Source organism: Bartonella sp. 11B (assembly GCF_002022625.1).
Classification (GTDB): domain Bacteria; phylum Pseudomonadota; class Alphaproteobacteria; order Rhizobiales; family Rhizobiaceae; genus Bartonella; species Bartonella rochalimae.
The window spans coordinates 1,291,270-1,521,955 of the sequence record NZ_CP019783.1; the positions used below are offsets into that span (position 1 = coordinate 1,291,270).

Consider the following 230,686-nt stretch of genomic DNA (forward strand, 5'->3'; position numbering starts at 1 on the left):
AATCAGTAAAGAAGAAAAAGAAGAAGGTGCAGATGAAGATGGAGCATTGCTTGATATTTCTCAAAGATCACACTCTACTGTTTCTACGCTTAATCTCGATAACAGTACCATTGTTTTTGACAAACCGACAGATGGTCAATATCAGATATTACATGTAGGACCAGCAATACCAGAAGTTGATCCAGCACGACCTGCTCTTCCAAACGATGCGAAAAAAGTCTATAATGCGAAAGGCGATGCAAAAATTTACTTCAACACTGAATGGAGTAGCGGACTTAAAACAAAAGATCAAAAAACAGATCGACTTGTAATTAATGGTGATGCTTCAGGAACAACGACAATCTATGTCAACAGTATCAAGGGAAAGAAGAAACTAGAAGAAAATGCTTCTGTTCCTGCAAATGAAAATGGTCTCTCACTCGTCCAAGTTTCTGGAGAAGCAAATAAAGACTCCTTTAAATTGGCAAATGGCTATACCACAATAAATAATTCTCCTTATAAATACACTCTTAATGCCTACGGTCCTGAGGATTCTAGTAAAAGTGAAAATCAAAGTCTGTTTGGTGATGGCCAATCATATTGGGATTTCCGTTTGCAAAATGCCTATCTCGACCCTAAATCAAAGGTGAAAGCTCTGGTCCCACAAATGGCCAGTTATTTGGTGATGCCAAATGCTTTATTTTCTGCTGGTTTCTCTGATATCAATCAGCAAAATGCATCCTTATCCAATCTGCGGATTATGTCGTTGGAAAATGATAACAATAAGAAAAATGCTTTCTTCTTATCTTCTTATGGCAATACAGCAACTTTATCATCCAAACATACTGCTATGGAATATGGTTATGGAGCTGATCTTCGCTACAGTGCTCTACAATTAGGGGTCGCGTTAGGTGTTCTGGAAAATCAAAATACCACAACAAATTTCGGCTTGTTAGGCTCTTATGGACAAGTATCTTTCACTCCAAAAGACATGGAAGGCTCTGCCAAGAGTACACTTGATAAGTGGTCAATTTCAGCTTTCGGTAGTATACATCATCGGAATGGCTTGTACCTTGATACACTCTTTTCCTATGGCGTTGTGAAAGGAAACATTAAAGTTGCTGATATTGGTAACATTGCAAAATTAGATGACGTCAACACATTGAGTGCTTCTGCAACCATTGGTCAACAATTTGCAACTGGTGTTGAAGGGTTAGTCTTTGAACCACAAGCACAACTTGCTTATCAGCGCTTGATGTTTGATAATATTTCAGATGGTAATGATCTTGAAATCGATATGAATAATCCTAACCAATGGTTGGTTCGTATTGGTGGACGTTTAACCAAAACTGTCACTGCAGCAGAAAACGGTCATATCATTTCCCTTTATGGAAAACTGAACATGATCAACGCTTTTGGTGATGGTGATACAATACAGGTTGCGGATAATTTCCATCTTGACCCTATGGGAACTTCTGTTGAAGGTGGTGTAGGAATTAATGCACAATTAAATAAAAAATTGGGATTGCATGGTGACGTCAGTCACCAACACAAACTTCAAAGAGCAGGTATATCAGCAACCTCTTTCTCAGGTGGAATACGTTACCGTTTCTAAAACAATACTGATATTAACTTCAACAAAAAGGGCAGTATAAATACTGCCCTTTTTTATAATAATTCTATTCACGAAACCTATATTCTCTTCATCCCCGAAAACCCTCTTTCTATCCGCTTTTTCATCAAGAGATAAAAGCACTATTAAATGAATGCGGAAAGAAAGAGTATGAAATCATAAATGATCTTTATTATCAAAGTCTACCTTTTGGGACGCTTCTGAAGACCACAAAGCTCTAAGAAGAATAAAGATTTATACATAAAGAAGAAAATAAAGTACATTACCTCTTTACTAAAGTCGCATTAACCTATCAAAAACGATACTGCAGCTTTCCGGAAAAAGATGCCCCAGACATACCAGTTTTTGATAACCTTTGCTGATAACTAGCATCACCATGTACAAAAATATTGTTAGTTAACTGCACATTAACACCTAAACCACCCTCAATAGCAGAGCCCATAGAATCAAGATAAAAAGTATCACCAACTTCTATGGTATCGCTAAAACTAAGAGTCTTTATAATGTTCATTTTTCCATAGAAAGCAATGAAACTATTCTTTTCAACAACAGGAAGCGTTTTGGTTAAACGACCACCTACACACATTAACCATTGATGAGGATCCTTCATATTAACTTCAAGATTATCGCTATCTAAAATAGTACCAAACATCAAACGTTGATAAACAATTTGCGCCTGCGGTTCAAAAGATACACTTTTATTACCAGTTGCTAATTTGTGACCGACAGTTGCAGATACACTTAATATCTTTTTATCATCAAGTTTTGCTACATTATCGACAACAGCAGCCTTAATATGCCCTTTCAAGATACCATAAGAAAAGAGCGCATTCATATACGAATTGTTATCATGCTGCATATTACCGAAAACTGAAATGGACCACTTATCAAGAGTACTTTTAGCAGAATCTTCCATATCTTTTGGCGTAAAAGATAATTGACCATAAGTTCCTAACATACCGACACTGGTAACCGTATTTGCATTTTCAAAAGAACCTAACACAGCACCAGTTTGTAGAGCAGCATAACGTACATCCGCACCATAACCATATTGCAACGGATTACGAATAGATGAAAAAGTTTTTGCATTACCATAAGAAGATAAAAAGACAGAACTCGTCTTTTTACCTGCAACATTTAACGTTTCCTGCACATCAGCTAATATACCATTCTGATTACTGATATCAGAGAAACCAGCAGAAAATAAAGCATTCGGCATAACCACATAACTAGCCATTTGTGGTACAAGGGCTTTCACTTGTGATTGGGCATCAACATATCCATTTGACAAATTGAATTTCCAAATACCAGAAGTTTCTCTTTTACTATTAAGAACATACCTATAAGGCAAGCTATTAAATACAGTATAACCATGAACTAATTGGAAGGACTTTTTATTTGCAGCTCCACCACGAACCTCAATAATCGTAACTCCTTCCTTTGGCAAAATAACTGCATTTTTAGTAACACGTGTTGCACTACGGTTTTCCTCTACATTCTGATCTTCAACGTAATTAATATGAACTTTAGTAGTACCGAATACATCAGTTTTGGTGATTATAAGTTTATCAGAACCGTATTTATTAGAACCGTTTTCATCAGAACTGCTCACCCCCATATTAAAATGAATATTAACATTACCAACTGCTATATAATGTCCCATCTCACTTTGTTTGAGATCTTCTATGCGTAAAGTTTGGTAAATACCACTACCTTTTTGATCAAATATAACAGTACTATTATTAAGTGTAAGCATATGCAGAACAGATTCTTGCTGCTCCTTTGCTCTCAGTTTTTCTTCACTAATATTAAAATTAACTGGTATGATCCATTTTGAATCGTCTTTAAGAGTTAAAAATGAATATTGCACTCCTTCAGCTTGTGCTGAACCTTCTAGAATAGAATGACTTGCAGAAACTCTCAACATGTTAACGGAAGGTAAAACCTCTTTATCACTAGCATAACTTCCTAATAAAATATTAGAACGAATTTCTGAATTTTTAAGTGACACAATACCTGATTGAAATGCCATAATACCTACTTCGCTAAATAAAATTTTTGTATTGGTAAGATCTACAAGACTTGGAGCAACGAAACTTATACCACCGCTTCCGTTCTTGTCACTAGCGCTCTTAGAGGGCATCTTATCATATCCAAAAAAAATACCATACCCATCACTTATTTGTCCATCAGGATTCTTAATATTTATAACTGAATCTTTTAAATGCACTTCAGTTGCACCTCCAGGCATTATACCTACAATACCTGCCTGTATATCAATTCCTGTAGCACTAAATGCTCCAATACCATTAGCCAAAATCCCTACAGAAACTGCCTTAAATGTTCCTCCATTAATAACAAGAGGCGCACCCTTTGGTTCGATTGCAACGATAGGTACCCCTGAAAATCCATCATTTACTACACTGTGATTGCCATTAACTTCAGCCAAAACGTAAAACACATTCAATAAGAAAAAACTCAAAAACGTAAAGATTATATATAGCATTTTGTGCATAATTTACCCTACCATTAAACTATAAAATTTAAAACGGATTTTATATGCAACAAAAAATATTATATGTAAAGTTATCAATCTTGGTTATCATTTTCACTAAAGCATGAGAGATATTGATAATGTTCTTAATAAATCACAAATAAATTCAAGTATTTAAATCATTATTGACTATTGATTTATTTTGATTTTAGCATCATAATGAATTTTTATTAATGGAGACTGTTGTTTATGTACATCAGATTTTTCTGGACCTGAATTCACAGAGAACAATGCTGGTAGTCTTCTACTGGGAATTTAGGTGCGATTGTTTCTATCCCAACTATTTTATTTAAATATAATATTTACAAGCAAAATTATTATAAGATGAATATAGTCTATATTTATACTTAGTTATAATAAATGGAAAACTTAAACAAAGTTTATACTGTTAGCGATATAGTATAAAGTTAACTAATAATGAGTACGGCCTATTTAGTAGCTTACAATGTGTTCTTAATTAGTCTTATAATTTCAAACGCTAAATGTTCAATAAGAATTTATAAATTATAATATTTTTTTCAAATATATCCTATTAAAATATATATAGTAGCTTATAAAAGAAACTAATATCATATCTAGTAGGAATAAATTATAATTCTATTAATTTTATTAAAAATAATTAATACAATAAAACTAATTTATAAGCTTAAATATAACTTTAAAAAGATCTTATTAAGCTTCCAACTAATAAATTCCATCCATCAACTAATACAAAAAATAGAATTTTAAATGGTAGAGAAATAACCGTTGGTGGCAACATCATCATTCCCATTGACATTGTCAACGTAGCCACGACAAGATCTATCACTAAAAAAGGAAGAACAATAAGGAAGCCTATTTCAAACCCACGACGTAATTCAGAAATCATAAAAGCAGGAACTAAAACTCGAAAATCAATATCAGAACCTGTTTTAACTTGAAGAGAAGAATCAGAGAGATTAACAAACAAGTCAAGATCTTTCTCACGGACCTGCGATATCATAAATTCTCGAAAGGGCTGACTAATTTTTTCTATCGCTTGTTGTTCACTGATTTTATTATTTACTAAAGGCTGGACCCCCTCCTCCCATGCCGTATTAAATGTCGGAGCCATTACATAAAAGGACATAAACAAAGCTAATGAGACCATCACAAGATTGGAAGGCGTTGTTTGTAATCCTAAACCTGTTCGCAACAGTGAAAAAGCAATGGCAAAACGAGTAAAACTGGTAACCATGATCAATAAACCAGGAGCTACTGATAAAATAGTCAATAGGCCGAAAAGTTGGACTATCCGTCCACTAATTGAACCTTCAGGATAAGAAAATAATCCAGCAATACCACTAGCATTCTCAGCACCTGTTTTTTGCGCAAAAGCAACTGTTGTTGCTAACAAAAATATCATCAATACAAAGCCGCCAAGCCGCTTCATGATTCTACTACCAAACTTGAAATCAAAATATTACTTACTTTATTACCGGAACGAACTCTGGCACGATCTAAAAGATCAGCACGCAAATTCATTAACCCTGACGGCCCTTTAACCTGATCGATTGTAACTTGTCGCAAAAATGCTAAAAAATCATTTGATATATCAGCTGTCAGTGTAGCTTCAATATTCTCATCAGGCTTAATAACTAAAGAGACTTCCATTCGAATCCAAGCATTTTCTGGTACTGCAATATTAGTTAAAATAGGGGGCAAAGTAACAATATGGGAATCAGCAGCAATAAGATTCTCTGGAGTTTTAGTCATTGGTAACTCTTTTAAATTACTAGAAGTTGGCGCCATCTCCCGACTCACCCATGCTCCTAAAAACCACCCAGAAACAGCAGCAACCAATGTCAAAACAAATCCAACAATCAGAAAAACTTTTATGCTACTTTCCCGTTGCACAATGTTTTCTTCTTTTTTCGACTCTTCTGCCATAAAAATTCCCTGTCACATAAATCTTGTCACATAAATAATGTAATTAAAAGTTACTTTTGATAAGTTTCTATTTTTTGATAATGAACAATAAAATTAATTATATATTCATTCTCTAAAAAGGCGCAATCTGATTGAGTAATTGCTGACCATAAGGAGGTTGTTGTATTTCACTCATACGTCCACGGCCTCCATATGAAATGCGCGCTTCAGCAATTTTATCATAATCAATCATATTATTGCCTGAAATATCACGTGGACGAACTAATCCTACAATATTGAGAATACGCAATTCATTATTAACCCGAACTTCCTGTGAACCATTAATGACCAAATTACCATTTGGCAAAACATCTGTTACAATAGCTGCAATAGACAAACGAATATTTTCTTGTCGTTCTACCTTAGTATCCCCTTTAGACTGACTCGATGAGCCACCTTCAATACTACCAGCTAACTTGTCCATAAATGAATATCCGGCTCCAATTGTATATTTGGAATTAGAATCACGCTTTAAATCACTTTTATTGTTTAAACTAGCACGATCATTAATGAAAATTTGCACGGTCAATACATCACCTGGCTTCATTGCACGCGGATCCCGATAAAAGCTACTAGCGCTTGAACGATAAAGCGAATATCGACTTTCACTCGGTGCTGGTGGATAAATACTTGCTGCATGCGAAGAAGCATATCCTAAATCAGCACGAACCGGTGAAAAATTTGGTGCTGAATTAAAATCTTTTACATTATAAGAACAACTGGCTAATATTATAGACATGGTAGTCAAACCAATTATTAAATATAAGAAAGAAGAGTATTTATTTGTACTTTTTATCTGTTTTACTTGCATAATTATACTATCTTTACTTCTATCGCATATTGCATTTATTTCTTTTTTGTTGATGCTTGTTGTGCACTCACTAATATTTGAGTTAATTCCGCTGATTTTTCAGGCGGTAATTCATTCATAATAGCACTCGACACTTTAGGACTCAGCTTAAGTACAAGCGAAGCTGCAACAAGATCATTCATCAAAGCCAATTGAGCAGCTGCAGCGTCAGGACGCATTTTCGTAATAATTTCAACTAAAGAACTCTCTGCCATTGATAAAAACTCATTGCGTTTATTAAGCCAAATTTGATATTCGTTCTGCTTTTCTTCTAAAATTTTCACACGTTCACTAATTTGATCACGTAATTCTTGTAATTGTTTGCGTTGTAACTGAAAACGCGCATCTGCAGCCTGACTCCCAATATTGCTACAAAAACGCTCTATTTCTTCTGTACTTACTCCAGATATCCCCTCAGATCTTCCTCCAGACTTCTCTTGTATCAATGAAACAATAGGAGCTTTCGTATCTACCTCAGTCTCTATTGCCTCCTTCGGCTGAACTGACTGATGGGATACAGTTTCAATTTTTTGTTTAGGCACTTCAGTAGAAACTGGTGACTGTTCTACATTTTCTATAGATTCTACATTTTCTATAGATGAAGCAATCTTATTTGGTGCAGGAATTGGCACAGGTGCATTTTTCACATATCCCCTCCCAACCGGAAAAGCCATAAATATTACTATAAATAAAGAAAAAACATAAAAACGTAATTTTATCATTGGACAACAAGCTCCGCATGAAGAGCGCCTGAGGTTTTAATTGCCTGCAGAACTGCTATAATTGCTGTTGGTTTGACACCAATTTGATTTAACCCTTTAACAAGACTATCTAAATCGACGCCATTCAAAATACCAATATTAGAGAGTGGCTGATCAACATCAATTGATGTTCTCGGAACCACAATTGTATCACCTGTTTCACTAAAAGGATTAGGCTGTGAAACACTCGGTTCCTCCGTCACACGTACTGTTAAGCTACCATGTGAAATAGCAACACGTGAAACACGTACTTTTTCACCAATAACAACAGTTCCTGTACGTTCATCAACAACTACACGCGCCACCTCATCAGTAGGAATAGGTAATCCTTCAATGTCAGCAATAAAGCGTGCGATTGAAATATTACGCGGTTTGTTTAAAACAATAGTTTTCGCATCACGCTCTCTAGCAACACTTTGTTTATAACGCTTATTAGCAAAAATATTAATGAGATCAGACATACGGACTGCTGTCGAAAAATCCGAATTCCGTAACTCTATAATAATCTCGTTACTATGGTTGAAATTTCCATCAATCTTGCGTTCTACAAGTGCACCATTTGGAATACGACCCGATGTAGGCACACCTTGAGTTACACTTTCTGCAGCTCCCTTAGCCCCAAAACCGGAAATAACCATATTGCCTTGTGCCACCGCATAAGTTTTACCATCTGCTCCAAGGAGCGGTGTCATCACTAATGTGCCCCCTTGTAAAGATGTTGCATCCCCCAAAGAAGAAACCATTACATCAATCCGTGATCCTGGAGTTGCAAAAGGCATCATTTCAGCAGTTACAATAACAGCAGCTATATTATTAACACGCGATGCACCCGCAGGAGGGCTAATTCCTAAATTATCCAGCATAGCTCGCATAGATTGTTCTGTAAAAGGTGCGTTTCGTAAAGAGTCACCAGTACCATTTAAACCAATCACCAAACCATAACCCACTAATTGATTAGAACGAACACCTTGGATAATCGCAATATCTTTTAAACGAGCTACTGCACTCGAACGCGCTAAATCTGAATAATGCATTTGTGCAGGATGACCGCCCGACCCCAACCAGGCAGCATCAGCTTCCACTGTAGAGTTATATTGTTCAACATTTTTCCCGCCTTCATCTGCAAATGCTGGAATAAAGAGAATCCAAAAAGACAAGAAACAAGCAAAAAAACGCATAATCATTAAAAACCTACTCTTACATCACCATTTTGCAAAACGGTTCCCGTAACCACACGCCCTGAATCGGAATTGCGAACACGAATGACATCACCAGAAGATCCCGACTGTAAAACAACTCCTAGAGCTGTAATTTGCAAATTATGTGTTTGGAAAATCAACTTTGTTGCCTGACCACGCTCTACCAAAACTGGATCTCCTAAAGAAGAAAGAGGAATAGGCCGACCTGCTGTTAAGGTACGTTTTGCTACTTTGTGAAGAATTTGTTTCATATCCGTCACATACAAGGAGGCTGCATCAGATTTAATAAAAAAATGCTTTTCGCTTAAACCCATATCACTTACACGTTGACCAGCATAAATAGACTTATCAGGAACCAGAAAACCAATCCGATCAGCATAAGCTGCTGTTAATAAAAAAAACGAGAGAAAAAAACTTATGAGAAAAAGCGAAAAATTTTTCATACCATTTACCTCAGATTTTTAGAAACAACTGCTGCCATTTCATCTGATGCTTGAATTACTTTAGAATTCATTTCATAAGAACGCTGTGCTGCAATAAGCTCTGTCATTTCTTTGACTGGATCAACATTAGAAGCTTCAAGCATTGCTTGCATAATGCTGCCATATCCATCCTCCTTTGGATCTCCTGGAACCGGTGCACCAGAAGCTTGCGTCTCACGGAAAAGATTATCCCCTATTGGCTCTAGACCAACCTCATTGACAAAATTAACTAAACGAAACCGTCCCGCTTCCACAGCATTAGGATCTGTATCCGTTTGATAATAAACTGTCCCATCAGGGCTGACTGTGACATTTTTGCTCCCTATAGGAATAGTAATAACAGGCTGCACTAAATTGCCCTCCAATGTTACTATCTGCCCTGTTTCACTTAAATTAAAAGCACCTGAACGAGTATAAAAAACATTGCCATTGGGATCTTGTATTTCAAACCAACCATTTCCATTAATAGCGAGATCTAAGGCATTACCAGTTTGCACAAAAGCCCCCTGGGTATTAATCGTACGAACAGCAGCAGTACGCACACCCATCCCAATCATTGCTCCTTCAGGTATAACAGCTTGATTAAGCATATTAGGAACACCAACTGCACGATCTGCAACATACATCAAATCTGCAAATTCTGCACGCCCACGCTTGAAACCCGTCGTGTTAATATTCGCCATATTATTAGCAATAACATCAAGATTAGTTTGCTGGGCAGCCATACCTGTTGCCGCAATTGACAGTGATTTCATGACCATAATTTTTTCCTATACTTTTCTAAACACTATCGTGCTCATGCTAATCTAAACACTATCGTGCTCATGCTAAATTTGCATCCGACTTACTTCAAGATATGCTTGTACAAGCTTGTCACGGAGAGCGATAGCTGTACTTAAAGACCGTTCAGCTTCCATTACCGAATTTACAACTTCGCGCACACCAACATCACTTCCAGAGATTCTATCTATGGAAAGACTTTCTGCTGTTTGTAATTTTGTACCAACAACTTCTACAACCTCAGATAAAACCTGATCAAAACTGACATTGTTTCCTACTACACCAGGCAAGATTTGCTGCCCATTAAGACTACTCATTTGTTTGCTGGCTTGCCCCAAAGAATCAAGGGTATTGTGTGATACAACAGAAGTAAATGCTTCAATCATTTTATATGCTCCTACAAAATTCAAAATAAAACCTATTAATTAAGGTGATAAAACAGCTTATCCTTTTAATAAATCAATCGTTTGTGAGATTAAATCGCGTGCTTGGCGAATTACTTGTAAATTTGCTTCATATGAGCGATTTGCTTCACGCATATCTGCCATTTCTATAATCGAATTCACATTAGGATATTTCACATAACCATTACTATCAGCAGCCAAATGACCTGGTTCATAACGCATAATAAAAGGCGCTTTATCAGTGCTAATCCGTGTTACATGTACACCTTGTGCATCAATGTAAGGATTAAGCGTCGCTTCAAAGCTCACTGTTTTGCGCTGATAAGGTCGAGCACCTGGAGATTTTCCCGTTGAATTCGCATTGGCTAAATTTTCAGCAATAACACGCAAACGTGTTGACTGAGCACTCAAACCGGTTGTAGCAATTTGTTCTGCTGCAATAAGACGATCAGACATCTTTAAGCTCCTCCTCTAACTGTTGCCATTGTCATTCGATGAAAAGCTTTTACAATAGCAGTATTAAGAGATATTTCGCGACTAACATCCCCTCCTTTACGCATTTCTTCTTCTAAATTGACATCATTACCTGAATGCGTAACTTCCATAACATTTTCAGGGCGGATAATATGCGTTTCCATACCATTTTCGGTTATATCCATATGATGAACATTCGTCACAGCCATAGAAATCGTTTTATTTTGTAAAACGGCTGTAAAGTCCTCTACATCACGGGCTTTATACCCCGGTGTATTTGCATTCGCGACATTACTCGCAATTGCCTTTTGGCGAACAGATAACCAATTTGCTTGTTTATTTGCCATCTCAAAAAAATTAACCGAATCCATAATTCTTACCCTTTTTACTTCAAACCATCATAATAAAGAAAACTTGTGCGAGACTTGCTTTCGCATTTTAAATCTACAAGAAAATGAAATCATACCCAGCCCCGCACTATAGATGTCTTTACAACACCTTACTTTTATCAATCATAATAACAAAATATTAACTGCCATGAATGAATTAACTTCCTGACTTGATAAACAATATACGCATCACACTTAATCATCGCGATGCTACCCTTCATTTCTTTGATAAGAAGAAATTTTCACAACTCAACCAAGAAAAAACTTATCTTGTTTATGAAGGCTTAACTCAAAATTAATCTATACGGTTTATCAGCAATGGGAGAGAAATCTTTTCAAACAGTATTCCTTTTTCTATCAACAGATTCACATAGAACTTTGCAAACATACTCTTAATTTATTAGATTTATAGAAAACCGATCAAGCTTTCTAAACACCCTATGTTGCCTCTTTCAAACTTCTCTAAATACATCATAAACCATGAAAAGAAAAAATACTAACCAAACACAAGCCTGTACACAACAAAATGTAATCTCTTGAAAAATAATTCTCCCTTTTACCGCTAGCAACTATTACTGACTTTTCAATAACTTAGCTAATTCTTCATAGGGATCACTGATAAGTGCCATATCGGGACTTTGCTTCATTGCAGCATAAATAGATGGGACTAAAAAAACTGCTTGATCAAGAACATGGTCTGTCCCTGGACGATAAGCACCCATAGCGCGTAAATCACGTGTTTCTTCGTAGCGAAAAATCATCTCTTTCAAATTTTTAACCAATGTACATTGTTCAGGGGTCCAGTTATAAGATGCCAAACGTGAAATAGAAGAAAGGATATCAACGGCAGGAAATCTTCCCTGTGCAGCAATGGCACGATCAAGAACAATATGACCATCCAAAATCCCACGAATAGTATCAGCAATGGGATCATTATGGTCATCACCATCAACCAATACTGCATAAACACCCGTAATAGATCCTTTTCCTTCCCTGCCGGGACCTGCACGTTCCAATAAACGGGGCAATTCACTAAAAACGCGTGGAGGAAATCCACGTGAAACAGGTGGCTCATGAGCAGTAATAGCAATTTCTCGAGTTGCTAACGCATAGCGCGTAACAGAATCGACAACAAGCAAAACATTATCTCCTAAAGAAGAAAAATATTCAGCAATTGTTGTCGCCATAATTGGGGCTAAACGGCGCATCATCGGACTTTCATCACCCGTTGCGATCACTCCAATCAATTTGTGTAATTTATCGTGTAATACATCATCAAGCATATCACGCACTTCACGGCCACGCTCTCCTGTAAGCGCTAAAACAACCGTATCAAAATGATCAGCTTGCATCATCATAGACAAAAGAGTCGATTTCCCTACCCCAGAACCAGAAAAAACCCCAATGCGCTGCCCAAAGCAAAGGGGCGTGAAAATATCAATAACCTTAATGCCCGTGCGTAATCCTGCACCCACACGCGCACGTTTCAGTGCTGGAGGTGCATAGGTCTCAATTGCCATATTTCGTGGCCCAGAAGATAATCCTCCCTTGCCATCAATAGCCTCTCCAAAAGCATTAACAATTCGTCCACACCAAGAACGATCTGGAGCAACAAAAAGAGGACCTTTTGGAAAAACAGAAGCAGAAAGCATAGGAACGACAGTTTCATCATAAGGTTTAATTAAAACGCTTTCTTCATTAACACGAATAATTTCACCTCGTAGAAACTGTGACTCACACTCAACGGATACTGTATCACCTAATAAGACAGACTGTGATAAACCACGTGCAACTAATGTCCCTCGTGCTACATCGCTAATAACACCACCTTGACTCACAAGGTGAGAATAATGATCGTTTTTGTGTTTTGCAAAATCAAGCAATCGATTTAAAGCAGTAGGAGAAGGAGGTGTCTCAATTATGTCAGTATTTGAATCAGCATTTGTTACATCTTTGAGAAGATTTACCGTATCATCTGATTCCTCAGCATGAATATCAGTATCTTTTGCATCAGCAAGAGAAGAATTTATAACTGAATCAGTTGTTGGCGTAGCATTAACTAAAACAACTTCTGGCATAAAATTATTTTCACTCTCTAGCATCATACATACTCTTCAATACAAAGCCTCTATGATCAAATATTTATACTTTTCCACTCAAAATTTGAATAGATTTAGAACGCATTTCTTCTTGCTGACGAAGCATTGATTCAACACGTTCAAAAGCACGGCTTACTTCAATAAGGCGAGTCATCTCTATCACACCATTCACATTCGAACTTTCAATATACCCTTGCACAACAGTATCACCGCTTCCCCCTTCTGATTGAAAAGCTGCTTTATCAGGTATCACAGAAGAATTCGGTCCATAACGCAACTGGGTACCTGGCTGAAATTGAAATAAACCAATTTTCCCAACGAATGCATTATCTTGATAGATACTTCCATCAGCTACAATACGTGGTGTCCCCCCTGCTGGATTAAGCTGAATTGGTGCCCCTCCCTCATCTAAAAAAGGTAACCCTGTTACAGAAACCAATCCCCCTTCCGGAGTCATAATCATTCGTCCATCACGAGTATACACTTGTCCGAAAGATGCTTGCATAGAAAAATAGGAATCGCCTACTACAGCAATATCAAGCGCATTACCCGTCTCTACCAAAGAACCACGATCAGTGGAAATATATCCCTTGCCAGCACTTGTGAAAAACACACGATCACCCTGTTCATGTGCAACGGAAGACAATAATGTATCAAACTTCATACCACCCGCTTGAAAACCTGGTGTATTCACATTTGCCATATTTTGCGCAATAGTCTCCATCCGCCGTTCCAAGCCAATTTGGCCTGAAACACCCACATAAATCGGATTTTGCATATACCTAGTCCCTTCTGAATCTTATCAATACTTACTTACAGACCACCCTGTTTGAAAGATTGTAAAGCCATTATTGTTTCATTTGAAAAAGCTAAACCTCTACCTACATTTGATCCTTGCAAAATCATTAAAGCAGGATTAACAACTGTTTGATTTTGTACATCATACATAGCAGAAAATTTTGCAATGAGGTGTTCTAACTTCTTTGGATCTTGTAAATCCTTAAGTGACATACGCGACTCTAACAAAGATTTTTGCACTTCAATTGGCGACGTAAGCACATTCTCAGAAATATTGAAGGCCTTAAAAATAACAGCTGATAAAGCCTTATCGCTCAAAATCTGATAAGCCCAATTTTTTTCTGTCAGAACATTATTCTGCACCATTCCTCCGATAGTCCGAGTGAAATACAAAGCAAGACGTGTCCCCTCATTAACTTCGCCTACTTCAACTTCTAATGTTTGTTGCATATATTTATTCACGGTGACCGTTTTTGCACTCTCTCTTTGTGTCGCTTTCTCACCATATTTGCTAAAATTAAATGCCTCTGCAAATTGCTGATAACGCTTATCTACTAATTGAGATGCATACTCAGGATCTGAAAGAACCTTACGAATCATGCCTTTAGCAAAAATCATATCTTCCAATCCATAAGCTTTCATAGCATAATTATAGATTTTATCATTTGCCAAAAAATCATCAACCGACTTCACACCAATAATATGCTTAACATAATAGTCTGTCTCACGTTTGACTTGTGGCTTTTGAAAAAGCCTATCAAACGTTTGCTTCATATTATCAATTGTACTTCTATAACTCGTATATGTGCTAATCACAGGAAACCCCTCTCTACACAAGCCCCAATTTAAAGCATAAAACTTGCCTAAAGCTTATGATAAAACCACTTTATTATTAACGTAAGAAATATTTCACAAGTCTTTATTAATAGATAAAATGCTTTTTATTTTTAAATTATTATATCTCTTAACACTTTTATAAAATATTGTAATACTTTTATACAATATTAAGAAAATAAATGGTAAGTTTTACACAAGCATAGACATTTATTTCTCCACAAAAATTAAAAATAAGGAGCTCACAGCCTTGGGTGTTATTATAGGATTAATAATTATTTTTGGATGCATACTTGGCGGTTATGTCGCTATGGGAGGTCATCTTGATGTTTTAGTACAACCATGGGAATTTGTTATCATTTTAGGCTCAGCTATTGGAACATTTATTGTTTCCAACCCTATTCCCGCTATTAAAGACACATTGCAAGCAACGATAGAAGCAATGAAAGATGCTGTTCCAAAACAAAAAGATTTTTTATCACTATTGGGTTTACTCTATGTTCTTATGCGGGAAATGCGTTCAAAATCAAAATCTGAAATGGAAGCTCATGTTGACAATCCAAAAGAATCTGCGCTTTTCCAGCAATATCCTCTGATCTTAAAAGATGAATCTTTAACCAATTTTATTTGTGACTATTGCCGTCTTATTGTCATGGGAAATACACGCCCTTTTGAAATTGAAGCTTTAATGGATGAAGAAATTCATACAATTTCATACGATTCTCAAAAACCCTATCAAGCAATGCAAAATATGGCTGATGCTCTTCCAGCTCTTGGAATTGTTGCAGCTGTTTTAGGTGTAGTTAAAGCTATGGGAGCCATAAGTGAACCACCAGAAGTATTAGGACACTTAATTGGAGCTGCTCTTGTAGGGACCTTTGCTGGTATTTTTTTCGCTTATGGTATCTTTGGCCCTCTTGCCTCAAAAATAAAAACGGTACGCAATAAAAAAGTGCGTATTTACATTGTTGTTAAACAAACACTGTTGGCTTACATGAACGGCGCAATGCCACAAATAGCACTCGAGTACGGTCGTAAAACCATCTCAGCAAAAGACCGTCCAACAATTGATATTATGGAACAACACGCAATCGCTAGTCAAGGTAGTGAAAAAGAGGCCGCCTAAATATGACTGAACCGATCGAAAAACAAGAAAACGAAGAAAAAGCGCAAGAAGATAAAAAACAAGATGCGCTGACCCAACATATTTTACGTGCAGCTGGCCTATCAAGTGATGACCTCATGTCATTTCAATATGTCTTCCGTGATGCAGCAAGTAATCTGTGTATGCGCTTAAGCAATTATACCTCTTTAAAATTTACGACAGATGTACAATCACTTGACACACTGAAAGCGGATCAGATTACTCAAGCAATTGGAACAGAAGCACTTCTGGTTTATTTCAACTCCGATCGTTGGGGAAATGACGTTATTTTTGTTCTTGATGCAACACTCGTAGAACTAGCAACAGAAGTATTTTTTGGGGCTTCAGAACCCATGGTAACAAATCGCAATGGACGCCCTTTTAGTCCGATAGAAAGAAAAGTCGGTGCAACTTTTGGAAAATTGTTAGCCTATGCGTTAGATGGTGTTTTTGGTATCGGTGATGGATCACTTTTAATCTTCAAACAAACATGTAAAGCACAAGAATTTAATGCGGAAACATTTAACCAATCACAAATGTTTTCCTGCACTCTCGGAGTGAAATGCGGTGAAGTGGAAACCTACGTGAATATTTTAATGCCACGCACTTGCCATCGCCCTATCCAAGAAGCCGTTACACGTGCACTCCGCGCTCCTGCAAAACGAACGGATCCCCTTTGGGCCAAACGTTTAAAACAAGAAGTCAGTCGTTCACGTGTACGCATTGAAGCTTTTATTCAACAGGGATCAATGACTTTAAATGAATTATCTACCCTCAAAGTAGGGCAGATTTTACCCCTTCCTGCCAATGCTGCGAAACAAATCAGGTTACGCAGTGGCAATAAATCACTTTATAAATGCTCCCTTGGTAAAATTGGGACAAGTTTTTCTATCCGAGTTACAAATCCTATTGATGAAGAAGAGGAAATGATTGATGAGTTGGTTCATGTTTAATTTTATAAGTGCATTTTTGGCTCTCGTCTCATTGAGTGTTTTGATTATTACAATACGCAAACTAGCTGCCACTATCCAAATGGGACGTGAGCTTGCAAAACAAGTTCAAATGGGGACAGCCTGTCTTGATCAAGCCCTTTCAACTCTGCGTGAAGAACATCAAGAATTCCGAGATGAAAATAGAAAAATGGATGCACGGATGATTGAATCGACACGTATTCGACGTGATATTGATCGTTCAATCTCCCATATGGAAAATGTCCGTGATCAATTGAAAAGTGATTTCAATCAGTTCCGCAGTATTTTAGCTACACAAGCTCATGGTCCATCTGCAGCATCTGGTGCAATACATACTCTTCGCCGGCAACCTATCGTTCCTAAAAGCCTTCCTGTCTTTGTGCAACGCAAAGCGCATAAAACACCTCTTAATGACAAAATACAACTTTTAAAAACAAAATTTTAAAACCTTTAAAGGTAGAAAAAATAGTACGGTGACAGAATGACTAATGACATAAAAAACCCCGGAATTCCTAAAGGAATCAATCCTGCAACAGCACCCAACCCCACAACACCAAAAGTTGGAGAAGGTATAGCGCCAAAACCCGGAATGCCAGGAGGTTTTGGTGCTGGAGCACCACGACCAGGAACAGCAACACCTAACCTTAGAACAAATCCAGGCACTCCTTCTTTTGGAGGTGAAGCAGCAGGAAAAACAACTATTGGAGGTACAGGTGCTTCAAATGCGCCCAAAAGCCCAGGTGATACATCCAGTAATACAGAACTCATTATGAGTATTCCTGTTGAAGTTCAAGTCGTACTTGGTTCAACAACTATGCCAGTCGCAACCTTAATGGATTTAGGAAGAGGTGCAGTTATTACACTTGACAAACAAATTGGAGATCCTATTGATATCGTGGTCAATGGCCGTATTATCGCCCGCGGCGAAGTCATTGTTCTAGAGGATGATCCTTCTCGTTTTGGGGTTAGTCTTACCGAAATTATTGATAAATAACTGATTTCAAATCTTATGAAAGATAAATATGACGCAGGCAAAGGAAACAAAAACTACGGAAGAACTTCATACTATATCAGAGAATATACCCTCTGATAAAGAGAGCTCTTCTACAATTATTGATACGCTTTCTGGACAACAAAAGGTTGCAGCTCTGCTTGTTGCTTTAGGGAAACCTGCTGCTGCACGTCTTTTAAAATACTTTACACCAGATGATTTACGCCATCTTAGTGGGCATGCACATACTTTACCCAATATTTCTCTTGCTGATTTTGAAATTTTGGTTCGTCAATTCGAAGATGCTTTTGCAGAAGGCGTTTCATTTTCAGAAGCCGGTGCAAAATTCGATAATTTAATACAAGAAACATTGCCAGAAGACGAAGCTGCGTTAATTTTTGATCCTTCAAAAGCACCAACACTACCTCAAGAAAGTATTTGGGATATCATTAAAAAATTAAACGTTGATACTTTACAAAAACATCTTGCACAAGAACATCCGCAAGTGGTCAGTTATATCATTTCTCGTCTTCCTTCTGAAATAGCAGCAAAAATCTTTATGGCGCAAACAATGTCTACACGAAGTGATCTTACACGCAGAAGATTACACCTACGAACAGTTTCGCCAGAAATGGAAACGCTTCTCGATCAAGCCCTACGACCTGCGCTTCTAAAGAACAATGATGAAGGAGACAAAGCACATCACAGTCAAGTAGCTGTAATTTTAAATGAGCTTGATAAAACAGACATTGATGAAATGTTGGCAAATCTCGACAATCTAAATCCAGAAGATGTAGAAAAAATCAAAGCAAAACTTTTTGTTTTTGAAGATATTCCACGTTTGACAGAAAGAGCACGATTGCTTCTTTTTGATGGAATTGCAGCTGATACTATAATTACAGCTTTGCGTAATGCGGAAGATCTTATGAAAGAACTTATTCTTAATTCTCTTTCACAACGGACACGCCGCATGGTAGAAACAGAGCTTGCTACAGAGAATGACACTATTCAACAAGAAGCGATTATCAATGCACGCCGTAGCATTGCTCAAACAGCTATTAAACTATCAGAACAAGGAACAATCAATCTTTTAGGAGAAGAAGGAACGTCCTAAAGGGCGCACTGAACCAATATGTCAGATGAAAAACCAGATAAAGAAAGTCAAACAGAAGAACCAACCGAATATAAAATTCGTAAAGAAGAGGAAAAAGGAAATCTTCCTTTTTCTCGTGAATTGCCTGTCTTTGCTTCACTTGTAAGCTTTAGTCTTATTTGCGTTTTTATCTCCTTTCCAGCTATTTCAAAACTTACCTATTTTTTGATCCAATGGCTTGAACGTCCAGAATCCTGGCGTATTAATACTGCAGAAGATGTCAAACACTTGATTTATTTAGTAGGTGGAAGTGTAGGCTTAGCCTTAGCTCCTATCTTAATTCTTATCCCTTTGCTTAGCATTACCGCATCAGCAGTACAGAATGTACCAAGATTTGTCATAGAGCGTATTCGTCCACAATGGTCGCGTATCTCTCCTGCCAATGGATTTAAGCGAATCTATAGTAAAGCAGGATTAGTTGAATTTTTAAAATCACTCACCAAGCTTATCGCTGTTAGTTTAATTATTTATATAATATTTTTCAAAAGCAACACAATTTTCATTAATGCGCTTTTAACAGATGCATCAGCTTTACCAAAATATATTCATAAAGAATTGATTAACCTGTCCCTCTCTTTTATTACAACAGTTATTGCTCTTGTAGGTTTAGACATCGCATGGTCCCGTTTTCACTGGCGTCAACAATTACGCATGACGAAACAAGAAATTAAAGAAGAACATAAAAACCTTGAAGGAAACCCTATGGTTAAAGCACGAATGCGTTCTTTATCACGAGACCGTATCCGCCGCCGAATGATCGCAAATGTCCCTACAGCAACTCTTATTGTAACAAACCCTACTCACTTCTCTGTTGCTTTACGCTATAAACCACCGCTTGATTATGCACCAGTTGTAATTGCAAAAGGACTAGATATCCTAGCACTACATATTCGTGAAATTGCCATCGAACATGAGATCCCCATTTTTGAAAATGTCACTTTAGCACGAACGTTGTACAAACAGGTTGAAATCGACCAAACAATTCCAACAGAATTATATGAAAGTGTTGCTGCCTTAATTCGTTTTATCAACAATCAAAAAAATCACTAAAACAATAATGCTTAAATAATGATATAAAGTCATAAAATGAAAAAAGATTATATAACTGAAATTCGTGAAATGGTCCTGGCGAAACAGGTTGCGCAATTTATTCCAGAACTACGATTAATTGACGTAGGTGATTTTATTGCATACATCCATACTGGACGCTTTAATTATCTTTCTGATCTCATTGAGAGTGCAACAGAATTGCGTTTTTATCCTCATACAATGCGCTTTGCCGGAAATGCCAGTTATGAACTGGATTGGAATACCACACCCAATATATCACTTCACATGGAGTTTTCTAATGAAGGGGTCAATGCTTTTTTCCGTATCTTTATGTCTGCTAAAGAATTTGGAGTTGAGCTGGATAATTGTATTTTTGATAATCCTTCTGATGAAGAAACCAATACCAGCACTTTCATGAATGCGCTTAATAATGCACGAATACAAAAACCACTTACGCATTAAGATAAAGCTATATTGATCTAAAAATATTGACTCATAAAGTGAAAAAATTATGCATAAAAAATGTTCTTTTCTTCGCAAATAAGTAGAAGCTTAAAATACTCAGCACTTTAGAAATAAACCTGTATGTAAACTAATAAGGTAAGTTGAAGCGCTTTTGATTCTCTCTGCTTTTTATGATCTAATCTCATATGTCTTTAGAAAAGAAATCTTCACATAACACTTTTATCAATTGTTATTTTTCTTTCAAATCAAATTAATGTAAAAGAATGCAATAAGAACAAAAAATCGAAGAATTCTTAAATTCCTTCGACAATAGGTATGTGGTCAATCTTTTATAGATACAAACTTTATTTACAATGTATTATATCACTACATTAGATAGTAACGGCTAATTTTTATGGTATTTATTATAAGATTTAGAAATAAATATTCATAAACATAATGGAAACAAGAATGCCAAATATACTTGTTATAAGTGCTGGTTTTATTATAAGCTCTCCAATGAGAGTAAACCTTTTTTATGAATCTTATCAATTTTTAGTTTAGAGATATCAAATTTTAAGCTTAGGTGAAGCATTAAGAATGATACACAAACTAATAAAACTAATTAACAAATTTAGAATTTGTTTTTATACTTTATTGCCTTTTAAAAGCTGATAAACACCCTTATCGTTTATTTTTCATTCCACGTATTTGATCAACTGAAAGATAGTTAAACTGTTTGACAAGCAAATCTTTCAGGACAGCTTTTGAAAAGCGTTTATTGACATCATCAATAATCCGTTCTTTGATCATCTCAAATTTTACTTTTTCAATTGCACGCACATCAGAATAACTCCCCCAAAAATATTGAAAAATAGTATCATTAATCAAAACCCCTACAGGAATAGATATCTCTTTTTCAGCTGTTTTATCTACTACATAAGCAAACTGCGCAATGATATACCCCTGTACATCACCATCAACCAAAATCGGAACACTCATGACTTCCGTATTATTAGAACCAATCTCTACAGCAACAGGAGCGGACTTTTCTGACGTGTTAGGATCAACCGCATTGACCCTAAGGCTAAAGACTAAAGCGCCCAAAGCCACCAAACAAACCCACAAACCCATTGCAATCATTCTAATCATCTAGAACGCCCAGCATTAACCAAAACTGGATCATAAGTTCCATCTGTTTCTTCAGCACGAACAGCAACCTGCATAATTTGAGATAAATCTCTCACTGCTTCCAAATGAATACGAAGAAGTTCACTATTACGGTTTAATTTTTCTTGTAAATCCGTTAACAAACTCTGTATCTCAATTTCAATATCCTGATCCATATAACGTTTTACATCATTCATTGATTTATTAAGATCACGCAAACCACGCGTTTTACGCAAATTAATTTCTTCATAATCTGGAGCACCGTGATTTTCCAGCATATTGCTTTCATAATCAACAACTTCTGCTAACCCTTTAATGGCAGCATTAAATTTAGTCATCGCCCAATCACGGCCAATGAGATTATTATTAAGAATTTTTGTTTTTAACGCAACATTTTCATCATCATATTGTACTACAGACATTTCCATTCCCCTCTAAAATGTTTATTAATTCTCATCTTAACAAGATGTTCATTTCGTTTTTATTTGATCCTCACTCACCAAATCTAGTTCATTTTTGTAAGTAACTTCATCTGCTAATATACGATGATCTTTAGCACCTAATTCTTGATCTGTTTCTAACGTAGATAATGATGTGCCCGTTTCTTTTCTCATGTGATCAAAAACTAACATCTGTGCAATGCCAATTCCACCAGATACTGCAAATTCTTTAGCCAATTGTTCAGCCATCATTGATTTCCAAATTTGTCCTGCTTGTCCTTTTCCAAAAATCGATTGTATATCGGTTGCAAACATACTCTCAACAAAAGTTTGCAACACAAAAGCTTCAAAATTTCTAAAAACTGCAGCTTCTTTACTTTGTACAGATTGCGGCCTGATATGAACCTGTTGAATAAGCCCATCAGAAACTAAATTATCTCGTACTTCTGAAGCCGAAGTAGTCTGTGCCAAATCTGCAAAACTACTCTCCTCTCGTTCAGTCGTCTGTACGCGAGCAAATTTTTGTAAAGAATACAATCTTTCGACAGAAGCACGATATTCAAGCGGATCTGCCGCACGGGCAACATCAAGCACAATATCAGAAGGAGGCTGAATAGCCATAGATTTCCCCTTTTTACCTAACTCTCGCTTTTCTTTGCAATTAAATTTCTATCTTATAAAACTTTTTCTTCCTTTTAATAGCTCTTTATAAAAAGAAAAATCTTCATAATTTATAACTATAGTAATAGATATAAACATCCAAACTTATGTCAAGCTGATGTCTTACCGATTTTATTTATAATATACTCCTCTAGCATATTACTAAATTGTTTCTGTTTTTCTATTGATTGAATTTCTTTATACTTGTCTTCTAATCTTTTCGAACGACTAGAAGCTTCACACACAACTTGCTTTTGTTGTGCAATTTTTCCTTGAAGGTTCTTTTCAAACTTAGCATTATGATGCAAACGTTTTGCTAAAAAAGAAGCATTCCAAAAATTGAAAGCCGAATCTTTTTCCATCAATGAGAAGAGTTCACGCGTCTCTTCCTGACAAGAAAAAAGTTGACCCTTCATATATTCCAATTCAGCTTTATGATGTGCTTCAACAAGACTTTGCACTTTTAAAAGTCTTCCATAACGTTTACTTTTCTGCGCCATTAAGATCCTTTCTTAAGCCAATCACGCAATTCAGAATTAAACAAGTGTAAAAGTTCTGGCATTAAAATATAAAGTAAAAATAAGCCTCCACACATAACAAAAGGTAATGAAATAAAATAAACCGGAATGGTAGGCGTTAATTTATTGAGCAATCCTATCGTAATATTAATCAAAATTGCATAAATAATAAAAGGCGCTGCTATCGACAATGTAGTTAAAAACGCACGCGATAAAGCTTCATGATAGTCTGTCAAAGCAGCTTCTGGATTTGGAATAAAAGCTAGAGGCACAATATCATAAGATGTTAGAAGGCCCTGAATAGTGATAATATGCAAATCGCTTGCAAAAAAGAGTATGACAGCTGCAAAAACTAAGATATTCGCAACATGTGATTCTGGCGTTGACTCAATGATACTATGACCAGGTTGGCCAGAAAATCCTATCGACATCCCAATAATTGAGGCCATAAATTGCAAAGCCCATAAATAAGCGTGAGCAATTACCCCAAAAGTACTCCCAATTAACATCTCAGCAAACAAAGCACGAACAAGCAGTGCAAGATTGGGTTTATCACCGAGAACCTTAAAGGATTCTGTAACCAAAGGAAGAATAGCAAGTGAAAAAGAAATGCCAATAAATAAACGCAAACTCATAGGAATGCGTACACTAGACATTCCTGGCATTAACATTAAACAAGCCCCAACCCGTGCAAAAATTAACAAAGCAATGGTTACCAATTGCTCAATTGAAAAAGATGTTAGGGGAAGAACAGATGTTAATGACATAAACCCCTTACCTTTTAAGAGATGGTTCCCAATGTTTTAACTTCAATTCCACGAGCAATTTCTGCATGGGAAAGTACAGGCAAAGTTGGAAAAAGACGTTCGATAATCATGCGGACATAAGGCCGCGCTTCAGGAGATGTAATAAGTGCAAAACGCGTTGCTTTTTCCATATGTTGTCGAATAAGTGCCGTCGCATCTGTCCCAAACTTTTCAAGTTCAACTGGATTAATATCAAATTCAATAATATCACCCTTCGCATCACGCTTTAACGCCTTATGAAAAACGAGATCCCAATGGCTTCCCATCCGCAAAACATTCAAAATGCCATTTTCAGATAAATCACCACAAATTTGTTGTGATATACGCAACCGTACATGCTCAGCAATCAGTTCACAACGCCGCACATGAGGTGCTATTTCAGCCACTGCTTCGAGAATAAGATTAAGATTACGGATAGAAACACGTTCTGATAATAAAAGTTTTAAAATCGATTGTAAGCCCGAATAGGAAAGATGTGTAGAACAAATCTCTTCCAATAATTTACGATATTCGCTACCCAAACGCTCAAGAAGAATGCGCATATCTTTATAAGAAAATAATTGTGCTAAGTTATTGCGCAAAACCTCACTCAAGTGCGTTAATAATACGGAAAGATTATCAACTGCCATATAGCCTTCACGAATTAATTCAGAACGAAATGTCTCTGAAGTCGAAAAAGCACGCATCCCAAAAGCTGGCTCAGATACATATTCACCTGGAATATTGGGAATAGGCTTATTGCCTGGCATAATAAGAACATCACCAATACGCATTTCATAAGAAGCAATAACCGTACCGTATAATTTGATCCAATAGCTTTTTCCGGGAACTGTATAATCATCGGATATTTGAATTTCAGGAATAACAAAACCATACTCCTGTGCAAACTTACGGCGCATTTTTGCGACACGATTAGCTAATTCAACTTTTTGCGGCAATAAACGTTGAGATAATTGCTTACCCATAGCAATTTCAATTTGTACTATTTCAAGAGATGCTTTTACTGATTGGCTCTCTTCCTGGCGAGCTATCTGATTTTCTTGTTTACGCAAAGCTTCTTGTGCAAGCGCTTCTCTTTTTAAACGACGTGGAATAGAATAACCAATCGAAGCCATCAGAACAGAAAAAAGGAAAAAAGGAAAAAAGGGTAAACCCGGCATCAACCCCAACATTAATAACAGTAGTGAGGATACAAAAAGAGCTTTAGGATATCCTCCAAGCTGCCCCAAAACAGCTTTTTCAGCAGAACCGCGTGTTCCCCCTTTTGAAACCAAAAGACCGGCTGCCAAAGAAACAATCAATGCAGGTATCTGCGTAACAAGACCATCTCCTACAGAAAGCTTAGTAAAAACATCCGCTGCACCAGACAATGACATTCCATGCCGCGTTACGCCAATAACAATACCACCAAAAATATTAACAGCCGTAATAATAAGACCAGCAATAGCATCACCACGCACAAACTTTGACGCACCATCCATTGCCCCGAAAAATGAACTTTCTTCCTCAAGCTCTTGACGACGATGCTGTGCCTCTTTTTCATCAATAAGACCCGATGAAAGATCAGCATCAATAGCCATTTGCTTTCCTGGAATAGCATCCAGTGTAAAACGTGCTCCCACTTCAGCAATACGCGTCGCACCTTTAGTTATCACCAAAAAATTGACGATAATTAAAATAGCAAAAACAACAAGACCAATAACAAAATCCCCACCCATAACAAATTGTGAAAAACCTTGAATCACATACCCTGCAGCTTTATAGCCTTCATCACCATGGGTTAAAATTACACGGGTGGTTGCAATATTAAGCGATAAACGCAATAAAGTTGCAATCAACAAAACTGTTGGAAAGGCTGAAAAATCAAGGGGCCTTTGGATCCATAATGAAACCATCAAAATCAAAACAGAAAATGCAATAGAAAAAGAAAGCCCTAAATCCAAAACAAAAGCAGGAACTGGTAAAAAGAGAACCATAAGAATAATAATAATTCCTGCCGCAAACGCAATATCTCGACCAGAAAACTTATCCTGGGGAATGATATTGACCGTTGAACTATGCTGCTGCACGCTTTTCTCCTTATATAATCACAACTGAGTACCTTTTATAAAAAGCTTTCTTTAGCTTATTTTCAAAGCATATCCAGTTCATTTTCCTTTGAGTTACCTTTGCTCTCTAATCCATTATCTCATTGTATAAAATAAATAATAAAGCTTGCGTGAAAATTGTGCTGTACCATGCAATCTCTCTGTATCAAAACAAATGCATAAATATAAAATATATCAAACCATAATAAATAAAGGATTATTTTAAGCTTGCTGAGCAGGTCATATCAACATATATTACATCATGTAACATTATGTGAATCATGAATAATACAAGTCGAAAAGGAGAATTTAGTGATTGATATTATTAAGACTACTATGCTCTATTCAACGCTAATTGTTGGTATTAACATTGCTATTGTAATTGCCTTAATTATGGGAGCATAATAAATAGCTATAGACTCTTTTGATATTTTCCTTGTTTTTATACTCCATTTTTAAAGAGCTTTAATAACAAGATAAGTATCTAGTGTACTGAAAAAGCTGATAGCAAATTGGAAATTATTTTGTATCAATGTATAGATTGGAGTTGAAAATATTCAGGCATAAATGAAAGTAATTTCTTAAAGCATAGTTTGCAATTAAGTCTATATAAAAAGTTTTTTTACTTCATTCTGTTTTTTAATCAGCAACTCATAACCCCAAAGTAAAGATCATTATACTCCTATCACTCTATAACACAGAACAAAGAAACATTAAGGCAAGCAGTTATTTTGAAAATTATGTTTTTTCTTCCTTAAACAAATTACCACAAGAATAAGAATGCATATGATGTATTGTGATTATTAAACATATTTTAACTTTTTTATTAACTAAAAAGAAAGAAGCTCTAAACATTGTACAATATATCTTATACAAATAGGGAAGAAACACACAATGATTAACTCAGATCTTAAAATATTTGTTTCACCCACCTATAAACGGAAACTCCATATTGTCCATGATATTTTGGAATATAGCCTTGTGCTCATAGTGAGTTTAAGCGCTGTTTTTTCTGCTTTCTTTTCCTTTTTAAATCATTTTTAAGGTATATTTTTGAAAGTTAATGCTTCATCTAACAATGAAAGTGGTTGTTTTGTCCTCAAAACTGCTTGTGCTTCTTTTTCATCGTGTTGCATTTGTGCCACCAAAGCTTCCAACCCATAAAATTTTTCTTGTCTTCGTAAAAACTGCAAAAAAGAAACCGTACAATTTTCACCATAAAGATCACCATCAAAATCAAATAAATAAGTTTCTAGTACTGGTACTCCATTACTAACAACAGTTGGCCGACATCCAAAACTTGCAATACCATCATATAAAGTACCATTAGCACGACGGAATCTGACCGCATAAACACCGTGTGCTAAACCCGTCTGAGGAAGCAAAAGCTGATTGGCTGTAGGAAACCCTAATCGCCGCCCAAGTTTTTCACCTTGTATAACATTTGAGCGCACCCGATAGTGATAACCTAGCAAATGAGCTGCTTGTGATACTTGTCCTTTTAATAAGAGCTTCCTAATAAAACTTGAAGAAATCGTTTGTTGTTCTGCAGTACATAAACAAGGAATTTGCACCACTTCAAAACCATATTCTTCACCTCTTTGACAAAGAAAACGAATATTTCCACTCTTTTGACAACCAAAACGAAAATTTTCTCCTGTTACTACAGCAGAAACATCAAAAGTTTTTTTTAAAATTACAGTGATGAATTCATCGGATGAAAGAGCAGAAAATTGTGCATCAAAAGGTTGCTCTATTACTCCATGAAAACCAAGAATTTTAAAAATTTCAGCTTTTTCAGCAGCTTGCGTTAAACGATCAACAGAAGTTGAACCTTGAAAAAAACTTTTTGGATGCGGTTCAAATGTTAAAACAAGGGCCGGTCTCTTTTTTTCACGTGATAAATCAAGAGCTTTTTGTAAAACTACTTGATGACCAAGATGAACACCATCAAAATTACCAATCGCGAGCACCGCACCACGCCATGCTAAAGGAAGAAGATTACATTCCTGTAGACGCAAAAAATCAAACATTACTGAAGCATCCACATCATTGCGTGTGGCTGGTAACCATAACGATCGAAAAAGGCATGCAAAGCTTCTTTATTCACAATACCATTGTGACTATAATCATGATGATGAATGCCCCCCATAATATAAAGGGAATCAAGACCAAAACGAATCGCTCCTTTAACATCGGTTAAAAGCCCATCACCAATAGCCAAAACTCGGTTTTTATCCACTATTCCACGAATTTTCTGTAATTTTTTAAAAGCACACTCATAAATTGGAGCATGAGGCTTTCCAGCAATACGCACTTCACCTCCTAATTGTTGGTACAAACGCGCTAAAGCACCAGCGCACCAAATTTCTTGATCTCCACAATGAACAATAATATCAGGATTCGCACAAATAAAAGGTAAATTCCTTTCTCGCAAACGACGAAACATCCCTTCATAAGCTTCTGGTATCGCCTCTAAATCTTCAAGAAAACCACTACAAATAATTGCAGAAGCTTCTCCTTCTTCAACCAATTCGCAAGATAATCCTTCTAATAAAACCAAATCACGTTGTGGACCAATGAAAAAAACTTTACGTGGCACAGAGCAAATAAGATCACGTGTTACATCACCTGAAGTAACGATTTCATCATAACACTCTGTATCCACTTGCATCATCTGTAATTGGACCACCACATCTTCTTTTGGTCGAGGAGAATTTGTCAATAAAACGACACTTTTCCCCATTTGTCGAATTTTTTTCAATGCTTGCACTGCCGATTCAAAAACCTGCACACCATCGTGTACAACACCCCAAACGTCACAAAAAACAGCATCATATTGCCTTATGAGAGGATCGATATGTGTGAGTTCTTTCATAAATACACCTGTTGATGTGTTCGATTTTTTTAGGCTATCTCTTATGTTTGTATATCAATATGCCAATTCTTTTATTTTAAATATATTGATCTCTCTATATTTTAAAAATTACAAACAGTATCATAAGCCTAAAGAAGAGGATTTTCAAACTCTCTCTTATAAAACTCTATACAATGTTCCTTTTTCTTGAAAAGATTTCTATTCATTTTTGGAATTCTTCTATGTCCTTTGTGCAAGACGACCAGAAATTGTTTTGAATATTAAAAAAATCAAAGAACAAGTTAACTCCCTAATATAGTAAAATAAGTCATTTATATAAGATAAATTTATCTTATAATAAGAAATATTTTTATTTAAAATATTATAAAAATTTTTATAATATGTTTTATAGAATAAAATGTAAAATGGTATGATTTTATATAGAATTTTACTTCATCTATTCTTTCATCTCTTTTAAATGAAGAGCTTATAAGAGGTAATTTCTTCATAAAAAAGTACTAAATTAACAAATAAATAAAATTCCTTTTATAAAATTATACAATTCTCTCTATAAAAAATAGTTAGTTGCTTTCTATCCATGAGAAAAAAGCCATAGAAATGTCATCAATGATGCAGATATGCTCTTATTGACAGAAAAACAAATATCATCATAAAATACTCTATAATATATTTACCATATTTTATTATTGAGAATAACTATTATATTCTCCCTTATTACAAACCCGATATATCCTCATGAACCTGATTAAAAAATTTATAACAGTAGCTTCTGGAACTCTCACAAGCCGTTGTTTTGGCTTTGTCCGTGAAATGCTCATGGCAGCAGCTCTTGGAACAGGTCCTGTATCTGATGCGTTTAACGCTGCCTTTCGCTTTCCTAATACCTTCCGTCGTTTTTTTGCTGAAGGAGCCTTTCAAACAGCGTTTGTTCCTCTTTTTTCTAAAAAAATCACAGAAAATGGATCAGAAAACGCATGCAAATTCGCAGAAGAAGTGTTTGGTGTTTTATTTTCATTACTCTTACTTCTCACTATTGTTATGGAATTGAGTATGCCTTTTTTGGTTCGCACACTGATTGCACCAGGCTTTGCAGAAGATGCTACAAAATTTAACGCTACAATCCGTTTTACTGCTATCATGTTCCCCTATTTAGCATGTATGTCTTTAGCAGCGATGATGGGAGGAATGTTGAATGCACTCCAACATTATTTTGTTGCAGCTATTGCCCCTGTTTTTCTAAATATTATCTTGATATGCGTACTCACCTATGCTTGGATCTATCAACTTGATACTTGGCATATTGGATTAAATCTGTCCTGGGGGGTAACAGTATCAGGTCTCGTCCAATTAGCTCTTATAACAATAGCCTTACGGAAAAGCGGAATGAAGCTTTCCCTCCGCCTACCTCATTTTAGCCCCAATGTCCGTCAACTGTTAATTTTAGCCTTCCCTGCTGCTATCACAGGAGGAATTACACAAATTAATCTATTGATCAATACTAATATCGCTTCTAGCCAATCAGGTGCGGTTTCTTCTCTTGTTTATGCTGATCGTCTCTATCAATTGCCCCTTGGAGTAGTCGGTATCGCTATTGCTACGGTTCTTCTCCCCGAATTAACAAAAGCGCTACGCAACAAAAAACACACAGATTCTGATGAATTACAAAATCGCGCAATTGAGTTCTCTTTATTTTTAACTTTCCCTGCATCGGTTGCTTTTCTGCTTATCTCTAATCCCATTATCAGCCTTCTCTTTGAACGAGGTCAATTTACCAGTGCCTCAACAAATAATGTTGCTCAATTGGTTCAGCTTTATGGAATTGGTCTTCCAGCTTTTGTACTCATAAAAGTTTTTATTCCTAATTTTTTTGCTCGCGAAGATACAAAAACACCCATGATTTTTGCAGGCATTTGTGTTTTTATCAATATCAGCCTAGCCTTAACATTATTCTCATGTTTGTCAGCACGAGGTATTGTCATTGCTGAAATTACTGCCGGCTGGGTTAACATCTTATTGCTGTGTGGCACTCTCCTTAAACGAGGCTATTGGAAATACGATGCACAACTAATAAAGCGAATAGCATCTCTCATAATCGCCTCTTTCTTCATGGCTCTCACTTTGTATTACTCCATCAGCTTCTTTTCCGCGCCTTTATCACCACAAGCATCATTTTTCTTGCGTGCAAGCTCCTTAGCAGGATTACTTATTATCGCAACATCAGTTTATTTTATTATTTGTCTTTTATTTGGAACAAATTATTTGTCATTCTTACGTAAAAATGTGAAACAGCACCTCTAATATTTCTATTATTTTCAGAAATATATTTTATCACAATATATTTAGCATATAATATAATATCATAAGAAAGAGAAAGGCCTTTTCTATGGATACCTTTACACCTCTTGTTTTTTCTGGTGTACAACCGAGTGGTCATCTGCATCTTGGCAATTATCTTGGAGCCATCAAACAGTGGGTAGATCTGCAAACATCCTATAAGTGTCTCTATTGTATTGTCGATATGCATGCCCTGACCATTAATCCAGATCCACTTAGTTTGGCAGAGTCTACTTATATGATGACAGCGGCCTTTTTAGCTGCCGGCATAGATCCTCAAAAACAAATTATTTTCAACCAATCACGTGTTTTTCAACATGCGGAATTGGCGTGGATCTTTAATTGTATTGCACGTATCGGCTGGCTCCAACGCATGACACAGTTCAAAGATAAAGCAGGAAAAAACCGTGAACAAACATCCCTTGGACTTTTTGCCTATCCAAGTTTAATGGCTGCTGATATTTTAATCTACCACGCAACACATGTGCCAGTGGGAGAGGATCAAACACAACATATTGAATTAACACGCGATATTGCACAAAAATTCAACAGTATTTATGCTGATCGTATTGCAAATTTAAATTTTGGTATTTCTATGCCAAATGGTGAAAAAAATGAACAAAATTTTTTTCCAATGCCAGAGGCTATTATTAACAAAACAGCCATGCGTATTATGTCTTTACGTGACGGCACAAAAAAAATGTCAAAATCAGATCCTTCCGACTTTTCACGAATTAATTTGATCGATGATACTGATCTTATCGTACAAAAAATACGCAAAGCAAAAACCGACTCCACTTCTCTTCCTGATACGCTAAATGATTTACAAGAACGTCCAGAAGTTAATAATTTATTGGGCATCTATGCTTCTTTTGCTGAAATCAGCAAAGAAAAAGCACTATTAGAGTTTTCAGGAAAACAATTTTCACTTTTTAAATCAGCTTTAGCTGACCTCATCGTCCATAAGCTAGCACCAATAACACAAGAATTGCGCCGTCTATATCAAGAAAAAACCTATATTAATTCTGTCCTGTTTGATGGTGCACAACGTGCAAGTCTTTTAGCAGAAAAAAATATGAAAAAAGTTCGTGAAATTGTCGGTTTTGTACACAATATATAAAAGAAAATAGCTAAACTTTAACCTTTAAAATTAGAAATAAAATGACATGCTCTCTAAGCGAAAAAGTCAAGAAATAAATCATAAACGAAAAATTTTGGTGATCATTGATGAAACACCTGAATGTCGGCGTGCTGTGATTTTTGCTGCACAACATGCTAAAAACACGAACGGTACCTTAATTTTGCTCTCTATTATTGACAACTCAAGATTTCAGCCTTTCCTGGGTGTCGACAAAGTTATGCGGATGGAATCAGCAGCACACGCCTGTGTAATCCTAGAAAAAATAGCTGATGATGTGCGCACTACTCAAGCTCTTGAAGCAGAAACAATTATGCGTGAAGGAGAAAAAATTAATGAAATTTTTAAACTAATTAATGAAGATCAGGATATCGCCCTCATTGTTTTAGCTGCAAGTTGTCATACAGAACGACCAGGACCGCTTATCCAATCCATTGCTTATCGGGGAAGTACTTTTCCTGTCCCCGTTACTATTATTCCAAGTGATCTCCCTGAGGAAGAAATTAAAGTTGTTGCCTAGAAACAATACTTCTATATGAATTCTCTTCTGCAACTGTAAGTAATGAAAGAGTAATATATGTTTATTCAAACTGAAAGCACACCGAACCCTACGACACTTAAATTTTTACCAGGTCGTATTGTCCTTCCTCAAGGAACCCTGGAGTTTCACAATCGCGAAGAAGCTGCTAAAAATTCTCCTCTTGCGGCAAAATTATTCAATATTCCAAATATAAAAAGCGTTTTTCTGGGATATGATTTTATTACTATAACTAAAAATGATGGAGAGTGGCAACATCTTAAACCAGCGATTTTAGGTACAATTATGGAACATTTTCTCTCCAATGATCCTGTTATCACTACAGAAGCCAATCTGCCTAATAAAGAATTTTTTGATGAAAAAGATACTGATATTGTTGTTGTCATCAAAGAATTGCTTGAAACGCGTGTACGTCCAGCTGTAGCCAATGATGGGGGTGATATCACCTTCTGCGGCTTTGAAAACGGGATTGTTTACCTCAACATGAGAGGTGCTTGTGCTGGATGCCCTTCTTCAACAGCAACCCTTAAACATGGTATTGAAAATCTTTTACGGCATTTTATTCCAGAGGTATTAGGTGTTGAAGCTATGCCGCAAAATACTGTACTGTAAAAGAATATTCACTAAAAAATTTGGAACTAAATAGCAAATTTATAATATGATTTAATGTATCCTAAATCACAAACATTGCACTTTATAAAAAAGATTGTAAAAAATATTTCATAAATGCAAACAATGAAAATCGCTGATATTTTTTAAAAAAATTGGAAATTAAAAAAGATGAACGGCTCATAAGATACATCTATTTTTAAAGTATAATATTGCTTTGCTCATTTAACTGTCTATAATTTTTAAGCTTTATATACAAAGAACGAGTTATCATGTGATCTTACAACTTTGATTTTGGTATTTTGGGCCTTTTCAACAGTAGGAAAACATTGTTCATAGCTAAACAGATAACAATCTAAAAGTATTATCTGAGTTCCATTAATACTGATTTTAAAACGCACTTTTTCTGCAGATCATCAAGGATAAGAGTTATTAATATTTCTGAACTTTTCAGAGGATGTAAACTAAATATCTACCTATTAATAAGATCTCTTATCTTCAGATAACTTTAGATCTCTCAAAAGAAATGCTGCACCTACGATATATAATTATTATATTAATGTATAACTTTTTGATAAATTAAAAAACACTAAAAAATGATAAATTGCTTAAGAAAGGATTCAACTAAAAGGGTCCCAAATATAGCAGATAAATAAAATAGCGAAAAGAAAAATACTTTTTTTGCCATAACAACTGTTTCATCATATCCTTTAGCTTTCCATAAACGATAAGAAAGATAGATAAAAATAGTGCTTAAAATTGTTGAAAAAATACCATAGATAATACCTGAAAAACCTATAATATAAGGTCCAATAGCGCATATTGCCATAATAATCGTATAAATCAAAATCTGGTTTTTCGTCGATTGCTCTCCTCGCATATTAGGCATCATAGGAATACCCGCTACATCATAATCAAAAGATGAGAAGAGAGAAAGAGACCAAAAATGTGGCGGAGTCCACATAAAAATGATTAAAAATAAGAGGAAACTCTCAAAACTTACTGTACCTGTTGCAGCTGCCCACCCAATCATTGGCGGAAAAGCTCCAGCTGCACCACCAATCACAATATTTTGAGATGTTATAGGCTTTAACCAAATTGTGTAAATAACAACATAGAAGAAAATTGTAAAAGTAAGAAAAAACGCCGTAAACCAATTAATGAAAATTCCCATAATCAAAACTGAGAATATAGAAAGAGCTAAACCAAAAATAAATGCTTGCCTACGGCTGATTTTACCAGTCGGAATAGGACGCTTTTGGGTACGTTTCATCATCGCATCAATATCAGATTCATACCACATATTAAGCGCTCCCGCACCACCACCACCTAAAGCTATACACAAAATAGCTAAAAAAGCATGCAGCGGACTCATAGCACCAGGTGATAATATTAACCCAACCAGAGCTGTAAATATAACAAGCGACATAACTCGCGGCTTCATCAATGTAATATAATTATAAATCTTAGCTACTATCGAGCTTAATTTACCATTTTTAACCAATAATTCTCTTGAAACAGACATTCCGTCAAAGAACCTTTTTCATCTATATTACCCACAAACAAACATTGTCTAAAATATAGGAAGAACCAATTAGTGTTACAGTTTTTTAAAGAATGTACAATACTCTTAATTTGACACATACCTAATGTAGATTAGAAATAACTGTAATAAGAGCATACTTTTTAATTGTATTCAAGAAATGTACCACAAAACACTCTACCAAATATCATATATCAAACACTAAAAGACTATGTTTTCATCAAATACTAACCATTTTAAATTTCCATTTTTGTTGTATATCTTACGAACTCATATCTTCGAAAAAACCTGACTTTATAATTATTTTATCAAAAAAATCAAAATTTTACTTTTCATGAAAAGCTATACACAATAATATGATAGCGATTCGGGTAGGGCTTTTTATGACATTTTATCAATTTCTCAAAAAAAACTTTTTTAGCATTCTTATTTACGCATTTTGCAATGTCTTCGCCAATCACGTTATTGCACAAACACCCAATACGCAAAGTGTTCCTGCTCCACAAACTTATGGTGCATGGACAAAAATTTGTTCTTTGCCACCAGGCACGCCTAACGTACAATGTGAAATTGTCCAAGAGGTTCGTACACAAGAGCGTCGCGATATTACCTTTCGTGTAGCATTTCAAAAATTGCCTCAAAACCAAGGGGTTTTGATGCGTGTTTTTGTTCCGATCCGAGTTGAATTGCAGTCTGGAATTAGAATTAAAATTGATAATGAAAATATAGGAAGAATGGAATATCGTCGTTGTTTAGGTAATAATTGTGTTGCTGAAGCGCTTCTTAAAGAAAATGCAATACAACACTTTTTAGAAGGTAAAGTAGCAACCTATATTATCTTTACAACTCCTGAACAAGGAATCGGAGCTCTAATTGATCTTAATGGTCTTAAAGAAGCCTATGCGACTTTGTCATCATAAATACTCCCCCTATAAATAAAATAGTTTTTGCTTTTAGCTCCACAAATAAAACAAAATGGACAAATTTTGAGTACCAACAAAATAGGATAATCACTATGAAATCGCTGATTGACCATTTTGATATTTCTTCACAAAAAGTACAATCACTTGTACAAGAAGCGCTTCATAAGGCTGATGATGGTGAACTTTATCTTGAATATACAGAAAGTGAAGTTCTTCTATTTGATAATGGACAACTTAAAAATGGTTCATTTCACCAAGATATAGGATTTGGTTTACGCGTGGTTGCCGGAGAAACCACTGGATATGCTCACTCTGATGAACTATCAGCAGCTGCACTTAAACGTGCGAGTGAAACAGCTAAAACTGCAACCTATAATAATCATGCGGGACCTTATAGTGCAGCTCCTAAACCGACAAGCAAAAGTCTTTATCAATCCCAAAGTCCTCTTGTTTCTCCATCATTTGAAGAAAAAAGTGCACTTTTGCAAAAAATTGATGCATATTTACGTGAAAAAAATGATAAATTGCATCAAGTAACTGTTGCTCTTTCTGGTTCATTACAGCATATTGAAATTTTACGAGCTGATGGACATCTTGTTCGTGACATTCGTCCTCTCGTACGGCTCTCTATATCCGTAGTTGCTGCCGATGGTAATCGACGCGAAAATGGTTCCTATGGCTGTGGTGGACGACAAATGTTTGACCAATTCATTTGTGAAGAGAACTGGAAAAAAGCTGCTGATGAAGCTTTACGAATAGCCTTAATCAACCTAGAAGCAGAAGAAGCACCAGCTGGAACATTTGATGTTGTATTAGCCAATGGATGGCCTGGTGTTATGCTTCATGAAGCTGTTGGACATGGTCTGGAAGGAGACTTCAATCGTAAAAAAACATCTGCTTTTTCTGGACTTTTAGGCCAACAGGTTGCTGCGCAAGGTGTTACCATTGTTGATGATGGTACAATCCCTGGATGCCGTGGTTCACTCACAGTTGATGATGAAGGAACGCCATCAAATCATAATGTTTTGATTGAAGATGGAAAACTCGTTAATTATATGCAAGATAGACTAAATGCTCGACTGATGGGAATGAAACCAACTGGAAATGGACGCCGTGCATCCTATGCACATGCACCAATACCGCGAATGACCAATACAATAATGTTGAGTGGAGATAAGACACCTGAAGAAATTTTATCCTCATTAAAAAACGGTATCTATGCTGTTTCTTTTGGTGGCGGACAAGTCGATATTACATCTGGAAAATTTGTATTTGAATGTACCGAAGCTTATCGAGTAGAAAATGGGAAAATCATAGCTCCAATCAGAGGTGCAACCCTTATTGGTAATGGACCAGATGCTATGAAACGCATTACAATGATTGGTAATGATAGCAAACTTGATAATGGCATAGGAATGTGCGGCAAAGCAGGACAGAGCGTTCCTGTTGGTGTGGGACAACCTCATTTGCGAATTAATAATATGACAATTGGTGGAACAGCAGTTTCATAGAATGAATTGAATATAATTAATCTGGAAATTTCCCAATTTTATTTAAAAAAGCCTTTTTATTGTTCAGCTAAAGCTTCCAACTTTTCTTCGTTTTTTGTTTTCTTAAAGTTGCAACAATTTCAATATGAGGTGACCATAAAAATTGATCAATTGGTACAACTTTTTCAATTATATAACCACCAGCAACAAGAAGTGATAAATCACGAGCCAATGTAATAGGATTGCACGAAACAGCTACCACACGTGCTACCGTTGTCTTGTCCAACTCATTTACCTGCTCCTCTGCTCCAGACCGTGGTGGATCAAAAACAACACTATCAAAGCATTCAAGCTCCTTTGCAGAAAGTGGACGACGAAATAAGTCACGTTTTTCACAAACCACTGTCTTTAAACCAGTAGCAATACGTGCTGCCTGATCAAGGTTAGCTAGAGCTTCTCCATTGTTTTCTATTGCATGAACATTCATCTTTTTCGCCATGCGTAAAGTAAAAGTCCCTACTCCTGCAAATAAATCAGCAGCATTTTTTGCTTTTTTTAAATGAGCTAAAATAATCTCACCCATAACAGTTTCCGCTTCAAAAGTTGCTTGAAGAAAACCACCAATAGGAAACTCAACACAAACATCTCCAAAGTAGATCACCGGTTTTTCTTGTTCAACTAAGACCTCACCTTCAATGGATAAACGTGTAATTCCACATGAAAGAGCTACACGTATCATTTTTTGACGAGTAAACTCATTTTGGACAACACAATTACTTAAAGCAACATCAAAACCGTTTTCGACAGCTGTTACTGTTACATGAAACCGTTTGGCGTTATTTCTTAAAAGAGCGCATATAGCCCTAATATCATCCAATTTAGACAAAATCTCTGAACGAGTAACTGGACATTCTTTAATAGCTATAATGTCATGAGATCGATAACGATTAAAACCAACAATATGGTTTTTTTGAATCACAGATGCTGTTAAAGTAACTTGTCGACGAGTATAATTTCCACATTCAATTAATGGAGAAATAACAGCATCAAGACCATATCTTTTAAATGCATCAACAACCAATTGCCGCTTCCAAGAGCGATAAGCATCAAAATGCCAATGCTGAAGCATACATCCTCCACATACCTCAAAATGTTGACAAACAGCATCAACACGCTCTAGCGATTTCTCTTTTAGAGTAATAGGTGTACCGTATTTTCCATGAAGGGCAACATTAACAACCTCTCCAGGCAGAGTAAAAGGTACAGAAATTGAACCATATGCTGTTTTGGCAATACCATGACCATTCACGCCAACATGATCAATTACAACATCACTGCTCACTTTTTTCTCCGAATAACAAATATTCTAAATTACCATCAACACCTGTAATAGGTGAAGGAAGTAAACCTTTTGCTGTCCATCCTATTTGAGTATTCAGCCAATCAAAAAGTTCTTCAGCAACTCTTTTGGCTACTAACGGATCTTTTAATATTCCTCCTTTACCAATACCCGCTCGACCAACTTCAAATTGAGGTTTTACCAATAAAACTGCTTGAGCACTCTTTTTTGTTAAAGATAAAACCGATGGTAATGCAAGTTTAAGAGAAATAAAACTGACATCTGATACAATAAGATCAATCTCATGACCATTTAAATGTTCCTGTTTCAAATCTCTAACATTCAGACCCTCTAGTAAAGTTATCGCATCGTTACCAGATAAACGAACATCAAATTGATTGTGACCAACATCAAGAGCAATGACATGAGAAGCGCCTCGTTCTAAAAGAACTTGTGTAAAACCACCCGTCGATGCACCAACATCAATTGCAGTAATTTTATTTGTCATCACAGGAAACACATCAAGTGCATAAAGAAGTTTCAATGCTGCACGAGATACATAACTTTGCGCAAGATCAGAAACCGTAATCGTCGCGTCATCAGGAATCATTTTTCCAGCTTTAAAAACAATTTCTCCATTCACTTTAACTGTTTTTCGTGCCACTGCATCACGTGCCCGTGAACGCGTTACAAAAAAAAAATTTCAACTAAGAGAACATCCAGTCTTTTTGTGACTGCCATATTTACACTCGAGTTCGCGATATAGGCCGAGGTTTACGCCCTAAAGCACTAAAAACGGCATTAATAATACCTGTCGCATCAAGCCCAATCTGTGAGAGAACTTTATCTGGCAAACCATGATTTAAATATTCATCAGGAAACTTTAAGGTACGGACTTTTAAGCCATGCTCTAAGAGTCCTTCTTGTGCCAAAAACTGTAGTAAATGCGCTCCAAAGCCACCTATTGCTCCTTCTTCAATTGTTATTAAGACTTCGTGCTCCCGCGCTAACCGACGCATCAAATCCTTATCCAAAGGCTTTGCAAATCTAGCATCTGCAACAGTCGTAGACAATCCTTCTGCCACTAATTCATCAGCTGCAACCAATACTTCAGACAACCGTGTCCCAAAACAAACCAGAGCGATTTTACTTCCTTCACACAAAAGACGCCCTTTTCCAATTTCAAGCAATTCACCCCTCTGCGGCAAATCCATACCAACACCCTGACCACGGGGATAACGAAAAGAAATAGGTCCTTGATCATAAGCTGCCGCTGTACGCACCATATGCATAAGTTCAACTTCATCAGAAGGTGCCATAACCACAAAATCAGGAAGAGTTGCCAAAAAAACAATATCAAAACTCCCCGCATGCGTCGCACCATCTGCTCCAACAAATCCTGCTCTATCAATAGCAAAACGCACCGGTAATTTTTGGAGTGATACATCATGAACAATTTGATCATAAGCACGCTGTAAAAAAGTAGAATAAATCGCAACAAAGGGTTTATATCCCTCACATGCAATCCCTGCAGCAAAAGTTACAGCGTGCTGCTCAGCAATACCGACATCAAACATCCTTTTTGGAAATTTTTCAGAAAAAGAGTCAAGCCCTGTTCCATTTGGCATTGCTGCCGTAATGCCAACAATTTTATTATCATGTGTAGCCTCCTCTATTAAAGCTTGAGAAAACACTTTAGTATAAGAAAGAGAGCTACTTTGTGCTTTAACTTGTTTACCTGTAATGACATCAAAACGATTAACACCGTGATATTTATCAGATGATGCCTCTGCGGGTGGATACCCTTTCCCTTTATGCGTTACCACATGCACTAAAACAGGACCATCAGGGCATTCACGAACATTTTTCAAAACAGGTAACAAATGTCCAAAATTATGACCATCTATAGGCCCAACATAGTAAAAACCAAGCTCATCAAACAAGGTTCCCCCAGCAAAAAAACTACGTGCAAATTCTTCTGAATAACGCGCTTTCTCCGAAAAGAATTTTGGTAACTTTTTGCTTAAAATCCTTACCCGTTCACGCAAACTGCGGTAAGATGGACGTGAAACTAACCGTGCAAGATGAGCGCTCATAGCGCCTGTAGGAGATGCAATAGACATATCATTATCATTAAGGATAACAATCAAACGTGCATCCAAAGCACCAGCATTATTCATCGCTTCATAAGCCATACCTGCAGATATAGCGCCATCACCAATCACAGAAATAATGTTGCGTTTTTCTTCAGCTTCCAATGCACTAACCATTGCCATACCAAGACCTGCCGAAATAGAAGTGGAAGAATGGCCAGCACCAAATGGATCATACACACTTTCCGAACGCTTTGTAAAACCTGATAGACCACCCTCTTGACGTAATGTGCGAATTCTATCTCTGCGACCCGTTAAAATTTTATGAGGATAGGTTTGATGCCCAACATCCCAAATAATCCTATCATCAGGGGTATTAAAAACATAATGCAGTGCAATAGTGAGTTCAACAACACCAAGCCCTGCCCCAAGATGACCGCCTGTTACAGAAACTGCGTCAATTGTCTCGGTGCGCAATTCATGAGCCAACTGTAGCAAATCAGACTCCGGCAATGCTCGCAAATCTTGCGGTAAATGAATCAGATCAAGCAGTGGCGTTAATGGGCGAGACAAAAAGAACTCCTTATATTATCAGTATAGAGCAATCAATTATGCTATCTTGTTCCTTCGATATCTTTTTAGAATTCATACCTTAACAGATGTTTCAATTGCTGGTTCTTTATAAAAAATGGTCCTGTATGAACAGAATATAAAACATAAATAATGATGTAGATATCATGATGTATACGAATATTCAATGAAGTGTAGATAGCTCTCATCATAAGAGTCTTATACACTGCATAAATAATATTTTTAACAATCACTTATGATCAAGAATAAAAGACAATATGGATATACACAATGCATGATAATTATGTAGATATAATTACAATTATATCCATATGTTTTGATGTTTCATATACGCCCTTTTGACTCGCTTATGTCAAGAAATGAGATTAACAAGTTTATTGCATATAAGCTTTTTGTACTTCTTGTACTCAAAAAATAAAAAATGACTTACATCATTCAGGGTCTAGTGGTTCTACCCCTTCGGGTTTTCCCTCATCTGAAAGTTGAATTTTTTCAACTTTAGCTTCAGCTACTTTTAATAACTTATCGCAATGATTTTTAAGAGCTTCACCACGTTCATAAATATCAATCGATTGTTCCAAAGGAACATCTCCACGTTCTAAATTTTCGACAATCGCTTCAAGCTGTTTTAGCGCTTCCTCAAAACTCAACGTAGCAATATCCTCTTTTTTCGTGCCTTGCTTCATATAATCCTCACAAGATATCTGTTCTAGATATGCGAATTCCAAAACCTTCTAAACCAACATAATGACGTTCCTTAGAAGCATAAACAATAACAGAACTAATCCCTAAATGTCTCAAAATTTGTGCTCCTAAACCAATTTGGCGCCACTCTTTTTCACGTTCAATCGCCTGCATATGATTTTCTAAATCTCTTTTTGTTATTTCCTGATTATCAATAGCTGATTGACAATCAACACCAACAAATCCTCCTCGCAGATAAACAAATACACCCCGTTTTTCCTTTTCTACCATACGACGCATAATAACTTCAATATTTGAAGCTTGACCAAAAACATCATTCAAAATGTTCTCACGATGCAAACGTACTGGAATATCCTCACCATCACGGATATCACCAAAAACAATCGCAACATGTTGAACTCTCTCCCAAGGCAGTTGATAACTTTGAACCACAGCTGGCCCTACGAATGTTTCAATTTGCATTTCTCCGACATGTTTTATTAGCGTCTCTTTACACTGGCGATAAGCAATAAGATCAGCAACTGTTATTGTATGCAACTGATGATCTTGCGCAAATTTTATAACCTCATCTCCATGTTTAACACTGCCATCATCATTGACTAGTTCACCAATCACACCAACTGGTGACAAACCAGCTAATTTACATAAATCAACCGCAGCCTCAGTATGTCCTGATCGCATCAAAACACCACCCTCATGTGCAATTAAAGGAAAAATATGTCCCGGACGCACAAAATCATTAGCACTAGCATTTGGATTAGCAAGATTACGCACTGCTAATGTACGATCGTGTGCTGAAATCCCTGTTGTTATTCCATATTTAAAATCAACAGTAACAGTAAACTTGGTACAATGCATTGAATCATTATCTGATACCATAGGAGTTAAATTCAATCGTTGCGCTTTCTCCTTCGGCAAAGGAGCACAAATAATACCGGATGTATAACGCATAATAAATGCCATTTTTTTTTCTGTACAATGGACAGCAGCAACGATTAAATCACCTTCATTTTCGCGATCATTATCATCCATAACCACAACAATTTCGCCGCGTTCAAAAGCCTGAATAGCAGAAACAACCTTTTTCTGATTATACATTATTGCTTTTCCTTCCTATACAACCAATTTGATCGCAATTCCTCAGCTAATGATCAGCAATAGCACAAGAAACTATTGATTCACTAAAAATAATAATCCGAATCGCAACACTCGTTCGTGATAACATCTACGTTTTTACCATCAACATCAATTGAACAATAAAAAGCTAAAATCAATAATATGGGCTTAACTATAAAATACACAAAAATCGGCTATTTCCTTGATATTCTGTTTATAATATCGGTTAAAAATGTAATTTTTATCACTTATCATTCGCATTTCAGCTATATTTCCTTCACTGATCCAACAGGTAACAGCATAGCCTTCACAAATTTTATATCCTAAACTGTATTCATTAACATTTAAAATGATACAATATGCTGATCAAGTCTTGCATAAATTAAGTTTTCCTAACCATAATGAAACATTTTCTGCAATAATATCAATGGAAGTAGTTTATTTATATAATCAGTGAAAACATTTCATAAGCAGAAAATGTAAAAAAGGATTATTATCGACCTCTGACCACTTCCATCGACCACAATTATTGATTAGGGATAATCACTATCACCGCCCCCCAAACAATCAAATCAAGAATAATTTTGCGTGCAAATATACCTAGCGCAACATGCTCTATTATTTCAGCTGTTGCAGTACGCTCACCATTATAACAATAAAGAATTTCATATTTAACATCATATATAAAACCTGCATAACTTAGATAATAATAATTAACTATTATATTATAATCTTCTAATCACTGATCTGTACCCTAAATAAATATTGAAACTAGCATTCCTATTGTTACTCATGTTATAGCATCAACCTGAGTAATAACTCCTGAAAGAACTTCTACCTGACTTAATTCTTGACGTTATGCTTTAATTTTGATTGTTCTGCTCACCATTATCAAAATATGACTGAATTTCTGTAAAAGTGAAAATAATCCCTAGAGAACAATCCTCAATAATGTACTCAACGCACAACTTAACTCCATATTCTCATACCATATTGTCACACGAAATAAATGATCAATGTATAGGCGATATGGAAACAGTCTCATTTTTTAAATATACAAAACCACAGCACACAAAATACAGATAATCAAGTACATTAATCTGCAAGCAAGATCATCTCACTTAAGACTATTATTAACCATTTCAACTGTAGTCAAATTGTTACTGATAAAGTAAGCTCACCCCTTACTCTTTAATAACGGAAATATCTGGTGCATCAACGGCTTTCATACCTATAATATGATACCCTGAATCTACATGATGTACTTCTCCCGTAACAGAACGAGATAAATCTGAAAGAAAGTATAGCGCAGAATCACCAACCTCTTCTATTGTCACTGTACGACGTAAAGGAGCATTATACTCATTCCATTTAAGAATATAACGAAAGTCACCAATACCGGAAGCAGCCAACGTTTTTATAGGCCCTGCTGACAAAGCATTAACACGAATATTCTTCGGTCCTAAATCTACAGCTAAATATTTTACGCTAGCCTCAAGAGCAGCCTTAGCAACCCCCATCACATTATAGTTAGGAACAACTTTCTCAGCACCATAATAAGTCAATGTTAAAATCGAACCACCACCTGACATCAACTTTTCTGCACGCTGTGTAAGAGCTGTCAAAGAATAAACAGAAATATTCATTGTCATCATAAAATTTGATTCGCTGACATCAATGTAACGACCGCTTAATTCATCTTTGTCAGAAAAACCAATAGCATGAACTAAAAAATCAAGCTTACCCCATTTTCTTTCTATTTCATTAAAAACTGTATCAATAGATTTACTATCAGATACATCACAATGACCACAAACAATTCCTCTTACTTCTTCGGCCAAAGGTTCAACACGCTTCTTCAATGCTTCACCTTGATAAGTAAAAGCAAGCTCTGCTCCTGCAGCACTTGCTGCCTTAGCTATTCCCCATGCAATAGATCGATTATTGGCCAACCCCAAAATTAGACCACGCTTACCGCATAATAAATTATTACTATCAGCCATTAACATTGCCTCATCGCAACAAAAAATTAATATTACCCACTTGCCTATGGCACAGGTAAACTTTTTCTTCAAGCAGTTGGTTTAAAATCAAATCAAAACTATAATTTCGTCTTATAAACAATCTTAACTCTTCTCCATTTGCAAGAACTGTTCTAATGCAGGATCCTTTTTGGGTAACATGATACGAACATGCACATAAAGGTCATCTCTTTCTCCATTTTTTAAATGAAGTCCTTTCCCTTTTAGCCGTAAAACACGATCAGAACTTGACCATGCAGGAATTGTTACAACGACGCGTCCTTCTAATGTCTGAATTTCCTCTTTTGTTCCCAACACAGCGTCTTTAAGAGGAATTGGCAAATCAAGATGAAGTGCCCTTCCTTCAACTCGTAAACGAGGATGTTTTTGGATATGAATCGTTACCAACGCATCCCCTGATTGTCCATACGGAACTTTTTCTCCCTGACCTTTTAAACGGATAGTTTGCCCATCTTCAACATAAACCGGAAGCTTAATTTTTAGTTTTTTGCCATTAGGAAAAATTGTTTCCACCTTTTCTGCACCAACCATCTGTTCCAAGGTTACAGAAAGACTAGTCCGAATATGAGCTCCTTGTTGAGACTGATTATGTTGTGTAGAATGCGAGAAACCTCTTCCTTTTCCAAATAAATCACGAAAAATATCGCTTGCGTCAAAACCTACACCACTTGAAGAACCAAAGTCAAACCCTCCTGTACTTCCTGAAAAAGGATTATGTCCTTCTCTAAAATGTCCTCCAGCGCTATAAGCTTGATGGAGTGGTTTTCCTTCTGCATCAATTTCACCCCGGTCAAATTGTATTTTTTTATCTTTATCTCCTATAATTTCATAGGCTTGATTCACTTCAGCAAACTTTTCTTTAGCCTTCACATCACCCATATTATGATCTGGATGATATTTTTTCGCTAGTTTTCTGAATGCAGATTTAATCTCTTGCGGTCTTGCGGTGCGCGCCACACCTAGAACTGTATAGGGATCACGCATATTGTCTTCTTTCCAGTTTTGTCATTTTTAATATCAACCGGTATATTTTTAGTAATTTTATTCTTGAATCAATTTAACTAAAGTAATTTCTACTTTATCTATATGTTTATAAATAAATGGAAATACCATATGGAATAAATATTTTTATACCTAACATAATGTATTGCAACTCATACTAAAAACCAACATCATTAAAAAACTATGATAAAAATATGTAATATTATTAATTTTTCAAAATAAAAAGAGCAGTCTTTTGTTAGCTGATATAAAAAACGACCCTGATAATCCTTCATTCATGCTAATTGATAAAAGTCTATTATGAACAATACAACACAAACAAATGATAACTTTGTACAAATACAAGATCCCTTTGTACTCTTTACACAGTGGCTTGAAGAAGCAACAACAAGCGAAATCAATGATCCAAATGCTATGGCTTTAGCAACAGTAGATACAACAGGCTTACCTAACGTTCGCATGGTTCTTCTCAAAGATTTCAGTTCTAGAGGATTTATCTTCTACACAAACTACGAAAGTTGCAAAGGACAAGAAATTTTAGCATCAATGAAAGCATCCTTAGGCTTTCATTGGAAATCACTCCGTCGTCAAGTTCGAATCAGGGGAAACGTTGAAAAAGTCAGCACTGAGGAAGCAGATGCATATTTTCAATCACGTCCACGTGGAAGCCAAATTGGCGCATGGGCATCTAAACAATCTCAAATATTAGAGAACCGCTTTGCTCTTGAAAAAGCAATCACCGAATATACCGCACAATATGCTGCAAAAAAAATCCCACGCCCACCTCACTGGTCTGGATTTTGTGTAAACCCTCTTTCTATTGAATTCTGGCGTGATCGCCCATTCCGTTTACATGATCGCTTACTCTTTACACGAGACTCTATTAAACAAAACAGCTGGAAGAAGCAAAAACTCTATCCTTAATTCTTAAACTCTCAAAACAATACGTTTCCTGTTTATATGATAACAAATTTCTACTTCATAGATTATTTTATATTGTCATAAATATCACAAAATCACAGAATATAATACCGCCGAGATTTCTCCGCATACCAAACCAACAAAGATCAAAAAACCAACAAACGAATTAGACTTGAAAAGTCGTAAACATTGTAAATTATTGTCAATATCAATAACTTTAATTTGTATAAACATATGGATCGCTGCGATAAAAATCCCTAAAAAACTCAGAATAGGAACTTGAGCCAAATAAAATGCCAAGCTGGTTAAAATCACAAAACCACCATATAAAAATATCAATGCATATTTCGTTTTTTTACCAAAGAGAAGTGCCGTAGAACGAACACCAACAATCACATCATCATCTTTATCTTGATGAGCATAAATTGTATCATATCCTATCGTCCATAGAATTGAGCCTCCATAAAGTGCTATTGGAGCCCAACTTAAACTCCCATGTACCGCAGCCCATCCCATTAATGCTCCCCAATTAAATGCAATACCTAAAAAAAATTGCGGCCAATTTGTTATACGTTTCATAAAAGGATAAAGTATAACTGCTACCAGTGATGAAAGACCTAAAAAAAAAGTAAATTTATTAAATTGCAATAAAACACCTAGGCCTATAATACATTGTATCAATATAAAAATTTTTGCCTGAAACCGACTCACTTGACCAGTGGGCAATGGGCGAGAACGTGTTCGTTCTATTTTAGAATCAATTTCTTGATCAACAAGGTCATTCCATGTACAACCTGCACCCCGCATAGCTATAGAGCCTACGAAGAATAAAAAAAGATACCAAATCCAATTAACAACACTCGACAAAATAGATAATTGTGACATCTCACAAGAAATAGCCATAGTTGTTGACCAAAAACAAGGCCACATCAATAGTTTCCATCCAATAGGCCTGTCCCATCGAGCTAATTGAGCATATAGCCATAAAGAACAAGGAAGAAAATCATAAACCCACTGTTTTGGCACTGCATCCATAACTCGTCCCTGCTTATCACAGGACTGAATATGCAAAATATCTTTACTTTTTTTCATTAAATGATTTCACCTTTTAGACTTGCAATAGAAATATTTCATTCTTATGACAAATAATCAGTTTAACCATCTTCTATGATAGGAGCAAGCAATGAACGTTCTTCTTATAGGTTCAGGCGGACGAGAACATGCTTTAGCATGGAAAATAGCAGCATCTCCACTGCTAACGAAATTATATTGTACTCCTGGAAATCCTGCAACAATGGAATTTGGTACAAATATTAACTTAGACATTAATGATCATTGTAGTATCATTAATTTTTGTAAAAAAAATACTATTGATCTCGTAGTTGTCGGTCCAGAAGCCCCATTAGTAGGGGGTATAACAGATGCCCTTAATGCAGCTCATATCTGTGTATTCGGACCGAATCAAAAAGCTGCTCAGCTAGAAGGCTCAAAAGGTTTTACAAAAGACCTGTGTTACAAAAATAATATTCCTACAGCTCCTTATCAACGCTTTGATAATGCTTTGAAAGCTAAATCTTATATTCATCAACAAGGTATTCCTATCGTTATTAAAGCTGATGGTTTAGCTGCCGGTAAAGGCGTTGTAGTTGCTATGACAATGGAAGAAGCATTTGATGCAATTGATTCTTGTTTTGAAGGGACATTCGGCGATGCAGGAAAAGAAGTAGTTGTTGAAGCTTTCCTCGAAGGAGAAGAAACAAGTTTTTTCTGCCTTTGTGATGGCAAAATAGCTATCCCCTTTGGATCTGCACAAGATCATAAACGTATTGGTGATGGTGATACAGGTGTCAATACAGGTGGCATGGGAGCCTATTCACCAGCTCCTATCATGACGGAAGAAATGGTTAACCGTACTCTTCAAGAAATTGTTACACCAGCTCTACGCGGTCTAGCTGAAATGGATATATCTTTTAAGGGAATTCTCTTCGTTGGGTTGATGATAACACAAAAAAGTCCCCAATTAATTGAGTTTAATGTGCGATTTGGTGATCCTGAGTGCCAAGTTTTAATGATGCGTCTAAAAGATGATATTCTTCCACTTTTTCTTGCAGCGGCTCAAGGAAACCTTGAAAAGAAAAATCTTCAATGGTCTGAAGAAACTGCTTTAACAGTTGTTATGGCCGCTAATGGCTACCCTGTTTCTCCTCAAAAAGGGAGTGTAATTCGCAATATTGATAAAGTAAATTCTCTCCCTAATGTAAAAGTTTTTCAAGCTGGTACAGCCTTATGCAATGGAGAATTAATTGCGAATAGCGGACGTGTTTTAAATATAACAGCAACAGGAAAAACCATAAAAATCGCTCAAAAACGCGCTTACGAAGCGGTGGACTGTATTGATTGGCCAGAAGGTTTTGTACGCCGTGATATTGGATGGCGAGCTATCATGCGAGAAAATTAGATTTTTAAAGTCTTTTTTTAGGACTCGTAATTTCACGTGATAGAATAGTGCGTAAATCAGCTAACTGCTCTTTAGTCATGATAGCTTTAGGAAGAATGTTGAATTTTTCCTCTGAAATATAGAGTGCTAAAAAATTTGGATACTCATGCCAATCATAAAACAGACGAAAAGGATAAGTGCCCTGTATATAAGAGTTTCGAATCGCAAGCGCATGATCATCCCATTGCCATACTTGTTTAAGACCTATTTGCTGATTATTTTTTACTAAACGATACGCTTTATGCGTTACTAAAACATAATAATTCAGTGCCCAAATAACACAAATAATTGCAGCATAAATGCAAGCCGTTTTGATAAGAGACTTTCCCCAATAATGCGTCCAATTTTGTCCCTCAATCATGATGAGAAAACCACAATAAACAGAAACACAAATCAGCCACAATATTAATAAATGTAAAAATGTCTTCAATCTTCTGGTATAACGACGACAATGCGCTTTTTGCGCTTCTATTGCCTTCTTTTGATCAAGTTCGAAGACAAGCATACGCCTTTTAATTTTTTCTGAATGTTTCAAATACTTACAATTCTTTTCTATTTTTATTAGATAGGAATTCAATTATCATGAATAAAAAGTCAAAACGCAAATGAAATAAATATACATGACTGCACAACATATAAAAATGAACGTATATTTTCTACAATGCAGTCTGATTGTTAATCATCAAACGTAAACCTAATGAATTATGCCCACGAAGTAAAAAACGCTTCTGTGCAGAATTAGGTGATACCATATGAAAAAATTGATGCATAATAGAACGATCTTGAACCTTGACAATATTGCTATACTCATCAATCATAAGCATAGGAAGATTGTAAATCTGCGTCCACAATCGCCAATCCAGAAAAACATTATTTAATTTTCTAGAAACTAACAGTGGAATACAAATCTCCTCATCTACATGAAATAGCTCTAATGTTATGGCTTTCTCACCTGAGAGAGTATCAACTATACGGGCTACAACCCCTCTAAAATGGTGAGCTGGGATCAAACGTGACAGTCTTGAAGAAGCCCCCAATTTAAAAAAAACACCACATTTATTTAACGAACAAACTATTTGATTACCCGTTTTTGATACAAAATATGTCGTTATTTGTGGCAAATGATACGGATCTAGTCGAAACTCAAGCACCGCCTTTGCCTGATTAAAGCATTGATTAGCCATACATAATATTCCCAATTTTTTCAATAAGCCACACAATCTAGCAGATTTTCTTCATTAGATTATTAACAAAGTTATATAAAAAAACTTAGTTTCTTTTTGGTTATTAAATTCTAAATAAAAATACAAAAAATATTTATTCTTCTGAAATTATAATATTTTTCCAGGATTCATAATTCCTAAAGGATCAAATATCTTCTTAATCTCTTGCATAATTTCTAATGAAACAGATGACTTAAAAGTACGTAGTTCTTCTCGTTTAAGCTGACCAATTCCATGTTCAGCAGAAAATGTGCCATGATATTGTATTGCTAAACAATGAATACGATGGTTTATTTTCGGCCATAATTTTAAAAATGCTGCAGTATCCGCTCCAACTGGTTGTGTAATATTATAATGAAGATTCCCATCACCCACATGTCCGAAACAAACTACTTGTGCACCTGGAATTATTTCTTCAACAATAAGAGCAGCCTCAGTAATAAAATCAGAAATGGAAGCAATAGGTACAGCAATATCATGTTTTATAGATCCTCCTGCTAATTTCTGTGCAGGTGATATACTTTCACGCAATTGCCAAAAAAAATCTTGCTGTTTTAATGATTGAGCAACAACTGCATCGTCAATAATAGAATTCTTTAAAGCCATTTCTAAAACAATATGCAATGCTGATAATGCATCGTTGTCACTTCGTGATGATGACATATTAATCAAAACATACCATTCATGCTCACGATCAAAAGGAGATCGGGAACACATCTTATAATTTAAAGCCATTTGAAAACTAAGTTTTCCCATGAGCTCAAAACCAGTCAATAATGTCCCCCCGTGGCATTGAGCAAGAGATAAAAGCTCTACAACTTTCGCTGGACTATCTAAACCTACAAGAGCAACTTCTTTCCCCTTTGGTTTTGGAAAAAGCTTTAAAACTGCTGCGGTAATAACTCCTAAAGTCCCTTCCGCACCAATAAAAAGATCTTTCAAATTGTAGCCGCTATTATCTTTCTTCACAAATCGCAAATCATCCAAAATACGTCCATCAGGTAAAACGACTTCTAAACCAAGACACAAATCACGCATATTACCATAAGCTAATCCCCCCGTTCCTCCAGCATTAGAAGATAGGTTACCTCCTATCTGACACGATTCTTCAGAAGCCAAAGAAAGAGGAAAAAAACGATTCATTTTATCAGCTTTTTTTTGTAACGTTTTTAGAATAACTCCAGCCTCTACTATAGCGAAATTATCCTTAAGATCCAATGATCGAATCTTATTCAAACGTTCCATAGATAAAATAACACTGTGCCCACTATCATCTGGCAACTGAGCACCTACAAGACCAGTATTTCCTCCTTGAGGAACAATCGGCGTACACGTTTGACTAGCCAAATGCATAATCAATGATACTTCTTTTGTAGAAGATGGCCGTAAAAGTAATGGCGATTTACCATGAAAAAGTCGACGATTTTCAAATAAATAAGGTGCAATCAGTGCCTGATCTGTTATAGCATATTCAGAACCGACAATGCTTTTAAAAGACTCAATTAAACCTTGCTCCATTTTTATTTCCCTTTTGGAGCCGCAGCGCGTATTAAACGATCATTAATAGCTTCCCCTAATCCGTAGAATGGAATAGGCTCCACTGCAATGCACTTCACTTCAAGTGAATCCAATTGCTGCATATATTGAAATAAATGGAATGCAGCTTCTTCTAATCGACCACTTGTACTCAGGTTCAGAACAGCAACGGCATTTTCAACACCTTCAATACGTTTAGGTCCAAATGCTAAAAGTGCTTCACCGCTTTTCACCTTTTTTACATTTAAACGCATAGAAGTATTAGGTGCATAATGTGATTTTAACATCCCTGGAGCTTCAATTGCAGTTTGCTGCTCCAAACGTTTTACAGACTTCTTTGCCACTTTTTCAATTTCTTCAATAGCTAATCCTCCTGGACGCAATAAATAAATATTTTCATCACAAATTTTAATAATCGTTGATTCAATCCCTATTTTTGAAGCTCCACCATCAATAATTAAAGGCACTGATGTTCCTAAAGATGTAAACACAGATAAAGCTGAAGTAGGACTCAATTTTCCTGATTGATTAGCACTAGGCGCTGCTAAAGGACGTCCAAAATGACGAATAACTTCTGCAAAGCCTCCCTTTGGAGAGCGAATAGCCAATGTATTAAGGCCAGCAGTTGTTAAAGGGTGAATATTATGATGAGCCTTTAATGGCAAAACTACAGTTAAAGGACCTGGCCAAAATGCTTCCATTAATCGACGTGAAAGCAAATCAATTTTCACATAACATTCTGCCATAACTATGTCACTTACATGAACGATAAGAGGGTTAAAGAGTGGTCGTGCCTTTGTAGAAAAAATAGACGCCACAGCCTTTCCATTTGTCGCGTCTCCAGCTAATCCATAAACAGTTTCTGTCGGCAAAGCCACTAATTGTCCTTGTTGAAAAATCGCAACTGCTTGGTTTATTGCAGCATTATTAAATGGTAAGATCGTCATTAAATACTATCCTTATAGCGTTCTTTAAGAGGAGAAAAACTATAACGATGTAATCTTACAATAGGCCCATACTTATCGATAGCTGCTCGATGTGCTACTGTTCCATAACCTACGTGCTTCTCTAAACCATAATTTTGATAAATCCGCCCAGCATATTGCATCATCCTATCACGAATTACTTTAGCAATAATAGACGCTGCCGCAATTGAAACTGAAGACTGATCACCTTTAATCAAAGCAACTGCAGGACAGGGCAGATCAGAAGGAATATCACGCCCATCAATCAACGCATAATGCGCTGAAATAGCAAGCCCTGTAATACAATGCCGCATTGCCTCTAAAGTCGCTTTTCTAATATTAGACTTATCAATTGTCCGAGCACAAAGACTAGCAACCGAAATCGCTAATGCATTTCGCAAAATTTCATAATAAAGTCTATTACGCTGTTGGCTAGAGAGTTTTTTTGAGTCATTCAAGCCTTCAGGAATACGGTCTTTATCTAAAATAACTGCTGCCGTCACTACAGGCCCAGCTAAAGGTCCACGACCAACTTCATCAACGCCTGCTATATAAAAGAAACCTTTTTTTTGCAAATCAAGTTCATATGAAAAATTTGGCTGAAATGGTACATCAAACATATCTAACAATCGCGAATATAAAAAAACATGCACCCATTTTTACATCACTACCTATTTTCTGCAAGCGCTATAGTAAGTAGTGTAAACTATTACCACATAGCGTAACAGTTAAATAATTTACCTTAGTATATAAATGCATTGCTCATTTTCTATGTACAATAAAATAGTTTTACTTTTAAAAGGAATGATTTTCTTCTTTGCTCACCTTTTCTATTTCTTTCAATTGAGTATCTAAAAGGAGTATCCACATAAATTTCAGTTTCTCCTTTTAGTGTTTATTGAATAACATACATTCTTTTCAAAGACATAATTCAAAGTAATCTCAATTTCGTAAATCTCGCAAAGTTCGTTTTGTCATAAGGTTAAGCGTTTTTAATAATCTTCTCTTCCCTACCCCCTACATAATTACAACTGTATCTTTGTCATAAGCGTAAACATTTTTAGTCCCGTAGATAGGTAGTTAGACATACTAATAATGCTATAAACTTTTCTATCTCTATAAATCTAACAGAAACCATCTCAGTTATTCCCTCCCGATAACCAAGAATATCATAAGTTTCAATATATTACCCTTCTGAAAAATCCAAATACGATATATGATTTTATATAGTCATTTTACTTTCTTTACTCGAACACCAAAGATACTCTAATAGTTTTATTCACCATTTCACGTGGTGGTGGAGGAAACATGTCAATACGTTTAAGTGCTGTCATAGCCAACCAATCAAGTTCCCGATTACCAGAAGAAAGCATAATACGGCTGGCAAAAATACCTCCTTGTTCATGCACTTTAAATTCTAACTGCACGACTCCTTGTGCACTACTAATACGCTGTCCTATAATGTAACTTTTTTGTTTTTCTAACTGTATTTGTACCTTTGCTAACCAACGTTCTGATAATGCACTGTCAAATGCCATTATATGATTATCCCTACTTTCAGAAAATGAATGTGCTTTTTTTTCATTACTTTTCTTCGCTGTAACATTCAGTGTTGATGATCGCTTTTTTATAAAAACTTTACGATTTATTTCTGATGGAGAAGATTTTTCCAAAGGTTTCAACACTTTCAAATCATTTTTTTCTGCGATAGACTGCAACTCTTCCGTAATCTGCCCCTCTTTTGATAGAGAATTTTCTGATTGAACTTTACTGAATTCTGATTTTGATATTTCTTCTTGTTTTAAAATATCAAACTCTACTATTTCTGTATCTAAATTAACATCGGAGTGCATAATCTCTGGTACAACAATTAACATAGCCATCGGTGAGAACATAAAATCATTCATATAAATACTTTTAAAATAAAATCGTGCTCCTATTCCAATATGTAAAGCAAAAGAACACAAAAAAGCACCTATCCAAAGAGCTAATACTCGCCCAATACTTACACTCTTCATCATCTCATCTACCACCATTCTAAGCTAAATAATCGAAGCTCAGTTCTATTAAAACATGTCATCTTTAAAGCACAACTTTTTTCTTGACGATTTTTATCATGTTTAATATGATTATATTAGTAATTAAGTGTTTAGCTTACCAATTATGTGATTACAGTGTGTAATTAGTAAGATGAATATTTTTTGTGTGTGTTTTATATACGAAAACTTAGGTAGGGGGTGTTTTTAAGAAAAATGATGGTGAACTATGCGAATAAAGCGAAATATCTATAAAAAGTATATGATTTCAGGTATGCTCTCAGTTTGTATACCTTCATTTGTTTTTGCACAAAATGGTAATAATAAGGATTCTATAACTAAACTTAAACCAATCGTAATTGAAAAAAAAATAGAAAATTCTTTGAATAAAGCGACGGTTTTGACTGATCGTGAAACTACCCAAAATATTGATAAAAAACAAATAAATGATATTCACGATATTAGCCATCTTAATCCCTCTATAAACTATAATACAGATAATAACAGTTTCGTAATTCGTGGTTTAAATGCCAATCGTGTTTTAACAACAATAGATGGTGTTCCTCTTCCATGGTTGAATGATGGAGTACGTGGTATTAAAGGTGGAAGTTCTGCATTTGCTTTTAATGCGCTTTCTACAATTGATATTATTCGTGGTTCAGATTCTAGTTTTTATGGTTCTGGTGCATTAGGCGGAATTATTGCCTTGCGTACTCTTAATCCTGAAGACCTCCTTACAAAAGAAAAGAATTGGGGAGCCCTTACAAAAGGCAGCTACAATTCTGCTGATAAAAGTTGGCATGTAAATCAAGCTTTTGCAGTGCGTGCTAACCAAACCTTGCTTCTTTTTCAGGGCTCTCGTGCAGAAGGTCATCAACGTAAGAATATGGGTACTGTAGAGGTTGATGGAGATAAACGCACACGCGAAAATCCTGCTGATTTTGACAAAAATAATCTGCTCTTTAAAGTCCATCAATATCTTAATGATAATCATCGATTTGGCTTTACAGCAGAACGTTTTTCTTACAACAAAGACACTCATTCATTGAATGCTTCAACTGAAATATTTTCTCCAAAATCTGTTTATAATGAGAGGAATACACGTCGTAAACGTTTTTCTGTTTCTTATGATTATAACGGCAATGGAGATGCTGTTTTTGATGCATTTCATGGGCAACTTTATTGGCAAAAGCAATCAAATAATCATATCTTAAATGGATATCGCATACAAATGCCCAAAGGAGATTATTTAAGAGATAACTTTATGCGCAATACGGATTATGGCTTTAACACTTATAGCTTTAAAAAAGTGGATATTGGTTCTATGAGTCATAAGTTAAAGTTTGCTGCAAATGTTTTTGCATCTAAATTTCATCAATATGCATCAGGTAAAGATAATTGTCATTTAAGAGGCAATGAGCGTGGGTGTGTATTCCTAGGTACAAATAAATCAGATGCACCTGACACAAATAGCCAAGGTTTTGGTCTGACTCTCGAAAACGAAATAGGTTTTTCTAATAATAACCTTCGTTTTATCCCCGGAATACGTTATGATTGGTATAAACATATCCCTCAAAGAACACCTGCTTTTGAAAAAGCATTAGGTTCCAGGATAATGCCTGAAGAAAGTAGCGGCTCACATTTTTCTCCTAAAATGCGGATAGAATGGAATGCTAATAATCAAGTATTATTTTATACTCAGTGGGCGCAAGCTTTTCGCGCGCCGAGCGTTTCGGAGCTTTACTTAACCTTTGTCAAATCTCCTTTTTACTATATGATTGGAAATCCTGATCTTAAACCAGAAACCAGTAATGGATATGATATTGGTGTACAATACAATAACATGCATTTAAATGGTTCTTTCAGTGTTTTCACCAATGAATATAAAAACTTTATTGATGTTATAGATAAAGGACCTTCAAAAGAATTTATGTATGCGCGCAAACATTATGTAAACCGTGCGCATGTGCGTATTTCTGGTGTCGAAACGAAAGCACATTTCACCTTGATGAATGGCCTTTATAGTAATTTTGCCCTTGCTTATACACAAGGAAAAGATCTCGATAAAGATGAATATCTCAATTCAATTCCAGCTTTTAAAACAGTCTTTGGATTGGGATATGAAAAAGAACTTTGGGGAACAGATATTATACTGACTTTGGCTGCTAAGCGTGATAAAGTAGAAGGAAATTCTGATTACAACAAAATTCCAGGCTATGGTGTCGTTGATATATTGGGTTGGTGGAAACCTTTCGGTGAGAAAGGCCCAATTATAAGAGCTGGTGTTTATAATCTTTTTGACCAAAAATACTGGAATGCAGCTGATCTACCTTCCCCTTCTCCTATTCCTAGACGCCAATCGTTACCACCAAAAGATTATTTTAGTCAGCCTGGTCGTAACTTTAAGATATCTTATGTACAAGAATTTTAATTATTGTTGTCAGTCTTTAAACTATTGAGGAAATTATAATTGATAAAAAGGTATGTTATTGCATTTTAATCCTTACTTTATTCTAACCCAAAATTTGGGAAAAGGATTGTAAATATTTTTAATTTATCAGATTCAATTTTTATTATTGATAGGGGCAATTGATTGACAAGCTGAGCCATTGTTTACAATGGCTCAGCATAATTTTTTAAAATGAAGTAAAATTGACTCTAAATAAAGTAAGGAAAGCCTATGTCTTATACAGCTGAAATGATTATAAAAATGCGTGAAGAAAAAAAAGATATGCGTAATCGTGATTTTGCTAATTCGATTGGTATATCTGAAGCGGAATTCATAGCAGCATATCGTACAATTGGAAAAGCAAAAAGATTAAAAGTTGATATTCCTACTCTCCTTGAAAATGCTCCTAAAATTGAAACCGTTATGGCATTAACACGCAATGAATATGCTGTTCATGAAAAAACAGGATGTTTTGAAAAAATTGTTCTGAATGAACATATCCCTATGACATTTGGAGAAATTGATTTGCGGATTTTTCCCCAAAAATGGGAATTTGGTTTTGAATATGAAATGATGGTTTTTGGAAAGCCGACAAAAAGTTTACAATTTTTTGATCAATATGGTACCGCTATTTTTAAAGTCTATTCTAAAGACATGACAAATATGGAACAATGGAATATACTTGTTGAAAAATTACTTCATGAAGATCAATCATCTGCTCTTCATATTCCTCCAACTCCTGCACCTATACAACACAATACAGAAAATTTAGACATTGAGAAATTTCGTGATCGTTGGAGAAACATGACTGATGTGCATCAGCTCCATGAAATTACTTCCGAATTTAAAATTGGTCGGCATGATGCTGTAAAACATGCTAGCAACGAGTTTACTAATGAATTAAGTGCAGAATCCATTGAAATGATGCTGAATAAAGCCGTTGAACAAGAAATACCAATTATGTGTTTTGTTGGTAATAAAGGCTGCATTCAAATTTTCAGCGGTCCAATTAAAAATATTAAACAAATGGGACCTTGGCTCAATATTCTTGATGACAACTTTCATTTACATATGCTTATTTCTGGTGTTAACAAAGTATGGCATGTTCGCAAACCTATAAGTGAGGGTTATGTTAGTTCTCTTGAAGTTTTTGATCAAAATGGTGAAATGATTGTCCAATTCTTTGGTCTAAGAAAAGAGGGTCAAAAAGAATGCGAAAAATGGCGCTCTTTACTAAATGATTTGCCTTTGTACCAAGAGACAAATATTACTTAAAGGATAAGACCTAGATATGTTGAGACCTTTTTTGCATAAACTATCAGGCCTTTCTCTTTTATATTTGTTGTTGTTCTTTACTTGTTTCTCTAAACAAGTAATGGCTGAACTGACAACAAGTTTTCCTGAAAATGCCCGAATTATTTCCATTGGTGGTGCTCTTACAGAAACTGTTTATGCATTAGGGGCTCAAGATCAACTTGTTGCTCGTGACAGCACAAGCATCTATCCACAAGCTGCACTCAAACTTCCTGAACTTGGGTACATGCGCCATCTTTCTCCTGAAGGTATTTTATCTCTTTCTCCAGAAGGTATATTACTTATTGAAGGAAGCGGTCCTCCTTCAACAATTGAGATTCTCAAAAAAACATCAATACCTCTCGTAATCATACCAGAAAACTTTTCACGTGAAAGTGTCATAGAAAAAATTCGCCTTGTTGGTAAAGCTCTACATCGAGAAGTTCAAGCAGCTAAACTGATTAAAAAATTGAACAATAACTTTATAAACAATGATATGCTTTTAACAAAAATAACTAAACCAAAACGCGTTCTTTTTATTTTTTCATTACAAAACGGAGGTGTTATGGTATCTGGAACAGATACTGCAGCTGATGGTATGATCAAACTTTCAGGAGGTATAAATGCCATTTCTGATTATAAAGGATATAAGCTTTTAAATAATGAAGCTTTATTAAATTCAAATCCTGATTTCATATTGTTTGTCAATCACAATGGAAATTCAACTAAAATTGATACAATTTTAGCTATACCAGCAATTCAAGCAACACCTGCAGCTAAAAATCATGCTATTAAACAAATAGATGCCATGTATTTTTTAGGTTTTGGTCCACGCACTGCAGAAGCATCAAAAGAGCTAATTAATATGCTTTATGGCACAGAACAAAATGGCAAGAGTTGATAGAAATGGTTAAGCATATTTCTACAACGCACATCTCTGAAATAATAGACAATACAAAAGTACCCCCCACAAATCGAGGAAAAATTGCGCTATTAATTTTAATAGTAATTCTTATCTTCAGTATTTTTAGTGGACTATTCAGTGGTGCATCAAATGCTTCTCTCATTAATCTCATTCATGTAATTCTTACGCAAAATTTTTCAGCAGCTAGCAAGACGTATGACTACCTTATCCTCATTGAGATCAGATTACCTCGTATTATCTTAAGCTCATTGGTCGGAGCCGCTCTCGCTGTTTCTGGTGTTCTTATGCAGGGACTCTTTCGTAATCCTCTCGCAGATCCTGGAATCGTAGGTGTATCAGCAGGTGCAAGTCTCGGCGCTGTATTAACCATTGTTATTGGTATTTCCTTCCCACCTTTCTTTATTCCTTTTCTAGAATCTTACAAAATTGTCATAGGTGCATTTCTTGGTGGACTTTTATCAACAATGATTCTCTATGTAATAGCAACACGACACAGTTTTACCTCTATTGCAACGATGCTTCTTGCAGGCATTGCTCTTAGTGCTTTCAGCAGCGCTATTGTTGGAAGTTTAATTTTTACTGCTAATGATCAACAATTGCGTGACATTACTTTTTGGAATCTTGGTTCCCTTTCGGGTGCTACGTGGTTAAAAGTTTGTCTCATTTTACCTATTGTTTGGATTGGCTTGCTTTTTTCTCCCTTTTTATCACGTGCACTTAATGCACTCGCACTCGGAGAAGCTGTCGCTCAACATATTGGTTTTCATATTCAACGGATTAAAAACATTGCTGTTTTACTTGTTGCTCTAATGTGCGGAGGAGCAGTTGCTGTCAGTGGTGGAATTGGTTTTATTGGTATTGTTGTTCCACATATTCTACGTCTGCTTATTGGTCCTGATCACCGCTATCTCATCCCTTGTTCAGCTCTCTTAGGAGCAGTATTACTGACTTTTTCTGATACCTTTGCACGTTGTATTATTGCTCCAGCAGAATTACCCATTGGAATTGTCACAGCACTTTTTGGTGCACCTTTTTTTCTTTGGATCCTTATATACCAACGAGGAATAAATTTTTCATGATTGAAGCGATCAATGTCTGTATTCAACGCAGAAAAACAAATATTCTGAAGCATATTCACTTTCAAGCTAAAAGTGGCACCCTCACCATCATTATTGGTCCAAATGGCTCTGGAAAAAGTACCTTTATACAAGCGCTTAGTGGAGAAATTCCTTATAATGGTAAAATGACCCTGAATGGCCATGATATTAAACAAACAAAAGCAAATAAAATGGCAATGATGCGTGCAGTTTTGCCTCAATCAACAACACTAGCATTTCCATTTTTCGTTCATGAAGTAGTAAGACTTGGTCTTTCTATCAACCAGATTAACATCACAAAAGCTCAATTTAAAAACCTCCCTCAAAAAGCTTTAAAACGTGTTGGTCTGGCAGACTATGAAAACCGATATTATCACCAATTATCTGGTGGTGAACAAGCTAGAGTCCAGCTTGCCCGTGTTCTTTGCCAAGTATGGGAGCCTATTTATAATGGAGTTGCTCGTTGGCTGATATTAGATGAACCCATTGCCAACCTTGATATACAACATCAGCTTATTGTCATGAATATTATAAAAAATTTTGTTCGTTGTGGTGGTGGCGTTCTTGCTGTTCTACATGATCTCAATCTTGCCGCTCACTATGCCGATAAAATCATACTATTAAAACAAGGAGAAATTTGTTGTGAAGGAGATGCCTCCACTGTTTTAACAACAGAAAATCTGCGTAAAGCTTATAATTGCTCGCTCACAGTTTCCGAAATACCTAAAAAAAACATCCCTTTTATATTACCACAAACAGCATCTCATTTATAACATATATAATACAACGGCTTTTCCTGATGACTTTATTGTCTGAAAAGCGAAACTGCCTTTCAACAGGGGCATTGAACATGAAGAGGATGCCCTCAAAGAATATAGCTTTATCTATGATAGAGAAGTTACATGTGGTTTCATCCCATATCCTACAATCGAAATGGCCAGTGCAAGCCCTGATGGTCTCATAGGTGAGAATGGGCTCATAGAGATTAAATGTCCCCAATCTGTAAACCACCTTCGTTTCTGGATGACAGAAAAAATCAAACCAGAATATTTAGCATAAATGCAATTTCAAATGGCTTGTACAGGACGTCAGTGGTGTGATTTTTGAGCTATGATCCCGGGTTTTCAGGACAATCTGCTCACTTACGTCTCAAGGTTCAGCGGATCCATCGCAATGATGAACAGATAGAATCCATCAATCAAGCAGTGGAAGCATTTTTAAAAGAAATCGAACAAGATATCAAAAAGATTACAGCTCAAGCGGCTTAAAGTTATGGGGACGCTCCAGCCATCTCCCTCCAGCGTCCCTGCCCTTTCCTAACAACTTTAAAAACATGCGTGCTTCACGCCACAGGCGAATTGCATCTCAATTAAAGGAGAAAAACATGGCACACCGCCTTCCCACCATAACTCAACCCGCTATTGTTCGCGCCTTGCAAGAAGCAAAAAAACAAGGATGTGAACTCATAGAAATTAAACCATCTGGAGAGTTATTAATTCATATCAATAAAACTGTAGTATCACCAACAACAAATGATGTGTATAGCATCAATAATTTTCCTTCACTTGAAAACGAGCAAGAAGAATTTCGTACTAACCCATCTTGCCTTTCTGTTGATGGCATAAAATTCTAACCATGCCAAAGCGTCGTCCACCACATCTTGTGCGTGAACGTACACGCCATGGTAAAATCATATGGTATGTCCGTATTGATATGAACAACGTCGCAGAGTGCATGGAACCTATGGAACACAAGAATTTGTTGACAATTATACGCTTGCTCTGAAAGACGCGCAAAATGGCTCCTTAAAAACAATAAGACGCACAAGACTTACGGAAGGGTCTTTTGATTGGTTGTTGCATCAATATTTACAAAGCATATCATGGCACAACCAATCAGAATCCACTAAAAAAGTTAAGCACAGGATTCTGAACAATGTGTATAAACATATTGGTGATCGCACGTATACGCATATAAAAGTATAGAAAAACATCATATTCTTGATGCTGTAGAAAGAAGATGTGCAACACCTGCAGCAACAAAACATTTCTTAACGGCTTTGAATGGTCTTTTTAATTGGGCGGTTGAGAATGCTCTGTTAAACAGAAATCCTGCTCTGAATATTAAAGCACCAAAATCCTTGAACGCAGAAGGTTTCGCTCCACGGCTAGAAGAAGACATTGAAAAATACTACTATTGCTAGACAAGAGGAACACATGAAGGCGTCTGGATTGATGTTCTTTTATATACAGGCTTACGCCGTGGTGATGCCGTTCGGATTAGGTGGAAAGATGTAACAGATAATATTATTCATCTCAAAATAGAAAAGAGCCAATTTAAAACAGATGTTTTTCTTCTGATTTTACTAGAACTTGCAGAAACTCTTAAAATTGGTCCCGTAGGTGATGAAACATTCATTTGCGAAAAGGGTGGAAATAAACTTGTAAAAGAAAACTTTGGCAACTTATTTCATGAAGCGTGTAATCAAGCGGGAATCAAAAATCAGCCTATGGATTAAGAAAACTAACAGCAACACGTGCTGCCAATGCTGGTGCTACAGCTTCACAACTCAAGGCAATTTTTGGCTAGACAGAAAATAGCATGGCATCCCTCTATACTAAAACAGCGGATAGGAAGCACCTCGCAATAGAAGCAATAAAAAAGCTTCAAAAAGATTCAGGATAAAACAGAAAAAACATAATAAAATCAATGGAGTCAAAAACCCTTAGCTTTTAGATAACCCATTGATTTTATTGATACTTGGCGGAGAGGAAGAGATTCGAACTCTCGAGAGCCTTTTGAGCCCTACTCCCTTAGCAGGGGAGCGCCTTCGACCACTCGGCCACCTCTCCAATTAAGGTGCATAAACAGTATCAATAAAAAATTCAAGATATTTTCGATTTTTTTCAAAATATCTGAAATTTTAGTTCTAATTGATTGGATTAAATTAAAAAATAATGAATGTTTGTGTCTTTTTTATCACACAAGAATAAATAGTACATAAATTACTTTTGACAAGGTTAATTTATATTTGTATCTCAAAATAAAGGTTCGTATAGTTAACATTATGTAATGTTTGGCTTAGTTCTCGCGTATTTTTTTAGCAAGCGGACATAATATATAACCTTTATACACTCTATAAATAAACCCAATACACACTCTTATAATTAAAACCGACTGGAGATCATTTATGAATATTAAAACCTTCCTTCTAAGTTCTACATTAGCTCTTTCTGCAGTTTCTGGATCTCAAGCGGCTTCAACTGTCCCAGCAAAACCTGAACCTATAGAATATGTACGTGCTTGTGATGCGTACGGTCCGGGATATTTCTATATTCCTGGAACAGAAACATGTATTCGCGTATCTGGTAATGTCCGCGCAGATTTTACAGGTGGTGACAATGTTAATGCAATAACCGATGCGGATTTAGCAAATGGTAAAAAAACTTATCGCACAAATTCACGTTTAACCCTTATTTTCCAAGCTGCTTCTGAAACAGAATTAGGAACGCTTCGTTCATATGCGGAAATTCGCTCACAATGGAGCAAAGGAAAGGATAGTTCTGGTGGTCAACTTCGTGCTGCTTATATAGAAATTGGTGGCTTTCGTGTAGGTCTTGATAGCACAATTTTCGACAGTTGGACCGGTGGTTATGGTAAAGTTATCAATGGCGATAGTATAGCACCAGCAGGTGATATACGCACGAATACTATTTCTTACACTTTTAATGCTGATTCTGGTTTTTCCGCTATTGTTGGAGTTGAATTGGGTAATGCGTCAGGTCCTGCTCTTAAAACAAACGCTGGTAACAGTATCGAATACTATTACATCGATAAAGATAGCAAAATTGTTCGTGTTGATGAAACAGATCTCCCAAGTAAACAAACAAAAGACTATAACCCTAATATCTTATTTGGTATGAAATTTATGCAAAAATGGGGTGGAGCCTCAACTGTTGTCGCTTATGATGCTTATTACAAAAAATGGGCTGCTAAAGCACGTGTAGATTTGAATATCAATGATAATTTAAATCTTTGGGCAATGGGAGGCTATAAAAATAACCTAGATTACTATAGAGTAGATACTGTAGAGGATTCTAATAATGTATTGTCGCGTCAGAATACCACCATTTATGCAAACTGGGGTGGTAAATGGGCAGCGTGGGCTGGTGCAACTTACAAAATCAATCCAAAAGCAAATTTGAATGCTCAAGTGTCTTATAGTGCTATAAAAACTTTCGCAACATCCGTTAATGTTGCATATAAACTGATTCCAGGATTTGTTATTACACCTGAACTAACCTACATTTCTTGGAACGATGACCGTACTTTCAAAGGTAAAGCGAATAGTGATACAAACTATAGTAATGCTTTGAATGGAAAAAGTGCTTTGCAAAGTATGATTCGTTTCCAACGTTCATTCTAATTTCTTAAAAAGAAAGCTTATAGACACTGGTAACCTAGGTTACCGGTGTCTTTTTTACTAATAATATTTGTAATAATCATAAATCTCTTGCGATCTTGCATTCATTGATAGTCCTCAATAAAAGAACAATTTTATTATATATATTAAAGGCGCTCTACTAATAATAGAGCTATACTTTTTGCATCAATAAATTATTTATGAAGTAAATCATAAGAATATACTTTCTACCTATACTATTTTGCTAATATTGTATGTTAATGACTTATAATTTTTCTTGATTCTATTCAAAAAACATTTCAAAATTATTCAAAATACATCTTTGCAATTGACAATATAGGTATTTCAGCTGATCATAATTGCACAAATAAATGCTCTGACTAGGAGTGGAGTACATATATAGACACTACAAAAAATATTGTTCTTGATTTCCTCAAAATAAAATTTTATGAATTTTGTCGGATGTGTATTGATACAAAAAATGATATTGTGCGTAATCTTATTAAAGAGACCTGATTTATTGAGCTGAACGCATTCCTAATAACCTTGCAAAGCATTTTTTCACTACGAATCTATAAGGAAAAAGTTTGTGCAAAAAAACACTCCATCAATTAGTTTTTCTCCTTTCCCTGCGTCACGCAAAATTTATCGACAGAGCCTTCTCTTTCCTAATGTACACGTACCATTCCGTGAAATTTCTCTGACAGATAATAGTCATGAAGAAACTTTGACGATTTATGATACTTCAGGTCCTTATACCGATGAAAATGCGACTATTGATATTACAAAAGGATTACCTGCCATTAGCACACCCTGGCTATCTGAGCGTTCTGACATTGAATCCTATCCAGCACGATTAATTCAACCTGCAGATAATGGTTTTACTCATGATAAAAATCTTGCACCAACTTTTGAACAAACTCGTCCCGTTTTTCGCGCAAAAAATAATAAAGCAGTCACACAAATGGCTTATGCACGTGCAGGTATTATTACTGCAGAAATGGAATATGTTGCTATACGTGAAAATGAAGGTTTGGTAGCAAAAGATCAAAAAAAAATATCGGGAGAAACATTCGGCGCATCAATACCAGAAACCTATACTGCAGAATTTGTTCGCAATGAAATTGCCTGCGGACGAGCTATTATTCCTCACAATATCAATCATCCAGAATGCGAACCAATGATTATTGGTCGTAATTTTCGTGTTAAAATTAATGCTAATATTGGTAATTCAGCAGTTACTTCATCCATGGCAGAAGAAGTTGAAAAGATGGTTTGGGCCATTCGTTGGGGCGCAGATACAGTTATGGATCTTTCAACAGGTCGTAATATTCATAATATTCGTGAATGGATTATTCGCAATTCTCCTGTTCCTATTGGGACTGTCCCAATTTATCAAGCGCTTGAAAAAGTACATGGTATTGCTGAAAATTTAACATGGGATGTTTTTCGCGATACCTTAATTGAACAAGCAGAACAGGGTGTTGATTATTTTACTATTCACGCAGGATTAAGATTGCCCTTCATCCCCTTAACGATTAATCGCGTAACAGGTATTGTTTCACGAGGTGGTTCTATTATGGCTAAGTGGTGTCTGCATCACCATAAAGAAAATTTTTTATATGAACATTTCGATGAAATTTGTGACATTGCACGCATGTATGATGTCTCTCTTTCATTAGGAGATGGATTGCGTCCAGGCTCTCTTGCGGATGCAAACGATGAAGCCCAATTTGCTGAACTTGAAACTTTGGGAGAACTAACAAAAGTTGCATGGGAAAAAGATGTACAGGTTATGATTGAAGGACCTGGTCATGTACCAATGCATAAAATTAAAGAAAATATGGAAAAACAACTAACCCTCTGCCACGAAGCACCCTTTTATACTTTAGGCCCTCTTACAACTGACATTGCTCCTGGATATGACCATATCACATCGGCTATTGGTGCCGCTATGATTGGTTGGTTTGGTACTGCCATGCTTTGCTATGTAACACCTAAAGAACATCTAGGACTACCAGATAAAAATGATGTAAAAACCGGGGTGATCACTTATAAAATCGCAGCTCATGCTGCTGATCTTGCTAAAGGCTTGCCTGGAGTGCAATTACGCGATAATGCCCTCTCACGTGCACGATTTGATTTTCGGTGGCGTGATCAATTTAATCTTTCCCTTGATCCAGATACCGCATGCTCCTTTCACGATGAAACAATGCCTAAAGAGGCCCATAAATTAGTGCATTTTTGCTCTATGTGTGGACCTAAATTCTGTTCAATTCGTATTTCCCATGATATCCGTGATGCAGCAACAAAAAGAAAAGAAGAAGGTATGATTGCTATGGCTGAAAAATATAAAAAAAGCGGTGATCTCTACATAGAAAATGCTCACTCTAGAAAAGAGAAAGCAAACAATTGAAAAATATTCTTATCAAAGGCGCAGGTGTAGGGGGCTTAACAGTTGCTTTTATGCTACAACAAAAAGGTATCCCTATCACTGTATCTGCGCCTCCCCATTCTCCTATAGGAACTGCAAGCTGGTATGCAGGAGGTATGTTAGCACCTCACTGTGAAAAAGAAAGTTCTGAACAAATTATCGAAGATCTTGGTATACAAGCTATGCAATGGTGGAAAGAAACACTTCCTAATATTGTAGAACAAAAAGGTACTTTGGTCGTTGCTCCTACGCGAGATATAGCAGAGCTCGAACGATTTTCAATGCGTACAAATAATCATAAAATCATAGATAATACAGAAATAACACATATTGAACCCGATCTTGCTGGACGTTTTAACCGTGCACTTTTTTATGAAACTGAAGCACACATTGATCCACGCAAAGCACTGATCACTTTAAAAGAAATTCTTATAAAAAATGGAGCCTGTTTTGTTGATATAGGAATATCCGAAGAGAATTTTAATACTATCATTGATGCAACAGGAATAGCACGTTTAGGAAAAGATAAAAATATACGAGGAGTTCGCGGTGAGATGCTTCTAGTGCGCAGCACAGATATTAAAATTTCTCGTCCAATTCGTCTTCTCCACCCACGTATTCCACTCTATGTAGTCCCTAGACCAAATAATATCTTTATGATTGGAGCAACAATGATTGAAAGTGACTTTAGTGGTGCTATCTCGGCAAGATCAATGATGGAATTTCTCAACGCAGCTTATACTCTCCATCCTGCCTTTGCTGAAGCAGAAATTATTGAATCCGGCGTTGGCGTTCGTCCCTGCTATCCTAATAATTTACCTTATGTTCATAAACATGATAATCATATCTTTATTAATGGATTTTATAGACATGGTTTTCTTTTATCTCCAGAAATGGCAAAACAAGGGGTAAAATTAGCGTTGGAATAAAGCATGAAAATATCTGTTAACGGTGAAATAATTGAAACAAAAGCAACCTATCTTAATTTACTTCTTGATGAATTAGGTTATGAAGGTAATTGGCTAGCAACGGCTGTTAATTCTGAAGTTGTTTCTCTTGATGAACGAAGCCAATTTGTTTTGCATGAAGGAGATAGAATTGAAATTCTAAGCCCAATGCAAGGAGGCTAAAACGATGTTGAATTTTTATGGACGTGAATTTTCTTCCCGCCTTTTGTTAGGTACAGCTCAATATCCCTCACTAGAAGTTCTCCGTAAAGCTATTCATAAATCTGGTACAGAAATTGTAACAATTTCATTACGCCGAGAAACTGCAGGGGGAAAACAGAGTGGACAATTTTGGCAATTTCTTAAAGAACTTGACATAACTGTACTTCCCAATACTGCCGGCTGTTATACTGTTAAGGAAGCTGTCACAACAGCTCAATTATCACGAGATCTCTTTAAAACACCTTGGATTAAACTGGAAGTTATTGGTAATTCAGATACATTACAGCCAAATGTTTTTTCTTTAGTTGAAGCAGCACAAATTTTAAATAATGAAGGCTTTCAAATTTTTGCCTATACAACAGATGATCTTATTGTTGCTGAAAAACTCTTTGAAGTTGGCTGCCGTGTCATTATGCCTTGGTGTGCGCCTATTGGATCTGCTAAAGGTCCTCGTGATACTGATGGATTACGTTCTATCCGTGCGTATCTTCCTGATCTTACTCTTGTTATCGATGCTGGCATTGGACGTCCATCGCATGCTGCCATTGCTATGGAACTTGGCTATGATGCAGTACTCCTCAATACAGCTGTTGCTAAAGCGGGTGATCCTGTATTAATGGCTGAAGCATTTTCTAAAGCTATTATAGCAGGACATATCGGTTACAAAGCAGGCCTCCTTAAAGCACGCAATGTAGCAGTGCCTTCAACACCAGTTATCGGCAAAGCAATATTCTCATGAAACTTGACCCATTTTATCCCATTGTTGATAGTGCAGATTGGGTTGAACGTTTAGTTCCCTTTGGAATTAAGCTGATACAACTACGCATAAAAGATAAAGATACAGAAACAATCATTCAACATATAAAACGAGCAAAGAATATATGTGATAAATTTAAAGTCCAATTAGTCATTAACGATTATTGGAAAATAGCCATTGACGAAAAATGTGATTTTATTCACCTTGGACAAGAAGATTTAAAAAGTGCTGACATTTTGGCAATCCGTAAAAGTGGTATAAAATTTGGTCTTAGCACTCATGATGAACACGAACTAGATATCAGTTTATCTATCTCTCCCGAATATATTGCACTTGGTCCCATTTATCCAACAATTTTAAAAAAAATGAAATGGGCTCCACAAGGACTAGAAAAAATCAAGCAATGGAGAAAGAAAATTGGTTCTTTGCCTTTAATAGGTATTGGTGGTTTAACACCAGAACGCGCAATAAGTATTTTAAAAATTGGAGCAAATAGCGCTGCTGTTGTCACTGATATTATTTTAAATAAAAAGCCCGAAGAACGTGTCCAACAGTGGATAAAGGTGACTCAAGCATGGCGCTAATGCCTTCTATACTTATTGTTGCAGGTACCGATCCAACAGGAGGAGCCGGTATTGCTCGTGATATAGAAACAGCAACACATTTTCAAACAAAAGCAAGTTTAGCAATCACAGCTGTCAACGTACAAGATAACAACCATGTTGCTGAAATTGTACCCATGAGTAAAGAAACTATTTCTGCACAAATGCGTATTGCCCTTAAAAATAACTCAATACATGCAATCAAAATCGGTATGACAGGAACCCAAGCAATTATAGAAGGAATCTGTGATATCTTAAAAGATTATCATCATATTCCAACCATTCTTGATCCTGTACTCATCGCCTCATCAGGGGGGCAGCTTACCACAGAAACAATCACAGATATTATGCTCAATAAACTGCTTCCTCATATTGATCTTTTAACACCCAATATGGCAGAGCTTTCTCTTCTCAGTAAAAGCCCTTTGGCTTCTAATCATGAAGAAGCAATCCACCAAGCACAAAGACTTCTTTCATTTGGTCCACGCCATATATTAATAAAAGGCGGACATACCGAAGGTAATTTTGCAACAGACAGCTTAATTAATAAAACTGAAATTATAAATATTTCCTCTCCGCGTTTAAAAGGAACGATGCGTGGAACAGGTTGCATCCTTTCAAGTGCTATTGCTGCAAATCTAGCATTAAAACAATCGATGATTGAAGCCATAAAAAATGCTAAAGCGTACACTTACACATTGCTTCTAAAGCATTGTAAAAAGGATCATTAAAAATCTAATACCATTCCATTTTCTGAGAGTATACTGAACTTCTATTTACAATAAACATATTATAAATCTTGAAGAATAATTCTTCTTAGTTTATTGATTGATAGATCAGTATAAAGCAAAAAGCAAAATGTCAGAAAAAAATAAAGATGTAATCTCCAATGAAGATCTACTCAGCTTCTACAAAGAAAGTGGTGTTGATGCTGCGCTTACTGACGTTCCTATTGATCACTTTAATCAAGCTGCCTCTTTAGAACCGCAATTAAACCAAGCACACGATATCCCCTATTATAAAAAAATATCTCCAACCATAAAATCGCATACTCTTGCACTTGATAATCCAGACAAAACACAACCTGTACTCTCAGCTGTAGAGATAGCAAAAAGTGCTCAAACTCTTGATGAGTTGAAATCCGCCCTTCTTTCTTTTAATGGTTGCTCATTAAAACTAACAGCCAAAAATACCTGTTTTTCTGATGGAACAGCAGGAAGTCCTCTTATGCTCATAGGTGAAGCTCCAGGACGAGAAGAAGATATACAAGGAATTCCATTTGTAGGAAAAGCAGGCATACTACTCAACAAAATACTCGCATCAATTGGTCTCTCAAGACAAAATGTTTACATAGCAAATACTATTCCCTGGCGTCCACCAGGAAACCGCACACCAACACCACGCGAAGTTACATTATGTCGCCCTTTTATTGAACGTCAAATTTTATTAGCCAAGCCTCGTATTCTTATAGCACTAGGAAGCACTGCCGCACAATTCTTTACGGGAATTCAGAGTGGCATTATTCGAATAAGAGGAAAATGGCTTACTTATGAAAATGAAGATCTTCAAATCCCTGTTATGCCAACTTTTCATCCCGCTTATCTTTTAAGGACGCCTAGTCAAAAAAAGCTTACATGGATGGACTTTTTAGAAGTAAAAAACCGTTTAAATAATCTTTAGTCATTTTTAAATTCTGCCTTTTCTTAAGCAATAAGCAGCCTTTCAACAAATTATACTCTCCAAATATAGCAAGGGAAACAATTATGCAGCAAGAAACAATTCCTGTTTATCATTTAGAAGATTACCAACCAACACCCTATGCTATACCTAAAACACAACTTAATTTTTGTCTGAATCCAACAAAAACTGTCGTTAAAGCGACATTGTCTATTGAACCGCGTCAACATACAAAAGAATTAACACCTCTCGTACTTTCTGGTGACGAACTGACATTAATTTCTGTTGCTATCAATGGCGAAGAATTAGCTAAAAATGCTTATAAAAGCACTCCTTCGAACCTAGAAATTATTGCTCCTCCTGCAACTTCTTTCACATTACAAATAGTGACAGAATTAAACCCCGAAAGTAATCGTCAACTTATGGGACTTTATCTTTCAAACGGTGTTTATTGCACACAATGCGAAGCAGAAGGTTTTCGTCGCATAACTTATTTTTATGACCGTCCTGATATTCTTTCTACCTATTCAGTAAAAATTACAGCAGATTCTCAGACGATTCCAATCTTGCTTTCTAATGGTAATCTCATTGAAACAGGCATCCTTGAAAATAATCGGCATTTTGCTGTTTGGGAGGATCCTTATCCAAAACCATCTTATCTTTTTGCTTTAGTTGGTGGAAATCTTGACCAACTTGAAGATCATTTTATCACAGCATCTGGACGGCCTGTTAAACTTGGTATCTATGTAGAAAAAGGTAAAGCTAAACAAGCAACCTATGCCATGGATGCCCTCAAACGTTCCATGCGTTGGGATGAACAATGTTTTGGCCGTGAATATGATCTAGATGTTTTTAATATTGTTGCTGTCTCTGATTTCAATATGGGCGCAATGGAAAACAAAGGTCTTAACATCTTTAATGATAAATATATCCTTGCAGATCCCGAAACAGCAACAGACAAAGACTATAGAAATATTGAACGTATCATTGCACATGAATATTTTCACAATTGGACTGGTAATCGTATTACCTGTCGTGACTGGTTTCAACTTTGTTTAAAAGAGGGATTAACTGTCTACCGTGATCAGGAATTTTCTGCAGATCAAAATATACGCAGTCTGCAAAGGATTGAAAACATAAAAATGTTGAAAGCTACACAATTTCCTGAAGACGCTGGTCCTCTTTCTCATCCTGTACATCCTCGTCAATATAGTCAAATCAATAATTTTTATACTACAACTATCTATGAAAAAGGTGCAGAAGTAGTGCGTATGATACGGACTATCTTAGGTCCTGTGCTCTTTCGTAAAGGTATGGATCTCTATTTTCAACGCCATGATGGACAAGCGTGTACTATTGAAGATTTTATCGCTTGTTTTGCTGAAGTATCGGATCAAGATTTCTCACAATTTATGCTATGGTACGAACAGGCAGGTACTCCTCATGTGAAAATTGATAGCCATTATAATGAAGGTACTTTAACAATTCATGCACAGCAACATATTCCACCAACGCCACAACAAAATAATAAAAAACCCATGCTGATCCCTATTGCCTTTGGTCTATTAGGAAGTGAGGGACAATCACTCATCTACGAAAGTGATACAACTATTCAATCAGATATTATGTTGCTTTCTAAGGAATCTCAAACCTTTCAATTAAAAGGACTACCTAATAAACCTATTTTATCACTCCTACGAGATTTTTCTGCTCCCATTATTTTACAAACTCCATTTAACGAAAACGAACTGATTTTTCTTGCTCAAAATGATAGCAATCAAGTCAATCGTTGGCAGTCACTGAATATTCTCATAACCCAAGCTCTTATTCAAGTCATTCAAGATAAAACAGCTGAAAAAGCAACCATGCCCTCTAATTTACTAGAGCTGATTAAAACCATCATCAAAGATGAAAACCTAGAACCGGAATTTCGAGCATTTTGTTTAAATTTACCAAGCGAAAGTGAACTTGCACATACAATCGGTCAAAATGTTGATCCAGATCGAATACACTATGTACGTAATCAATTTTTAGCTTCTATTGCACACACCCATCAAGAACTTTTCACAGAATTCTACGTACAAATGCAGGTACAAGAATCTTATTCACCAAATGCTGAGCAAACTGGAAAAAGAGCATTACGCAATATCATCTTAGACTATCTCTCTATTGCTGAAGCTAATCCAGAGCGCGCTGCCACACAATATGCCACATCTGATAATATGACAGATCGCATTGCCAGCATAACGATTTTAGTACAACGCTTTAACACAAGCAAACAAGCACAAAATGCTTTAAATGATTTTGAAAATCGATATTATCATAATCCTTTAGTCATGGATAAATGGTTTGCAATTCAAGCAATGGTTGCAGGAGCATCAACACTTGACTGCGTTCAAAAACTCACAAAACATCCGCTTTTTTCACAAGATAATCCTAATAGAGTACGTGCTTTGATTGGCACTTTTGCTTCTGGGAACCAAACAGGTTTTAACAGGATTGATGGAGCATCTTATCATTTTCTATGCCAAACTATTTTAGAAATTGACCCTAAAAATTCACAACTTGCTTCACGGTTATTAACAATTATGCGCTCTTGGAGACAATTGGAACCTATTCGACAGAAAAAACTCGAATCTGCATTAAAAACAATTGCAGCAGCAGAAAAATTATCAAGCGATGTAACAGATATCATCAATCGTACACTTGCTTAAAATAAAAATATTTATAATTAAATTATTGTAATATTGCTCTATTAATTAATCAAATTTAGTTCTTCTGCAGCTCTCATAACAATAAGCCTATAAATAGCTATTTTAGCCTATTTATAGGTAATATTAAAGTTCTTTTAATTTTCATAATTTATACTCATCAGAGTAAAATTATTCTTTTTTTTAAAAAAAGACTAGACAGAAGACTCTTGTTTTGATTCATTAGGCTTACTGAATTGTTATGAGTACCAAAACAGTTTTCTAGTTACATTATTCATGATTAGAGGATCCCAGAAATGGCTAAATTGGACGTGTATAACGCGGCCACAAGAATGCATTCTGATTCAAAACCAAGCGCTTCAAATCGCAGGGTAGGAGTAACACGTATTTCTAATTCAATTTACCAAAAACTCCTCTTTATCGAACCTTGGTTGCGACGTTCTATTCCATTCGCCATTATTATATCTTTGATTGTGTTAGCAACAATACGCTTTGCGTCACTTTATGACTGGCGCCATACAATTGATAAGAATGCGCGTTCCATACTTTCTCTTTTATCTTCCTCTATAGTAAATAAAATCGATCATGATTTACTGGCTTTTACTCAGCAAAAAAAAGTAGCCTCTCTTTCTCCTAATCATTTACAAAATATTCTAATAACCTTTCATCATCACAGCTCTACTCATATCAATCCTATGATAGCTATCCTTGATCGCAATGGAAATATACTAGCTTCGTCTAATTCAGAAATAATTTCAGGGGAGTCTTTACAGGATTTTATTTCTGGGAATATCATTTCATGGCCTCTCAAAAAAAACACTGGCATCATACCAATTACAATAGAACAAGAACCTGCTCTCGCTTCATTCAGCCAAACAGACAGTGGCCAATATGGAGTATTCATTAGTGCAACAAAAAAACATATCTATACGGAATGGGAAAAAAAGTTCTCATTAAATATAACTTTACTGATAGGAACAGTGAGTATTATTTTAGTTCTTCTCTATGCCTACTATAATCAAGTCACACGAGCACGTAATACAGATTTGATTTCAGAAAAAATTCAAAATCGCATTGATATGGCTATGATGCGGGGACGTTGTGGATTATGGGATTGGAATATGGCGAGTGGACGGGTTTATTGGTCACGAGCAATGTATGAAATGCTTGGCTATGAACCTCAAAATGCACTCCTATCAATTTCTCAAATTACTGCTATCATTGATCCAAAAGATGCAAATTTTTTTGAACTCGCTCAAGAATTAATGGAGAGTAAAAAAAAACATATCGATATTAATGTACCTATGCGTCACGCTGAAGGTCATTATGTATGGATGCGCATTCGCGCCGAAGTAACCGATGAAGAAGAACCTCACTTAGTTGGTATTTCCTTTGATATTAGTGAACAACATCAATTTGCTGAACAAACTGCACAAGCTGACCTTCGTATCCGTGATGCGATTGAAAATATTTCTGAATCTTTTGTCTTATGGGATTCAGAAGGACGTCTAGTTATGTCTAACAGCAAATTTTGTGAATATGCTGCTATCCCTAAACAAATGCTACAATCAGGAATTGAACGTGCAACTGTTGAAGCCATGTCACGTCCTGCTATCAGTGAATATCCTCTTAAGATAGATGAATCTGGTAACTTAACGAGTATTCGTCAAACTGCAAATGGCTACTGGCTTAAAATTAATGAAAGACGCACACAAGATGGAGGGCTTGTTTGTGTTGGCACTGATATCTCTGAACTTAAACAACAACAAGAAAAATTTGAAGATAGTGAAAGACGACTTTTTTCATTCATTCAAGAGCTGAAACGTGCTCGAGGCAATGCTCAACAACGTGCTACAGAAGTTGAAAAGCTTAATAAAAGCCTGCAAGAAGAAAAAGAGCGAGCCGAAAGTGCTAACAAAGCTAAATCAGAATTTTTAGCCAATATATCCCATGAATTGCGTACTCCTCTTAATGCTATTCTTGGTTTTTCAGAAATCATGTTACAATCTACCTTTGGTCCTCTCGGTTCACAACGCTATAAAGAATATATGCACGATATTCATAATTCAGGAACCCATCTTCTTACTCTTATCAATGATATTCTTGATATGTCAAAAATCGAAGCTGGAAGATTTACCCTTGACCGTAAAAATATCAACCTTGAGCCAATCATCAGTGAAACAATTCGTACACTAACGCCACAAGCACAAGCGAAAAAGATTTCTCTTACAACAAATATTGAACAAAAACTTCATGCTGATGTTGATTGTCGCGCTATGAAACAAATTTTTCTTAATCTTATCTCAAATGCTGTTAAATTCACACCTTCTGGTGGCAGCATTGATATCCGTGCTTTCCAGAAAAATAACAACCTTATCTTTAGTATTAAAGATACAGGTGTTGGTATTCCCCAAGAAGCAATCAAAAAACTTGGACAACCTTTTGAACAAGTTGAAAATCAATTTACCAAAACCCACCCTGGTTCAGGTCTTGGACTAGCTATATCTCGTTCTTTATTAGAACTACATAAAGGAAAACTAGAAATCACTTCTAAAGAAGGAAAAGGCACAATTGTAACGATTATAATGCCAATTCAACAAAATTAAATCTTTAATATCGTTCACGTTGTAGCAAAATTTGTTTGCGCTGAATACCCCAACGATAACCAGAAAGAGCACCATTCTTTCGGATTACACGATGGCAGGGGATCACTAATGCCAATTCATTACATGCACATGCATTAGCAACAGCACGGTACGCTTTTGGCATACCAATACTTTGCGCTAACTCTTTATAAGAAATTGTTTCTCCACATCGTATTTCACATAATGCAGCCCAAATTTTTTTTTGAAAAACTGTGCCATTGATATCGAATAGTAAATTGTGATGTTTTACCAACTTAGGAGTTTCAACCATCGCTACAATACATGCTATTTCTTGATTCAACACATTATCATTAATATTGTATTTTATATTGGTAAAACGCGTTCCTAATTCCTGTAATAATTGTTCAGTTGAATCGCCTAAAGCAATATAACAAATACCCTTATGAGATTTAGCTACCAAAAGACTCCCTATAGATGTCTTTCTTGCCGTCACAATAATCGTATCTTGCCTACTCTTGTTTTTACGCTTTTCCATTATACTTTGTGACATCTTTAAATTCATAGGAATCTCCTACAAATTAAATCTTCACCCATAAAAAATGACCTTATTCCAATGAACTCTAAACTTCTCGTATGAAAATCTAATGTAAACCCAAATATTTAATCCTAGGAATAAAGTTTGTCATTAACTTATAATGAAAGACAAACTTCTCTACTTTAGTAAGGGCACTAAACCTCATCTCAATCTTATTGCAGATAAATACGGATGCAATAAGTAAAAAGAAAATCATAATCTTACTTATTATACTTAAAAGTATTGTACGTTAAAATGATAAACATATTTAATATATTGAGCATACTTCTCAGAAAAATAAATACTATAACAGCATATAATTTGATAAAATTTACTTTTTCTCCCTTTTCTCCTTATTACAGATCTATTTTCTTCTGAAGCAATTTAAACACGCATAACACGTCTACATCTATAGTCTTATTTTAACTTTTTCTTGCATCACAATAGGATATAGAAGAGATCCCTGAAAATTTGTCTCTTTCAACATTTGCATGAATCTCTATAATGTGTAAGGTACATAGTCATCATAAAATATACAACGATTATATATCTTCAGCATAGCTTACTTATTTCTTGTATTGTATCAATTCTCACCATACGTGTAATACTATAACCTTTGAGCTAAAATTTTACATATAAAATGATACATATATTAAATTGAACAGAGAAATAAATTATAAAAATATTATTAGTGATCGCTTTCTGTGAGTAGAAAATAATTGCTTAAAAGGAAGCTTATCCGTGTAATAAACTCACCTGCTTTATTGATTGACAATCAAAAAAGCTTTTCTGAGTTTATTAATCAAAAAAAATAAAGCATAGTATAATATTCATAGTTTATTTTAACATACATTCATTTGTATACTAAAAAATCAACGTATGATTTTACTTAAAAAACATTCTATCTAGCGTCCCATAACTTGTGTAAAAATTGTACGCACTGATTGTCCTATTTCTTCAATTAATTTTTCAACACGTGGCAAATCAGGCTCGCCAATACTACGTAGCAAAAGATCGCTCAACCCAGGTGGCATATCATCAGGATTAAGAGCCTCATTTAAGCAAAGACGTATAATCTGACTTAAATTGTTATAAAGACAATAAGCGTAATGTAAATCAGCAATCAATGATTGACTTAGAAAATCGAGTGGTAAACGAGAAAGAATATCAGCTGTAGTCGCTCCAATTTGAAAATCAATGACATGAGTTATAAGAGCAAATTGAGCAATAAATTCAAGATCCATAATACCACCAGGTAGAGTTTTTAAATCCCATCGATTTGCCGGTGGTTTTTCTTTTTCAATTAAAGCACGCATTTCAAGCACTTCTTTTGCAACCTTCTTTTTATCACAAGGAAGTGCAATAATTTCCCTTACTTCATTTTCCAATTTTTGCAAAAAATCAGCATCTCCAGCTATACCCCTTGCACGGGTTAAGGCAAGATGTTCCCATATCCAAGCTTCCTGGCGTTGATATTTTCTAAAAACCTGAAAGGGAACAGCTATAGGCCCTTTATTGCCCAATGGCCGTAGTCTTAAATCAACAGTATAAAGAACTCCTTGATTTGTAGAAGTAGATAAAGCAGAAACAAAACGTTGTGTTAAACGGGTATAATATTGAGAAACATAGAGTGGCTTTTCTCCATCAGACATTTCTACATTTTCGTCATGCTCATACAGTAAAATAAGATCGACATCTGATCCTGCTGTTAATTCACAGCTTCCCAGCTTACCCATACCCAATATGCCAATACGTCCCCCTTTGATATGGCCATGATGACGAAAAAATTCTTCCTGAACAGCAGTAAGCGTTTTTGCAATCATGAGATCAGCGAGCGCAGTAAAAGCAAAACCTGCTCTATCTCCATTAATTGTACCATTCAAAAGCCGAATACCAATCAAAAAACGCTGTTCACCAGCAAAAATCCTTAGATGATCAAGAATTTCTTCATAAGAAGTGACACCTTCAAGAAAATATTGCAAACGATTTTCTAAATAATCTTTTGTTGGCAATTCTGAAAAAATTTTAGGATCCAGCATCCCATCAAAAACGTGTGGTGTACGTGTAATAATCTCGGCAAGCCGTGGTGCAGCACCCATAATACAAACCAACATATCTAAAAGGGGCGGATTTGACTGCAATAAGCTAAAAAGCTGTATCCCTGAAGGCAAGCCTTGCAAAAAACTATCAAAACGCAACATTGCCTCATCTGCTCTTTTGGTCGCACCAAAAGCCTTTAAAAGTGCTGGTGTAAGCTCTGTTAATCTTTCACGCGCTTCAGCAGATTGAGTGGCCCTATAACGCCCACAATGCAACGTACGCATAATACGACAAATATCGCTTGCCCTTTTAAAACCTAAACGACTTAATGTAATAAGTGTTTCAGGGTCATCCTCCTCACCTGTGAAAACCAAGTTACCCATTTCCAAGCCAAGTTCTTGCTCGTGCTCAAACAACGCAGCATAATGTTCTTCCACTATCAGAAGTGTTTCTAACAAATCACGAATAAAACAGTGACTCTCTTGATATCCCATCAAATACGCAACGCTCGTAAATCGCGTAACTTCTTCTGGCAAAACATGCGTTTGTTCATCTGCAATCATTTGAATACAGTGTTCAACATTACGTAAAAAAGCATAGCTTTTTATAAGGCTATCTTTAATTTCCTCTCCGATCCAACCAAGATTGCAAAGCTCTGCTAACATTTCAACTGTTTTACGTCCACGTAATTGAGGTAAGCGTCCTCCAGCAATTAACTGTTGTGTTTGCACGAAAAATTCAATTTCACGAATACCCCCTCGTCCCAATTTGATATTATGACCATAAGCAGCAATTTGCCCATAATTTTTATAAGCATGGATTTGGCGTTTAATAGAATGAATATCAGCAATAGCTGCATAGTCTAAATATTTGCGCCATACATAAGGAGAAAGTTCTTTAAGAAAATTAAAACCTGCATCAATGTCGCCCGCTACTGGACGTGCTTTAATCATAGCTGCACGTTCCCAATTTTGACCACGCCCTTCATAATAACGCAGAGCAGCTCTAATAGGTAACGCCAAAGGTGTTGAACCTGGATCTGGTCGGAGTCGCAAATCGAGCCGAAAAACATATCCTTCGGCAGTACGCTCTTGAATGATACGGATTAATCGGCGCACCATTTTTGAAAATATATCAACACTTTCATAGGAATCTCCCACATGAGATGACATTTCATCAATTAAAATAATCAGATCAATGTCAGAGGAATAATTAAGTTCTTCAGCGCCAAATTTCCCCATCCCTAAAACAATTAAACCACAATCTTTCTCTGGTATATCACGATTAGCTAAACGTATTTTTCCACAATCATGAGCTTCTCTCAAAAGAAAACGTAAAGCTGCACCTAATGCTGCTTCACCAAGACGTGTCAGCCATGCGCAAGAAACCTCATAAGTAAAAACACGACTTAAATCAGCTAAAGCAATCAGAGTGTGCGCTTCTCTTTTCTTGCACCTTAAAGCCGCCATTAATGAAGTTTCATGAATCATTTCAGCTCTATCAACGGCAGCAATATCTTCTACAATTTCACTGAGCCTTGTTTCTATATCTGTAGTCAATAAAGGACTAAGATAAGAGGGATTTGCAATCAAAACTCCACGTAAAAAAGGAGATAAAGTCATGACTGCGCAGATAAAATCAACTTGCTCTCCTCCACCTACAATATAGGAAACCAATGGTTCTAAATTTTCTTTTCTTGCTTGTTCTTCAATATCTTTCAACCATTGTGAACCACTCTCATCAAGAGGACGTAAAGGAAAAAGCCGTGTTTTTAAAAAAGCTGTCTTCATCTGCATTCCATCAAGAAAGCATTTTAGTTTTCATTCTATTTTATTGCATAACAAAATTAGAAAAAGGCAATATCTATAAAATAAACAAGCAATAACAATATTAAGGAAATAATAAAACAGCTTTCAATCCTGGATTTGCGTTTTCAAGTAACAATTCGCCCCCATGAAGTTTCATAACAGCTTTTGTTATACTTAAACCAATACCAAAACCAGGTTGTGTGCGGCTTTCTTCAAGACGAACAAACCGTTCTATCACTTTTTCACGTTTATCTTCTGCTATTCCTGGACCATTATCACTAACTACAACGCGCAAACGTCCTCCATCATCCTCCATTGACAAAGAAACCTCTGCCTTTTTTTCACCTATAGATGCATATTTGATTGCGTTATCAATAAGATTTAAAATTGATTGTGTAATAAGTTCACGATTCAGCTTGAGCTCTTTATCAAAAGTATGTCCCAATCGAAGCGAAACACCAGCTTCTTCAGCAAAAGGTTCATAAAATTCAACCGCATTTTCAAGAATCAATTTTATATTCGTTATTTCAAGATTCTCAATTGAGCTACCTGCTTCAATACGTGAAATCATTAAAATAGCACTAAAAGTACGAATAAGATAATCTGATTCAGCAATAACATCATCCAGAGCCTGCCGATATTCAAACTCTGTTTTCTTTCCTACAAGTGCTTCTTCGGCACGATTTCTGAGACGAGTTAGTGGTGTCTTAAGATCATGAGCAATATTATCTGACACCTGACGCAAACCAGTATTTAATTCTTCAATACGATCTAACATAACGTTAAGATTAACTGACAATCGATCAAACTCATCACCGGCTCCAGAAACGGGTAAGCGCCCACTAAAATCACCATTCATCAAACGCTGTGATGCAGCTGTTACACGATCAATCCTTTGTAATGCGCGCCGACCAATAAAAAACCATATTAACAAAGCACCTCCAACCATTGCTGCAAGAGCAATCATAACGGCTTTACGAATAACTGTTACAAAACGTTCCGGTTCATCTAAATCTCGCCCAACAAGAAGTTTCATAGCATTGGGTAAATCAATAATAGCCGCTAAAGCACGATGTTTATTTTGTTCATTTATCTGGCCATTTTCTCCAAAGCGTGAATACAAAAAAGAATGAGAAAGAAAGCCATTAGATTGAAGAATCCCAGGTTCTATGTGCGCAACATTCCCTGCCAAAATACGACCCGTTGGATCAGTGACAAGATAAAGAAAAGCCCCTGGTTGACGTGAACGATAATCAATAGTACGCATTAATATAGGCAACCCACCATAATTATAAGCACTCTCGATATACCTTAATTCTTCACGTAAAGCTTGTTCCGTTTGGTCTGTCAGTAATGAAATAGCGAATGCTGTCATATAAAGAGAAAGTCCCGCCGCAACTAATCCAAAAAGCAAAATATAAAGCGCAGAAAGCCTCACTGCAGTCGTACGCATCATGTTGATTAAACGGTTCATATTTTCTTTTCTGGTGCCTTTAGCATATATCCTGCTCCACGAACTGTATGCAAAAGGGGAACATCAAAATCTTTTTCAATCTTTGCTCTTAAACGAGATATATGAACATCAATAACATTTGTTTGCGGATCAAAATGGTAATCCCAAACATTTTCTAAAAGCATCGTACGAGTAACGACCTGTCCAGAGTATCGCATTAAATACTCCAGTAAACGAAATTCACGCGGTTGCAATATAATGTTCTTGTCACCACGCTTCACTATATGTGCTAATCGATCAAGTTCGAGATCGCCAACACAATAAACAGTTTCTGCTTCCTTCGGATTTTTTCGCCTTCGTAAAACTTCAACACGCGCAAGCAGTTCAGAAAAAGCAAAGGGTTTTGTCAGATAATCATCTCCACCCGCACGCAAACCAGTTACACGATCATCAACCTGACCTAAAGCAGAAAGAATAAGAACTGGTGTTTCGATGCCTTTTGCACGCAACTCAGTAACAATAGAAAGACCGTCACGATATGGAAGCATGCGATCAATAACCATCACATCATAATTTACCGTCTCAGCAAAAGTATACCCCGTATCTCCATCATAAGCAATGTCAGCTGTATGTCCTGCCTCCAAAAAGGCTTTCTCGAGATAACGCCCTGTCTCACGATCATCTTCGATAATGAGTATCTTCATAAACGCATCTCCATTATTTTATTCAATGATTGATGAAACAGAAACCTTAGTCAGTTTCTGTTTCACTTCTTATAAATGTTATTTTTTTAGAATTGGAAGGGCAATAAAACGATTCTGATCATTTGTTCGCACTTGTAACAATATCGCATTTCTCCCTAGTTTTTTTGCATCTTTGATTGCATCAGTAATATCAGATGCTTTTTTGACAGGCCTATTATTAACCGTTACGATGACATCACCAGGACGTACTCCCCTATCAGCTGCATCTGCATCTGAGTCCACATCCGTTACAACCAATCCTACACCATCATCAGAAGGAGCTACAATCAAACCATAATCTTCTAACGTTTCATCTGAATTACCATGTTCACTTGAATATTTTCCTTTTTCTCGCTGTCCCTCATCTGCTGGCATGGAATCAAGCTTAACCTTAATACTTTCCTCTTTACCCGATCTCCAAATTCCTAAAGTAACAGTTTCTCCAGGCTTAGTATTTGCAATACGCTTTGCTAGATCACGTGCATCATTAATTTTTTCGCCATTAACTGCAATAATTACATCCCCTGCTTTAACGCCAGCCTTTGCTGCTGGCCCTTTGAGCGGATCAGTAATTAAAGCACCTTTAGATTCTTTGAGACCAATTGAATCAGAAATTTCTTTTGTAACAGCCTGAATTTGCACACCGATCCAACCTCGCTGAACAGAACCTTTTTCCATAAGTTGTTTCACAACCTGTTTTGCTGTTGCTGAAGGAATAGCAAAAGCAATACCAACATTCCCACCAGAGGGAGAATAAATTGCTGTATTAATTCCAACAACTTGTCCATTAAGATTAAACGTTGGCCCCCCAGAATTACCACGATTAACAGCAGCATCAATCTGAATAAAATCGTCATAAACACCAGCACCAATATCACGTCCACGCGCAGAAACTATACCCGCTGTTACAGTTCCACCAAGGCCAAATGGATTCCCGACAGCCACTACCCAATCTCCCACATGGATTGTCGAATCATCTGCAAAATCAACGTATGGAAACTTCCGTTTATCATTTACTTTTAATACCGCAAGATCAGTTCGGGGATCTGCTCCAATAAGTTTTGCCTCAAGTTCTGTACCGTCATCGAGAATGACAGCATAGCTCGTTCCCTCCGCAATGACGTGATGATTGGTAACAATATAACCATCAGAAGAGGTAAAAAAGCCAGATCCAAAGGCAATAGGACGAAATTTACGCGAACGATTCAAAGGCTTATTATTAGGAAGAGCATGATTATAAAAATCTTTAAAAAATCTTTTCAAAGGATGTTGATCTGGCAACTGATCAATCCCTGGACTGCTAAAAAAATTACTAAAGAAACGCTCTTCTTTCTTAGCATTACTCTTCACTTGCACAGAAACAACAGCTGCTTTTACTTTAGATACAACATCTGCAAATCCTTGTTGTTGTACTGAAGGAACAAATACAGGATTCGCATAGGTATTTGTCACCCAAAAGCTTGATCCGGTAAAAAACATCGTACTTGCTAAAAATACAGAACAACTTACTGCTGTTAACATCATACGAAAATTTGATCTGATCATTTTTTATGCTCCTACTCAGTAATATTTTAACCATACTGTAATTAACAATAAAACAGTAAATATTACTGTTTTCTGTCTAAATTATTAAAGTTTTGTAAAGTTGATGATAAATAACATTCAGATGAAATAAATCTAAACTATCCGTTTAAATCCCTCACTTTTCTTTATCCATATAATATCCATTTTAATTTCAACAATATTATGAATCGCTTCTATTAATGAGCATCAAAAGAAATGGGTGTTTTTCTGCTTGCCCACCTTATTCGAAATAAAATGAAACTTACACCAATAATAATGATGATCAGAGGTGATAACCATAAAAACCATGTTGTTTTATTAAATGGGGGTGTTAGTAAAATAAATTCACCATATTGTTCAACAAGAAAATCAATAACCTGCTGATTATTATCACCTGCTTTCAAGCGCTCACGAACTAAAAGACGTAAATCACGTGCTAAGGAGGAATTTGAATCATCAATTGTTTGATTTTGACAAACTGGACAACGCAAATAGGATGAAATATCACGCGCGCGCCCTTCGAGTATTGGATCCATTAAAATCTCATCTGGCTCTACCGCTCCCACTAATTGCATAGAAAAAATGAGAATAAAGAATGTAAAAATCCAAAAGAAAAGCTTCCTCATCTTGATCCCTTTATAATCGATTGCACCCAACCTACACGCATCCAATGATTTAAAAGAGAAAAGCCTCCTCCTATCGCCATCATGAACGCACCAAACCAAATACATATCACATACGGTTTCCACCATATATGCACGACAAGCCCTTGATCATTTATACGACCAGGAGCAATATAAAACTGAGAAAAGCCATGATTTTGAATACCAACTTCCGTCGTCGATCTATTTTGGCTTGAATAAAAACGTTTCGATGCTGTCACATTACTTATCACATTTTTATTCTCGTATATTTTAAAATCGAATTGTATCGCTGAATAATTCGAACCTGCAATATTATGAACTTCATCAAAACGAATAGTCTTATCAGCTATCGTAACTGTCTCTCCTACTTGCATAATTAAAATACGTTCTTGCCCAAAAGTTGCAACCCAAATAATGCCGAATAATGTAACTCCTAATCCCATATGAGCCAACGCTGCACCAAAAACAGATAATGGTAATCCTAAAAATCTCTTAACCCGAACCCTAAAAGACACCTTATGATAACCACTTTTGTTCCAAAGATCAGCCAAACCACCCAAAAAAACAAAAACTGCTAATCCAATCCCTAAAGCAGCAAAAATATCACGTAAAGAATCTACATAAAATGTTATAAAACACGCTACACAAGCCAGTGCAAAAACACACCACAATCGCTCAAAAACTGCAAAAAAATCGCTACGTTTCCAAGCCATCATCGTGCCAAATGGAACAAATAACAAAAGTACTATCATTAAAGATCCAAATGTAAGATTAAAAAAAAGAGCACCCACAGAGATTTTTTGCCCTGTTAATGCCTCGAAAAAATAAGGGTAGAGTGTACCAATTAAAACTGTGGCTGTTGCTGTTGTAAGAAGTAAATTATTTAAAATAATAAAACCTTCACGCGAAATTGGATGAAAAAGTCCCCCTGTTTTCAAAATAGGCATCCGTATAACAAAAAGAAGAAAAGCTCCTCCCGTGAAAAAAAACAAAATAGCAAGAATTGCCTTCCCACGTGCTGGATCAACAGCAAAACTATGCACAGACATCAAAAGACCTGAACGAACAAGAAAAGTTCCCATAAGAGAAAGAGAAAACGTAAGAATAGCTAAAAATAAGGTCCAGCTTCTCAATAAGTTTCGTTTTTCAAAAACAATCACCGAATGTAAAAGAGCAGTTCCCGAAAGCCAAGGCATTAATGAAACATTTTCAACTGAATCCCAAAACCAGTAACCACCCCAACCTAATTCATAGTAAGCCCAATAAGACCCAACGGTAATGCCAATTGTCAAAAAAATCCATGCAAGCAAAACCCATGGTCGTATCCAACAAGCCCAAATCTTATTAATATATCCTATAATCAATGCAGCTATTGCAAAAGAAAAACAAACCGAAAAACCAACATAGCCCAAATAAAGAAGTGGGGGATGAATTGCTAAAGAAATATCCTGTAACACAGGATTAAGATCATTTCCCTGCAATACCGGTGAATGAACACGTACAAATGGATTAGACATAAAGAGAATAAACAAAAGAAAAGCACTTATGATCCAACTTTGGCAACTTAAAACTAATGCTTTAAACTGTTCTTGTAATTGTGGAGAAAATAATGCAATCAATGTACTAAAAAAGGCTAAAAGCAAAACCCATAATAACATTGATCCTTCATGGTTACCCCACACACCAACGATTTTATAAAGCATTGGCTTTTCTGAATGAGAATTCTCAACAACATTAAGAACAGAAAAATCAGATACAATATAAGCGTAAACAATAATCAAAAAAGATAAGAGCAATAATATAAAAATGATATATGTTAGCGGTACTGCTAATTGCATCAATAAACGCTTTTTTTGTAAAACCCCAAAAGTTGGTAAAAATGCCTGCAACAAACTAACTGCCAATGCTGCCGCTAAAAAAAGATGACCCAATTCAACGAGCACAATCGAATTGTCCCTTCATATTCTGACATTTATTTACGCGATCAGCCATTTCTTTAGACATATAAGTCTCATCATGTTTTGCCAAAATACGCGTACCTATAAAAATTCTTTGTTTATTGAAATATCCTTCCACAATAACGCCTTGTCCTTCGCGAAAAAGATCCGGTAATATACCAGTAAAAATAACCTTTTCATGTTTTAGATTATCAGTTACAAAAAAGGTAACTTGCATATTTCCACTGTATTCAACAGTTCCTTTTTCAACAAAACCACCTAAACGTAAGGAACGACCCGTTAAAATATCTTCTCTTGTAATTTCAGATGGCATTCGAAAAAAATTGACTGTATTACGGATCATATACAACATGAAACCGGTAACAATTGCTATAATAAAAAGACATGATAAAACCATAAGTAGTCTATTTTTTTTTTGCGTCTTCAAAACAAGCTCAAGTGAAAAAGAATCCTTTAAAGGTGCACTGTTCATGGCCTACTCATGAAAAATATTTTCATTAATGTGTATTGTATACATGCCCTATTGTGTACTGAAAGAGTTTTGCACATTCTTTTATATAAGTAAAACTGATTATAAGTATTTTGTCTATTTCTGAACAAATTCACCCAATTATGCAATTATAAATTAATCTAAATCTTGCTCATCAGAAACACTACGCAACTGAATAATCATTTCTTCAATACGTGATCTTCCTTTAATATTCTTAGGTGTCTGATTAAGGAAGTTTTGTAAAAGCTGAACCGCTTGAGAAGATTGACCTGATTGATGAAAAGCACTTGCTAAAAGTAAATGAGGATAAAAATCTTTTGGTGCTAAATTAACAGCCTTCTGAAAAATATCCTGTGCTTCTTGCGTAATTATTCCTCCTTCATAATTAACTAACGCTAAACCATATCCTAACAGCCTTGGAGCTGTTTCTCCATTTAAATGAAGTGCATATAAGTAGGTATTCACAGCATCTTGAAAACGACCAGCCTCAAGATACGCTACTGCCAATGCATCTGCTACCTTTCCATCATGAGGCATACGAAAAAAAAGCACTTCTAAACGAATAAGTTTTTCATGCTCATTTAACGTATTGGGATCTTTCTCCATCAATTCACTAAAAAAATAACTTTTGACTCCTGGATTACCCGTCAGACTATAAACACCCCATGTTACAAAAAAAATAAATAGAACACTTAGCACCATAAGTGCGCAAAAACTTTTTGAATATTTATAAAGTCTTCGCACACCTCCTGCATCAAAAGTACAACGTTGAAAATTAGTTTCACTCTCACAGTTTTGAGTTTGATCAAGGTTGAAAGAAGACATTTTCTTTTGTTTTGTTCCACAATAAAAAAACAAAAAAAGAATAATTGTTAAAAAAATTAAAAAAAATGCAACCAAGACTGATAATAGCATATCACTTTAACACCTATGTGGAAATCAAAAAACTACAACCAATTTCCTTCATGCTTTTATTGTGGCACTTATATAAGAGGCACCCAACTTCCATCAGCATTGCGGCATGCACTACCATAAACTATTTCAGATACACTATTAAGAGTAAAAGAGTGACTATACTGACGACAATTTTGTGAACCAACCTGATAAAATTGCCCTGCACTTACTTCACCAAAAATACCTCTTTTTTTAGATACCCAGCTTACTTTTTTTCCAGCACCAGCATATTCTAGCGCATTATATTCTGCTTGCAAAACTTTATAACGATCATCCATAGATAATAGCGTAAAAGAAGATCCAAGGAGACCAGTCCCCATGCTATTAATCTTATCAAAATGAACTTCTTCTACATTGAGATCCTTTGTATCTAATTTCAACGTATGACTACACCCCGATAAACTGACAATCAACATACCAATTAATGATAAAAAGACTTTCTGCATCATGACACCATAAAACTCATCATCAATTTTTCTGACATCTATAAAACCATAAAAACAAAATTTTCATTTATATCCTCCATGACATATAAATATAACAATTAAGGTACGAAAATATTTTTACTTACTACCTTAAGCTGTATACAAAATATCGCTTTTTATTACAGATATTATCTTTGGTATAGACACCAAGAAAAAGAAAACATATTTATCACCTTGGTAATACAATTTTTGTATATAATCCACCCAGTTTAGAACGCGACAAAGAAAAGCTTCCACCATATTCACTAACCATATCTGAGACAATTGCTAATCCCAATCCTGTTCCTGGCTTACTTTCATCAAAACGTTGACCTCTTTTTAAAGCTTTATCAATTTGCTCTTCTGTCAAACCAGGACCATCATCTTCAATAACAATACTAAAGAATGCTATTTCTTCAAAACTTTCTTCTAAAGAACAACAGATTAAGATTTTAGTGCGAGACCACTGAGCAGCGTTCTCAAGCAAATTACCCACAATTTCCTCTAGATCTTCTTTTTCACCAGAAAAAATAATATCATCAACATCCATAGTAAATTGAATATGTTTATCAGGATTGAGTTTTTTTATGACCCTAATCAAACGATTAAGTGTTTCCCGAACAGACGTATGAGAAATAATACTATCGCGCTGTGCTGCAATCCGCGCACGTCGTAAATAATGATTAATTTGTGCATGCATTATTTTAGCTTGCTCGCGCAATAAAAGGGCTGCTTCCCCTGTCATGCCATCAACTTCATTAATGATAACTGATAAAGGTGTCTTTAATGAATGAGCAAGATTACCAACCTGAGTTCGAAATCTTTCAATAATACGTTGATTATTATCAATAAGAGCATTCATTTCTTGTGCCAATGGCATAACTTCACTTAATAAATCCATACTTATATAATCAGTCTTTCCCGTACGAATATCATTCAATGTTTGTTGAATTCGTCTTAATGGCTGCAAACTAAAAAAAATAAGAGTCAAATTGATAAGAACACTCCCTATACCAAAACTCCACAGAAAAATTTGTAAAGTCTGTTCAAATTCTTTTACCTGTCCATGCACTTCATCAATATTTCCAATAAGGCGAAAACGAGCAACACGATTCTGATTATCAAGAATAACATCACTTTCAATAACTTTTAGGTTTTCCCCATCTATACCCTTTATTCGATAAGAACGAAAAAATTCACTATTAAAAGGAATATCAACAATGCTCGGTGAAAAAATTTCTTTAGTTCCTAATGATTGTGATACCAATCTTCCATATAGATTAGATGATACAGGCAATACCTCCCAATACCATCCAGACGTTGGATCTGAATAACGAATATCACCAAATCTAGGATTCCCTCTCAAATATCCTTCAGGTGTGACAGTTACAGCTGTAATCAGACTATAAAGCTGAGAAGAAAGAATACGATCCAAACTTTGTTCACTTGAACGCTGATAGAATAAAATGCTGACTGCTGAAATAAATGAAAGTGAAATAATAGCCCATAATGTTGATAAAATCATAACACGCAGACTGAGAGATTTTCCAACAAAAAAAAATAACCGTTTCAACCGATTATTATTCTTCAAAGCCCTCATTTATCACCTAACATTTTTATTCTATAGCCTAGTCCACGAACAGTCTCAATCGAATCTACCCCAAGTTTTTTACGCAACCGCCTTACAAACACTTCAATTGTATTCGAATCTTTATCAAAATCCTGATCATAAAGATGCTCAATAAGCTCTGTCTTTGAAACTACTTTATCACTATGATGCATAAGATAAGAAAGAAGCCGAAATTCATATGATGTTAATTTAATTAACTGTCCATCAATAAAAACACGAGAAGTTTTAGTATCTAATAACACCTCCCCACAAGATAATGTATTTGTTGCATGTCCCGTCGAGCGGCGAATTAAAGCACGCAACCGTGCCATTACTTCCTCTAAATGGAATGGCTTAACAACATAATCATCAGCACCGGCATCAATACCACGTACCTTATCAGACCAACGATCACGTACTGTTAACATTAAAACAGGCATAGAATATCCCTCTTTACGCCATTTTTTAACGACTTGAATTCCATCCATACCTGACAAACCGATATCAAGAATTACAGCATCATAAGACTCTGTGCTTCCTAAAAAATAAGCGTATTCACCATTAAAAGCGCTATCAAAAACATATCCAGCATCTTTTATTGCTTTTGCTAATTGATGATTAAGATCGCGATCATCTTCAACAATCAAAATACGCATCACTACACCTGAAAAAAGTTAATCGGCAGCAATAACAACCTCAACACGTCGTGATTTATCCCCATTATGCGCAGGAACAACAATCACAACCACATACATATTTTTGCCACCTTGAATACTCGGTGTTGAACGAGTTAGTGTCCCTTTTTGTTACATAGCAACTTTTTTTCCTACTTCAATACAATCAGCTGCTAAAACAAAATCTAAACCGATAAGGCCTATGAATATCGCAAAAAAGAAAATTTTTCCCATCATAGATTTTTTATAAGTTATTTTATGTGAATAAAAAATGAATAAAGAAATTAATTCATTTCCCCAATTTAAATGACATAAAGAAAAATATAACTTTATATATATATCATCATATTAAAATTTTAGTAATTATAAGTTCATTTTTTTTAATGGCATGCGAAATTTAAATAACAAAAATTTTTAAAATATAAAACTAAATATATATTTCAGATAAATTAAGTATCATAATCTCAAATACATTCTTTTTTTGCCATGCCTATAGCAAAAAAGTTCTTATACTCCATATAATTATTATCAGATTATTTAATTGTATTACTTTAGCATAGGCTTTTTATGTTTGATTTTTTGAAAAAAAAGAAAATCCAACAAAATAAACCATTCCATAGCCCTAAACTTATTGAATTAGATGCGTGGCTAGACACAACACTTTACAATATCCGTATTTGTCACAATTTCTTCTGGAATAGAACAGCCCTTATTTCGCAACGTTTTCGTGTACGAGGATGGAAACGATGTATCGTTGAAATTCTCGATGAAACATTAACATTAGGGGTGATTGCTTTTACTTTATTCACCATCATCGGTATTTCTGTTTTTGAATTAACAAAAAAAGATTGGTATTCATCGAAGAATTTTTCCATTCTTTTTCTGGACCGCTATGGAAATTCTATTGGACACCGTGGAGCTTTACCAGCTCTATCCGTCCCTGTAGAGGAAATGCCTGATTATCTTATCAAAGCAGTTCTTGCAACAGAAGATCGACGTTTTTTTCATCATTGGGGAATTGATTTTTACGGTCTTATACGAGCAATTACACAAAATATACAAGCTAAAATTATCGTTCAAGGTGGTTCAACCCTTACACAACAACTCGCTAAAAATTTATTTTTAACACATGAAAGAACCATAACACGTAAAATTAAAGAAGCTTATCTTGCTCTATGGCTAGAAGCAAATCTTAGCAAAAAACAAATTTTGCAACTCTATCTCGATCGCGTATACATGGGAGGAAACAATTTCGGTATTGCAGCGGCATCAAAATTTTATTTCGATAAAAATATACGCAACATATCCTTAGCAGAATCCGCTATATTAGCTGGTCTTTTCAAAGCACCAACCAAATATGCTCCTCATAGCAATTTACCTGCTGCACAAGCACGTGCAAATATAGTTCTATCTAATCTTGTTGACAGTAATTTTATGATGGATAGCCAAATTATCAAAGCATACCGCCAACCTGCCAAAATTATTACAAAAGCCCAAAACAGTCAGCCTAATTATTTTCTTGATTGGGCATTTGATGAAATACGTCAAATCAGCAGTCAATTACCAAACCGCACCTTAATTGTTCAAACAACCCTTGATCCAAATATTCAACGAGCAGCAGAAGAAGCAATCGAATATTATCTATACCAATATGGCCAACAATATCACGCAACACAAGCAGCCACCGTTATTCTTGACAATAACGGAGCTGTACGTGCAATTGTTGGGGGACTTGATTATGAAAAAAGCCAATTTAATAGAGCAACACAAGGTGGTCGACAACCTGGTTCTTCGTTCAAACCATATGTTTATGCAACTGCCATGGAGGAACATGGATTATCCCCCGATACTATAGTATCTGATAAACCTATCCATTGGGATGGTTGGTCGCCAAGAAATAACTCTGGCCGTTATATCGGCAATGTCGATTTAGCAACTGCTTTAGCCTTTTCTATTAATACAATACCCGTCTATATTACTTACAAATATCTTAATCGTAATACTGAACCAATCAGAAATTTGATTAAAAATATGGGTATTAATTCTCATATTTTATCACACAAAACCATGGTATTAGGAACATCCAATATGACACCAATGGATCAAGCAATTGGTTTTAATGTCTTCGCTAATAGAGGCATAGCTGGAAATCGCCACGGCTTTACACGAATTAGCACAATAGATGGTCATGTCATATGGGATTGGACACGGAACGGTAACAAACCATATCAAGTTATCAGTGAACAATCCGCTGCTTATATGAATCAAATGCTTGTTGGTGTTACCACACGAGGATCTGGTAAACGCGCAGCGCTGCCCATGTCACTTGTTGCCGGAAAAACTGGAACATCACAAGCCTACCGTGATGCTTGGTTTGTTGGCTTTACTGGTAATTATACTGGTGCTGTATGGATGGGAAATGATAATTTTTCACCCATGAATCGCGCTTTTGGTGGTGTTATTCCCGCCATGATATGGCATCGCATTATGCTCTGTGCACACCAAAATACAGTTCTTCAACCACTCTATGGTGTAAAAAATTCTATTTTACCTTATCAATCACCAATGAATCCTTCCCATGATAATTCTTATATAATTTCTAAATTGCCTAAAATACTCTCACCAGAAACATTAAACGCTATACGTTCTATCAACAAAGACTTACAAAAATTACCAAATATGACCTTATCAAATACGAAAACTATTTTTTCTTCAACGAATGCAATTTGAGTATCCTACAGTGTTTTTTAATATCATTTTTACTTTTTTAATCTTCGTTTTTTCCATTATATCTGGAATATTCAGCGTTAATTATATGCTTAATACTGCCATAGATTTTGATAGTTTAAAGATTAGAGAATGGAAGAGCTATTTACACATAGGAACACCTAAAGCTGATCCTTACACCCGCGCACGCACTGCAAAGCGTGGTGATATTTCTCTTGGATATCCAGAAAATCTTATTTTCCAACTTTGGACAGACAACCAGGGACATCCACTACGTCCCAACTGCCATTATTTACTTACAGGACACATTCCTGAAACGCGTCTCTTTACTCTGTATCTAGCTGACAAATTCCTTAAACCTTACACTTCAACAAATAATATTCCTTCTGCACTCCACACTTACAACGTAATTTATGAAAATGATGGTTCATTACGGATACATATCTCACCAACACCGCAAACAGGAAATTGGCTTGCATCAACGAGTAAAAAAGAATTTGGAATTATTCTGAACTTATATGACACTTCAATTATTTCTACAACAGAACTACGAAAACCTATGATGCCCTCCGTAGAACGAATTCCAGCAGGAGAAAAATGTGTTTAAATTCATCCATACAATTCTTCTTATAGGCACCAGTACGATCATTGTTCATATTTGTATTTTACTGTTCATTCCTCATTACACACGAAATAATATATGGACACGACTTGAAAAAATAGGACCTCCTTATCAATTTGCCGACCTGAATTCGGATAATCCTATTCGCCAATCAATGGATCCTTTATTTCTTCTTAAAGTCTGCAAATTTAATCTAGACAATGGTCCTGTTCACTTAACCACTCCACAAACAACACAATTTTGGTCATTATCAGCTTATACAAACGACGGAATTATTTTCTACAATCTCAATGATAAAACAGCCCCAAATGCTAAGCTCAATCTCATTATCGGAAGCCCTCTACAAATAACAAAACTCAAACAATCAAAAATTGAACATACCCTTCATTCAGTTTTAGTCTCTCAAAAATTAAATGAGGGTTTTGCTATTTTACGTGTATTCACTCCATCGCTACTTGAAAAAAAAGAAAGTGAATCTTTTCTTGCAAAAGCAACTTGTCGTATATTCAATAAATGATAAGTGTCCTAATCTTTAACTGAACAAATCAACTTCAGTATTTTAATCAAAATCTTATGATCAATTTTTCTATTCTGAACAAATGTAAATATTTTTGACTATTTAAAATCATTTTCAGCCTTTTAATCTTCTACACAAATAATGATTTCTATAAAAGCTGAAAGAATATAAAGTTTCTTTTCTCTAAATAATATCAAAATAGAACATTTAAAATAGTTTCTTTAGTAAAGTATTCAATATCGTTATTAAAGCACTTGCTATCTTTAATACACTATACCTAATAAATAAAAACTATAACTCTCTAATTCTTTATAACAAAATATTTCTTGATAAATGACCATGGATCATTTTAATTTTGCTAATTTCTGTTGCGTATCCAATAGGCTTCCTAATATAATTCTTTACAGTCAGCGCAAAGATAAATCTTAAGTAAACTACTTGCAATAGAAACAGGAATGAGCATCGACTTAAATTTTTGTTGGTTATTTAGATAAAATAATATCTTCTGATACAACTGAAACCAATGCTAAATTAATATCAGTCAATACATCCTGGTGTGTTTTTATTTGTGAAAACAATGCATTAATTAAAAAAAAACCAAAACTTATAATAAAAATAAACAAGCCTATAACTAAACAAGCATTTGCACATACACGGCGATAAAATTGTTTTATTAACCAAAGAATAAAGCGGAACATTACTGCCAAAAATGCTATGGTAATACTCCATTGTTTTATAGATTTCTTTTTTCGTTTCTTTCGTTTATTTACCATAATAGAACTTAACATATATTATTTCGATTTTCAGTTAGTGAAAAACATGTTTATATTATAATTCTATATCTGTTGATCTTACATTCAACAGAACTTCATACGAATAAAAATCCCTACTCTACAGAATTTTATTCCATACTAAGCTATTACCTCATACAATTATTTCTCTATCGCTATCTCATTAGCATTGTAGAATTAATTTAATTATATTCATTTTGTACATATATTTGATGACATTTAAAATCAAATTAAGCTGTATCATAAAACACAGAATACGCTTTATAACAGACATTTTTAAAAGATAGTATGATAATAAATTTACATCTTTGTATAATACTAAATGAATACAATTTATTTCAGATATAATATAGTACGCAAATGCCAACCCATACCGTTAATATTTAATAACTCCCTAAACTTCATCTATAGCTGTATTTGAAATTTACAAGATAATAAAAAAAACACTCAACCTTTTTAAAACAAATTGCATTATTTTTAATTGCATTATTTTTTTGCCATAAAAATAAAATTTCACTCGAAAAAATATAAAAATCTCATGGATCATTTGAGCAGTGAGAAAAATAACCCAAAAAGACCACGGCTAAGTCAGCCTCTTATCTGGTTTTAAGCTATCATTTAATGCTAGCTTACGCTATAATATTAAAAAATGTACTGTATTTACTAAAAATTTCTATATCTCTTCCGATTAATTTCAAAAGCCTAAAATCTCACCTAATCATTTTAGAAGAGAGTGATTATAAAGTACTTTTCTGTTTAAAACCATCTATAAAAAACAGCACAATGCAAAAAATTACACAGCATTCTACACATTAATCTAAAAATCATTAGAGCTCACTATTCATATCTCTTATATCGTATTTATATTCTAATTTAAATACATATGATATATATTCTCAATGCTTCCTATCTAAAGACAAATTTAATGTTAAATTTTTAATAAAACAATGATAAGATACCACTTATATACAATACAAAAATATGTATTTTATAATATCATTCACGATGTAAATCATTCAAAATGAATGCCCAATTTCATAAAATGTTAAGTATTATGAATATTGCATCAAAAATATTATAAGTTACCCTCATATTCATTTATAATAGCAGCATATTGGTCTAATATGATACGTTTTTTAATAAAATCAGCATTTTTTTTATTTTTTATTTTTATAATCATCTCGTTTTTTACAACAAAGCAAAACAATAATAATCCCTCCTCCTCTCAAGAAACTGATGCAACAACACGAGATATGATTGTCGCTCTTAAGGAAACTATAAATGATTTAGGAATGTTTTGTGAACGAAACATAGAGGCTTGTAAAATCGGAAAATCCTTTTTAGAATCAATGGGTGAACGTGCACGTAATGGTTCAAAAATTATCTATGAATATCTTGACCATACATTGAGCAATAAAAACATGAAATCTTCCCAAGAAGATCACTCCAGCACAGGTATGAAAAACCCAAAAGAAAATAAATAAAATAAAATGACCTTGTAAAAAATACTCTTATTTCTTTCAGTACTTTTCATTAACTTTATTAAAAATAAGGTCATTATCTATCAACAAGAAGCATCATAAAAATATTCCAGAAAACAAGAAAGCAGTTTATTATGACAAAAACGATCGATGATATTATAGAGAACTTTTCTCAACTTGATGACTGGGAAGATCGTTATCGCTATGTCATTGAGCTTGGCTATGAATTGCCCCCTTTTCCAGAAAGCGAACGAAACGATACTAACAAAGTGCACGGTTGTGTTAGTCAAGTATGGCTTTTCTCCTCACGAGATAACTCAGAAAATCCAGTATTAACATTCCAAGGAGATTCCGATGCCCATATTGTACGTGGTCTAATCTATATCCTTCTTGCTTTCTATTCAGGCAAGAAAGCTTCTGAAATCCGTGTAGCTAATGCTGAGGAACTGCTTGTAAAGCTGGGCTTAAATGAAAATTTAACACCACAAAGATCTAATGGCCTTAAAGCAATGATTAAACGAATTCGTGCCGAAAGCTTTCTATAACAACAAGACTCTTTTCCCAAAAGTACGTTAATTCCTTATCACTAAGACGTTTTCTAAAAAACACTTCTAGATTTCAAATTAGATAATACCCTTGAAATAACGTAACTACTTGATTTTCTTTTTTTCGCTTTTACGTCCAAGTCCCATTTCTTTAGCCAAAGCTGAACGTGCTTTTGCATAATTAGGCGCAACCATGGGATAAGAGCTATCTAATTGCCATTTTTCACGATATTCCTCGGGCAACATCCCGTAATGCGTCATAAGATGACGCTTTAAAGATTTAAATTTCTTTCCATCTTCAAGGCAGATAAGATAATCAGGAAAGATTGAACGTTTTGGATTGACAGCTGGCCTTTGTTTTTCGACTTCAACTTCCGCTAATGTCATACTCCCCGCTTTTAGAAAAGCAGCATGAACATCAGCAATCAAACTTGGCACTTCCACCGGCCGTATTGAATTATTACTCACATAAGCAGCAACAATATCGGCAACCAACGTAATAACTAAATTGCTTTCAGTCTCCAGGACTGGACGATGTTCCATTCTTGTTTCCTTTAATTTTAACCGAGACATCATTGTATTCTCACTCGTAATAACGAGATTATACACATATAAGTTTCATATTGTACAAAAATCTTTTTTGTCAATTCAATTATTTTATAAAATTGCATTAACACAAAAAAATCAAATAAACTTCTCTTTGTTGTCATATTATATAATAAAGAAGCATAAACTTAGAACTAGAAATATCGAATGCAAATTTATAATATAAAAATAGCTTTTTATTTTAAACAATAACATTATACATTATATTTAGTTCTATCAATTTTAATTTTGGTATCAAAAATTAGTTTTTCTTAATAAAAAAATAATTTAAGAAATTATTTTTAATTTCAATAATAAAAAACAAATGTCATGAATAAAAATATAGTACATAAATTGTAAACTCTATCTAAGTTATATTTTTACAAATAAATAATGGCCTATTAGGCATGGAATTTAATTACTTCAATAACTTTGATTTAACACATAGAAAATCTTCACTCCTTTTATAGGATTATGCATGACTCGTTCGTCTATACTCCCTCCAAAAGCACCCCAAATTATTCATAAAGAAATTCATCACGGTATTTACCGCAAAGATCCTTATCATTGGCTGCGTGCCTCAAACTGGCAAGATGTTTTAAAAAAAACCAGCTGTCTTGACAAAAATATCCGACACCATCTTGAAACAGAAAACGCCTATCAGGCAGATCAAATGGCTGATACAAAATCATTACAAGATTTACTTTTTTCAGAAATGAAAAGCCGTATTCAAGAAAATGACAGTTCTGTTCCTATAAAACATGGTCCTTTTTCCTATGGTTTTTCTTATGTGATCGGAGGCCAACAACCACATTATTTTCGTACACCAAGAAATGGTGGAGAAAAAGATGTTTACCTTAATGGTGATGTTTTGGCCAACGGTAAAGATTATTTTAAACTTGGTTCAGTCCAAATATCTCCTAATCATGCATATGCTGCATGGACTTACGATGATAAAGGTTCTGAATATTACACAGCTAAAATTCATAATTTTAAAGTACTACCTCACTATACCGACACAATCACTGACATATCTGAACAAATCGTGTGGGATGCAAATTCTGAAGGCTTTTTTTATACTAAAATGGATAAGAATCATCGCCCATCAGAGCTTTACTATCACCGATTAAATACCGATCAAGCTCAAGATAAGCTCATTTTTTGTGAAAATGATCCTGGCTTTTTTTTACATGTAAGCGGTTCTAAGCTGAATGACTTTATTTATATCAATATTCATGATCATGAAACATCAGAAATCTGGCTTATTCCTGCCAATGCTCCCTTCACATCTCCCCAATGTGTGCGAAAAAGAGAAAAAGGCATTGAATACTCACTCACAGAAGGAGATGATGTCTTTTACATTCTCACCAATCGAGATAATGCAAAAGACTTTAAAATTATGGTAGCACCATGTATATCACCACAATCAGAACACTGGTCTGAGATTGTGCCACATCAACTTGGGCGTCTCATCCTATTCCATGACGCCTATCAAGAATTTCTCATTTGGCTTGAACAATTTGAAGGACTTCCTCGTATACAAATCATGGATCGTGCCACTAAACAGACGCACTCCATTGCCTTTACAGAGGAAGCTTATTCTTTAGATTTGCAAGGTGCAGCAGAATACAACAGCCAAACTATTCGATTTTCTTATTCATCTATGACAACTCCTAATCAGATTTTTGATTATGAAATAACAAGTCGCAAGAAAATCCTTTTAAAAACGCAAAAAATTCCTTCTGGGCATAATCAAGATAATTATATAATACAACGTATTATGGCAACTGCACGTGATGGAGAAAAAATCCCTATCTCCCTTTTTTATCATAAAACCACCGATCTTAATGGTAAAGCGCCTTGCCTCCTTTACGGCTATGGTGCATATGGGATCTCTATTCCTGCAAATTTCAATAGCAATATACTTTCGCTAGTCAATAGAGGCTTTATTTATGCTATCGCCCATATTCGCGGAGGAAAAGAAAAAGGAACAGAATGGTACGAAAAAGGAAAACATTTCTTTAAAAAAAATACATTTAACGACTTTATTGCTTGTGGACGTCATCTCGTCAATCATAAATTCACTTCTCATGATCGGCTAATTGCCTATGGCGGCTCAGCAGGAGGAATGTTAATGGGTGCTATAGCCAATATAGCTCCACAAGATTTTGCTGGTATTATTGCAAACGTTCCTTTTGTTGATATCCTCACAACAATGCTTGATGCTTCGTTGCCCCTAACCCCCCCAGAATGGCCAGAATGGGGTAATCCCCTTGAATCTGAAGAAGATTATAATCTTATTGCCTCCTATTCGCCCTATGATAATATCAAGGCTCAACAATATCCTCCTATTCTTGCTATTGCAGGATTAACAGACCCTCGTGTAACGTACTGGGAACCAGCAAAATGGGTAGCGAAATTACGTGATTTAAAAACAGATGATAATGCAGTTTTATTGCGTATCAATATGGATACAGGCCATGCCGGCGCAGCTGGGCGTTTTGCAAAATTAGAAGAAATTGCATATATATATGCATACATTCTAAAAATAGTAGGAAAAAACAACTGCTAACTTCAATATTTTACCCTGTAAAAGGCTTCAGAAATTATAAATTTGAAGCCTTTGTTAATAATAGTGGATTATACACTCCTCCTATAACCCATAGCTTTCATAAAGTTCTAAAACATAATCCCAATTAATTAAATGATCCACAAATGCCTCTAAATATTTTGGACGAGCGTTACGGTAATCAATATAATAGGAGTGCTCCCACACATCAACGCCTAAAATAGGTTGCGCATTATGAATTAAAGGATTCTCACCATTGGGTGTTTTCATAATTTCTAATTTACCATCTTTAAGAGCAACCCACGCCCAACCAGACCCAAATTGAGCAACGCCAGCTGCCATAAAATCTGCACGGAATTTATCATAACCACCTAGATCAGACTCGATAGCTTTGGTTAATTTTGCAGGAAGCTTTTGTCCCCCTCCACCTTTTTTCATCCAATGCCAAAAATGGTTGTGATTATAATACTGAGCTGCGTTATTAAATAAACCAGGATTTTTTCCAAAGCTTTCTTTAATAAGATCTGTAAGATTCTTATTCCCTAAGCCTAAATCTTTTACAAAATTATTAGTGTTTGTCAGATAAGCAAGGTGGTGTTTATCATGATGATATTCAAGTGTCTCGCGTGACATATAAGGCGAAAGGTCATCATAATCATAAGGTAACTCAACTAATTCAAAAGTCATTTAAAAATCTCCTCGATTCTAATTATTAATCCCACTCCCAAATCTAATTTGATACTTATAATATTTTTTAAGAGCAAATATCGAATAATGTTTGATATCAATTGAATAATATACATTATAATAATTTTTTAAAGATATCTGATCACTCGTCAAAATACTACCTTGAATACAATCATATTCTGACAAATATTCCTAATTCACTCAGCGCCCAAAATATTAAATTACTTTTAAATGATAAAAAGAAGAATAGTTAACAGCTCTCAATCTTGCGTTTTCGACCGTAAAATATTGTCTAACATCCCATGCAAATATTCTGTACCTGCCCTTACCAAAACTCTTCCTAGTGTGTTTTTATCATTGAACTCGGAATTACTTTATTACAGCATCCAAAATAGATTGCTAATGACTACTTTTAGGAATTAAAGTTTTCTTCTCTCTAAATCTTAATCATATCTCATAAGCTGAATCATAATGGATACCCTATTCATACTGATTCCAAATAGAACTAGAAGCAATAAATGTCTCACTTTTTTCTGTATTACTAGCCCACTTTATGAATATGAAAAATGAATTAATATACGTTGCACAACCGATGGAACTGCTCCTTTTTCTAAATTAAATAAGCGCTCCTCCTATAAAACTATCCTATTACCTTCATTATACCGAACTACGGATTAGCACAAAAAGATGAGGAAGCATTCTTAACTGGCTTAACTTCACATGAAATATAAGTACATACTGAAGACAATTCCCAAGCTAAGTTAAAATAATTTCTAGAATATCAGTGAATTCTGTAAAATAAATTAAATCACAACGCCTTTTGAAAAAATTAAACAAAAAACCTATTCAATTTTTTTCACTATTAATAACTTAAATGTCTTCACTCAAAGAAAAATTAAATACAATTTTTCTAGATCACCAATTTCTGCAAATTATTCAAAAAGTTTTGACAATAACCATAAAGAAATATTGAATAAAATTTGGAATAAGACATTATTTATCTTCTGCTGCAATATTAAGACTTCCTGCTCACGAATTGGCATACGCATAATATTAGAAAATTCTAGAATAGATTCACCCAAAAAGTAATTTCTACCCTGCATTTCTAAAATAAAACGCTGTCATTTATGGCTCCAACGAATAATGTAGATAATTTCCATAACGAGCTAACAACTGAAAAAAAACAATCTGCGCTATAAACAAGCATAGATTGCAGATCTTTCAAGCCAATAAGACAAAAACTTCATCAGCAGAAATACACAAGACAATACTTAGTACACCTTCCTGTATGTACTAGGATTCATTAAATCAACGCAATAAAAACAGCAGTCTCATATCTGCCATTGTTGTACAAATCGGGTGCTCTTGTTCTCACTATAAATCCAAGAAAATAAAGAGATTATTGCTCACTTCTATCGTTTTTAGACCAATTTAAACAGATTTATCTTTTTATTTTGTCATTCATTACCACAGCTTTTGCTATCCTAGGTAAACCACCTTTAATATCGGTATAAAATGGGGTACCTTCCACTAAAAACTCTGCTACAACCCTCTCCTACCTGCTATTACCATAACTAAACCATAACAGTTTGCATCCTGAAACCAAATTGCATAAACTAAAATCTATTATTCTCTTTTGATAGTAAGCACAAAAAAATAACCCGATTTCCGCATCAATATATTCCTATCCCCCTATCACTTGAGAATATTTCAGATAATTACTGCAAGAATAGATCAAATCAAGAACAAAAATATAAGAAATAAAAAATCAAAGCTTCCAAACTCTTTATCTTTTTTTCTTATTCAAAGAGCTCATATCTCCACATCTAAAAATATAGATACACTTCTCATAAATCAGCTGAAATTTAGTAAAAACTTACATTTTTAAAATCATTCTTGTATTTTTTTTATCTATAATGACAGTAAAAATACAAAAATTTCATTTTTTAAATTTATTTAAATTATGAAACACTCATTGTTAATATTTACAGATCCAGTTTTAAATTGAATATGTTAATCTACAAATAATATAAACAAATAGGATACACTAAGCTTTATTTATAAGCTTAGTGTATCCTAAAAATTAACCATCCCACACCAGACAGACCTCTAAAACTGTCTATATCAGAATAGCAAATCTGCACATCATAACACTTTATTGCATTATACTTTTCATTACCAGAAACCTAATAAAGAGAGTTTCCATATCGCAAAAATATAACTTCTAAGTAGTTTTATGCTTCAACAAATTAAAATTTATAAGCTAAACCAATACGAAAATCACTAACCTTATAGCATTTTAGGTCTACTTTTTTGAATTTCTCTGCACCAAAATCTGAGTAACGATACTCTGCGCGTAGCAAAATACGATCAGTCATCGCAAAATCAAAACCACCACCAAGAGTATAACCAACCATTACTTCTACTTCGGCACTATCGAGCGAACTCATAGGAACAGTGTTTTTACTTGCACCTATATTAACTGTTTTTGAAGAAACAAACTGAACCTTCGCATAAGCAATACCACCAGCAATATAAGGCATAACACGACCAGCCGACAAACCTAAACGCATCCGCGTAGCACCAAGCCATTTCCGTTTTAAAGTATGAGTATACACTTCAAAAGGCAATGGCAATACACCTGTAGAAGAAGCACTAGAGGGATCATCCCCTGCCTGTTCTCCATAATACACCACTGTTTTTCCCAAACTTGGATAAGTTACCGATGTTTCCACTAATGGTTGCCCACTACCACTTCCGGGGACTTTGACTCGCAGCGCAGCATCTCCATCATACACTACTGTTTTTCCCTCATTTGGATAAGTTAGCACCGTTCTTATAAGTGGATCTGCTCCTGTAGTTTGCCGTGTGGATTGCTGTGTCGCTTGCCGTATTGAATCTTGCGACCGAACAAGATTCTCAAATTTTTCGTCAACAAAAACTTTTTCAGCCTTTTTATTAGAGAAAACAATGTCTGTATCAACGCCTAAAACAAAGCGATTACTATACTCAAAGTTCACACCTGCATAAAAACCACCCGTAATCCCAGAAACTCCAGATGAAAATACACCTTTTAAATTCCGCTCGTCAGTTTTACCAGTATTATTATGCAACAAAGACATAGAACTAGAAAAGCTGCCCACCTGTCCTCCAAGATAAAAACCATCCCAAGAATAAAAAGGAGAAGCAATTGATTTCAAACCTGAAGGAACTGCAGTATCGCCAGCCTGCGCTCCAAAAGGCAAGTTCAAACTTAAAACAGAGACTGTTATTAAATATCTTATGTTCATATACACAAAACCTCAAATTTTATAAAACACGCTATGGTATATTACTATTAGCTTTAAAAGTCCATAATAAAAATAACATGATTGCAAATATACTTCTTTTGTCTATAAAATATTTTGATCAAACATAAATTCCCTATTAAAATCAAAGTACTTTCATTGATTTTTTTACGAAGCCTAAGTACTCATTTATCTGGCAATTCATAAATAAGAGATGACTCTATTTAAAAACAAATCGATTATTATTCAGAAAAATAAATTAGCTTTAACTACTGAAAATGTATATCGCTTAAAGTGCTCTTGATTTCAAAAGTGAGTGCTTTATTTACCTATATCATTAAACATAAAATCTGAAGAAGATTTTGTTTAGAGTACTTTTTTGGGAAAAATGTTTCATGAAAAAGGAATATGTTTCGCTCACCTCAAGGGCAGCGGTCTGGTCTCCTCGTTTCAGTGGATTGGCATTTCTTATTTTATTATTCTCAACACTTTTACAACGCTATTCTATGCTTCGTATAAGTGATTTTATCGTTTTGATAATCCTTTCTGCTTGTTGTATTTTCCTCTCTCTTTTTCTTGCTATCAAAGCGCTCTATAGTTTATGGACGTATGGTACCCGAGGTGGAATGAAAGCGCTGAAAGGTATCATTTTTTCGTTAATCACTGCCACACCGCTGATACTATCTACTGGATGGTGGTTTGCCTTGCCAGCTATTTATGACGTTTCTACTGATACACAGAAACCACCAGTTTTTTTCCGTACTCTACGTCCCAGTAATTCTTTTCCTTTCAAAAATGATTTGAGTAAACAAGCTAAAGTACAAATGTCACAATGGCCAGAAATGTCGGGACGTCGTTATGACGGCTCACCTGATCATATTCGTAAATCAGTTTTTAATGTCCTAGCAGCTCGTGGCTGGCCGGTACTGGCGCAACAAAATATCAAGAACGAAGATAACGAATTTTATATTGCAACAATAGCAAAAACTATTTGCCTAAATTTCGTTTCTGATATTGTAATTCGCTTAACAGATGAAGGGAATACAACTTTTGTTGATATGCGTGCCACTTCGCGTCATCTGCCAAGAGATTTTGGTACAAATGCTGCTTTCATCATCGCTTTTATGGACGCACTTGATACAGAAATAGCTTCTATTCCTTTTTCTTCAAACGATGAATTAAAATTATAAGATATGGCTAAATTTTCAAAGCAAATAATTATTTTTTATTATTTTGATATAAGAATAAGGAAAGATAGATAATTGGGATATTTTCTACAATTTTAAATTCATGTCGTGATAAATTATTTTATAAGCTTTACAATTGAATAATTTCTATAATTATAATTACCGCAATGGTATTTTTATCGATTTTTACGATGTTTTAATTCTTGAAAAATACGACATTTTTTTGATTTGTATATGCTCGCAAACATAGATATCTATGAATTTTACACTATTAATAGATACTGGGTATTAAAATCATGACTGTAAGGAGAATGTGATATTTATAAATGTACACCAAATTAGTTTTTTAGTGTCATTTTCTTAAAAGCTAGTAATATATTTTATGATATAATGACAGAATTAAGCTTTTATAAGCAGAAAAAGTGAGTACTTCTGCTTTCGCATATTGCGTACAGTTGTAAAAATCGTTATAAGGCGCGAACGCTAGCGTAATTATTTTATCTTTTGGGGTATAGCCAAGCGGTAAGGCACCGGTTTTTGGTACCGGCATTCCCTGGTTCGAATCCAGGTACCCCAGCCAATTTTTCCTAAAATATTTATATTTGAAAATTCAGATTTTGATTCTTTACAATTCGATTGCTGATCTCCGTTGCATTTTTTTACAACTTCTAGCTGATTGCATAATCATATACGATACAAATATAAATATAAAAACCAATCAATAAGATTATTGAAGACACCTAGTGCACTTTATTTAAATCATATGAACTTGCTGATAGCAAAGCTAATACCTTATAGTTTTATATGAAAAAAAGTTTATGATGTTCAATCAAGAATTTAGAGTAAAGTTCGCCCCAGCCAATTTATAAAAGCTTATATCTATTCCAGACGAAATTATTGAAGGAAATAACACTATCACTCGAATACAAGGTCAAAAAGGGTGAAACTTATTTTTATAATAATTAGTTTGAGTAAATTTTAAATGGTATAAATTTATAGTCCTTCATGAGTTGTTTATAAAAAATCTGCTCGTTTTTAGAATGAAACCACTGCTTTAAATCGATCAAGTTACTATCAACAATATCGATAAAACATGGAAAATCAAAAGTGAATATAAACAATCGTAGTAAAAGAAACTTTATACAATAGAGACATGAGCTTTACTCAATAATCGATTGTATCACCTCAACTCAAAGTTTTTTTGACAATTGCTGACTGTGCTGCTGCTAAACGTGCAACCGGTACCCGAAAAGGGGAGCATGAAATATAATCTAGATCATTTTCTTCACACAAGGCGATAGAATGAGGATCACCTCCATGTTCACCACAGATACCCAGTTTAATTTTCCCGCGCTGAGAACGCCCACGTTGTGAAGCAATAGCGATCAGCTCTCCTACCCCATCGTTATCAATCGATACAAAAGGATCTTTTTCCAAAAGTCCTTTTTGCAAATAAGTAGACAAAAACGGTGCGGCATCATCACGTGAAATACCAAAAGTAGTTTGCGTCAAATCATTTGTTCCAAATGAAAAAAATTCTGCAGTTTCTGCAATTTCACCCGCTCGAAGAGCAGCTCTTGGCAATTCAATCATTGTCCCAACTATGTATTGAATATTAACATTCTTTTCCTTCATCACTTCACCAGCGACATAATCAATACGCGCTTTAACAAAATCCAATTCAGACTTAAGAGCCACAAGTGGTACCATAATCTCAGGAATGACAGGAGATCCTGTCTTCTTAGCTGATTCTACTACTGCTTCAAAAACTGCTCGCGCTTGCATTTCAGCAATTTCAGGATAAGTAATGATTAAGCGACATCCTCGTAATCCAAGCATGGGATTAAATTCATGCAATTGGTGCACACGTTCTATAAGTAGTTCAGAAGAAACGCCCATTGCCGTTGCAACACTAAGAATTTCTGCATCTGTTTTTGGCAAAAACTCATGTAAAGGAGGATCTAAAAAACGGACAGTTACAGGTAAACCAGACATAATTTCAAACAATTCAGTAAAATCTGATCGTTGCATTGGCAAAAGCTTATCCAACGCTTTGCGACGTCCATCTTCATCATTACTTAAAATCATTTCACGCATAGCAACAATACGATCACCAGTAAAGAACATGTGCTCAGTACGACAAAGACCAATACCTTCAGCTCCAAAAGAACGCCCCATATTTGCATCAGTCACTGTTTCAGCGTTAGCGCGAACCTTCATTCGCCGCATTCCATCAGCCCATTCCATTAATTTAGCAAAATCTCCACAAAGTTCGGGCTGCAACATTGCAACCTTTCCTTTTAAAACTTCCCCTACTCCACCATCTATCGTAATAATATCGCCTTTTTGAAAGCTCTGACCTGAAGCAACCATTGTATTCGTTTTATAATCAATCCGCACACTGCTTGCACCAGAAACACAAGGTTTTCCCATACCACGAGCGACAACAGCAGCATGACTTGTCATTCCACCTCGTGTCGTTAAAATTCCTTCTGCAGCATGCATACCATGAAGATCTTCTGGACTTGTCTCTACACGAACTAAAATAACTTTTCGTCCCTCTATTGAGGCTCTTTCTGCTTCTTCAGAAGTAAAAACAATTTCACCAGTAGCCGCTCCCGGGGAAGCAGGTAAACCACGGGCTATAACACATCGCTTTGCTTTGGGATCAAGCATAGGATGTAAAAGCTGATCAAGTGATTTTGGTTCAATCCGCATTACCGCTTCTTCGCAACTTATCAATCCTTCCTCAACCATCTCAACGGCTATCTTTAAAGCTGCACGTGCCGTTCGTTTTCCTGAACGAGTCTGCAACATCCACAATTTACCCTTTTCAATTGTAAACTCTAGATCTTGCATATCTCGATAATGCTGTTCAAGCTTATACGCCATCTGACATAATTTTGAAAAAGCCTCTGGCATAATTTTTTCTAATGATGGCTTATTTGAACCAGCTGCAATACGAGCAACTTCGGTAATATTCTGAGGTGTACGAATACCTGCTACAACATCTTCCCCTTGTGCATTGACTAAAAACTCACCATAGAGTTCTTTTTTCCCTGTCGATGGATTACGTGTAAAAGCAACACCTGTCGCTGAATCTTCACCCATATTGCCAAACACCATAGCCTGCACATTAACTGCTGTTCCCCAACTTTCAGGAATATTATGTAAACGACGATAAGTAACTGCACGCGCTGTCATCCAACTTGAAAAAACCGCTCCAATTGCACCCCATAATTGTTTCTCAGGATCTTGTGGAAAGGGTTCTCCTAACTTTTCTTCAACACATGCTTTATAAAGAACAATAATATTTTTCCAATCAGCTGCTGTCATTTCTGTATCAACGCTATAACCATTACGTGCTTTTACGTCATCAAGAATCTCCTCAAAATGGGAATGATCTACCCCCAAAACAACATTAGAATACATTTGGATAAAACGACGATAACTATCATAAGCAAAGCACTCATTATCAGCTTGTACAGCAATTGCTTTTACAGTATCGTCATTCATACCAAGATTAAGCACTGTATCCATCATCCCTGGCATAGAAGCCCGAGCTCCTGAACGAACAGACAGCAAAAGCGGCATTTGTTTATGAGCAAATTCGCGTCCTGTCTGTTCTCCAACACGTCGGAGTGCTTGTCTAACATCCTCCTGCAACTCTTTTGGATATGTTCGATCATGAGTATAATAAAAGCTGCAAACTTCTGTTGTAAGAGTAAATCCAGGAGGGACGGGTAAACCAAGATTACTCATTTCTGCTAAGCTAGCCCCCTTACCACCAAGCAGATTACATTCGCTCGCACTTCCTTCTGCTTTACCATTACCAAAACTATAAACCCATTTTGCCATCGTACAAATCCGCTCAATTATCAGTATTACAATATTACTTGACCGAAGCTAATCATTAAAAATAGCCTTTCGATTTTAAAATTAACGAAGCCAAATAAAATACTGCCTTATAGTAAGGTATGAAAGCATTCTCCTCCAACAAGAAGACCAACAATCATAATTACCAATCTTCATTTTCGGAAACAATGTATGTTGTTAAAGAAAACTATCAATTACTGAAAAGAAATCTTCCGTTGACATAGCACCTTCATACTTTTTACCGTTAATAAAGAAGGTTGGCGTTGCTGTAACACCAAGCTCTTTTCCACGTTCAAAAGATGCATTCACTTCATTTAAAATAGATTGATTTTTTAAACATGCATTAAAGCTTTCATCGTTAAAACCGGCCATAAAGGCAATTTTTTTCAATGGCTCTAAAGCATCTGGTGCAATAGCCCACTCGGATTGTTTTTGAAACAAAATTTCTATCAAAGGAAAATAACGCTCTTCTGGAGCACACCTAGCCAACATAAAACCCGCTGTCGCCCGAGGATCGTAAGCAAAATCGCGAAAAATAAGTTTTACTTTACCTGTTTTGATGTATTTTTTACGAAGTTCAGGAAGTATAACATTGTAAAAATCAGCACAAAAAGCGCATGTAAGTGAAGCATATTCAATAATAGTCACAGGAGCATTATCTTCACCCTCAACTTTATCTTTAACTTTACCTGATTTAAGGAGCTCAACCATATCAACAGTTGCTACTGGCTTAGCTTTACTCACTAAAGTTGTTGTTGCACAAACCTGTGCAGTTATACCCCAAATAAAAATGACTACGAAAGATACGATGAAACGATAATTAATCATAAATAACACTTTTCTGTTTGACTTCAACAAATAAAAATTTAATACCTCTTCATTAAGGGAAAGAAATATAACACGCTTTTCCTTCTTTATTATTTTTTTTCCATAAAAATGCAACATCCAAGTTTATAAAGTGATTGATGTAAGCTTTTATCTTCAATCTCTTCAAGCATTTTTTTTAAGCGTCTTTGATTTTTTTCATCTGGAAATAATTCTACTTCCGCACGATCAGTGAAAACTGATATTTGCTTTTGTTCAATTTTGATTCGGTCAATAGCAATATATCCAAAGAAACTATTAATTCTTTGAATCAATTCATCTGTTTCATGCATTAACTTTAGCGTAGTAAATCCTTCACAGGCAACCACAAGTGTCCCCGGATGAAATGTATCATTTTGATCTGCACGATATTTCCAAATAATTTTGATTGGCATTGTATGTTCGCCAACATCCTGGCCTACAATCTGTGACCAATGTTCTATGAGCGCTATATTAAGTCCTGTCCTTTTGCGTAAAATCGGATCAAGCATTTCAGATACCATTTCAGAAAGAGAATAAAAATGGTATTTTTGTGTTTTTTTGCGCATTCCATCCTAGACTATTATTAAATCACAATCATTTTCTTTTCGACATTTAAAACCACTACTTTAAAAATTAATCACAAATACACCTTAAGAAACTCCATGTAATGAACTAGAATTTTTATCATTAATCATTAAAAACAAACTATAAATTGCAAAATATACGCTTTTTTTGTATTTTAGACTTGTTTATGATTAAAAACAACGATGTATGAAATTTCTTCACTTCTCCTTTCTTGGTATGATCAAAATTATCGCCATTTACCATGGCGTACGCCCCCTACAAAACAAATAAAAGGCATTTACCCTGATCCTTATCAAATTTGGTTATCTGAAATCATGCTCCAACAAACAACAGTTGAAGCTGTTAAACCTTACTTTAAAAAATTTCTAAAACTTTGGCCTGATCTCTTCTCTTTATCACAAGCATCACAAGATGATATCATGAAAGCATGGGCGGGTCTTGGTTATTATTCACGTGCACGCAATCTTAAAAATTGTGCTACTCAACTTGTTAAAAATCATAGAGGTAAATTTCCACAGTCAGTAGAAATATTACGCACTTTACCGGGTATTGGAGACTATACTGCAGCAGCTATTGCTGCAATTGCCTTTGGTCATCCTGTAGCTGTCGTTGATAGTAATGTCGAACGTATTATAACACGCTTATTTGCCATTACTTCAATATTGCCTAAAGCAAAATCTGAAATTAAAGAAAAAACACTAGAAATTACAGATGTAAAACGTCCTGGTGATTTTGCTCAAGCTATGATGGATTTAGGTTCAACAATTTGCACGCCCCGTAAGCCGTCTTGCTTACTCTGCCCTCTTCAAAATTTGTGCACAGCAATGAAAATGCAGGCAGCAGAAGCTTTTCCAGTAAAAGCACCTAAAAAAGAACGCCCTTTAAAAACTGGTGCTGCTTTTGTAATACTCAATGAAAATAAACAAATTTACTTAGAAAAACGACAGCATACAAAATTACTCAACGGCATGACCCAAATTCCTAATAACATTGGAATAAATGAAGAAAATGGACTGCAAAATGCCCCTTGTTCGGCTAATTGGAAACTTAAGGGAGAAATTACGCATATTTTTACTCATTTTTCTTTAAAACTTAACGTCTACTGTGCAGATAATATTCGCGGAATAAAACTTAAAAATGGTTGGTGGTGCGATATCCATCATCTTACCGAAGAAGCACTTCCTACCGTTATGAAAAAAGCCATTGCTATAGCTATTTCTTCTCCTTTTAAATTCAAATAACTTCTCCCTCTGCCAAATAAGAATTGACTACACTAATACTTTATCCACGATTAACATCAATGCAACTTATATAGTATTAGCTTTCAACATCTGTGAGCGTATCATCATTCTTAAACTATCTATCGATTTCAAGAGACCATTTTCTTCATAATACCAAAATGTCCAACCATTACAACTTTGCGAAGCCTGAGCCTTTCTTCCTATCATATGAATAGATCCTGCTTCACCATCATACATAATAGTTCCATCAGCTCTGACAAGAGCAGATACTTCTTTCTTCTTATCATAAAGGATACTTCCAGGATAAAGCAATCCTGCATCCAGCAAGCTAGAAAATGCTATGCGTGGTTCTGCCTTTTTTGTTTTTAAAATTTCTAATTCTGATTTAGCTAAAGGTTTAACTGCAGCAATTCTCTCGGAAGCTGCATCAATATAATGTTGCTCGCGTTCAATTCCTACAAAATCACGACCTAAAAGTTTGGCAACAGCACCTGTTGTTCCCGAACCAAAAAATGGATCAAGAATAACATCACCAGGTTTGCTAGAAGCCATAATGATACGGGCCAGTAAAGATTGAGGCTTTTGTGTTGGATGTAATTTACGTCCTATTTTATCTTTTAAGCGCTCAGCACCTGTACAGAGAGGAAACAACCAATCTGAACGCATTTGTCTATCTTCATTGGCAGCTTTTAAAGCATCATAATTAAATATATATTTTTTATCTTTTTGATCTCGAACAGCCCAAATAAGCGTTTCGTGAGCATTTTGAAAGCGACGCCCTCGAAAATTCGGCATAGGATTATTTTTTCGCCAAATAATATCATTAAGCATCCAAAAACCCAAATCCTGTAATGCTGTACCAACTCGAAAAATATTATGGTAAGATCCAATAACCCAAATTGTCCCATTAGGTTTTAATACACGACGACATGCAAGCAACCATGCACGTGTAAAAGCATCATAAGCAGCAAAACTTTCAAACTGGTCCCATGCGTCATCAACTGCATCAACGCGTGAGTAATCTGGACGATACAAGACACTCTCTAATTGCAAATTATAAGGAGGATCTGCAAAAATTACATCAACAGAATGTTTAGGAAGTTTTTCTAGTACTGCAACACAATCTCCTTTAAAGATTTTATTACGCCACTGCGTCTGTGAAGAAGTACAAGCCTGATTTTTTTGTAGCTGAACAATTGTCATAAAAAACTCAACAATACGAACGGAAATGATCTATAATTAAAATGATTAATTAATCTAATCGTCGTCTATCTTCACAAAATAGAGTAAACGTATCGTTAAGCTAATTTAAATTTATTTTATTCAATGCAAGAAAAATAATTTAATATTGATAAATCTTTATTTTACTCCTTTGTATTATATTGTTCATATTATCAAACTAATGAAAACAATCTTTCAAAATATATCTTTATAAAACGAAAGCCTTTCAATATCATTTTATGAAAATTCTTAAGCGCATTATAATAAGGAATATCTTATGCTACAAATTGATCTTATTATTTTTGATTGTGATGGAGTTTTAGTAGATTCTGAATATCTTGTAGCAAAAATTGGATCACAATTGCTTAAAGAAATCGGATATAAAATATCACCTGAAGAACTAAGCGAACGCTATTCAGGACTTATTTTTCAAGACATTCTAAAAAAAGTTGAACAAGAAATTAAAAAACCAATTTCTGCTAATTTCATAGATAGAATGGCACATCTGTTTCGCATACAAATGAAAACTGAATTACGTATTATTAATGGTGTCAAAGAGGTAATAGAAATTATTAAACCTCATTATCCGTATTGTATTTGCTCAAATGCAAGGAGTGCAGATATAAAAGATATGCTTAACACTGTTAAACTCTATCACTTTTTTGATAACAAAATATTTTCTGCACCCGAAGTTGGAACAAAAAAACCAAAACCTGCACCTGATGTCTTTCTCTTTGCAGCACAAGAATTACGTGTACAACCAGAAAATACTATTGTTGTAGAAGATTCTATTCATGGTGTACACGCTGCTACTTCTGCAGGAATGCGTGTTATCGGCTTTACTGGAGGCTCCCACAGTTATCTTGGCCACTCTAATGCTCTTATAGAAGCTGGCGCTGAAACGGTTATTACAAAACATGCGCATTTACCGGAAACCTTAGAAGCAATGAAAATATGGAAAGATTCACAATAATAAAAAGATATCTCCAACATATATTAGCTCATATACTCTCTCAGTAATTTTTGACTAAAAAATTTAAGAATTACTATTAAAAACTAGGATCTAGTCGTAAAATTTAAGAGCATCCTATCATCATAAAAGGGTAAAGTCATACAAACTAAAAAATGAAAACTATCAAAATAAAAGATAAATTGATACGAATAATTCATAGAGGAATTAATCATTGCAATGAACATTATTAATATCCTTGCATGAATAGTGATCAATAGCATCTATGAAAAACACCTATAAGTAATATAATATCATTCTCTATATCGATGAAAATTGATTTTTTTCTAATTTTGAACATCTATTAACTTGAAAGCCAAAAATTTAAATTAATTTAGACTTCCAAGATTATTGATATTGCAATCTTGAATTAAGCCGTTTCCAAAATAATAAAAAATGACTCAAAAATATTTTTCTCTATCCTTTAACAAAACAAATCATATTCACAAAACTACCTGATAATTGATAGCGTGTCTCAAGACAGCGGTTATCTCACTAATCTACATACAGAAATTGCACTCAAAATCGCTCATCACAATAAATAATCACATATCTTTCATGATGATTACTCTTACTACCGCTCACATTCCTCAATCATCTAATATTACGTTAGTCTTATTCATCTACCATGACTAATTTTTCTAGAAAATCTCATAAATTATGGAAGGCACTTTACAAATCATTGCTAATAATGGAAAAAATAGTAAAAGACTATTTTCTTTAAAATCGCGTGCATCTTATTATAGCTAGCTGCATTTATTTAAGGCAAAAACATTCCAATGCCGTTATATTGTGTATTTGGTTGATTAAATGGAGTAATAATACATGGGTGTAGATATCAGCCGCCTCAGTAATGGTTTGACTATCGCCACACATAAAATGCCACAAATTGAAAGTGTAGCGCTTGGAATATGGGTTAAAGTTGGTTCACGTAACGAAACCTTTACACAACATGGCATTGCGCATCTACTTGAACATATGGCTTTCAAAGGAACAGAAAACCGTACAGCTTTTCAAATCGCAACTGATATTGAAGATGTTGGTGGAGAGATCAATGCTACCACAAGTATTGAAACAACTGCCTATTTTGCACGTGTTCTTAAAAAAGATATTCCCCTTGCTATTGATATTCTAGCCGATATTATGACATGTTCAAAATTTGACGAAGATGAATTAGAACGTGAAAAACAAGTCGTTTTCCAAGAAATTGGCGCTACTTGTGATGTTCCTGATGATATCGTTTTTGACTATTTTACTGAAACCGCTTTTCGTCATCAATCTCTTGGTCGTTCTATTTTAGGAACACAGAAAACGGTTCAATCATTTACATCAGCTGATCTTCACAATTTTATGAAACAACAATATAGTGCAGACCGCATGATCGTAGTTGCTGCAGGATCTGTAGAACATGAAAGTTTTTTGCGCCAAGTGGAAAGTTGTCTTGGCACTTTCCAACCCCATTCAACAGCTCCTTTAGTTAATCTTGCTAATTATACCGGTGGTGACTTTCGCGAATATCGTGATCTAATGGATACGCAAGTTGTACTTGGTTTTGAAGGACGCCCATATCATGCGCATGATTTTTATGCGGCTCAGATTCTTTCAATCATTCTTGGAGGCGGTATGTCATCACGCTTATTCCAAGAAATAAGAGAAAAACGCGGATTATGCTATTCTATTTATGCTTTCCATTGGGGATTTTCAGATACTGGGCTCTTCGGTCTTCATGCTGCTACCGGACAAGAAGGATTAGAAACACTTCTACCAGTTACTCTTGATGAGCTCTGTAAAATAAGCAAAAATATTCATATAAATGAACTTCAACGAGCGCAGGCACAATATCGCGCTAATCTTACAATGTCACAAGAAAATCCATCTAGTCAAGCACATCTTATCGCTCGCCAAATGCTCCTTTATGGTAGACCAATTCCAATCTCTGAAATGACTGAATGTGTAGAACTTATTACCTTAGAACAACTCACTGATCTAGCTAAACATCTTTTTATCAATTCTAAGCCAACTTTAGCAGCTGTTGGACCTATTGAACCGCTCATGAATTTTAACGATTTAGTATCAACTCTTTCACCTAATATGAACTCTCTTCTCTAAAAGAAATAAAGAATACACCTTCATAAATTAGATAAAATGATAATTTGATATGCACAAATTACTTTAAAACCCTATCCCCACATATCTTTAATGAAAATTATCACAAAAATTTTTCTTATTAGATTAAATAAGTTTTATCAAAAAAGCGAGCAAAACTGGCTAATGAATACTCCACATAGATAACTTAACCAACAAGAGTATATTGCGTAAAATCTAATAATAAATGGTTAAATAGCTGAATTTTTCCTTTTAAAAAGGACAAAATTCCGTTAATTTTGAGACTCATTAGTACGAGCAGATATCTGATCTATTTTTTGTATAAAATCTGTGTGATTTTTTCAAAAGAATAATGACAACCGCTCTTTATAAAAATAACAACTAATCAAGTGGAAGAATTTTCTCGAAAGTCTCGTTTGAAATTCAAGAGCTTCAAATACTGAGAGTGAGGCAACGTGAAGAGTTTTGGTAAAATAATCAATACCGTTCTTGTCATAATCATTAGTCTTTTTGTATGCCTTTCATCAGTACAAGCAATCGAACCAATCAAAATTTCTCCTCAGGATATAGCTCTTGATTTGTCCAAAGCTATTGAAATTCATCACACCAATAACCCTATCTTCCAAACCAGCACAGCACCAGGGCCAGATGGTATTATATGGCGTATTGAAGTACAAGCAAAAAGTGAAAATTTTTCTGGAAACTGGGCAGTATTTTCCCTTGCAAATCCAACAGATGAACAAATTGACCGTCTAATTGTTGTTCCCCATTATCGTATGGCTCATTCAGGTTTTCTTTGGCCGAATCTTGGATCAGTACGGATCCAATCTATAACTCCAAGTGCAGGTTTTTCTCTTGATCGTCAAACGAATGCAAATGCAGATATTTTTCGTATCACTCTTAATCCTAACACTGTGATTACATTTGTTGCAGAATTAAGCTCTAAAAATCTACCACAGATCTACTTATGGCAACCTGAAGCTTACAAAGATACCATTAATTCTTATACACTTTATCATGGCATTCTTCTTGGTATATCAGGACTTTTAGCGCTCCTATTAACTATTTTATTTGTCGTTCGTGGAACAAGTCTTTTCCCCGCAACAGCTGCTGTTGCTTGGGCTGTTCTTTTTTACATTGGTATTGATTTCAATTTTTGGAATAAACTCTTTGCAATTACACCAATAACAGAACCAATTTGGCGTGCTGGTACAGAAGTTGCACTTGCTGCAACACTCTTTACTTTTCTGTTTACTTATCTTTGCCTTAATCGTTGGCATTATCACTTTAGCTATGGTGCAATTATATGGATTATATCTTTCTGCGGACTAGGAGCATTTGCTATTTATGATCCTACTAGAGCAGCTGGAATTGCTCGCTTATCATTTGGACTTACAACCATACTTGGTATTATATTGATCAGCTATTTTTCAATCCGTAAATATGACCGTGCAATCATGCTTATTCCAACATGGTTGTTAATTAGCTTTTGGTCTCTTGAAGCTTATGCATGCATAATAGGATATTTAGATAATGATATTGTTCCACAAGCTCTAGCTGGAGGACTGGTGCTGATTGTTCTTCTTATCAGCTTTCTTGTCATGCAACAAACGTTTTCTAATGATGCTTTCCATGAGGGCATTTTTTCCGATCTCGAACGACAAGTTCTGGCAGCTAGAGGAGCTGGAAGTATTATTTGGGACTGGAATGTCGAGCGTGACCGGATTGTTGTTCACCCAGATATGACAAGCCTTTTTGGTAAGCACGCCCGCAAACTCAACGGTACTATGAACGACTGGATTTTAGCCTTGCATTATGATGATCGCGAACGCTTTCAGGCTGTTTTAAATATCATTCTTGAAAATAAAACAGGACGGATTGATCAGATTTTTCGGATCTCCTCCGGTGGTGGTCATTATCATTGGTTTTCTCTCCGTGCACGCCCAGCTATACAAAAAGACGGAAAAATTACCCGTGTTATCGGAAGCATTCTCAATATTACCAATCACAAAAAAGCCGAAGAACGTTTACTACACGATGCAATTCATGACAGCTTAACCGGTCTTCCTAACCAACAAATTTTCCTCGATAGATTACAAAATTATAGCTCTTTAGCTAAAGCAAATATAAAAATTAAACCAACAATTTTTATGATTGATTTTGATAATTTTCGTCAAATTAATCATAAACTAGGTATAGCGGTTGGGGACACAGTCCTCTTGATAATTGCACGTCGTTTAAGCCGCCTTATTAACCTGCAAGACACCTTATCACGCCTTTCCGCAGATCGTTTTGCAATTATTTTACTCAGCGAAACAGAACCCAAAAAAATTGCAATGTTCGCAAATCATCTGCTCAAAACAATTTCAGCACCCATTACTCTTGAAGAAAAAACTATAACGCTTTCCACATCCATTGGCCTGGCTACATGGAGTGATAACAAATCAACTGCTCAAAATATTTTCAATGACAGTGAACTAGCAATGATCCATGCAAAACAAATGGGTGGTAATCACATTGAACCTTTCCGCCCGAGTTTTCGTACTTTAGATCTCGAACATAACAATATCAAAAAAGACATTCATCATGCTATCGAACGTAATGAAATAAAAATCCTCTATCACCCTATTCTTAATTTATCAGATGGAAACATTATTGGTTTTGAAACAATCGTAGAATGGCAACACCCCAATCATGGAAATTTAAATATCCACGATTTTATTAAAATCGTAGAAAGTGAACAACTCATTATGGATTTAGTACAATTCATCGTTGATCGCGCGCTCGTAGATCTTATAAATATACAAGAAAAATGTGCTAAACATCCTTTCTTTATCTCTATCAATTTGCCAAGTGCAGAAATGATTCATCCTGATTGTATACGTCAAATACGCTCTGCTCTTCTTCGCAATCCGGTTAGTAAAGGACGATTGATGATAGAAATATCTGAGCTTGTTTTAAGAAAAAATCCTGAACAATCAGCTCATTTTTTTGAAGAGATTAAAGCACTAGGAATGAATCTAGCATTAGATAATTTTGGAACAGGTTATTCATCACTTACATATCTTGTCCGTTATCCATTCGACATGGTTAAATTAGATCGTTCACTTATCTCTATCGATTCACATAAGAAAAAACTTGTACTTAAATCAATTATCAGAATGGCTACTGATCTTAATTTACAAATCATAGCAGAAGGCGTAGAAAATGAAAAAGAAGCTATTTTCTTACGACAAGAAGGTTGTAAGTATGTTCAAAGTACGACCGTCACTAAACCAATTGCTGTTGAAGAATTGATTGCTCTTGTTCAAAACCACTTCTCTCATACCTATAATTAAGAAATGTTACAAAATGAATGACTATGCATGACCTGGTTTAGAAATAAGAGAAGTTGGACTAATTCCCATGCGAATAAGGCTTTCATCATACTTACTACTGATATCACTTTCAAAAAGAAAGCTAGGAGATGTAGGACTAATCAACCAACCATTTGCATAAATCTCTGTTTCAAGCTGTCCTGCTTTCCATCCGGCATACCCCAAAGCTATAAGAGCATGTTCAGGCCCCCTCTCACAACTCATGGCTTTTAATACACCAAGGGTTGTAGTAAGACAAATTTTGTCTGTAACAGAGATAGTTGCTTCACAAGCATAATCATCTGAATGCAGTACAAAACCACGAGACGTATCAATAGGTCCACCACAGCGTATTGGAAATTTTTTTATTGGCTCGGAAAGATAATTTTTTTGATTTTGGTTAATTACACCCAGTTGAAGCAAAAGTTCAGGAAAATTAATATCATGTAACTGATTAAGAATAATTCCCATAGCACCAGCATTAGAATGGGCACAAATGTAGATAACAGAACGAACAAAGCGCTTGTCATTCATTCCAGGCATTGCTATGAGCAACTGTCCATTTAGAAACCCTTCATGCTGTTTCATAATTTGATAGCCTCCATAATTCAATTTTTTGACTTCAATTAAGTCAGTATCAGTAGAGAATAAAGATCAAATGAAAAAATTGCAAATATTTCAAAATTTACAAAAAATTCCAAATCGTTTTCAGAAAAATCTCTTATTAATTTTGAAAATAATATTTGTATTTTTAGGATTTTTCTACTTTCTTGTTAATTCTCAAGCAGAACAAAAACCACATCTTATTGCAACACCTTGGCATGAATCAGAGGGTGGCTATGCTAGATTAGCTATAACTTCATCTTCTCTTTCTGAGACAAAAAGCGGCATTATTGAAATTACGTTAAAACCAAAATGGAAAACCTATTGGCGAAATCCCGGAAATTCGGGGATGGCACCCTTTTTTAATTTCAACCAACAAGTCTCTTATGAAATTTTTTATCCTACACCACAACTCTATACAACAGAAAATGATTGGTCATTAGGTTATAAAAATAAAGTCGTACTACCCTTTAATATCTCTGGTTCAGATGAAAATCTAAGTGGTTCTTTAACCCTTGGAATGTGTAATGAAATTTGTATCCCCTTTACTATCGATTTTAATTTTTCCTCATCGACTCAAAATAATACATCTCTTTCTCTATCCTTATTAAAAAAAGCCCAAGATGCTTTACCCCGTACAGCCGATAATGCATTTAAAATACATGCTGAAAAAAATGGAAATACCCTCTTAATAAAAATAAAAAATAATAAAATAATCACACCTTCTGCTCTCTTTTTAGATGGAAAAACAATGCAGATTGGACCAGCAAAAAAAATAAGCGATCACCAGGGATATACGGTCTTCAGTGCTCCAATATATTTTGATTCAGATGAATTAAATGAAACAGTTTTTTATACTATTTCTTACCAAGATCATGCCTTCAGTGGAACATTTGCAATAAACACATAATCAAACCGTACTGTCATTCCATGAGATAAAAAATTATATCGAAAAACAGCCATTTTCACGATATTCAGTAATTGCTTTACGTGCGAGTGCGTCTGCGCGCTCATTATCTGGATGACCTGCGTGTCCTTTTATCCAGTGCCATCTGATATCATGTTGAGAACAAGCATAGTCAAGGGCTTGCCATAACTCCATATTTTTAACAGGATTTTTCGATGCAGTACGCCAATTATTTTTTTTCCATCTCTCAACCCAGGTAGAAATCCCGTTACGCACATAAGCTGAATCCGTATAAAGATCAACCAAACATGATTCTTTCAGAGCATTTAACGCGCGAATCGCCGCCATAAGTTCCATCTGATTATTGGTCGTATATACTTCTCCACCATAAAGCTCACGTTCATGACCATTCCAGCGTAAAATTGCTCCCCATCCTCCCAAACCAGGATTTCCTGAACAAGCACCATCTGTATAAATTTCAACAACTTTTTTTCGATTTAACATAACAAAAACAAAACTCTATCTCAGCCAACAAGTTCACATTACTGCAAAAATAAAGTTCAAACCAATATTTTAATGATTTTTTTGAAGAACAAAACTATCAAGAAATTCATCTCGTTAATTTTAGAAAGGTATAAGTAAAAAGCATAAAGCCACATTACGTCATAACCTATCAAGCAGCAATAACATACATTAAAATTGCAAAACTATATCTCCTTTCCAATACAACAAATTATAATATTATTACCTTTTAAAACAATTCTTATAACAAGAAAGGCTATATCGGATATAAATGCTGTACAGAGATATATAAAAGATAAATTATTTTCTAAAAAATGCTTGTCATAAACATTAAAGCGAATAGTCACTCTATTTTATAAAACTCTAGACTTCCAACATCCTCTCTTTTCCTTGTTTTTAAAAGCAAACCTATTGAGTAACGTGGTTTAAATGCCTTAGATTATATCCCCTATAATTGCGCCTATTTTTCTTTTATTTGATGAACACTGTTATCGTTATTTTCATCTTTCAGTACTTCTGCTCGTCCTTTAATAAAAGCTATATCTTGAGAAGATAGGCTGATATCACGTAATTCACGATTCACTAAAAATGTTTCCGTTTCAACTAAAGTTTCAGCCAATTCTATTGTAACATCATAACGTGCACGAAACGCTGTGATGATTTCATCAACAATAATTTCAGGAGCTGACGCTCCTGCTGAAAGACTAATGACTGAAAGAATACCTAGATTATCAAAATCAATTTCATTAGCACGCTGAATTAAAATAGATTGACGCGCACCAAATTTCTCAGCAACTTCCACCAAACGTCTAGAATTAGATGAATTCGGTGAACCAACAATTAAAAATAAATCACTTCCTAACGCTGCTGCCTTAACAGCATCTTGCCGATTAGTGGTAGCGTAACAAATTGATTCAGCTGCTGGAGCTGCTAACGCAGGAAAACGCTGTTTTAATATATTAAGAATCTCTGCTGTATCTTCAACAGAGAGTGTTGTTTGTGTTACAAATCCTAATTTATTTGGATTATTTGGTTGATAATATAAAGCATCTTCTACCGTTTCAATCAATGTAACATTCTCTTCTTCAAGCTGCCCCATAGTTCCAATTACTTCAGGATGACCAGCATGACCAATCAATATAACATGACGGCCATGACGTTGATGACGAATTGCTTGCTTATGGACTTTAGAAACTAATGGACATGTCGCATCAAGATAAAATAGATTGTAACGAACAGCATCTTCTAGTACAGACTTTGGTATACCATGAGCAGAAAACACAACAGGTCGACTACGATGCCCTTCAGGTATCTCACAAAGTTCTTCAACAAAAATGGCTCCTCGTTGCTGCAATCCCTCAACAACATAGCGGTTGTGTACAATTTCATGACGGACATATACTGGAGAACCATATTTTTTCAATGCAAGAATAACAATCTGGATAGCACGATCAACACCAGCACAAAACCCGCGTGGCCCACAAAGGCGAATTGTTAAAGGGGGCAGTACAGACACAATTGATCCTTAATATCCATAAAGTTTCACCCCAACTACCACATATCACTGTAATATATCATTGTTACTTTATAAACAAAGAGTATAAAGAGAAAAACTAGACGATTCCTATTTCCTATTAAGACTGCTAATCATCATTTATCTAAAAAATGGTGCAATAAACACTAGCCACAACTTCTTTTTTCACGAAATAAAGCATTAATAAATCACCATTCTTGCTAAGATCAGAAAAACGACTGTACATACCACATAAATCCTTGATCAGTAAAACCTAATTAAGGACCTTTATATCATGACCTTCTCATACCAGAGATAGACTAATGGAATGAATACCCACAAGGTCCCTCATCTTGAAATAAATATATTGATTTTATTAGGAAAACGTGGGCCCGGAGGGACTCGAACCCCCAACCAAGCGGTTATGAGCCGCTGGCTCTAACCAATTGAGCTACAGGCCCCACAGAGATTTTCTCTAAACTAAAATATCCTATTATACAAGAGCTTGCTTTAATTATACTTCGTCTTTTTTTCTTTCTTCTCGTTTTTTTTTCTTTCAGCGCCCTAATTCCTTTACAATAAATACAAAAAATGGGAAAGTAATAGAATATATATATATTATAAGGATTGAACATGACTAAAATGATTTTCCAACTGTTGAAGGTCTACCGAATTAAGTTGTCGATATTGACTGTATTATCTCTACTCACTACTTCATGCTTCGTACATGCGGAAGAAACAATAAAAAATGCACCAACAATTACAGTTACAGCAACCGGTGAAAACCAAGCAACACCAGACATGGCGATTATCAATCTAGCCGTTGTGACTCATGATACGACTGCTCAAAAAGCATTAGCAGCGAATAATAAATTTATGAATGATATTTTAGATACTTTTAAAAATAATGGCATTCAAGCAAATGACTTGCAAACATCAGGCTTATCTATTTACCAAACGAACTCAGATAAAAAACAAGAAAAAAAGAACAATGAAATAACTTATCATGTTTCAAATTCTTTAACAGTAAATATCCGTGATCTGGCCAATGCTGGTAAAATATTTGATCAAGCAATGGCACTTGGTGTGAATTCTGTTAATGGAATTACCTTTACCAATGCCGATACAAAGCCATTGTATAAAGAAGCACGTAAAAAAGCTGTTATTGAAGCTATTGCAAAAGCAGAAACCTTAGCTCAAGCAGCCAACGTGAAATTAGGAAAGATTATTACAATTAATGAAAGTAATAACGAATATTATCCAACACCACGCCTTATGAGTAGAGCACAATCTGCAAGCTATGCAGATACAAACTTTTCAGGAGGTGAATTGAATTATCATGTTAGTGTCACTATAACATTTGCTATAGACGACTAATCATCAATCATTGAGTAAAATAATTATATCATCGGTTTTTATAAAGAATTCCGGTGATATATTGATAATAAGATTCCGTAGATGATAATTCATCGTCATGAATTTTAATCTGCTCACGTGCAGAAAATTGAGTTTGATGTACCGTTTGAAAATCTTTTGAGATTAATGGATGCCACCACGGAAGATCTTTACCCTCACTCACCAACCTGTAAGCACAACTTTCTGGCAACCAACGAGCTGTTTTAATCGTAGCAATATCTAATAATATACAATCTGAAATAATTGATTTACGGTGAGTATAATTTTTACATTGACAAGTATCTTTATCTAAAAGACGACAAGCAATACTCGTTGCATAAATGTCACCAGTATCGTCATCTTCTAATTTATGCAAGCAACAACACCCACAACCATCACAAAGACTTTCCCACTCAGTAACAGACATTTCCTCTAATTTTTTCCTTTTCCAAAAAGGAAGTTCCTTACTCATAAACAGGATCTACTTTTTTCATAAGACAATTCTTTTAAAGGATAAAATCAATAAAATTTGATCTAGTACGCACAACATATTTTTATTTATCTTTTAAAAACGCTGTTCTTTTTAATTAAGAATCAAGAAAGCTCCGTAATTTGCGTGAACGGCTAGGATGTTTCAACTTACGAAGTGCCTTTGCTTCAATCTGACGAATACGCTCGCGGGTCACTGAAAATTGTTGGCCAACTTCCTCTAATGTATGATCAGTATTCATTCCAATACCAAAACGCATTCTTAAAACACGCTCCTCACGTGGTGTTAATGAAGCAAGAACGCGCGTTGTTGTATCTCGTAAATTAGCCTGAATAGCCGCATCAATTGGTAACAATGCATTTCTATCTTCAATAAAATCACCTAAATGAGAAGCATCTTCATCACCAACAGGTGTTTCAAGTGAGATAGGTTCCTTCGCAATTTTAAGCACTTTTCGTACTTTTTCTAACGGCATAGAAAGCTTGCTAGAAAGTTCTTCTGGGGTTGGTTCACGTCCAATTTCATGTAAAATTTGGCGTGATGTACGAACAATTTTATTAATTGTCTCAATCATATGAACAGGAATACGAATAGTCCGTGCCTGATCAGCGATAGACCGTGTAATCGCTTGACGTATCCACCACGTCGCATAAGTTGAAAACTTATATCCACGCCGATATTCGAATTTATCAACGGCCTTCATCAAACCGATATTGCCTTCCTGAATAAGATCAAGAAATTGTAAACCACGATTAGTGTATTTTTTAGCAATGGAAATAACAAGACGCAAATTAGCTTCCACCATTTCCTTTTTAGCGATATTCGCTTCACGCTCCCCTTTCTGTACTTGCGTAACAATTCGACGAAATTCACTAATTGAAATAGCAGTTTCTTGCGCGAGATTTTGTATTTCATTACGCAAACTCTGAATGACTTTAGCTTCACAAGTTGAAAATTCTTTCCAACCACGTCCTGATAAAGTTGCAATATAATTAACCCAATCAGCGTCCAATTCACGACCTTGATATTCTCTTAAGAAATCTTCATGCCCAATCCCATAGTTACTAGCAAGCCTCTTCAACTTACCTTCGCTCTGTATCAACCGCTTATTGATATCATATAATTGCTCAACTAATGCCTCAATACGGTTTTGATTTAAAGAAAGAGATTTTACTGCTTGGATTAAAGCATCTTTCAATTCAGTATATTGTTTTCTTTGTTCCGATGAAAGAGGTTCTGCCTTACGATGTGATAAACTGCTTTCAACTTGTTGATCTTGTAGCTCACGTAATTTTACATAAGTTTCAGCGATAAAATCTAAAGTCTCCACAACCTGAGGACACAACTCATGCTCCATTGCTGCAAGCGATAAATTAACTTCGTCATCTTCTTCGTCATCATCTTCGCCCCCTATCTCTTCTCCAAGATCATTCATATCACGCATGCTAGAAGATGATGTTTCTTCTTTTATTTTTTTGACTTCACTTTCATCAATAATAGGAGCCTGCTTCGCTTCTGGACCAGAATAAGTCATCTCAAGATCAATAATTTCACGCAGAAGAATACGCTGCTCTTGCAACTCTTCACGCCAAATAATTAAAGCTTGAAATGTTAAAGGGCTCTCACAAAGACCGGAAATCATCGTTTCACGTCCAGCCTCAATACGTTTAGCGATAGCAATCTCACCCTCACGCGAGAGTAATTCAACGGCTCCCATTTCACGCAAATACATACGAACTGGATCATCAGTTCGGTCGGCTACTTCACGTTTAGATGTTGTTGCAACCGCATAATTTGTGGCTTCTACTAAATCGCCACCTTCTACTGTAATTTCTTCCTCATATTGTCCAGATTCAATTTCATCTTCATCATCTATAACGCTAATACCCATCTCAGAGAACATTGCCAATATATCTTCAATTTGCTCAGACGTGAATTCTTCAGAAGAAAGAGCTGCATTCAACTCATCCATCAACACGTAGCCATTTTTTTTGGCAAGTTTCATCATTTTTTTGATAGCATCATCGGAAAAATCAAGAAGAGAACCATCCGAGCTTACTTTGCCCATTTCTTCCACATTATCTTTTTGTTTAACCTTTGTTGCCATACTGTTAACTCCACTTGATCACTAGGTAGGTTCGTGTGATCAGCTTATTATTCTTACTTAGCGCATTAAAATTTTTATATGCACTGTTTACAGGATTAATCTTTTATTCAAAAAGACACACTTTTATACACACCTTTTCACGCAAAATCACGGGAATACTATAGAGATCAGCCCAATACATCTCAGTCTTTCTGAGATAATATCTGCACCACATAGTAAGAACCAATTTCCCGCTTTTCCTAAAATTTAGTCATTATTCTTCACAAAAACGTCATTTCAATAATTAAGGCTTTTATATCAGACTTCGTGACTGATTCGCTTTTAAAAAGCGAATCATTTTATTCTATTTTGGTTTGCCCTCATCTATTTTTTCGCAAAACCAAGATCCGAATCCCTCAATTAAAGCCTCTGTTGCCTGTGTTCGTTCCAATTCAGCTTTCACCTCACGAAGTAGATCAAAAACTTCATCTCTAGGATTTTTTATGAGTTCCTCTTCGATATCTTGTAGTCTTTTATGTAGGTGGTGTTCTTGAAGATGCAAGTAGATAGCTTGTTTTAATACAGCACGAGCATCTTCTACAGGAGCACCTCCAAAAGTAATCCGCATACCAACTCTTTGCACAAGGTTATCTATATGCTCTAAAATACTTTTTTTCCCTTTTTCTTCTAAAAGTACAGTCATTGTTTCTTTATCACATAACTGTTGATTTCCAAGAATTTCCAACATGGACTGATGCAAACTCATTAATTGATCATTTTTTAATTCTAATTCTGCAAAAACGTCAAAATTCTCGTACCACAGTTCAGGATAATAAGCTAAAATCAGCAAAATAACTGCTTCACGCAAAGGAATGAAATGTTTTGAACTACGAACTATATTAGAATTTTCTAATGCAGAAAAAGATTGGTCTTTAAACATTCCATCTTTTTGATTTTGAATATATTCTCCTTGCTTCTTTTGCTTTAATAAAGATGAACGAAAAAACGCAAAGAGCCGTCTTTTGATATCTTGAAAATAATAACGATGTATATCTTTATCCTTAATTGTTGCTATCTGTTGTTTTAGTTCTCGCTCCAATGCAGCGCGTGCTTCTGGAGTTGTAAAATGTTTTCCGGAAGTAGCACGCCACCATAAAAGCTCAATCAATGGAATTGCTTTTTGAACAAAAGAAGAAAAAAGATGCGCATCTCCTGTACGAATAATTTCATCTGGATCTTTACCATTTGGCAATAAAACAAAACGCACAGACTTTCCTGCTTTTAAAAGAGGAAGTACACGATCAGCAACACGGAAAGCAGCTTTTAAACCGGCATTATCTCCATCAAAACACAAAATCGGATCAGACTCCATTTGCCATAAAAGTTCAATTTGCGTTTCTGTTAATGCTGTTCCTAAAGGGGCAACTACTTTTTCAAAACCAACCTTAGTTAAAGCAATGACATCCATATAGCCTTCAACAACCAGAACAGAACATGCTTCTTTTTTTTCTGAGGCACGGCTATTTTTACGGACAGATGCCGCATTATAAAGCATATTACCCTTATGAAAAAGAACCGTTTCAGGACTGTTTAAGTATTTTGCTCGTGCATTTTTATCTAACGAACGCCCCCCAAAAGCAACCACACGGCCACGTAAATCTTCAATAGGGAATATAATGCGATTTCTAAATCGATCATAGGGAGTAGAAATATCTTCACCGGATATAAGGAGGCCACAATCCTCCATTTGCTTTAGTGAAATACCACGCGCACTCAACGCATCTTTCAAAGTTGTACGTCCTATCGGAGCAAAACCAATCTGAAAACGCTTTGCAAGTTCTAATGTAACACCACGTTCATCAAGATAATGGCGTGCTTGGGCACCAATTTGATGATGTAAGTTATTTTGAAAAAAATCCGTCGCTATTTTCATAACATCATAAAGATCATTTTTTTTCATTTCATCTTTATGATTCTGTAAATCAAAGGCAGGTAATTTCATACCTGCAAAATTAGCCAAACGCTCTACAGATTCCGAAAAGCGCAATCCATCAAGTTCGCAAAGAAAGGTAAAAATATCACCGCTTGTATTACAACCGAAACAATAATAACGACCCCGACGATCATCACAATGGAAACTTGGAGTCTTTTCACCATGAAATGGACAACAGCACCAAAAATCACCACGTGAAGGTTTACTTTTTTTTTGATCAAATATCACCCTTTGACCAATAACCACTGAAATTGGCAACCTAGCGCGAATCTCATCAAGAAAATCAGGCGGAATACGCATTATCTCTCACAGAGTTTAAAAATTCTTTATTTGCATTTTAGTTACTTTGAAGCATAATTCCAATACTTCATCTTAAATAAGAAATGAATAATCAAAATGGAGATAAAGTACAGTGCCTAAATTTCTTGTTCAATATCCATCACTAGAAATGGTTTCTTGGTTAGTCGTTCTGATTCTTATTGCACTTTTAGTTAATTTTTTAACACGTATCTTACTTATTCGCGGAAAAAAACACCTCACTGCGTTCCTCCATCACAATACAATTACTGATATTGAAAATATTACTAAGTACATAGCTCATATTGCGTCGGCTTTTATTCTTTCAACTGGCATCAATTTTATATCTACATTGCCCAATATTCTCAGTACAATTATCCGAAATGTCTCCAATGCCTTTATCATTTTTATCGTTGCTTTAACAATTTCTGCTCTTTTTAATATCATTAATACCTTTTATGAACAAAGACCTGCAGCAAGGTTAAAGCCAATAAAAGGATACATTCAAATAGCTAAAATTGCACTTTTTACGCTTACTGCTATTTTTATATTGGCCACATTAATAGACCGATCGCCTCTTATTCTTTTTTCTGGTCTTGGTGCAATGGCAGCTGTTTTGATTTTGATCTTTCAAGACACATTACTTTCTCTTGTTGCAGGAATTCAAATCTCATCTACCGATATGGTACGTGTTGGAGATTGGATTGAAATTCCTAATCTTGGTGCAGATGGTGATGTCATTGAAATTGCCCTTCATACTGTAAAAGTTCAAAACTTTGATAAAACAATTACCACAGTTCCTATCCGTAAACTGGTAACTGATCCTTTCAAAAATTGGCGTGGTATGCAAGAATCAGGTGGTCGACGTATCAAACGATCTTTATTTATTGATCAAGCAAGTATCCGCTTTCATACAAAAAAAGAAGAGGAATATTTAGCACGATTTAATCTCCTAGAAAACTACTTTGCACAAAAAATACCTGAAATTAATGAATGGAATACTCGCTTAGAAAAAAATCATGATATACCAGCAAATACTCGCCGTTTAACTAATATCGGTACTTTTCGGGCTTACGTATTATCTTATTTAAGAGAGCATCTAAATGTCAAAAAAAACGCAACTGTAATGACACGGCAATTACCTCCTACGCCGAATGGTTTACCTTTAGAAATTTATTGCTTTACGAATACCACCATTTGGGAAGAATACGAACAAATTCAAGCTGATATCTTTGATCACCTTTATTCTGTTCTTCCTGACTTTGGCCTTAAAATTTTCCAAAATCCATGTGGTTATGATTTAACACGCGCAAGCTATAATGTTAAAAATACATTAAAAACAAAATAATGAACTTTAATCACGTTTATTCTTTTAAAAAACTTGTCGCTATAAAATAACAATCTATTCAATTAAAAAGAACGAAGAATACTCCAAAATTCTTATCTAAGAGATCCTTTTGCATAAATAAATAGCTAATCCTTCATTTTTTTGAAAGAATAATTATCTTTTCTGTATAGATTGAATTCAATCATTGCTTAAGAAAATCAACACAAAAAACCATCATAAAGCTTTAAACAACAAGCTCTCTTTAAATAACACAATGCATAATTCTTGACCTTGAAACAACTTACTCTAATTTCTACTGCAGTTAAACATAACAGTTTAAGTTTAGACATAGGAGAGTGGAATGGAAAATACATATATCAGTTGGATCTTGGCTATTATTATTGGTGGACTTTCAGGTTGGATTGCACAATATTTTATGAACAGCCGAACAGGGATGTTTTTAAATATTATCTTAGGTGTTGTTGGTTCTGCATTAGCCAGTTTCCTTCTAAGCTTTTTAGAAATCAATTTTGCTGGTTGGCTGGGTTATCTCATTTCAGGTTTTATTGGAGCCTGCATCCTTATATGGATTGGCAGAAAAGTTCGATCATAAAATAGTGTTCTCTATTGCCTTTTAAAGCAAATAAAACTCTATTTTTGTTGTGAAACTGTAACAATAACAACTCGGGGCATAATTGTCCCGTTTACAGCTTTTTACAGCATTACCGATTATAAACAATGACGCCTTGCAGAGCGTTTCTTTACCATATCTCTATTTTTCCAACTTGTATATTGAATTTTCTTTCAAATCTAACAAAACCCTATGTAATGGTTTTCTCATTATTCCAATAAGACAAAGCCCATAACTCCTCACTGTTTTTTTGCTTCATTCTAAGGAATTAATGTCTCTAAATAGTTTTAGAAAACTCAAATCTGGATCTTTACCTCTTTATAAAATATCCTTATACTTTAACTCTAAGTAAAAATTACAATGTATAGCATTAATTATAGTTGCATGGTTTTTGCGTGACTTTGAGTATTACGCCTTCAAATAGCAAATTGTGAGCCCAAACAATGACACAAACCATCTCGCTTCCCAGTCCTTGGAGCACAAATAAGCCTACAGCTCTTTTAGTATTAGCCGATGGTACAGTAATCGAAGGTAAAGGTGCGGGTGCTACAGGAATTGTTGAAGCTGAAGTATGTTTTAATACCGCCATAACAGGCTATGAAGAAATCCTCACAGATCCATCATATACAGGACAAATCGTTAATTTCACTTTTCCTCATATTGGTAATGTAGGCACTAATCGAGAAGATATTGAAGATCTTACACCTCTCAATTACCATGGTGCAGTTGGTGCTATTTTCAAAGCAGATATTACTGGTCCTTCTAACTACCGTGCACATGAAAATCTAAATCAGTGGCTTAAAGAACGAAAAATTATTGCACTTTACGATATTGATACACGAGCATTAACCACTCTTATCCGTGAAAAAGGTGTACCCAATGCGGTCATTGCCCATGATCCAAATGGAAATTTTGATATTAATGCTTTAAAAAAGCGTGCACAAAAATGGTCTGGTCTTATCAATCTTGATCTTGCAAAAGAAGTAACGTCAAAACAATTAATAGAATGGAATGAAAACCCGTGGATATGGAATAAAGGATATAGTGTAAATAGCAAACGTAATTTTCACATTGTTGCAATTGATTATGGCATTAAACGCAATATTCTTCGCCTTATATCGGCCTTGGGTGCACACATAACTATTGTGCCAGCATCTACAAATGCAAATGAAATTTTATCTATGAATCCCGACGGTATTTTCCTTTCTAATGGTCCAGGAGACCCAATTGCTACAGCCAAATATGCTGTTCCAACCATCAAAACATTCATTGATTGCAACATACCACTTTTTGGCATATGCCTTGGTCATCAGCTGCTGTCTCTTGCCGTAGGAGCGAAAACTATAAAAATGCATCAAGGGCATCATGGCGCCAATCACCCTGTTAAAGACTTTACTACTGGCAAAGTCGAAATTGTATCAATGAATCATGGTTTCACCGTAGATAAAACATCGCTACCACAACATGTTGAAGAGACACATATTTCTCTCTTTGATGGTTCAAACTGCGGCATTCGAATTATCGAAAAACCGATTTTTTCTGTTCAATATCATCCTGAAGCTTCGCCTGGACCTCAAGATAGTCATTATCTTTTTCACCATTTTCGCAACTTGATTATGGATTATAAAAAATAACCTAATCATATAGTTTTAGTATTTAGACTTTCTTTATCATTCGTATAAAGGCTTGTATTTTCTGCAAACTGGTATGAATAAGTCCCGACCATTTATCAAAGATACTTTATTAGACATGTAATTATAAAAAGATAATTTACCATAAACTCCTATAACTCTAAATACAGTGCTATCGTTATTCTTAAACCTATCTAGTACAAAATCCACCTAAACAGTATTACAGCCAAAGCTAGCTTTATAGTTATATTTTAAAAAACGTTATATTTGAAATATCATAATACTAATCACCAAGGCATACACAAAAAAACGTATTTACTAATGTATAATATAATAATGCTTCAAAACATATTTTTACAATACATGTTAGATTAACAAAAATAACGCTTTATATATCTTCTATTTCAGCTAACATTGCTGAAATCAACTCATGCTTTCATCTTTTGCGTTTGAAAATTATTTAACCATTATTTATAAGAGCACACTGTTTTCAAGCATTATCCCCAAAGAAAAAATATAAAAAAGTATTTTATGGATTACTTTCTTTATCTATTAACCTATAAAACGAGTTTAGCCAACATTCTAATTTCTGCCTACCGCAACTACGCATAGGTGCTTGCTATAGGAAAAAGCCATGCCAAAACGCACAGATATAAAATCTATTCTTATCATTGGAGCAGGACCTATTATTATTGGTCAAGCATGTGAATTTGACTATTCAGGAACACAAGCCTGTAAAGCTTTAAAAGAAGAAGGCTACCGAATTATTCTGGTGAACTCTAATCCTGCCACCATTATGACTGATCCGGATTTGGCAGATGCGACCTACATCGAACCAATCACTCCAGAAATAGTTGCTAAAATTATTGCTCATGAACGTCCAGACGCACTTTTACCAACCATGGGAGGACAAACAGCACTTAATACTGCTTTATCCTTAAAGCGCATGGGAATTTTAAATCGCTACAATGTTGAAATGATCGGTGCCAATGCTGACGCTATTGATAAGGCAGAAGATCGTGCTCTATTTCGCAAAGCAATGGCAAAAATTGGTTTAGAAACACCGCGTTCTATGTTAGCGAATGCAACTGAGCTCAAAGAAGAAGATCGTCGATTATATGAAAAAGCATATAATAAACTTAAAAATGAACTTTCTGGCGATGCACTTGATCAAGCATTAGAAAAGCTTGAGCAAGATTGGAATAATGCAGAAGCCAATCGCAAGCAACATTATATAGCTCATGCCACCGCAAAAGCGGTTCAAGCTCTTGATATTATTGGACTTCCAGCCATTATCCGTCCCTCATTTACACTTGGTGGTACAGGGGGCGGCATTGCGTACAACCGCTCTGAATTTTACGAAATTATCGAACGTGGACTTGAAGCTTCACCAACAACAGAAGTGTTGATTGAAGAAAGTATTCTGGGATGGAAAGAATACGAAATGGAAGTTGTTCGTGATCACAAGGATAACTGTATCATTATCTGTTCCATTGAAAACATTGATCCTATGGGTGTTCATACCGGTGACTCTATCACTGTTGCTCCTGCTCTTACTTTAACCGATAAAGAATACCAAATTATGCGGAATGCCTCAATTGCTGTGCTCCGTGAAATTGGGGTTGAAACCGGTGGATCTAACGTACAATTTGCCGTCAATCCTGAAAATGGCCGCTTAATTGTTATTGAAATGAATCCACGCGTTTCTCGTTCTTCAGCGCTTGCTTCAAAAGCCACCGGTTTTCCAATTGCAAAGGTAGCAGCTAAATTAGCAGTTGGTTATACACTTGACGAATTAAAAAATGATATTACGGGCGGTGCAACACCAGCATCATTTGAACCTTCTATTGACTATATCGTCACCAAAATCCCTCGTTTTGCCTTTGAAAAATTTCCTGGTTCATCGCCTGTCTTAACTACCGCAATGAAATCTGTTGGAGAAGTTATGGCAATCGGTCGTACTTTCCAAGAATCTTTACAAAAAGCACTCCGTGGACTTGAAACAGGTCTTACGGGTCTTGATGAAATCATAATCCCTGAACACGCTGAAGGTGATGAAAAAAATTCTATTCGTTCGGCTATTGCTATCCCAAGTCCTGATCGTTTACGTTATGTAGCGCAAGCGATGCGTATGGGTTTATCCCTGAATGAAATCCATCAAATAAGCAAAATTGACCTATGGTTTTTGGAACAAATAGCGTCCATCATCGAAACAGAACAACGTATTCGTGTCCATGGACTTCCCCATGATGCAGATAATTTACGCATGTTAAAAGCTATGGGTTTTTCAGATGCGCGCTTAGCAAATCTTTCTGGAAAAACACCAGATGATATTTTTACCTTACGCCAATCCCTAAATATTAGACATGTTTTCAAACGCATTGATACCTGTGCAGCCGAGTTTTCTTCACCTACAGCTTATATGTACTCAACATATGAAAGACCTTTTGCAGGTACGGAGTGCTCAGAAGCAAATATTTCTGAACGCAAAAAAGTTGCTATTTTAGGTGGCGGTCCAAACCGAATTGGCCAAGGTATTGAATTTGACTATTGTTGTTGCCATGCAGCTTTTGCTTTGCGTGATGCAGGCTTTGAGGCTATCATGATTAACTGTAATCCTGAAACTGTTTCAACAGATTATGATACCTCTGATCGTCTTTATTTTGAACCTTTAACAACTGAAGATGTTTTAGCAATTTTAAAAACAGAGCAAGAAAAAGGTGAATTAGTCGGAGTTATCGTTCAATTTGGTGGACAAACACCGTTGAAACTAGCAAGCGCACTTGAAAAAAATAATATTCCTATTTTAGGCACCTCACCTGATGCTATTGATCTTGCAGAGGATAGAGATCGTTTTCAAAAATTGTTGTGCAAACTTAATTTAACACAACCCAAAAATGATATTGCTTATTCAATTGAACAAGCACAACGCATAGCTCATGAGCTAGATTTTCCATTGGTCGTACGCCCCTCTTATGTTTTGGGTGGACGTGCTATGCAAATTATTCGAGACAAGCGTGACTTGCAGCATTATTTGTTAGAAATAGTCCCTGAATTAGTGCCAGAAGATATAAAAGCTTGTTATCCCCACAACAAGACAGATCAGGTCAATACATTACTTTCTAAAAATCCGCTTCTATTTGATACCTATCTAACAGAAGCTATAGAAGTTGATGTTGATTGTTTGTGTGATGGAGAAGAAACGCTTGTTGTCGGTATTATGGAGCATATTGAAGAAGCAGGTATCCATTCTGGTGATTCAGCGTGCTCTCTACCAGTTCGCACACTTTCATATAAATTAGTTAATGAATTAGAAAAACAAACAAAAGCTTTAGCAAAAGCACTACATGTTTGTGGCTTGATGAATGTACAATATGCTATCAAAAATGAAACAATTTATGTCCTAGAAGTGAATCCTCGTGCTTCACGTACTGTTCCATTTGTTGCAAAAACTATTGGTCGACCAATTGCTAAAATCGCGACACGTATCATGATCGGAGAAAATCTCCAAAGTGCACTCAACGCTTATGGTGGAATACCGTCTACACAGAAAAGACCACATATTGCGGTTAAGGAAGCAGTCTTTCCTTTTTCCCGTTTTTCAGGTGTAGATACACTGCTTGGCCCTGAAATGCGTTCAACAGGTGAAGTAATGGGACTTGATTATGATTTTGCACTTGCCTTTGCTAAAGCGCAGCTTGGAGCTGGTGTTGATCTTCCTAAAGAAGGCACCTTATTTGTTTCTGTGAAAGATGAAGATAAAGAACGTATCTTAAAGTCTGTCAAGTGTTTAAGCGAGCTTGGTTTTTCTATTTTAGCAACAATTGGAACACAAAAATTTCTTGTCGAAAATGGCATTAAAGCAGAAAAAATTAATAAAGTTCTAGAAGGCCACCCTCATATTGAAGACGCTATTCGTAATCTAAAAGTTCAATTAATTTTCAATACAACTAATACTGCGAGTGCCATTTCAGATTCCAAATCATTGCGCCACGCAGCACTTATGCAAAGAGTTCCTTACTACACAACAGTAGCTGGCGCTGAATCCGCAGCACAGGCTATTCGAGCACTCAAAACTAGCAATCTTGAAGTGTGTTCTTTGCAAAATTATTTTACTTAAAAATTTCCCTGCGTACCCAAAAATGTAATATCTTTATTTTCTTTATCAATCTTTGATGAATATAACAAAAAATCAATAGGGCTTGCTTTATATCGAAAAATCTTTTATAGTTTTTCACATCGTATTTTCGGTTACGCGATCTTTCTTTTCTGTGCAATCGCACTTCTGATGAAATCTCTCCTGCCTAATTTCGATTTAAACTCGTATTGAGAAATTTAAATCTCAATACATAATATTATATATACTAAGGAGTTTCCTATGTCTAAAGGAACAGTTAAATGGTTCAATACAAATAAAGGTTTTGGTTTCATTCAACCCAATGATGGAAGTGCAGATGTGTTTGTACATATTTCTGCTGTTGAGCGTTCTGGTTTACACAACTTAAATGAAGGACAAAAAATCTCTTATGATGTTCTTCAAGACCGCCGTTCAGGAAAATTTGCTGCTGGAAATCTTTCTGCTCTTTAAAATTTGAGCATTCTATAAACTATCTCGCCTTCATAGGCGAGTTTTCCATTCTTTGATTTTTATAATGATTAAGTTGTTTCTCTATTTTATTTAAATTAATCACAACTCATTATAATAAACTTACAGAAAAATGTGACACATAAACCAGTAATTATGAAAAATTTTATTATTGGATAATAACAAAAAACCACACAAATAAGAAATTTAATAAAGTCACAATGCTCTACAAGACAAAAAATTTTAATCTATTTTTTTCAATAAACGAGTCATCTTTACAATTAATTTCATCTGCTTAATCTCATCTACAAACTATAAACTTTCAGCCAAGTTGGCTGTATAATTTGATATGCCTTGTAGAAATAAAATCGGATAAATGCTTCACTATCAACACCAAAGAAAATTTATTCTTGAATTGATTTTTCAAAATTTCCTCAGTATAAAAAATTAGATTCACTAAATCTAAGTTTACAATAAAATTTTCTGACAGTTTTCTTGCAGTTTTGTGTTTTTTACGACATAATCTTTATGTATTTTGTAATTTTTATAATCAAGAATTTCCTGCCTATATTATAAGGAATTGAAACGATGGTTTTCATTGCTGATAAGCTTTCTTCCATCAAGCCCTCCGCAACAATTGCCGTAGCTCAAAAAGCGCGTGCTCTAAAAGCTTTAGGTCGTAATATCATCTCCTTAAGCGCTGGAGAACCAGATTTTGATACACCAGATAATATCAAAAATGCTGCTATTGAAGCCATTCGACGTGGAGAAACAAAATATACGCCCATATCTGGTATTCCAGAATTGCGTCAAGCTATTTCTGCAAAATTTAAAAGAGAAAATAATCTTACTTATACACCAGAACAAATCATTGTTGGCACAGGTGGCAAACAAATTCTCTTTAATACATTAATGGCAACTTTAAATAAAGATGATGAAGTTATCATTCCCTCTCCTTATTGGGTCAGTTATCCTGAAATGGTTGCTCTTAACAGTGGTAAATCTGTTTTCGTAGCAACGAAAGCTGAATTTTTTTATAAGCTTCAACCACAAGATCTAGAAGCTGCTATCACTCCAAAAACTAAATGGTTTATTTTTAATTCTCCCTCGAATCCATCAGGTGCTGCGTACACATACGATGAATTAAAAAAATTAACTGATATTTTAATGAAATACCCTCATATTTATATTCTCACTGATGATATCTATGAGCATTTAACATATGGAGATTTTACTTTTGTTACTCCAGCTCAAGTAGAGCCACAACTCTACGACCGTACGCTGACAATGAATGGTCTTTCAAAAGCCTATTCCATGACGGGGTGGAGAATTGGCTATGCAGGTGGTCCACATGAATTAATTAAAGCTATGGACATCATTCAAGGTCAACAAACATCTGGTACAAGTTCCATTTCACAATGGGCAGGTGTAGAAGCACTGAATGGTCCACAAGACTTTATAACTAAAAATAAAACTATTTTTCAAACACGTCGAGATCTTGCTGTTTCTATGCTCAATCAAGCCTATGGTATTGATTGCCCAACACCTGAAGGTGCATTTTATGTTTATCCATCCTGTGCAAAGCTTATTGGTAAAAAAACACCTCAAGGTCAAATTATTACAAGTGATGAAGATTTTGTAACGGCTCTTTTGGAAACAGAGTCCGTTGCTGTTGTTCATGGATCTGCTTTTGGACTTGGACCGGCATTTCGTATCTCCTACGCAACATCAGATGAAATACTTGAAGAAGCTTGTTTTCGTATCCAGCGCTTTTGTAACAGCTTGTCCTGAAATTCTGAATCATCATCTGCCCAGGTGGTATTAATGAATTAAAAATAAATGATAGCGTGAATTATTAAATATATTTTATAAAGAATATTTATTCTTCAAGATAAACCATAACTTATCTCAATATAGACATTAAATGACATAAGTTCATAATGGAAATAGTACTTTTTAATATTCTCAAAACTTCTCAAACCGATGCTTAAAAAAGATAGCAGCTCACTTTCATACATCTATATTAGATATGATTGCATATAAAAAAGAGATAACAGCAATTCCTAAAAGGATAAGATCACTTACGCGCCTTTTGATTGTTCTCTAATAAAAAAGCTGGACTAAAACCAGGCAAACTCAGAAGATCTTGAAAGATAAAATCAACCCGATGATCCTTAAAGGAAGCACTCAAGAAAACGTAATCAAGAGATAATATTTTTTCCCATTTTATAAAATAAATACTTCAATAAATCTGCCGTGCAATAAATACATAACTTACTAGATTATAAGCCTTTGCTTCTTCAATAGATCTATAAACATATTATTTAAAATGACCATTTGCGTGCTTTTAAAAAGATATAATCTCTAAAAACATTCAATTTTGCTGAATTCTTCAAAGCAGCAGAATAACAAAAAAAAGTATCAAAAGAAGGAATATCAATCATATCAGGAAAAAGACGTATAAGTTTCTCATCATTATTCACAATATAATCAGGAAGTACAGCAATACCAAGATCGCGCATAAGTGCATTTTTGATTGAAACAATGTTATTAATTTGCAAAATCGAAACGCGCACTGAATCATCACTTTTTCCAGCTCTCTGTAACCAATTCAAACCGACCAAATAAGGTGGCACAGGTTCACCGAATGAAATAATGCGATGTTCATCCAGTTCAGATAATTTTTCTGGCTTACCATAATTTGCAATATAATTTTCTGAAGCATAAACATGCATATGAACTGTAAATAATTTTCTTTGTATAAGATCAGGCTGTTGAGGCTGACGTAAACGAATAGCGCAGTCTGCATAACGCATTGTCAAATCAAGCTCTTCATCGTCAAGCAAAAGCTGAATTTGCATATCAGGATACAAATTCAAAAACTCAGGTATATGCTCTGCAAGCCACCCTGTCCCCATTCCAAAAGTCGAAGTTACGCGTAAATGTCCTGTTGGTTTTTCACGACTTTCACTTAATTGCAAACGCGTATTCTCAAGCTTCATCAAAATATCATGGGCTGTACGATAAAGTATTTCGCCCTGCTCTGTCAAAATTAAACCGCGCGCATGACGCTGAAATAAAGGCACTCGAACATCTTGCTCTAAAGCCGAAACTTGTCTCGAAATTGCTGATTGAGATAAATGAAGCCTTTGAGCTGCGTGCGTAAAAGAGCCTGCTTCTGCCGCAGCATGAAAAACTCTTAATTTATTCCAATCTAATGGCAATGACACAATTTTCCTCCTACTTTTTTGATTTTATTTATAAAAATTACCTTTTTGAGATGTATATCTATGAATCCAAAAACCGTTCTGCCTCTAACGCTGCCATACATCCTCTTCCTGCTGCAGTTACAGCTTGACGAAATAAATTATCAGCGACATCCCCTGCGGCAAAAACACCAGCAATACTTGTTTCTGTTGAATCAGGTGCCGTCCATAAATATCCCCCTGGTTTTTGTTTCAATTGCCCTTCAAACAAAGAAACAGCAGGATCATGACCAATAGCAATAAATATTCCATCTGCATCTATTTGCATCTTTTGACCTGTTTTTGTATTTTTTAGACGCGCACCTGTCACAACAGCCCCTGTTGGAGACTGAGCAGATGAACCAATAATTTCTTCCACTATATGATCCCAAATAACCTGGATATTATCACGAGAAAACAACCTATCTTGCAAGATTTTTTCTGCCCGAAAATGATCCCGCCTATGAACCACACTTACACTTTTAGCCAAATGAGATAAATAAAGAGCTTCTTCAACAGCTGTGTTACCACCACCTACCACGATTACATCCTTACCACGATAAAAAAACCATCACAAGTAGCACAAGCAGAAACGCCACTCCCCATAAAGGTTTGTTCACTTTCCAAACCAAGCCAACGCGCTTGTGCTCCGGTCGCAATAATGAGTGCATCACAGCAATATTGGGTTCCTGAATCTCCAAATAAGGTAAAAGGACGCTTAGATAAATCAGCCTTTACAATACTATCATAAACAATTTTTGTACCCATATTTTCTGCTTGCTTTGCCATTTGCTCCATCAACCATTGCCCCTGAATTGGATCAGAAAAACCTGGATAATTTTCAACATCAGTTGTAATTGTCAACTGCCCTCCTTGCTGCATTCCAGTAATCAATACTGGTTTAAGCATTGCTCTAGCAGCATAGATAGCTGCTGTATAACCAGCAGGTCCGGAGCCAATAATAAGAACACGAATATGCAATTGCACTATAAAACTCCTTTTTTCAGCCTTTATTACACTCTATAAGTTTATGATAAATACCGTCTTTAAAAACACATTTCTTAAGAACTTGAATTATAGTAAAATCCTATTTTTCAAGCTTTATTAAAAGGTACATTGCCAATTTATCATAATTTGCTTAGTATAAGCATTAAATTTATATTACATAAGCGTATAAATTCTCATTAGGTAAACATTACAATCAATAAATAAAGACAAGGAGCGACTATTTTTCAGTTTATTATTAATATTTGCGCACGGTTTGCATTAATCATGGGAGGGACTATGCTTTTGCCAGCTCTTGCGGATTTGCGCGATAACAATCATAATTGGACGATTTTTCTTTATCCTTTTGCTATTACAACTGTATTAGCAACACTTATTCTTTTAGCAACGAGAGGAGCTACTTGTCGTTTTTCAACACGGCTTAGCTTTACACTAACCCTTTGTCTATGGCTAACAGGAAGTGTAGTGGGAGCTCTCCCTTTTTATCTTTCTTCACTCCCAATTTCCCTAGCAGGAGCAATTTTTGAATCCATCTCTGGAATTACAACAACAGGCTCTACAGTTATTACTGATCTTGATCATCTATCGCGAAGCATTTTATTATGGCGCTCCATCATATGCTGGATTGGAGGTATTGGTTTTATCGGCTTAGCTTTATTGCTTTTGCCCTCATTACGGGTTGGCGGTATACAACTTTTCCATATGGAATCATCTGATAAATCAGAAAAAATATTACCCCGTATCCACCAAATTGCCAACGGCATTATTATTGCCTATATTGGACTAACATTAGCTTGCATGCTCTCCTACTTTGCTGCTGGCATGACATTATTTGATGCTATCAACCACGCAATGACAACGATAGCAACAGCTGGGTTCTCAACCCATGACACCTCCTTTGGTTATTTTTCTGATAAACCAGCTATTTTAATAATTGCTACAATCTTCATGTTGCTTTCTGCATTACCTTTTGTCCTTTATATTAAACTATTACTTCCTGGATACTCTAAACGTTCCATAGACCCACAAGTAATCGTTTTTCTTAGTATTGTTTTTCTCTTTAGCTTTGCGCTAGCAACATGGTTGCGATTTCATAATCATCTTCCCTTCCACAAAATTTTCCTTGATGTCATTTTTCACCTTACATCTGTTATTAGTACCACCGGTTATAGTGCTGAAGACTATCAACTTTGGGGACCTTTTGCACTTGGCATTTTCTTTATTGCTTCTTTCACGGGTGGTTGTGCTGGCTCTACTTCCGGCGGCATAAAGGTTAACCGTTTAATTATCTTATGGCGTATTGCACAAGCAAACATGACACAACTTCTTTCTCCCAATGCAATTGTAAAAGTACGCTATGATCATTCAAATGTCTCTAATGATATTACTAAAGCAGTTTTACTTTTTTTGTGCCTTTATATGTTTTGTCTTTTTATTGGTACTGCACTTTTACTCACTACTGGACTTGATTTTACTTCTGCTTGTACGGGTGCTTTAACAGCGCTTTCAAATATTGGTCCAGGCCTTGGAAGTATTATTGGCCCTGTGGGAAATTTCTCAACCATTAATGATCATGCCTTATGGATTTTGAGTGCTCTAATGCTTGCCGGCCGTCTTGAAATTATAACGATCTTTGTCCTTTTTACCCGTTCTTTTTGGAGCGAACAATTCTAATATTTAACATCTGAAAATTCATAGAATAAGCATTATGATGATATAAATTTAAACGAATATAAAATGCCAAAAGGGCTTTTAATAAATCAGCACATCAAAAATATCGAACGAATATCAGAAGCTTAGCATTATGTTTATGAACGGCATGTATCTTGCTTTTAAATATTATTCATCTCCATCTAAAAATAGAGTCTGGTATATTTAAAATATTTCCTCTGCAAACATTTCCTTATAAACATGCCCAATTGCTCTTGCTTCCTTTTCCAAAGGGAAATGTGTCTGAACATGAGTTAACGCTTTTTTCCCTGTCATTATTGTTTTTTCTAAATCAGAAAAATACAATTCAATCGCTTCTGTTAAAGCTGCTTGATCTCCTGCAGGAACAACTGTTCCTGCTTCTTCTGTTATTAATTCTTCATACATCCCTGCATTACTAGCAACGACAGCAGTCTGAGATGCCATTGCTTCTAATGGTGTTAAACCAAAGCCTTCTCTACGAGAGGGAGCAACATAAAGTGAAAGACGACGATACCACAAAGATATATTCTGGATCTCACCAAGAAAAATAATACGATCGCTTAAACCAGCAGTAGCAATTTTCTGACGTAATTGTTTTTCAAAGTTATAATGTTTTGCTGTAGTCCGACCAGCAATAATCGCTGTCCAATCTGGATAACGTGGCAATAATTCTAACATTGCATCCACAAATAAATCAGTGCCCTTTAAATAGCGTACACGTCCAAAGCACCCTATCGCATATTTCCCAGATAACCCAGAAGCTGAAAAACAATCATCAATGGTTTTTGGTGGTGAAAAACGCTCAAGATCAACACCATGCAGAATAACTTGATGAGGCACCTCAAGATATCTTCCAGTGCGTTCACTTGTAGCAATCACTTTATCCATGCGGCGAATTAACCATTTTGTAAAAGGTTTATGATGACGTTGAGATGCCGATGTAAAAATGAGTTTAAGTTTCATTTTTAAAACATCGCGCAAGAAAACCCCACAAAGCATCTCAATATTGCGTCGTGCATGCCAAATTCGAAATGATTTTCCTACTGGACTTTTCCATAAACCAACAAGATCTTTAAAAGAAAGAGCAGGCAAATTTTTTGGCAACCCTACCCCTAAAGTGGATATATAAAAACCCTGTTTTCGCTGCAATGGAACAAGATGAATAATCGTCGTTGTGACCCCTGATAAACGCTTCTTAAAATGTGGAACAATAATATCAGTTTCTTTCAAAGACACACGCATAATGATTTAGATATATTGGACCTTAATAATTTCATAATTATGCGTACCACCTGGTGCGTTTACTTCAATTACGTCACCTTCTTGCTTACCAATAAGTGCGCGTGCAATAGGAGAAGAAATAGAAATCTTACCAGTTTTTACGTCAGCTTCTTGATCACCAACGATTTGATAAACTTTTCTCTCTTCAGTGTCTTCATCTAAAAGATTAATAGTAGCTCCAAATTTAATTTTATCGCCTGAAAGACGTGAAACATTAATAACTTCTGCTCGCGCAATACAATCTTCAAGCTCGTTTATACGCCCTTCATTATGACTTTGTGCTTCTTTAGCAGCATGATACTCTGCATTTTCTGACAGATCACCATGCGCACGCGCCTCAGAAATTGCTTCAATAATCCGTCGACGCTCTTGTTGTTGACGCCACCGTAACTCTTCTTTGAGACTTTCAAAACCAGCTGTAGTCATCGGAACTTTTTCCATAATCCGTCCCTTTCTTGTACACGAAAGACCTTATAAAGATATAAAAATCGGCCTCCAAGATAACTCTTGGAACCCGAAAATTACAGTTGCTTTCATTATATAGTACAGAAATTCTGTTTTCCATATAAAAATACTAAAGAGCACAGAGTATTCTTTAGCCACTTTGAAAGTGAATTTATATCTTAAATTTTATATGTTTAGCGATATCTCTGTTATTATCAATGTATTAAAGGATGTAAATGTCTTTTTTGCTGCTTATTATATTTTAAAAAGGACATTATATAAAAGTGGAAATAATCTTTACCAAACGTATATAAAACTATTGATTACAGCACACACTCCTAATATCAAAAAACATTACAAAAATTGCTCTAGAACCTATTAACACTACTCAATCTACGCGTACCAAAAGCGTGGTCTCAGCCTTAGCCTTCCATTCACTCTACTTATAAAGAATATAACTGTCCAGGATCAGTATCACAAAACAGCTATAGTAGCCTCTGCCGTATCACAAAAAATATTTTAACCCATTATCAAATGATAAAAAGAAAATTCATACTTTCAAAAACAAATGCAATCAAAAGCTTTTATTTTTTTCTTAATTATATCGGAATAACTGTATAAAATATTTTCATCATGTCACACAAAAAATCAAAAACAACTCAAAAACAAATCAATCAAAGAGCAACAGACCCATTTGCAGTTATGAAGCAGTGCTCTAAGGCCAAACTTCATACAGTGAAAAGTCATAATGCTTCATTTGAAACCATAAATACTAAACCATCTAAAAACATAACAAAAACAAATAGTGTTACAGCAACAGTTGAAGCTCTTTCTGCACTCATTGCTTCAGGTAATCCTCTTTTTAAAAATGGTGCATTATGGACACCTCATCGTCCTATTCGTCCTGAAAAATCGGAAGGTGGAATTCCATTTCAAATTAAAACATCCTTTCAGCCTGCCGGTGATCAACCCATTGCAATCAAATCTTTGGTTGAAGGAATTAAGAGAAATGAACGCACTCAAGTGCTTTTGGGCGTTACCGGTTCAGGGAAAACATATACAATGGCCAAAATCATTGAAAAGACACAACGCCCTGCTCTCATTTTAGCGCCAAACAAAACTTTAGCTGCACAGCTTTATGGGGAATTCAAAAACTTTTTTCCCAACAATGCTGTTGAATATTTTGTTTCTTATTATGACTATTATCAACCAGAAGCTTATGTTGCACGCTCAGATACTTATATTGAAAAAGAATCCTCTATTAATGAACAAATTGACCGCATGCGCCACGCAGCAACACGCGCTGTACTAGAGCGCGATGATGTCATTATCATCGCATCTGTATCCTGTATCTATGGAATTGGTTCAGTAGAAACTTATACAGCAATGACTTTCCAAATGCAAAAAGGTGATAAACTCGATCAGCAGAAATTACTAACTGATTTAGTTTCTCAACAATATCAGCGACAAGATATAAACTTTGTTCGTGGCTCTTTTCGTGTTCGAGGCGATACAATTGAGATTTTTCCCGCTCATCTTGAAGACCGTGCTTGGCGTATTTCGTTGTTTGGAGATGAAATTGAAACAATTACCGAATTTGACCCTTTAACAGGACAAAAAACAGCAGATCTTCAATCCATTAAAATTTATGCTAATTCACATTATGTAACACCACGACCCACATTAAATCAGGCGATAAAATCAATCAAAATGGAATTAGTAAAACGCCTCGATGAATTAAATGCAGCTGGTCGCCTTTTGGAAGCGCAACGTTTAGAACAACGTACAATATTTGATTTAGAAATGCTAGAAACTACTGGATCTTGCTCAGGAATTGAAAACTACTCGCGCTACCTGACAGGTAGAAAGCCAGGTGAACCACCTCCAACTCTGTTTGAGTATATTCCTAGCCATGCTCTTGTTTTTATTGATGAGAGTCATGTCACAATTCCTCAAATCGGTGGTATGTATCGAGGTGATTTCCGACGAAAGGCTACCTTAGCAGAATATGGCTTCCGCTTGCCATCTTGTATGGACAATCGTCCTTTACGTTTTGAAGAATGGGATGCAATGCGCCCACAAACTATCGCTGTTTCAGCTACACCCGGACGCTGGGAAATAGAACAATCGCAGGGCATCTTTGTAGAGCAAGTCATTCGTCCCACAGGGCTGATTGATCCACCAACAGAAATACGCCCAGTGAAAACACAGGTCGATGACGCCGTCAACGAAATTCACCAAACAATCAAAAAAGGTTATCGTACATTAATAACAGTTCTCACCAAACGCATGGCAGAAGATCTGACCGAATATCTCCATGAACAAAATATCCGTGTGCGTTATATGCACTCTGATATTAATACACTAGAACGTATTGAAATCCTGCAAGACCTACGCCTTGGTACTTTTGATGTTTTAATTGGTATTAACTTACTTCGAGAAGGTTTAGATATTCCAGAATGTGGTTTTGTTGCTATCTTTGACGCTGATAAAGAGGGTTTTTTACGTTCAGAAACCTCACTTATTCAAATGATTGGACGAGCTGCACGTAATGTAGAGAGTCGGGTTATTCTTTACGCTGATACAATTACTGGTTCTATCGAGCGTGCTTTGCAAGAAACGAAACGACGTCGACAAAAACAAATAGCTTATAATAAAGAGCATCAAATTACACCGACTAGTATTAAAAAGAATATTGATGATATTCTAAGTTCGGTTTGCGAAAATAACCATAATGTCAAGATTTCTCATTTTATCACGCAAAATAATAAAGTTGGCAACAATCTAACCAACCATATTCAGCATCTCGAAAAACTCATGCGTAAAGCAGCTAATGATCTGAACTTTGAAGAAGCTGCTCAATTTCGTGATGAAATCAAACGACTACAAGAAATAGAATTAGCCATTGCAGATGATTCTTTAGTGTACAACAATAAATATTCCCTTGATGAATCGATAAAATCAAGTCTTTTCACGAAACCAAATCTTGATCAAATGGGCCCTAATACCATGGATGTTGGTTTATTGACAAAACACAAAAAAGAAAAAAGATAATCAAAAAATACTTTAAATGAGATGTCGAAAAGAGTTTTTTGCAATAAACAATCTAAAATCTATAAATTGCGACAAAATAATTAGCTCTTATCACAATCACGCTAATAGAACCCCAAAATAGTGATATATTATAAAAAATTGTTGCTCAAAATATCAATATAATATTTCTCTGTTCTATCCATTATCCAAGACAATTTAATGAGCCACTATACTTACTATGAATTAAAAACAACATAATAAAATAAATTCTCTAAAGAAAACTCTTGTTAAATATTCTATTTTCAAGCAATCTTTCTTTTTTAGATAAATTGCGAACATCGGAAGGTGCTATGAAAAGTTTTCTAGAAATTGATTCTAATTTCTAAGTTGACAAAAAACAATAAAAAACGTTTTTCAGATATCGTAAATTGCCTAAATATACCGTTTACGTAAGGTGCGTAATACGGTTTTTGACTATCTGCCTTACAAAGGCAATCAAATAAGGAAATATTCTATGGCTCAGACGGGCGAAGTAAAATTTTTTAACAATAACAAGGGCTTTGGTTTCATTAAACCTGATAATGGGAGTACTGATATCTTTGTTCATATTTCTGATGTTCAGGCTTCAGGCCTCAGTGGATTAAATGATGCGCAAAAAGTATCATTCGATATAGAGCCTGACCGTCGTGGTAAAGGACCAAAAGCTATAAACATTAATGTTATGAGTTAATTTAAGCAAAGTCCGTTTTGTGAAATCGGGTTTAAAACCCGATTTCATTTTACTATATTAATGTTTATATTCAACAAACCTTTTCTTTATTCACTCTATCAGAATAAAATTGAACGCTGTTCAGATTACATTCAGGTTAGAACATTTAAAGTGCAAACTAAGATAAATTTGTATTAAGGAGTATTGCTATGACTAAATTGGCTAAATTGTTAATGTTATCAGCAATATCAACGGTAGCCATTTCAGCACCGTTAGAGACAGTGCTTACTGCCAAAACAATACACAAAGAAACAATTAGTACACAAAAAGTAAGTACCAGTGGTCCCTTCCAGTATTACGATCGAATTACTACATCAACAGAGCGTGTCGAACATACGCAACATCATCATAACTTCTATGAACATCATGTAAGCCGTGGTAGTAGTAGCAGTAGTAATAATGTAGGTGGTGTTATTGCTGCAGGCCTTCTAGCTTTGACAGCAGGTATAATTATCAAAAATGCTTTAAAAGAGCCCGAACAACCACAAGTTGTTTATCAAACCCCACCACAAAATCAAGCAAACTATCAAGTGATATCAACAGTAACACACCAGCCTTCACAGCAGTTAAATACAACAAGTTGGTATCAATATTGTAAAAAGACATACCGTTCCTTTAATCCGAGGACAGGAACTTTTCGAGGACATGATGGCTTAGATCATGTTTGTTATGCTCCAGTACAGTAATTTTCAATAACACTAAAAAAACCGCTTTAAAGCGGTTTTTTTTTGAGTATGATAAACTATTAAATTCCCTGAAGAAAAGGGTTGTGTTGGCGTTCATAACCTATTTGACTTCCTGGTCCATGTCCACAAATAAAGCTGACATTATCGCCTAATGACAAAACTTTTTCTTTAATTGATCTCATTAATTCTTCATGAGAACATAATGGGAAATCAGTGCGTCCAATAGAACCACGAAAAAGCACATCACCTAATAAAGCAAAACGCTTTTTTTCATTAAAATAAATAACATGACCAGGAGAATGGCCAGGTGTATGAAAAACCTGGAAGACATGTCCTGCACAATCAACACTATCTCCATCTTCTAACCATTGATCAGGAATACAAACACGCGCATCGGGCATGTGATAGATTTTTGCTCTTTCTCTTACATCGTCCATTACTGGTTTGTCATTACGGTGTGAACCAATAATTTGAATATCCAATGCCTCCTTAGCCTGCATGGCTGCTCCCACATGATCAATATGACCATGTGTTATCCAAATAGCTTCAACAATAACCCCTTTTTTTTGAATTGCTTGTTGTATCTTAGGCCAATCACCCCCCGGATCAACTAAAACACCTCTTTTACTTTCATTATCAAAAAGTAAAGTGCAATTTTGTTGAAAAGGCGTAACTGGAATAATATACACACTGAAATCGCTCATTAGAATCCTTTTCAAAATTCAATATTTTAAAATCTTTTAGTTTATAGATAACATTTCTCCTGTCTTTATAAAGCAAAAAATTGTCTGCTCGACAGCTTTATATAACTTATGTAAAGTACAATTTATGTAAACTGAATTTTGTTAAAGGTTTGAAATATGGCTGATCACATTCAGACTTTATGTGATAATGCACCCCACCTTCTCGTGATTGATGATGATACCCGCATTCGCAGCCTTTTATCTCAATTTCTTATTAAAAATGGATTTCGTGTTTCAGTCTCTGCCAACTCTGATGAAGCTAAACGTCAACTTAAAAGCTTAGATTTCGATCTTCTTATTGTTGATATCATGATGCCTGGTGAAAATGGCATTAATCTAACCTATTCACTCCGTCAAACAAAAAATGTTCCTATTTTAATGTTAACAGCTTTATCAGAAACAAATCATCGTATTCAAGGATTAGAAGCGGGAGCAGACGATTATCTTGCCAAACCCTTTGATCCTCGTGAGCTTTTACTCCGCATTAATGCTATTTTGAGACGTGGCTCATTTTCTACCCAACCCAAAATTGAACAAATTGTTTTTGGCCCTTATATCTTTTCAATTTCACGACGTGAACTCAAAAAAGAAGGAAAAATTATTAAACTGACAGATAAAGAACAAGAAATGATGGTTATTTTTTCTGAACACGCAGGAGAAACTATTCCACGCCATAAATTTGCAATGGATGATAACAATAGCGCACGTTCTATTGATGTACAAATTAACCGTCTTCGTCGGAAAATCGAAAGCAACCCAACAACTCCTATATGGATCCAAACCGTGAGAGGGATTGGTTATAAGCTTTCAATTGAATAGGCCTGAGATGATCGAACCTGCAAAAAAAATTGCGCGATGGTTATCTAAGAAAATGCCCAAACGGCTTTATGCGCGTTCTTTGATCATTATTATCGCTCCTATGGTACTCTTACAAACAGTCATTGGCTATGTTTTCATGGAACGCCATTGGCAAATGGTAACAGAACGTCTTTCAACCACCGTTGTCCACGACATTGCAGCTATTATCGATATAATTGAAACATATCCACAACAGCAGAATTATGAAGAGATTAAGCGTATTGCACAACAACGTATGGGATTAAACATCTCTCTCCTCCCACCTGATCCTCTTCCTCCTCCAGGACCTAAACCATTTTTTGCTATACTTGATTACTTTTTAAGTGAAGAAATTACGCGCCAAATTAACCGTCCCTTCTGGATTGATACAGTTGGTGATTCTAATCTTGTCGAAATTCGTATCCACCTTGATCACAATATCTTGCGGGTTTTTGCCATGCGCAGCCAAGCCTATGCCTCTAATACCAGTATTTTTTTAAGCTGGATGGTAGGAACAGCTCTTGTTTTACTGTTAATAGCTATTTACTTCTTACGTAATCAAATCAAACCAATTCAACAATTAGCAAAAGCCGCAGAAAGTTTTGGACGTGGACATCCTTTACCAGAAGGATTTCAACCACAAGGAGCCGATGAAATACGCCGTGCTGGTATTGCATTTTTACGTATGCGTGAACGGATTGAACGCCAAATTGAACAACGTACTATGATGCTCTCAGGTGTAAGCCATGATCTCAGAACCATTCTTACACGTTTCAAACTCCAGCTTGCATTAGTAAGTAATGACTTTGATATTAAACCACTTGAGCAAGATGTCAGCGATATGCAAAATATGTTAGAAGGTTATCTTGCTTTTGCACGAGGTGAAGGAAGTGAAAATATTGGCATCCTTGACTTAAGTATCTTGATGCAAAAATTCTCTACGAATGCTGATCTTCATCGATGTAACTTCTCGTATACTATTGAAGGCTCCTCACAAATACAAGTACGCCCACATGCTTTTACCCGTTTGATCAGTAATCTTCTATCAAATGCATTTTATTATGCAAATACCATCCAACTCACGGCGAAATCCGGACAAGAATCTTTTATTATTACTATTGATGATGATGGACCAGGTATTCAAAAAGACATGCGTACAGAAGTTTTTAAGCCATTTTTTCGACTTGATCAATCACGAAATCAAGATGCAAGTGGAACAGGCCTTGGTCTTTCTATTGCCCAAGACATCGCACGTAGCCACGGAGGTAATATTCAATTAGATGATAGTCCATTAGGAGGCTTGCGCGCTATTATAGATATTCCTCTATAAGATATATTGAAAAACTTCTTTAAAGAATAACGAGCGGATACATCGAAGACTTTAGGCATTCCCTACGGTCTCAAATAAAGCATACTGTAGTGCCTTATGAGCGCTTTCACCAGCCCAAGCAACCATTTGAAAAGCAGCATAATGACTTTCACAAATTTTAAGTGCATAAATCAATAATGTCTCTACTTGTATACGGGATGGGTGTACGCCACCTGCTAAAAGCAGACCTTGCCGATAAATAACCGAATTGTTTCCTTGCCAATAATCAAAATGTCCTAATAACAATTTCTCATTAATTGCCAACAACAAACGCTGTACCTCTGCTGTACGAGTATTCTCAATAAAAAGATCAAATGCACAAGCTAAATGAAGAGCCTCTTGCTCTTCTATCCATGAAAAAGAAAGGCTATAACAAGCTCGTTTTCCTTCTACACAAACGCTAATTTCATCTTGTACATTTCGCTCAAAAGACCAATCATACTTATAAGCAATTTGTTCAATAAAATCAACAGGATGCTCTTTTCTTTCTGTGGCTTTAATGGCCAGCCTCATCATCAACCCTCAATAATTAAGAATGTTACCAATATAATGCAAAAAACTCTCATCGTAACAATACGCGTCACAGTTAAAGCTTTCACAGCAAATAAATACACATTAAAACGCAGTAAATAGATGACATCAGAAAATAAATGATACTATTTTCTAAGGTACTATAGCTTGATACAGAAAAAACGAATCATCAAACAACCTCAGTGTATTGATACAATTTCGTAGCGCTAGCCCCTTAATTAAAAAAAAATAATTTTTTGTAAAAAATAAATTAAAAATAAATTGCTCATCTGCCCTAACAGACTCATGACTAAGCATTTTTTATGCTTCATACACAGGATAGAAAAATTGGGGATTATTTTTTAAAGACTATTAGTTGCTTAAACTGAATCCGTTTTAACTTTTTTTCTGTTTTGTTTTTCTAAACTATCAAGACGTTTTTTCAAATCAGCATTTTCGGCGTAGAGTTTAAGAACCATTTCCTTAACAACATAAAATTCTTCACGTGAAACAAGATCAAGCTTACTGATCATCCTTTCAACCTGTGAAAGAACAGCAGTTTCAGCTTCACGCCTTACACCTTGTGCAATACCTGCTGCATCTGTTGCTAATTTTGCTATCTCATCAAGAATACGGTTTGATCCATTATACATAGGCTTTCCTTTAATTTTCTTTATTTATAGACATACTATAATACATTTTATAATATCGAGAGATCGTATTTGTTTTTCTAATAGATATTACCTTAATTGATCAGTATTCTTTTACTCCCGCCAATAACAACTACAAACCTCTGACCTAACTTGACCATTTTGTATTCATCTGTCATGGTTTGATAATCATATAACTTCATAAATGTAAAGCTCTTGCTCATGAATGATTTTCCTCTTTGCCAAGCTATTGCTTTTCCTCTCTTTCTTGATCCAGTGATCATTCGTTTAGGGCCAATAGCATTTCATTGGTACGGACTTGGTTATGTTATAGGCATTTTGTTTGCCTGGTGGTACGCACAAAAATTACTTAAAAAAAAGTCCCTGTGGCCTAAAAATAAAGCGCCTATGTCTCCCCAACAAATAAGTGATTTTGTTACGTTAGGAACTATTGGAATTGTGGTTGGTGGCCGCTTAGGACAGGTGCTTGTGTGGGATCCTATTTATTACCTCAATCATCCAATCGATATCCTTGCCATATGGAATGGCGGTATGTCATTTCATGGAGGATTTATAGGTATAATCATTGCTATGATTTGGTTTTCTTATAAAAACAATATCAATGTATGGGGAATGTTTGATACAATCGCCGCAGGTGTCCCCATTGGCATTGGTATTGTACGGATATGCAATTTCATCAATCAAGAATTATGGGGGAATGTGACTACTGTTCCTTGGGCAGTTTGTTTTTATAACGATCCTCAATATCTCCCACGCCATCCTAGCCAACTGTATGAATCATTTATGGAAGGATTTCTTCTCTTTATCATTTTAGCCATTGCAATTTTTTCTTTTAAGGCATTAAAACGTCCTGGAATAATCACTGGAATATTTAATATAAGCTATGGAATAGCACGCAGTATTTCAGAAATTTTCCGTGCTCCTCAAGAGGATCCAGAATGGTTTTCATCTCTCTTCCACTCTACTGGATTGACCTATGGTATGGCTTTATCTTTGCCGATGATTCTTTTCGGTTTTTATGCACTTCTTCAAGCTTTTAAATATAAGTTTACAAAATAATGTCTAATCTAAAAGAGAGAATTAAAGAAATTATTATTCTCGATGGACCAATCTCTGTTAGCCAATATATGACATTAGCTCTTACTGATCCTCAATTTGGCTATTATCAAAAACAAAAACCCTTTGGACGCGCTGGTGACTTCATCACAGCACCTGAAATAAGTCAATTATTTGGAGAAATGATTGGCATTTGGGCCATTATGAGCTGGCAAGCTCAAGGTTGTCCTAACCCGTTTATCCTGGCTGAAATAGGCCCAGGACGTGGAACTCTTATGGATGATATTTTACGCACTATTCGCAAAATTTGTATAACGGCATTCAACGCTGCTGATATCTTTCTTATTGAAATAAGCCAACGCCTTGCAACAGAACAAAAAAAACGTCTTTTCGCTCACCAAAAAAAAATTTATAGTGTTGAAAATTTTGAACAAATTCCTTTAAAACCTCTTATTGTCATTGCAAATGAGCTTTTCGATGCACTTCCAATTAATCAATATATAAAAGTCAATGGAGAATGGAAAGAGCGTCGTATTACACTTAACAAAGAGGGTGGTTTTACATTTACCACTGATATACATAAGTTTCCTTCTACTTTCTTACCACCCCAATGTGCTCAAATGCCTAATGGCACAATTTTAGAATACGGACCCTCACGAAACCAATTGGCACAAAAGATTAGTAGCCGTTTAATGCAAACACAAGGCTCTGCTTTACTTATCGATTATGGTGCGTCTGATTTTGCATTTGGAGATACACTTCAAGCCATCTCAAGACATAAATTCTGCGATATTTTTTCTGCTCCTGGTGAACATGATTTAACATCACATGTTGATTTTTTTTCTTTGAAAACAATCGCCGCTCAACAAGGCTGTTTTGTTGAAATTCTAGAACAAGGAAATTTTCTTATCAAAATGGGAGTGCTTGAACGTGCAGAAAAGCTTAGTATCAACAAAAGCACAATAATTAAGAAAAAAATTTACGAAGACATCAAACGATTAACTGATCCAAAACAAATGGGTAAGCTTTTTAAAGTGCTTCACATCAATGATAAAAACATACAAATACCTTATTTTTAATCACAAATAATAACAAATTAACTCGCAAACCATTTCCGTTTCAAATAATCATATAGGAGCTTTTATGGAGCCTATTCTTGCACAAGATCTTTGCAATTTACACCCACATAATATCAAACATGGCTTTTTTACACGCCAAGAAGATGTATCAAAAAACTTTTATCAAAACCTCAATGTTAAACAAAACCCCAACGATTATCCTGAACATATTATGCAAAATCGTATCTTAATCGCTCATTATTTTGATATTGAAGTGCAAAATTTAATTACTGTTCACCAAATACATTCTTGTGAAGTTATCGTTGTTGATCAAGCTTTTATCGGAGAACCTCCAAAAGCTGATGCTCTGGTTACAACCAAAAAAGGATTAGCAATTGGTGTTCTTACAGCAGACTGTGGACCAATTCTTTTTTCTGATCCACAAGCCGGTGTTATTGGTGCTGCACATGCTGGTTGGAGGGGAGCCTTGAATGGAATTTTAGAAAAAACAATCTCAGTAATGGAAGAACAAGGAGCCAAACGGCAATCAATAATAGCAGTACTGGGACCATGCATTGGTCCATGTCATTATGAAGTAACAAGTGAATTTTATAACCAATTTATTGAGCACAATAACGAGTTCGAAAAATATTTTTCAAAAACAGATAAAGTACACCACTTTAAGTTTAACTTATGGACATTCATTACAAACAAACTCGAGCACGCCGGAATCCTTACTTCCTGTATAAAACTTTGTACTTATCAAGATGAAAAGCGTTTTTTCTCCTATCGACGTGCAACACATCGTAACGAGCCTGATGATGGGCGACAAATTTCTGCCATTATGCTCACAAAATAAAGAGAAAAATTGTATTTTACTGTAAAGAAACACTAAAAAATATAAGAAAAAAGCTCCTATTCCATAAAATGTATAAGCTTTTATTATTTTTACTTTTTCTTTTTATATATTACATACAAACTCTAAAAGCTTTGCAAATAACCTTATATTTTTCCAAAAAACCCTTCGGTGTTAAGAGTTATCAATTGCTATTAAATCAAATTTCTTACTGCAGTTATACCTTCTCATTTCAACTGCTCTTAGTAGACAATTTTAACCTCAAAACTGCTGTATAATATTAGTTTCATAATACCTTAATTCATTATAAACACATCTTTTGAACTCGACCATTATTGAGAAACCCTGGGACTGATCTTGGTTCTGCTATAAACATTAGCATTACCCCAAATTATGGTATTACCAGCAACAATGTTTTCACCACAAACTCTAACATCGCTAAAAACTCTGGCTTCATCATAAATTAGAGCATTCTCAATAACTTTGGCATTACCAAAAACCTTAGCATTACCAAAAACCTTAGCATTACCAAAAACCTTAGCATTACCAAAAACCTTAGCATTACCAAAAACCTTAGCATTACCAAAAACCTTAGCATTACCAAAAACCTTAGCGTTATCAAAAACTTTAGCATTATCACAAACCCAACAATCGTTCTCATGTGATAAATTCTGTTCATCTTCAATAAAACCACCAAGCTCATTTACCTTTACATTTCCAAAATCTTTAAGAGCTCTAATACGATAAAGTTTATGAAAACCAATCACTATTTCTTCATCTGTTAATTCATATTTTTTACACATAAATAATTGGCCCATTTGATATCTAGAAATTCTTTAACAATATATCTAGAAAAAGGTATTTTCGCAATTTGCCATTTATATTATTTAAAATGTTCTTATTGTAATTACAACATAGCTAATATGAAAATTCACATCGCAAGTGTAAGCTGATAGCCTCTCATAAATTTTTATTGCCTCATCAAGTAATCTCTTTCACAAAAAATTAAGATTTATGCAAAATTTTACGAAGAAGCATAAATATATACTTAGAAAATTAGAAAAACCGGATATCAAAATTGCTTTTGAGCTTTATCCTGATTTCAGAAATAAATGAACAAAAACGAAAATATATTTCATATTAAACAATTGTATTTTTGAGATTTATACTGCTCTATTGAAAAAACAGATATTTTACAAATAACTATATTTCTACAATCTTCTCAAGAAAGAACGACATAAAAACAATCTGTGATATAAGTTTTATTCATTCACCAAGATGCTTATCGATTGTTTAAAAAATGAATAATCAAAATTCTTCAAAAGAGTATTTTTTCTCATAACATTGATTACTTTACAAATAATTTTTTTCTTGTTAGCTATTTTTATCATTTTTAACAAACACTCTACAAACAGTAAGTCTTTCAGATAAATTAATGAACTACATTCATTGTAAAATAATGATAGCTAATTTAGCATTCTTTTATAATTGTTCACTTGCAATCTGATAGTAAAAAGTTAAAACTTATTTCACATTCAATCATAATTATTCAGAGGTTCTATTATGAAACTTTTTTGCGGCAATTCTAATCCATGTCTTGCTGAAGATGTTGCAAACTATTTAAGTATTCCTCTAGGCAAAGCAACTGTAAAACGCTTTGCTGATCAAGAGATTTTCGTAGAATTGCATGAAAACGTACGTGGAAAAGATGTCTTTGTTTTGCAATCTTCATCCTATCCAGCGAATGACCATTTAATGGAATTGCTTATTATGATTGATGCACTTCGTCGTTCTTCAGCACGTCGTATTACAGCTGTTCTACCTTATTTTGGTTATGCTCGCCAAGATCGTAAACCTGGGCCACGTACTCCTATTTCGGCAAAACTTGTTGCTAATCTTATTACTCAAGCAGGTGCTCATCGTGTTTTAACATTAGATCTTCATGCAGGACAAATCCAAGGTTTCTTTGATATTCCAACAGATAATCTTTATGCTGTTCCTGTTATTGCTCGTGATATTAAAATGCATTACTCTCTTGAAAATGTTATTGTTGTTTCACCTGATGTTGGTGGCGTGGTGCGTGCACGCTCCTTAGCTAAGCGTTTAAACAGTCTACTTGCTATTGTTGATAAACGCCGGGAACGTCCAAGTGAATCAGAAGTAATGAACATCATTGGTGATGTAACTGGAAAAGATTGTCTCTTACTAGATGATATTGTTGATTCAGGTGGGACCCTGTGTAACGCAGCGAGTGCCCTTTTACAACATGGTGCAAAAAGCGTCACTGCTTATATTACACATGGTGTACTTTCTGGCAACGCTGTAGAACGCATCGCCAATTCAGAAATGAAAGAATTAGTGATCACTGATTCAATTATGCCAACCAAAGCAATTAAACAAGCCCATAATATGCGTATCTTGCCAATTGCTGATTTAATCGGAGAAGCTATTGCAAGAACAGCAGCAGAGCAATCCGTTTCAAGTCTATTTGGCTAAATGAGTGCCTTTGGATCCCCTGATGCTATTTCTATATTGAAACCAGAAAAAGCTCTACCATAGGCTTACCACTAAAAGCAGTATGAATAACAATAAGCCCACGCTCTTTAAATAAATTAAAAGACGATGTACACAACTTCAAGAATGGATTCCAGAAAGATGTGCAAAAACTACATCTGATGAGCAGAGTTTTAGCGTTACTGCTGCCGCGCAACACGCAAAAATACACCTTAACATTATCTTCGAAACTTTTTGATAGATGTAAAATATGCTTCCACTCTTTCTCTTACAGCTTCTTCTTCATTAATAGAAGCCTGAATGAAAGCCAATTTACAACGAAATTGTAAAATATTAGGAAGAAGCTCTAATACATTACAAATACGATAACATATCAAAAAATCTTGATAAAGGATTGCTGTTGAACGTTAACCAGCTTCAGGATTATCCATCATTTCACAAATGATATGTTCTCTCTGCATTTCGTAATTAGTTACCGAAATCTTTGGAGAAGAACTTTTATCTTCCTTTATTAATTTTTGTTTTTTGTGCGCAACCGCTTCTAATATTTCACGAATTTTTTGTTCTTTTACAGGCTCTAGTGAACGATGATATGACATCGTTTTTTCAGATGAGGCAGTAAAAACAAGCTTTTTGCATTAGTTCTTTCCGTTGGAAACGTCATTATTCGGACCAGAAGAACATACTGATGTTTGAACAGAACCAACAATAACCGGTAAAGAACACCGTGATAAAGCGAATCCTAAAGTAATAAAGTGGCTCAAGAGCTCACAATATTTTTGCCTAACAGCACTCCATTCCTAGGGATCAGTGGCACATATCATATCAATATCTAAAAAATGCGTCTTAATTTAAAAATTTGATGCTTCAGCAGCCACGTTTTTTGCAAACTTAGCTAAATGTCGTGTAGCAATAACATCAGCAAGACCACGTTTACGTCCTTGGCACATTAACTTGATCACAGCAGCACTAAGCGAAATCTTACGCAAGACATCAGAAACCTCTCCTGCTGAAGGGTGAGTAAATAACTGTGCCTCATCAATTACAACTAACATAAAAACCAATAATCACATCCAATATAAAAAAACCTTCAAGAAAAAGACCAACAGCATGCATCTGTTGTGCAATATCTAAACCTTCAAGATTAAACACAACCGAAACTCAATATTGGCGAATACGATGAGCAATTTGTATCAATTTTTTTTCTTTCGGCTGAGATTCAATAATAATACGGCTCAATTCACTTGCCAAAGTCACAAAATCGCCTTCTGGATTAATAACACGTTGTTGTGCTGATGAAGAACTCTGTTCAAGAAGACATCGAGGAAGATGTAATTGTTCTGAATCAGAACTATCTTGTACAAAAAACATGCTGTCAATAATTCCTCAAAATCAAGGAGTACTGAAACTGATTTATGCAACATGCTACATTTTGGCACTTCACCTAAGATGATCTTAACCTTCATAAAGCTATTATTCAATCTTTGAAAATTGATATTGATTCTGCATCTGTCGTGCATACTTTTGTAAAAGTAGAAACCAAGGATTTTTCCTTCAACTCTTGCATCTCCAAATGGTTTGAATTATAGAACAAACTTCTGTGTAGACACCCTTGGAGGCAACACAGAATGGGGTAATCGCCGTTTTACAGCGTATATCTTCGCATTCATGCAAAAACCACTACTGGTTTTCATGATTCTCCAATTATATAAAAATTATATAAAAAGGACTTTAGTTATGAGCAAAAGCTATACTTTTAGAGCCGAAATACGCGAGCGGGTTGGTAAGGGGTCCTCCCGCGAACTTCGTCGTAATGGTCTTATTCCAGCTGTTATTTATGGTGATAAACAGCCTCCTTTAGCAATTTCAGTCCCCTATAAAGATATTTTCCATAAAATTCATGCTGGGGGATTTCGTACTACTGTTGCAACGATTGAAATTGATCAACAAAAAATTCAAGTTTTACCAAAAGATTATCAACTTGATCCTGTCCGTGACTTTCCTATACACGTAGATTTCTTACGCATTTCAGCAAAATCTATCGTTCATGTGCACATTCCTGTACACTTCCTTAATGAAGACATAGCTCCAGGAATTAAACGAGGTGGTGTCTTAAACATTGTGCGCCATGAAATTGAATGTACAGCATTAGCACATGCTATCCCTGAAGCAATTGAGATTGATCTTTCCAGTTATTCCATTGGTGATTCTATTCATATTTCTGCAGTACAATTACCAAAAGGTGTCGTACCAGTTATTCAGGAAAGAGACTTTACAATCGCTACCATCGCTGCTCCTGCTAACGTAAGTGCGAGCGATAATTCTTCAGAACAAGAGAACAATGAAAACAACGCAAAAACCTAATAACTTTAGTAGATGTGATCTTATCTTTTTAGTAGTTTTTGCTTTCTTATACTTTACCGGAGGTGCACATGTTGCTCATTGCTGGTCTTGGCAACCCCGGTTCTCACTATAATAATAATCGCCATAATATTGGTTTTATGGCTATTAATGTTATTCACCAAATCTTTTCATTTTCTCCATGGTCAAAAAAATTTCAGGCTGAAATCTCAAACGGCTTTATAAATGATGAAAAAATTATTCTTATAAAACCGCAAACTTTTATGAATTTGTCTGGTCAATCAATTGGCGAAGCCTTGCGGTTTTATAAATTAGACTTGAATAATCTTATTGTCATTTACGATGAACTAGATTTACCACCTGGTAAAATAAGAATAAAAATCGGAGGAGGAAGTAATGGACATAACGGTATAAAGTCTATTGATAGTCATTGCGGCACCAACTACTGCCGTCTACGCTTAGGGATTGGACATCCTGGTCCCAAAGAGCTGGTTAACCAGTATGTTTTGGGAAATTTTACAAAATCCGATCAAGAATGGTTAACCCCTTTACTAGATGCAATCGCAAATAACATGGAACTCTTAATAAAAAGAAACAATAATTGTTTTATGAATAAAATTACATTGGCAATGGAAAAATTTACAACAAAGCATCATCTTTCTTGAATACAAAAGACATACTCACACCCTTTGATATTTTTCTCTGAAGGAAAGGATCAAAGTTGAATGAAATATGAAACTCAGCGAATAAATCTTATAACTTATTATGATTAAATAAGCCCGCTTGATGTATTTTCGCTATTCTGCAATACCACTACACGTGAACCATCAGGAACACGATTATAAAGATCAATAATATCTTGATTGAGTAGACGAATACATCCACTAGAAATAGCACGACCAATTGACCAAGCTTCATGTGAACCATGAATACGGAAAAGGGTATCTTTCCCATTTTTGAAAAGATAAAAAGCTCGTGCACCTAACGGATTCTCAGGACCAGGAGGCATACCCTGCCCTAAATGTCCATAACGTTCTGGTTCACGCTCCATCATTGCCTTAGTAGGAGCCCAACGCGGCCACCGGCGCTTATATTGTACAATTCCAACACCTGTAAATGCCAACCCTTCTTTGCCAACACCAATACCATAACGTAAAGCTGTGCCATTTTCACCAATCAGATAAAGAAAACATGCTTGAGTATCTACAACTAATGTACCAGAAGAATAATCTGTATGATAATTAACTTGTTGACGCCAAAATTTTGGATCAATTATTGAAAGATTAACTGCAGGTAAAAAATAAGGTTCATTTGTTACAGGCCCATATAAATCAAGTATTTCCGGTGGAATATACTGGTCCTGTTGAGAAAAAATAGACATATTTGATTGACGTGTAAGACATCCAGCCAAAGCCAAAGGCGTTGCTATTAAAAAAGTTCGACGAGATAACAATCTCATATTTTCTCCGATTACTTATTTTCGAAAATTTTGCATACTATGAAAAACTTAATGCACTGTTAATATTTATGAGTACAACCATTATTCAATAATGTAATATAAAAAAAAATTATGCAATTATTCAGTCTATTTTTTCATACTATCACAACAACTGTAGACTAGATCTCTTTTCAAAACGTGCTATAGAAACACTAACAAAGCTTTATCTTGACCACAAAAATAAATTACGATCAACAAAGAAAGAGAATCTATGGGCTTTAAATGCGGTATTGTTGGATTACCTAATGTTGGGAAATCAACTCTCTTTAATGCATTAACAAAAACAGCTGCAGCACAAGCTGCCAATTATCCTTTTTGCACGATTGAACCTAATACCGGTGAAGTTGCTGTCCCAGATCTACGGATGAAAAAAGTCGCCTCTATCGCTGGATCAAAAGAAATAATTCCTACACGTATTAGTTTTGTTGATATTGCGGGACTTGTACGTGGAGCTTCAAAAGGTGAAGGTTTAGGAAATAAATTTTTAGCGAATATTCGCGAAGTTGATGCCATTATCCATGTCTTACGATGTTTTCAAGATGAAAATATTACACATGTAGAAGGACGCATTGATCCTATTTCTGATGCTACAACCGTTGAAACAGAACTTATGCTTTCAGATCTTGAAAGTCTTGAACGGCGAATCATACAAATTCGCAAACGTGCAACCGGAAAAGATAAAGAAGCGCTCGCTATTCTCCCTATCATGGAAGCTGCATTAAAATTGCTGCAAACAGGACACCCTGTACGGTTAATGCTTAAAGATATTTCTGCCGATGAACGGTGCATTCTTAATGGTTTGAATCTTTTAACATCAAAACCCGTTCTCTATGTTTGCAATGTCAGTGAAAGTGAGGCCGCTCATGGTAACGACTTTACCCAAGCAGTTGAGAAAATGGCAACAGCACAGAATGCACAAGCTATTGTCATTGCCGCTTCCATTGAAGCTGAAATTGCCCAACTTACTGATGAAGAAGCGTTAGAATATCTTAAGGCTTTAGGGCTTTCTGAACCCGGGCTTAATAGACTCATTCGCACTGGCTATGATTTACTTAACCTCATTACTTACTTTACTTGTGGCCCTAAAGAAACACGAGCATGGACAATTGTGCGCGGAGTAAAAGCACCGCAAGCTGCTGGGGTTATTCATTCAGATTTTGAACGTGGCTTCATTCGTGCACAAACTATTAGCCACGAAGATTATATTGCTTTTGGTGGAGAAAACGGAGCAAAAGAAGCAGGAAAAGCGCGCGATGAAGGTAAAGAATATATTGTGCAAGATGGTGATATCATATTGTTTAAGCACAATACTTAATACACTCCTTTAAAGTCTTAAATCTTAATCCTCCATAAAATTCGTCTTTGTATCAACTCTTTCTATGTTTTTAAGAAAACTTTCAAATAAAATAGCCGCGTTATAAACGGCTATTTTATTTCTGATAAGACAAAATTAACGATTCCAATAACCTTCATATTTAAATTCTGGAGCGCCTTTTAAGGAATCTTTTGTTGCATTGATAATAAATTTCCATTTACCATAATCGTTTGTTTTCTGAATTGTATCAGGAGAAACAACTATATAACGTTCTCCTATACCAAGAAAACCACCAATACCAATGACAATTCCTTCGACATTATTTTCACGCAAAATAATATCTTTCACTTCACCAATATTTTCATCTTCCATATTGTATACATTAGCACCAATAAGGCTTGAAGCAACAAAATCAGTTGCTGAAGGCGTAATATAACGCGCAGCAATATCTGAACCAATCTGTACAATACCTGTTGATGAAATCACTTCATTTTCACAAGGTGTTGTCGTTGTAAAAGACTGAGCATACGCACCAGAAACCATAAAAATTGACACGAAAGCAGTGCAAACAATTTTCTTCATTTTATAATTCTCCGTTTTTACTTTATAAATCCTCAATGCATCATTATAAAATTTGTTCCCTCTGCGTTTCTGAAACAGCTTATTCTGTGTGTTCATTTTTCTTTAAATCCTTACTAGATCAGATCAAATTCTTCTTTTCATATTATAAACAAGCACTCCCAAATAATGAAAAATAATACGAAAACCAGCTTTCTTACGAATTTCCATATGGGAAGCAGCAGCCCATATTAAAAATTAAACACCTCACCATAATGCACTTCTGTTATTTCATTCTCATAAGAAACAAGAATATTCTTTAAAGGAGACACCATAAGCCAAAATATCCCTACAATAAAATAAGGATTATACCAATAACCTTTAGCAATTTTTTATCCTTTAAAGTCTCATGATATCCCTGTTTAAAGAGCTGTAATATAATCAAAATTATAACTGATCAAACATCAATAATTAAAGCAAAGAATGATAAAGAAAAAAGCGCGTCCGTGTCATCAATAATAAACCAGGAGGTTTAGCAACCATTATACATAAATTTGGCTTCTTTAGGATTAGCAAAAGGAAAAGGAAAATAATCTGACACAATACCAGATTTCTTTAAAAACTTTTCTTCTCGATGAGAACCATCACCTCTTTCATATTACATACAAAACTTTAATCTATTCCTGATCATAACCCAGTACCTTTAAATCGTGAAAAGATATATATTTGAGCCCATCGTAACAAACACATATTGCTTCCAGCCCGGGCCACAATGACCCTTTAGCATAAATACCAAAGGGCCCCAAAAATTCTAATCTTATTTTTGAGGCACATACAAAGGAAAAAACATATTCTCTTTATATTCATGATATTTTTGGCAAAGCTTTGAAAAAAATATGAATTATCTACTTTCGTATCATATAAATTTTACTGATTTCAATTTTTTATCTCCTCCTCTTTTGCGCCATAAACATAAAAATAACCTTCAAAAAAATCTTTTCATATATGCTGATTGTATTCTATTGAATCAATAAATTAAAACTATCTCTTTAAAATCACTATCGCTATAAATGACTTCTTTATAAATCAGTTTACAAATATTCAATATGACACTTCACATCGCTCTTTTTCAACCTGATATTGCCGGTAACACAGGAACAATCTTACGCCTTAGCGCTTGTTTTGGTCTGCATGTACACATTATTGAACCTGCAGGCTTTAATCTATCCGATCGCAATCTTAAACGTGCAGGTATGGATTACCTTGAACGCGCTTCCTTAGAACGTCACCTTGATTGGCAGAGTTTTATTGATACCATGCAGCGCTTTAATCGTCGTCTTTTGCTCTTAAGTACAAAAGCACAAACCTATTACACAGAAATATATTATCAGAAAAACGATGTTTTACTTTTTGGCCGTGAATCAGCAGGTGTCCCTGATTATGTTTATAAAGCAGCAGATTATGCATTAACCATTCCCATGCTACCACACGCACGCTCTTTGAATCTTGCAATAAGCGTCGCTATGGTAACAGGAGAGGCACTTCGTCAAATTGGTTATAATGAAATAGGACAAGCCTTATAATAAAACTAAATCTTACAGCCTGGCCAATCTTCATGACAGAAGTTATCTTACCAAATGATACAATTTTTAACAGATGATAGAAATTACATTGAAAAAATGAAAATTGTTAAGTTCAATTATCCTATTGTTAAAACAACTTTACGAAATGATATTAACAAAAACATATTTTTCACGCTGCAAATAATTACATTACGATAAAATTGCATAATCACACACCAAATAACAAAAAAATCTATAAAAAGAAAATTTCAAAAAACTCCTAACAAAACACAGAATATTACTGCTCAATTTTTTCTAATAATTTATTACGATCAATCAAAAAGCCGCTTTCGACCCATAATGATTCCAATTCTTTGAGTTTTTTTCCTAAAAACTTCCCTTTTACCAGCCCTCTTTCCAATAAATCCTTGCCACTAATAGGAAAAGTTGGAATTTGCCATTTTCGAGCAAGTTGATAAAGCCTGATATAACATTCTTCTTTTTGAACCGCTTTGCTGTCCTTTAAGGTGTGATCCCGTGCAGCTGCTAAAGACAAAGCTAATTGATCTAAAACTGGTTGCCGACCATAAAAATAAATCAGTCTTTGCATAAGAATATCTGGACAGTCATAGTTAATCAGTTCTAGTTCCGCCCATTCCTTTAACCGTATTTTTTCTTTATTCGATAAATGTAAACGACGTGCCATATCATGAAGACGCATAACATCAGGAGGAATAAGGCTTTCTAGCCGCAAAAACGGATCAACCTCCCAATCAAAAGCTTGCTCTGTTTTAATAAGTGAGTGGATTGCATCGATCCCCCACCTTTCTGTCTCAGGTAAAATGAACGTCAAAATTCCACTTTGACGCATCCATAAAAGAGCACGTGTTGGATCCAAAGCAGTCAGAAGTTTTTTCATTTCTCCCCAAATACGCTCTGGTGAAAGTTTGTGTAAACCATGTTTTAAACGCGTACACGCTTTCAACCCTTCTGCATCAGGACGCCCTATTCCATACCAAGCAAAAAAGCGAAAAAAACGCAAAATACGTAAATAATCTTCACAAATACGCTGCTCTGCAACACCAATAAAACGAACAGTCCGAGTTGCAATATCGTTTAAACCTCCTACTTCATCATAGATCTCACCGGCCGCATTACAATAAAGTGCATTGATAGTAAAATCTCGACGTTCAGCATCTTTTTTCCAATCGCGGCTGAAGACAACTTCCGCATGACGACCATCCGTCTGAATATCAGAGCGAAGTGTTGTCACCTCATAAGAGCACGATTCACCAACTACTGTTACTGTACCAAAATTAATTCCTGTAGGAATAGCTTTAAATCCTACTTCTTCTACACGCTTTATAATCTGCTGCGGCAAACAGGTTGTTGCAATATCAATATCACTAATAGGCTGTTGCAAAAGCTGATTCCGTACAGCACCACCAACAACACGGGCTTCCTCACCATCCATTGATAAAACACGAAGAAGTGTTTGAATATTGCTAGACTGCAACCATGCAACCTGTTTGAAATTGTGTGTCACATTCACCCTTTAACCTTTCAACAAATTTTCATTATTCCCTTTCAAACTTTTATATTTCAATAAATACAATGCATAATATATTTTTTATAAACCACACTCTTTCTCCATAAAAATATTCTTAATTTGTGCGAAGAGATAAAAAAACAGCTTATCACGCTTCTTTTCTTTTCATTTTCTGTTACAAATCATGAAAAGATTTATAATCATATAAAAGAAATTCTCATTTTACGACACATGGCTTTAAGGAAAAAATATGAGTCAATATGATACATTATCCCATTCTACTGAAAAGGCGAGTATCAATGATGATGCCTCATTAATTATTAAAGATATTGATGAAGCACACAAAGAGCTCGATATTCTACAAAAAGCAATTGACAAAGTTATTTTTGGACAAAGTCACGTAATTGAATACACCTTAACAGCTATTTTAGCAGGTGGACACGCTCTTCTTGTTGGTGTTCCGGGACTTGCTAAGACGCGTCTTGTTGAAACACTTGGAATCGTCTTGGGACTTGATGCAAAACGCATCCAATTTACACCAGATTTAATGCCATCAGATATTATTGGTTCTGAGATCATGGATTCAGATAAGAATGGTCAACGTTCTTTCCGTTATATTCAAGGTCCTATCTTTACTCAGCTTCTCATGGCCGATGAAATCAACCGCGCTTCGCCTCGCACCCAATCAGCCCTTTTACAAGCCATGCAAGAATACCATGTCACTATTGCTGGAACACGTTATGACCTACCAAAACCCTTTCATGTGCTTGCAACTCAAAATCCTATTGAACAAGAAGGAACTTATCCTCTTCCTGAAGCGCAACTCGATCGCTTTTTAATGCAAATTGACATTGACTATCCTGATTTAGCGACAGAACGGCGTATTATCTTAGAAACGACAGGTAAAAAAAACCAAATTGCAAAACCCGTTTTATCTATTAAAAAATTACAAAAAATCCAAAAAATTGTCCGCCAAATGCCAATTTCTGAAAGCGTTGTCGAAGCTATTTTGAAGTTAGTGCGTTCAGCTCGTCCTCATAAAGATAATTCCCTTGCAAACACTTATATTTCTTGGGGCCCTGGTCCTCGGGCATCACAAGCACTTTCACTATGCGTTCGTGCCCGTGCCCTTTACTACGGACGTCTAGCTCCTTCACTTGATGATGTTCAAGCACTCGCCCAACCTGTTTTACAACATCGTATGGCACTTAATTTTTCTGCACATGCTGAAAATATAACTATAAAAGAAATTATTGCTAATCTCATGAAAGATTCCCTCTGATGACTATTGGCAAACAAACTTTTAGAGAAAGCCCACAATCACTTGCTGCAACATTACAGAAAGATGCAGCTAATATGCCCTATTTCCTTTTACAAGCAAATCGTCTTGCCAATACATTAATAACCGGAAGACATGGTCAACGCAAACACGGCAATGGAGAAAATTTCTGGCAATTTCGTCCTTACGTGCAAGGTGAATCCATCGCACATATTGACTGGCGTCGTTCAGCGCGTGATGAACATATCTACCTACGTGAACGTGAATTGGAAAGGATGCAAACCGTTTGGATTTGGCCCGATCAAAGTGCTTCTATGCAATATTGTTCATGCTTTTCAAAAATCTCTAAAGGCAATCATGCCATCATTCTTTCCCTTGCATTAGCAAAAATTCTTGCAAAAAGTGGCGAATATATTGCTATTCCTGAATTAATGGCTCCAACTATATCCTCTAATGTCATAGAGCGTATGGCTTTAGCTTTAACGAATCATCAAATTGAAAATTCATTTCCAAATTTCTCAACTGTAACGCGTTTTTCACGAGCCATCATAATGAGTGACTTTCTTGATCATCCTGAAAAAATTATCGATCATCTGACAGTTTTAAAGACAAAACAAGTCAATGCACATCTCATTGAAGTCACCGACCCAGCAGAAGAACATTTCCCTTATACAGGCCATACAGAATTTTTTGATCCTGAAACAAAAGAAAAACTCCTCGTGAGAAAAGCAGAAAACTTGCGTAAAAATTATCACAAGCTCTATCAAGAAAGACGACAAAAATTAATAGATTTTTGCTTACATCAAGGATGGACTTACCAGGTTAGCTTAACAGATCGTCCCCTAACAGAAGTGATTGTGAACTTCACAAAGAAAATGAAATCTTCTAAATCTTATCTAAGGAGATCACTTTGAGTTTTGACGCTCCTTTCCTTTTGTTTGGACTTTTGGCCTTACCAGTTATTTGGTGGTTGTTAAGAACGACACCTTCAAAACCTCATAAAGAACTTTTTCCGCCTTTGCGCCTTCTGCTTAAACAAACTAATCAACAGGAAACTACCAATCATACACCCTGGTGGTTATTATTATTACGACTAACCATAGCCGCACTGATCATAATAGCGTTAGCGCGTCCTACTTGGATTCAAAAACCGATTGTATTTTCTGGTTCTCATCCTCTTGCACTCATCATTGACAATGGATGGGCGTCCGCTGAAGAATGGAAAAAACGCATTGCAGTTGCAAAATCTTTAATTACACAAGCAGAAAAACAACAAAAAAACATTTATTTACTTGCAACAGCTGAAAACAATGCTCACGATATCGGTCCTTTTTCTGCAGAAGTCATCAAACAACATTTATTGCATTTACATACTCGTCCTTGGCCTGTTAACCGCGTCCAATCCCTTCAAAAGCTCGTAGAACAGATTGGTGAACAACCTCTTGATATTGCGTACTTAAGTGATGGTTTGCAAACAAACGAAGATAGTCAGGCTTTTACCCTTATAAAACAATTAAAGCCAAAAACATTCTTATGGTATGCGAATGATGTTTCCAACATAACTGGTATAACAAACATAGAAAATAACAATGGAAATATGGCAGCACGTGTCATTCGTACAACTCCTTATGGTGAGACTCCAATAACACTCAGCCTTTATGATTTAAAAAGTCAACTCCTTGCTCGTTTTACAACAAACTTTCATGAAGGAGAAACAACAGCTCTTGTTCCTTTTGATTTACCACTTGAATTACGTAATCACATTGCCTGGATTAAAATTGATGACCAAGCTCAAGCTGCTGCGACCTTTTTAATCGACAACCGTAGCCGAATAAACCGCGTTGCCCTTTTATCACCCAACATCAATGAAATGGTACAGCCCTTACTTTCTCCAATGTTCTACGTTATCAAAGCATTACAAGGTCATGCACAACTTATAACAACTGGAGGAGGAGAGCTTTCAAGTGATATTGATCGTTTACTGAACCAAAATCCATCTGTTTTCATTATGGGTGACATAGTTAATATATCAAAAGAAGCAGAAAAAAAGCTATCTCATTTTGTAAATAAAGGAGGGATACTTATCCGTTTTGCTGGAGAGAATCTGAGTTCTGCAAAACATTATGACAGCCTATTACCTGTATCATTACGTTCTGGTGAACGCTTACTTGGCAGTATTATGTCGTGGACGAAACCACAAAAATTAGCACCTTTTGCAAAAAACAGCTTCTTTTTTGACCTTCCTTTTCCAGAAAATGTCACTGTTTTACGCCAAATTCTTGCAGAACCAAATTCAGATCTTTTTGAAAAAACATGGCTTAGTCTCGAAGATGGAACTCCACTCATTACTGCTGCCAACCATGGTAAGGGTATACTCATTCTTATTCATATCGCACCTGATCCTACATGGTCAAATCTTCCTCTTTCCGGTTTTTTTACACAAATGTTACAAAAACTTATTACGCTTAGTACACATGCAAAAGAACCTCAAACGCAAATAAAAACAGCGACAGTATACAATCCTTGGCAGATACTCAATGCCAACGGTCAATTACAAACAGCTCCTTCTCATGTTATTCCACTCATTACTGATGAACAAAAAGCGCCCCTTCCATCCTACCATACTCCACCTGGACTCTATGGTGTTCAAAACAATCTCTATGCTCTCAATCTACTCAATCATGCATCACACTTAACGACACAATCATCATCACCTTATTTTTTAAGTGATAAAACTCTACCCTATGATACACAAGAAAAACATTTCACTGGATTTCTATTAGGACTAACCAGTTTATTATTAGCCCTCGATAGTTTTTTAGTTTTATGGACAGGCGGAGCTCTCTTTTTTAAGAGGAAAAGCAATATGCTATTTCTTTTCCCTCTCATAGCAGTCTTTATTGCTTTTTTTCTATATCCATCAATTATGCAAGCAGAAATTGTAGAAAACTATGATGATACTATCATAAAAGCAGCAGGGACTACTCATCTCGCTTATGTCGTAACCAATAATCATGAAATCGATACAACAAGTAAAAGCGGACTAGAAGCACTCAGCCAATTTATAGCAGAACGTACAATGCTTTCACCTGGTTCTGTTGTAGCGCTTGACCTTGATAAGGATGAGCTCAGTTTTTATCCTCTTATTTACTGGCCAATTGATACGAATAGCCCTATGCCAACACAAAAAAGTCTTGAAAAAATCAATGCCTACATGAAAAATGGTGGCGCAGTTTTATTTGACACTCGTGATCAAATAAATACCAATCTTACCCTTGAAGAAACAGCTACCGCAGCCACACAAAGATTGCGTACGATATTAAGCGGATTAAATATTCCAACGATGGAACCAGTATCAACTGAACATGTTATTGCCCGTTCTTTTTATATTATGCCTGATTTTCCAGGACTTTATCGTGGTTCCCCTTTATGGGTTGAATCATCTTCAATAAACAAAAAAAACACAAATTCTATCACTGCAGGAGATAATGTTAGCTCTTTTTTCATCACTGCAAATAACTTTGCTGCTGCTTGGGCGCTAAACGAACAAGGCAGGTGGAAATATCCACTTATTCCTAATAATCCTATGCAACGTTTATGGGCATTTCGTGCGGGATTGAATATTGTTATTTATGTACTTACGGGAAACTATAAAGCCGATCAAATTCATGTTCCTGCATTATTAGAGCGTTTTAACCGAGAAAGAAGGCAATGATACAATCTCTTACCTTTCAGCCTTTTTTGCCTAGCGTTTGGCTTCTTTTTTTAGGAGGAATCCCCGCTTTTTTTATAGTTATTGGGCTTATTACAAAACGCCGCGGAGCTTTTTTACGCTTTCTAGCATTAGCGTCTCTTATTCTTGCACTCCTTAATCCAATGATCACAAAAGAACAACGTGAACCTGTTAAAAGTGTTGTAGGTATTGTTCTTGATCATAGCGAAAGCCAAACATTTGGAACACGTGAGGAAGATAGAAATAAAGCCCATACACAATTAATAAATGCGCTAGCACATTACCCACAATTCGAACCACGCTTTATTGAAGCTGGAAAACTTTCTGATAATCATTATGCACCATCAACAAATTTGTTTCACGCTTTAACACAAAGTATATCCAGTATACCACCCTCTCGCTATGCAGGAACGATTTTAATCACGGATGGACAAGTGCATGACATCCCACAGCTATCAAAACTTAACCATGATGCCCCAATTAATGCTTTGATCACAGGGAAAGCTGATGAATTTGACCGCCAAATTAAATTTATTGCTCCTCCCCGCTTTGCTCTTATCAATAAACCATTTATGCTCTCTATTTTAGTAGAAGATAAAGGACACCCTAAAAAGCCCATACCAGCACAAGCAAATATTACCGTAAGCATTAACGGTCAAGAAGTTGATCATCATTCTGTAACACCTGGTGTTATCTTTCAAACTGAAATCACCCTATCTCATGCAGAAAAAAACATTATTCAAGTTACAACTGACACACATGAAGGAGAATTAAGTCTTAATAACAATCGTGCCATAACTGTTATTGAAGGCATTAGAGAAAATCTGCGTGTTCTTCTGATTTCAGGTGCACCCTATAATGGTGAACGAGCATGGCGTGACCTTTTAAAAAGTGATTCTAATATCGATCTCATTCATTTCACTATTTTGCGTCCTCCTGAAAAAGCTGACAATACACCTATCAATCAATTATCACTTGTAGTCTTCCCTACCACCAAATTATTTGTTGAAGAAATCAATAATTTTGATCTTGTTATTCTCGACGGCTACCAATATTCTAACGTTCTTCCATTGATTTACTATGATTATATTGCCCAATATGTCCAACAAGGTGGAGCATTGCTGATAGTAACAGGACCTGAGTTTACTACAGAATTCTCATTAGCTAAAACGCCTCTAATAAGTGTTCTACCAGCGCTACCAAATGGCACCATAATTCAAAAACCTTTTCGCCCTACCCTCACGAAAGAAGGTGAGCGCCATCCTGTTACACGGGGTCTTACAACCCCTGCTCATCCTGCTCATCAATGGGGACGATGGTTACGACAAATTGTAGTCCAAAATACAGGAAAAGCGACTGCTATCATGAAAGGAGCTGATGAACAACCACTTTTGCTTCTTTCCCATATTGGTAAAGGTCGTGTAGGAATGTTACTTTCCGATGAAAGTTGGCTTTGGGCGCGAGGTTTTGAAGGTGGAGGTCCTTATGCAGCTCTTTACCGTAGAATTGCCCACTGGCTTATGAAAGAACCAGAACTTGAAGAAGAAAAATTAAGTGCTTTGAGTCATCATCATCATTTAACAGTTCGTCGACAAACACTCCAAGATCACCCAGAAGCAGTCGAAGTAGTTTTTCCCTCTGGTAAAAAAAAGAACATCACTCTCACGAAAGAACAAGAAGGTGTCTTTACAGGGAATATTCAGACTGATGAAACAGGGATCTTTACTATTCGTAATGGAGATCAAACAGTGCTTTCTACTGTAGGAGCAGTCAATAATCCTGAATTGTCTGATTTAATTTCAACAGAAGAAAAACTGATCCCTATCAGTAAACAAACGGGTGGTCATGTTACGCGTTTATGGAATAAAGAAAAAAATGATATTCATCTTCCTCCCATTAAATTGATTCAATCCCAAACAGGAAAAGTATCATCTTCTCCTCATTCAATTGTTCTGAAAGAAGCAACAAAAACTCGTTTGGTTAACATTTCTCACTTTCCTATTTTTTCTGGATTTTTAGCATTACTGACCTGTCTTTTATTGTTGACCAGTGTATGGTATCGTGAAAATCATTAAAAGTTCTGAGCAACTTTATAATTACTTGAATGTAGTTTATACTTATTTAAGCACACATAATAATATACCTTACCCTGTGCCATTTTTCATACATCTTCTTGTAATTCTAAAGCGAACAATCGCTCTGGTTTTATGGATGCAAACATTTGTATTTGCCTATTTTTTATTGCCTAAATTTTTTTCAACGCTATGCTAGCATCTATGTTTTATCTTGCTCATATATCAGATGTACATCTTTCACCCTTACCACAGCCTTCCTTATTGGAGCTTTGCGGAAAGCGTCTCACTGGATATCTTAATTGGAAAAAAAAACGTAACAATCAAATGAAATCAGATGCTTTAGAAACATTAATGCATGCACTGAAACAAAAAAAACCTGACCATATTGTTATTTCTGGTGATCTCGTTAATCTTTCTTTGGATAAAGAATTTACGCAAGCTCGCAACTGGTTACTTGCTCAAAATAATCCTGAAAATATTTCCCTAACATTTGGAAATCACGATGCTTATGTTCGCGGAGCATTCCAAAAAGCCTGTACTTACTTCCAACCTTGGATTAAAAGTGACTCCTCACAAAAAAATCCTTTCCCCTATATGCGTATTCGCAATAATATAGCAATTATAGGCGCCTCTTCAGCTATTGCGACACCACCGTTTCAAGCTTCAGGCTACTTTGGTAAACAACAAGCAAAAACTTTATCCCAATTCTTAAATGAAGCAGAAAAACAGGGTCTCTTCCGTGTTGTGATGATTCATCATCCTCCTTTTCACCATGCTACTTCTTGGCATAAAAAATTATGGGGTATAGAGCGTTTTCTAAAAGTAGTTAAACACCATGGTTGCGAACTTATTCTCCATGGTCATACTCATTTACCTACATTGAATATCATTGAAGGAAAAGTGCGCAAGATTCCTATTGTTGGTGTTTCTTCAGCATCACAATCTTTCGGAAGTAAAAAGCCCCCTGCAAGTTTTAACTTATTTGCTATTGAATATTTGCATAATCAATGGCACTGCCAATTGCAGCGCTATTGTATTATTAATCATAATAATACAATAGCGTGTATTGAAAAAATTGATCTTTAATATTTCGAAAAATAGAAAGTTTTTTACTAAGATATGCTATTTTATAATAATTAGCTCTTCTATCAAATTCCTCTTGAGTAAATTATGGATAAAGAGAACAATCAAAAATATGCAACATTAAGTAACAGGACCACATAAACGTACCTAGCTTAATTCAATAATTTATAGAGAGTTATGGTCAGTGATACTGTTCATAAGGGTGAAGAAATTCAAAATACAAACAAAAAAGATAATTTAAATCGGCATCTTTTTGCCTAAATAATTTCAAGTCTTTCCCTTCGAAAAGAAACAATTCATAATCGCTTTAGTGAAAACCGTTATTGATCCCGAATACAATAATAAATCTAGAGTTCAGTATCATTGTAGAAGCATTCGTAACAATTTTCTTGTTATGCTTTAAAAAAAATTCTGTGTTCCTGCAACGTACTCTTAAATCATAAAAAACAATATCAATAAACATAGCATATATTCACTCTCTCTTTGAGAGTCGCTCTCTTTATAAATTATAAAACAATAAAATTCTTACACAAAAGGAACAAATGCTGTACCAAAACGCAATTTAGCTTCATTTTCAGGTTCTATATGAATAGTAACACGGACATTTTTAAATTCCGCTTCAAGTGCATTCTCAATATTATTACAAATCTGGTGTGCCTCTCCTACTTGCATATCAGTTGGTACAACTAAATGAAACTCTATAAAAGTAATCCTACCAGCAACACGCGTTCTTAAATCATGGACTTCAATTGCACCGGATGCACTCATTGAAATAAGATTACGAATCCGCATTGTTTCATTTAATTCAACCCCAACATCCATGAGACCCTGAATAGCATTATAAATTACCTTACCTCCCTGCAAAAGAATATTAATAGCGACAATTACTGCCAAAATTGGATCTAAAACAGCCCATTCAGTTATAAATGCAGAAACCAACCCTATTAAAATGCCAACTGAAGTTAAAACATCCGTCATTAAATGGACTCCATCAGCTTTAAGAGCAGGAGAACGGTGAATTTTTCCTTGTCGAATAAGAAGCCATCCCCAAAAAAAATTGATAATACATGCTGCCAAATAAGGACAAAGCCATATTCCAGGTTTTTTTGGTGCTTCAACTGTTATAAATGCTAGCCATGCTTCTCTTAAAATAAAAATTGCCGCAATAATGATGAATACGCCTTCAAGAAAAGCAGAAAAATACTCTGCCTTATGATGTCCAAAAGGGTGGTCGTGATCAGCAGGCTTCATACTTATTTTAACTGCCCACCACGCTGCTAAAGCGGCAAGAATATTTACAATAGATTCTAGTACATCAGAATAAAGAGCAACTGAATTTGTGATATAATAGGCCCAATATTTTAAAGAAAATACAATACAAGCCGCTCCAATAGATAATATAGTCAATCTTTGTATCTGTATTTTTGGATCCATAACTCAATAATCTTTTTATTATAACGAGCGATAATATTTTTAATATATCTTCCAACACTCTCTTAAAATAAAAAGAAATATTAAGAGAAAATAAAACTAATTTTTATAATTTATCATCACTTTTCCACAGTTCTGATACAAATTGCTTTACAAAAAGGCAGCTTAGATACTATTTATCAAAAGTTGATTTTCTCCAGATATCAAATACAATTAATCTGGCTATCAACAGCTTCTTAAACAGCTTTCTCTTTATTACCTTTAACTGAAACGGATAACTTTTATATTTAAATGCGGCAATCCTAATACATTGCCTATATTACTCACCCTTATGACATGAATAGACATCAAAAAATACAAAAAACTAAGAGTTTCACTCCAGCTTTTCTCTTATACTTTTAAATGCAACAACCACTATAAATAATTTCACAGAAAAATAATTGTCAAAATCACCCCTAAAATAGAAGAAAATAAGTTTTAATAAACATCTCCTAATATAAAAATAAAGAATCTGGGCATTGGGAACCCAGATTCTTTTTCCTTTTAATAAGGATTTACAGGCTTAGGAAATAGCGGGGACCTAAGATCCTGTACCCGATATGAAAACAATATATTTGCCGCACTCGGTACATGTTATATATACTTATGATTGTATATTGTCAATAATATTCTACTTTAAAGTTAAAAATAATATTTTTATCTTTCTATTCAATACCTAGTGATTTAAAAAAAATAATGTTAAGGATTTCATATGATTCTGAACATCACCACAATTCACGAAGCCGATGATCCATGTTTGGAAGCTTACCGTAATATTCGTGAAAAAGATCTCGTTGGACGACAGCATCAATTTATTGCTGAAGGAAAAACGATATTATCATCATTGCTGCATTCAAAAGAATTTTCTACCTTATCATTGCTTGTTGTTGCAGCACGCCTTTTAAGTATTATGCCCATTTTAAAAGAAACAAAACCAACATGCCCTATTTATTGTGTTCCGCAAAAAATCATGGATGATATTGCTGGTTTTCATGTTCATCGTGGTATGCTTGGCATTGGGGAACGTAAAAAACTACCATCATTAAAAAAGTTTTTACAAAATCTTCCAGAAAAAGCTTTGATTTCAGTTTTATGTGGCATCTCTAATTATGAGAGTATGGGAGCTATTTTTCGTAATGCAGCTGCTTTTGCTAGCACTGGTATTATCCTTGATAAAACGTCTTGTGATCCTCTTTATAGAAAATCAATCAGAGCTTCTTCTGGAGCAGCGTTAAGTGTACCCTATACACGAGGAGATGATATTGAGAGCATTATAACCGCTTTAAGTAATGCGAATTTTAAACTTTACACGCTTTCCCCTTCTGCTACCTGCTATCTTAAAGATGCAAAAGCAACAAAACACACAGCACTTATTTTTGGAATAGAAGGGAATGATTTGCCAACACATATTCTCCAAAAATCAGAGACTTTGCGAATTCCTATGGCTTATGGCTTTGATAGCATCAACCTTGCTACAGTGTCAGGTCTTACCCTCGCACATTTTGCTGATTTTGATCAATTGAATTAAAACATTCATATTTAAAATAAATTATCAAATGATATCCTGTTTATCTTATATATTTATTTACATACAAAGGATGTTTCATCTTTGAAAAAGGATGAAGTTTTCGTTTTCAAATTACATAAAACTTTCTTCAACATTTTTTCAGTGTCAGCGGCACGTTCTGCACACGTAATAAATCCACCTCCAAGAATACGTGCTTTATGACTATTATCATTATAAAGAACGCAAGCTTGACCTGGGGCTACACCACTCTCACTTTCTAACAAATCAACAAAAAATGATCCTTGCTTATAATGTAAACGCGCTGAACGTGGAGGACGCGTCGAACGAACCTTTACTGCAACCTCAATACCGTCAAGAGGAAAATTATCTAATTGTTCATCACCAAGCCAATTCACATCACGTAAAAAAAGTTTACGTGTTTCCAACATCTCACGCGGACCAACAATAACACAGGCATTTTCTACATCAAGATAAATAACATAAAGCGCTTCACCAGTTGAGACACCAATTCCACGACGCTGACCAATAGTATAATTAACAATTCCTGAATGTTCTCCCAAAATCTGCCCATCAATATGAACAATAACTCCAGGATTTGCAGCCTCTGGTCGTAACTTTGTAATAATATCAGAATATTTTCCTTGTGGAACGAAGCAGATATCCTGGCTATCGTGTTTATTGGCAACAACTAAGCCCATTTCGGTCGCTATTTCACGCACACGCTCTTTTGAAAGATCACCCAATGGAAAGCGTAAATAATCAATTTGCTCTTGTGTTGTAGCAAATAAAAAATAACTCTGATCACGATCAGCATCAAGAGAACGAAATAATGCTCGATGTGCACCATGGGCACGACTGCGAATGTAATGACCTGTCGCTAGAGCATCTGCACCTAACTCATATGCAGTTGTTAACAAATCCGAAAATTTAACAGTTTGATTGCAAGAGACACATGGAATGGGTGTTTCTCCATGCGCATAGCTTTCTGCAAAAGGATTAATAACAGCCTCGCGAAACCGTTCTTCATAATCCAGAATATAATGAGGCACACCTAAAGTTTCCGCTACACGACGTGCGTCTTCAATATCTTGCCCTGCACAGCAAGCCCCTACACGATGTGTTGCAGCACCATGATCATACAATTGTAAGGTAATCCCCACTACATCATAACCTTCTTTTTTTAAGAGGCCTGCAACAACTGACGAATCAACTCCTCCAGACATCGCAACAACAATACGAGAATTTTTAGGGTGCCCTGGCAAATCAAGACTATTTAAAAACATACATTCACTCTCTATTTTTTAAAATGCCTGCTAAACATATGCACTATGCTCCGTTTATATTATTTTTTTGTCTTCCCTACAACTAACGAGTGATATCAGACTGTCAAAGAAGGAGCTTAAAGTAAAAAACAATCAATTAAAATAGAGGTTTTTTCATAAAAAATTACTATAAATACTATAACATATTGTTTTATTTATAATATCTGCAAATGATTTTATTAATTTTTCTTTTAACAAGTTTAGTTCTTTTTTAAAACTCATATATTATTCATATATTATATTGAGGTCTCTAGCTCTTAAATATTACAGTAGAAAATACAATGACTGATTTAATAAAAACACAAATAAAATATGTTATTGGTCCGGATGGAAGTCCACTCACCATCACCGACTTACCGCCTACAACAACAAAGCGTTGGGTTATCCGTCGCAAAGCTGAAGTTGTTGCAGCTGTTAGAGGTGGATTATTAAGTTTGGATGAGGCGTGTCAACGTTACACTTTAACTATAGAAGAATTTCTTTCATGGCAAAGTTCGATTGATGAACACGGTTTAGCTGGATTACGGACAACTAAAACCCAACAATATAGGCATTAAATAATGATGTCGGTTCAAAATTTTATTTCAAAATAAGCCAAGCTTTTTTAAGCTTGGCTTATATTTTTCTTTCAGCATATAAAATTTAAAAATCTATATAGAATCTGGAGTTTCAACTACCCAACCATTGAATGGAGTTGAGTAAAAGTATGATGATTATCTGTTGCTGTCTTATCCTCATTCTTTTCAAGAATTTGCGCACGTTGAAGCTCTGTATCAATTTCTTTCAAGGCAATTTTAGCATTTGTTTCCTGCAACTTTAAACCACGAATCGAATCTGTGAGATTATCACGCCTCTGTCGTGCTGCACGAGCAAAAGCTGAATAAGCGAAATGATGAATATCATTATTTCCCGATCTACGCTCTTCATTAACAATTTGTTCTTCGAGTTCTAATACCATTCGTTCAAATTCTGTAATCATCATCTCAAGCTGTGCAATTTCACGACGCTTCTCTCGCACTTGAAACATCTTTAATTGCACCATATTCTGCTGTGACTTCATACCTCATACTCCTTAAACTACACAAAAACTCAAATTAGCGCTCATATATACCCTCTATACCTTTATTTTCACTCTTTTCATTGAAAATAAAAAGCAATTTTTAATTTAAATTTCTTTAGCATTTTAAACTACTACAAACGAAGCCTCATTTTAAAAGCGCTAACTCTTTCTTCACATGATGCTCTTATTAAATCGAAGAGACTTAAATCTCGGTAAATAAATATAAAAATTTTAAAACAGTAAATTATAAAACTTTTTTGCATCACAAATTAATAAAATATAGCACCGATTATCCTATCAAATTTTTAAAATATGAAATTTTTCTAAAATAATTTTATTCACCTCTTTCAAAAATAAAAATATTTTGTTAACCACTATCTAAGATAGTAGGGGAAACAGCGGCAATTGTTACGCGTACTGCTGAGCTATTCATAAGCACTTAAATATTAAGTGTTTGATTTTGTGAATTGTTTTTTATGAACAGTCATTTTACTAACTGTTATGAAATAAAAATGCTCCACTTGATTCGGGAGGAGCAAGATGAGGGAATGAAATGCGCGTATTATTAATTGAAGATGATAAAACAACCACTAAAAGCATCGAATTGATGCTAAAATCAGAAAATTTTAATGTTTACATTACTGATCTGGGTGAAGAAGGTATCGATCTAGGTAAACTCTATGATTATGATATCATTTTGCTTGATCTGAATCTTCCTGATATGTCAGGCTATGAAGTCTTACGGACTCTAAGGCTAGAAAAAATAAAGACTCCCGTGCTTATCCTTTCTGGTATGGGAGGGATTGAAGATAAAGTTCGTGGTTTTGGCTTTGGTGCTGATGATTACATGACTAAACCTTTCCATAAAGATGAATTAATTGCACGTATTCACGCTGTTGTTCGTCGTTCTAAAGGTCATGCACAATCAGTTATCATTACTGGCGATCTTACTGTTAATCTCGATGCTAAAACAGTCGAAATTGCAGGTCGTCCTGTTCATCTAACAGGAAAAGAATACCAAATGCTAGAACTTCTATCTCTACGCAAGGGTACTACACTTACTAAAGAAATGTTCCTCAATCATCTCTACGGTGGTATGGATGAACCTGAACTCAAAATTATTGATGTCTTTATCTGCAAGCTGCGGAAAAAACTGGATGCAGTATCTTCTGGCGTCAATTATATTGATACAGTTTGGGGACGCGGTTACGTATTACGTGATCCAGTTGAAGAAAACATACGAAAAACTGCTTAAATAACAAAAATCATAACTCTTAAAATCTCAGATATTATATGCTGAGATTTTTTTTGTTATCGATCAATAAAAATCCTATAATTATCATTCATTAAATAGCATCTCAGCTATTTTTTCTAATATAGTGAAAAATTTTATCTTGTTCAGAACTTCTTTATACATTCGAAAGTAATGCAGTCACTGGTTTCGTGTATGCTTATTTTCATAGCTGTTATCTCAGCAAGTAATATCGTATAATAGAACTGAGCAATACGTGCATCAATTAGCTCTTCCGGCATTTTTCCGTTATATAATTCAATAAAATGAGAAGGGATACGTAATATTTTACCACGAATTTCGAATCGAAATAAACGTTGATCTGTATTTTGTAAAATTACAACACCTATTTCACCACCTTGAGAAACCGTCGCATTTGCAATCAATAATAAATTAAGCAAAAGTTTAATTTCATCTTTCGGTAGAAGAAAAGAAGCAGCCTGCCATTTCAAAATTGCTTTTTCTTCTTTCATATATTGTTGAGACACTTGTTCAGCAAAAATCGTATCTACTTTGTCCTCTACTCCTCCTACAGCCCCAAAAGCTAATCGCGCAAATTGTAAACGTGCAGAAGCATTTGCAACAGATAAACGCACTAATTGTAAAACATCTTCATCAGCATTACCTTCATCATAAAGCTCCATAGCATTTTGAATAGCACCAATAGGAGAAATTAAATCGTGGCAAATACGACTACAAAGCAAAGCAGCCAAATCAGTAGACTTCAAAGAAATAGCTAATGTCATATTTATATAGCTCCTCAATTCTGAATGTTTTTCAACTGCAACTCTTAGCACCTAATGTATGTACAGAAATTGAACAATCACATTAAAATCTTCTTTTTAAGAATAAATTTAAGAATTTAAATAACTTTATGCCTTATTTTCTATCTATTGGATAAACATTATAATTCTATTTGTGTATAAATTAACTTAAAATTAAAAGGGAAAAATCCCATGACACACTCTCTTTTATCACGTTGGTATATGAATATTGTACTTTTTGCATCGCTTTTATTCATAATAACAAATATTGCAAATGCCCAACTCTCACCAATAGAAGAAAATGATCAAAATTTCTCGTTGCAAGAAATTATTTCTTCTGGTCATAATTTTTTTGGGAAAACAGCAGGAAGCATAGCCACTGCAATTGAAAAAATTTTTTCACGACACGGACATCCAAGTGCTTATATTTTAGGAGAAGAAGCATCTGGAGCTTTTTTTGCCGGATTAACTTATGGTGAAGGAAAAATCTTCACAAAAAACTATGGGCAGCATAAAGTTTTTTGGCAAGGTCCTTCTATAGGATGGGATTTTGGCGGTCAAGGATCCCGTTTAATGATCTTAGTTTATGATCTTAATAAGATAAATAATTTATGGGGACGCTATGGAGGTATTTCAGGTTCGGCCTATTTAATTGCAGGAGTTGGCTTTCATATTCTTAAACGGGATAATACTCTGCTCATTCCGATACGCACAGGCATTGGCGCACGCCTTAGCATCAATATGGGATATTTAAAATTAACACCCACACCAACATGGAACCCATTTTAACACTCTGACTGAAAAGAGGCATTATGTTTATCCAATCAATTCTTTTTTTTATTCTCGGAATTGCGACTATTTCTTGGTTATTAGTACTGATTTCCCCTCTCATTTGGCGTAAAGTTCTTCATTTTGCATACAAATCTGTTTCTGCAAAAATTCCGTTATCGCTTATTGAAATACAAGCAAACCAAAACTTTCTTTGTGCCCAGCATGCCGTAGAATTGGCGCGCCATGCACAAAAATATGATTCTTTACAAAAAAAATATGCTCAACTAAAAATACAACTTAGCCTCCAAAAAGAACAGCTCTGCTCTTCATATTTTCCACCGCAATGCACACCCCTTCTCTCTCCTAAAACAGAATCGGTAGAGAAAAAAAATAATGTTCTTGCAACAAATACTTTCATAAAGGAAATTAAAGCTATGCATGAGAAAATAGCGCATTATAAAAAACGCTTAAAAAATATTCAAATAGATGAGCTTGATACTGCTGCTAAAGATCAACTACTGCATGAATTATGTGAAGAAACAAAAGAATTAGCAGCCACGCTAGCTGCTCACATCGCTATAAAAGAGGGTAAAGACTCATCTATTAATAAATTAATTAAAGGCTCTAAAAACAAAAACGACCTTGCATCTTATATTCGCAAAAAAATTGTTAATACTAAAAAAACTCCCCTCCCTGAAAATTAATTACAGCTAAACAATAAAAGACGTTTTTGATAAGCTGATAACTGAAAGATCAACAATGAACATCATTGATTAATATCAATGCCATGAAAACTTTGTTATTATGAATTCACACTGTCAACAATAGCTAATTTGCAAATGATAAACTTTTACTATTCAAGTTTCATCTGTAAAATAGCGTATTTCTTTTATAATTTTTCTTATTTTAAAGTTTTTTGCAGTCTTTTAGGATATACAATCTGACCAAAATATTAGTATAATGAGAGGATATTTATGTTTTCCTTCATACTGGCATGAATATTTGCAATTTCTTTTTCTATAAATAGGACTATATTCTCAACTTTCATGATCCATTTGATATCAGCGTTATAAGTGAAAGAACGCATGAAATCATTAATAGATATGAAAAGTGATATAGACTGAATTAATCAGGACCTTACAGTATACAATGTTCCATAAATAGTGCGATTCTTTTACAAATTTTACGCACTATAAAAATCTCTTATACATTGAATAATTTTATCTTGATCGCTTTGAGATAAATAAGGATACATAGGTAAGCTTAAGACACAACTTCCTAAATACTCAGAAACAGAAAGAGAATCCTTTACATAGGGAAAATTTTTATAAGCTGGTTGTAAATGTAATGGAGTATTATAATAAACCATTGTAGGAACGCCATTTTTTTGTAAATAGGCTTTTAACTGATCACGATTTTTCACCTTAATAGTGTATTGTGCATAAGCACAACGAACATTTTCTTCCACTTCTGGAACTGCCACAATATCCTTTAAATTCTCAGAATAACGTTGAGCAATTGCTGCACGTTTTTCTATCTCATCTTCAAAAATAACAAGCTTTTCTAACAAAATCGCAGCTTGAATTGTATCTAATCGTGAATTCATACCAATACGCACATTGTCATATTGCGTTTTACCTTTACCATGAAATAATATTGAACGTAAAAGGGCTGCCATATCATCATCATTGGTCATCATAGCGCCCCCGTCACCATAACACCCTAAAGGTTTTGCTGGATAAAAACTCGTTGCGGCAACGTCACCAAAAGCGCCACACATAATATGACCACTTTTACCACCTATCGATTGAGCAGTATCTTCAATAACAAAAAGATTTTCTTTTTCAGCCACTAGAGAAATTTGACTATAGTCAGCAGGAAGTCCAAATAAATCGACAGCAATAATAGCCTTTGGTTTAAGACGTCCCTCTTTTTTAATCATTGCGATTGCTTCACAAAGTTTATCAACATCAATATTGAATGTATCGGACCTTACATCAACAAATACAGGCTCTGCTCCTACCAAAGCCGCAACCTCTGCCGTTGCAGAAAAAGTAAAGCTAGGACAAAAGACAGCATCCCCTGGACCAATATTTTTAGCCATAAGAGGCATCATCAATGCATCTGTTCCATTAGCACAAGCAATAACATGTTTAACGCCAAGATAGTCTGCTAACTTTTCTTCAAATTCTGTTACTTTCGGTCCTAAAATATACTGACCACTGGCTATAACATGCGCAATTGCAGCATTAATTTTATCTTCGATGCGCGCACGCTGCGCTCCAAGGTCAATGAATTGCATATTAACTCCATTGATAATTACAATTAGGAAAGCATACTTTATCTTTTACTCATAATGGTTGACACTAGCTGCAGTTAAAACTCTTAAAATAGCGACAGCATCTTTCCCATTTGTACGAGGCAATTGACGTGTCTCAACACAATTTAGAAAATGCTGTAATTCGTAAGTAAGCGGTAAACCTTCACAAACATCAATATAATTTATCTTATCAACCTTAGAAACCCATTTTTTATTCTCCTGCCAAACAGAAAAATTGTGGAATGCTAATTTACGATTCCACGGTTCCATATCATCCAATACAAGCATAGCCTTTGTACCAACAACTGTTAAGCGCCTTTCGCAATAAGGGCTAAGACGTGAAGTAAAGAGGTGACTGCGTATACCATTGGGAAATGTCATATGAACATGCGCAAAATCAGAAAGCTGGTTAATCACTGCAGATCCTTCTCCATGCACCTGAGAAGGCTCACATTTTGTCAAAGCTAAAATCATTGAAAGATCATGAGGAGCAAGATCCCATAAAGCGCTGCTTTGTGTATGAAATTTACCGAACCCTAACCGATGAGAATAAATATAACGGATATCTCCTAATGCTTCTTGCTCTATTAATTCACATAATTTTTCAAAGGCAGGATGAAAACGCAAAATATGGCCTACCATAAAAATCCGCCCATATTCATGAGCAATCTTAACTTGAAGTTCAGCATCAGCTACATTCAAAGCAATTGGTTTTTCAACCAAAACATCCTTACCACTTTTAAGAGCCCGTAGCGCATTTTCTGTATGAAATTGTGGGGGTAAAGCTAGAACAAGTGCATCAATATCTTTATGAGTAAAAAGCTCATCGGGTGTAATAGCTATAACACCATACGTATTTGCAAAATGTGCAGCGCGATCAGCATCAGTATCAGAAACTGCTGCTAAAACTCCAAGAGTTTGAAGGGTCTGTATATGATTTTTACCCCAATAACCGCACCCTAAAACCGCTACACGTGGCGCCATTTTTTATGCCTTATTTTGTCAATTATATAAAATTTATACTTTCAATTCATTCCATATCCGGGATGAAACAGAATAACAAGAGAAAAGCTTAAAAACGATGCTTGACATCTTACTATTCTACCTCTTAGTATCCACAAAAGATAAAATGACTTAATCAGATTTATCTGTTTTGGCGGAGTAGCTCAGTAGGTTAGAGCAGAGGAATCATAATCCTTGTGTCGGGGGTTCGAATCCCTCCTCCGCTACCAATATTTATTTTATGACATTTTTTAGAAAAATTTTCATCATATAACTCCAATTAATTTTGCTGAATTATTATAAATAACTTTTTATAATCAATGAATAGAAAGCAATAAAAAATACATAAATTTTTCTTAAAAAAATTTTATAGTAATACTATTCTTTCATCACTCAAGGACTTAATGTAATTATATGGAAAAATGAAACAATTATTTTTCTGTATTTTTTATTTTCAATTTTTATAATAAAATGATTAAAAGCAGTATGAGCACAAAGAATAATACGAGTTGTTCAGAATTAATTGCTCGGATTTATAATGAAGTCATGTATAATCATATACACAGAACATAACCTGATCATTCAAATTAACTTTTCACCCTATACTTTTAAAATTCCTAGTTTTGAAAAAAGCTATCTAAAAAAGAAAGTTGATCTCCTCATAAGACTTATAATGCTCTCTCTTCTCTATGAACAATAGCCTCAATACTGGATTTAAAAAACATCTTTGTATAGTCATCTTTTGCGTGTAAATGACGCAAATCGCTATTGCTTAACTCCTCAACAATTACACCTTTGTGCATAATCCCAGCACGATCGCATATATGTGCAATAACAGCAAGATCATGAGAAACCATTAAATAAGTCAAATGTTTTTCTTGTCGTAATGATTTTAATAAATTTAAAATTTCAGCCTGCACAGATACATCCAATGCAGATGTTGGTTCATCAAGTAACAAAACTGCTGGTTCAATAATCAAAGCACGCGCAAGAGCAACACGTTGACGTTGACCTCCAGATAATTCATGTGGATAACGATAAAAAAATGAAGAACCTAAACCAACAGAATCCAAAACATTCTGTATCCGTTCTTCTTTATTATCCATGTTATGGATGGAGAGAGCTTCAGAAAGAGCAGTATAAATCATTTTTCGTGGATGAAGCGATGCATAAGGATCTTGAAAGACCATTTGAATACGACGTAGAAAAGCCTTATCTTTTTTCTGCGGTACTTCTTTTCCATCAAAAATGACCTGTCCACTCGAACAGGGAACTAACCCAACTAATGCATTTAAAATAGTTGATTTACCGCACCCTGATTCACCAATCAAACCATAAGCTTCACCACGCTTAATATGAAAATTAACATTTTTCACAACTGGCGTTGCTCGATAACCACGTCCGAAGGTTACAGATAAATCAGAAACATCAACAATATTTTCATAATTGGTCATACTAACCTCTTTCAACACCATGAACAATTGCAGGCCCATCTAACCAACTAGGATCTCGCTCAGGAACAGCTAAAACATCAACTGGATTATCAAGCCGTGGCAAGCTTGCCAACAAAGCTTTTGTGTAGGGATGACGTGCACGAGATAAATCAGATGCTGACAATTCTTCTAAGATACGACCAGCATACATAACCAAAACACGATCACAAAAATTAGCAATCACATTCAAATCATGACTAATGAAAATAAGTCCCATTCCAGATTTTGTTACAAGCTCATCCAGCACCGTTAAAACCTGAGATCTAACTGTGATATCAAGTGCGGATGTTGGCTCATCAGCAATGACTAAATCAGGTTTTGAAATAAGCATCATAGCAATCATAACCCGCTGCCCCATTCCACCTGATATTTCATGAGGAAATAACCGCATAACATGTTCAGGATTACGAATATGAACAGATTCGAGCATAGAAATTGTCTGTTTCCACGCATCCATTTTTGAAACACGATAATGAACACGGTAAGCTTCTATGATCTGATCCCCAATTCGCATTAACGGATTAAGCGAATATTTTGGATCTTGTAAAATCATTGCAATACGTTTTCCCCGAATAGTACGCATCTGAGACTCATTCGCAGATAACAAATCTATATCATCAAAACGCATTTTTTTAGCTTTAACGATTGCTGACTTCGGATTTAGTTTTAAAATCGCACGTCCAGTTATTGATTTTCCGGATCCAGATTCTCCAACAATTCCAATTTTTTCTCTCCCAGCAGAAAAGCTAACACCACGCACAACATCTGAAATACCACCTGTTATAGGAAATGAAATGTGTAAATCTTCTATCTCTAATAATTTTTTACTCATTGCGCGGATCCAATATATCACGAAGTCCATCACCTAAAAGATTAAAACCCAAGCTCGTAAGCAATATTGCACAACCGGGAACTGCCGCCAACCACCAACTTGTCATCATAAATTCACGACCAGTTGAAAGCATAGCTCCCCATTCAGGACTGGGTGGCTGAGCGCCTAATCCTAAAAAACCAAGACCGGCAGCCGTTAAAATAATCGCAGACATATTCAACGTTAACCGTACAATTACCGAGGGAATACACATCGGTGCAATATGGAATAGAATAATTCGAAAAGAAGATGCTCCCTGTAGACGAACGGCAGAAACATAATCAGATAAGCGTATTGTCAAAGTTTCAGCACGCGCTAAACGTGCAATTGGTGGCCATGCTGCAATTGAAATCGCAATTGCAGCATTTTCAATACCTGGTCCTAAAACAGCCGAAAAAGCAAGTGCTAAAATCAAACTTGGAAAAGCAAGAAAAATATCAACAATACGCATCAAAATAGTATCAACCCATCCTCCTATATAACCGGCTGTTGTCCCTACAATGAGTCCTATAGGTGCCACAATAATGGTAGTTAGAAAAACAATATAAAGGGTAATACGCATACCAAAAATTAAGCGACTAAAAATATCACGTCCTAATTCATCTGTTCCTAAATAATGCGATGAAGATGGTGGAAGAAGTCGATGAGCAAGATCATTGCTTACAACATCATGGGTAGCAATCCAAGGTGCAAAAATCGCACATACAATAATAGAAAAAATAATAATAAAACCCAATAAAGCAGAAATATTACGAAAAAATCGGATTAACGAATGATAAAATTTTTGTATATTTGCCTGAATAACTGACTGTGGAACAGGCTTATTTGACCAATGTTTTAATTGGGGTTCGTTTTTGTGCAATATTGCCATAATTTAACGTGTCCTTGGATCGAAAATATTATAAAATAAATCAGAAAGTAAATTAATAACAATAAAAAAGCACCCTATAAGTAGTGTACAAGCTACAACCGCATTCATATCACCTGCCAAAAGTGCACTCGTTAAATAACGTCCAAATCCAGGCCAAGCAAAAACAGTTTCTGTTAACACAGCACCTTCTAATAAAAAAGCATAAGAAAGTCCAACAACAGTAATAATCTGAACAGCGGCATTGCGAAAAGCATGCTTCCAAACTGTTTGTCGCCATGATAATCCTTTAACACGTGCAGTAATAATATATTCTTGATTGAGTTGTTCAATCATAAATCCACGTGTCATACGGCTAATATAAGCCATAGCACCAAAAGCTAGAATTAAAGCAGGCATAATAATATGACTGAAAACATTGCCAAAAGCTTCCCATTGCCCTTGCATTGCAGTATCCAAAAGAAAAAACCCCGTCTTAGCTTCAAAAGAATATTCATAAATAAAATCAATACGTCCTGGACCACCAATCCAATCAAGCTTATTGTAAAATACCAATAACGCCATCAATCCAAGCCAAAAAGTTGGCGTTGAGTAAACACACAGTGTAAAAAGACGTACAAAATAATCAATGGGTGAATTACGGTACATTGCTGCAATGATACCAAATGGAATACCAAAGCTTGTACCAATAATAATAGCAACTGTTGCTAATTCCAGCGTTGGAGGAAATACATGCATGATATCTTCTAAAATAGGACGCCCTGAAATCAAAGAATCTCCAAAATCAAACAAAAAAATATTTTGAAGATAGGTCCAATATTGAATGATCAATGGCTTATCAAGGCCCAAACGATAGAACATTTTATCGTAAGCTTCTTGACTAATATTATCTCCAAGAATAGCAATAACAGGATCTAAAGGAAGAAGGCGACCAATAAAAAAAGTAATGGTTATTAAGCCAATTAACGTAACAAATACCGAAATAAAAAGTTTAAAAATTTTGAAAAAAAAGGCCGACATATAGAAATTTTTCTGATTCGGCGATGCTGCTATATCCGTCTTTGACAATGATGAAGTTATCATAATATTTCCCTACCAACTTATGAAACATAAGTTTAGCGATATTTCTCGCCCTACAGTCAAACAAATTTTAACCATACATTACATATGACTTCGTTCATCATTTGATTACATATATTTTTCAGCTTTATTATAATAAAGCCTGAAACTATTCCAGACCCATTTTTTCACTGCAGGTCCTACTCCAATAGTATAATATGTCTGGAATAAATAAGCCATAGGACCGTGATTTAAAATATAATTTTGTAGTTCTCGATATTGCTCGAAGCGTTTACTTTTATCCTCTTCAAATAAAGCATCCATCACCATTTTATTTGCCTTTGCATCATAATATCCAACCCGCCAAGCCAAATGCATATTATACGGTTTAGTAAATGTCGGATCAGGATTAAAAACATGATGCCATGAAGATGCATGCCCATCAGGGTCAGCTGTATTCCAACTCATAATAGCAATATCATAATTTCCACCACGAACACGATTTAATAATTGAGCTTGTGACATTTTTTCAATGGAAAGTTCAATCCCAATTTTACGAGCATTTTCTTGAATAATTTGTGCAACAGATGACATATAGGACAAACTGCCAATTAAAAGATTGGCCTTAAAGCCATTTACATAGCCCGCCTCTTTAATTAACTGTTTTGCTTTTTTCAAATCCAACTTAAATGGCACACCCTCTTTTTCATCTAAAGCGCCTGGTATCCCCAACGGCATATAACTTGCACGAGGAATAGCAATCCCTTTTAAAACAGTTTTACCGAGCGTATCATAATCGACTAGATAACGAAATGCCAAACGCACTTTTTCATTGGCAAAAATTACATTCTTATTATTCAACGAAAGATAAACAGACTGTGGACGTAAAACACGATGAATTGCAAGAGGCCCCTCTTGTTTCTCAATATCCAATATATCTTCTGAAGAGAGATCACGGGATATATCTACAACACCCTTTTCCAAAAGGAACCTCTGACTTGCTGATTCAGCCACATGAAGTATTAAAATCCGCTCAATTTTCGGCGCGTCTCCCCAATAATGTTGTGTTGCTTCTAAAACAACGCGCTCTCCGGGAGCCCAACGTACTAATTTATAAGGCCCAACACACGCTGAATGAGTCGCTAAATATTTATTTCCCATATCATTATTAACAGCATGCATTTCGAGTTTCTGCCGATTCAGCAAAGCAGAAGCATAAGATTGTCCAATTACAGTCAATATAAGACGCAAAGGATAAAGTTTATCAAATTGCATTTGTAAAGTTTTATCATCAAGAGCTTGGATCTTTGTTTCAACATTATCTTCAGTAAATCCGTAATCTTTTAAAGATTGAGCATAACTCAATCCTAATTTAACAACCCGTTGCATTGACCAAGCAAGATCTTGTGCAGTTGCTAATGTTCCATCATCAAATTTTAAATCATCACGAAGATGAAAAATGATTTTTTTCCCATCATCCAAAACATCCCAAGATTTGGCCATAGCAGGCTGAATTTTTGTAGAGTTATGTGGATCATACTGTACCAATGCACTGCAAATATTCGTCAATAACTCACTCGTTACAACTTCTACAGATTGTGCTGGATCAAAACTGGTAATCGAATCAATACTCCATGCCATCACTAATGTATTTTTAGGGGATGCATGCAACATTATTGGCATTAATCCACTAAAAAAAACAATTGATCCTAATAAAGCATAAATTCTCTTAAACATTTTCTTATACAGCCATTCAGTTTGCATTTTTTATTGTACCAACCCTTTCAAACAAAAATCGATGATGATTATTCAATTATAAGACAGCACCTTATTTTTCAGGTTCTATGTATAGAGAAATATACTTTTACTCGATTGCGCGAATTACTTACCCTTTACACATCGCATAATCCAATATGTATTTATTTTTCAATTGTATGATAGAAAATGCGCGGTGCACTATTCCAACTCCATTTTTTAATAACAGGGGAGATGGCTACAACATTATATTTCTGATACAGAAAAGCATAAGGTCCTTTTTGCATAAATTCGTTTTGTAAATCGACATATCTTTGTGACCGTTTTGTTTGATCTTTTTCAAACAAAGCGTCTTGAACTTTTTGATTCATCTCTTCATCAAAATACCCATGTTGCCAACTAGGATAAGCTGTATTTTTAGACTCAAACTGATTATCAGGGTTGAAAACAATCCGTGAAGCTGTCGTATGAGGATCTACAGACTCACTATTCCATCCCAAAATAATTGTTTCAAAAGCACGTGCATAAGCTTTTGAAAAAAGCTGTGTTCCTGCAAGACGCTTAATGTTCAGACGAATACCAACCTTTGCTGCATTATCTTGAATGGATTGAACAATCTGCAAAGAATTAGAAGTTCCTATAAGAACACTTATTTCAAATCCGTTTGGATACCCTGCCTCAGTTAGAAGCTGCTTAGCTTTTTCAAGATCAAGCTTAAAAGGCAATCCTTCTTTTTCATTTAAAGCACCTAAACTTCCGATAGGCATAAAACTAGCACGAGGGATACCAGTACCTTTCAACACTGTTTTACCAAGCCCTTCATAATCAATAAGATAACGCAGAGCCAAACGCACTTTTTCATTGGATAAAATAGGATGTGTCATATTAAATCCCCAATAAAACATGGCTGACTGCAATACTTTTTCAACCTTAACATCTGTTTTTTCTTGAAGATCTTCTAAAATATCCACCGTCAAATCACGAGCGACATCAACATCTTTTTTTTCTAGCAATAAACGTTGTGTACTTGGCTCAGCAACATGGCGGATCAGAATTTTTTTGAGTTTCGGTTTTTCCCCCCAATAATGAGGATTAGCACCTAACAATACTGCTTCTCCTGCACGCCAATCGATTAACTGATAGGGTCCAACACAAGCTGAATGAGTCGCTAGATATTGGCTGCCCATATCACCATTCTTTTCGTGTTTCAGAATTGTTTCACGATCAAGCAAAAGAGCAACACGATTAGCAGCAATACTATTAAGAATGAGCTCTGCTGAATATGGCTTATCAAATTTCATCACGACAGTTTTTTCATCTAATGCTTGAATAGCATCATCAACTGTTTGTTTGGTAATACCATACTCTTTAAATGCCGTTGCACCTGCCATATCCAATTCAACAATCCGTTTCATACTCCAAACAAAATCATGAGCATTAGCAGATCGACCATCAGAAAACTTCAAATCATCACGCAAATGAAAGGTAATTACTGTATTATTTTCACCTGAAACATCCCAACTCTTTGCTAAACTAGGAATAATCTTAGTTGCATCATTGGGAGAAGAATCAGCCAAACTAGAGCAAATATTGAGAATAATTTCATGACTATAAACATCATTGATTTGTGCTGGATCAAACGTTTTAATTGCATCAAGATTCCAAGCCATTACAAACGTATCAACAGGTGTTTTTGCTAGTGTTTTTTGCTCAAAAATGCTTATAGATACAAGAACAGAAACAAAAAAACAGCTCGCTTTCAATATATTCTTTTTCATATTCATGGACTTTCCTTCCAGAATTTTATTATATAGATCAGCCGCTTACATATAAATCAATGAATTTACATCAGAAAACACTAAGTAAACATAACACAAGTATCTCTGTATACATAGTTATTACTTTCTTAATCAATAAAACTTATTTCTTCATTGCATTATAAAAAACACTTTACTCACCATATCCAAATCTCTTTTTGATAATTAAGCACGACCGTAGCATGATATTTTGGTATTGTAAATATATCAAATCTTTTTGAATAACTGCTTCGACTAAAAGCGACCTAACTTTTAAAGACCAAACTAAAAAACAAGCCATCTTTGCATTTTAAGTCTTCAAAACGCTATAAAATACAGAACACCAATCTCTCTGATCACTTCCCCAAATTACCGTAATCAAAAAACAACATACAATTCAATGTATTTTATTCATTGAAAAATAAATTTATCATAGAGTTTCACAAAAACATACTCTTTTTAATTTTAATATTTATTCTCTTTCAGAAATATCATAAAATTCTAAATATTAAATTATGCACTACATCAATATCCCTCCCCTAATTAAGCACTCTAGTGAAGAGAGATTTTTTTAAGCTTAGATGCAAAATTTCTTCTTAAAATATTAATTTATCAACTGAAAAGATCTCATACACCCTACATAAACATTTAAATATTGTGCAAATTTATCGACAAAAACATCCTTCAAGATGATCATTAACAATCCCTACTGCCTGCATAAAAGCGTAACAAGTAATAGGGCCAACAAATATCCAACCACGCTTTTTTAAATCTTTAGAAAGACGGATAGACGCAGGCGTTACAGAATTAGTTTTCCATGTCTGACAATCTGTCTTCTCATATTGTTCAGACTGTAGTGTCTGAAAAGACCAAAAATAATGAGATAAACTGTTCCATTCTGCTATAATTTCCTGAGCTTTGAGAGCATTATTAACAACTGATCTAATTTTACCTCGATGGCGAATAATGCCTTTATCTTGCATCAATATTTCTATTTTTTTTTCATCATACTGTGCAATCTTTTCAAAATCAAAACCATCAAAAGCATCATAAAAATTGGATATTTTTCTTAAAATTGTTAACCAAGCAAGTCCTGCTTGAAAGCCTTCAAGACAAATTTGTGCAAACAAAAGACGATCATCAAAAACAGGCTTTCCCCATATATCATCATGATAAGCACAATAAAGTGGATCAGTCCCTGCCCACGAACAACGAATTTTTCCATCTTTACCCATAAGAAGACCTTTATCAAGCATGAATATTCACCCTATCAAAAAAGCGTTCCTTGATCATCATCCTGCCACTGTTTTAATCGCTTCTTCGGTTTTGGAACGCTCTTAGACATAGAATTACAAGTTGAAACATTAATTTCACCATCAAAAAATCGTAAGCTTATCTGTCCTGTTTTAGGAAACTGTGCTAATCGTTTAATTGGTTTATTCTCTTGCCCTAAGGCTAAAACAAAACCACGCTCTAAAATACTTTGATAAGATGTACTTTTTAAAAGTCTAAATGCCATTTTTATTTGGGCACGTTTTTTTTCAACATTACGTAAAAAAGCATGATGAAGGCGTACTGTATACTCTTTTGTATTTTGTTGTGCTTTTTTAGTATTCAACAAACGTGGGGAAAGTCGGATAACAAGTGTATAAAAATAAAAACGTTTTTTATCATAATTAACACAAAGAGCACGTTGTAACCGACTTGAAATTTCATCAAAACTACGCCGCGGCAAAGCAAATAACTGATCAGCAGTAGGAAGACCTCGTACAACAGCAGATAATTTTTGTTTATAAAAACTAAAATAACGCGCCGCTCCTACGCGAAAGCGTAAGCTAAGTGAAGCTAAGTGTGTTTCAAGATCGAATTTAACTGGTACAGCTTTTTCCGCTGCTCCTGTAGGAGTTGGTGCTCGCCAATCTGCAACATAATCAATGAGTGTCCAATCTGTTTCGTGCCCAACTGCAGAAATAATTGGAATAGCAGATACACTAACAGCACGGACAACTGCTTCGTCATTAAATCCCCATAGGTCTTCTAAACTGCCCCCACCACGCGCCACAATAATAAGATCAGGCTTAGAGATAGCACTTTCTAAAGGTAGAGCGTTAAACCCAGCAATAGCAGCAGCTACTTCTTGACCGCTAGTCTCTCCCTGGACCCGTACAGGCCAAACAAAAATATGTAAAGGAAAACGGTCTGATATACGATGAATAATATCACGGATAACAGCTCCTGTTGGTGACGTCACGACTCCTATAACACGAGGCATATAAGGCAATTTTTTTTTCTTCGCCTCATCAAACAAGCCTTCGTCTGCAAATTTTTTCTTACGATTTTCTAAAAGAGTCATCAAAGCGCCAACCCCTGTTGGCTCAAGAGAGTCAATAATAATTTGATATTTTGATGATCCCTGATAAGTTGTTAACTTACCTACAGCAACCACTTCCATTCCTTCCTCAGGAGGAAATTGGAGTTTTTCTATCACACCTCGCCAAATAACAGCTTCTAATCGAGCTTTATCGTCTTTTAAAGCAAAATAGGCATGCCCTGAAGCGTGTACACCACGATAACCTGATATTTCGCCACGCACACGTACATAACCAAACTTTTCTTCAACAATACGTTTTAAAGCTCCTGCTATTTCAGAAACACTAAACTCTGCCGCATTTGTTGCTACTGATTTTTCAAGAAACAAATCCATCGTATTCTTCAATTCGCTTATATTGATGATAGACTAAACTATACTGATAAGATGACATATGTTTTCATTCTTTTTGTCCATAACACATCTTCTTGGATGAAACCCTTTTCATCTTTTTTAGGAAAGATAGACTTTTAAATCTTTACCGACAACAGGAATTATAATTTTTTAAATTTCTTCCATGTTATTTTAATATCAACACCACATTCACTCTTATCGCATACAAATATTGATTGATGGAAGCATTGTTCAGAAAAAGAAGTTTATATTTAAGCAATAAAATATTATTATCTTTTTTCTTATATCATCATTCAACAGAAAAATTAAACGCCTTACAGTTTTTTCTTTATTCTACTCTTTCCGAAAAGCAAAACGGCACAAAAATCCTGTAATGACAGCAACAAGAACAGCAGCTATTCCATACCAAAAGCTGTGTTTGCGTGCTTCATGAAAAATGGTATAGACAACATGTGCTTTAACAATTTCAAGAGTAGTTGTCGCACTACTTACATACTGCCCATCACGGAAAAGGTAAGCATTCACATGATAACGTCCAACAGGAACATTTGCAGGCAATTGAAAATGTGCTGTAAATAAGGAACCAGAACCAAAATAAACACCACCCACTTCTTCATGATAGAGATTTTTAGCTTTCTGCAAATTTATCAACTTACTACGAAAACTTTGTATTTTTTCTTGATCTTTTTCATTGGTTGAAAGAAAAAAATAAGGTAATCCTAGACCTAAACGTTTATAACTCTCAGCATCAGTGATATTCTCTATTTCACGCGTTGTTGCCATTGAATAAAATAGAGGAGCATTTTTAAAAGTTACGGAATCTGCATTAACCCATATTCCTAACTTACGTTTCTTTTCTCTTACAATGATCGATCGAGTTTGCCCTTCTAAACTAACTATAACATCGTAACGATTTTGTTGGCGGAATAACGGATTCATATTTTCCAAAACACCAGCAATATAAAGATCATGACCAGAAAAATTTGCCCCAACTGTAATCGTATTTGTTGTAACAATAATCTGCATAACCTCCTTCTCTTCTGATCCAACTTCCTCACTGCCCTGTGCCTCTATAGAGAAAGAAACAACACAAAACCAGCTTGACATGATAAATAAGAGGAAAAATTTATCCATTATCATCCCATAAGAATAACAAGAGAAAAAAGATTATCAGGGCGTATAAATAACTGGAAAGCTAAGCGCATACACACAATTATAACAAGAAACGCAAGTGCCAGACGTAATTGTTCTGCTTTTAACTTTTGTCCAGTCCTTATTCCGTATTGGGCTCCGATTCCCCCTCCAATCGTAAGTAAAAAAGCTAAAACAATATCAACCGACTGGTTACTTACACTTTGCAGAACGGTGGTAAAAGCTGATACAAATGTCATCTGAAAAAGCGAAGTTCCAACCACCACACTGGTCGGAACGTGTAAAAGATAAATCAGTGCCGGCACTGTAATGAATCCCCCACCAACGCCCATAATGGAAGACAATAACCCTACAACAAAACCAATTCCTAAAACTGGAATAATACTTACATAAATCATCGACGCTTGAAAATAAACTTTAAATGGCAATCGATCGATCCAATTATAATAACGAGGAGAATGAGAAGTGACCTTTTCTTTTTTGCATCGTCGCATCATAGCACATAAACTTTCAACCATCATCAAACTTCCAATACTTCCAAGAAGGAAGACATAAAGAAGTGAAATCATAAAGTCTAACTGCCCTAATTTTCTGAGAAGAGAAAAAACTTGAATACCGACCAAAGATCCAATTCCTCCTCCAATCACCAAAAGAATACCAAGTTTAATGTCAAGAGTACGTTTTTTGAAATGCGTAATTGCTCCCGTTACAGATGACGCAATTACCTGATTAGCTCCTGTTCCAACAGCAATGGTAGGAGGAATATTATAGAAAATCAATAAAGGCGTAATTAAAAAACCACCACCAATTCCAAAAAGACCTGAAAAAAAACCAACGACCGCCCCCATGCTAATTAAAATCAGCATACTCAATGACAATTCAGCAATTGGTAAATAAATACTCACTAATTCAAAATATTCAAAAATTTAAGATTTGTTTTTAATTTTTTCTTTCAATATTTTTTATCTTTATCTTTATAAGACAACTTTGACATCATACATATTGCCGCAAAGATATACATGAGCGTTCATAACACATCTCTTATATTCTTCATGTAACTGAAGAGCAACACACTAAAACTAATAATAGACAAGATTACATAATAACGTAAAAGTATATTCTAAAAACTATTCTTTGAAAGAAAATGCACGCCGAACCCCTGTAAAGAAACCACTTAAGAAGTGAACATCGGATGAATTTTTATCTGTTAGAGAATTTTTCAATGATTCTGTAGAATTCGTTGATAAGGAACTTATATCCTCTTGTTCTGATACATCATCGGTATTTTTTTGTCCTGGCTGCATTTTATCTTTTTTCAAAATATTGGACGTTTCATAAGATTGAGAATTCTTATTTTTTTCACGCACTATATGTGCAAGATAGTACACAACTGCATTAATTGATTGTGAAGAGGATTTACATTGTTTTATGATTGTTTTTTGTAAATTTTCTTTTTCACAAAGAAGAGTTTGAACCAGTATTTTAATTTGCTCTAAATCTTCAAAAAGTTTTTCTTCTTTCTGATTTCGAGCGTAATGCTCAGCCAAAATAGCCCGACTAATTTCATTTAAATAAGACTCTATACTATCATCTACAGGGCCCTGCTTAGCCAACCGATTATGCGCTTTTTTTATCTGCATTTTTTCATAAACATACCGTAACTTAGCAGAAATATCTGACATTCTTATTCCATAAGGTGCTTGTATTTCCTGAATTTTATTAACAGTAGAAGGAGAACAATGTTTATGCTTAACTGGCTTCAGAACATCGTGTTTAATACTCACAGATCCCACCCCTTACCTACATTCAATATGAATCATATTAATTAATGAAAAATGTGACCTATTTTAGTAAATAGAGTTTTAAGAATAGTAAAAAAATTGAAAATAATTGTATAAAATTAAGGAGGCTAAACCTATTTTTATAACCAAATAGAATAAATATTGAGACGAAACAAAAACTATGCGTTAAAAATAGAGAGAAAAATACAAATAAATACAGAGAAGCTTATATAAATAAAAAGAGCTATGATAAAATTCAATTTTAAATGATTTGGTTTCCCATAATTATTACTATAAACTCATAGGCATATAAACAAAGAGGATCATCATGAAAATAATTGTCGCTGTCAAACGTGTTATTGATCACAATATCAAAATACGTGTTAAATCTGATAGCACAGGTGTTGATTTATCCCATGTTAAAATGTCTATGAACCCTTTTGATGAAATCGCTGTAGAAGAAGCAATTCGACAAAAAGAAGCTGGAAAAATTTCAGAAATTATTCTTGTTTCAATTGGGCCAGAGGCAGCGCAAGAAACCTTACGAACAGGACTTGCAATGGGAGCAGATCGCGCTATTCTCGTAAAAACTGATGAAATACTCGAACCCTTAGCAATTGCTAAAACTTTAAAAGTTATTATTCTTGAAGAAAAACCAGATATGGTCTTTTTAGGGAAACAAGCCATTGATGATGAATGCAATCAAACTGGCCAAATGCTCGCAGGCCTTCTTGGTTGGGGACAAGCAACTTTCGCTTCATATTTAAATATAGAAAATGGACAAGCTCAAATCACCCGAGAAGTAGATAACGGCACACAAACTATTTGCCTTCCTCTTCCCATGGTTATGACTGTTGATTTACGGCTTAATGAGCCACGCTATACCTCCCTGCCTAATATTATAAAAGCTAAAAAGAAACCCATTGAACAAAAGGATATTGCTCATCTTTGTGTCGATACGCAAAAGCGTCTCACAACGCTCAGTGTTGAAGAACCCAAACCCCGTCAAGCTGGTATAAAAGTAGCAAATGTCACTGAACTTATTAGTGCACTCAAAAAAACAAATTGCATTTAAAATGCGCTAACAAATGATCAAAAGTAATAACGCATAAAAGGGCAACAACTTATGGCAATTCTTTTATTAGCTGAACACAATAATCATTCCTTAGCAGAAGAAACAGCGAAAGCTCTCACTGCTGCTCAATCCATTGGGAATGATATCGACATTCTTGTTTGTGGTATGAAAGTTCATGCTGTTGCAGAACAATGTGCTCAATTGGTTGGCGTTCGACAGGTACTTGTCGCCGAAGCTGACTATTTAGCATATCAATTAGCTGAACCCACGGCAGCGACAATTGTTGAACAAGCACCTGCTTATGACGTGATCATGGCAGCTTCAACAACCACTGGAAAAAATGTCATGCCGCGCGTCGCTGCTCTTCTTGATCTCATGCAAATTTCAGACATTATCGCTGTTGTCTCACCTGATACCTTCAAGCGACCAATATATGCTGGTAATGCTATTGAAACTGTACGTACAAATGATCGTCAAAAAATTATAACAGTGCGTACAGCTTCTTTCCCGCCAACACCTAAAGGAAATGTTGCCCCTATTAAAACAATAATACCAGCTCCTCATCCAAATCTTTCTTTCTTTGTCAAAGAAGAAATAAACAAAAGTGATCGTCCAGATCTTACGTCAGCACGTATTATTGTATCAGGTGGACGAGGTCTCGGTTCGGAAGAACAGTTTAAAGCACTCCTTTTACCGCTTGCAACCAAGCTCGGTGCTGCCTTAGGAGCAAGCCGAGCAGCCGTCGATGCAGGCTATGCCCCTAATGATTGGCAAATCGGACAAACAGGAAAAGTCGTTGCTCCTAAGCTCTATATTGCTATTGGTATCTCTGGTGCTATCCAACATCTAGCGGGAATAATGGATGCGCAAACCATTGTTGCTATTAATAATGATGAGGAAGCACCCATTATGCATATTGCTGATTACGTTCTTGTAGGTGATCTTCATCATATTATTCCTGAACTGGAAAAAGCTTTGTAAATCATGAGTGCAGAGAGACATACCCAGCGTGAAACAATAGAATGCGATATTGTTATCGTAGGTGGAGGGCCAGCAGGACTTTCTGCTGCTATCCGTCTAAAACAGATCAATCCTGAACTTTCTATTATAATACTTGAAAAAAGCACAGAAATCGGAGCACATATTTTGTCAGGAGCAGTGATTGATCCCATTGGAATCGATACACTTTTGCCAGAATGGAGAAACGAACAAAATCACCCTTTCACAACACCGATCAGTAGAGATCAATTTTTTCTACTTACATCAAAAAATGCCCAAATATTTCCCAATATTCTCCGCCCTCCAATTTTATCAAATAATGGATGCTATATTGTTTCGCTCGGAACTGTCTGTCGTTGGCTAAGCAAAAAAGCTGAAGAATTGGGCGTTGAAATTTATCCTGGCTTTCCAGCATCCGATATTCTCTGCAATGATCATGGAGCTGTTATTGGTGTCCTTACATCAGATATGGGTGTTGAAAAAGATGGAACTCCTGGAACAAATTATATACCAGGTACAGCTCTATTGGCAAAATATACCCTCATTGCAGAAGGAGCACGTGGCTCCCTTGCTAAGAAACTTATACAAAAATTTAATCTCAGCAAAGAGAGGGAACCACAAAAATTTGGTCTCGGACTTAAAGAATTATGGGAAATTGATCCTCAAAAGCACAAACTTGGTTTAATTCAACATTTTGCCGGTTGGCCATTGGATAATTATACTGGTGGTGGAGGCTTCCTCTACCACCAGGCAGAAAATTTGGTTTCTGTTGGTTTTGTTGTGCATTTGGATTATAAAAATCCTTATCTCTCTCCTTTTGAAGAGTTTCAACGTTTTAAAACGCATCCTAAACTCTATGAGCTTTTTAAAGGTGCAAAACGTCTTGCTTATGGTGCTCGCACCATCAGTGAAGGAGGATGGCAATCTGTTCCAAAACTCACCTTTCCTGGTGGAGCGCTGATTGGCTGTTCTGCCGGTTTCGTCAATGTACCCCGTATCAAAGGTTCACATAATGCTATATTATCTGGGATATTAGCAGCTGAAAAAATCGCCACAGCTCTTACCCAAGGTCGAGCCCATGATGAAGTTACAGAAATTGAAGACCACTGGCGCAAAGGTCCTATTGGCAAAGATCTTTATACAGTCCGGAATGTTAAACCACTCTGGACAAAATACGGGACAAAATATGGTATCATGCTAGCGGGTCTTGATTTATGGTGGCAACAATTTTTCGGTTTTTCTTTATTTAAAACACTTCCTCATGGAAAAGAAGACTATGCATGTCTTGAACCCGAAGAAAAATTTTATCCTATTGCTTATCCTAAACCAGATGGTATTGTAACCTTTGATTGTCTTTCTAGTGTCGCTCTTTCAAATACACACCACGAAAAGAACCAACCTTGCCATCTCAAAATAATTTCCATAGAAAAACAAAAAAACTCTGAATATGCAATCTATGGAGGTCCTTCAACACGCTACTGTCCTGCCGCCGTCTATGAATGGATCAAACAGGATGATCATGAAACTTATATGATCAATGCTTCAAACTGCATACATTGCAAAACTTGCGATATAAAAGATCCTAATCAAAATATCCATTGGACCTGTCCACAGGGAAATGAAGGACCTATTTATAAAAATATGTAATGAAAGATCTCTACCAGAAAAATTGGATATTCTAAATTCAATTAAGAATGCATTTTATTCAAAAAAATTCTTAATATTTTTAATAGTGCAAGATTGATAAACTCAATTCCTAAAACAAAGCGAATAACATTGTACATCATATCTTCAAATATAAGCTTTAGATAAGTGCTCGTAATCAACCCAACTTCATTATTGTCTCTCTTTAAAAGACATAAAAAAGGCCATGCAGTGCATGGCCTTTCTACTCTACATTTACTAAACTCTACTCAATGAATTACTAATTACGAAACAAAGCTAAAATATTCTGACTTCCTTGATTAGCTATGGAAAGAGCCTGAATACCAAGCTGTTGCTGAACTTGCAAAGCAGCCAATTTAGCAGATTCTGCATTCATATCAGCATCAACAAGTGCACCAATACCTACTTCAATATTATCAAGCAACTTTTTAACAAAGTTTAACTGAATATTCACCAAATTAACAGCAGCTCCAATTTTAGAACCTGCAGTCAAAGTTACATTAACTGCATCACGCACTGTATTCTGAACGCTCGTCAAAATCATACGTTGTATATCTGAGTGCAACTCACCCAGACCTTTCAATCCAGTAAAATCAGCTAAAGTCATACCACGAAGCACACTTTGGAATACACCTGTTGCTTTATCGTATTCTTTTTTGCCCTCACCCACCTTCTTATCAGCGTCTTCTACAGCCTTTTTAGCGTCTTGTACAGCCTTTTTAGCAGCCTCATCCTCAGGATTGGCAGCAAGCACAGCTTCTGCCTTAGCAAGAGCAGTCTTTGCCTTCACTGCAACATCTTCTAACTCCTTAAACTTAGTATGCGCAGTACCGAAGGTTTCAATTCCCTTCTCAATGGCACCTTCTTTACTGGTTCCAAAGATACCTGACAAGACACCTTGAGTCATATCAATCGCACCATCAGGACCAATAACACCAAAATTCAATTCTGGACCACCAACATCAATCATATCAACATAAACAGCGGTACCCTCACGACGATACCCTCCTGCCATACCAACAGTCTGACCTCCATTGGAGAGAATATTCTTTCCACCAAAAGAAGCCGATTGAACTGCATTAGAAATATTTTTCATATTTCCTATAACAGAGTCTTGAATCTTAGAAATGTCATCGCTACCCTTTTCACGAGCAGAAACCATTGATTTTTGAATATCATCAAGAGCTTCTTTGGTAAGACCAATTGCTGTATCAGCAATACCAACTTGTTCTTTACCCAGATTAATTGCATCTACAATAGCACTCATCGTGTTACTGTCATGTCTCATCATTGATGAAATCGACCAATATGCAGTGTTTTCAGAAGCATTGTTGATACGCAATCCTGTCGAAACGCGATCTTTCGAGCGATCTAAGTTAGCATCAATGTTACGTAAAGTTTGCAATGCAGTCATTGCAGATTTATTTGTAAGTAAACTTGTACCCATAATATCGTCCCCATAACGAAAAAATAAAAAAGGGACATGCTGTTCTACGCAGCGAGTGACAGAGCGACATCATGCCTATTGAATAAATAAAATAGAATTCAACCTATCACTGCGGCTATTGGTATCAAATAAAAAATGCTTAATCAAGTTTTTATTGAATTTATCAACAAGCTTTTATTTTTTGCAAAGTTTTCTCAAGAGCCATTGTTAAAGCATGTTGCCCACCATGATGAGAAAAGCAATTTGATAAAAATTCATTGGTTCCTCCTTTCGTTGAAAACTCTCTTTCAAAGGAAGAAAAATTAACAGCTGTTGAATGATTGTCTTCTATTTGCTTGCGCATTTCATCGGAAAGATTACCAAACATCATGGCAAGAAAATTTGCTGAATAAAGCGGATCTAATCCCTTGTTTACCAACCACTGATGCGCTGTTTCTATAAAATTAAAATAAACCCCCATCAATGAGCCTGCCGTCATGAAAAGATTAAACTGATTTTCTTCATGAAGGACGAGCGCGCCCCCTAACGCATTAAACATCGTGCGTAAAAACGGATGGTCCGGATAGAATGGCGTTACATTTTTGCATTCTGCAATAAAAGGCAAAGGAACAGCACGATAAACTTTATGATTGATCCATTCCTCAACTTCTGCCATCGGCGCCATCGCAAGAACAGACACAACAAGCTGATTCGAACGAAAAGAAAGACCACGTAAGACCTCTTCTGCAACTTGATTGGGCAAACACAGAAAAACACAATCACTCACGTCCAATAATTTTTGGTTATTTTCTGCAATTGTCACCTTCTCATACATACGCGCAAAATGCTTTGCCCTCTGTGCATTACGCGGAGAAACGATAATTGACTGTACATCAAAAGTGCTTGCCATTAAACCATCCACCATTGCAGCACTAATTGTACCTGTCCCAAGAAAACCAATTCTCATTTCTATTTCTCATCCTCGTCATCATAAATAAAGCTTATTACTACCCAAGATTCACGCAAAGTTCTTTCCAATAAAAATAGATCATTTCTTCGAAAACAAACTTTGTTCTATAAAAACCTCTATAGCTTAATCTAAACATTATAGCGTGATAGCGTGATGAAAAAATGAACATACTCTTTTTCTGTTCCTATCTTTAAAAATCTCTTATCTGTGTATACAATGCATCCTAACAGATAGGCGAGCATACACATAAAAATCACTTTAGCGTGATCTGTTTCATTGAATATAATAGCCAATAGAAGCAGCAACAGATAAAATAGCAAGAATAATCATTCCTAAATAAATTTTAGGTTTATCTAATAAAATTGAAAAAGCAGAAAACCAACCAATAATAGCCGCCAATAATGCAAACAAAAAGCCCGGTTTATTCATAGCCACAATATGCGCTGCCATTAAACCACTAATAATCAGCATTCCAAAAACAACGAGTAATCCCGTTGCAAACTTTTCATAATCATCCATACTTGTCCTCATTTTGAGAAATATCTCTTCTTCTCTCTCAGTCTATAGGCATAGTCTATAGGCATATAAGACAGAATAGCTTTGGCAACTATAGTGAAATATATTTATTGAGAAGGCTCAAAAAATGCCGGCACATGATGAGGCCAACACCATGGCAAAATTGCAATCAAATCAAAACGCACACATAAAAGGGAACGATCCTTTTGTTGAGCAAGCCAAATATCAGCTGTCGCCTCAATACGCTTTTCACTTGTTCGACAAACAGCAGTCATTGCTTCAGCCAATGTTGAACGTGCTTTAACTTCAACAATTAAAACAAGATTTCCACGTCTTGCTATTAAATCAATTTCACCACATTTTGTTTTAAAACGCCTTTGAACAATACGAAATCCTTTCAAACGCAACCACCAAGCTGCCAATTTTTCTGCACGAATACCCCAATAAAAAGAGATTCGTCTACGTTTTTGTTGATTCATCTCTTTTTCCCTTTAAAAGAGTTAAACGCTGAAAAAGTTCCTGTTTTTTATACCCTGTTTTTTTTGCAGCTAAAGCAGCCGCTTTGGCTGCAGGATGAACACTTGCTAAGTCTAGCAATATCTTATCAATTTCATGAGGGCTTATTGCTTCGAAAGAATTGGTTTCTTCTCCAACCAGTACAACAATTTCCCCACGAATACGATCTTTCTTTTGATAGTTTTCAACTAAATTTCCTAAAGTAGAAACATCCACTGTTTCAAATTTTTTGGTTAATTCACGACATATGGCCGCTGGACGATCAGCTGTAAAAATAAGAACCATATCTTGTAACGCTTCTAAAAGGCGGTGAGGCGATTCATAAAAAACTAAAGTTGCAGGCACAGCCTTTAATTGTTCTAACTGCTTCTGACGTTGCGTTTTTTTTGTACTCAAAAAGCCTGCAAAGAAAAAACTGTCCGTAGGAAGACCTGTCGTTATAAGCGCTGCTAAAAGAGCTGATGCACCAGGAATCGGAATAATTTTATGACCTGCTCTCCGTGCTTCTTCTACCAATCTAAATCCAGGATCAGAAATAAGAGGAGTTCCAGCATCTGATACAAGTGCCACCGTTTTATTTTCTGCCAACGCTGCTAACAACTTCAATCGTGCTTTTTGTGCATTATGCTCATGATAAAGAAAGAGTTTTCTCTGAATACCATAATGATCCAATAAAATACGCGTTACTCGTGTATCTTCACAAGCTAAAAGATCAACTCCTGCAAGAACTTGTAAAGCACGAATGGTTATATCTGCAAGATTGCCAATAGGGGTTGCTACTAAATAAAGCCCTTGTTCCATAACAGGTGCAGAATAAGCGTGAGAACCTATAAAATACGCCTTTTCACTCATACTCTTCCTTTATCCTAGCCTAGGTCTTCTCTTATTCTACAAGATTACACCGATAGCTTTCACTGATGATGACCAGCCATTTCTGCTAAAATTGCTTTAGCGGCAGCTAAAGGATTAATCGCCTGAACAATCGGCCGTGCTACCACAAGATGGCTTGCACCAGCATCTAATGCTTCCCTCGGAGTCATCACACGTTTTTGATCACCCTTATCACTTCCTGCAGGACGAATCCCTGGCGTTACTAAGGCCATATCAGTTCCAATAATCTTCCGCAAATTGGCTGCTTCACGGGCTGATGCAACAATTCCACCCATCCCTGCTTCTCGAGCTTGTTCAGCTCTTTTAACTGTCAAATCTGCTATATTCTCTTTATAACCGGCATTTTTCAGATCAACTTCATCCATTGATGTCAATACCGTCACTCCCAACAAACATAAGTCACTTCCTTGAGCAGCTGAAACAGCTGCTTGCATAGCTGTTGGATAAGCATGAATCGTTAGCATTGAAACGCCCAATTTTGCAATATTTTCTACAGCTTTCGCAATCGTATAATCAATATCTAGGAGTTTCATATCAAAAAAGACTTTTTTTCGCGCTTGAATAAGATCTCTAACGAATTCCATCCCTCCAGAAAAAACAAATTGATAACCAATTTTATAAAAACTGATATAATCACCTAATTGTGTAACTACTTTTTCTGCTTGCTTCATATCTGGAACATCTAACCCAACAATAAGACGTCCATCCACTGTCGCTTTCATAAAAATACTCCCTTAGGTTTCATCATTATTCGGTCTCAATGAACCATACGAAAAAACAAAAATTCAAGAAAGTTTATCTTTCACCTGGTGAATTATTGTACGATAAAGTTGGGCATGCTCTCCTCCAGGATCAGCAACAAAAATGGGCACCCCATCATCTGAAGAAGATCGTAAAACTGGATCAAGTGGTACTTCTGCCAAAAAAGGAATTCCCCGACTTTCTGCTTCTGATCGTGCTCCACCATAACCGAAAATATCATAGCGTCTTCCAGTATCAGGAGCAATAAAATAACTCATATTCTCAATAACCCCTAAAATAGGAACTTCAACTTTCATAAACATTTCTATAGCCTTACGCGCATCAATCAAAGCCAAATCTTGTGGAGTCGAAACAATCAATGCCCCTGTTAACTGAGCCTGTTGAACAAGCGTTAATTGCGTATCTCCTGTCCCTGGAGGCATATCAACTACCAAAACATCAAGAGGCCCCCATAAAACATCTCTCAGTAATTGAGTTACCGCAGCCATTACCATAGGCCCACGCCATACTATCGGTTTTTCTTCTTCAATCAAAAAACCCATCGACATTAATTTGAGACCAAATTTTTCAAGAGGTTGTAGCTTTTTACCATGAATCATTTCTGGTTGTTGATTAACAAGTCCTGTCAAACGTGGCAGAGAGGGACCATAAATATCTGCATCCATTAACCCCGTTTTAAAACCAGCATCTTGTAAAGCTAATGCAATATTCATCGCCATTATAGATTTACCAACGCCTCCTTTTCCAGAAGCAACTGCAAGGACATGTCGCACACCTTCTATCGGTGTTTTCCTGAGTAAAGCACCACCTACTTTACGTTTTGGCTCATGAACAGTTGTATTTTTATTGACCTGAGAAGAAAATGTCTTCGATTTTTTTTCTGCTGTAAGCGTAACTATAACGCTTTTAACGCCTTCCATAGCAGACACAACTTCTTCAGCAGTACAACGCAATGATTCAAATTCCTGCAGACATCCATCAGGAACAGTAATCGAAAAGAAGACCTTTCCATCAACAATAAATATTTCTGAAAGAAGTCCTAATGATACAATATCACTCTCAAAATTAGGGCCTTTAACTTTATGTAATTCTTTGCGGATTGCCTCGCGTGTAATAGAAACCACGCTCTTTCCTCTCTGTACAAATGCTAGATAATACGGCAATAAGGATGAAAAATTTTCAAATTAACCGCCTACCTAATTTCTCTTATTAAAAACAATGATACTGTATTCAAAAGCACAATGCATCCGATAATTTGAAAACAAACAATTTTAAAATATAAAACTATGAAAAATAAAATCCTTCTTTCTTAATACAAAAACAATACAGAATTTATCTTACATTTCAATTATTTCAATTTTTCATTATCATATAAAAACGAAGATAAATTAATGATAGGATAATTGGTCATTTTCTTTGATCGTATTCTTTCTTTGATCGTATTCTAATGTGTTACATTTTAATTATATTGTCCTACAGAACGTAGGAGTGAAATCACTGAAACAACAGTGAACTTTCCCATTGATGATGGACTAAAAAATAAATTTTCCAAAGCAGCAAAAGCATATGATAAATCTGATGTACAACTGTTGCGAGATTACATGCGTGATATTGTAAAAGAACAAAAAGAAAAAAGTGCACATAATTTATGGTTTAGAAAACAGGTGCAACTTAGAATAAATTCTGCTAATGCAGGCCCTATAATATCTTCTGAAGGAATCAAAGCAGAAGCAGAAAAATGGTGCTTAGCAACCAAAGTAAACTAAATAGAAATAAATAATCTATGAAGCTTATTTGGACACAAAGAGCACATGCTGATCGCAAAAAGACACGTCAATAAGAGCACAAGATAATCTTTCTGCTGCTTAAAATTTGATAAACTTTTATCTGAAAAAGTAGAAAAACTTGTTAAACTCTCGACTCTTGGTCGTTTAGGACGCATTATAAATGCACGTGAATTTATTGCATATCCAAATTATATCATCATTTTCTCGATAAAACGACGAACTCAATGCACATTCAATGACAGTTTGTTTTCACATTTCTAACAAAGACTCTACAATTGACTTTTTTCATGTTTTCTTTTATTGAAAACGGTGTTCACTTTAGAAATTTTTGATAAATGAATTTATTTATCAAGTATATAATAGAACCAAGAAGGGCCGTACACCACGGTATTTAAATAAATGAAACGTACTTACCAACCCTCTAAGCTTATTCGTAAACGTCGTCATGGTTTCCGTGCTCGTATGGCAACCGCTAGTGGACGTAAAATTATTGCAGCTCGGCGTGCTCGTGGTCGCAAGCGGCTATCTGCTTAATTATCAATTTCACCAATGAACCAGAATATTTTCTTTTGTACATAAAGATCAAATATACAGATTTATAGAATAAGCATTTAGCAAAACTGCAAAGAATCCTTTGTATGAAACAAAAGCACCCTTGTCGCATTCGCAAGAGAGTAGATTTTTTGGCTGCACGCACAGGAGAAAAGCGGCGTGGTCCTTTGTTTTTACTTGAAATAAAGCCCCGTGAACAAACAGCAAAAACCAAAGATCCTCTTACCGCACGTGTAGGCTTTACTGTCACACGAAAAAATGGCAACGCTGTCCAACGTAATCGTATTAAAAGACGTCTGCGCGAAGCTGTTCGAGTTGGACTAGTAAATGAGATGGAAGCAGGAACTGATTATGTTATTATTGGCCATCGTAATGTTCTCCATGCACCTTTCACATCTCTCATTAATGAATTAAGCCGACGAATAAAACGAAAAACACAACGGCAGTAGGATAATATAGATGGAATATAATCGTAATTTTTTTATCGCTATTGGGCTATCTTTTGTGGTTTTCGTTGCATGGCATTTTTTGTACATTGTTCCTCAACAAGCAAAATTACAAGAATCAAAAATAACTACACAAAAATTATCAAACCATAATGCAGCACTTTCCACAAATGATCCATATTTTTCTCATAATGCATCGACAAATGACACAGTACCTGTAGCCAATCGTCCTATAACACCTGAAGTCCGTAAAGCAGAATTAGCCAAAACAAACCGTGTTTTGATCAAAACCAATGAACTTGAAGGCTCTATTAATCTTGTTGGTGGGAAATTTGACGATCTTCTGCTCAAAAAATATCGCCTCAAAGTAGATAAAAAATCACCTGAAATTATTCTGTTGAATCCTAACGGGCTTCCAACAACTTATTTTGCTGAATTCGGTTTTACGAGTTCATCCTTACCAGCACAGGCCTTGCCACAATCTAATACAAAATGGCAACTTGAAGGTGATAATACAACATTAACACCCTCAACACCCATCACCTTAGTCTATAATAATGGACAGGGACAAATTTTTCACCGCACTTTTTCAGTCGATGAACATTACATGTTTACCGTTAAAGATTCTATTAGCAATGAAAGTAGTAGCCCTGTATATCTTTCGTCTTATGCTCGAATTGCACGCGCTGCTCCACCAGAAGATACAAATGCAACCTATTTACTTCATGAAGGTATGATTGGTATTGCCGGTGACTCGCTTAAAACTGAAAAATATACAGCTTTAGCAGAACTTAGCCCTAATCCTCAAAATGGTCAGAAAAGTGTGATTTTCCCTAACATTACAAGAGGGTGGATTGGTATAACCGATAAATACTGGGCTGTAGCAGTTATTCCTCCACAAGACACAGAATATACAAGCCGTTTTGTTTATTTTGATCGATTAAATACCCATTATCAATCTGATCTGCAAAGTGCGCTCTTAACAGTTCCACCCCATGAAACAAAAACCATTACCAACCGTCTTTTTGCTGGTGCAAAGCGAGTTGAAATCATTAATCACTATCAAAATCAATTAAAAATTAATAAATTTAGTCTTCTCATTGATTGGGGTTGGTTCGATTTCATTACCAAACCGATGTTTGCTCTTATTGACATACTTTATAAATATACAGAAAATTTTGGGGTTGCTATCCTTCTTATCACAGTACTTTTAAAGATACTTTTATTCCCACTTGCTCATAAATCTTATAAGTCTATAGCACGTCTAAAACTTATACAGCCAATGATGCTAGAAATTAAAGAAAAGTACGCAGATGATCGGAACAAACAACAACAAGCAATCATAGAATTGTATAAAACTAAAAAAATTAATCCTTTTGCAGGTTGCTGGCCCATACTGATTCAATTCCCTATATTTTTTGCTCTCTATAAAGTTCTTTATATTACCATTGAAATGCGACATGCACCTTTCTTTGGGTGGATTCAAGACTTAGCAGCACCTGATCCAACTTCTATTTTTAATTTATTTGGCTTATTGCCTTATGCTGTACCAACATTTCTTATTCTAGGAGCATGGCCCTTAATTATGGGGATAACAATGTTCCTACAAATGCAGATGAATCCGCTTCCTCAAGATCCAACACAAGTTATCGTTTTTAGATGGATGCCGATTATCTTCACCATTATGCTTGCTTCTTTCCCAGCTGGCCTTGTCATCTATTGGGCATGGAACAATATATTATCAATTATTCAGCAAAGTATCATCATGAAATGCCAAGGCGTCAAAATTGAATTTTTTGATAATCTGAAAGCTATTGTGCAAAAAGATTCTAAAAAAGAAATAAACAAATGACGCAATATCCTGACCTTTCTGGACTTTTTGTCCGCAATTGGATTTTCATTCGTGGTGTACCTACAATGAAATTTCTACCACCCGAAGGACCACCAGAAATTGCATTTGCAGGACGCTCCAATGTTGGAAAATCTTCTCTTATCAATGCATTAGTTCAACAAAAAAATTTAGCGCGTACGTCTAATACACCAGGACGTACCCAAGAATTAAATTACTTCATACCCGATGGTTTTAATGAACAAACACACAACCTTCCTCCTGTAGCATTTGTAGATATGCCAGGTTATGGTTTTGCTGAAGCTCCAAAAAATCTCATTAATGCATGGACACATTTAATTTTTGACTATTTACGCGGTCGTACAACACTCAAACGTGTTTATGTTTTGATTGATTCACGTCATGGAATAAAAAAAAACGATACTGACACCCTTAATCTCCTTGACAAAGCAGCGGTCTCTTATCAAATTGTTTTAACAAAAAGTGATAAAATAAAATCCAATACGCTTGAAGCTTTAATAACAATGACAAAAACCAAACTTCTTAAACATCCAGCAGCTTATCCTGAAATTCTAGTAACTTCAGCGGAAAAGGCTTCTGGTTTAGAAGAATTACGCGCAGCTATTATACAAGCCATTACATAACAATATATCTTTAATCAATGTATTATAAATATAGCTAGTAATGGTTAATAGTCTTGTGCTTATAGCCAAACGTTTTTATAAAAATATTTTATTATTTGAAAGAATCCATCGACTTTATCTGATCGTATAAATTATGCTAACACTTTTCCATTATCCTCTCTCTTCTGCTTCCCGTTTTATACGCATTGTTCTTGAAGAATATGTTGTGGCTACTCAACTCATTGAAGAACATGAATGGGCAAGGAGGAGTGAATTTCTTGCACTTAATCCAGCAGGACATTTACCAGTCCTTCTTGCTGAACGTGAAGTTCCATTATCAGGTGCCATTGTAATCTACGAGTATTTAGACGAAACACGTGGTAGTTTACGGCAAGAAAAGAGATTTTTCCCCGAAACTTCTTTAGAGCGAGCCGAAGTACGCCGCCTTGTTGAGTGGTTTTTAAACAAATTTGAAAATGAAGCGACCCGCCATATTGTACGAGAACGAATCTATAAACGTGAAATGCCATTAACTCTTGGTGGTGGAGCACCTAACTCGCAAATTTTACGCAATGCTCGCGCCAATATTCCGCCACATATGAATTACCTAGAGTGGCTTTGTGCATCCCGTGATTGGCTCGCTGGATCTGAACTATCTTATGCCGATTTAGCAGCTGCAGCTTCTATTTCAGTACTTGACTTTTTAGCAGAAATTGACTGGAAACTTTTTCCTGCAGCTCGTGAATGGTATACGCGAATTAAATCTCGTCCTTCTTTTCGACCTCTTTTAATGGATCGCATTCGGGGAATTGCGCCTAGTTCTCATTATACTGATCTCGACTTTTAACTAGAAGCATATAGTCTAATCTTTTATTAAAAGTGATATCTATTGAACCATTGCATACCATTCTTAAAAACTGCCTTCATATAAAGAAAGTTTTTCTTCAATTTTCCAACAAAAGCGCTTACGAAAACAACAGTATAAATCAAATCAATCATTGAAAAACATATATTCATTATTAACGAGAGATTACTTTCTCGCTTAGATCCGTTGTAATACATAAATATTCTATCCGCTTTAAACAATCCTATACCTTTTATGCAAAGCTTATCTCTGAAACTCTCATCATTGTTTCATTACCATTCTTTCTAAAAAGATTGGAAACTTCTATCTCTTTAATATCAAATGAAGATTCCCTTTTTTAAAAGGAAATAATAATCTTTCAAAAGCAAATTTAGGGTATCATTATAACAACTAAAATAACAAAATAAGAGAAAAAATAACTCATCAATCTGTAATAAAACACTATATAAAGATGTTTCCTTATCCTTATATAAATAAAAAACAGTTGGAAAAAAAAGAAACTTTGCCTATAATTTAAAAGTAGGATATTATAAGGAGAAAGATATGCGCCTTGCAGTCGTTGGTGCTAATGGAAAAATGGGAAGAGAACTGATTACAGCGCTCCAAGGTAGGCAAGATGTAAAACTGAGTGCTGTAATTGTACGCAAAGGATCATCTTTTGTAGGAAAAGATGCGAGCATATTGATTGGTTCAAACTCACTGAACATTCGCATCACTGATGATTTTGAAGAGGCCTTTTCTAAGGCAGAGTGTATTTTAGATTTTTCTCAACCAGCAGCTACTATCATTTATGCAGATTATGCAGCCCAAAAAGGTCTTATCCACGTTATTGGAACGACTGGATTTAATAAAAAAGAGGAAGAACAAATTGCTGCCTTTGCAGAACACACAACCATTGTCAAATCTGGAAATATGAGTCCTGGCATTAATCTTTTAGCCAATCTTGTAAAGAAAGCAGCTAAAGCGTTAGAGGCTGACGATTTTGATATTGAAATTTATGAAATGCATCATGCTGAAAAAGTTGATGCTCCCTCTGGGACTGCCATTCTTCTTGGCGATGCAGCAGCTAAAGGACGCAATGTTACACTTAAAGATGTCAGTATTAGCGAACGCAATGGCTATACAGGTAAACGTAAAAAAGGCACTATTGGCTTTATCTGCTCACGAGGAGGAACAGTTATTGGCGATCACAGTGTTACTTTTGCAGGTTTAAATGAACGCATTGTTCTTTCACACTTTGCGCAAAAACGTTCTATTTTTGCTCATGGTGCATTAAAAGCAGCACTATGGGCAAAAGAACGTAAAAATGGCCTTTATTCAATGCTTGATGTTCTAGGATTAAAAGATTAATTTTCATAATCAGCAATCATTATAGGAATTTCAACGTGGGACGCACACTTGTATTAATTCGTCACGGACAAAGCGAATGGAACCTAGAAAATCGCTTCACTGGCTGGAAAAATCCAGCGTTGACAGAAAAAGGCAATAAAGAAGCAATAACAGCAGGGAAAAATTTAAAAGCAGCCGGATTTAAATTTGATACTGCTTATACATCTGTCTTACAGCGTGCTCAAAAAACCGCAGAGCATATTTTAGAACAATTAGGGCAATCAAATCTTCACTTAGTGAAAAATACAGCATTGAATGAACGAGATTACGGTGATTTATCCGGCTTGAATAAAGATGAAGCACGTCAAAAATGGGGAGACGAACAAGTGCACATCTGGCGTCGTTCTTACACGATTGCTCCCCCTAATGGAGAAAGTTTGCGCGATACTGGTGCACGTGTTTGGCCCTATTATCTTCATCATATTCAACCTCATATTTTACGTTCTCAAACTGTTCTTATCGTAGCACACGGTAATTCTCTTCGTGCTCTTATTGTGGCACTTGAAGGTCTCAATAATGAAGAAATCATGTTGCAGGAATTAGAAACCGGAATTCCTATTATTTATGAATTCAATAGTGATTCAACAATTAAATCAAAAGAAATCATTATGCCTTAAACTCCTAAAATGCATATAGAGAAAATTCTTTCAAATGAATATGTCCAATAACAGCTCTCTCCATGACTATAAAAAATATAAACCTTACTTTTAAAAACCGTAGCCATCGTTTTTAAATAATGAACTTGGAGTATTTTCGTTTCTGACACACTTCTCTGGTTTTCTTAATAATTTTTGTAATTTGTCTCGCTTTATTGAATGATATGCTAATATTTTGAGCAAATCCCTATAATTATTATCAATTACTTTAGACTTGCTTAGTGAAAGAGAGGTTTGATTTGACCTATAAAATCCTAAAAGGGTTTGTAAAATAAGGAATCGAAACTTAAAATTTCTAGATCAATATCTCCTAATATATTAAGAATACCTTGTACCGATTTCCAAAGCATTTCTAGTACTTTTCTGCACAGCTTCATTCTTCTTGATACCCTTGAAGAATTTGATTTCTGAAGTAGAAGCAGGTCTCTATTTTAGAATTCATGAAATACATATCTTTCAATTCATTTTTACAAGAACACATAAAATATAAGAGATCTAAAAAAGTATATAAAGTTACCCCAAGAGACTGCAAATGAAACTATTTTTGAAAGATTTGACAAAATTTAAGTGCAATGACATTGACAGAAGAATTTCATAACCTTAGATGAATTTTATAGCCCAAATGGTGGAATTGGTAGACGCGCAGGTTTCAGGTACCTGTGCCGCAAGGCGTGGAGGTTCGAATCCTCTTTTGGGCACCATGTGCTTTTTAGCAACATATAACTTATTGTTTTTACTAATTTTAAGGGATGCAAATAAGATTTCGCAATACCCTTTGATAAAGCATATTATAAATCAATTTTTATTTAAAGAATTATTACGCTTTAGATTATTAAAATCGAAATAAATAAAAGTATTTGCCCCCCATGAATACAAAAAATGTAGGATTTTACATTTTTACCTGAAACAAAAAGGCATTTTTATTTTGAAACTACCAACTCTGCGTTCTCTATTTGCCGATACGTTGGCATTTCTCTCAGCTTGACTAGAAATTTTTACTCCGTTCTCACTATATTCTTGTCTCAGAAAACTAACATAATTATCAATTTCTTTAAAAAGACTGGAATCCTCTTTAACTTGATACGTTACCTTTAATTGATTCTTTAAAGACTTTATGATATACTTCATATAAGTTTTATCACATTCACCGAGAGCTAAACTTCTCTGTATCATATCCAGATCTGAAGCTAATATTTTCGAAGCTTTCGAATCTCCGGAAAGATGTTTTGATAACCTCTCTATTTCTTTTCGACTCTCAATAGAGTTCCTTGTTATACTTTTTGCTGTAAATACCTTTTCACTATGTTCTCGTCTCAGAGAACTGACATAATTATCAATTTCTTTAAAAAGACTGGAATCCTCTCTAACGTAATATTTTTCCTTTAATCGATTCTTTAAAGACTTTATGACATGCTCCATATAAACTTTATCTCGTCCATCATGTTTACCAAAAGCTAAACCTCTCTGTATCATATCCAAATTTGGAGCTAATATTTTCGAAGCTTTCGAATCTCCGGAAAGACGTTTTGATAACCTCTCAATTTCTTTGCGACTTTCAACAGAGCTCCTTGTTATACTTTTTGCTGCAACTGCCTTTTCACTATACTCTTGTCTCAGAAGACTGACATAATTATCAATTTCTTTTAAAAGACTGGAATCGTCTCCAACTCGATACTCTTCCTTTAATCGAGCTTTTAAAGACTTAACAATACGCTCCATATAACGTTTATCTTGTTCACCATGTTCACAAAGGGTTAAACTTCTCTGTATCATATCTAAATCTGGAGCTAATATTTTCGAAGCTTTCGGATCTCTGGAAAGACGTTTCGATAACCTCTCAATTTCTTTGCGACTTTTTATACTTTTTGCTTCAACTGCCTTTTCACTATGCTCTCGTCTCAGAAAACTGACATAATTATCAATTTCTTTAAAAAGACTGGAATCCTCTCCAACTTGATACTCTTCCCTTAATCGAGCTTTTAAAGACTTAACAATATGCTCCATATAACGTTTATCTTGTTCACCATGTTCACCAAGAGTTAAACTTCTCTGTATCATATCTAAACCTGAGGCTAACATTTTCGAAGCTTTTGAATCTCCGGAAAGACGTTTTGATAACCTCTCAATTTCTTCGCGACTTTCAATAGAGTTCCTTGTTATACTTTTTGCTGCAACTGCCTTTTCACTATACTCTCGTCTCAGAAAACTGACATAATTATCAATTTCTTTTAAAAGACTGGAATCGTCTCCAACTTGATACTCTTTCCTTAATCGAGCTTTTAAAGACTTAACAATATACTCCATATAACGTTTATCTTGTTCATCACGTTCACCAAGAATTAAACTTCTCTGTATCATATCTAAATCTGAAGCTAATATCTCCGAATCTCCAGAAACACGTTTTGATAACCTCTCTATTTCTTTTCGACTCTCAATAGAGTTCCTCGTTATACTTTTTGCTACAACTACTTTTTCATTCTGTTCTTGTCTAACCAAACTAACATAATTATCAATTTCTTTTAAAAGACTGGAATCGTCTTCAACTTGGTACTTTTCCTTTAATCGAGCTTTTAAAGACTTAACAACATACTCCACATAACGTCTATCTCGTTCATCATGTTCACCAAGAGCTAAACTTCTCTGTATCACATCTAGATCTGAAGCTAATACTTTCCAATCTCCAGGAACACGTTCTGCTAGCCTCTCAATTTCTTTGCGACTTTCAACAGAGCTCCTTGTTATACTTTTTGCTGCAACTGCCTTTTCACTATGCTCTTGTCTCAGAAGACTGACATAATTATCAATTTCTTTTAAAAGACTGGAATCGTCTCCAACTCGATACTCTTCCTTTAATCGAGCTTTTAAAGACTTAACAATATGCTCCATATAACGTTTATCTTGTTCACCATGTTCACCAAGAGTTAAACTTCTCTGTATCATATCTAAACCTGAGGCTAACATTTTCGAAGCTTTCGAATCTCCGGAAAGACGTTTTGATAACCTCTCAATTTCTTTGCGACTTTCAACAGAGCTCCTTGTTATACTTTTTGCTGCAACTGCCTTTTCACTATGCTCTTGTCTCAGAAGACTGACATAATTATCAATTTCTTTTAAAAGACTGGAATCGTCTCCAACTCGATACTCTTCCTTTAATCGAGCTTTTAAAGACTTAACAATATGCTCCATATAACGTTTATCTTGTTCACCATGTTCACCAAGAGTTAAACTTCTCTGTATCATATCTAAACCTGAGGCTAACATTTTCGAAGCTTTCGAATCTCCGGAAAGACGTTTTGATAACCTCTCAATTTCTTTGCGACTTTCAACAGAGCTCCTTGTTATACTTTTTGCTGCAACTGCCTTTTCACTATGCTCTTGTCTCAGAAGACTGACATAATTATCAATTTCTTTTAAAAGACTGGAATCGTCTCCAACTCGATACTCTTCCTTTAATCGAGCTTTTAAAGACTTAACAATATGCTCCATATAACGTTTATCTTGTTCACCATGTTCACCAAGAGTTAAACTTCTCTGTATCATATCTAAACCTGAGGCTAACATTTTCGAAGCTTTCGAATCTCCGGAAAGACGTTTTGATAACCTCTCAATTTCTTTGCGACTTTCAACAGAGCTCCTTGTTATACTTTTTGCTGCAACTGCCTTTTCACTATGCTCTTGTCTCAGAAGACTGACATAATTATCAATTTCTTTTAAAAGACTGGAATCGTCTCCAACTCGATACTCTTCCTTTAATCGAGCTTTTAAAGACTTAACAATATGCTCCATATAACGTTTATCTTGTTCACCATGTTCACCAAGAGTTAAACTTCTCTGTATCATATCTAAACCTGAGGCTAACATTTTCGAAGCTTTCGAATCTCCGGAAAGACGTTTTGATAACCTCTCAATTTCTTTTCGGCTTTCAACAGAATTCGTTATTTTACTTGTTACAACATTTTCTTCTCCAGATGTAGGATTAAAAGTTGAGCTTCCTGTCATGTCTTTCCTCAATAAATTGTATAAAGCAACTTGTTAATAATCAAAAACCGAATTTGAACTTAAAAACTGCCTTTATTATAATCAATATATTATTATAATCAATATGTTCTTTACTAATCTTGATTACTTTATTTGTAAATTATCTTTTTGCAGAAATAAGTATTCACTTTGTTTTTTATGCTTTAAAATTCGTCTTTCCAAATTTGGACTGATAACAATAAAGTTTTTTCTCTCCAGATATATTAAAGAAGAGCCAGTATAGAACGCATATTTAATTGTACATCCACTGAGGCAAGATGCAGCATGCACATCAGCCTCACGTTCGAAAAAGCGCAACTGTCTCTCAACAGAAGCATATTCCCATAAAGGATCCATGTGCTCCATAACTCTGCACGTTATCCTTCTCCTTCTTCATGCAAAGTTGCTATCAGCGTTTACCAAGCTGTATCCTTAACAGACTCGATCTCATCAACCCAACTCCGCAAAAATCAACCTATCAATTTGATAGCCGCGACATTACAATCAAACCCACAAAACTGAAAATCTATACGATCATCTTTCGACTGAATCGATGACTCACCTCGCTTATAATAAGCCCTTTAAAAATCATAGGATTCTACCGCAGATTTAATTTCTTCCAAAAACTCTCATCAAGAGAATTCTAAAACTAACGAGCGTACAGAATAGTGCCAGAAATCCACCCATCATCAACTGACAGCTCTTTAAACAGCTATCAAACAAAGAAGCTGATCTTACCCAATTCTCTACCTCCCCAAGATATACAAACCAATATCTTACCTGTAAAATAGGAATAAGCTTAAGAACAATCTTAATTCGCCATGTCATCATTAAACAAAGAAGCTATTGCTACACACCCTATCATTTTATAGCATAACTATTTTTATCCATAACCTGTAACGATAAAACCTTGCCAAGAAGAGATAAATAAACGACTCTGCAACTGACAGCTTGTTTTTCTAAATGAAGAAATACCATCATTCTTTATTTTCTGCATTCTCAGCGGCTTTAATCACGGCCTCTTTCAAAATATGCGTAATATTGTTCGGAATGCTTTTGACACGGCCACGTCCCGCTTTTGGCAGATTGCGCTTAAGGGGTATTTTGGAGTCTAGGGTGTATTTCTGATATCAGAAATACACCCTATAGATAAAAAAAACTGTATTTGCAAGAAATACAGAATCAATACACTCAGTTTTAGAGACAACACGACTAAATGGAATAAAGTCATTCAATACTAAATAAAGCATACTCTCAACATCAACACAAAACACTAAACATTGTGTTTATATCTCAATTTACCCCTCTAAACGCTAACTACGCATAATTGTATCAGCTAAACGAATCGATTATGTAATAGAAAAAAGGGGGAGTATCATGATACACATCGTCAGATTTACAATTTTATTATCTACTTTCATATTATTTGGATGTACGAATGTAGATAATTTAGATCAATATGATGCACTCTACGAAAAGCATGTGAGCACAAAATACGAAAATTCCGAACATGCTGACAAGATGCAAAAAGCATCAGAATATATATACTCTCGTGGTTACGATGATTTCTTTTCAAGATTTCATCCCGTGCGCCACCGTCACATACTTATGACTTTGTGTGGGCGTTATGCAAACTTATTACAAGGTGATTATAATAAAGAGATGGCATGGGCAAATTTACCAACACACATACACACGCTACGCTATAATTATAACTGGAAAGAAAATATTTTCGTTTTGGCGCAAAAAACGTCCAATGAACTTACAAACCCAATGTTTCAGTATGCAAAAAAGTTCCTTACTTCTCCTAATGGCATAACTCCAAAAACACAAATAGCAGATCTAATATCGACAATAGATGCAGCAATTACTATGCCTTCTTATGGTGAACTGATTAAAAAGGTACCGCAATTTTGTACTGACATTCAAAGAGTATATAATATAATGGAGTCTTTTTAACATCATTTATATAGATGCATAAAGAAATGAAGGAATATCGATAGCTTGATGAAGACTTCATTGATAATCACGGAGGAGCCTGTTTCTACTCTTTTCACGATGGACTTCCTATGTCGAAAGCACGTGATTGATCACAATGAACCACCTATATTGTCTATAATCTTGTTCCTACAAATGAAACAATAAATCTGATATTCATCAAAACTTCCTCCCTTACAATAGAAAAAATAACTGGTATTTTCGTAATATATGTAAAATGCCTCTGGTGATAAAGTCAGCACGAGGAATATTCCTTTTTGATCATAAACCGAAGCTGCATCAAGCTATATAGATCAGATTTTGCTCCGCTTTATTAACAAAAGTTCTCGATTAATAGACTCAACATCAAACCACTCTATATCCTCGTCGGCAAAATCTGCTGAAACATCATATTGGCCAACAATTCACCAAGAAGTTTAGCTAAGAAACACCTATGATTTCATAACCAAATGCCTCTTATCGAGCGCTAAACCACCTTTAATATCTTCAGCAAGATGAAAATATCAAGGAATGCAAGCAATATAGAAAGCATAACTGCCCCTCAAACTTTCCATAATTTTATTATAGACGTAAAATATGCTCTCTCAATTTTATAGACCAAAGACTACTATTTTTAGCTTCTTACCTTTTACAAAAAATATTTCTGTAGAGCATTCAGAGTACTGCACACTGAATTGACAAAATGGTTCTATTAGAAAATAAAATATTTATGCGTGAGAAAAATGGAAATAAGCTCGTTAAAGAAAGTTTTGGCAATTTATTGCGTAAAACAGGCAATGCAGTGGATATTTAAAATCAATTCAGGAATGAGAAATCAGCAGCAATACGTCCTGCTAACGTTGGTGTTACAGTTTCCGAAATGGAAGCAATCTTTATTAAACAAAAGAGAGCATAGCATTGCCCTACATGCAAATGTCTAAGAAAACAAAGAGAAGCCATTTAAAATGAAGGATAGGACAGAAAAAACAGAGTAAGATCACAAGTCCCTAGCCTTTAGATAACACATGATTTTATTGATATTTGGCGGAGAGAGAGGGATTCGAACCCTCGATATGGCTTCCCATATACACGCGTTCCAGGCGTGCGCCTTCAACCACTCGGCCACCTCTCCAAAGGCTTACACTCTACCTGTAGAGAAATAACGTGCAAGCTTAAATCCTATATATGTTTATATCTTGCTTATTTTGCAGTTTCTGCCATAGGAATAACTGAAACATAAGAACGGTTACTTGCTTTTTTGCGAAAAGAAACTATTCCATTTGAAAGAGCAAAAAGAGTGTGATCTTTTCCAATGCCAACATTATCACCAGGATGCCAACGTGTACCACGCTGACGAACAATAATGCTTCCAGCAATAACGGCTTCCCCACCAAATTTTTTAACGCCAAGACGTTTTGATTCCGAATCGCGGCCATTGCGCGAAGAACCTCCTGCTTTTTTATGTGCCATAACTGTCTTCCTTTAATTCTTTTCACCTTTTGATGCCTTGGAAGCTACCTTTTTTGTCGTAGCCTTTTTTTCAATCGTTTTTTTAGCAGTTTTGCTAAGAGAAGCAGAAGCTTTCGTTTCTTTTGATTCTTTTACTTTCTTGTTAACGGGCTTTTCAGCTATTTTTTGCACTTTGGAAGCATCACTTAAAACTTCTAAAATACGCAACGTTGTCAATTCCTGGCGATGACCACGAGTACGCTTTGAATTTTGACGACGACGTTTTTTGAATGCAATAACTTTACGCGCACGGCCCTGCTCTACAATTTCAGCCGTCACCAAAGCGCCCGCAACAACAGGCGTACCAACAGTCATGTTATCGCCTTCATGGAGCATCAATATATTGTTTAATTCAATAACACTCCCCACATCACCAATAACTTTCTCAACTCTTATGACCTGGTTTTCAGCAACACGATATTGCTTACCACCAGTTTTAATGACTGCGAACATTTTTTATCCTTTCGTTCGATCCAGCTCTTATTTTACTTTATCAACAGAGAAAATAGGCTGCTTTTTATCAGTCTTAATGGTTTCAAAAGGTATAGAAAACACCTACAAAACACAAATATGCGCAAATTACTTCACGCTCAAACGTAAATATATATGATAGAATTTCTATTCTATGTCAAGAAAAGCCCATTAAAAAGCAAAAAAAGAACTTGTATTCGAAGAAATTGGAGATTATCACACCGTCATTAAATTAAACAAGATAGATAGAATTTATTGTATCCTAAGATATGGAGAGATGGCTGAGTGGTTGAAAGCACCGCACTCGAAATGCGGCATAGGGGTAACTCTATCGGGGGTTCAAATCCCTCTCTCTCCGCCAAATATCAATAAATTAACCCCCTCAACTCACTGTTATCGTAATCGCAAATATTTGAATGAAAATGAACTAAATTATTTTAAGAAAAATATTTGTCTACCAATGCATAAAGAACCGCTGCTGTTTCGGCATCCAAAATCCCATCATAATTGCTTTGCCGGAAATGAAGCTGAAATGCTCGGATTAATGCCTTATATCCATCTTCTGTTTTTGCAATTGAAGTATCATACCCATATTGCTTAAATTTAGCAATAATATCCGCTTTAGCAGGAAGACTCTTACAGAATTGCGCTTGATAGCAATTCTTCAATTCATCATCATACCACGCTCCTACACCTACTGTATAAAGCTCTTTCCATGGAAAAGCTGCACCTGGATCGCTTTTTCTAACAGGAGCAATATCACTATGACCAACAACATTGATTGGCGTAATATCGGGATAACGTTGTAGAATATTTAATGCAAGTTCTTTAACCGCATCAATTTGCATAGGATTATAGGGAGGAAATATAGGCATTCCATTCATATCATCAGTCACCACACTGACTATTTCAATTCCAATAGATGTATCATTCAGATTGCTTCTCCCAGCCCATGAGCTAACACCAGCATGCCACGCACATTCATTTTCATCAACCAAATTAAAAATACGCATATCTTTAAATCCCGCTTCAATATACGTTTTCTCCAAAGGATCAGGAACAAGATAATGTGCGCTAACCTTAGTACCTGTAAGAATTGCAACCGACTGTTTAAAATCAATTGCAGTGTAATGCATAACGAGAAAACGAACACGACGATTAAAGCTTTTTACAGAACGATAACTATTGTAATCAATCTGATACATAATAAAACTCCTCCTTTTTGTTTAATCGACTCATACATTGCGCAATCACAATAGACTGAGTACAATGCTAGGATTTGTGCTACTCTTGAAAATTGATTACAGCTTCACACTTAATATGCTTAGTTTTGAAAGCAATTAAATAACCTAAATTACACCCACTACTAAAAGTAGATTTCTCTATACAATCACGGAAAAGCTCTCAAAACTCCCCCCTACATTCCCGCTTGGCACAAAACTGCACC

At 35.4% G+C, this 230,686-nt stretch carries 190 protein-coding genes, 7 tRNA genes and 5 pseudogenes (1 of these 202 cut by a window edge); 93 read left to right on the forward strand and 109 right to left on the reverse strand.

Translation table 11 applies throughout. From position 1 onward, the window contains the following. Positions 1–1,594, forward strand: partial view of an autotransporter outer membrane beta-barrel domain-containing protein gene (locus tag Bho11B_RS05565; RefSeq protein WP_078673869.1) — the 3' portion only. The gene continues 1,457 nt to the left of window position 1, outside the view; only the last 1,594 of its 3,051 coding nucleotides appear in the window; the start codon falls outside the window, past its left edge; it ends in the stop codon at positions 1,592–1,594. Between the two features lie 310 nt (positions 1,595–1,904). On the opposite strand, the gene Bho11B_RS05570 is transcribed toward Bho11B_RS05565, so the two are convergent. From Bho11B_RS05570 to Bho11B_RS05635, 14 genes are all read right to left on the reverse strand, one after another. After that, the gene (locus tag Bho11B_RS05570) at positions 1,905–4,073 is read right to left on the reverse strand and encodes an autotransporter outer membrane beta-barrel domain-containing protein (protein ID WP_245289115.1); all 2,169 of its coding nucleotides are present in this window, start codon (positions 4,071–4,073) and stop codon (positions 1,905–1,907) included. Positions 4,074–4,824: 751 nt separating this feature from the next. Next, positions 4,825–5,577, reverse strand: coding sequence for a flagellar type III secretion system pore protein FliP (fliP, locus tag Bho11B_RS05575; protein WP_078673870.1), 753 nt, complete (start codon positions 5,575–5,577; stop codon positions 4,825–4,827). Continuing rightward, positions 5,574–6,074: a flagellar basal body-associated FliL family protein gene (locus Bho11B_RS05580; protein ID WP_035007143.1), complete on the reverse strand. Its 501-nt coding sequence runs from the start codon at positions 6,072–6,074 to the stop codon at positions 5,574–5,576. Before Bho11B_RS05580 ends, fliP begins: the two co-directional genes overlap by 4 nt. A gap of 112 nt (positions 6,075–6,186) precedes the next feature. Then, on the reverse strand, positions 6,187–6,852 hold the full coding sequence (gene flgH / locus Bho11B_RS05585; protein ID WP_035007412.1) for a flagellar basal body L-ring protein FlgH: 666 nt from the start codon (positions 6,850–6,852) through the stop codon (positions 6,187–6,189). Positions 6,853–6,959: 107 nt separating this feature from the next. Beyond that, positions 6,960–7,610: a MotE family protein gene (locus Bho11B_RS05590; RefSeq protein ID WP_236829040.1), complete on the reverse strand. Its 651-nt coding sequence runs from the start codon at positions 7,608–7,610 to the stop codon at positions 6,960–6,962. Positions 7,611–7,681: 71 nt separating this feature from the next. Next, positions 7,682–8,908 (reverse strand): flagellar basal body P-ring protein FlgI, encoded by a 1,227-nt coding sequence (locus Bho11B_RS05595; protein ID WP_078673871.1) that lies wholly within the window; start codon positions 8,906–8,908, stop codon positions 7,682–7,684. After that, a complete protein-coding gene (flgA, locus tag Bho11B_RS05600) occupies positions 8,908–9,366 on the reverse strand; it encodes a flagellar basal body P-ring formation chaperone FlgA (protein WP_035007140.1) in 459 nt (152 codons plus the stop codon). The genes Bho11B_RS05595 and flgA overlap by 1 nt, the downstream gene beginning before the upstream one ends. 5 nt (positions 9,367–9,371) lie before the next feature. Next, the gene (gene flgG, locus Bho11B_RS05605; protein WP_035007411.1) at positions 9,372–10,160 is read right to left on the reverse strand and encodes a flagellar basal-body rod protein FlgG; all 789 of its coding nucleotides are present in this window, start codon (positions 10,158–10,160) and stop codon (positions 9,372–9,374) included. A 72-nt stretch (positions 10,161–10,232) separates the two neighbouring features. Then, positions 10,233–10,571 carry a flagellar hook-basal body complex protein FliE gene (locus Bho11B_RS05610; protein ID WP_078673873.1) on the reverse strand — a complete coding sequence of 113 codons (339 nt, stop codon included), beginning with the start codon at positions 10,569–10,571 and terminating at the stop codon, positions 10,233–10,235. A gap of 57 nt (positions 10,572–10,628) precedes the next feature. Further along, positions 10,629–11,045: a flagellar basal body rod protein FlgC gene (flgC, locus tag Bho11B_RS05615; RefSeq protein WP_078673874.1), complete on the reverse strand. Its 417-nt coding sequence runs from the start codon at positions 11,043–11,045 to the stop codon at positions 10,629–10,631. Positions 11,046–11,047: 2 nt separating this feature from the next. Beyond that, on the reverse strand, positions 11,048–11,434 hold the full coding sequence (gene flgB, locus Bho11B_RS05620; RefSeq protein ID WP_035007135.1) for a flagellar basal body rod protein FlgB: 387 nt from the start codon (positions 11,432–11,434) through the stop codon (positions 11,048–11,050). Positions 11,435–12,024: 590 nt separating this feature from the next. Further along, positions 12,025–13,554: a FliI/YscN family ATPase gene (locus Bho11B_RS05625; RefSeq protein ID WP_153300839.1), complete on the reverse strand. Its 1,530-nt coding sequence runs from the start codon at positions 13,552–13,554 to the stop codon at positions 12,025–12,027. Between the two features lie 40 nt (positions 13,555–13,594). After that, a complete protein-coding gene (gene flgF, locus Bho11B_RS05630) occupies positions 13,595–14,329 on the reverse strand; it encodes a flagellar basal-body rod protein FlgF (protein WP_035007133.1) in 735 nt (244 codons plus the stop codon). Between the two features lie 35 nt (positions 14,330–14,364). Continuing rightward, a complete protein-coding gene (locus tag Bho11B_RS05635) occupies positions 14,365–15,165 on the reverse strand; it encodes a DUF1217 domain-containing protein (protein ID WP_035007130.1) in 801 nt (266 codons plus the stop codon). 268 nt (positions 15,166–15,433) lie between these two features. Here Bho11B_RS05635 and motA point away from each other — a divergent pair, with 268 nt between their 5' ends. The 7 genes from motA (at position 15,434) to Bho11B_RS05670 (ending at position 20,954) form a co-directional block, all read left to right on the forward strand. Beyond that, positions 15,434–16,309: a flagellar motor stator protein MotA gene (gene motA, locus Bho11B_RS05640; protein ID WP_035007128.1), complete on the forward strand. Its 876-nt coding sequence runs from the start codon at positions 15,434–15,436 to the stop codon at positions 16,307–16,309. Positions 16,310–16,311: 2 nt separating this feature from the next. Further along, positions 16,312–17,280: a FliM/FliN family flagellar motor switch protein gene (locus tag Bho11B_RS05645; protein WP_078673875.1), complete on the forward strand. Its 969-nt coding sequence runs from the start codon at positions 16,312–16,314 to the stop codon at positions 17,278–17,280. Continuing rightward, a complete protein-coding gene (locus Bho11B_RS05650; RefSeq protein ID WP_035007126.1) occupies positions 17,273–17,743 on the forward strand; it encodes a BAB2_0123 family type IV secretion system effector in 471 nt (156 codons plus the stop codon). Before Bho11B_RS05645 ends, Bho11B_RS05650 begins: the two co-directional genes overlap by 8 nt. A 144-nt stretch (positions 17,744–17,887) precedes the next feature. Continuing rightward, the gene (fliN, locus tag Bho11B_RS06915) at positions 17,888–18,292 is read left to right on the forward strand and encodes a flagellar motor switch protein FliN (RefSeq protein ID WP_078674107.1); all 405 of its coding nucleotides are present in this window, start codon (positions 17,888–17,890) and stop codon (positions 18,290–18,292) included. 28 nt (positions 18,293–18,320) lie between these two features. Further along, positions 18,321–19,403 (forward strand): flagellar motor switch protein FliG, encoded by a 1,083-nt coding sequence (locus Bho11B_RS05660; RefSeq protein WP_078673876.1) that lies wholly within the window; start codon positions 18,321–18,323, stop codon positions 19,401–19,403. A gap of 18 nt (positions 19,404–19,421) precedes the next feature. Next, positions 19,422–20,492, forward strand: a complete 1,071-nt coding sequence (gene flhB / locus Bho11B_RS05665) for a flagellar biosynthesis protein FlhB (protein ID WP_078673877.1) — start codon at positions 19,422–19,424, stop codon at positions 20,490–20,492. Between the two features lie 36 nt (positions 20,493–20,528). Continuing rightward, positions 20,529–20,954 (forward strand): hypothetical protein, encoded by a 426-nt coding sequence (locus Bho11B_RS05670; protein WP_035007121.1) that lies wholly within the window; start codon positions 20,529–20,531, stop codon positions 20,952–20,954. A 666-nt stretch (positions 20,955–21,620) separates the two neighbouring features. Here Bho11B_RS05670 and Bho11B_RS05675 read toward each other — a convergent pair. The 8 genes from Bho11B_RS05675 to Bho11B_RS05710 all read right to left on the reverse strand — a co-directional run bounded on the left by Bho11B_RS05675 (position 21,621) and on the right by Bho11B_RS05710 (position 29,495). Beyond that, positions 21,621–22,088: a hypothetical protein gene (locus Bho11B_RS05675; RefSeq protein ID WP_078673878.1), complete on the reverse strand. Its 468-nt coding sequence runs from the start codon at positions 22,086–22,088 to the stop codon at positions 21,621–21,623. Beyond that, the gene (locus Bho11B_RS05680) at positions 22,085–22,528 is read right to left on the reverse strand and encodes a flagellar protein FlgN (RefSeq protein ID WP_035007117.1); all 444 of its coding nucleotides are present in this window, start codon (positions 22,526–22,528) and stop codon (positions 22,085–22,087) included. The genes Bho11B_RS05675 and Bho11B_RS05680 overlap by 4 nt, the downstream gene beginning before the upstream one ends. 48 nt (positions 22,529–22,576) lie before the next feature. Then, positions 22,577–23,167 (reverse strand): rod-binding protein, encoded by a 591-nt coding sequence (locus tag Bho11B_RS05685; RefSeq protein ID WP_078673879.1) that lies wholly within the window; start codon positions 23,165–23,167, stop codon positions 22,577–22,579. Between the two features lie 149 nt (positions 23,168–23,316). Next, on the reverse strand, positions 23,317–23,706 hold the full coding sequence (locus Bho11B_RS05690; RefSeq protein ID WP_035007112.1) for a hypothetical protein: 390 nt from the start codon (positions 23,704–23,706) through the stop codon (positions 23,317–23,319). After that, positions 23,706–24,491, reverse strand: coding sequence for a flagellar biosynthetic protein FliR (locus Bho11B_RS05695; protein WP_035007109.1), 786 nt, complete (start codon positions 24,489–24,491; stop codon positions 23,706–23,708). Before Bho11B_RS05695 ends, Bho11B_RS05690 begins: the two co-directional genes overlap by 1 nt. A gap of 14 nt (positions 24,492–24,505) precedes the next feature. Beyond that, on the reverse strand, positions 24,506–26,599 hold the full coding sequence (gene flhA, locus Bho11B_RS05700; protein WP_078673880.1) for a flagellar biosynthesis protein FlhA: 2,094 nt from the start codon (positions 26,597–26,599) through the stop codon (positions 24,506–24,508). Between the two features lie 1,058 nt (positions 26,600–27,657). Next, positions 27,658–28,650 carry a bifunctional riboflavin kinase/FAD synthetase gene (locus Bho11B_RS05705; RefSeq protein ID WP_035007106.1) on the reverse strand — a complete coding sequence of 331 codons (993 nt, stop codon included), beginning with the start codon at positions 28,648–28,650 and terminating at the stop codon, positions 27,658–27,660. Beyond that, on the reverse strand, positions 28,650–29,495 hold the full coding sequence (locus Bho11B_RS05710) for a TIGR01459 family HAD-type hydrolase (RefSeq protein ID WP_078674158.1): 846 nt from the start codon (positions 29,493–29,495) through the stop codon (positions 28,650–28,652). The genes Bho11B_RS05705 and Bho11B_RS05710 overlap by 1 nt, the downstream gene beginning before the upstream one ends. Before the next feature lie 735 nt (positions 29,496–30,230). Between Bho11B_RS05710 and murJ the strand changes: the two genes are divergently transcribed. The 4 genes from murJ (at position 30,231) to Bho11B_RS05730 (ending at position 34,117) form a co-directional block, all read left to right on the forward strand. Then, on the forward strand, positions 30,231–31,793 hold the full coding sequence (gene murJ / locus Bho11B_RS05715) for a murein biosynthesis integral membrane protein MurJ (RefSeq protein ID WP_035007102.1): 1,563 nt from the start codon (positions 30,231–30,233) through the stop codon (positions 31,791–31,793). A gap of 85 nt (positions 31,794–31,878) precedes the next feature. Continuing rightward, on the forward strand, positions 31,879–32,949 hold the full coding sequence (gene trpS / locus Bho11B_RS05720; RefSeq protein ID WP_035007101.1) for a tryptophan--tRNA ligase: 1,071 nt from the start codon (positions 31,879–31,881) through the stop codon (positions 32,947–32,949). A gap of 46 nt (positions 32,950–32,995) precedes the next feature. Further along, positions 32,996–33,487, forward strand: a complete 492-nt coding sequence (locus tag Bho11B_RS05725; RefSeq protein ID WP_035007098.1) for a universal stress protein — start codon at positions 32,996–32,998, stop codon at positions 33,485–33,487. A 57-nt stretch (positions 33,488–33,544) separates the two neighbouring features. Continuing rightward, positions 33,545–34,117 (forward strand): NifU family protein, encoded by a 573-nt coding sequence (locus tag Bho11B_RS05730; RefSeq protein WP_078673881.1) that lies wholly within the window; start codon positions 33,545–33,547, stop codon positions 34,115–34,117. A 586-nt stretch (positions 34,118–34,703) separates the two neighbouring features. Here Bho11B_RS05730 and cyoE read toward each other — a convergent pair. Further along, entirely contained in the window at positions 34,704–35,639 is a 936-nt protein-coding gene (gene cyoE, locus Bho11B_RS05735; protein ID WP_078673882.1) for a heme o synthase, read from the reverse strand. Positions 35,640–36,040: 401 nt separating this feature from the next. Between cyoE and Bho11B_RS05740 the strand changes: the two genes are divergently transcribed. Together Bho11B_RS05740 and tldD are read left to right on the forward strand one after the other, a co-directional pair. Continuing rightward, positions 36,041–36,577: an invasion associated locus B family protein gene (locus Bho11B_RS05740; protein ID WP_078674108.1), complete on the forward strand. Its 537-nt coding sequence runs from the start codon at positions 36,041–36,043 to the stop codon at positions 36,575–36,577. 95 nt (positions 36,578–36,672) lie between these two features. Continuing rightward, positions 36,673–38,091: a metalloprotease TldD gene (gene tldD / locus Bho11B_RS05745; protein WP_035007086.1), complete on the forward strand. Its 1,419-nt coding sequence runs from the start codon at positions 36,673–36,675 to the stop codon at positions 38,089–38,091. Between the two features lie 67 nt (positions 38,092–38,158). Here tldD and Bho11B_RS05750 read toward each other — a convergent pair whose 3' ends face one another. From Bho11B_RS05750 to Bho11B_RS05780, 7 genes and pseudogenes are all read right to left on the reverse strand, one after another. Next, positions 38,159–39,412 carry a class I SAM-dependent RNA methyltransferase gene (locus Bho11B_RS05750; protein WP_078673883.1) on the reverse strand — a complete coding sequence of 418 codons (1,254 nt, stop codon included), beginning with the start codon at positions 39,410–39,412 and terminating at the stop codon, positions 38,159–38,161. Next, a pseudogene (locus tag Bho11B_RS05755) lies at positions 39,402–40,150 on the reverse strand (TlyA family RNA methyltransferase). Before Bho11B_RS05755 ends, Bho11B_RS05750 begins: the two are co-directional and overlap by 11 nt. A 2-nt stretch (positions 40,151–40,152) precedes the next feature. Further along, positions 40,153–42,075 carry a 1-deoxy-D-xylulose-5-phosphate synthase gene (dxs, locus tag Bho11B_RS05760; RefSeq protein ID WP_078673884.1) on the reverse strand — a complete coding sequence of 641 codons (1,923 nt, stop codon included), beginning with the start codon at positions 42,073–42,075 and terminating at the stop codon, positions 40,153–40,155. A 449-nt stretch (positions 42,076–42,524) separates the two neighbouring features. Next, positions 42,525–42,779: an exodeoxyribonuclease VII small subunit gene (locus tag Bho11B_RS05765; RefSeq protein WP_035007081.1), complete on the reverse strand. Its 255-nt coding sequence runs from the start codon at positions 42,777–42,779 to the stop codon at positions 42,525–42,527. Between the two features lie 7 nt (positions 42,780–42,786). Then, the gene (gene ribB, locus Bho11B_RS05770; RefSeq protein WP_035007080.1) at positions 42,787–43,899 is read right to left on the reverse strand and encodes a 3,4-dihydroxy-2-butanone-4-phosphate synthase; all 1,113 of its coding nucleotides are present in this window, start codon (positions 43,897–43,899) and stop codon (positions 42,787–42,789) included. Positions 43,900–45,098: 1,199 nt separating this feature from the next. After that, positions 45,099–45,917 carry an enoyl-ACP reductase FabI gene (fabI, locus tag Bho11B_RS05775; protein ID WP_078673885.1) on the reverse strand — a complete coding sequence of 273 codons (819 nt, stop codon included), beginning with the start codon at positions 45,915–45,917 and terminating at the stop codon, positions 45,099–45,101. A gap of 123 nt (positions 45,918–46,040) precedes the next feature. Continuing rightward, a complete protein-coding gene (locus tag Bho11B_RS05780; RefSeq protein ID WP_035007078.1) occupies positions 46,041–46,940 on the reverse strand; it encodes a DnaJ C-terminal domain-containing protein in 900 nt (299 codons plus the stop codon). A 318-nt stretch (positions 46,941–47,258) separates the two neighbouring features. On the opposite strand from Bho11B_RS05780, the gene pdxH reads away from it, so the two are divergent. Continuing rightward, positions 47,259–47,882 carry a pyridoxamine 5'-phosphate oxidase gene (gene pdxH, locus Bho11B_RS05785; protein WP_035007077.1) on the forward strand — a complete coding sequence of 208 codons (624 nt, stop codon included), beginning with the start codon at positions 47,259–47,261 and terminating at the stop codon, positions 47,880–47,882. An 84-nt stretch (positions 47,883–47,966) separates the two neighbouring features. Here the strand turns inward: pdxH and ubiA are convergent, their stop codons facing one another. Then, positions 47,967–48,971, reverse strand: a complete 1,005-nt coding sequence (gene ubiA, locus Bho11B_RS05790) for a 4-hydroxybenzoate octaprenyltransferase (protein WP_035007076.1) — start codon at positions 48,969–48,971, stop codon at positions 47,967–47,969. A 91-nt stretch (positions 48,972–49,062) separates the two neighbouring features. On the opposite strand from ubiA, the gene purD reads away from it, so the two are divergent. Continuing rightward, positions 49,063–50,337 carry a phosphoribosylamine--glycine ligase gene (gene purD, locus Bho11B_RS05795; protein WP_078673886.1) on the forward strand — a complete coding sequence of 425 codons (1,275 nt, stop codon included), beginning with the start codon at positions 49,063–49,065 and terminating at the stop codon, positions 50,335–50,337. A gap of 4 nt (positions 50,338–50,341) precedes the next feature. Here the strand turns inward: purD and Bho11B_RS05800 are convergent, their stop codons facing one another. From Bho11B_RS05800 to Bho11B_RS05825, 6 genes are all read right to left on the reverse strand, one after another. Next, positions 50,342–50,881, reverse strand: coding sequence for a YcxB family protein (locus tag Bho11B_RS05800; protein ID WP_148664927.1), 540 nt, complete (start codon positions 50,879–50,881; stop codon positions 50,342–50,344). A 151-nt stretch (positions 50,882–51,032) separates the two neighbouring features. Then, entirely contained in the window at positions 51,033–51,560 is a 528-nt protein-coding gene (locus Bho11B_RS05805; RefSeq protein WP_035007073.1) for a DUF6101 family protein, read from the reverse strand. A gap of 147 nt (positions 51,561–51,707) precedes the next feature. Beyond that, a complete protein-coding gene (locus Bho11B_RS05810; protein WP_035007071.1) occupies positions 51,708–53,117 on the reverse strand; it encodes an FAD-binding oxidoreductase in 1,410 nt (469 codons plus the stop codon). 2 nt (positions 53,118–53,119) lie between these two features. Then, on the reverse strand, positions 53,120–54,082 hold the full coding sequence (locus tag Bho11B_RS05815) for an L-threonylcarbamoyladenylate synthase (RefSeq protein WP_035007069.1): 963 nt from the start codon (positions 54,080–54,082) through the stop codon (positions 53,120–53,122). After that, the gene (locus tag Bho11B_RS05820; protein ID WP_078673887.1) at positions 54,082–54,720 is read right to left on the reverse strand and encodes a ribonuclease HII; all 639 of its coding nucleotides are present in this window, start codon (positions 54,718–54,720) and stop codon (positions 54,082–54,084) included. Before Bho11B_RS05820 ends, Bho11B_RS05815 begins: the two co-directional genes overlap by 1 nt. Before the next feature lie 624 nt (positions 54,721–55,344). Beyond that, complete coding sequence (locus tag Bho11B_RS05825) at positions 55,345–56,121, reverse strand: energy transducer TonB (protein WP_245289098.1); 777 nt, start codon at positions 56,119–56,121, stop codon at positions 55,345–55,347. Positions 56,122–56,365: 244 nt separating this feature from the next. Between Bho11B_RS05825 and Bho11B_RS05830 the strand changes: the two genes are divergently transcribed. The 8 genes and pseudogenes from Bho11B_RS05830 (at position 56,366) to Bho11B_RS05870 (ending at position 64,585) form a co-directional block, all read left to right on the forward strand. Next, the gene (locus tag Bho11B_RS05830) at positions 56,366–58,567 is read left to right on the forward strand and encodes a TonB-dependent hemoglobin/transferrin/lactoferrin family receptor (protein ID WP_078673888.1); all 2,202 of its coding nucleotides are present in this window, start codon (positions 56,366–56,368) and stop codon (positions 58,565–58,567) included. A gap of 249 nt (positions 58,568–58,816) precedes the next feature. Continuing rightward, positions 58,817–59,860 (forward strand): hemin-degrading factor, encoded by a 1,044-nt coding sequence (locus tag Bho11B_RS05835; protein ID WP_035007061.1) that lies wholly within the window; start codon positions 58,817–58,819, stop codon positions 59,858–59,860. A 16-nt stretch (positions 59,861–59,876) separates the two neighbouring features. Continuing rightward, positions 59,877–60,779, forward strand: a complete 903-nt coding sequence (locus Bho11B_RS05840) for a hemin ABC transporter substrate-binding protein (RefSeq protein WP_078673889.1) — start codon at positions 59,877–59,879, stop codon at positions 60,777–60,779. 5 nt (positions 60,780–60,784) lie between these two features. Beyond that, positions 60,785–61,882 (forward strand): iron ABC transporter permease, encoded by a 1,098-nt coding sequence (locus tag Bho11B_RS05845; RefSeq protein ID WP_035007057.1) that lies wholly within the window; start codon positions 60,785–60,787, stop codon positions 61,880–61,882. Beyond that, positions 61,879–62,673, forward strand: coding sequence for a heme ABC transporter ATP-binding protein (locus Bho11B_RS05850; RefSeq protein WP_035007056.1), 795 nt, complete (start codon positions 61,879–61,881; stop codon positions 62,671–62,673). Before Bho11B_RS05845 ends, Bho11B_RS05850 begins: the two co-directional genes overlap by 4 nt. 67 nt (positions 62,674–62,740) lie before the next feature. Then, a pseudogene (locus tag Bho11B_RS05855) lies at positions 62,741–63,168 on the forward strand (lambda exonuclease family protein); the annotation flags it as partial. A 116-nt stretch (positions 63,169–63,284) separates the two neighbouring features. Further along, entirely contained in the window at positions 63,285–63,533 is a 249-nt protein-coding gene (locus Bho11B_RS05860) for a hypothetical protein (protein ID WP_078673890.1), read from the forward strand. A gap of 2 nt (positions 63,534–63,535) precedes the next feature. Continuing rightward, positions 63,536–64,585: pseudogene (locus tag Bho11B_RS05870) on the forward strand (tyrosine-type recombinase/integrase). A gap of 76 nt (positions 64,586–64,661) precedes the next feature. On the opposite strand, the gene Bho11B_RS05875 reads toward Bho11B_RS05870, so the two are convergent. Then, a tRNA-Ser gene (locus Bho11B_RS05875) sits at positions 64,662–64,752 on the reverse strand. 338 nt (positions 64,753–65,090) lie between these two features. Here Bho11B_RS05875 and Bho11B_RS05880 point away from each other — a divergent pair. The 10 genes from Bho11B_RS05880 (at position 65,091) to Bho11B_RS05925 (ending at position 78,279) form a co-directional block, all read left to right on the forward strand. Further along, the gene (locus tag Bho11B_RS05880; RefSeq protein ID WP_078673891.1) at positions 65,091–66,326 is read left to right on the forward strand and encodes a porin; all 1,236 of its coding nucleotides are present in this window, start codon (positions 65,091–65,093) and stop codon (positions 66,324–66,326) included. Positions 66,327–66,912: 586 nt separating this feature from the next. Next, positions 66,913–68,739 carry a phosphomethylpyrimidine synthase ThiC gene (gene thiC, locus Bho11B_RS05885; protein WP_078673892.1) on the forward strand — a complete coding sequence of 609 codons (1,827 nt, stop codon included), beginning with the start codon at positions 66,913–66,915 and terminating at the stop codon, positions 68,737–68,739. Beyond that, positions 68,736–69,686, forward strand: a complete 951-nt coding sequence (locus tag Bho11B_RS05890) for an FAD-dependent oxidoreductase (protein ID WP_035007052.1) — start codon at positions 68,736–68,738, stop codon at positions 69,684–69,686. The genes thiC and Bho11B_RS05890 overlap by 4 nt, the downstream gene beginning before the upstream one ends. Before the next feature lie 3 nt (positions 69,687–69,689). Further along, positions 69,690–69,887 carry a sulfur carrier protein ThiS gene (gene thiS / locus Bho11B_RS05895; protein ID WP_035007049.1) on the forward strand — a complete coding sequence of 66 codons (198 nt, stop codon included), beginning with the start codon at positions 69,690–69,692 and terminating at the stop codon, positions 69,885–69,887. A 4-nt stretch (positions 69,888–69,891) separates the two neighbouring features. Beyond that, positions 69,892–70,665, forward strand: a complete 774-nt coding sequence (locus Bho11B_RS05900; RefSeq protein ID WP_035007047.1) for a thiazole synthase — start codon at positions 69,892–69,894, stop codon at positions 70,663–70,665. Further along, on the forward strand, positions 70,662–71,267 hold the full coding sequence (locus Bho11B_RS05905; RefSeq protein WP_035007045.1) for a thiamine phosphate synthase: 606 nt from the start codon (positions 70,662–70,664) through the stop codon (positions 71,265–71,267). Before Bho11B_RS05900 ends, Bho11B_RS05905 begins: the two co-directional genes overlap by 4 nt. Beyond that, positions 71,258–72,016 (forward strand): hydroxymethylpyrimidine/phosphomethylpyrimidine kinase, encoded by a 759-nt coding sequence (locus Bho11B_RS05910; RefSeq protein ID WP_035007044.1) that lies wholly within the window; start codon positions 71,258–71,260, stop codon positions 72,014–72,016. The genes Bho11B_RS05905 and Bho11B_RS05910 overlap by 10 nt, the downstream gene beginning before the upstream one ends. Before the next feature lie 127 nt (positions 72,017–72,143). After that, positions 72,144–72,965 carry a uracil-DNA glycosylase family protein gene (locus Bho11B_RS05915; protein ID WP_078673893.1) on the forward strand — a complete coding sequence of 274 codons (822 nt, stop codon included), beginning with the start codon at positions 72,144–72,146 and terminating at the stop codon, positions 72,963–72,965. An 83-nt stretch (positions 72,966–73,048) separates the two neighbouring features. Continuing rightward, positions 73,049–75,676: an aminopeptidase N gene (gene pepN, locus Bho11B_RS05920; protein WP_078673894.1), complete on the forward strand. Its 2,628-nt coding sequence runs from the start codon at positions 73,049–73,051 to the stop codon at positions 75,674–75,676. A 293-nt stretch (positions 75,677–75,969) separates the two neighbouring features. Then, positions 75,970–78,279, forward strand: coding sequence for an ATP-binding protein (locus Bho11B_RS05925; RefSeq protein ID WP_078673895.1), 2,310 nt, complete (start codon positions 75,970–75,972; stop codon positions 78,277–78,279). Between the two features lie 4 nt (positions 78,280–78,283). Here the strand turns inward: Bho11B_RS05925 and Bho11B_RS05930 are convergent, their stop codons facing one another. From Bho11B_RS05930 to Bho11B_RS05985, 12 genes are all read right to left on the reverse strand, one after another. Continuing rightward, positions 78,284–78,841 carry a methylated-DNA--[protein]-cysteine S-methyltransferase gene (locus tag Bho11B_RS05930; protein ID WP_078673896.1) on the reverse strand — a complete coding sequence of 186 codons (558 nt, stop codon included), beginning with the start codon at positions 78,839–78,841 and terminating at the stop codon, positions 78,284–78,286. A 917-nt stretch (positions 78,842–79,758) separates the two neighbouring features. Further along, positions 79,759–82,683, reverse strand: coding sequence for a bifunctional [glutamine synthetase] adenylyltransferase/[glutamine synthetase]-adenylyl-L-tyrosine phosphorylase (locus tag Bho11B_RS05935; protein WP_078673897.1), 2,925 nt, complete (start codon positions 82,681–82,683; stop codon positions 79,759–79,761). Positions 82,684–82,783: 100 nt separating this feature from the next. Then, a complete protein-coding gene (locus tag Bho11B_RS05940) occupies positions 82,784–84,175 on the reverse strand; it encodes an ATP-binding protein (protein WP_035007038.1) in 1,392 nt (463 codons plus the stop codon). Further along, positions 84,172–84,858 carry a response regulator transcription factor gene (locus Bho11B_RS05945; protein ID WP_035007037.1) on the reverse strand — a complete coding sequence of 229 codons (687 nt, stop codon included), beginning with the start codon at positions 84,856–84,858 and terminating at the stop codon, positions 84,172–84,174. The genes Bho11B_RS05940 and Bho11B_RS05945 overlap by 4 nt, the downstream gene beginning before the upstream one ends. A 78-nt stretch (positions 84,859–84,936) precedes the next feature. Next, positions 84,937–86,442: a Do family serine endopeptidase gene (locus Bho11B_RS05950; protein ID WP_035007035.1), complete on the reverse strand. Its 1,506-nt coding sequence runs from the start codon at positions 86,440–86,442 to the stop codon at positions 84,937–84,939. A 215-nt stretch (positions 86,443–86,657) separates the two neighbouring features. Next, positions 86,658–87,086: a cytochrome c-type biogenesis protein gene (locus Bho11B_RS05955; protein WP_035007034.1), complete on the reverse strand. Its 429-nt coding sequence runs from the start codon at positions 87,084–87,086 to the stop codon at positions 86,658–86,660. Beyond that, entirely contained in the window at positions 87,083–89,047 is a 1,965-nt protein-coding gene (locus Bho11B_RS05960; RefSeq protein WP_035007032.1) for a heme lyase CcmF/NrfE family subunit, read from the reverse strand. The genes Bho11B_RS05955 and Bho11B_RS05960 overlap by 4 nt, the downstream gene beginning before the upstream one ends. Then, entirely contained in the window at positions 89,037–89,534 is a 498-nt protein-coding gene (gene ccmE / locus Bho11B_RS05965; RefSeq protein WP_035007030.1) for a cytochrome c maturation protein CcmE, read from the reverse strand. Before ccmE ends, Bho11B_RS05960 begins: the two co-directional genes overlap by 11 nt. Before the next feature lie 153 nt (positions 89,535–89,687). Beyond that, positions 89,688–90,377 (reverse strand): tetratricopeptide repeat protein, encoded by a 690-nt coding sequence (locus tag Bho11B_RS05970; RefSeq protein ID WP_371326051.1) that lies wholly within the window; start codon positions 90,375–90,377, stop codon positions 89,688–89,690. Between the two features lie 158 nt (positions 90,378–90,535). Next, a complete protein-coding gene (locus tag Bho11B_RS05975) occupies positions 90,536–90,955 on the reverse strand; it encodes a hypothetical protein (RefSeq protein ID WP_035007026.1) in 420 nt (139 codons plus the stop codon). A gap of 205 nt (positions 90,956–91,160) precedes the next feature. Next, entirely contained in the window at positions 91,161–92,570 is a 1,410-nt protein-coding gene (locus Bho11B_RS05980) for an ATP-binding protein (protein WP_078673898.1), read from the reverse strand. Then, positions 92,567–93,235, reverse strand: a complete 669-nt coding sequence (locus Bho11B_RS05985; RefSeq protein ID WP_078673899.1) for a response regulator transcription factor — start codon at positions 93,233–93,235, stop codon at positions 92,567–92,569. The genes Bho11B_RS05980 and Bho11B_RS05985 overlap by 4 nt, the downstream gene beginning before the upstream one ends. A gap of 585 nt (positions 93,236–93,820) precedes the next feature. Between Bho11B_RS05985 and Bho11B_RS05995 the strand changes: the two genes are divergently transcribed. The 3 genes from Bho11B_RS05995 to Bho11B_RS06005 are packed head-to-tail and all read left to right on the forward strand — an operon-like array spanning position 93,821 to position 97,119. After that, a complete protein-coding gene (locus tag Bho11B_RS05995) occupies positions 93,821–95,983 on the forward strand; it encodes a transglycosylase domain-containing protein (RefSeq protein WP_078673900.1) in 2,163 nt (720 codons plus the stop codon). Positions 95,984–95,993: 10 nt separating this feature from the next. After that, positions 95,994–96,587, forward strand: coding sequence for a DUF1214 domain-containing protein (locus tag Bho11B_RS06000; protein WP_035007017.1), 594 nt, complete (start codon positions 95,994–95,996; stop codon positions 96,585–96,587). After that, the gene (locus Bho11B_RS06005; protein WP_078673901.1) at positions 96,580–97,119 is read left to right on the forward strand and encodes a hypothetical protein; all 540 of its coding nucleotides are present in this window, start codon (positions 96,580–96,582) and stop codon (positions 97,117–97,119) included. The genes Bho11B_RS06000 and Bho11B_RS06005 overlap by 8 nt, the downstream gene beginning before the upstream one ends. 482 nt (positions 97,120–97,601) lie before the next feature. Here the strand turns inward: Bho11B_RS06005 and Bho11B_RS06010 are convergent, their stop codons facing one another. After that, positions 97,602–97,892 carry a hypothetical protein gene (locus Bho11B_RS06010; RefSeq protein WP_153300814.1) on the reverse strand — a complete coding sequence of 97 codons (291 nt, stop codon included), beginning with the start codon at positions 97,890–97,892 and terminating at the stop codon, positions 97,602–97,604. Positions 97,893–99,034: 1,142 nt separating this feature from the next. On the opposite strand from Bho11B_RS06010, the gene Bho11B_RS06015 reads away from it, so the two are divergent. Together Bho11B_RS06015 and Bho11B_RS06020 are read left to right on the forward strand one after the other, a co-directional pair. After that, positions 99,035–99,394: a DUF5330 domain-containing protein gene (locus Bho11B_RS06015; protein ID WP_078673903.1), complete on the forward strand. Its 360-nt coding sequence runs from the start codon at positions 99,035–99,037 to the stop codon at positions 99,392–99,394. 131 nt (positions 99,395–99,525) lie between these two features. Further along, complete coding sequence (locus Bho11B_RS06020; RefSeq protein WP_035007009.1) at positions 99,526–99,936, forward strand: SufE family protein; 411 nt, start codon at positions 99,526–99,528, stop codon at positions 99,934–99,936. A gap of 105 nt (positions 99,937–100,041) precedes the next feature. Here Bho11B_RS06020 and Bho11B_RS06025 read toward each other — a convergent pair whose 3' ends face one another. Next, the gene (locus tag Bho11B_RS06025; protein WP_035007008.1) at positions 100,042–100,479 is read right to left on the reverse strand and encodes a MucR family transcriptional regulator; all 438 of its coding nucleotides are present in this window, start codon (positions 100,477–100,479) and stop codon (positions 100,042–100,044) included. Between the two features lie 520 nt (positions 100,480–100,999). On the opposite strand from Bho11B_RS06025, the gene Bho11B_RS06030 reads away from it, so the two are divergent. Next, on the forward strand, positions 101,000–103,093 hold the full coding sequence (locus Bho11B_RS06030; RefSeq protein ID WP_078674160.1) for a S9 family peptidase: 2,094 nt from the start codon (positions 101,000–101,002) through the stop codon (positions 103,091–103,093). Positions 103,094–103,174: 81 nt separating this feature from the next. Here Bho11B_RS06030 and Bho11B_RS06035 read toward each other — a convergent pair whose 3' ends face one another. Beyond that, positions 103,175–103,777: a superoxide dismutase gene (locus tag Bho11B_RS06035; RefSeq protein ID WP_078673904.1), complete on the reverse strand. Its 603-nt coding sequence runs from the start codon at positions 103,775–103,777 to the stop codon at positions 103,175–103,177. A gap of 2,249 nt (positions 103,778–106,026) precedes the next feature. Then, positions 106,027–107,067 carry an outer membrane protein gene (locus tag Bho11B_RS06040; RefSeq protein WP_245289100.1) on the reverse strand — a complete coding sequence of 347 codons (1,041 nt, stop codon included), beginning with the start codon at positions 107,065–107,067 and terminating at the stop codon, positions 106,027–106,029. Between the two features lie 392 nt (positions 107,068–107,459). Here Bho11B_RS06040 and Bho11B_RS06045 point away from each other — a divergent pair, with 392 nt between their 5' ends. Beyond that, positions 107,460–108,254, forward strand: coding sequence for a DUF1499 domain-containing protein (locus Bho11B_RS06045; protein WP_035007003.1), 795 nt, complete (start codon positions 107,460–107,462; stop codon positions 108,252–108,254). 502 nt (positions 108,255–108,756) lie between these two features. Then, a tRNA-Gln gene (locus Bho11B_RS06050) sits at positions 108,757–108,831 on the forward strand. A gap of 605 nt (positions 108,832–109,436) precedes the next feature. Here the strand turns inward: Bho11B_RS06050 and ppdK are convergent. The 3 genes from ppdK to Bho11B_RS06065 all read right to left on the reverse strand — a co-directional run bounded on the left by ppdK (position 109,437) and on the right by Bho11B_RS06065 (position 113,539). Then, positions 109,437–112,109, reverse strand: coding sequence for a pyruvate, phosphate dikinase (gene ppdK / locus Bho11B_RS06055; protein ID WP_078673905.1), 2,673 nt, complete (start codon positions 112,107–112,109; stop codon positions 109,437–109,439). Between the two features lie 195 nt (positions 112,110–112,304). After that, the gene (locus tag Bho11B_RS06060; RefSeq protein ID WP_078674111.1) at positions 112,305–112,955 is read right to left on the reverse strand and encodes a DsbA family protein; all 651 of its coding nucleotides are present in this window, start codon (positions 112,953–112,955) and stop codon (positions 112,305–112,307) included. An 89-nt stretch (positions 112,956–113,044) separates the two neighbouring features. Further along, entirely contained in the window at positions 113,045–113,539 is a 495-nt protein-coding gene (locus Bho11B_RS06065) for a DUF721 domain-containing protein (RefSeq protein ID WP_035007000.1), read from the reverse strand. A gap of 201 nt (positions 113,540–113,740) precedes the next feature. On the opposite strand from Bho11B_RS06065, the gene mutY reads away from it, so the two are divergent. After that, positions 113,741–114,799 (forward strand): A/G-specific adenine glycosylase, encoded by a 1,059-nt coding sequence (gene mutY, locus Bho11B_RS06070; RefSeq protein ID WP_035006999.1) that lies wholly within the window; start codon positions 113,741–113,743, stop codon positions 114,797–114,799. A 66-nt stretch (positions 114,800–114,865) separates the two neighbouring features. Here mutY and Bho11B_RS06075 read toward each other — a convergent pair whose 3' ends face one another. Next, the gene (locus tag Bho11B_RS06075; protein ID WP_035006997.1) at positions 114,866–116,002 is read right to left on the reverse strand and encodes a site-specific DNA-methyltransferase; all 1,137 of its coding nucleotides are present in this window, start codon (positions 116,000–116,002) and stop codon (positions 114,866–114,868) included. A gap of 295 nt (positions 116,003–116,297) precedes the next feature. Between Bho11B_RS06075 and Bho11B_RS06080 the strand changes: the two genes are divergently transcribed. From Bho11B_RS06080 to Bho11B_RS06090, 3 genes are all read left to right on the forward strand, one after another. Next, positions 116,298–116,993: an HAD family phosphatase gene (locus tag Bho11B_RS06080; protein ID WP_035006995.1), complete on the forward strand. Its 696-nt coding sequence runs from the start codon at positions 116,298–116,300 to the stop codon at positions 116,991–116,993. Positions 116,994–117,854: 861 nt separating this feature from the next. After that, positions 117,855–119,138: a pitrilysin family protein gene (locus Bho11B_RS06085; protein ID WP_078673906.1), complete on the forward strand. Its 1,284-nt coding sequence runs from the start codon at positions 117,855–117,857 to the stop codon at positions 119,136–119,138. A gap of 452 nt (positions 119,139–119,590) precedes the next feature. Further along, positions 119,591–122,473 carry an EAL domain-containing protein gene (locus Bho11B_RS06090; RefSeq protein WP_078673907.1) on the forward strand — a complete coding sequence of 961 codons (2,883 nt, stop codon included), beginning with the start codon at positions 119,591–119,593 and terminating at the stop codon, positions 122,471–122,473. 21 nt (positions 122,474–122,494) lie between these two features. Here Bho11B_RS06090 and Bho11B_RS06095 read toward each other — a convergent pair whose 3' ends face one another. Next, positions 122,495–123,079: a YqgE/AlgH family protein gene (locus tag Bho11B_RS06095; RefSeq protein WP_035006991.1), complete on the reverse strand. Its 585-nt coding sequence runs from the start codon at positions 123,077–123,079 to the stop codon at positions 122,495–122,497. A gap of 70 nt (positions 123,080–123,149) precedes the next feature. Here Bho11B_RS06095 and Bho11B_RS06100 point away from each other — a divergent pair, with 70 nt between their 5' ends. Next, positions 123,150–124,004, forward strand: a complete 855-nt coding sequence (locus tag Bho11B_RS06100) for a protein-disulfide reductase DsbD domain-containing protein (protein ID WP_078673908.1) — start codon at positions 123,150–123,152, stop codon at positions 124,002–124,004. A 33-nt stretch (positions 124,005–124,037) separates the two neighbouring features. Here the strand turns inward: Bho11B_RS06100 and rnhA are convergent, their stop codons facing one another. From rnhA to Bho11B_RS06115, 3 genes are all read right to left on the reverse strand, one after another. Next, on the reverse strand, positions 124,038–124,505 hold the full coding sequence (rnhA, locus tag Bho11B_RS06105) for a ribonuclease HI (protein WP_035006987.1): 468 nt from the start codon (positions 124,503–124,505) through the stop codon (positions 124,038–124,040). A gap of 478 nt (positions 124,506–124,983) precedes the next feature. Further along, entirely contained in the window at positions 124,984–126,039 is a 1,056-nt protein-coding gene (gene ispH / locus Bho11B_RS06110; protein WP_035006985.1) for a 4-hydroxy-3-methylbut-2-enyl diphosphate reductase, read from the reverse strand. A 384-nt stretch (positions 126,040–126,423) separates the two neighbouring features. Continuing rightward, positions 126,424–126,497 (reverse strand) — tRNA-Ile (locus Bho11B_RS06115). Positions 126,498–126,669: 172 nt separating this feature from the next. On the opposite strand from Bho11B_RS06115, the gene Bho11B_RS06120 reads away from it, so the two are divergent. Next, positions 126,670–127,413, forward strand: a complete 744-nt coding sequence (locus tag Bho11B_RS06120) for an SIMPL domain-containing protein (protein ID WP_078673909.1) — start codon at positions 126,670–126,672, stop codon at positions 127,411–127,413. Between the two features lie 28 nt (positions 127,414–127,441). Here the strand turns inward: Bho11B_RS06120 and Bho11B_RS06125 are convergent, their stop codons facing one another. The 3 genes from Bho11B_RS06125 to dnaG form a co-directional block, all read right to left on the reverse strand. Beyond that, positions 127,442–127,903: a YcgN family cysteine cluster protein gene (locus Bho11B_RS06125; protein WP_035006982.1), complete on the reverse strand. Its 462-nt coding sequence runs from the start codon at positions 127,901–127,903 to the stop codon at positions 127,442–127,444. Positions 127,904–128,018: 115 nt separating this feature from the next. Further along, on the reverse strand, positions 128,019–130,028 hold the full coding sequence (gene rpoD, locus Bho11B_RS06130) for an RNA polymerase sigma factor RpoD (protein WP_078673910.1): 2,010 nt from the start codon (positions 130,026–130,028) through the stop codon (positions 128,019–128,021). 343 nt (positions 130,029–130,371) lie between these two features. Continuing rightward, positions 130,372–132,300, reverse strand: a complete 1,929-nt coding sequence (dnaG, locus tag Bho11B_RS06135; RefSeq protein ID WP_035006978.1) for a DNA primase — start codon at positions 132,298–132,300, stop codon at positions 130,372–130,374. A gap of 112 nt (positions 132,301–132,412) precedes the next feature. On the opposite strand from dnaG, the gene Bho11B_RS06140 reads away from it, so the two are divergent. From Bho11B_RS06140 to Bho11B_RS06165, 6 genes are all read left to right on the forward strand, one after another. Next, positions 132,413–133,645: a mechanosensitive ion channel family protein gene (locus Bho11B_RS06140; protein WP_035006976.1), complete on the forward strand. Its 1,233-nt coding sequence runs from the start codon at positions 132,413–132,415 to the stop codon at positions 133,643–133,645. Positions 133,646–133,985: 340 nt separating this feature from the next. Further along, positions 133,986–134,237: a GlsB/YeaQ/YmgE family stress response membrane protein gene (locus tag Bho11B_RS06145; protein WP_035006973.1), complete on the forward strand. Its 252-nt coding sequence runs from the start codon at positions 133,986–133,988 to the stop codon at positions 134,235–134,237. Between the two features lie 461 nt (positions 134,238–134,698). Next, on the forward strand, positions 134,699–135,889 hold the full coding sequence (gene carA / locus Bho11B_RS06150) for a glutamine-hydrolyzing carbamoyl-phosphate synthase small subunit (protein WP_035006970.1): 1,191 nt from the start codon (positions 134,699–134,701) through the stop codon (positions 135,887–135,889). Positions 135,890–136,520: 631 nt separating this feature from the next. Further along, a complete protein-coding gene (carB, locus tag Bho11B_RS06155) occupies positions 136,521–140,006 on the forward strand; it encodes a carbamoyl-phosphate synthase large subunit (protein WP_035006969.1) in 3,486 nt (1,161 codons plus the stop codon). A gap of 258 nt (positions 140,007–140,264) precedes the next feature. Beyond that, positions 140,265–140,474, forward strand: a complete 210-nt coding sequence (locus Bho11B_RS06160; protein WP_035006968.1) for a cold-shock protein — start codon at positions 140,265–140,267, stop codon at positions 140,472–140,474. Positions 140,475–141,059: 585 nt separating this feature from the next. After that, positions 141,060–142,262, forward strand: coding sequence for a pyridoxal phosphate-dependent aminotransferase (locus Bho11B_RS06165; RefSeq protein ID WP_035006967.1), 1,203 nt, complete (start codon positions 141,060–141,062; stop codon positions 142,260–142,262). 533 nt (positions 142,263–142,795) lie between these two features. On the opposite strand, the gene Bho11B_RS06170 is transcribed toward Bho11B_RS06165, so the two are convergent. Beyond that, positions 142,796–143,701, reverse strand: coding sequence for a LysR family transcriptional regulator (locus Bho11B_RS06170; RefSeq protein WP_035006966.1), 906 nt, complete (start codon positions 143,699–143,701; stop codon positions 142,796–142,798). 58 nt (positions 143,702–143,759) lie between these two features. Then, a pseudogene (gene trxB / locus Bho11B_RS06175) lies at positions 143,760–144,706 on the reverse strand (thioredoxin-disulfide reductase). 294 nt (positions 144,707–145,000) lie between these two features. Between trxB and Bho11B_RS06180 the strand changes: the two are divergent. Beyond that, complete coding sequence (locus Bho11B_RS06180; RefSeq protein ID WP_035006962.1) at positions 145,001–146,395, forward strand: TrkH family potassium uptake protein; 1,395 nt, start codon at positions 145,001–145,003, stop codon at positions 146,393–146,395. 201 nt (positions 146,396–146,596) lie between these two features. Here the strand turns inward: Bho11B_RS06180 and Bho11B_RS06185 are convergent, their stop codons facing one another. Together Bho11B_RS06185 and greA are read right to left on the reverse strand one after the other, a co-directional pair. Further along, positions 146,597–147,655 carry a glycosyltransferase family 4 protein gene (locus Bho11B_RS06185; protein ID WP_078673912.1) on the reverse strand — a complete coding sequence of 353 codons (1,059 nt, stop codon included), beginning with the start codon at positions 147,653–147,655 and terminating at the stop codon, positions 146,597–146,599. Positions 147,656–147,661: 6 nt separating this feature from the next. After that, positions 147,662–148,135 (reverse strand): transcription elongation factor GreA, encoded by a 474-nt coding sequence (gene greA, locus Bho11B_RS06190; RefSeq protein WP_035006958.1) that lies wholly within the window; start codon positions 148,133–148,135, stop codon positions 147,662–147,664. Positions 148,136–148,771: 636 nt separating this feature from the next. On the opposite strand from greA, the gene uvrB reads away from it, so the two are divergent. From uvrB to Bho11B_RS06205, 3 genes are all read left to right on the forward strand, one after another. Next, positions 148,772–151,192 (forward strand): excinuclease ABC subunit UvrB, encoded by a 2,421-nt coding sequence (gene uvrB / locus Bho11B_RS06195; protein ID WP_078673913.1) that lies wholly within the window; start codon positions 148,772–148,774, stop codon positions 151,190–151,192. 493 nt (positions 151,193–151,685) lie between these two features. Continuing rightward, a complete protein-coding gene (locus Bho11B_RS06200; protein WP_035006956.1) occupies positions 151,686–151,901 on the forward strand; it encodes a cold-shock protein in 216 nt (71 codons plus the stop codon). A 188-nt stretch (positions 151,902–152,089) separates the two neighbouring features. After that, the gene (locus tag Bho11B_RS06205; RefSeq protein ID WP_078673914.1) at positions 152,090–152,626 is read left to right on the forward strand and encodes a BA14K family protein; all 537 of its coding nucleotides are present in this window, start codon (positions 152,090–152,092) and stop codon (positions 152,624–152,626) included. A gap of 59 nt (positions 152,627–152,685) precedes the next feature. Here the strand turns inward: Bho11B_RS06205 and Bho11B_RS06210 are convergent, their stop codons facing one another. Continuing rightward, positions 152,686–153,330, reverse strand: a complete 645-nt coding sequence (locus tag Bho11B_RS06210) for an MBL fold metallo-hydrolase (protein WP_078673915.1) — start codon at positions 153,328–153,330, stop codon at positions 152,686–152,688. A 156-nt stretch (positions 153,331–153,486) separates the two neighbouring features. Here Bho11B_RS06210 and Bho11B_RS06215 point away from each other — a divergent pair, with 156 nt between their 5' ends. Next, on the forward strand, positions 153,487–154,188 hold the full coding sequence (locus Bho11B_RS06215; RefSeq protein ID WP_078673916.1) for a response regulator: 702 nt from the start codon (positions 153,487–153,489) through the stop codon (positions 154,186–154,188). 7 nt (positions 154,189–154,195) lie between these two features. Beyond that, positions 154,196–155,536 (forward strand): HAMP domain-containing sensor histidine kinase, encoded by a 1,341-nt coding sequence (locus Bho11B_RS06220; protein ID WP_078673917.1) that lies wholly within the window; start codon positions 154,196–154,198, stop codon positions 155,534–155,536. A gap of 51 nt (positions 155,537–155,587) precedes the next feature. Here the strand turns inward: Bho11B_RS06220 and Bho11B_RS06225 are convergent, their stop codons facing one another. Both Bho11B_RS06225 and Bho11B_RS06230 read right to left on the reverse strand, forming a co-directional pair. Then, a complete protein-coding gene (locus tag Bho11B_RS06225) occupies positions 155,588–156,088 on the reverse strand; it encodes a YbjN domain-containing protein (RefSeq protein ID WP_035007389.1) in 501 nt (166 codons plus the stop codon). 377 nt (positions 156,089–156,465) lie between these two features. Further along, positions 156,466–156,738 carry an accessory factor UbiK family protein gene (locus Bho11B_RS06230; protein WP_035006947.1) on the reverse strand — a complete coding sequence of 91 codons (273 nt, stop codon included), beginning with the start codon at positions 156,736–156,738 and terminating at the stop codon, positions 156,466–156,468. Between the two features lie 219 nt (positions 156,739–156,957). On the opposite strand from Bho11B_RS06230, the gene lgt reads away from it, so the two are divergent. From lgt to pgeF, 3 genes are all read left to right on the forward strand, one after another. Then, the gene (lgt, locus tag Bho11B_RS06235) at positions 156,958–157,815 is read left to right on the forward strand and encodes a prolipoprotein diacylglyceryl transferase (RefSeq protein ID WP_078673918.1); all 858 of its coding nucleotides are present in this window, start codon (positions 156,958–156,960) and stop codon (positions 157,813–157,815) included. Further along, on the forward strand, positions 157,815–158,891 hold the full coding sequence (locus Bho11B_RS06240) for a class I SAM-dependent methyltransferase (RefSeq protein WP_078673919.1): 1,077 nt from the start codon (positions 157,815–157,817) through the stop codon (positions 158,889–158,891). The genes lgt and Bho11B_RS06240 overlap by 1 nt, the downstream gene beginning before the upstream one ends. 64 nt (positions 158,892–158,955) lie before the next feature. Beyond that, the gene (pgeF, locus tag Bho11B_RS06245; protein WP_078673920.1) at positions 158,956–159,729 is read left to right on the forward strand and encodes a peptidoglycan editing factor PgeF; all 774 of its coding nucleotides are present in this window, start codon (positions 158,956–158,958) and stop codon (positions 159,727–159,729) included. A gap of 329 nt (positions 159,730–160,058) precedes the next feature. On the opposite strand, the gene Bho11B_RS06250 is transcribed toward pgeF, so the two are convergent. Next, positions 160,059–160,529: a hypothetical protein gene (locus Bho11B_RS06250; protein WP_078674168.1), complete on the reverse strand. Its 471-nt coding sequence runs from the start codon at positions 160,527–160,529 to the stop codon at positions 160,059–160,061. Positions 160,530–161,289: 760 nt separating this feature from the next. Between Bho11B_RS06250 and Bho11B_RS06255 the strand changes: the two genes are divergently transcribed. After that, positions 161,290–162,222 carry a ribose-phosphate pyrophosphokinase gene (locus Bho11B_RS06255; protein ID WP_035006940.1) on the forward strand — a complete coding sequence of 311 codons (933 nt, stop codon included), beginning with the start codon at positions 161,290–161,292 and terminating at the stop codon, positions 162,220–162,222. Between the two features lie 425 nt (positions 162,223–162,647). Here the strand turns inward: Bho11B_RS06255 and Bho11B_RS07390 are convergent, their stop codons facing one another. The 4 genes from Bho11B_RS07390 to Bho11B_RS07405 all read right to left on the reverse strand — a co-directional run bounded on the left by Bho11B_RS07390 (position 162,648) and on the right by Bho11B_RS07405 (position 163,611). Then, positions 162,648–162,839 (reverse strand): hypothetical protein, encoded by a 192-nt coding sequence (locus tag Bho11B_RS07390; RefSeq protein WP_335617743.1) that lies wholly within the window; start codon positions 162,837–162,839, stop codon positions 162,648–162,650. 39 nt (positions 162,840–162,878) lie between these two features. Continuing rightward, the gene (locus Bho11B_RS07395) at positions 162,879–163,004 is read right to left on the reverse strand and encodes a hypothetical protein (RefSeq protein WP_257787863.1); all 126 of its coding nucleotides are present in this window, start codon (positions 163,002–163,004) and stop codon (positions 162,879–162,881) included. A gap of 87 nt (positions 163,005–163,091) precedes the next feature. Further along, complete coding sequence (locus Bho11B_RS07400; protein ID WP_235692226.1) at positions 163,092–163,295, reverse strand: hypothetical protein; 204 nt, start codon at positions 163,293–163,295, stop codon at positions 163,092–163,094. Positions 163,296–163,401: 106 nt separating this feature from the next. Continuing rightward, on the reverse strand, positions 163,402–163,611 hold the full coding sequence (locus Bho11B_RS07405; protein WP_235692225.1) for a hypothetical protein: 210 nt from the start codon (positions 163,609–163,611) through the stop codon (positions 163,402–163,404). Positions 163,612–163,977: 366 nt separating this feature from the next. Between Bho11B_RS07405 and Bho11B_RS06265 the strand changes: the two genes are divergently transcribed. Both Bho11B_RS06265 and pth read left to right on the forward strand, forming a co-directional pair. After that, positions 163,978–164,604: a 50S ribosomal protein L25/general stress protein Ctc gene (locus Bho11B_RS06265; RefSeq protein ID WP_035006939.1), complete on the forward strand. Its 627-nt coding sequence runs from the start codon at positions 163,978–163,980 to the stop codon at positions 164,602–164,604. Positions 164,605–164,672: 68 nt separating this feature from the next. Further along, complete coding sequence (gene pth / locus Bho11B_RS06270) at positions 164,673–165,266, forward strand: aminoacyl-tRNA hydrolase (RefSeq protein ID WP_035006937.1); 594 nt, start codon at positions 164,673–164,675, stop codon at positions 165,264–165,266. Between the two features lie 104 nt (positions 165,267–165,370). Here the strand turns inward: pth and Bho11B_RS06275 are convergent, their stop codons facing one another. Beyond that, positions 165,371–166,054 carry a L,D-transpeptidase gene (locus Bho11B_RS06275; protein WP_051668879.1) on the reverse strand — a complete coding sequence of 228 codons (684 nt, stop codon included), beginning with the start codon at positions 166,052–166,054 and terminating at the stop codon, positions 165,371–165,373. Between the two features lie 256 nt (positions 166,055–166,310). On the opposite strand from Bho11B_RS06275, the gene ychF reads away from it, so the two are divergent. Then, positions 166,311–167,414: a redox-regulated ATPase YchF gene (gene ychF, locus Bho11B_RS06280; RefSeq protein ID WP_078673921.1), complete on the forward strand. Its 1,104-nt coding sequence runs from the start codon at positions 166,311–166,313 to the stop codon at positions 167,412–167,414. A 135-nt stretch (positions 167,415–167,549) separates the two neighbouring features. Here ychF and Bho11B_RS06285 read toward each other — a convergent pair whose 3' ends face one another. After that, a complete protein-coding gene (locus Bho11B_RS06285) occupies positions 167,550–167,996 on the reverse strand; it encodes a PRC-barrel domain-containing protein (RefSeq protein WP_078673922.1) in 447 nt (148 codons plus the stop codon). 1,082 nt (positions 167,997–169,078) lie between these two features. Here Bho11B_RS06285 and Bho11B_RS06290 point away from each other — a divergent pair. Then, positions 169,079–169,555 (forward strand): tRNA (cytidine(34)-2'-O)-methyltransferase, encoded by a 477-nt coding sequence (locus Bho11B_RS06290; RefSeq protein WP_035006929.1) that lies wholly within the window; start codon positions 169,079–169,081, stop codon positions 169,553–169,555. Between the two features lie 277 nt (positions 169,556–169,832). Here the strand turns inward: Bho11B_RS06290 and Bho11B_RS06295 are convergent, their stop codons facing one another. Further along, positions 169,833–171,086: a CCA tRNA nucleotidyltransferase gene (locus Bho11B_RS06295; RefSeq protein WP_035006927.1), complete on the reverse strand. Its 1,254-nt coding sequence runs from the start codon at positions 171,084–171,086 to the stop codon at positions 169,833–169,835. 247 nt (positions 171,087–171,333) lie between these two features. Between Bho11B_RS06295 and Bho11B_RS06300 the strand changes: the two genes are divergently transcribed. The 5 genes from Bho11B_RS06300 to Bho11B_RS06320 all read left to right on the forward strand — a co-directional run bounded on the left by Bho11B_RS06300 (position 171,334) and on the right by Bho11B_RS06320 (position 179,256). Continuing rightward, positions 171,334–172,365, forward strand: coding sequence for a MoxR family ATPase (locus tag Bho11B_RS06300; RefSeq protein ID WP_035006925.1), 1,032 nt, complete (start codon positions 171,334–171,336; stop codon positions 172,363–172,365). Beyond that, the gene (locus Bho11B_RS06305; RefSeq protein ID WP_078673923.1) at positions 172,365–173,276 is read left to right on the forward strand and encodes a DUF58 domain-containing protein; all 912 of its coding nucleotides are present in this window, start codon (positions 172,365–172,367) and stop codon (positions 173,274–173,276) included. The genes Bho11B_RS06300 and Bho11B_RS06305 overlap by 1 nt, the downstream gene beginning before the upstream one ends. Beyond that, positions 173,273–176,077 carry a DUF4159 domain-containing protein gene (locus tag Bho11B_RS06310; RefSeq protein WP_078673924.1) on the forward strand — a complete coding sequence of 935 codons (2,805 nt, stop codon included), beginning with the start codon at positions 173,273–173,275 and terminating at the stop codon, positions 176,075–176,077. Before Bho11B_RS06305 ends, Bho11B_RS06310 begins: the two co-directional genes overlap by 4 nt. Then, positions 176,074–178,170, forward strand: a complete 2,097-nt coding sequence (locus Bho11B_RS06315) for a membrane protein (RefSeq protein WP_035006917.1) — start codon at positions 176,074–176,076, stop codon at positions 178,168–178,170. Before Bho11B_RS06310 ends, Bho11B_RS06315 begins: the two co-directional genes overlap by 4 nt. A gap of 189 nt (positions 178,171–178,359) precedes the next feature. Then, positions 178,360–179,256, forward strand: coding sequence for a metallophosphoesterase (locus tag Bho11B_RS06320; protein WP_078673925.1), 897 nt, complete (start codon positions 178,360–178,362; stop codon positions 179,254–179,256). 522 nt (positions 179,257–179,778) lie between these two features. Here Bho11B_RS06320 and Bho11B_RS06325 read toward each other — a convergent pair. Beyond that, on the reverse strand, positions 179,779–180,687 hold the full coding sequence (locus Bho11B_RS06325) for a cation diffusion facilitator family transporter (RefSeq protein WP_035006910.1): 909 nt from the start codon (positions 180,685–180,687) through the stop codon (positions 179,779–179,781). 748 nt (positions 180,688–181,435) lie between these two features. Between Bho11B_RS06325 and Bho11B_RS06330 the strand changes: the two genes are divergently transcribed. Then, positions 181,436–182,251 carry an RNA methyltransferase gene (locus Bho11B_RS06330; RefSeq protein WP_035006908.1) on the forward strand — a complete coding sequence of 272 codons (816 nt, stop codon included), beginning with the start codon at positions 181,436–181,438 and terminating at the stop codon, positions 182,249–182,251. Positions 182,252–182,304: 53 nt separating this feature from the next. Here Bho11B_RS06330 and mnmA read toward each other — a convergent pair whose 3' ends face one another. Continuing rightward, positions 182,305–183,534 carry a tRNA 2-thiouridine(34) synthase MnmA gene (gene mnmA, locus Bho11B_RS06335; RefSeq protein WP_078673926.1) on the reverse strand — a complete coding sequence of 410 codons (1,230 nt, stop codon included), beginning with the start codon at positions 183,532–183,534 and terminating at the stop codon, positions 182,305–182,307. 320 nt (positions 183,535–183,854) lie between these two features. On the opposite strand from mnmA, the gene Bho11B_RS06340 reads away from it, so the two are divergent. Next, the gene (locus tag Bho11B_RS06340) at positions 183,855–184,130 is read left to right on the forward strand and encodes a DUF1153 domain-containing protein (RefSeq protein ID WP_035006904.1); all 276 of its coding nucleotides are present in this window, start codon (positions 183,855–183,857) and stop codon (positions 184,128–184,130) included. 116 nt (positions 184,131–184,246) lie between these two features. Here the strand turns inward: Bho11B_RS06340 and Bho11B_RS06345 are convergent, their stop codons facing one another. Continuing rightward, positions 184,247–184,633, reverse strand: coding sequence for a hypothetical protein (locus tag Bho11B_RS06345; protein WP_035006902.1), 387 nt, complete (start codon positions 184,631–184,633; stop codon positions 184,247–184,249). A 553-nt stretch (positions 184,634–185,186) separates the two neighbouring features. Here Bho11B_RS06345 and ctrA point away from each other — a divergent pair. Continuing rightward, positions 185,187–185,888, forward strand: coding sequence for a response regulator transcription factor CtrA (gene ctrA / locus Bho11B_RS06350; RefSeq protein ID WP_035006900.1), 702 nt, complete (start codon positions 185,187–185,189; stop codon positions 185,886–185,888). Positions 185,889–186,031: 143 nt separating this feature from the next. Here the strand turns inward: ctrA and chpT are convergent, their stop codons facing one another. After that, the gene (gene chpT, locus Bho11B_RS06355; RefSeq protein WP_078673927.1) at positions 186,032–186,670 is read right to left on the reverse strand and encodes a histidine phosphotransferase ChpT; all 639 of its coding nucleotides are present in this window, start codon (positions 186,668–186,670) and stop codon (positions 186,032–186,034) included. A gap of 210 nt (positions 186,671–186,880) precedes the next feature. On the opposite strand from chpT, the gene Bho11B_RS06360 reads away from it, so the two are divergent. Both Bho11B_RS06360 and Bho11B_RS06365 read left to right on the forward strand, forming a co-directional pair. Further along, positions 186,881–187,477, forward strand: a complete 597-nt coding sequence (locus Bho11B_RS06360) for a DUF1134 domain-containing protein (RefSeq protein ID WP_078673928.1) — start codon at positions 186,881–186,883, stop codon at positions 187,475–187,477. Positions 187,478–187,500: 23 nt separating this feature from the next. Then, positions 187,501–188,163, forward strand: coding sequence for a hypothetical protein (locus Bho11B_RS06365; RefSeq protein WP_035006895.1), 663 nt, complete (start codon positions 187,501–187,503; stop codon positions 188,161–188,163). 479 nt (positions 188,164–188,642) lie between these two features. Here the strand turns inward: Bho11B_RS06365 and Bho11B_RS06370 are convergent, their stop codons facing one another. Together Bho11B_RS06370 and Bho11B_RS06375 are read right to left on the reverse strand one after the other, a co-directional pair. Beyond that, positions 188,643–189,761: a DegT/DnrJ/EryC1/StrS aminotransferase family protein gene (locus Bho11B_RS06370; protein WP_078673929.1), complete on the reverse strand. Its 1,119-nt coding sequence runs from the start codon at positions 189,759–189,761 to the stop codon at positions 188,643–188,645. A 45-nt stretch (positions 189,762–189,806) separates the two neighbouring features. Beyond that, entirely contained in the window at positions 189,807–190,763 is a 957-nt protein-coding gene (locus Bho11B_RS06375) for a Gfo/Idh/MocA family protein (RefSeq protein WP_078673930.1), read from the reverse strand. A gap of 171 nt (positions 190,764–190,934) precedes the next feature. Here Bho11B_RS06375 and Bho11B_RS06380 point away from each other — a divergent pair. Beyond that, positions 190,935–191,011, forward strand: a tRNA-Met gene (locus Bho11B_RS06380). A 438-nt stretch (positions 191,012–191,449) separates the two neighbouring features. Here Bho11B_RS06380 and Bho11B_RS06385 read toward each other — a convergent pair. The 11 genes and pseudogenes from Bho11B_RS06385 to Bho11B_RS06435 all read right to left on the reverse strand — a co-directional run bounded on the left by Bho11B_RS06385 (position 191,450) and on the right by Bho11B_RS06435 (position 204,281). Beyond that, complete coding sequence (locus tag Bho11B_RS06385; protein WP_035006889.1) at positions 191,450–192,235, reverse strand: ABC transporter ATP-binding protein; 786 nt, start codon at positions 192,233–192,235, stop codon at positions 191,450–191,452. Between the two features lies 1 nt (position 192,236). Next, a complete protein-coding gene (locus Bho11B_RS06390; RefSeq protein WP_078673931.1) occupies positions 192,237–193,106 on the reverse strand; it encodes an ABC transporter ATP-binding protein in 870 nt (289 codons plus the stop codon). Next, complete coding sequence (locus Bho11B_RS06395) at positions 193,099–194,016, reverse strand: ABC transporter permease (protein WP_078673932.1); 918 nt, start codon at positions 194,014–194,016, stop codon at positions 193,099–193,101. The genes Bho11B_RS06390 and Bho11B_RS06395 overlap by 8 nt, the downstream gene beginning before the upstream one ends. A 3-nt stretch (positions 194,017–194,019) precedes the next feature. Next, positions 194,020–195,033 carry an ABC transporter permease gene (locus Bho11B_RS06400; RefSeq protein ID WP_371441550.1) on the reverse strand — a complete coding sequence of 338 codons (1,014 nt, stop codon included), beginning with the start codon at positions 195,031–195,033 and terminating at the stop codon, positions 194,020–194,022. Positions 195,034–195,201: 168 nt separating this feature from the next. Beyond that, positions 195,202–196,809: an ABC transporter substrate-binding protein gene (locus Bho11B_RS06405; protein ID WP_078674169.1), complete on the reverse strand. Its 1,608-nt coding sequence runs from the start codon at positions 196,807–196,809 to the stop codon at positions 195,202–195,204. Between the two features lie 182 nt (positions 196,810–196,991). Then, entirely contained in the window at positions 196,992–198,611 is a 1,620-nt protein-coding gene (locus Bho11B_RS06410) for an ABC transporter substrate-binding protein (protein WP_078673934.1), read from the reverse strand. A 677-nt stretch (positions 198,612–199,288) separates the two neighbouring features. Next, positions 199,289–199,916: pseudogene (locus tag Bho11B_RS06415) on the reverse strand (DNA-3-methyladenine glycosylase I). Next, a complete protein-coding gene (xseA, locus tag Bho11B_RS06420; protein WP_078673936.1) occupies positions 199,894–201,327 on the reverse strand; it encodes an exodeoxyribonuclease VII large subunit in 1,434 nt (477 codons plus the stop codon). The pseudogene Bho11B_RS06415 and the gene xseA overlap by 23 nt, the downstream one beginning before the upstream one ends. A 351-nt stretch (positions 201,328–201,678) precedes the next feature. Beyond that, on the reverse strand, positions 201,679–202,479 hold the full coding sequence (locus Bho11B_RS06425) for a TIGR02186 family protein (protein ID WP_078673937.1): 801 nt from the start codon (positions 202,477–202,479) through the stop codon (positions 201,679–201,681). Between the two features lie 2 nt (positions 202,480–202,481). Continuing rightward, positions 202,482–203,402: a sulfite exporter TauE/SafE family protein gene (locus tag Bho11B_RS06430; RefSeq protein ID WP_078673938.1), complete on the reverse strand. Its 921-nt coding sequence runs from the start codon at positions 203,400–203,402 to the stop codon at positions 202,482–202,484. A 222-nt stretch (positions 203,403–203,624) separates the two neighbouring features. After that, the gene (locus Bho11B_RS06435; protein WP_051668868.1) at positions 203,625–204,281 is read right to left on the reverse strand and encodes a hypothetical protein; all 657 of its coding nucleotides are present in this window, start codon (positions 204,279–204,281) and stop codon (positions 203,625–203,627) included. 325 nt (positions 204,282–204,606) lie between these two features. Between Bho11B_RS06435 and Bho11B_RS06440 the strand changes: the two genes are divergently transcribed. From Bho11B_RS06440 to Bho11B_RS06450, 3 genes are read left to right on the forward strand one after another with little or no spacing between them, the layout of a single operon-like run. Further along, positions 204,607–205,353: an electron transfer flavoprotein subunit beta/FixA family protein gene (locus Bho11B_RS06440; RefSeq protein ID WP_035006877.1), complete on the forward strand. Its 747-nt coding sequence runs from the start codon at positions 204,607–204,609 to the stop codon at positions 205,351–205,353. 51 nt (positions 205,354–205,404) lie between these two features. Continuing rightward, positions 205,405–206,334: an electron transfer flavoprotein subunit alpha/FixB family protein gene (locus Bho11B_RS06445; protein ID WP_078673941.1), complete on the forward strand. Its 930-nt coding sequence runs from the start codon at positions 205,405–205,407 to the stop codon at positions 206,332–206,334. 3 nt (positions 206,335–206,337) lie between these two features. Beyond that, a complete protein-coding gene (locus Bho11B_RS06450; RefSeq protein ID WP_078673942.1) occupies positions 206,338–207,999 on the forward strand; it encodes an electron transfer flavoprotein-ubiquinone oxidoreductase in 1,662 nt (553 codons plus the stop codon). A gap of 277 nt (positions 208,000–208,276) precedes the next feature. On the opposite strand, the gene Bho11B_RS07345 is transcribed toward Bho11B_RS06450, so the two are convergent. The 7 genes from Bho11B_RS07345 to Bho11B_RS06485 all read right to left on the reverse strand — a co-directional run bounded on the left by Bho11B_RS07345 (position 208,277) and on the right by Bho11B_RS06485 (position 214,222). Continuing rightward, complete coding sequence (locus Bho11B_RS07345) at positions 208,277–209,464, reverse strand: flagellin (protein ID WP_078673943.1); 1,188 nt, start codon at positions 209,462–209,464, stop codon at positions 208,277–208,279. A 163-nt stretch (positions 209,465–209,627) separates the two neighbouring features. Further along, a complete protein-coding gene (locus tag Bho11B_RS06460; RefSeq protein ID WP_078673944.1) occupies positions 209,628–210,410 on the reverse strand; it encodes a pyrroline-5-carboxylate reductase in 783 nt (260 codons plus the stop codon). A gap of 276 nt (positions 210,411–210,686) precedes the next feature. Beyond that, a complete protein-coding gene (locus Bho11B_RS06465; protein WP_078673945.1) occupies positions 210,687–210,932 on the reverse strand; it encodes a hypothetical protein in 246 nt (81 codons plus the stop codon). Positions 210,933–211,036: 104 nt separating this feature from the next. Further along, positions 211,037–211,408, reverse strand: coding sequence for a YraN family protein (locus Bho11B_RS06470; protein ID WP_078673946.1), 372 nt, complete (start codon positions 211,406–211,408; stop codon positions 211,037–211,039). Further along, positions 211,389–212,297: a 16S rRNA (cytidine(1402)-2'-O)-methyltransferase gene (gene rsmI, locus Bho11B_RS06475; RefSeq protein WP_078673947.1), complete on the reverse strand. Its 909-nt coding sequence runs from the start codon at positions 212,295–212,297 to the stop codon at positions 211,389–211,391. Before rsmI ends, Bho11B_RS06470 begins: the two co-directional genes overlap by 20 nt. Positions 212,298–212,356: 59 nt before the next feature. Then, positions 212,357–213,058: an orotidine-5'-phosphate decarboxylase gene (pyrF, locus tag Bho11B_RS06480; RefSeq protein ID WP_035006862.1), complete on the reverse strand. Its 702-nt coding sequence runs from the start codon at positions 213,056–213,058 to the stop codon at positions 212,357–212,359. A gap of 63 nt (positions 213,059–213,121) precedes the next feature. Further along, a complete protein-coding gene (locus Bho11B_RS06485) occupies positions 213,122–214,222 on the reverse strand; it encodes an Mrp/NBP35 family ATP-binding protein (protein ID WP_078673948.1) in 1,101 nt (366 codons plus the stop codon). Between the two features lie 384 nt (positions 214,223–214,606). Between Bho11B_RS06485 and Bho11B_RS06490 the strand changes: the two genes are divergently transcribed. From Bho11B_RS06490 to Bho11B_RS06535, 9 genes are all read left to right on the forward strand, one after another. Then, entirely contained in the window at positions 214,607–214,864 is a 258-nt protein-coding gene (locus tag Bho11B_RS06490) for a hypothetical protein (protein ID WP_245289101.1), read from the forward strand. Between the two features lie 420 nt (positions 214,865–215,284). Beyond that, entirely contained in the window at positions 215,285–215,419 is a 135-nt protein-coding gene (rpmH, locus tag Bho11B_RS06500) for a 50S ribosomal protein L34 (RefSeq protein ID WP_078673950.1), read from the forward strand. Positions 215,420–215,523: 104 nt separating this feature from the next. Continuing rightward, a complete protein-coding gene (gene rnpA / locus Bho11B_RS06505; protein ID WP_078673951.1) occupies positions 215,524–215,886 on the forward strand; it encodes a ribonuclease P protein component in 363 nt (120 codons plus the stop codon). A 10-nt stretch (positions 215,887–215,896) separates the two neighbouring features. Beyond that, positions 215,897–217,735, forward strand: coding sequence for a membrane protein insertase YidC (gene yidC, locus Bho11B_RS06510; protein WP_078673952.1), 1,839 nt, complete (start codon positions 215,897–215,899; stop codon positions 217,733–217,735). Continuing rightward, entirely contained in the window at positions 217,732–218,376 is a 645-nt protein-coding gene (gene yihA / locus Bho11B_RS06515; RefSeq protein ID WP_078673953.1) for a ribosome biogenesis GTP-binding protein YihA/YsxC, read from the forward strand. Before yidC ends, yihA begins: the two co-directional genes overlap by 4 nt. Before the next feature lie 133 nt (positions 218,377–218,509). Next, entirely contained in the window at positions 218,510–219,202 is a 693-nt protein-coding gene (locus Bho11B_RS06520) for a glutathione S-transferase family protein (protein ID WP_078673954.1), read from the forward strand. Positions 219,203–219,763: 561 nt separating this feature from the next. Next, positions 219,764–220,570 carry a 4-hydroxy-tetrahydrodipicolinate reductase gene (gene dapB, locus Bho11B_RS06525; protein ID WP_078673955.1) on the forward strand — a complete coding sequence of 269 codons (807 nt, stop codon included), beginning with the start codon at positions 219,764–219,766 and terminating at the stop codon, positions 220,568–220,570. 35 nt (positions 220,571–220,605) lie between these two features. Continuing rightward, positions 220,606–221,226: a 2,3-bisphosphoglycerate-dependent phosphoglycerate mutase gene (locus Bho11B_RS06530; protein WP_078673956.1), complete on the forward strand. Its 621-nt coding sequence runs from the start codon at positions 220,606–220,608 to the stop codon at positions 221,224–221,226. Between the two features lie 655 nt (positions 221,227–221,881). Further along, positions 221,882–221,966, forward strand: a tRNA-Leu gene (locus Bho11B_RS06535). 196 nt (positions 221,967–222,162) lie between these two features. On the opposite strand, the gene Bho11B_RS06540 is transcribed toward Bho11B_RS06535, so the two are convergent. Next, a complete protein-coding gene (locus tag Bho11B_RS06540) occupies positions 222,163–225,264 on the reverse strand; it encodes a hypothetical protein (protein ID WP_078674161.1) in 3,102 nt (1,033 codons plus the stop codon). 1,395 nt (positions 225,265–226,659) lie between these two features. Here Bho11B_RS06540 and Bho11B_RS06555 point away from each other — a divergent pair. Further along, entirely contained in the window at positions 226,660–227,241 is a 582-nt protein-coding gene (locus tag Bho11B_RS06555; RefSeq protein WP_078673959.1) for a hypothetical protein, read from the forward strand. Positions 227,242–228,301: 1,060 nt separating this feature from the next. Here the strand turns inward: Bho11B_RS06555 and Bho11B_RS06560 are convergent. The 3 genes from Bho11B_RS06560 to rplU all read right to left on the reverse strand — a co-directional run bounded on the left by Bho11B_RS06560 (position 228,302) and on the right by rplU (position 229,221). Continuing rightward, positions 228,302–228,391 (reverse strand) — tRNA-Ser (locus Bho11B_RS06560). Positions 228,392–228,459: 68 nt separating this feature from the next. Continuing rightward, entirely contained in the window at positions 228,460–228,729 is a 270-nt protein-coding gene (gene rpmA / locus Bho11B_RS06565) for a 50S ribosomal protein L27 (RefSeq protein WP_078673960.1), read from the reverse strand. A 12-nt stretch (positions 228,730–228,741) separates the two neighbouring features. Then, entirely contained in the window at positions 228,742–229,221 is a 480-nt protein-coding gene (rplU, locus tag Bho11B_RS06570; RefSeq protein ID WP_078673961.1) for a 50S ribosomal protein L21, read from the reverse strand. 289 nt (positions 229,222–229,510) lie between these two features. Here rplU and Bho11B_RS06575 point away from each other — a divergent pair. Then, positions 229,511–229,600 (forward strand) — tRNA-Ser (locus Bho11B_RS06575). 76 nt (positions 229,601–229,676) lie between these two features. Here Bho11B_RS06575 and Bho11B_RS06580 read toward each other — a convergent pair. Continuing rightward, the gene (locus Bho11B_RS06580) at positions 229,677–230,444 is read right to left on the reverse strand and encodes an N-acetylmuramoyl-L-alanine amidase (protein ID WP_035006829.1); all 768 of its coding nucleotides are present in this window, start codon (positions 230,442–230,444) and stop codon (positions 229,677–229,679) included. Positions 230,445–230,686: the final 242 nt, after the last annotated feature.

Bases quoted from the DNA above. Each gene is read 5' to 3' on its own strand.
- flgF (WP_035007133.1), bottom strand. From the start codon at position 14,329: ATGCAAAATCCGATTTATGTGGGTGTTTCAGGCCAAATTGGCTTGGAA.
- Bho11B_RS06465 (WP_078673945.1), bottom strand. From the start codon at position 210,932: ATGGATGATTATGAAAAGTTTGCAACGGGATTACTCGTTGTTTTTGGA.
- carA (WP_035006970.1), top strand. From the start codon at position 134,699: ATGACACAAACCATCTCGCTTCCCAGTCCTTGGAGCACAAATAAGCCT.
- Bho11B_RS05820 (WP_078673887.1), bottom strand. From the start codon at position 54,720: ATGTTTGATGTACCATTTCAGCCAAATTTTTCATATGAACTTGATTTG.
- Bho11B_RS05900 (WP_035007047.1), top strand. From the start codon at position 69,892: ATGTTGAATTTTTATGGACGTGAATTTTCTTCCCGCCTTTTGTTAGGT.
- rsmI (WP_078673947.1), bottom strand. From the start codon at position 212,297: ATGAGTGAAAAGGCGTATTTTATAGGTTCTCACGCTTATTCTGCACCT.
- Bho11B_RS06250 (WP_078674168.1), bottom strand. From the start codon at position 160,529: ATGTGTAAAAAATATGAATTAACAGATGAAGAAATAGTGATTGGTTTT.
- Bho11B_RS06555 (WP_078673959.1), top strand. From the start codon at position 226,660: ATGATACACATCGTCAGATTTACAATTTTATTATCTACTTTCATATTA.
- Bho11B_RS05680 (WP_035007117.1), bottom strand. From the start codon at position 22,528: ATGTCTGTAGTACAATATGATGATGAAAATGTTGCGTTAAAAACAAAA.
- Bho11B_RS05830 (WP_078673888.1), top strand. From the start codon at position 56,366: ATGCGAATAAAGCGAAATATCTATAAAAAGTATATGATTTCAGGTATG.
- Bho11B_RS06375 (WP_078673930.1), bottom strand. From the start codon at position 190,763: ATGGCGCCACGTGTAGCGGTTTTAGGGTGCGGTTATTGGGGTAAAAAT.
- Bho11B_RS06225 (WP_035007389.1), bottom strand. From the start codon at position 156,088: ATGAGGCTGGCCATTAAAGCCACAGAAAGAAAAGAGCATCCTGTTGAT.
- Bho11B_RS05995 (WP_078673900.1), top strand. From the start codon at position 93,821: ATGTTTGATTTTTTGAAAAAAAAGAAAATCCAACAAAATAAACCATTC.
- Bho11B_RS07345 (WP_078673943.1), bottom strand. From the start codon at position 209,464: ATGGGTACAAGTTTACTTACAAATAAATCTGCAATGACTGCATTGCAA.
- Bho11B_RS06080 (WP_035006995.1), top strand. From the start codon at position 116,298: ATGCTACAAATTGATCTTATTATTTTTGATTGTGATGGAGTTTTAGTA.
- Bho11B_RS06145 (WP_035006973.1), top strand. From the start codon at position 133,986: ATGGAAAATACATATATCAGTTGGATCTTGGCTATTATTATTGGTGGA.
- Bho11B_RS05940 (WP_035007038.1), bottom strand. From the start codon at position 84,175: ATGAACCGTTTAATCAACATGATGCGTACGACTGCAGTGAGGCTTTCT.
- Bho11B_RS06010 (WP_153300814.1), bottom strand. From the start codon at position 97,892: ATGGTAAATAAACGAAAGAAACGAAAAAAGAAATCTATAAAACAATGG.
- Bho11B_RS05835 (WP_035007061.1), top strand. From the start codon at position 58,817: ATGTCTTATACAGCTGAAATGATTATAAAAATGCGTGAAGAAAAAAAA.
- Bho11B_RS06400 (WP_371441550.1), bottom strand. From the start codon at position 195,033: ATGTCGGCCTTTTTTTTCAAAATTTTTAAACTTTTTATTTCGGTATTT.
- Bho11B_RS06025 (WP_035007008.1), bottom strand. From the start codon at position 100,479: ATGGAACATCGTCCAGTCCTGGAGACTGAAAGCAATTTAGTTATTACG.
- flgA (WP_035007140.1), bottom strand. From the start codon at position 9,366: ATGAAAAATTTTTCGCTTTTTCTCATAAGTTTTTTTCTCTCGTTTTTT.
- Bho11B_RS05725 (WP_035007098.1), top strand. From the start codon at position 32,996: ATGCTCTCTAAGCGAAAAAGTCAAGAAATAAATCATAAACGAAAAATT.
- Bho11B_RS05780 (WP_035007078.1), bottom strand. From the start codon at position 46,940: ATGCGTGATCCCTATACAGTTCTAGGTGTGGCGCGCACCGCAAGACCG.
- Bho11B_RS06045 (WP_035007003.1), top strand. From the start codon at position 107,460: ATGAAAAAGGAATATGTTTCGCTCACCTCAAGGGCAGCGGTCTGGTCT.
- Bho11B_RS06230 (WP_035006947.1), bottom strand. From the start codon at position 156,738: ATGTATAATGGATCAAACCGTATTCTTGATGAGATAGCAAAATTAGCA.
- Bho11B_RS05930 (WP_078673896.1), bottom strand. From the start codon at position 78,841: ATGAATTTAAAGATGTCACAAAGTATAATGGAAAAGCGTAAAAACAAG.
- Bho11B_RS06255 (WP_035006940.1), top strand. From the start codon at position 161,290: ATGAAACTTTTTTGCGGCAATTCTAATCCATGTCTTGCTGAAGATGTT.
- Bho11B_RS05815 (WP_035007069.1), bottom strand. From the start codon at position 54,082: ATGACGATCTTACCATTTAATAATGCTGCAATAAACCAAGCAGTTGCG.
- Bho11B_RS05690 (WP_035007112.1), bottom strand. From the start codon at position 23,706: ATGGCGCAGAAAAGTAAACGTTATGGAAGACTTTTAAAAGTGCAAAGT.
- Bho11B_RS05955 (WP_035007034.1), bottom strand. From the start codon at position 87,086: ATGAGGAAGCTTTTCTTTTGGATTTTTACATTCTTTATTCTCATTTTT.
- Bho11B_RS06215 (WP_078673916.1), top strand. From the start codon at position 153,487: ATGGCTGATCACATTCAGACTTTATGTGATAATGCACCCCACCTTCTC.
- Bho11B_RS06345 (WP_035006902.1), bottom strand. From the start codon at position 184,633: ATGAAGTCACAGCAGAATATGGTGCAATTAAAGATGTTTCAAGTGCGA.
- Bho11B_RS05915 (WP_078673893.1), top strand. From the start codon at position 72,144: ATGTCAGAAAAAAATAAAGATGTAATCTCCAATGAAGATCTACTCAGC.
- flgC (WP_078673874.1), bottom strand. From the start codon at position 11,045: ATGTCTGATCGTCTTATTGCAGCAGAACAAATTGCTACAACCGGTTTG.
- flgG (WP_035007411.1), bottom strand. From the start codon at position 10,160: ATGAAATCACTGTCAATTGCGGCAACAGGTATGGCTGCCCAGCAAACT.
- Bho11B_RS06095 (WP_035006991.1), bottom strand. From the start codon at position 123,079: ATGAAACAGCATGAAGGGTTTCTAAATGGACAGTTGCTCATAGCAATG.
- Bho11B_RS06425 (WP_078673937.1), bottom strand. From the start codon at position 202,479: ATGGATAAATTTTTCCTCTTATTTATCATGTCAAGCTGGTTTTGTGTT.
- Bho11B_RS05975 (WP_035007026.1), bottom strand. From the start codon at position 90,955: ATGATGCAGAAAGTCTTTTTATCATTAATTGGTATGTTGATTGTCAGT.
- Bho11B_RS06445 (WP_078673941.1), top strand. From the start codon at position 205,405: ATGGCAATTCTTTTATTAGCTGAACACAATAATCATTCCTTAGCAGAA.
- thiS (WP_035007049.1), top strand. From the start codon at position 69,690: ATGAAAATATCTGTTAACGGTGAAATAATTGAAACAAAAGCAACCTAT.
- trpS (WP_035007101.1), top strand. From the start codon at position 31,879: ATGGATACCTTTACACCTCTTGTTTTTTCTGGTGTACAACCGAGTGGT.
- Bho11B_RS05825 (WP_245289098.1), bottom strand. From the start codon at position 56,121: ATGATGAAGAGTGTAAGTATTGGGCGAGTATTAGCTCTTTGGATAGGT.
- pgeF (WP_078673920.1), top strand. From the start codon at position 158,956: ATGGAGCCTATTCTTGCACAAGATCTTTGCAATTTACACCCACATAAT.
- Bho11B_RS05685 (WP_078673879.1), bottom strand. From the start codon at position 23,167: ATGGCTATTCAGCCTCCTTCTGATATTGTGCTTGATGTTGCCCGTGCG.
- Bho11B_RS06330 (WP_035006908.1), top strand. From the start codon at position 181,436: ATGATTCTGAACATCACCACAATTCACGAAGCCGATGATCCATGTTTG.
- cyoE (WP_078673882.1), bottom strand. From the start codon at position 35,639: ATGTCTGTTTCAAGAGAATTATTGGTTAAAAATGGTAAATTAAGCTCG.
- Bho11B_RS05650 (WP_035007126.1), top strand. From the start codon at position 17,273: ATGTTTAATTTTATAAGTGCATTTTTGGCTCTCGTCTCATTGAGTGTT.
- Bho11B_RS06360 (WP_078673928.1), top strand. From the start codon at position 186,881: ATGACACACTCTCTTTTATCACGTTGGTATATGAATATTGTACTTTTT.
- Bho11B_RS05850 (WP_035007056.1), top strand. From the start codon at position 61,879: ATGATTGAAGCGATCAATGTCTGTATTCAACGCAGAAAAACAAATATT.
- Bho11B_RS06210 (WP_078673915.1), bottom strand. From the start codon at position 153,330: ATGAGCGATTTCAGTGTGTATATTATTCCAGTTACGCCTTTTCAACAA.
- ppdK (WP_078673905.1), bottom strand. From the start codon at position 112,109: ATGGCAAAATGGGTTTATAGTTTTGGTAATGGTAAAGCAGAAGGAAGT.
- Bho11B_RS06520 (WP_078673954.1), top strand. From the start codon at position 218,510: ATGCTAACACTTTTCCATTATCCTCTCTCTTCTGCTTCCCGTTTTATA.
- Bho11B_RS06470 (WP_078673946.1), bottom strand. From the start codon at position 211,408: ATGAATCAACAAAAACGTAGACGAATCTCTTTTTATTGGGGTATTCGT.
- Bho11B_RS05910 (WP_035007044.1), top strand. From the start codon at position 71,258: ATGGCGCTAATGCCTTCTATACTTATTGTTGCAGGTACCGATCCAACA.
- Bho11B_RS06385 (WP_035006889.1), bottom strand. From the start codon at position 192,235: ATGACCAATTATGAAAATATTGTTGATGTTTCTGATTTATCTGTAACC.
- uvrB (WP_078673913.1), top strand. From the start codon at position 148,772: ATGTCACACAAAAAATCAAAAACAACTCAAAAACAAATCAATCAAAGA.
- Bho11B_RS05705 (WP_035007106.1), bottom strand. From the start codon at position 28,650: ATGTTTGATTTTTTGCGTCTACAGGAATGTAATCTTCTTCCTTTAGCA.
- Bho11B_RS06015 (WP_078673903.1), top strand. From the start codon at position 99,035: ATGATACGTTTTTTAATAAAATCAGCATTTTTTTTATTTTTTATTTTT.
- yidC (WP_078673952.1), top strand. From the start codon at position 215,897: ATGGAATATAATCGTAATTTTTTTATCGCTATTGGGCTATCTTTTGTG.
- chpT (WP_078673927.1), bottom strand. From the start codon at position 186,670: ATGACATTAGCTATTTCTTTGAAGTCTACTGATTTGGCTGCTTTGCTT.
- Bho11B_RS06065 (WP_035007000.1), bottom strand. From the start codon at position 113,539: ATGCGCAAAAAAACACAAAAATACCATTTTTATTCTCTTTCTGAAATG.
- greA (WP_035006958.1), bottom strand. From the start codon at position 148,135: ATGGAAAAAGTTCCGATGACTACAGCTGGTTTTGAAAGTCTCAAAGAA.
- mnmA (WP_078673926.1), bottom strand. From the start codon at position 183,534: ATGTTTTTAAATAGTCTTGATTTGCCAGGGCACCCTAAAAATTCTCGT.
- pdxH (WP_035007077.1), top strand. From the start codon at position 47,259: ATGAACAATACAACACAAACAAATGATAACTTTGTACAAATACAAGAT.
- Bho11B_RS05945 (WP_035007037.1), bottom strand. From the start codon at position 84,858: ATGAAGATACTCATTATCGAAGATGATCGTGAGACAGGGCGTTATCTC.
- yihA (WP_078673953.1), top strand. From the start codon at position 217,732: ATGACGCAATATCCTGACCTTTCTGGACTTTTTGTCCGCAATTGGATT.
- Bho11B_RS05805 (WP_035007073.1), bottom strand. From the start codon at position 51,560: ATGGCTAATCAATGCTTTAATCAGGCAAAGGCGGTGCTTGAGTTTCGA.
- Bho11B_RS05840 (WP_078673889.1), top strand. From the start codon at position 59,877: ATGTTGAGACCTTTTTTGCATAAACTATCAGGCCTTTCTCTTTTATAT.
- ubiA (WP_035007076.1), bottom strand. From the start codon at position 48,971: ATGAAAAAAAGTAAAGATATTTTGCATATTCAGTCCTGTGATAAGCAG.
- Bho11B_RS06265 (WP_035006939.1), top strand. From the start codon at position 163,978: ATGAGCAAAAGCTATACTTTTAGAGCCGAAATACGCGAGCGGGTTGGT.
- Bho11B_RS06290 (WP_035006929.1), top strand. From the start codon at position 169,079: ATGACACTTCACATCGCTCTTTTTCAACCTGATATTGCCGGTAACACA.
- flhB (WP_078673877.1), top strand. From the start codon at position 19,422: ATGTCAGATGAAAAACCAGATAAAGAAAGTCAAACAGAAGAACCAACC.
- Bho11B_RS06100 (WP_078673908.1), top strand. From the start codon at position 123,150: ATGAAAAAATTGCAAATATTTCAAAATTTACAAAAAATTCCAAATCGT.
- Bho11B_RS06205 (WP_078673914.1), top strand. From the start codon at position 152,090: ATGACTAAATTGGCTAAATTGTTAATGTTATCAGCAATATCAACGGTA.
- Bho11B_RS06200 (WP_035006956.1), top strand. From the start codon at position 151,686: ATGGCTCAGACGGGCGAAGTAAAATTTTTTAACAATAACAAGGGCTTT.
- fabI (WP_078673885.1), bottom strand. From the start codon at position 45,917: ATGGCTGATAGTAATAATTTATTATGCGGTAAGCGTGGTCTAATTTTG.
- Bho11B_RS06390 (WP_078673931.1), bottom strand. From the start codon at position 193,106: ATGAGTAAAAAATTATTAGAGATAGAAGATTTACACATTTCATTTCCT.
- rnhA (WP_035006987.1), bottom strand. From the start codon at position 124,505: ATGTTAAATCGAAAAAAAGTTGTTGAAATTTATACAGATGGTGCTTGT.
- Bho11B_RS05595 (WP_078673871.1), bottom strand. From the start codon at position 8,908: ATGATTATGCGTTTTTTTGCTTGTTTCTTGTCTTTTTGGATTCTCTTT.
- rnpA (WP_078673951.1), top strand. From the start codon at position 215,524: ATGAAACAAAAGCACCCTTGTCGCATTCGCAAGAGAGTAGATTTTTTG.
- Bho11B_RS05580 (WP_035007143.1), bottom strand. From the start codon at position 6,074: ATGGCAGAAGAGTCGAAAAAAGAAGAAAACATTGTGCAACGGGAAAGT.
- Bho11B_RS05625 (WP_153300839.1), bottom strand. From the start codon at position 13,554: ATGCTAGAGAGTGAAAATAATTTTATGCCAGAAGTTGTTTTAGTTAAT.
- Bho11B_RS05845 (WP_035007057.1), top strand. From the start codon at position 60,785: ATGGTTAAGCATATTTCTACAACGCACATCTCTGAAATAATAGACAAT.
- Bho11B_RS06020 (WP_035007009.1), top strand. From the start codon at position 99,526: ATGACAAAAACGATCGATGATATTATAGAGAACTTTTCTCAACTTGAT.
- pyrF (WP_035006862.1), bottom strand. From the start codon at position 213,058: ATGAAAGCGACAGTGGATGGACGTCTTATTGTTGGGTTAGATGTTCCA.
- Bho11B_RS06305 (WP_078673923.1), top strand. From the start codon at position 172,365: ATGACTATTGGCAAACAAACTTTTAGAGAAAGCCCACAATCACTTGCT.
- Bho11B_RS06060 (WP_078674111.1), bottom strand. From the start codon at position 112,955: ATGATTAATTATCGTTTCATCGTATCTTTCGTAGTCATTTTTATTTGG.
- Bho11B_RS06540 (WP_078674161.1), bottom strand. From the start codon at position 225,264: ATGACAGGAAGCTCAACTTTTAATCCTACATCTGGAGAAGAAAATGTT.
- ychF (WP_078673921.1), top strand. From the start codon at position 166,311: ATGGGCTTTAAATGCGGTATTGTTGGATTACCTAATGTTGGGAAATCA.
- Bho11B_RS06300 (WP_035006925.1), top strand. From the start codon at position 171,334: ATGAGTCAATATGATACATTATCCCATTCTACTGAAAAGGCGAGTATC.
- Bho11B_RS06410 (WP_078673934.1), bottom strand. From the start codon at position 198,611: ATGAATATGAAAAAGAATATATTGAAAGCGAGCTGTTTTTTTGTTTCT.
- xseA (WP_078673936.1), bottom strand. From the start codon at position 201,327: ATGGATTTGTTTCTTGAAAAATCAGTAGCAACAAATGCGGCAGAGTTT.
- Bho11B_RS05950 (WP_035007035.1), bottom strand. From the start codon at position 86,442: ATGATCAGATCAAATTTTCGTATGATGTTAACAGCAGTAAGTTGTTCT.
- Bho11B_RS05800 (WP_148664927.1), bottom strand. From the start codon at position 50,881: ATGCTTGTCTTCGAACTTGATCAAAAGAAGGCAATAGAAGCGCAAAAA.
- Bho11B_RS07405 (WP_235692225.1), bottom strand. From the start codon at position 163,611: ATGTTTTTTGTACAAGATAGTTCTGATTCAGAACAATTACATCTTCCT.
- Bho11B_RS06325 (WP_035006910.1), bottom strand. From the start codon at position 180,687: ATGGATCCAAAAATACAGATACAAAGATTGACTATATTATCTATTGGA.
- Bho11B_RS06085 (WP_078673906.1), top strand. From the start codon at position 117,855: ATGGGTGTAGATATCAGCCGCCTCAGTAATGGTTTGACTATCGCCACA.
- Bho11B_RS06125 (WP_035006982.1), bottom strand. From the start codon at position 127,903: ATGAGTAAGGAACTTCCTTTTTGGAAAAGGAAAAAATTAGAGGAAATG.
- Bho11B_RS05970 (WP_371326051.1), bottom strand. From the start codon at position 90,377: ATGTCTTCTTTCAACCTTGATCAAACTCAAAACTGTGAGAGTGAAACT.
- rplU (WP_078673961.1), bottom strand. From the start codon at position 229,221: ATGTTCGCAGTCATTAAAACTGGTGGTAAGCAATATCGTGTTGCTGAA.
- fliN (WP_078674107.1), top strand. From the start codon at position 17,888: ATGCCAGGAGGTTTTGGTGCTGGAGCACCACGACCAGGAACAGCAACA.
- Bho11B_RS07390 (WP_335617743.1), bottom strand. From the start codon at position 162,839: ATGTCATATCATCGTTCACTAGAGCCTGTAAAAGAACAAAAAATTCGT.
- Bho11B_RS07400 (WP_235692226.1), bottom strand. From the start codon at position 163,295: ATGTTAGTTGTAATTGATGAGGCACAGTTATTTACTCACCCTTCAGCA.
- Bho11B_RS05670 (WP_035007121.1), top strand. From the start codon at position 20,529: ATGAAAAAAGATTATATAACTGAAATTCGTGAAATGGTCCTGGCGAAA.
- rpmH (WP_078673950.1), top strand. From the start codon at position 215,285: ATGAAACGTACTTACCAACCCTCTAAGCTTATTCGTAAACGTCGTCAT.
- Bho11B_RS05980 (WP_078673898.1), bottom strand. From the start codon at position 92,570: ATGAGGGCTTTGAAGAATAATAATCGGTTGAAACGGTTATTTTTTTTT.
- Bho11B_RS06040 (WP_245289100.1), bottom strand. From the start codon at position 107,067: ATGAACATAAGATATTTAATAACAGTCTCTGTTTTAAGTTTGAACTTG.
- Bho11B_RS05905 (WP_035007045.1), top strand. From the start codon at position 70,662: ATGAAACTTGACCCATTTTATCCCATTGTTGATAGTGCAGATTGGGTT.
- lgt (WP_078673918.1), top strand. From the start codon at position 156,958: ATGAATGATTTTCCTCTTTGCCAAGCTATTGCTTTTCCTCTCTTTCTT.
- Bho11B_RS05985 (WP_078673899.1), bottom strand. From the start codon at position 93,235: ATGCGTATTTTGATTGTTGAAGATGATCGCGATCTTAATCATCAATTA.
- Bho11B_RS06450 (WP_078673942.1), top strand. From the start codon at position 206,338: ATGAGTGCAGAGAGACATACCCAGCGTGAAACAATAGAATGCGATATT.
- flgB (WP_035007135.1), bottom strand. From the start codon at position 11,434: ATGGATTCGGTTAATTTTTTTGAGATGGCAAATAAACAAGCAAATTGG.
- Bho11B_RS06395 (WP_078673932.1), bottom strand. From the start codon at position 194,016: ATGGCAATATTGCACAAAAACGAACCCCAATTAAAACATTGGTCAAAT.
- Bho11B_RS06165 (WP_035006967.1), top strand. From the start codon at position 141,060: ATGGTTTTCATTGCTGATAAGCTTTCTTCCATCAAGCCCTCCGCAACA.
- rpmA (WP_078673960.1), bottom strand. From the start codon at position 228,729: ATGGCACATAAAAAAGCAGGAGGTTCTTCGCGCAATGGCCGCGATTCG.
- Bho11B_RS06340 (WP_035006904.1), top strand. From the start codon at position 183,855: ATGACTGATTTAATAAAAACACAAATAAAATATGTTATTGGTCCGGAT.
- Bho11B_RS06365 (WP_035006895.1), top strand. From the start codon at position 187,501: ATGTTTATCCAATCAATTCTTTTTTTTATTCTCGGAATTGCGACTATT.
- Bho11B_RS06185 (WP_078673912.1), bottom strand. From the start codon at position 147,655: ATGCGTGTGTCTTTGAAAGAAACTGATATTATTGTTCCACATTTTAAG.
- Bho11B_RS06315 (WP_035006917.1), top strand. From the start codon at position 176,074: ATGATACAATCTCTTACCTTTCAGCCTTTTTTGCCTAGCGTTTGGCTT.
- Bho11B_RS05610 (WP_078673873.1), bottom strand. From the start codon at position 10,571: ATGATTGAAGCATTTACTTCTGTTGTATCACACAATACCCTTGATTCT.
- Bho11B_RS06460 (WP_078673944.1), bottom strand. From the start codon at position 210,410: ATGAGAATTGGTTTTCTTGGGACAGGTACAATTAGTGCTGCAATGGTG.
- Bho11B_RS06160 (WP_035006968.1), top strand. From the start codon at position 140,265: ATGTCTAAAGGAACAGTTAAATGGTTCAATACAAATAAAGGTTTTGGT.
- Bho11B_RS05675 (WP_078673878.1), bottom strand. From the start codon at position 22,088: ATGATTAGAATGATTGCAATGGGTTTGTGGGTTTGTTTGGTGGCTTTG.
- Bho11B_RS05740 (WP_078674108.1), top strand. From the start codon at position 36,041: ATGACATTTTATCAATTTCTCAAAAAAAACTTTTTTAGCATTCTTATT.
- murJ (WP_035007102.1), top strand. From the start codon at position 30,231: ATGAACCTGATTAAAAAATTTATAACAGTAGCTTCTGGAACTCTCACA.
- Bho11B_RS05660 (WP_078673876.1), top strand. From the start codon at position 18,321: ATGACGCAGGCAAAGGAAACAAAAACTACGGAAGAACTTCATACTATA.
- dnaG (WP_035006978.1), bottom strand. From the start codon at position 132,300: ATGCGTATTCCGCCTGATTTTCTTGATGAGATTCGCGCTAGGTTGCCA.
- Bho11B_RS05810 (WP_035007071.1), bottom strand. From the start codon at position 53,117: ATGGAGCAAGGTTTAATTGAGTCTTTTAAAAGCATTGTCGGTTCTGAA.
- Bho11B_RS06120 (WP_078673909.1), top strand. From the start codon at position 126,670: ATGACTAAAATGATTTTCCAACTGTTGAAGGTCTACCGAATTAAGTTG.
- Bho11B_RS05765 (WP_035007081.1), bottom strand. From the start codon at position 42,779: ATGAAGCAAGGCACGAAAAAAGAGGATATTGCTACGTTGAGTTTTGAG.
- purD (WP_078673886.1), top strand. From the start codon at position 49,063: ATGAACGTTCTTCTTATAGGTTCAGGCGGACGAGAACATGCTTTAGCA.
- carB (WP_035006969.1), top strand. From the start codon at position 136,521: ATGCCAAAACGCACAGATATAAAATCTATTCTTATCATTGGAGCAGGA.
- Bho11B_RS05730 (WP_078673881.1), top strand. From the start codon at position 33,545: ATGTTTATTCAAACTGAAAGCACACCGAACCCTACGACACTTAAATTT.
- Bho11B_RS05710 (WP_078674158.1), bottom strand. From the start codon at position 29,495: ATGAAAGAACTCACACATATCGATCCTCTCATAAGGCAATATGATGCT.
- ccmE (WP_035007030.1), bottom strand. From the start codon at position 89,534: ATGAACAGTGCACCTTTAAAGGATTCTTTTTCACTTGAGCTTGTTTTG.
- Bho11B_RS05880 (WP_078673891.1), top strand. From the start codon at position 65,091: ATGAATATTAAAACCTTCCTTCTAAGTTCTACATTAGCTCTTTCTGCA.
- fliP (WP_078673870.1), bottom strand. From the start codon at position 5,577: ATGAAGCGGCTTGGCGGCTTTGTATTGATGATATTTTTGTTAGCAACA.
- rpoD (WP_078673910.1), bottom strand. From the start codon at position 130,028: ATGGCAACAAAGGTTAAACAAAAAGATAATGTGGAAGAAATGGGCAAA.
- Bho11B_RS06405 (WP_078674169.1), bottom strand. From the start codon at position 196,809: ATGTTTAAGAGAATTTATGCTTTATTAGGATCAATTGTTTTTTTTAGT.
- dapB (WP_078673955.1), top strand. From the start codon at position 219,764: ATGCGCCTTGCAGTCGTTGGTGCTAATGGAAAAATGGGAAGAGAACTG.
- Bho11B_RS05695 (WP_035007109.1), bottom strand. From the start codon at position 24,491: ATGTCATTAACATCTGTTCTTCCCCTAACATCTTTTTCAATTGAGCAA.
- Bho11B_RS06580 (WP_035006829.1), bottom strand. From the start codon at position 230,444: ATGTATCAGATTGATTACAATAGTTATCGTTCTGTAAAAAGCTTTAAT.
- Bho11B_RS05925 (WP_078673895.1), top strand. From the start codon at position 75,970: ATGGCTAAATTGGACGTGTATAACGCGGCCACAAGAATGCATTCTGAT.
- Bho11B_RS06030 (WP_078674160.1), top strand. From the start codon at position 101,000: ATGACTCGTTCGTCTATACTCCCTCCAAAAGCACCCCAAATTATTCAT.
- Bho11B_RS05935 (WP_078673897.1), bottom strand. From the start codon at position 82,683: ATGAAGACAGCTTTTTTAAAAACACGGCTTTTTCCTTTACGTCCTCTT.
- Bho11B_RS05645 (WP_078673875.1), top strand. From the start codon at position 16,312: ATGACTGAACCGATCGAAAAACAAGAAAACGAAGAAAAAGCGCAAGAA.
- Bho11B_RS06320 (WP_078673925.1), top strand. From the start codon at position 178,360: ATGCTAGCATCTATGTTTTATCTTGCTCATATATCAGATGTACATCTT.
- Bho11B_RS06240 (WP_078673919.1), top strand. From the start codon at position 157,815: ATGTCTAATCTAAAAGAGAGAATTAAAGAAATTATTATTCTCGATGGA.
- Bho11B_RS06370 (WP_078673929.1), bottom strand. From the start codon at position 189,761: ATGCAATTCATTGACCTTGGAGCGCAGCGTGCGCGCATCGAAGATAAA.
- ctrA (WP_035006900.1), top strand. From the start codon at position 185,187: ATGCGCGTATTATTAATTGAAGATGATAAAACAACCACTAAAAGCATC.
- Bho11B_RS06220 (WP_078673917.1), top strand. From the start codon at position 154,196: ATGATCGAACCTGCAAAAAAAATTGCGCGATGGTTATCTAAGAAAATG.
- Bho11B_RS06035 (WP_078673904.1), bottom strand. From the start codon at position 103,777: ATGACTTTTGAATTAGTTGAGTTACCTTATGATTATGATGACCTTTCG.
- tldD (WP_035007086.1), top strand. From the start codon at position 36,673: ATGAAATCGCTGATTGACCATTTTGATATTTCTTCACAAAAAGTACAA.
- pepN (WP_078673894.1), top strand. From the start codon at position 73,049: ATGCAGCAAGAAACAATTCCTGTTTATCATTTAGAAGATTACCAACCA.
- Bho11B_RS06440 (WP_035006877.1), top strand. From the start codon at position 204,607: ATGAAAATAATTGTCGCTGTCAAACGTGTTATTGATCACAATATCAAA.
- pth (WP_035006937.1), top strand. From the start codon at position 164,673: ATGTTGCTCATTGCTGGTCTTGGCAACCCCGGTTCTCACTATAATAAT.
- Bho11B_RS05860 (WP_078673890.1), top strand. From the start codon at position 63,285: ATGGCACACCGCCTTCCCACCATAACTCAACCCGCTATTGTTCGCGCC.
- flgH (WP_035007412.1), bottom strand. From the start codon at position 6,852: ATGTCTATAATATTAGCCAGTTGTTCTTATAATGTAAAAGATTTTAAT.
- Bho11B_RS06075 (WP_035006997.1), bottom strand. From the start codon at position 116,002: ATGACAATTGTTCAGCTACAAAAAAATCAGGCTTGTACTTCTTCACAG.
- Bho11B_RS06180 (WP_035006962.1), top strand. From the start codon at position 145,001: ATGCTTTTGCCAGCTCTTGCGGATTTGCGCGATAACAATCATAATTGG.
- mutY (WP_035006999.1), top strand. From the start codon at position 113,741: ATGTATGAAATTTCTTCACTTCTCCTTTCTTGGTATGATCAAAATTAT.
- Bho11B_RS06285 (WP_078673922.1), bottom strand. From the start codon at position 167,996: ATGAAGAAAATTGTTTGCACTGCTTTCGTGTCAATTTTTATGGTTTCT.